This is a genomic window from Microbacterium sp. JB110 (assembly GCF_003335195.1).
Lineage (GTDB): Bacteria > Actinomycetota > Actinomycetes > Actinomycetales > Microbacteriaceae > Microbacterium.
In genome coordinates this window covers 281,603-510,726 of record NZ_QPGM01000002.1, presented here as the reverse complement: position 1 = coordinate 510,726, position 229,124 = coordinate 281,603, and the positions used below count along the sequence as shown (strand labels likewise).

Here is a 229,124-nt window from a genome sequence, read left to right as displayed (position 1 = left end):
AGACCCGCGCATCGTCCGGATCATCCGGGAGCGCTACGACGAAGGCACCGCGACGCTCAGCCTCTGAGCGTTCGCGAGGCCTTCGTCGCGTCAGCCCTCGCCGTCGGGAAGGAGATCGGGTCGGTGCGCCTTCGTCCGCTCGATGCTCTGCTCGCGGCGCCAGGAATCCACGGCGCCGTGATTGCCGCTCAGCAGCACGGGCGGCACCTCCAGGCCGCGCCACTCGGCCGGCTTCGTGTAGATCGGGTACTCGAGCAGACCGTCCTCCTCGTGGGATTCCTCCACGAGGCTGGCCGGGTTGCCGACCATCCCGGGAAGCAGGCGCGTCACGGCCTCGATCATCGCCATCACCGCGACCTCGCCGCCGTTGAGCACGTAGTCGCCGAGACTGATCAGGCGCACGCGCCCGCGCCCCGAATAGTGATCGATGACGCGCTGGTCGATGCCCTCGTAGCGACCGCACGCGAACACGAGGTGCTTCTCGTCAGCCAGTTCACGGGCCAATGGCTGTGTGAACCGCTCGCCCGCGGGTGACGGAACGATCAGCACGGCGTCGTCGGTGAGGGTGTGATCGAGTGCCTCGCCCCACGGTTCGGGCTTCATCACCATGCCGGCGCCGCCGCCGTAAGGGGTGTCGTCGACCGTGCGGTGGCGATCGTGCGTCCAGTCGCGCAGATCGTGCACGCCGACGTCGATCAGACCGCGCTCACGCGCCTTCCCGATCAGTGAGACATCGAGAACGTCGAAGAACGACGGAAAGATCGTGATGACATCCAGGCGCACCGGACAAGCCTAGAGGCTGCACCTGTGCGGCGCCCACGACCCGCGAGCCGGGCGAGCCTGTCGGCGCGACCGCTCAGACCGCTCGGTCGTCGGCCGGCCCGTCGGCATCCGGCGCCTCGGGTGCATCATCCGGCGTCTCGGGCGCGGCAGCCGCGTCATCCGGGAGCTCCTCGAACAGTCCGGCGGGAGGTGTGACCGTGACGCGCCCGGCTGCAAGGTCGACCTCGGGCACGATCGCCGAGACGAAGGGCACCATGACCTCATCGCCGTCCGACCGGACGATGAGCAGATCGTGCGACGGGAGATGGTCGACGCGGGAGACCTTGCCGACCACGACCCCGTCGCGGACGACGTCGAGCCCGGCGAGCTGGTGGTCGTACCACGCGTCGTCCTCGGGCTGCGCCTCCGCCTCGGCCTGGTCCTGCTCGATCCACAGGATGGCCCGGACGATGCTCTCGGCCTCGTTGCGGTCATCGATTCCATCGAGGAAGACGACCGGGTGATTGTTCATCCAGCGGAACTCGCGAACGGTGACGGTCTTGCCGTGCCACTTCGAGTCCTGCGGAACCTGCAGTGTGAACGTCGCCCCCGGCACGAAACGGCCGTCGGGGTTGTCTGTGTACAGCTCGAGCTTGAGTGCTCCCTTGAGCCCATGGGCCTTCAGGAGGCGACCGACTCGAAGCTGCTGTTTCGCTGCGCGCTCGGTCACGATCAGTCGTCGGCGACGTCGACGCGGACGCGCTTGCCGTCGGCGAGGGCGTTCACAACCGTGCGCAGTGCCTTCGCGGTGCGGCCGCCGCGCCCGATCACTCGCCCACGGTCCTCCTCGGCGACGTGCACTTCCAGCACGTCGCCGCGGGGTGTGGTCGACGAGATGACGCGCACATCCTCAGGGCGATCGACGATGCCCTTCACGGTGTGCTCGAGCGCGGCAGCCAACACGACGGTTACTCTGCGGTCTCTTCGGCGGGCGCCTCTGCGGCGTCCTCGGCGGGAGCCGCTGCCGGCTCCTCAGCCTTCTTCTCGGCCTTCGGCTTGATGACCGACTTCTTGTTCGAGTCGACCTCGAAGTCGACCTTCTCGCCGGCGACCTTGACCGTGTTCTTGGCGTCCTTCTCGCCCTTGAAGGTGCCCCAGTCGCCGGTCAGCTTGAGGATGGCGCGCACCTGGTCGCTCGGCTGGGCGCCGACGCTGAGCCAGTACTGTGCACGCTCGGAGTCGACCTCGATGAACGAGGGCTCCTGCGTCGGGTGGTACTTGCCGATCTCCTCGATCACACGACCGTCGCGCTTCTTGCGCGAGTCGGCAACGATGATGCGGTAATACGGCGCACGGATCTTGCCCAGACGCTTGAGACGGATCTTGACAGCCACGTTTCTCCTGTGGTTTTCGAAGTGAACGAACCAATCGCCTCGCGCGTGGGGTGATGCACGCCGGCGGAAGCTCTCAGGGAGGTTCACGGGAAGGATAGAGGGTCGTTCCCGCGTTCCAAACCTCCATTCTGCCAGAGAAAGCGCCCTTCCCGCTAATTGGCGCGCCTCCGTGTTCGCCCAGTATCCGAGCGGCCGCATTCACGGGTTCCACAGAGTTGCATCGCGGCGTAGATTAGGTAAGCCTGTCCTGAGCACGTTTGTCTCGATCGATGGACTCGATCCGGCTGCGCGCATCGCTTCACCGCCGAGGGCTCTCCCCTCTCTCGAAAGGTCTTCCCATGCGTTCCCGCCATCTGCTGGCAGTCACTTCCCTCGCGGCGTCAGCGCTGCTTCTCGCTTCGTGCGCCACCGACGGAGAAGGCTCCGAGGCGTCGGTCGGCGACAGCGGCGGCATCGAGATCACGCACGCGCTGGGCACGACCCAGATCCCGGATGGCGTCGAGCGGGTCGCGACCGTCGGCTGGGGCAACCAGGACGTCGCACTCGCGCTCGGCGTCGCGCCCGTCGGCGTCGATGACCAGACGTGGTCCATGGCGAGCGACGACGGCCTCGGCTTGTACGACTGGTCGCTCGACGGATACGAAGAGCTCGGTGCAGACGATCCGGTCGTCTTCGACACGACCGACGGAGTCGACTTCACCGCGATCGCGGATGCGCAGCCCGATCTGATCCTCGCGGCGTACTCCGGGTTGACTCAGGAGGAGTACGACACGCTCACCGAGATCGCCCCCACCGTCGCGTACCCCGAAGTGGCGTGGTACACGCCGTGGCGCGATGTCATCCTGACCGACGCCGAGGCGCTCGGACAGGCAGACGAAGGCGAACAGCTGGTCGAGGACCTGGACCAGCAGATCGCCGACGCGACGAGCGGTCTGACGAGCTTCGAAGGCAAGAAGGCGGCGTTCTTCTATATGACCCCGGCTGACCTCTCGACGGCGTCGATCTATGCGACGGAGGACTCGCGGACGGCGTTCCTCGGCGACCTGGGCTTCGACTTCCCCGATCTCGCGGTGGAGACCACCGAGAGCGGCAGCTTCTACGCCGACATCTCCGCAGAGAACGCCGATCAGATCGCCGACGTCGACGTGATCGTCGCATACGGCGACGACACGCTCCTGGACGCGCTGCAGTCCGACCCGCTGTGGAGCACCGTGCCGGCCGTGCAGAACGGCGCGGTCGTCGCCGTCGGCAGCGGTGACGCATTCAGCGGCGCCGTGACACCCACCGCGCTGTCGATCCCGTGGATGCTCGACGACTACGTCTCCCTCCTGGACGACGCCGCGTCGAAGGCCGAGTGACCCTGGCGCCGCCTCGTCCGACCGGTTCCGCCCCCGTGGCGGCACCGGCGACGCGGCGCGCCGTTCTCGTCGCGGTGAGCGTCGCCGCCGTCGCCGCGGCAGCCGCGGCGTCACTGGCCTTCGGCTCACGCGCCGTCGAACCCGTCGACATCGTCGACGGCCTGATCGCGTGGATGCGCGGAGAGACCACCACCGGAATCGGGGCGATCGCGGTGCAGGAGCGCATCCCGCGCACGCTGCTCGCGCTGCTCGCAGGCGCCGCTCTCGCCCTGTCGGGCGCTGTGATGCAGGCCATCACCCGCAATCCGATCGCCGATCCCGGCATCCTCGGCGTCAACACGGGCGCCGCACTGTTCGTCGTGTGCGGGATCGCCTTCTTCGGTGCGACCACGCTTTTCGCCTACCTCGGCCTCGCGCTGGTGGGCGGTGCACTCGCGGCGGCGTTCGTCTACGTCGTCGGTTCCATCGGCGCAGGCGGTGCCACACCGATCAAACTGGCGCTCGCGGGCGCGGCGACGACGGCGGCGCTGTCGTCGCTCGTCAGCGCCGTGCTGCTGCCAAGGACCGCCGCGATGAACGAGTTCCGGTTCTGGCAGGTCGGTGGGGTCGGCGGTGCCGATTGGACGGCGCTCGGCGTCGTCACCCCCCTTCTCGTCGTCGCGGCGGTGACCGTGCTGGTGTTCGCTCCGGGTCTCAACGCGCTTGCTCTCGGCGACGAGGTCGCCGTCGGTCTCGGCGTGCGCATCGGGCGCACCAGGGCGATCGCTGCCGCCGCAGGCGTGGCGCTGTGCGCCGGCGTCACCGCCGTGTGCGGGCCGATCGCGTTCGTCGGACTGATGGTGCCCCATGTCGTCCGGCTCGTCGTCGGTCCTGACCAACGGTGGATCCTGCCGCTGTCCGCGCCGCTCGGGGCCGTGCTCCTCACGGTGGCCGACACCGCAGGACGCGTGCTCGGTTCGCCCGGCGAGGTGGAGGCCGGCATCCTCACTGCCTTCATCGGCGCCCCCGTGCTCGTCATGATCGCCCGCCGCACCCGGATGCGGGCTCTGTGATGACCGCCGCCACCGACACCCGGATCGCGCCGACAGCGCCGACACCGCTCGATGACCTTCGCCTCGGCCGACGCACTCGCTCTCGGCGGCGATGGATCGGCGTCTCCGTGCTCGGAGCGCTGCTCGTCGCCCTGCTGATCACCACGGTGCTCGTCGGCGAGACGTTCTACCCGCTCAGCGACATCATCGCCGTCATCGCCGGACAGGATGTGCCTGGTGCGTCTTTCACCGTCGGGCGCCAGCGGATTCCCCGCGCGCTGACGGGCGTCCTGGCCGGCATCGCGTTCGGCATCGCCGGCACCACGTTCCAGACCCTGCTGCGCAATCCCCTCGCCAGCCCCGACGTGATCGGCATCACATCCGGTGCGAGCGTCGCCGCGGTGCTGTCGCTGGTCGTGCTGCATCTGTCCGCGCCGCTCACACTGACGCTCTCGCTGCTGATGGGCGTCGCCACGGCCGCCGCGATCTACCTCGCGGCGCGCGGCGGCGAATCCACCGGCGGGCGCCTCATCCTGATCGGCATCGGCATCGGCGCGATGCTGGACGCCGTCGTGTCCTATCTGATCCAGCGCGCGGCGGAGTGGGACGTGGCCGTCGCCATGCGCTGGTTGACGGGCAGCCTCAACGGCTCCCGGATGGAGGACATCCCAGCACTGGCCATCGCCGTGGCCGCGCTGATGCCCCTGGTCCTCTTCCTCTCGCGGGATCTGCGCGCACTTGAGATGGGTGACGCATCCGCGACGGCCCTCGGCGTGCGCGTCGACCGAACGCGCCTGCTCCTCATCGTGTCGGCCGTGGCACTGGCGTGCTTCGCCACAGCCACAACCGGTCCGATCGCGTTCGTCGCCTTCCTCGCGGGACCCATCGCCGCGCGCATCGTCGGGGCGGGCTCCTCCCTGGTCGTGCCGGCCGCGCTCGTCGGCTCGTGCTTGGTGCTGGCCGCCGATCTGATCGGGCAGTTCGCCTTCAGCACGAAGTTCCCCGTCGGTGTGATCACGGGTATTCTCGGCGCGCCCTATCTGCTCTTCCTTCTCATCCGCACCAGCAGGCTCGGAGGCTCATCATGACCGAAGTCCGCTCCCTCTCCGCGGAGGATCTGCACGCCGGATACGGACAGGTCACCATCGTCGACGGCGTCGACCTGGAGCTCCCTCCCGGCGGAATCAGCGTCATCGTCGGGGCCAACGCCTGCGGAAAGTCCACCCTGCTGCGCACGCTCTCGCGGTTGCTGCCCGCCCAGTCGGGTTCTGTGCTGCTCGATGGCGAGAGCATCGTCCGGATGCCCACGAAGCAGCTCGCGCGCTCACTCGGCCTGCTCCCGCAGCAGCCGATCGCGCCGGAGGGCATCGCCGTCGCCGATCTCGTCGGGCGCGGCCGCCATCCGCACCAGAAGCTGTTCCGCTCGTGGTCCGCGGCGGACGAGAGCGCTGTCACCGAAGCGCTGGAGATCACCGGCACCGCTGACCTCGCCAATCGTCCCGTGGACGAACTGTCTGGCGGTCAGCGCCAGCGGGTGTGGATCGCGATGGCGCTCGCCCAGGGCACGGACGTGCTCCTTCTCGACGAACCGACGACCTTCCTCGACCTCGCGCATCAGATCGAGGTGCTCGATCTGCTCACCGATCTGAATCGCACGCGCGGCACCACGATCGCGATGGTGCTGCACGACGTCAACTTGGCCGCCCGCTACGCCGACCATCTGTTCGCGATGTGCGACGGCAGGCTGGTCGCCGGCGGCGCCCCGAGCGAGGTCGTCACGGCCGGGCTGATCGATGAGGTGTTCGGTCTCACCGCCGAGGTCATCCCCGACCCGGTCTCCGGAACCCCGCTGGTCGTACCGCGCGGGCGCCATCATTCTCTGTCCGACGGCGACACGGACACTGTCTCGCCCGACCCCGCTCGCTCCGAGAGCACCGACCGCACGGCAGGAGCCGCCACATGACCATCACCGCAACCGACACCCGTCCGATGCGGATCTTCCGCGCGGAGGTCTCGCGCATCACCGACATCACACCGAGCTTCCGCCGATTCACGTTCACCGGCGCCGACCTCGATGAATACGGCGATCCCGGATACGACCAGCGCATCAAGGTCGTCTTCCCCCGCCCCGGGGTTCCGCTCGACGCGATGCCCACCGGCGACGACTGGTACGCCCAGTGGCGCGAGCAGCATCCGGACGAACGGCATCCGTTCCGCACCTATACGACCAGGGCGGTGCGGAACGACGTGCACGAGATCGACATCGACATGGTCGCCCACGAGGTCTCCGGCCCCGCCTCCGCTTGGATCCGCGACGCCACCGTCGGCGACGAGGTGCTCATCGCCGCGCCGACCATCCATCACAACGGCGCGAACCTCGGGCTGGATTTCGTTCCGCCCGCCAGCACCGAGCAGTTCCTGCTCGTGGGCGACGAGACCGCCGCCCCCGCCATCGCCGTCATCCTCGAGCAGCTGCCGCCGTCAGCGCGAGGCGTCGTGGTGCTCGAAGTTCCGGATGCCGCAGATCGCGCATACCTTCCCGCTCATCCCGGTTTCCGCGTGCACGTCGGTTCCCGCGATGGGGCCCAGCGCCACGAGCACCTCATCCGGGCCGTCACGGAACACGCAGAGGCGCTGTGCCCCGACGGGCGCGGCGCGGACGTCGAGGAGATCGACATCGACGCCGGCATGCTGTGGGAGGTGCCGCGCTCTGCCAAGGGAGGTGCCGCCCTGAAGAGCGCACCCCTCTACGCATGGATCGCGGGCGAGTCCAGCGCGATCAAGCAGCTGCGCAGGCACCTTGTCCGCGACGTCGGCGTCGACCGCCGCGCCGTCGCATTCATGGGCTACTGGCGCCTGGGCCGCGCCGAAGGCGAGTAGCCAGGGCGCTCACGTCGATGTCAGGGCCTCCGCGAGCGCCTCGTCGAGCACGAGGTCGGTGATGATGCCCGCTTCCAGGGCGGCGCGCACGCTCTGGAGCTTGTGTTGCCCCGCCACCACGCACACACGACGCGGCACCCTGCTGAGTCGGTCCAGTGAGGGGCCCGTCGAGCGGGCATTGAGGCGAATGTCGCGCCACGTCCCGTCCCCGCGGAAGAACACGGTTGCGACATCGCCGACGGCGCGGTCCTCAGCAAGGCTTCGGTAGTCGTCGCGGTCGAGGTACGCACCCACGTACACGTGGCTGGGAACATCGGATGAGGGAGATCCGACGCTGAACACGGCGACATCCATCCGCGCCTGCAGATTCAGCACCCGCTTCGTCATCCGCTCTCGCCACATCGCCGTGCGGGTCGCGGGATCGTCGAAGAACGCCGGCACCGGGAACTGCTGCACCTCGGCGCCGAAGGCTGTCCCGAATCGCTGGAGGATCTCGCTGGAGTACTCGACGCCCGTCGTCTGGGTGTTTCCTGCGCCGTTGAGCTGGACGACGATCGTGTTGTGCGTCGGCTTTTGCGGGAGGTGCCGACTCACGACGCTCAGCGTCGACCCCCACGCCACACCGACGACCATGTTCGAATCCACGAACTGCGCGACGGCGTGCGACGCGGTACGTGCGACGCGGTCGAGCCGGTCGGCCTCACTCGCCCTGACAGGAACCGGGACGACGTGCGCCGTAATGCCGAAGCGATCGTGCAGCCGCGCCTCGAGGCCGCCGCCGTGCGCGAGCGGCGAGTTGATCTGGATGTCCACGATTCCCGCGTCTCTCGCCTGGCTGAGCAGCCTCGACACGGATGAGCGCGACACCCTCATCTCGCGGGCGATCGCCTCCATGGTCCGATCCTGCAGGTAGTACAGACGCGCGGCAGTGAGCGCTGCTTCGATCCTCGGATCGCGTGCATTATGCGGTTCGCGCTCCATAACGCCTCCATCCCGAAACTGATCTGCACATACGTGCACGGAGTTTGCCCATTTATGCCCACAGCGAGAAAGCTGTACAAAGCTCCTCCGCAGAAGGCTATACGGAGCTTCCCGAGAAAGGCCTCGCATGACTGACACCGCCCCGCTCCCCGAACGATCCTCCGTCCGCGCCGTGCGCGAGGCAGGGCGCACATCGGTCGTCGTGATCGGCGGCGGCATCAACGGGATCTCGACCTTCCGCGATCTCGCGCTGCAGGGCGTCGACGTCGTCCTCGTCGAGCGGAGTGACTTCGCATCCGGCGCGTCCGCTGCGTCGAGCCACATGGTGCACGGCGGCATCCGCTACCTGGAGAACGGCGAGTTCCGCCTCGTGCGGGAATCCGTGCAGGAGCGCAACAGGCTCCTCCGACTGGCCCCGCACTTCGTGCGCCCGCTTGAGACGACCATCCCGATCTACTCGACGTTCTCGGGGATCCTCTCCGCTCCGATGCGCTTCCTGACCCACAAGTCGGGTCGCCCACAGGAGCGCGGCGCCGCGCTCATCAAGCTCGGTCTCATGATCTACGACCTGTTCTCGCGCGACGGCGGCTCGGTTCCTCGTCACCGGTTCCTGCGCCGCCGGAAGGCGAGCGAGGACCTTCCCGCACTCGACGACCGCGTCGCGTACACAGCCACCTACTTCGACGCTTCGATGCACGACCCCGAGCGCCTTGCGCTCGACGTCCTCCTCGACGGCATCGACGCCCACGAAGGCGCCCAGGCGATCAACTATGCAGAGGCGATCGGCGCGACGAACGACGGCGTGCGGATCCGCGACCGCGAGACCGGGAAGACCTTCGAGATCGCCGCGGACGCGGTGGTCAACACGTCGGGACCGTGGACCGACCTCACGAACGAGGCGCTGGGCACGCCGACGCGCTTCATGGGCGGCACCAAGGGATCACACATCGTGCTCGATCACCCGGAGCTGCTGGAGGCCACGCGCGGTCGCGAGATCTTCTTCGAGCACTCGGACGGCCGCATCGTGCTGATCTATCCTCTCAAGGGTCGCGTGCTGGTCGGGACGACCGACATCGACGCCGATCCGCGCGAGAACGCCGTCTGCACCGAGGAAGAGGTCGACTACTTCTTCGACCTCATCCGGCACGTCTTCCCGACGATCGACATCGATCGCTCGCAGATCGTCTTCCGCTTCTCGGGCATCCGTCCCCTGCCGCGCCACGAGGACACCGCGCCAGGGTTCGTCTCGCGCGACTACCGGATCGAGGTCGACTCCTCGCGACGCGTTCCGTTCGTGAGCCTCGTCGGCGGCAAGTGGACGACGTTCCGCGCGCTCGGCGAGTCCCTCTCGACGCGCGTACTCGAACTCATCGGCGCGCCGCGCACCACCGACACGCGACAGCTTCCGATCGGCGGTGGGCGCGATTTCCCCACGACCGACGCGGCTAGGGCCGCATGGATGGGCGAGCACCTCGCCGGCGCCGGCGAGCGCGCGGAGCTGTTGCTCGCCCGCTACGGTACCCGTGCGGCCGACGTCTGGCGCTTCGTTCAGGACGATGAGGATGAGCCGCTCGCGCACGGCGATCTGTCAACGCGGGAACTCGCATGGATGGTGCGAGAAGAGCAGGTTCGGCGACTCGAAGACGTCGTGCACCGGCGCACGAGCCTGGCGTTCACGGGGCGCGTGGAGCGTCGAACGCTCGAGGAGATCGCGACCCATCTCGCACCGCTTCTGTCGTGGGATGCCGCCCGGCGTGTCCACGAGGTGGAGTCGGTGCTCCACAACCTCGGCGAGGAGCACGGTCTGCTCCTCGCCGCATGACCGACGCGCCGCGGCGTCAGGAGCATCGGATTCATCGATGCACCGCGGAGTCCCAACAGAACTGTGCGTCGGTGAACGACGCCCCTGAGAGGTCAATGAAGACATGAATGAACTGAATCCGCTGCTGTACTTCCTCTCGGAGTTCGTCGGCACCTCCCTTCTGGTCCTGCTCGGCTGCGGCGTCGTCGCCAATGTCGTGCTGGCGAAGACCAAGGGCTTCGCGGGCGGCGTCATCGCGATCGCGTGGGGCTGGGGGCTCGCCGTGTTCGTAGGCGTACTGGCGTCGGCGTACTCCGGCTCGATCCTCAACCCCGCCGTCGGCGTGGGCCTGCTCGTCACCGGCACGATCACTCCCGCGATGTTCCTCATCGCCACGATCGCCGAAGTGCTCGGCGGCGTCTTCGGCGCTGTCCTGTGCTGGGTCTCGTACAAGAAGCACTTCGACGGCGAAGAGGATCCCGAGAACAAGCTGGGCGTGTTCGCCACCGGCCCGGCCATCCGGTCTTACGGCCTCAACCTCGCCACCGAGGTCATCGCGACGTTCGTGCTCGTGTTCAGCATCCTCGCCTTCGCTGACTTCGGAGACATCAACGTGGGCGTTCCGGGTGCTCTGGGGCCACTGACGGCGCTTCCCGTCGCGCTGGTGGTCGTCGCGATCGGCCTCTCACTCGGCGGTCCCACCGGTTACGCGATCAACCCGGCGCGTGACCTCGGTCCGCGCATCGCACACGCGATCCTGCCGATTCCGCGCAAGGGATCCAGCGACTGGGCTTACTCGTGGGTCCCGATCGCCGGTCCCGTCCTCGGCGGCGCGATCGCCGGCATCGCTTCGCCGGTTCTGCTCGGGCTCACATCCTGATACCGTCACCAATCGCATTCAAAGGAGAATCTACTCATGGGCGACTACATCCTCGCTATCGACCAGGGCACGACCTCGAGCCGCGCCATCATCTTCGACAAGAGGGGAACGATCGTCTCCTCCGGACAGAAGGAGCACGATCAGATCCTCCCCCGCGCCGGTTGGGTCGAGCATGATGCCGTCGAGATCTGGCGCAACGTGCAGGAGGTCATCGGCCTTGCACTCAGTCGCGCCGACCTGACGCGCCACCACATCGAGGCCATCGGCATCACGAACCAGCGTGAGACCACCGTGGTGTGGGACCGCAAGACCGGCGAGCCGGTGCACAACGCCATCGTGTGGCAGGACACGCGCACGCAGGCCATCGTCGAGCGCATCGCCGGCGACGAAGGTGTCGAGCGCTTCAAGGACATCGTCGGGCTGCCGCTCGCGACGTACTTCGCAGGAACCAAGATCGCCTGGATCCTCGAGAACGTCGACGGCGTGCGCGAGCGCGCCGAGGCGGGTGAGCTGATGTACGGCACAACCGACTCGTGGGTGCTGTGGAACCTCACGGGCGGCGTGGACGGCGGCGTGCACGTCACCGACGTGACGAACGCCTCCCGTACTCTCTTCATGGACCTCGAGACCCTTGAGTGGCGGGATGACATCCTGCGCGAGTTCGACGTGCCGCGCTCGATGATGCCTGAGATCCGCTCCTCCTCCGAGATCTACGGCTACGCGGAGGACTCCTCATTGCTGCGCGAGACCCCGATCTCGGGGATCCTCGGCGACCAGCAGGCAGCTACGTTCGGTCAGGCCGCGTTCTACAAGGGTGAGAGCAAGAACACGTACGGCACGGGCAACTTCCTCATCTTCAACACGGGTGAGGAGATCGTCCGCTCGCAGAATGGCCTGTTGACGACCCCCTGCTACAAGCTCGGCGACCAGCCGACGCAGTACGCACTCGAGGGCTCGATTGCGGTGACCGGATCCCTGATCCAGTGGCTGCGCGACCAGCTCGGCATGATCGCTTCGGCGCCCGAGATCGAAGAGTTGGCAAAGCAGGTAGACGACAACGGCGGCGTGTACTTCGTTCCAGCATTCTCGGGCCTGTTCGCGCCGTACTGGCGCCCCGACGCGCGCGGCGCGCTCGTCGGACTCACGCGCTTCTCGAACCGGAACCACATCGCTCGCGCGGCACTCGAAGCCGTCGCCTTCCAGACACGCGACGTGCTCGACGCGGTGAACGCCGACGCGGGCGTCGACCTCAGCGAGTTGCGCGTCGACGGCGGAATGGTGGCCAACGATACGCTCATGCAGTTCCAGGCTGACGTGCTCGGTGTGCCGGTGGTGCGGCCAGTCGTCGCCGAGACGACGGCGCTGGGAGCGGCGTACGCGGCAGGTCTCGCCATCGGCTTCTGGGCAGACCTCGACGAGGTAGCCGCCAACTGGCAGGAGGACGAGCGTTGGGAGCCTTCAATGGAGGATGCCGAGCGCGACCGTCAGCTGCGCAACTGGCGCAAGGCCGTCACCAAGTCGATGGACTGGGTCGACGACGACGTGAGGTGAGCACCTTCGCTGACACGACGAGGGGAACTGATCCTGATCGGGTTGCGTTCCCCTCGTCGTGATCGAGTCGAAACGAGCTCGAGGCGTTTCAGAGCCCGCTCCCCCGCTGTCGAGTCCATGATGGGAGGGGACAGCCGAGACCGCCGCACGACGAAGGGTCAAACCTATGACGGAGCGCCAGAACGTCACCGATGTGCGCAAGCGGGGCCGCTCGCAGGTGCTCATCATCGGCGGCGGCATCAACGGCATCGCGACGTTCCGAGATCTCGCCCTGCAGGGCATCGACGTCGTGCTCGTCGAGCGCGGCGACTTCGCGTCCGGCGCCACCAGTGCGTCCAGTCACATGGTGCACGGCGGCATCCGGTACCTCGAGAACGGCGAGTTCCGGCTCGTGCAGGAGTCGGTGCGCGAGCGCAACGATCTGCTCACCACCGCTCCCCACTACGTCAAGCCGCTGAAGACGACCATCCCGATGTACTCGTTCTTCTCCGGTCTGCTCAATGCCCCGATGAAGTTCCTGTTCCAGCGTCAGGGGAAGCCCGCTGAGCGCGGTGCGCTGATCATCAAGGCGGGCCTGGTGATGTACGACCTGTTCGCCACCGCCGGCCGTTCGACGCCGTGGCACCGCTTCCACGGGCGCAAGCGAACCTTGGAGCAGCTGCCCCGGCTGAACAAGGGCGTCAAGTACACGGCCACGTACTTCGACGCGTCCATGCACGACCCGGAGCGCCTCGCGCTCGACGTGCTCGGCGACGGTGTGCGGGCAGGCGGACGGGCCGTCAACTACGTCGAGGCGGTCGGCCGGAACGGCAACGGCGTCACACTGCGCGACAACGTCACGAACGAGGAGTTCGACATCGCTGCGGACGTCGTGGTCAATGCGTCCGGCCCGTGGACGGACCTCACGAACGAGGCACTCGGCAGCGCCACCGCGTATATGGGCGGCACGAAGGGCTCGCACATCGTGCTCGACAACCCGGAGCTCGTCGCGGCGACGGGTGGCCGTGAGATCTTCTTCGAGCACAAGGACGGCAGGGTCGTGCTGATCTACCCGATCAAGGGAAGGGCGATGGTCGGCACGACCGACATCCCTGCGGATCCGAGCCTGCCCATCCGGTGCACCGAGAGCGAAGTCGACTACTTCCTCGATCTGATCTCCGAGGTCTACCCGGACATCGCCGTCTCGCGCGAGCAGATCGTGTACAGGTTCAGCGGCATCCGGCCGCTCCCCCGCAGCGATTCTTCGAACACCGGCCAGATCTCCCGCGACTACCACCTCGCCGCGACCGAGCTGGACGGCACCCCCGTCATCAGTGTGGTCGGCGGCAAGTGGACCACGTTCCGCGCACTCGGCGAGACCCTCACCGACAAGGTGCTCTATCTGCTGAAGGCCCCGCGCACGGTCGGCACGCGGGGCCTGACGATCGGCGGCGGGCGCGACTATCCCACGACTCCGGGAGACGTCTCGGTGTGGCTGCGCGAGAAGCTGGGCGGCGACGACGCGCGCACCCGACTGCTGTTCGAGCGGTACGGCACACGGGCCGCGCAGGTGTGGGAGCATCTGCAGTCCGGGGACGACGAGCTCATCCTCGACGGCGAGCTCTCCACCCGTGAACTGGAATGGATGGTGCGCGACGAGCACGTCGTGCACCTCGCCGATGTCATCCTGCGCCGCACCTCGCTCGCCTTCACCGGCCGCGCCGACATCGACACGCTCCGCACGGTGGCCGATGCCCTGGCGAAGGCATCCGGATGGAGCGAGCCGCGCCGTGCCGAGGAGCTGGCAGCCACGGTCGCCATCCTCCGCGACGAGCACGAGGTCGCCGTCGACGCCCCCGCGCTGCGCGCCTGAGAGCTCCCCTCCGCCACCGCTCGGGTGCTGGAGATCGGCTCCTCAGCGCCGTGTCGCGTCGATTCGCCGCACCTGAACTCGACGCACCTGACTTCCGCGCGACGCGGAACGCCCCCGACTCCTTCTCGGCGCCGGGGGCGTTCTCGCGCTCCGTCGCTACGCCACCTTCGCCCGTCCGTAGGCGCTCACGACGACGGGACCGAGCAGGCCGTAGTCCTGCTTCTTCATTCCTCCGTACACGTCGGCGTTGACCGTGCGCATGCGATTATTCAGCGGCGTCGCCACCTCGACCTTGACGGTGTTGCGTCCTCCGTGCACGTGATCGCTGATGTCGAGCGTCGTGTCCGTCAAGTCGCGCGTCTCGACGAAGGTGCCGTTCACCCACACTGAGAACGTGTCGTTCACCTCGCCGAGCGACAGCGTCACGCCCGTGAACTTCTTGCGCCACTCGCGGCCCATGTGGAACTGGCCGTCATACGTGCCGATGCCCGATGCATCCGCCACCTCGGCGATCTGACTCCACGGCACGAGCCCGTCGAGCGACAGGGCGTGCCGCTCCTTCACCGTCTCGAGTCGACCGGCGCCCGGCTTCCAGTCCTCCACTGTGACGTTCCAGTCGCGGATCTCGATCGGCGCGGGCGCCGCAGGGACTTCCACCTGCGCCGTGCGCCCGCCGGCGAGCGCGACCTCGAGCGCGCCTGCATCTTCGGCGTGCACATACACCTCGCCGCGCTTGCCCAGGCTGGCGCCGAGCACCGACGTCGACGCGATGACGGCAGTCGGCGAGGCCGTTCCGGCCCAGCCGTCGGGTGCGAACGCGATGATCGTCGACTGCCCAGGCTCAAGGCGCACGCGCACCGTCACGTCCCGCCCGCTCTCGGTGTACACCGCGAGTCGCTCGACGCGTCCGTTCCACGCATCGAGGACGTAGGGCACATCATCAGGACGTGTCCTGGTCAGGCGGACGTCCTGATCGAGACTCATCGCCGGTTCCTTGGGCGGATTGTGCCGCACGTTCGCGATGTAGAAGTACTCGATGTCTGACCCGACCCTGTGCACGTGCTTCAGATAGGACGCAGCATGACTGACGCGCGGCCTGATGCCGAGCTCCGAGAGTCGTTCGCCGATCTCCTCGTTCGCTGCCGCGGTGCGCACGTTCGGGAACTCGAGCATGTGCTCGACCAGCTGCTGCACGACGATGTCGATGTTGTCCGGCTGCCTGCCGATCGCTTCCGGTGCGCTCCAGTCCCCGAGGAAGACCACCGGCAGACCGGCCTGCACGAGTTCGAGCAGTTTGCGGGCTCTTCACGAACGAGGGTGTAGTCGAGGTCTGAAACCGCCGGCTTCGAGCAGACTCCTGTCGATGTAGTGCCTCAGGTTCCGGAACCCAAGCGCGATCCCGCGCAGATGCTCGAGTCGGCCATTGATCGCCTCCGTCGGGCCGTTGCTGGTCCCGGGCCGATCGAAATAGCCGAGGACGTCAGCGGCTCGTTGCTTGAGCGTACGAGCGAGCTTGCGGACCTCGACCAGCTGCACGGGCACCCCCGTGGAGATCCGGTCGATCGTGTGCTGCAGGAAGAACCTCCCCAGCCCGCGGTCCGTCTCCCGATACGCGGTGATCATGTCCTGATACACACCCCAGGTCGCTTCAACCTCGACATGGCGCTGGTCGGCGAACACCTCCTCGAGTCGCGCATGCTGCCTCTCGGTGAGAAGACCCGCTCCTGTCAGCAGAGTCCGGCGGACCCGGTAGAGCGGATCACCAGTCCTACCCCGACGACCGAACACATCGCGCTGAACACGGCGCCGACAGTTCTCCAGCGCGTCCCCGGTAAGCCGGATCACATGGAATGGATCCATGATCGGAGCAGCGTCGGGAAGCTCTTCGGCGGCGGCGGTCTTGAACCCAGTGAATCCGTCCATCGCAACGACCTCGATCCCGTTCTGCCACTGCTGCGGGCGTGCAGCCAGCCACCGCTTGAAGACTGCTTTGGAGCGGCCTTCGACCATGTCCAGCAGCCGGGCAGGTCCGGTCTTCTCACGCACCGGGGTCAGATCGATGATCACGGTCACGTACTTGTCGCCACGCTTCGTGTGGCGCCACACGTGCTCGTCGACACCGATCGTGGTGACACCGTCGAAGCGGTGGGGGTCATCGATCAGTTGTCGTGTGCCTTCAGCGAGGATCGCGTCGTTCGCGGCCGACCATGACACGGCCAGTCCTGCCGCGACGCGGGAGATGGACAGATGGTCCACCACGAGTCCTTCCAGTCCCCATCGCAGACCGCCGCGGGAGATCTTCGCCCGCGGCGGCGCCGCTGCGGTCGTGTCCTGGCGCCACACCCGGCCGCATCCTGAGCACTTGTAACGACGCACGCGGATCAGCAGCGTCGTGGGTCGGTGTCCGAAGGGTTCGTGCGCGAGCCTGCGCACCACCGTGTCCCGTGGCGTCCCCTCACATCCGCAGTGCTGGCACCACTGGTCTGGTTCAACGACTCGGCATTGGAGCATCGCTCGGTCGGGTTCCAGGTGTTGTCCGACGGCTTGGAGACCGAGCTCGTCGAGGCGGCAGAACGTGGTCAGGCAGGGCGCATCAAAAGTAGGGTGGGACATGTCGAGGTCTTCCGGGTGGGCAGTGTAGGAACTTCCATCTTCAGGGAGACCTCGACTCCTACACGGACAGCGACGCGCTCAACGGACTACACCCTCGTTCGAGAAGAGCCAGTTTGCGCGCGGCGTCGAGCGACATCGTCGCCTCGTTGCCGCGGAAGCGATCATGGTCGACGACGAACGCCCGGTACGCGCCGCCGTCCGGGGCGAAGACGCCGCCATCGAGCACCGACCGCTCCTTGAACAGGCTCGTCCCGTTGAGGAAGCCGTGCGTCCATCCGGTCGGGATGCCGGAACTCGTGCCCCATGGGGCGCCGATCCCCGTCTGCGCCCACCCCTTCTGCCGGAAGTAGGCGACGTCGTACTGCGGCACTCCCTGCTGCAGCACCCACTGCGTGCGCGCGAGGTACTCGGCGGCCGACCCGATGTGCCCCCACGAGGGCATGCGCGGACCCCACGCCTCCGAGTAGCCGACGGAGGTTCCGCCCGCATAGGGGGTGAAGGCGGCGAAGCCTGGCCACTCCGCACCGGGCGCATCCTTGTACGAGAAGCCGTGCAGCACCGTCTGGTTGACCCCGCCGACGAAGGTCTCACCGATCGTGTTGAGCACCTCGTTCCAGGTGACGGCGTACGACTTGCCCAGGTACGCCGCGGTTTCGCTCGACAGGATCTTACGGCCCCCGATGTCGCGGCCGCTCGCAAGAAGGCGATAGTCGTCGAGGTTCTTCGCCCCGAGCGACTCCGTCTCCGGAATGTCGACGATACCGGCCTGATCGAGTGAGTCCTGCTCCAAGCCGTAGGCCTGCACGCGATACTGCACGCCGTGACTGTGCGACCAGTCGCGCAGGGGCACGAGGTGGTAGTCCGAGTAGAGATCGCTCAGCACCTGGTTGTAGTCGTCGCGGATGCGCGAGACCTTCTCATCCGAGAACTGATAGACGTACTTCTCCCCGATCTCGAGAATGCCCGCGAGGAAGGGCGTGAGCGAATACCCGATCCTCTTGCGGAACTCCTCCTGCGCCTCGCGGGCCCAGATCGTCGAATCCGTCTCGACCTCGAGGGAGTCCTCGAAGAACGTTCCCCCGGTCTCCCGCAGCAGCTGGTCGATGCGAGGGGTGAGGATGTTCTCTTCCCAGAAGTCGATCAGCGCCTGCGCGCCCGCCATCGAGAAGTGGTCGATGACGTAGGACTCCGGACTCGTGTGCGGACCGGCCTCGGCCCGCTGCCCGAGCCCGCGCTGCCAGTACGCGATCATCGTCCATTCGTAGCCGTCGTCGGGCGCGGTCCACTCGACGGACTCGTCGACGACTCGTTCTGTCAGGTCGACCAAGGACGCGTGCTCGAGCATGATGCCGTTGCGTTCCGGCCGTTCGATGACGCGAGCGGCCTGCAGCCGAACCAGCGTGCGGCCCTCGACTCCCGGATGCGCTTCGGTCTCGGGCTCAGGCAGCGCACCGGAGAATCGCTCCCCCGACGCCAGATCGACGGCGCCGTGCGCGAGCTCGACAAGTGCGGCCTCGCTCTGCGGTGTGATCCCGGGAATCGCCGCAGGCCAGGACGGCCCGAGAGTGATGTCGATCTCGACGTTGTGACGCTTGCCCGCTTCGAGCGCCGTCTCGACCGCCGCCACCCAGTGGGCGCCGCCCCAGCCGAAGTTCTCGACGTCGAGCAGATCCCCCGCAACGCTGTGGTGCACATTGGCGATCTCCAGCCCGTGGAAGCCGTTGTCCGCCGCCTGTTGGACCTCACGCGCGATCTGCTCGAGCTCGACTTCGCCGTTGGGCCACCACCAGCGGAAGCGCGGCGATGTGGCCGTGGCCGGTGTCGTGAACCCGTCCAGCGCCCCTGACGCCGCCTTCTCGCCGCTGGCGGCGTGCGCAGCCGGGCCGAACGCCGAAGCCTGCTGGGGGCCGACGAGCATGGCGCCTGCAACGCCAGCAGCCGACAGCCCGAAGAGCTGCCTCCTCGTCAGACCGCGGTTGTTTCGTGACGACCCGCTGTGGGCCGATGACGCCTGTGTCATGCCGATTCTCCGTTGATAGCCGTTCCTCCGTGCGCGATGATCCGCAGGTGCCGTTGCACGGCTGCAGAGTCGAATCATGCCGCGGTACGGCGTCAGCCCCAGCGCGAATGAATCGTTTCATCACACGAGGGCACGCTACCACGCGAACGCGCAGCTACGAGCACGACCTTGCGTGACTGGCCGCCTGCCGTCGCCGCTCAGGTTCGAAGAAGTGCCGCCATCCTTCGCTGGAAGCGGCGTTCTTCCGCATCTGAGCGGCTTACCGCGTGGCCGGCCCGCCAGCTAGTTCTTGCCGAACAGCTTCTGGATCTCGGCGAGGTCGCTCTCGCTGGGCTCCTGCGGGGCGCCCAGGCCGAAGCCGGAGCCCGTCGGAGCCTGCGGCTCGTGGGTCAGGCCGGCGTTCTCCGCCGCGCGCTTGGCGGGGTTGCCCGAGCGTGAGCCGCCCTTGGTCTTCTTGCCCTTCTTGCCGCGCTTCGCGCTGGCTCCCGGCTTGCCCATCCCCGGAGGCATCGCGCCCATACCAGGCATGTTCGGCGTGCCGCCGCGAGCGACGGTCTTCATCATCTTGGCCGCCTGCTCGAAGCGGTTCACAAGCGAGTTCACGTCGGTGACCGTCATGCCGGAGCCTCGAGCGATGCGCGCACGGCGCGAGCCGTTCAGGATCTTCGTGTTGTGGCGCTCCGAGGGGGTCATCGACCGGATGATCGCCTCAGTGCGGTCGATCTCGCGCTCGTCGAAGTTCTCGAGCTGCTCCTTCATCCCGCCCATGCCCGGCATCATGCCGAGCATCTTCTTCATCGACCCCATCTTCTTCATCTGCTGCATCTGCTGCAGGAAGTCGTCGAGGGTGAAGGCCTCCTTAGCGAGCTTCTCGGCGACCTTCTGGGCCTCCTCCTCATCGAAGGCCTCCTGAGCCTGCTCGATGAGGGTGAGCACGTCGCCGAGGTCGAGGATGCGACTCGCCATGCGATCAGGGTGGAACGCCTCGAGGTCTTCGAGGTTCTCGCCCGTCGACGCGTAGATGATCGGACGCCCCGTGACCGAGGCCACCGACAGCGCCGCACCGCCTCGCGCGTCACCGTCGAGCTTCGACAGCACGACACCCGTGAAGTCGACGCCCTCCTGGAACGCACGCGCCGTGTTGACCGCGTCCTGACCGATCATCGCGTCGATGACGAACAGCACCTCATCCGGCTGCGTCTTCTTCCGAATGTCGCCGGCCTGCTTCATCAGCTCTTCGTCGACACCGAGACGGCCGGCCGTGTCGATGATGACCACGTCGTGCTGCTGGCGCTTGGCGTGCTCGACGCCGTCGCGGGAGGCCTTCACCGGATCGCCGACGCCGTTGCCCGGGAACGGTGCGTAGACGGCGGCACCGGCGCGCTCGGCCACGACCTCGAGCTGGTTCACGGCGTTCGGCCGCTGCAGGTCGGCGGCGACCAGAAGCGGCGTGTGACCCTCCTTCTGCAGCTGTTTGGCGAGCTTGCCGGCGAACGTGGTCTTGCCCGAGCCCTGAAGACCCGCGAGCATGATCACGGTCGGCGGCGTCTTCGCGAACTGCAGTCGCCGCTGCTCGCCGCCGAGGATCGCCACCAGCTCCTCGTTGACGATCTGCACCACCTGCTGCGCCGGGTTCAGCGCGCGGTTGACCTCGTCGCCGAGGGCGCGCTCGCGCACCTTGGCGGTGAACGCCTTCACCACTTCGAGCGCGACGTCGGCGTCGAGCAGGGCGCGCCGGATCTCGCGGACGGTGCCGTCGATGTCGGCCGCCGACAGCTTTCCCTTCGTGCGCAGATTGCGGAAGGTCTCTGTCAGTCGGTCGGAGAGCGTGCCAAAGGTAGCCATGGTGCCTCCGATTCTAACGTGCGCTGGCCGAACGCTTCGCGTGCGGCGGGTTCACCTGACGCCAGTTGTCCCTTCGTCGCCCCCGTACCCGCATGTGGCGTCAGGTGAGCAGGCCAGGCCAGCCGCGAGAGACGAGGGCTTGGCGAACTCTTGTCGTGTATGAACGGGGCGAGTCATACGCCGCGGAGGTCACCTGAATCATGATCCAGCCGGCCGCCCGGAATCGTTCAGCTCGTTCGACATCGTCCGCATAGGTCTCCGCATGCTGTCGCCCCTGGTACTCGATCGCCACCTTCTGGTCGGGGTATGCCATGTCTGTGCATCCGATGAACGATCCTGTCTCGTCGAAGACGTCGAGGTTGAGCAGAGGTTCTGGCAACCCTGCGCGCAGCAATGCAAGCCGACACCCTGTTTCACGCGGAGACCAGGAATCGCACCGGATGAGGTCGAGCGATTCGCGCAGCTTGGCAGCCCCGACGCGGCGGCTCGATGCCAGCGCAGCTGCGAACTGGTCGATGCGAGCAAGAGGCGGGAGCCCCGCATCAGGGCGCCCTACGCCTTCGCGCCAGATTCTGCACGCGTAGTCCCCGAAAGCCGTGAGCTGGTCGACGGACCAGTGACGCCCCAGCATCGCCCACGTCGAGGCCGGAGTCGCGACCCTCAGCCCTTGCACTGTGACGATCCGTGTGGATCTGGACGCGAGCCGACGACCTCGGACGTTCGTCGCGCGCGGCAGGCCGTCGTCGTCACCGAGCACGGCGACGTCTATGGAAGCAGAGATCGGGCCGTGCGGCCGCGGCCCGCCCCACAGCAGCACCGCAGTCTCGTAGCAGAAGAACTCACCGCGCCGCATGACCGCGGCGTAGGCATGTGCGGCGTCGAGATGCTCCTGCTCTGCGGCTTCGAACTCGTTGCGCGCCGTATCGTGCGACTGCGCCGGCACGCGCAGCCGCATGCCTTTGAAAGGTGCAACCACATCCGCTGCGCGGAGCCGCCCGGCACCCACTCCCAGCCGACGTGCTTCGGCCACGGAGAACGCCGCTCCGAGTGTCGAGGGAAGCTCGCTGCGAACCGACATGACGCAACAGTGCCCCATCCGCCGCGCTCATCCCGCGTTGTCCACAGCTCATTTCCGCAATCGCCCCCGTTGTCCCCAAGCGTGCACCGTTCACCTGACGCGTATCGCCTGTGTACCCCTCGTTGAAGAACACCTGGCGTCAGGTGAACCCGCGCGTCAGCGCCCGACTGCGTCGAGCGCGCGCTCGAGGTGCTCTGCCAGCGGCGCGGCTCCTGCGCCTGATCGAGCCCAGGCTGTGATCGCGGCGATCAGCGCTGCGCCGTAGGAACCTGCGCGCACCTCGGCGGTGAAGGGGTCAGCGCCCTGTCTGGCGAGCCCGCGAGCGACGAACCGCGACACCCGCCACGAGCGCAGCGCCTCCTCGTGCGCCAATGCCCGCTCGATGCGCATGGCCTCGGCGTTGGTGATCGCGAGCGCGAGTGCGTCGGGGGCGAGCCCCGCGGCGACGGCGCGCAGCGCGGCGTCCGGGGCTCGGCCGTCGTCGACGGCGCGCTCTGCGGCGTCCAACCGGTCATCGAGGCCGCCCCAGAGCAGCTCTGCCTTGGTGGCGGCGTAGTTGAAGAAGCTGGAGCGGCCGATGCCGGCGCGGGTGGCGATATCAGTGACGCTTGTGGCGTCGTATCCGCTCTCGAGGAACAGCTCGCACGCGGCCTCGGCGAGCATGTCGCGCGTGATCGCCCTGGGGCGCCCCGGGCGCCGCGTGCCGCTGGTCATGAACCCAGCCTATTGCGCGTAGGGTTGGATCTGATACGACTTATTGGACTGGATCCAAAAACATCCGGTCTGTGCGAATCGGCAGGAGATTCCGGATGATCGACGTGCTGGAGGCGGGCTTCGCTCCGCACACGGTGCCGTACCGCGACGGCTGGGAGCTGCAACGGCGCATCCACGCCGATGTCGTCGCGGACGACCGCAACGAGACGCTGATCCTGCTCGAACACGATGCGGTGTTCACCGCCGGCTCTCGCACGGAGGACGGTGAGCGCCCCCGCTCATCCGACACTCCCGTCATCGATGTCGACCGCGGCGGCAAGATCACTTGGCACGGCCCTGGCCAACTCGTCGGATACCCGATCATGCGCGTCGCGGATCGCGGCGACGCGGTGGCGTGCGTGCGCAGCATCGAGCAGCTGCTGATCGACCTGATCGCCCCGCTCGGCGTCGCCGGTGTGCGCGTGGAGGGGCGCAGCGGTGTCTGGGTCGAGCGCGAGAACGGCACAGCCGACAAGATCGCCGCAATCGGCATGCGCGTCTCGCGCGGAGTGACGATGCACGGCTTCGCCCTGAACTGCAACCACTCCCTCGCCCCGTACGACGAGATCGTGGCCTGCGGCATCCGCGATGCCGGCGTGACCACCATCGCCCGCGAGACGGGCAGCGACATCTCCCCCACAGACCTCGCCGGAACCACGGCGAGCGCCTTCCGCAACACCTTCGAGAGGATTCCCGCATGACCACGACGGCCCCGGACGGGCGCAAGATGCTTCGACTCGAGGTGCGCAACGCGCAGACTCCGATCGAGAAGAAGCCGGAGTGGATCAAGACGAGGGTCAGACAGGGGCCCGCCTACCAGGACGTGCGCTCGCTCGTGAAGGGCGAGGATCTGCACACGGTGTGCCAGGAGGCCGGCTGCCCGAACATCTACGAGTGCTGGGAGGACCGCGAGGCGACGTTCCTCATCGGCGGCTCGCAGTGCACCCGTCGGTGCGACTTCTGCCAGATCGACACAGGCAAGCCCGCCGACTACGACACGGACGAACCGCGTCGCGTCGCCGAGAGCGTGCGCACGATGGGGCTGCGGTACGCGACGGTGACGAGCGTGGCCCGCGACGACCTTCCCGACACCGGCGCGTGGTTGAATGCCGAGACCGTGCGGCAGATCCACCTGATGAACCCGAACACCGGCGTGGAGCTGCTCGCGAACGAGCACAACGGCGACCCGGCGTTCCTCGACCAGATCTTCGACGCCCGTCCCGAGGTGTTCGCGCACAACGTCGAGACCGTGCCTCGGGTCTTCAAGCGCATCCGGCCCGCATTCGACTACGACCGCTCGCTCGGCGTGCTCACACAGGGCCACCAGGCCGGGCTGATCACCAAGTCGAATCTCATCCTCGGCATGGGCGAGGAGCCGGAGGAGGTCGAGCAGGCACTGCAGGACCTGCACGATGCGGGATGCGACATCATCACGCTCACGCAGTACCTGCGCCCGACCCCGCGACACATGCCGGTCGCCCGCTGGGTGAAGCCGGACGAGTTCGTCGACTTCAAGCGTGTCGCCGAGCAGATCGGGTTCCTGGGCGTGCTCGCAGGCCCCCTGGTGCGCTCGTCGTACCGCGCCGGCCGCCTCTGGGCGCACAGCATGCGCGAGAAGGGCCGCTCTCTCCCCGATAACCTCGCCCACTTCGCCGACGATCAGCCGGCCGAGTTCGCCCAGGCCGTCTGACCCGCACCCCTGTTGCCGAGATGCGCACCTTTCGTCGAGATGCGCCGGTTCTGACGTGATTCCGTCGAAGAAGTGCGCATCTCGCGGGCCCGGATGAGCGACGCCAGAAGGCGCAGAGGGAAGTAGGCTGGGAGACGGTCCATTTCTGGACCGAGTCCACAAGACCCCTCCGAGGAGCCATGCGCACCATCCGTCGTTCCCTCCCCATCGTCACCATCGCCGCGCTGGCCGCGATCGCCGCGGGATGCGCCGCAGAAGGCGGTGAAGCGGAGCCCGTCGACGGCGGCACACTCGTCTACGCCACCGGCGACGCCGAGCCCGACTGCCTCGACCCGCACGTCGGCGGCAACTATCCGCAGGCGCTCATCTCGACGCAGTACCTCGAGCCGCTGGTCGGACGCGACGAGGACGGCACGATCCTGCCGTGGCTCGCCGAGGACTGGGACACGTCGGAGGACGGCCTCACCTGGGACTTCACCCTGCGCGACGACGTCACCTTCACCGACGGCACGCCGTTCGACGCCGAAGCAGTCAAGGTCAATGTCGAGCACCTGCAGGACCCGGACACGGCCTCCTCCACCGGCTACCTCGCCGTTGAGCAGGTCGACGAGGTCGAGGTCGTCGACGACGCGCACGTGCGGTTCCACCTGTCCACGCCCAAGTCGGCGCTGCTCGAGGTGCTCAGCCAGCAGTGGGCGGCGATGCAGGCACCCAGCGGCATCGAGCGCGGCCAGGAGGAGAACTGCCAGGCACCGATCGGCACCGGTCCCTTCGTCGTCGACAGTTGGACCCCGCAGGATCGCGTCGTGCTGACCCGCAACGACGACTACGTCTCGACGAACCCGCAGGCCGACCACGACGGTGCCGCGCACGTCGAGACGATCCAGTGGCGCTTCATTCCGGATGCAGCCACCCGCCAGGCGGCGCTGGCCTCCGGCGAGGTGCACGTCATCGACAACCCTCTCCCCACCGACATCGTCGCCGCAGAGGGTCAGGACATCTCACACCTCGACGCGCCGCGCCCTGCGGCCGCGAACCGCATCGAGCTGAACTCCTCTCAGGCGCCGTTCGACGACATCCGGGTCCGCGAGGCCTTCATCCGCTCCGCTGACCCGGCCCCCGGCATCGAGTCGCTCTTCCATGGCACCGCCGAGCGGTCGTCCTCCGTGCTGTCGAGTGCGGAGCCGATGGGCATCAGCGACGAGGAGCTGTTCGCCACCGACGTCGACCGCGCGAACGAGCTGCTCGACGAGGCCGGATGGACCGACACCGACGACGACGGCATCCGGATGAAGGACGGCGAGCCGCTGACGGTGCGATTCCCGGTGTCGACCAACCAGTCGACCGAGGCGGAGCAGTCCCTGTTCGAGCAGATCCAGGCGAACGCCGCAGGAGTCGGCTTCGACGTGCAGCTGAGCCCGATGGACCTCTCCAGCTGGTACGAGGCGCTCGGCGAGCACGAGTACGAAGCCGTCTCGGCGCCGTACACGACCGTCGGGCCCGATGTTCTGCGCATCCTCTACCACTCCGACGGCACGGTGCCCGCTCCATCCGGATACTTCGCGAACCACGCGATGCTGCGAGATGACGAGCTCGACGGCCTGCTCGAGGAGGCCCTGGCGACCACCGATGACGCCGAGCGCGCCGATCTCTACGCCGACGCACAGCGCATCATCCTCGACAGCTTCACGGTGCTGCCGCTGTACGACCAGCAGAACCACTTCCTCTACGCGGGGGTCACCGGAGTCGAGCCGCTGCACACGATCTCGACGCCGTTGCTCCTGAACGCGCAGCTGACCGCCGAGTAGTCGCCGTGCCGCACGAGCCCGACCCGGATGACGCGGCTGCCCGTGCGGCCTCGGAGACCGTGGTACGCAACGCGGAGGAGGAAGGCGTGCTGAGCGCGTCGACGACGAGAATGCAGCGAGGCGCGTTCTCCGTGGCCGCACGGTGGGTGGCCGGGCGGATCGGGCGTGCGGTGCTGGTGGTCTGGCTGGTGGCGACCATCGTGTTCTTCGCGCTGCGGTCGACGGGCGATCCGCTGGAGGCGATCCTGGGCGGGCCCGGTTCGCAGGCCGGGCCGGATGCCGTGGCGGCAGCCCGCGAGGAGTACGGCCTCGACAGCCCGCTGGTATGGCAGTACCTGCTGCAGCTCGGCCGCATCGCGACGCTGCAGCTGGGCGATTCGTATGCGCGCAGGCAGCCCGTGGCCGATCTGATCGGCGCGCAGCTGCCTGGCACCCTGCTGCTGGCAGTGCTGGCTCTGGCGCTGGCGTGGGTGCTCGCCGTCACCGGCGCACTGATCGCGACCTCGTCCCGCGGCCTGGTCGGTCGGATGATCGACCGGATCATCCGGAGCGTCGAGATCGTCTCCACCGTGATGCCGCAGTTCTGGCTGGGCGCCGTGCTGATCCTCGTGTTCGCATCGGCGCTGGGCTGGTTCCCCGCGACGAGCCAGTCCGGCGACCTCACGGGGCTCGTGCTGCCGGTGGTGACCCTGGCGGTGCCGATCGCGGGTTTCCTCGCGCAGGTGTCACGGGACGCGCTGCTCGAAGCCGACGCCGCACCATTCGCCACCACATCGCGGGCGCGCGGTGCGAGCGAGCCGCGGGTGTTCCTGCGGCACACGCTGCGGCACGCCTCGCTGCCTGCACTGGCGCTGTCGGGATGGGCATTCGGGAACCTACTCAGCGGTGCCGTCGTCGTCGAGGTGCTGTTCGCCCGTCCCGGGCTGGGTCGGCTGCTGCAGGAGGGCGCTCTCGCCCGCGATGTTCCCCTCGTCGTCGGCGCCGTCACCACCGTCGCCGTGCTGTACGTGATCGTCATCATCGTCACCGACGCGGTCGAGCTGTTCGTCGACCCGCGCCTGCGCCGCGCTCGGCCCGGTGCGCCGGCCGCACCGGAGACGGCGGTGGGCGCATGACCGCCATCAGAACGGAATCGCACCGCGGCCTCAGCACCATCGCCGCAGCCGCCGCCCGCCTGGGCTGGTCCGGCGGCGTCGCCCTCGCGCTGCTCCTCACGCTCCTCGTCGCGATCGCAGCCCCCGGCGTCATCGCACCGGGCGATCCGCTCGGAATCGCCCCCGCTGACGCGTTCCAGGCTCCGTCCGCCGCCCATCCGGCGGGCACGGACGAATCGGGGCGCGATGTGCTCACCCGCATCGTGCACGGCGCCGCACGGTCTGCCGGCATCGGGCTGGCCGCGACCGCACTCGGCATCGGCATCGGGCTGGTGTTCGGCTTCGCCGCAGGTCTGGGCCCCGCAAGGCTCGACGCAGCGCTGGGCCGCGTGATCGAAGTGCTCTTCGCACTGCCGACGCTGGTGATGGCGCTGCTCTTCGTCGCCGTACTGGGAGCGGGGACCGGGCCTTCCATCCTGGCGATCGGCTTCGCGACAGCACCCGGATACGCGCGCATCCTGCGCTCGCGCGTGCGCACCGTCGCCCGCAGCGACTACGTCCTGCACGCCAGGATGGAGGGCACTGGTCGCGTGCGCACGTTCCTCCGCCACATCGCGCCGAACACACTCTGGCCGCTGGTCGCCACAGCCACTCTGGGCGTCGGACAGGCGATCGTGTGGGTGTCTGCGCTGAGCTTCCTCGGGCTGGGTGCCGAGCCGCCGTCGCCGGAATGGGGTGCCATGCTCAACGCGGGCCGCGTGTACATCTCGACCGGCTGGTGGATGACCGTGTTCCCAGGGCTCGCCATCGTCGCCACGGCGACCGCGCTGACGGTGCTGGGGCGCCGGATGTCGGGAGCGGGCCGATGAACCCCGGCCGCCCTGGTCTCGACGCGAACGGTGCAGCGGAGAGCCGACGCGCTGGTGCACCGCTGGTGGAGGTGCGCAGTCTCACGGTGACGCTCCCCCGCTCCGGCGACGTGGTGAGCGGAGCCGATCTGGAGGTGGCGCCTGGCGAATGCCTGGCGATCGTCGGCGAGTCCGGCGCCGGCAAGTCGGTGCTCGCTCGCGCGCTGCTGGGCCTGGTGCAGGACGATCCCGCCGCGCAGGTGCAGGCTGACCGGTTCTCCGTGGCCGGACAGGACCTGCTGCGGGTCGGCCGCGGGGCAAGGCGCCGGATGCGCGGGCGCGATGTCGCCCTCGTGCTGCAGGACGCGCTGCAGTCGCTCGACCCGCTGCGCACGATCGAGGCCGAGGTCGGGGAGGCGCTCGCCGTGCGCGGAACGCCGCGCCGCGTGCGCCGCGAGCGGGTGATCGACGCGCTCACCGACGCGGGCCTGCCGGAGGCGGAGTCGCTGCTCCGTCGGCGTTCCGGCGAGCTGTCAGGCGGTATGCGCCAGCGCGCTCTGATCGCGTCGGCCGTGATCGGCGACGCCCCGCTGCTCATCGCCGACGAACCCACCACGGCGCTCGACGCGACGACCGCCGTGCACGTGCTCGATCTGCTCGGCCGGATGCGCGATGCGGGCACAGCCCTGGTGCTGATCAGCCATGATCTGCATGCTGTGTCGCGCATCGCCGACCGCGTCGCCGTGATGGAGGCGGGGCGCATCGTCGAGCACGCTCCGCTGAGCCGCCTGCTGGCCGCACCGGAGCACCCCACGACGCGCACCCTGCTCGCCGCCGTCCCCTCCGGCCCCAAGCCTGTCCGGCACGGTGCAGCCGCCCCATCCGGAATCACCCCTTCCGAACCGGCCGCGCCATCCGGCACCGCCCCGGCCGAACCATCCATCCCATCCGGCGCTGTGGCACCCGGCTCCGGATCCGCCGTAGCGCCCATCTCATCCGGGCCTGCCTCCCTGCCCGTGAGATGCGCACCTTTCGACCAGAATCACGTCAATGGCGGCGCATCTGGGCGACAAGTGCGCATCTCGGCAGCGGGGGCGTCGCGTCGATACGGTCGGTTGTGGGCCGTACGCGGGGCGGATCTCGAGGTGACAGCCGGGGAGGTGCTCGGTGTGGTCGGCGAGTCGGGGTCAGGCAAGTCGACCCTGGCGCGATTGCTGATCGGGGCGGAGCGGCCGGACGAGGGCGAGATCCTGATGGATGATCCGGCACCGCGCATACGGCTCGTGCCGCAGGATCCCCTCGCGTCATTCGATCCACGGCACACCGTCGCGAAGATCCTGCGCCTGTCCCGGCGCGACGCAGCTCCGGATGAGGCCGAGCTGCTCGCGCGCGTGGGGCTCGACGCGTCGCTGCTCACCCGACGCCCCGCCACGCTCTCCGGCGGTCAGCGCCAGCGGGTCGCCATCGCCCGCGCACTCGCCGGCCGGCCCGACATCCTGATCTGCGACGAGCCGGTGTCCGCGCTCGACGTGACCACGCAGGCCGGCATCCTCGATCTGCTCGAACGGCTGCAGCGCGAAGAGGGCCTCGGCATGGTGTTCATCTCGCACGACCTCGCCGTGGTGCGCCTGGTCAGCGACCGCGTGGCCGTGATGCGCGACGGCCGCATCGTCGAACAGGGTCCGACCGAAGCGGTGTACGCCGCACCCGAGCACCCGTTCACCGCCGAGCTGATCGCGGCGGGCCCCGTCATGCGCTGAGCACGTTCACGCACTGCAGCATGCGCGGATCGTGTCAGTCCGCGCTGGTGACCGACTGGATCTCGCCGTCGCCGAGCAGGTTCACCAGCAGCACGTCGTCTGTGGAGTCGGGGTCGAGGGCGTATTCGAACACAGCGAACGGGTCGGATCCGCCGTGCTCGTCGGCCAGAATCGTCACGCTGGTGAGCTGCATCGACCGGATGATGTCGACCGCCGCATCGCCTGATACATCGACGAGGAGGTCGTCGAGATCGTCGCCGAGCTGGTTCTGCTGCATCAGGATGTACTCGGTGACCTCGCTGGCGCGATTGTCGACCTCGCCCAGCATGGCGATCCGTGCGCGGCGGTCGATCTCCTCGATGCTCGCCACGATCGCCGCAGCCGCATCGAGAGCGTCCTGCGAGACGTCTTCCTGGTCGGGCGCAGTCAGATCGACGGCGACGCTCTGGTCGCCCAGATCCACCGTTTCGGACCAGAAGACCGAGCCGTCTGGCCCGGACTCCAGGAGTCCGAAGAAGTCGTGTTCGAGTGCCATGGCGCTATCAAACCACCTCAGGTTGCCGGATGTCAGTAGGTTTACCGGATCGATTCCGGTGAATTCGCAGCGGCGGCTCAGTCAACGAGCTGCTCGACGAACACGTGGGGGGTGAAACCGGTGAGGTCGCCGATGCTCTCGCCCTGGCCGAGGAGCTTGACGGGAAGGCCCGTGCGCTCCTGCACGGCGAGCACGAAGCCGCCCTTCGCGGAACCGTCGAGCTTGGTGATGACCAGCCCCGTCACCCCGGCATGCTCGAGAAATGCCTCTGCCTGCATCACGCCGTTCTGGCCCGTCGTGGCGTCGAGCACGAGCAGCACCTCGCTGATGGGTGCCTGCTTCTCGATGACACGACGCACCTTGGTGAGCTCGTCCATCAGCCCCGCCTTGGTGTGCAGGCGGCCCGCTGTGTCGACGAGCACGATCTCGGTCCCGTTGCGCTTGGCGTAGTCGATCGTCTGGAAGGCGACGGACGCAGGGTCCTGGCCCTCCTTCTCCGGCCGAACGATCGCCGCTCCCCCGCGCTCCGCCCACGTCGCGAGCTGCTCCACAGCAGCGGCGCGGAATGTGTCGGCCGCGCCGACGACGATCGAGCGGCCGTAGCGGCCGAGGAAGTTCGCGAACTTGCCGATCGTGGTGGTCTTGCCGACGCCGTTGACGCCGACGACCAGCACGACGGCCGGCCGTTCGGTGAGCTTCAGGGTCGTGTCGAACGCGGCGAATCGCTCCTCGAGCGACTCTCGCAGCATGCGCTTGAGATCGGCGGGGTCCGTCGTACCGAAGCGGGTGACCTTCTCACGCAGATCGTCGACGATCGCCTCGGTGATGTCCGGCCCGAAGTCTGCGGTGATCAGCGCGGTCTCGAGGTCGTCCCACGTCGTGTCGTCGATCTGCGGCCGGGTGAACATGCCGCGCAGGGCGCGACCGAGGGACCACTTTTCCGCCATGTCCCCAGCCTATCGGCCGTGGCGGACCCCGAGTGCCTGCGTTCTTCGCGAGTGCCTACGAGAGATCGTGGGCACTCGCGGGTTCGACGCCCGCGGATTCAGCGCACGCGCAGGGCGCTGGGCTGCACCTCGACGTCGAGCACTCGCGCCTTGCCGATCACGTCACCGTCGAGTTCGATCTCGCGGGGCTCGGCCAGCTCGATCCGGATCTTCTTCGCGCTGCGGTGACCGATCGATTTGCTGCTCTCGGCATCGTCCGGCGTTCCCGGCATCAGCTTCTTCAGTCCGTTGTCCCACAGCATGTTGCGCATGGTGTCGAGCCAGCCCCCCACGCCTTCCGCATCGATCAGCAGCAGGTCGAGCTCCCCGTCTCGTGGGTCGGCATCCGGCAGCAGGGTGATACCGCCCTGCACGGTGCCGCAGTTGCCGATCATCATGGTGTGCGCCTGGGTTCTCGCCGGCTCCTCGCCGTCCTCCGAGACCGTGACATCGATCACTTCGCTCGACGAGACCGCGCGCCCGAGCGATTCGACGTAGGCCAGCCAGCCCACCCTGCTCTTCAATTCGTCGTCGGTCTCGGTGATCATGTGCGCGTCGATGCCGAAGCCGGCCATCACTGCGAACGCCTGCTTCTCGGCGCCGCCGTCGAGGGCGAGCCAGCCGACGTCGATGACGGATGCCTCGTGCGTGATGGCGCGGGTCATCGCGACCGCCAGGTCGTCGATCGGCACGTCGAGGTTTCGGGCGAGCAGATTGCCCGTACCGAGCGGTGCGATCCCGAGCTCGGCGCTGCCCTGCTCGGCGAGCACCTCGGCGACCGCCCGCACCGTGCCGTCGCCGCCGGCGGCGATCACGAGCTCCGCGCCTGAGGCGAGTGCCTGCTCGGTCGCTCCCCTGCCTGGATCATCCTTGCTGGTCTCGATCCACTCCACCGAGGCCGCGTCCCCGGAAGAGGAGAGCGCCGCGGCGAGTGCCTCGTCGAGCGCCTCCCGAGTCGTCTTGCTCGGGTTCCAAACGATCGCAACCTGCTGGACCATGACGTGCTCCTTCCGGTGTTGGTGCGAGCCTATTCGGCCGATGCATCACTGCGCATCGGGACTGGCCGGCTTCACGGCGAATCCCGAGCCTGCGGACACGCGACCGGAGCTCGCCGCCAGTGCAGGGCCGTTGTCGCACGGAGTCCGTCACCGTGGACCTCGCGTTGTGCGCGATCTCGCGCGTGTCGCGCTCATGAGCGTCTCCGCCCGCGGCCGACAGCGCAGATGCAGACTCCGCAGCCCGCAGCCCGCAAGCCCACAGCCCGTCGCCCGGCGGCAGAGGTCGATCCGCTACCGGGTCGAGGCCGTCACCGTGAACTTCGCGTTTCGCGCGACCTGACGCGTCGTCCCGACGAGCTTCTCGAGCTCCGGCCGATAACGCAGATGAGAGTTCCACACGCACCACAGTTCGCCGCCCTGCCTGAGCACGCGGGCGGCGTCGGCGAACAGGCGCGGCGCGATCTCGGTCGTCACCGCGGCGCCTGAGTGGAACGGCGGGTTCAGCAGGACCAGGTCGGCCGACGCGTCCGGTTGCGCGCCGAGGGCGTCGTCTCGGATGACCGTGACCCCGGATGTCGTGCCGGGAGGCCAGGACAGACCATGCTCATGCCGAGAGTCGGAGGCGGGGTGTTCCCGAGAGACGAGATCGATGCCCTCGTCGGAGGCGACCCCGTTGGCGGCGGCTGTCGCCATCGCCGATGCGACGGCTGCTGCCGATTGATCGCTTGCGATGACGCGAGCGTCCGGGTGCGCCAGCGCGTACGACACCGCGATGATTCCGGTGCCGCACCCGAGGTCGATCGCCCGCGACGCAGCGGGCGCGCGGTGGAGCACGCTCAGCAGCAGACGCGTGCCGATGTCGACGCCGGTGCCGGCGAAGGCGGCGCCATGCGCGCAGATGGTCAGCCCCGTTGCCTCGTCGCGCTGCGCGCGCGGCCACGCGGGAGCATCGGGGTCCGTCCTGCCCGCGCCCGCAGCCGGCGCCCGTTCGGCTGCGCCCTGCAGGCGAGCGCGCGGCACCGAGGCGCGCAGCACCCTCGACTTGCCGACGCCTCTGTCGGCGGTGACCGTCTCGAAGTGCCGCGCGAACACGTCGTTCATGGCGGGAGACATGTGCTTCACCCGCCCACCCGCGACGATCCGCACCGCAGGATCCGCCTGCGCGGCGATGAGCCCCGCGATCTCGTCGAGCGCGTCGAGTGACCGCGGCAGCTGCATCAGCACGAGCGCCGCCCCCGCGAACATGTCTGCGTCGAGCGCGTGCCAACTCACCCCTGGCACGACGATCCGGTCGGCGTCGGCGACCATCGATGCTCCGTCTGCCTCCTCAGATTCCGGATGCCTCGGCGGCTCGGCGAGCCCGACTTCCGCAGCGTTCAGCCTCGCTGCCCGTTCGCCCGACAGCGCATCCTGATGCACCCGCACCCGGTATCCGGCAGCGGCCAGCGGCAGCGTCAGCGCCCCGTGCCGGTCCCCCACCACCACGACCCCCGCGAACTGCCTGGGTGCTGCCGAGATGCCACGCTTCGGACGCTCATCCGGACCAGAAGCAGGCATCTCGCGAGCTCGGTCCGCCGCAGGAGCCGGATGATCGAGTCCCGCCGATTCCAGGATCAGCCGGTCGCTCGCGTCTGCCGCCACCAGGTCGTGCGCCTCGACATCCGGGCGGCGACGCAGCGTCGGGGCGATCCGCGCGAATTCGTCCGCAGCGCTCATGCGGTCGCGCGCTCACTGATGCGCTGACCGACCACTGCCGAGACTCCGTCCTGCCGCATCGAGACGCCGTAGAGCGCGTCGGCGATCTCCATCGTGCGCTTCTGGTGCGTGATCACGATGAGTTGGCTGCTCTCGCGCAGCGTCTCGAACACGCCGAGCAGCCGACCCAGGTTGGCGTCGTCGAGGGCTGCCTCGACCTCATCGAGGATGTAGAACGGGCTCGGCCTCGCCTTGAAGATCGCCGTCAGCAGAGCCACTGCCGCAAGCGAGCGCTCCCCGCCCGACAGCAGCGAGAGCCGTTCGATCTTCTTGCCAGCCGGCCGCACCGCGACCTCGATGCCGGTCGTGAGCATGTCATCCGGATTCGTCAGCGAGATGCTGCCCGTACCGCCGGGGAACAGGATCGGGAACACCTCGCCGAAGGCCGCCTTCGTGTCTTCGAACGCCGCGGCGAAGATCGTCTGCATGCGCTCGTCGAGGTCGTCGATGATCGTGAGCAGGTCCTTGCGGGTCTGCGCCAGGTCGTCGAGCTGCTCCTTCAGGAACGCGTGCCGCTGCTCGAGCGCCGCGAACTCCTCCAGCGCCAGCGGGTTGACCTTGCCGAGCTGGGCGAGCTTGCGCTCGGCGTCGCGGAGTCGGCGCTCCTGCATCCGCCGGTCGTACGGGATCGTCTCGATCTCGTCGTCCGGGCCGGCGGGCTCCGTGCCGGATGTCTCGTCCGCATCCGACGCATCGGGAAGCTCCGGATGATCCGCGTTCTCCGTGCCGGCCCGCACGGTCACAGCGCTCGCGCGGGCTTCCGCTTCGACCGCCTCGGCCGCGCTGTGCTCGCCCTGTTCGTCGTCGTCCGCCTGAGCGGTGTGCTCGTCCGCGTCGCGAAGAATCTCCTGCGGCGCACGCGCAGGGGCGATGTCGGCGATGTCTTTCGGCACTGGCTGATCCGGGCCGTACTCCGCGACGAGCACGGACTCGCCGAGGGCGAGTTCGCTGTCGACCCGTTCGAGCAGGCTCGACACGTGCAGCTTCTTCTCGTGGATCTGCAGTTCCAGCCCGTGCACGCTCTCGGTGAGACCGGCCAGGCGCTCGCGCAGCTGTGTCTCCTGGCGACGCAGGTCCCTGAGCTCATCGTTCTGCTCGCTTCGGCGCTTCTCCGCTTCGGCGAGCGCCATGCGAGCCTCTGACACCGAGCCGTCCACCGACTCCATCACCACGGGAAGCTCGCCGGCCACCCCGTGCGCCACCTCGCGCTGGCGACGGCGGATCACCGCGCGGCGGGCTGCCTGCTCGGCCGCGACCTTCTCCCGCTCGCGCTGCTTCTCGAGACTCGCCGCCCTGTTCTCTGCGGCCCGCACCCGCTCACGCAGCGTCTCGACCTCGAGCCGTCGCGCCATCTCCTTCTCGCGTGCTGCGTCGAGCGCGGTGACGAGTCCGTCCCTGGCCGACGCGTCGAGAATCGGCCGCGGTTCTGCGAGCGCCGATTCGAGCGCCGCGGCCTGCTCCCCGGCCTTGACTTCGGCGTCCGCCACCGCCGTCTGCGACTGCGCCAGCCCCGCCTCGAGGCGCTCGCACTCGGCGACGGCCGACTCGTAGCGAACCGTGACGCGATTGAGGTGCTCGGCGTGCTGAGCCAGTTGTGCATCGTGCTGACGCAGCTCGGTCAACGTCTCCTTCGCACGCGTCCGCGCGGTCTGCAGCCGCTCCGAGGCCTCCTTGCGCTGCACGGCGAGATCGTCGACCTCCGCACTCAACCGCTCCAGCTTCGCCAGCGCATCGTCGCGCTCGGCCTGCAGCTCGAGGCGGGATCGTCCCTCACCGGATCCGGCGCGCAGGGTGTGCTCGGTGACCACCTCACCTGCGCGCGTGACGACGGTGATCCGTCCGCGGTCGGGAAGAGCCGGTGCCGCGGCGAGCGCAGCTTCGAGGTCGTCGGCGATCGCCACGTGCGCAAGGATCGCGCGCACGCCGTCCGGGGCTTCGACCACATCGAGCGCCGCGGTGAGCTCCTCTGGCATCGCCACCACCGCCGGGTGGCCGTCGGCGATCACGATGTCGACGACAGTGTCCGCACCAGAAGCGACTGCGCGGGCGTCGGCACGCGTGCGAACCAGCACCCCCTCGGCGAGGGGCCCGAGCGCGGCAGCGATCGCCGCTTCGAACCCGCTGTCGACCTGAACGGAATCGCCCACGAGCCCGACGATGCCGTCACCGCCTGCCGCGATGATGTCGGCGGCGCCGTTGCGCACGTCGAGCGCGCTGCCGAGAGCTGCGGCCTTCGCGGTGAGCGCGTCGGTCTCCCGCTCGGCGGAGCGGTGCTGTTCTCGCAGCTGTTCGACGTCGCTCTCCGCCTCGCTCGCCTGCTGCTGCGCCTCCTCATAGGCCGCCTGCAGCTGAGCGGCGGTTCCCTCTGAGGCTTCGGCGTCATCGAGCGCCTCGTACGCTTCGGTCGCCTCGTCGCGGCGCTGCCTGGCCGAGTCGAGCTGCGTCTGCTGGCGCACCACGGCTTGCCGCACCGCCTCGAGCGCCGACTCGGCCGCTTCCGCTTGGCCGCGCAGAGTCGTGATGCGCATGTCGTGCTCCGAGACCAGAGCGCTCTGCGCAGCGATCTCGACGTCGAGGGCGTCGAGATCCGTCCTCGCCACGGCGACGCTCCGTCCCGCCTGTTCGACCGCGTCCTGCGCGTCGCCCAGCCCGTCCCCGAACTCGGTGATCTCGGCTTTGGCCTCATCGACCGCCGCCTGCGTGACCGTGACCGACGACGGCGCATCCTCCTCCTCTGTCCCGAGCAGCGCGAGACGCTGGTTCGCGAGAGTGAACAGCCCTCGAAGTCGCTCCTGAACCTGCTCGAGTTCGAACGCCACGCTGCGCGCCTCGTCGACCTCCGCGGAGTTCTGCTTCGCCTCCAGCGCGGCGACGCGCGCCTTCACGTCGTCTGCGCGCTCCTGCAGCACAAGCCGTTCGGTGTGACGCTCGTGCTCGTTGCGGGCATGGTCGGACAGCGCCTTGCGCAGCTGCACCACCTCGTCGGCGAACAGGCGCGCCTTCGCGTCGCGCACGACGGCAGCGATCGTCTGGGCCTCCCGCGCGATCTCCGCCTGCTTGCCGAGGGGTTTCAGCTGACGCCGGATCTCGCCTGCCAGGTCGCTGAGACGAGTGAGGTTCTGCTCCATCGCCGTGAGCTTGCGGAGTGTCTTCTCCTTGCGGCGACGGTGCTTCAGGATGCCTGCCGCCTCTTCGATGAAGCCGCGGCGATCCTCCGGAGTCGCCTGAAGCACGGTGTCGAGGCGCCCCTGGCCGACGATCACGTGCATCTCGCGACCGAGGCCCGAATCGCTCAGAAGCTCCTGCACGTCGAGCAGTCGGCAGGTCTCGCCGTTGATCGAGTACTCGCTCTGGCCGCTTCGGAACAGCGTGCGGCTGATCGTCACCTCGCTGTACTCGATCGGCAGCGCTCCGTCCGAGTTGTCGATCGTCAGCTGCACCTCCGCGCGACCTAGCGGACCGCGCGTCGCCGTGCCGGCGAAGATGACGTCCTCCATCTTGCCGCCGCGCAGACTCTTGACGCCCTGCTCCCCCATCACCCACGAGAGCGCATCGACGACGTTCGACTTGCCCGACCCGTTCGGCCCGACGATCGCCGTGACGCCGGGCTCCAGCACGAAGGTGGTCGGCTGTGCGAACGACTTGAATCCCTTGATCGTGACTGACTTCAGGTGCATTCGGCCTCCTCCCCTTCGTCGCAGGTCGCGCGCGAAAATCTTGCTCCAGCCTATTGCTCGCGCAAGGAGAGCCCCGCAGTGGCGCGGCAGTTCGACTCAGCCCACTCCGGCGCGAGCGTCGTCGCACCGCTGCGCCGCCCAGCGTGCCGACATCCTCCCGCGCGTCGCTTGACGACGCGCCCAGCTGCCCATAGTGTTCCTTTGTCAGGTCTGTTCCGGGTATCACGCCCGCAGAGAATTGAGAGGAGAACACCATGACGATCAATCCAGCCATGGTTTCCGCCCCAGCTCTGCCTTCGGTGCGGTTCGCCCGACGTCAGGCCTTTGGCACCTCTTCACGACGTCAGGGCTAGCCAGAGTCTCGTTTCCGGTCGTTCTTCGATCGGTCCATCTTCTGAGCTCTCGCTGAGCGTTCTGCCAGCGCCGCTCGGGCTTCACTCCATTCGCTGCTGACAGCTGCGGTCCGCCGCTCGGCACCTCGTGCCGCACGCGGCGACATCCGGCTCAGCCCCTTCGGACGAACGCCTGCGCGCCGGGACCGGGTGCGATCACTGTGTCGCACCCCGTCATTTCTCTCCCTTTCTCTGTTCTTCCATTCAGGAGTTCATCGTGAACGTTTCTGCCCCCGTCCGTCCCCTCACAGCCGACAGCGCACAATCGAGCACCACTGTCGGCGCTGTCGAGCTCGTCCATCGTGTGCCCCGGACCACCATGGTGGACCGGCTCGTCATGCGCATCGGCGTCGCCATGCTCATCTGGAGCACCCGCCCGGATGCCGCACACACACCGCACATCTCGGTGCTCGCCGACGACCCCCGCGCCCCGCTCTACGCCAGGCACGCCGCCGACGGCTCCCTCGCACGGGGCGCGCTGTTCCACGGCGTGTTCCTGTTCCCCGCGGGCCGCTGATGCCCGCGAGTGCCTACGCTCTTCGCGAGTGCCTACGCTGTTTCGTAGGCACTCGCGAGATTCCTAGGCACTCGCGGGCACCCGGATGCCATTGTCGGTGAGGAAGCGGGCGTAGGTCGCCAGGGAGCGGATCTCGGATGACGTCCACCGGATGAAGCGCCGACTGGTGGCGGCGCGGATCTCGTCTTCGCGTACCTTCTCCTCGAACACGACCTGCTCCGGTTCGCGGTTCCCCCGCATCTCCCGGTCTCGGTATTTCACTGCTCCGTCGTACTCGCCGAACACACCCTGGATCTCGAAGTCGACCCAGTAGGTGCGGCCGGATGCGACCATCACGGGGCGCTGCACAGCGAACGCCCGCACGCGCAGCTGCACCAGGTACAACCGGCTCACGCTCTCGCCAGGCGAATCGGCGCGGGGGTCCATCAGCTCACCGATTCGGCGTGCCTGCTTCACACCCCGCGCACCCGGATGCTCCGCAATCACCTGCCGAAACTGCTCGCAGAACTCGCGGCTCGCGGCCTCGTCGACCTGCCGCGTCCGCTGCGGTCGCGACACTCGGCGCAGCGCGGCATCCGCGCACGCAAGAGCGGTCTCGGGCCGCGCCGTTCGCGCGACGTCGAACACTGTGCGCACGAGCGGCGTCACCCGCACGCCGTCACATACGACGAACGAGCCATCGGTGTGCTCTCTGTGCCTGATGACCGCATCGCTCTGGGTGCCGGATCCGCCATGCCCCGCAAGCACGTGCACGCGTTCGTCTTCGAGGCGGAACAGCGGCAACCCGTGCATCGCGGCCGCCGTGGCACGGCACATCACCGGCGGGGTTCGCGCGGACCGCGTCGCCGCCTGAGCCAGGGCACGTTGTCGCTCTTCCACGTAGGCGCTCCGCCAGCTCTCGACCTGCGCATAGTGCCCCCGACGCACCCGCTGCAGCGCGCCGTCCTGCACCGATGCGCGCAATTGATCGTCCGTGCTGCCGAGATCGATCAAGCTGCTGCGTGCGAAGGTCTCCATGACGGTACTGTGCCCTGTCGGGCGCCCGTGGTGTTCGTGCCTGTGGATGGCGCTCGCGAATGCCTACGTTCTTCGCGAGTGCCTACGCTGTTTCATAGGCACTCGCGAGATTCGTAGGCATTCGCGGGATAGCGTTGAGCCATGCGGATCACGGTAATCGGTGGCGGCGTCGGGTGCGCGAGGTTCGTCGCGGGGGTGCGCGAGTGGGCGCGTCGCTCCGAGGAGGAGCACCGGATCGATGTGGTCGTCAATACAGCGGACGACTGGTGGGTCTCCGGTCTGCGGATCGCTCCGGATCACGACAGCCTGCTGTATGCACTCGCCGGTGTGAACGACACCACCCGGGGCTGGGGCAGAGCCGGCGAAACCGAGCGCGTTGCGGCCGAACTCGCCGCATGGGGCACGGCTCCGGACTGGTTCACGCTGGGCGACCTCGACCTCGGCACGCACATCGCCCGCACTGCGTGGCTGCGCGAGGGCGCCTCCGTGTCGGAGGTGTACCGCAGGCTCGGCTCACGCTGGGATCTCGGAGTCGCACTGCATCCGGCAACTGACGACGAGATCGATACGCACGTGCGCCTCGCCGATGGCAGCGACATCCACTTCCAGGAATGGTGGGTGCGCCACCGCGCCGGCGGCGATGCCACCGGCTTCTCCCAGCGCGGCATCGACAGCGCCGCACCGTCGGAGGGCGCGCTCGGTTGCATCGTTCTGGCCGACGTCGTCCTGATCGCGCCGTCGAATCCGATCGTCTCCGTCGACCCCGTGCTCGCCGTGCCCGGTATGCGCGAGGCGCTCGGCGATGCTGCTGCTCCCATCGTCGGCGTATCTGGCATCATCGGCGGTTCCGTGGTGCGCGGCATGGCCGACACCTGCCTCGCGATCGAGGGCATCGAGACCTCGGCGCGCGCCGTCGCCGAGCACTACGGCGCGCGTTCGCGGGGCGCGCTGCTCGACGGCTGGCTCGTCGACGATCGTGACGCCGACGCCGTCGAGCCGCTGTCGACATCCGGGATCACGACTCGCGCCGTGCCGCTGTGGATGCGCGACGCCGACACGTCGGCGCAGCTCGCCGCCGATGCCATCACGCTGGCTGGCGCACTGCAGGCCTGAGGCGACCGGACGCGAGCTTCGGCCCGGATCGGCGATCCCCCGAAGTCATAGACTCGTACGGTGACCATGCCGCTTCAGCACCCGCAGGCCGTGTTCTCCGGGGCATGGGGCGACACCACGACGGGGGCGTGGCACCCGGTGCAGGCGGTCGTGAGCGCAGGGATCGTCACGCTCTGGGTCGCATCGGCAGCGGGCGGCTGGACGCAGCATTTCAGCGTGCCGGCACGGGAGATCACGGTGAAGTCCGCCGCACAGCGCATCACGCTGGTCGTCGGCGGTCGGAGCTACCCGATCCTCGCCGATCCGGCTGCGGTGGGCCGCGCCCTCGGTTTCACGAGCATGGGCATCGTCGGCGGCGTCGCCCATCACCATGGCTACGGCGTCGCCAGCGACGTCGGCCGCGGTGTGAACCAGGTCGCGGCCGCGAACGCCTTCAGCGCACGAGGCGGCGGCGAGTTCCTCTCAGTCGTGCGGGCCTCTGGCGCACGGGTCTCACGTCTCGGCTACGGCGCGATCGCCGCCATCGGCTGCGGTGGCGGCGCAGTGGTCGTGTTCGTCGTGCTCGCCGTCACGGTGGCGTTCAGCCTCTGAGGACCTCACCTGCGCAAAGCGTCCGCCGCGCTGCGCTTCGACAGTCCACGACCGGGCTCACCTGAGCGAGATGGTCGTGCCGTGCAGAGCAGCGGCCGGGGCGCGGCTCGCGTCGGAGCGGTGCCCCATTCGACACCATGCCGCCTGTGCCTGCACGATCTCGATCGCAGAGGCCGACGACAGTGCCCTGGCGGATGCGTTCATCCCGCCGTCACGATTCGCACCACCGGGCATCGAAGCCATCATGCGACCAAGGGCGCCCCATTGCTCACTCGTCGCGGCTGCGAACAGTGAGCCGGCGATGGACATTCTCGCCAGGACCTTGCCGTCATGGCCGATGAAGGCGCCCCAGACCCCCGCCCTGGTGGGGTTGGTGACGCTGATGCTGGAGACGGCCGAGAAGGGAATCGTGCGACGACGGGTTCGGAGGGAGCCTTCAGCAGTGCGGATCTCGAGCCTGGGCAGGAGCACCGCACGCACGAGGATGAACAGGACAGCGATGCTGAGCCCGACACCGAGCCCGAAGCCGATTCCGCCTGGAGCGTCTTCATACGTTCCAGCGACCGCAATGAGAGTGACCAGCGCGTTGATCCCCATGACCAGCCAGAATGACCACCCGACGCCGCGATTGCAGCGCACGCGCGACGGTTCCTGCAGGGGGCCGGTCACCGAATCACCCGGCCGACGCACCCGCGCCGGGCTGTGAGACCGCGGCGAGGAACAACGACACCAGCGGCGACTGGATGAGCCCGATCAGGAGGAAGATCGCCGAGGCGACGATCCCCAGGACCATCGCGGTCGTGCCGCGTCGCATGCGCTTCTTCCTGGCACCGATGCCGAACAGCATGACGATCACCGACACGACGAGCCCGACGAGCTGGCCGATGAGCGCGACGAGCAGAATGATCCAGTTGAAGGCGCCGTTCGGATCGTCGCCGAGGACGCCGTCCAGGCTGTGGGTCATGGCGGCACCCAGCGCAAAATAGGCCGTCGCACCGATGCCTCCGAGCAGAGCGATTCCCGCCCAGATCACGACCCCGGTCCCCAGCCCGACGTTCGCCGCGGATGCCTGCGCAGCCGGCAGTCGGCCGGGATGAGGTGCATAACCCTGGTACCCGAGCGATGTCGAGTCGAAATGCGGCTGCCGGCCGTGCGGGAGCTGATTCATCGCGTCGTCCTCCGTCATCATGGTGCCCTACCTCGACGCACCGTGGGCGAGGTAGGTGCGGTGTCCGTCGATCAGCAGCTGCTGAGCCTGACGGTGATCGACGGCTCCGGCAAGGTTGACCGGCGACGTCGGCGACTGCCACAGCGCATCGATGTCGACGTACCGTCCGTCGTACAGCAGAGCGATGGCCGCGAGGCGCCGACGCGCACCCGGGGGCGGAAGAAGGATCTGGCGCACATCTCGCCATCCGAGCGAGCGCGGGCTGCCGAGGAACCCGCACCAGAGGAAGCCGTCCGGATGAATCTCCAGACGCGCGCGACGGCCCATCCAGAGGTTGATGCCCCCACCGACGAACAGCAGGACCGGTGCGAAGAGGAATGAGAACAGCCACGGCTCCACGACGAAGCCCAGGATGACGACGGCAACAAGCGCGGCAACGCCCATACCGATCAGCATCCAGCCGACGACGAGGCTGACACGCCCCGAAGCGCGAAATGTACGCACAGCCTCGACCTCCCATCGCGCCGACAGCGCTTTTGTGGACGCTGTCCCCTGGTGCCAGCCTATGAGGCCCGAGCGGTGCGAGCGAGCCGCCCACCCGTGTGTCCGCGCACCACCGGTCGTCGCACGGGGTACGACACGGCTGATGGCCCGAGAGATCCGCCACACGCTTCTGCTCTGCGCTTGGTTTCGGATGCCCATACCCGGGCTGAAGCGACATGGCATCCCTCCCCTCTCTCCGCGCGGCGCTGCAGCCCGTTGCGATCGATCCGCGAGGATTCACCCTGCGTGGGATCACCGTCATCCCGTGGAGCGAGGTCGCGTCCCCAGGGCGCCTCGACGCGCTGGATCGGTGGCGCACTCGCCGGTGGGAGGCACCGGCGCAAGCGCCAGGGTCCAGCGGCCACCGATGTGCAGAGCGCGACACCGACCCGCAGTTGTTCTCTCGACACTGAACTTCGCTAGTGCGTTATTGCGTACTTACGTAGTATGGCGCTGTGAGCGAGGAGATGCAGCGACTGCGCGAAGAGCTTGACGCGCTGACGGACCGGATGGACGAACTCGAGCAGGCGCGGCACGTGTCGAAGGATGTCGCTCCTCGCGAGAGCAGCCTGTGGGCTCTGGATGGTCTCCAGGGCCGCCTCGATGATGACCCTTCGACCGTGGACGGTGCCGTGATGCTGGTGGGGTCGCTGACCTTGCCGACGGGCGCGTCGGCGTCCTGGCAGCAAGGCGTCGGGACGACGGGCCTGCTGGACGCACCGTGGACGGAGCAGGCTTCGACGCTCGCAGCGCTGGGGCATCCGGTTCGGATCGAACTGCTTCGGCACATCCTGTCCGGGGTGCAGACGACGTCGGAGCTCACGGCGATCGATTCTCTGAGTACGACCGGTCAACTGCATCATCATCTCAGGCAGCTTGTCGCGGCGGGCTGGGTGAAGCAGCGCGGACGGGGCAGCTATGAGATCCCCGCTGCGCGCATCGTGCCGCTGCTGGTCTGCGTGCTCGGAGCCGAGCGGTGAGGTTCGGACTCCTCGTCGCGTATCGGTACCGCGGGCCGGTCTACGTCGTGTCCGTCGTACTGCTCGTCGCCGTCGCACTGTCCAGTTTCCTCACTCTCGGTGAAGGCGCTCGTCTGGTGAGAACGGCCCTTGCGATCGGCGCGATGTGCCTGCTGGCGATGTGCGTCGTGCTGGCGCTCACCGTCCCCCGTCTGCTGCCGGAGGGGAAGACCATGGTTGTCTCATCACCCGTGCGCGGATCGTGGCTGGCCATGAACAGCCCGGCTTCGAAGGTTCCCAGCCACGGGGTCCGCGTGTACGGGCAGACGTATGCGATCGATCTCGTGCACACTCCTGCCGGTGCGCCTCGTCCCGAGTTCGGTGATGGTCCCGCGATGCGGAGGCCGGATGAGTGTCCCGCTTTCGGAGAATCCGTGTTCGCGATGATCGACGGCACCGTCGTGCGCTCATCGGATTGGCGTCGTGATCACCGAGCGCGTTCGAACTGGCTGGGTGTCGTCTACATGATGATCGAGGGTCCGTTCCGCGAGATCGGCGGGCCGGGTTTCATCCTGGGCAATCACGTCACCATTCGCGGCAGGAACGGGGAGTACGCGACGGTCGCGCATCTGAAGCAGCGCTCGGCGGTCGTGCGTCCGGGGGACGCAGTGAGCGCAGGACAGCGGATCGGACGCTGCGGCAACTCCGGCAACAGCAGTGAGCCCCATGTTCATGCGCAGCTCATGGATCGCTCCGCACCGTTGACAGCCCAGGGCATCCCCATGGCATTCAGCCGCATCGCTCTCGGAGACGACACCGCAGTTGTGGATGCTCTGCCGAAGAACGGTGAGACGATGACGGCATCTGCGGCGCTCAAAGGGGAGAAAGGACGTCGCACCCCGCAGAAGTAAGCTCATGGGGAGCACGAACAGTCGTGTCGCGCGGTGGCGATGCCTGACCTGACGGGAAGGGAAGGGAAGCGACATGTCGCAGCACACCTCGATCAGCGCGGTGCCCGACGATCCCGCAGGGTTCTGGGCGAACATAGTCGCGGCGAGGCCGCGCCGTCTCGACCGTCCTCGCGACGTTCCTCGTCCGGAGTCGATCGAGGAGGTCTCCCGGTGGGCCGGCAGCGAGGATCTGCGCCGCACCGAGCTCGTTCATGCGCCGGTGTTCTGGGTTCTCCTCCCTCTTGCCGCACTCGGGTACTTGATCTGGGGCACGATCACCGACCCTGGCGAGGGCTGGACCGGCAATCTGTTCGACGATGCGAACAATGGACAGTTGTGGAACTTCTGGCTGGTCTGGGTAGGTGTCGTGATCTGGCTGCTCATCACCGTCGGGGTGCTTCTCTTCCGATTGAGCGTCCTGCGGGACCTGCGTGCCGAGAACGAGTGGGTCTTCGAGCATGGTGTGGCGCACTCGATCCACCGCGCATCGGTGGACTACGACAACGGCGAAGGCAGCTGGGCGACGTACATCGCCCTCGACCATCGCCTCGATGACCAGCAGGCCGCGCGGATCCACGCGGCATTCGAGCAGTGGGTCTCCGAGGCGGGCATACCTCCCGCGCGTTCGAAGCCCATCTCCTCGCAGTCGCTGTTCGGCGCACAGGCGGCAGGTGGCTGCTTCATTCTCCACCTGCCCGTTTCGACGACCGCCGGTGCCACCACCGACCACGAGTGGATGTTGATCACCGAACCGCGGGACGACGAGAGCGACGTGATCATGACGCCTGTGCCGGTTCCGAAGAAGCTTGCGAGGATCCGCCGCAGGATCCGACGGAAGGCAGAACGACGGGGCGCGTCATGAGCGGAGCAACCGGTGGTCTCCGGATCGAGGGTCGTGTAACGGCGTGGGCCACGTACCGGGGCGGCACAGAGGAGGCCCCGTCCATGCGGCTACGGGTGCAGTTTCCGTTCTCGACGTCTCAGCACGACGCCGAGCTCGTGACGTGCATCGACCGCGGGCTCCTCACTGGCTTCGCTCCCGGTTCACGTATCCACCTGCTGGTCGACCCGGAGAATCCCGACCAGGTGGCCGTCGACCGCAGCGCGAGTGCCGTGGAGCTGCCCCGCTCATGGCAGCACAGTACCTGAGCCGAAATCGTATAGAAGCAGCAGAACACCACTGCGACCAACCGACGCCCGTGCCGCCGCCTGGCCTTTGTTGCAGTCGTCCGCGTGAGCTTGCTGATCGAGCAGCATGATCGTGGCCGCGTCTGCCCCGGTTCACGTGGCATGCCCCGCGATCCGCGAGCCGATGAACGGAGGTGAGCATGTTGCTCGTTGAAGCTCGAACATCACCTCGCGGCCGTCCGGCCCCGAAGAATGCCATTGTCCACCCGGATCCGGCAGGGCTCGTCGACGTTGTTCACTACCGTTTGCGCTGGCAATCGGGGCACAGATGGCTTGATCGGTTCATGAATCGCATTCGCAGAACTGGAGATCCGCATCGTGGGCACGGCTCCCCGTCGCGGCCGTAGGCGTTGAGCGAGTGCGCGAAGTAGCCAGCCTGCCCATTCACATTCACGTACTGCGCATCGAAGCTCGTGCCGCCCTCGGCGAGTGCCTTCTGCAGTACGGCGCGCACCTCCGTGAGCAGCCGGTTCACGGCGCGGGTCGTGAGGTCGCGGGCCGCGGTCTCCGGATGGATGCGGGCCGCCCACAGCCCCTCATCGGCGTAGATGTTGCCGATGCCGCTGGCGGCGGTCTGGTCGAGCAGCACGCGCTTGATTCCGGATGCTGTGCGCGCGAGGCGGGAGCGGAACGCGGCTTCATCGAACGCTGGATCGAGCGGGTCGCGGCCGATGTGCGCCGCCTGCGCCGGTACGAGTGGCGCCTCGTCGCCGAAGCCGCCGGCCGCGCCGTCCGGTGTGGGAACCAGCGGGTCGATCGCGAGCGAGCCGAATGTGCGCTGGTCGGCGAACACGATCGCCAGCTCGCCGTGCTCCGGATTCCGGATGGCGAATCTGACCCGTTCATGGCGCTCGGCGGGCGCACCGGGCTCACGCAGCAGCATCTGTCCGCTCATGCCGAGGTGCACCATGATCGCCTCGGGCGTAAGCGATGTATCCACGGCAGGGCTCGCCTCATCCGGAGCATCGAGCGACAGCCACAGGAACTTGCCCCGTCTCACCGCCGCACGCATGCCGCGCCCGAGGAGCCGGGCCTCGAAGTCGGCTGCCGACCCGGTGTGGCGCGTGAGCGCGCGGGAGTCGAAGACCTCGACGCTCTCGATCCTGGCGCCGACGATCGCGGGCTGCAGGCCGTGGCGGACGACCTCGACCTCCGGCAGCTCAGGCACGCTCATCCAGCCGAGAACGTCGCGCCCTGTTGAAACGGCTCGGAGCCGCACGCAGTGTCGGAGCGCCCACGCTACTTCTTGCTGCGCGAGACCGCGCCGCCCTCGCTGAGCCTCTGCCACAGCGTGAGCGCGGCCGCCATCTCGGCGTTCTTCTTGCTCGTGCCCTCACCCTGGCCCGAGGCATCCGCGACGGTCACCGTCGCCGTGAAGCGCCTCTGGTGGTCGGGCCCGCTGGATGAGATCACGTACTCCGGCGGCTCCGCCCCCATTCGCGAGGCGAGTTCCTGCAGGCTGGTCTTCGGGTCCATCGCGGCCCCGTAGCGATCCGGATCCGCCAGCAGCGGCTCGACCAGCCGCAGCACGAAAGCCGTCGTCGCCTCGGCGCCGGCTGAGAGGTAGGCGGCGCCGATGATCGCCTCTGTCGCATCGGCGAGCAACGAGTCCTTGTCGCGCCCCCCGGTGTTCTCTTCACCGCGCCCGAGCTTCAGGTACGCGCCGAGACCGATGGTGCGCGCGACCTCCGCGAGCGCAACCGTCGACACCACGCTGGCACGCCGCTTGGCGAGCGCGCCCTCATCGACATCCGGCAGCGTCGTGTAGAGCATCACCGTGACGGCCTGGCCGAGGATCGAGTCGCCCAGGAACTCCAGCCGCTCGTTGTGAGGGATGCCGCCGTGCTCATACGCGTACGAGCGATGCGTCAGTGCCAAACCGAGAAGCTCGGCGTCGATGTCGACGCCGAGCTTCTCGGTGAGAGACCGGATGTCGTCGGTCTCGAAAACGACGTTCGTCGCCACAGGCGATCAGGCGTCGGCGACCTTGCGGCCCTTGTACTCGAGGAACAGCTCGGTGCCCTGCGAGTCGGTGACGACCTTGGCCTGGTGCGGGCGGCTGTACACGGTCTTGCCGTTCTCAACGGTCTTGACCAGCGTGGGCGCCTCGGCCTTCCACTGCGCACGACGCGAGCGCGTGTTCGAACGGGATACGCGGCGCTTCGGGGGGTTACCTGCCATGACTAACTCTCTTCTTTCCGGGGGTCGGCACCTGCCGGTGCTGACCCGAACTGCTCGGCGAACTCCTGGAGCCCTGCCCAACGAGGATCGATGGGATCGGGCTTCTCACCGGCGTTCTCCGCCAGCGGCTCGCCCGTGACCGCATCGAGGCCAGGACAATCCGGCTGACACACCGGTTGAAAGGGAAGCGACAGGACGGTGGCGTCCCTGATCAGAGTTTCAAGATCCACGTGGTCATCTTGAACTTCGAAATCAGCCGCTTCCTCCCTAGAGTACTCGAAAAGCTCCTGGAACTCGACTTCGAGCGGTTCGGAGATGTCGCGCAGGCATCTTCCGCATTCCCCCTCGAAGACGGTGTCAACGGTTCCCGAGACGAGAATGCCCTCATGCACCGACTCGAGACGAACCTCGAGCTCGAGCTCACGGTCTTTCGAAACAGACACGATTCCCTCGCCCCAACGTTCGGGCGTCGGGATCGACAGGGTGTGCTCGCGCATCTCGCCCGGCTTGCGGACGATGTCGCGGACGGGCAGTACGAACGGCCCGGAGAGACTGGGTTTCACGCCTTCGATTCTACGCGTGCCCCGCTGAACAGGCAGTTGACGCGCACGCCGTTGTTGGGTTCAGAAGTCGCTGGGGCCTGCTTCGGCGAGGTACCTGGCGACCGGGCCCGGCACGTAGGGCGTCACGTCGCCGCCGAGGCCGGCGACCTGACGCACGAGCGAGCTCGACACGACCGAGTTGGCGGGATCGGCCAGCAGGAACACGGTCTCGATGCCGGAGAGGTGGTTGTTGACGACCGCCATCGGCGTCTCGTACGTCACATCACCCTGCGCCCTGATGCCCTTCACGAGCACGCCTGCGCCGACCTCCTGTGCGTAGTCGACGAGCAGGCCGACGCTCCAGGAGCCGACGATGACGTTTCCCTCGACGCCTTCCTCCCGGAGCGACTCCTGCAACAGCTCGAGGCGCTGCGCGATCGGAAGCATGGCCTCTTTGTCCGGGTTGTGGACCACCAGCACATGCAGCTCATCGAAGAGTCCTGCTGCGCGGCGGATCACGTCGAGGTGGCCCTGCGTCGGCGGGTCGAAGGAGCCGGGAACGACGGCTACGCGGCTGCTCATACATTCACCCTATGGCAACCGTGCCTCATATCGCGCGATGATTCCGCGCCGAGTCCGATGCTCACTCAGAGTCAGCGCCGGCGGTGCGGCTGGGGAGGGAGCCGGGTGAGCCCTTCCCGCACAGAGCCGGTCACGACTTCGCCAGCGCGGCGCGCTCGCGGTCCGTGACGCGGCGGTGCAGAGCGTCGGCCAGCCCGGAGTGCCGCTGCAGCGCCGGGTCTTCTGCGATGATCGTCTCCGCAAGCTCGCGCGCTCTCATGATGAGACGCACGTCTTTGACGACTCGGAGCAGTTTCAACGAGCTGCGCACACCGGACTGGTTCGATCCGAGCACATCGCCTTCGCCGCGCAGTTCGACGTCCTTCTCCGCCAGTTCGAATCCATCGAGAGTCCCCGCGACAGCTTCGACGCGCCTTCTCGCATCGGTGTTCTCCTCCGCCTCGGTGACGAGCAGACACAGGCCGGGCACCGACCCGCGCCCGACCCGACCGCGCAGCTGGTGCAGCTGCGAGACACCGAATCGGTCGGCTTCTACGATGATCATCGTCGAGGCGTTCGGCACGTCGACGCCGACTTCGATGACGGTCGTGGCCACGAGGATGTCGATGTCGCCGCGGGAGAACGCCTGCATCGTGGTGTCCTTCTCCTCCGACGACATCTTCCCGTGCAGGATCGCGATGCGCAGCCCTCGGATGTCCGGATGCGTCGCGATCGTCTGCGCCAGCTGCACGACGCCCCACTTCGGCCCCTTGCGCTCGCCACCCTCCGGCTCCGGGGCGTCGTCGGCGAAGCCGTCCGGATCCTCCTCGACCGCCTTCCCGCTGTCGTCGACGTCGATCGCCGAGCACACCGCGAACACCTGGTAGCCCTTGCGCACTTCTTCCGCGGCCCGCTCCCACACGCGCGGCCACCATCCCGGGTGTTCGGCGACCGGCGCGGCGAACGTCTGGATGCCCGCGCGGCCCGCAGGCATCGTGCGGATCGTCGACACGTCGAGATCGCCGAAGACGGTCATCGCGACCGTGCGCGGAATGGGCGTCGCGGTGAGCACCAGCATGTGCGGTGTGCGGCCCTTCGCGCGCAGCGCCTCCCTCTGCTCCACTCCGAAGCGATGCTGTTCGTCGACCACGACGAGGCCGAGGTCGGCGAACGTCGTCTTGTCACTCAGCAGTGCGTGCGTGCCCACCACGACGCGTGCCTGACCGCTCGCGACGCGCAGCGCCGCCCTGCGACGCTCGGCCGCGCCCATCTGCCCGGTGAGCAGCGTCGGCATCAGCTCCGTCTGAAGCTCCGGCCCGAGCATCCTCGCAATCGAGCGCAGGTGCTGGGCGGCGAGGACCTCTGTGGGGGCGATCAGCGCGGCCTGCCCTCCCGATTCGGCGACCTGCAACATGGCGCGCAGCGCCACCAGCGTCTTCCCCGAGCCGACCTCGCCCTGCACGAGTCGGTTCATGGGGTGCTCCTCGACGAGCTCCGCCGCGATCTCATCGCCGACCGTCAGCTGATCCGGCGTGCGTTCGAACGGCAGCGCCTGATCGAAGCGCTCGAGGAGCCCTCCCGGCACCGCCCGCCTGGACGTGCCTTCCATCTCGTGCACGGCCTGCCTCTGCTGCGCCAGCGCGATCTGCAGCACCAGTGCCTCGTGCATCCGGAGCGTGTGCTTCGCTTGGTCCGTCTCGTCGATGACGCTGGGGCGGTGGATCAATTCGAGGGCTGTGCGATACGGCAGCAGCTTCTCGCGTTCACGCAGCTCGTCGGAGAACGGGTCGGCGACGTCTCCGAGGCCGTCGAGCACGGGCCCGATCACGCGGGCGATGTCCCACGACGGTTCCTTCGACGTCGCCGGGTAGATCGCCATCGGCGTGCGCGACCACTCTTCGGCGTCGGAGCCGGGGTCTTCGTCATCGAACAGCTCGTACTCGGGGTGCGAGAGCTGCATCGTTCGCTGGAAGTAGCCGACCTTGCCGGAGAACATGCCGCGGCGGCCCGGCGTGAGTTCGCGCTGCCGCCACACCTGACCGAAGAACGTGAGCTTCGCCTCGCCGCGACCGTCGCTGATGGACACCTCGACGATGCTGCCGCGACGATTGCGCATCGGACGCACCGAAACCGCGCGCACCTCAGCGACGATCGTGACCGTCTCGCCTTCGACCAGGCCCGTGATCGGGGTGAGCTCGCCTCGCATCTGGTAGCGCCGCGGGTAGTGGGTGATGAGGTCGCCGACCGTGAGCATGTCGAACGCGCGCTTCAGAGACGCCGCCCTTTTCTCCGGCAGCGCCTCCGCCAGCGGAGTGTCCAGCGTATACGGCATGCACCGAGTCTATTTCCCGGCACGGACATCGCCTCGACACGCGCTCCGGTCGCAGGGCGAAGCCCGCGCATCGGATCAGCCGTGGGCGAGCAGATTCGCATGAGGCACGCAGGGAGGATGGAAGACTGTACGACGTGACGAGGATCATCGCGGGGCTCGCCGGCGGCATCCGGCTCGACGTGCCCGACGCCGGAACGCGGCCGACAAGCGAGCGCGTGCGCGAGTCGCTGTTCGGTGCTCTGGAGCCCACGGGCATGCTCGACGGCACCGCAGTGCTGGATCTGTACACCGGCTCCGGCGCGCTCGGTCTGGAGTCGCTCAGCCGCGGGGCCGCCAGCGCCGATCTCGTGGAACGCGCACCCAAGGCGGCGGCCACAGCACGCCGCAACGCGGAGCGCGTCGCCAAGGCCACAGGGCGCGCGGCTCTCGTGCATGCGTCGGCGACGCACGCCTTTCTGCGCCAGTGCGCGTCACGTTTCGATCTCGTGCTCCTCGACCCGCCCTACGACCTCGCCGACACCGCTCTCACGGAGGACCTGAGACTGCTCGCACCGCTCCTCGTCGACGACGCGCTGGTCATCGTCGAGCGCGCCACGCGATCCGGAGCTCCGGATTGGGCCGCTGCCGGCCTGAGCGCGCTGCGCGAGAAGGCCTTCGGCGACACGTCGCTGTACTGGGGAGAGCCTCCGCAGTAGCGCCCCTCGCGAAACGCGCACCTTTGGTCCGAGACGGGCACATGTTGTGCGCATCTCGGCAGCTTCGTCGCGGACGGACGCCGCCCGAACAACAGGGGGTCGCTAGCCCGACTGCGCGTCCCAGTCCGTGTACGGGTCCCAGCCTCGGCGGCCGCGGAATGGCTCGCCGTCGAGCATCACCTCACCCGCTCCCGTCGTCACGCGGCCGATGGCACGGAACCCTGGGGGCAGCGCATCATCGGGGAACGCGGTCAGCAGCGCGTGGTCCTCTCCCCCGGTCATCGCGGCATGCACGTCGGAGCCGAGAGCGGAGGAGTCGAAGGAGATCGCGACGCCGGATGCGCGTGCCATCCGGGAGGCGTCGAGGGCGAGGCCATCCGAGACGTCCATCATCGCGGTCGCCCCGGATCGGGCGGCGACGGTGCCGAGACCCAGCGGCGGTGCCGGGCGCAGCTGTGCGTCGAGCAGCGTCCGCTCGCCGGCGCGGAGGCGGTCCGGATCAACGGGGATCGGCTCGCCGGCCTCGTCTCGGAACCGGTCGAACAGGATGGCGAGCCCGAGGCCGCTGCGTCCGAGCTCCCCTGCCACGGCCACGACGTCACCAGGCGCTGCGCCGGAGCGGAGCACGGGCTCGCGACCCTCGAGGTCGCCGATAGCGGTCACCGCGATTGTGAGCGTGTTCGACACGGTCAGATCGCCGCCGACGACGGCGCATCCGGGTGCCAGCGCATCGCACGCGTCGCGGAGGCCGTCCGCGAGCTGCTCGACGAGCTCGATGGCCGTGTCGTTCGGCATCGCCAGCGCCACCAGCAGCGCAGCGGGCTGCGCCCCCATCGCGGCGACGTCGGCGAGGTTCACGGCCGCGGCCTTCCAGCCGAGGTCGTACCCGCTCGACCACGCCAGGCGGAAGTCAGGGCCGTGCACGAGGGTGTCGGTGGTCGCCACAGTGTCGCCGGATATCCGCAGCACCGCTGCGTCGTCGCCCGGCCCGACGACCGCAGACGTCGACCGCCCGGTTCGCCGAACGATCCGCGCCAGGATCTCACCCTCGCTGAGTTCGCCCACAGTCACGCTCACTCCACGAGCCTAGTACGACAGCTCCGGCGACGAGGTGCCCCTCCTCGCCCACACGCCTGCTCAGTCAGCCCAGCATGGCTCAGCTCCCCTCCACGCAGTACGGAGCCGGTAGAACGTCGGAGAATGCGCAGAAGCTCGGGGGCCGCCCCAGAGCTCCCGAGAGACTGCTGGTCCTCCTGGCTTCTGCGGCGGCGCACGACGCGCAGCGCCGCAGGCGGGCGCTGTCTCAGACAACTCCGACCGACAGCGGCATACGCTGGAGCGGTGATCCGCCGAGCCTTCGCTGCCGTTCTCGTCGCCGTCTGCGCGGCGACGGCGCTCGCCGGATGCGCACACACTGTGGCCCTCGAGCCCCAGCCCCAGGCGAACGACCCCCTGTGCGCCGAGGTCTCCGTGCGGCTTCCCGACTCGATCGGCGACCAGTCGCGGCGTTGGACGGATGCGCAGGCCACGGCCGCGTGGGGCGATGATTCGGGAACATCTGTCATCTTCGCGTGCGGCAAGGAACCGCCGGCGCCGTCGACACTGCAGTGCGTGACGATCGGCGGAGTCGACTGGATCGTCGACGAATCCGAGCAGCCGAACCTGCTGATGACGACCTACGGCCGATCCCCCGCGGCGGAGATCTACGTCGACACCACCAAGGTCTCCAGCAACGAAGCCCTTGAGGCCGTCACCACCTCGGCGCAGCAGCTCCCCAGCACAGGCGAATGCACCACGGCCGACGAGGCGACGAAGATCCCGGAAGATGCCCCCACCACTTCCGGCGGAGACGACTGACACATCCCAGTAGGCGCACCACCCGGTCGCCCATGCCCGAGTGCACCCATCGCAAGGCGGACCAGCGAAGAGCACCGACAGCGCCCTGACCGACGACAACGCCCCGACAGGCGCACCACCGGTCGCCCGTGCCTGAGTGCGTCTATCGCAAGGCGGAGGAGGAAAGGGCACCGAATGTGCCCTGACCGACGACAACGCCGCGAGAGGCGTGCTCAGGCGCGGGCGAGGGAGTGTCTGAGAATTCTCGGCGTAACGAGTCCCCACCGCCCCTCCAGGCGCTGCTTCGCATCGCGCGGAGCCTCTCGGGCGGCGTGGGCCCGGGGCGATGTGTGCCGGATCGCTAGGCCGAGGAGGGAGGCGATGCGGAGCCATCGTCGACCGACGAGAACGCCGCGAGCCGATGCGCAGCACCCAGCGCAGTAGCCGCGAATTGTCAGGCGCGACCCAGGCCCAGCTCGATGAGTTCGGTGATGAGCTGGGCATAGCTCACGCCGGATGCGATCCAGCACTTGGGGTACATCGAGATCGGGGTGAAGCCGGGCATCGTGTTCGGCTCGTTCACGATGACGTCGCCTGCGTCGGTGAGGAACACATCGACGCGGGCGAGGCCGCGGCACTCCAGCGCCTCGAACACCCGCGCTCCGAAGGCACGGATGGTCGCCGTCTGCTCCTCGGTCAGCACCGCGGGGCACACGACCTCCGCGCCGTCGCCACCGAGGTACTTGCCCTCGAAGTCGTAGAACTCGCGAGTGGTGAGGACGATCTCGCCCGGCAATGACACACGCGGCTCGGCACCGTCTCTCCCCTCGAGCACGGCCACCTCGATCTCACGGCCGACGATCGCGGTCTCGATGAGCACCTTGTCGTCCTCCGCGAGTGCAACGCGCATCGCCTCTGCCAGCTCATCCGGCCCGTGTGCCTTCGAGACGCCGACGCTCGAGCCGGCGCGGGCCGGCTTGACGAACAGCGGGTAGCCGAGCGCGTCCGCCTCGGCGCGCACTGTCGCCTCGCCGTGCTCCCACCGGCGTCTGCGCACCGTCAGCCACGGCGTGACGGGAATGCCTGCGGCCTGCAGCACCACCTTGGTGACGTCCTTGTCCATGGCGATCGCGGAATCGATCACGCCGCCACCGGCGTACGGAATCTCGAGCGTGTCGAAGAAGCCCTGGATCGTGCCGTCCTCACCGTGCACGCCGTGCAGAATCGGCAGCACGACGTCGACAGTGCCGAGCGATGTCACCGTGCCGTCCTCGAGCAGCGCCCGCAGTTCGCGACCCGATCCCGGCAGGGGCCAGAGCACGCGGGTGCCGTTGTCGACGACTTCTGGAAGCTTCTCCGCGTCGAGCGCGAATCGCGCCGGATCGTCCTGCTCGAGCACGAAGATGCCCTCACGCGTGATCCCGACGGGGATCACGTTGAACTTCTCGCGGTCAATGGCCCCGAGAACTCCCCCCGCCGTTGCGGAAGAGATCGAGTGTTCGCTGGAACGCCCTCCGAAGAGCACCGCCACGGTCGTGCTGGCCATCTTGAGTCCCTTCGCCCTGAGGGGCGTCATCGTCGGTCGTAAGGTACGGAGCAATGTGCGCCGGTTCCATGATGCCGTCGAGCACCATCTTCACCTGACTGGCGATGGGCATGTCAACGCCCTTCGCCTTGGCGAGCTTCAGAATCGGTCCCACCGATCCCAGCCCTTCCGCCGTCTGTTCCATATGCGCCACGACATCCTGCAGGGTGTACCCCTGTCCGAGGAGGCGCCCCGCCGTGTTGTTGCGACTCAACGGCGACTGACACGTCGCGATGAGGTCGCCGAGGCCCGCCAGTCCTTGCAGCGTGCCGGGCTGCGCGCCGTACGCCACGGCGAAGTCGGTCATCTCCACGAGACCGCGCGTGATGATCGACGCTTTGGTGTTCTCGCCGTAGCCGACTCCGTCGACGATGCCGATCGCCAGCGCGACCAGGTTCTTCAGCACACCGCCGAACTCCGTGCCGATCACGTCCGTGTTCACGAACGTGCCGAAGTAGCGGTTCGATGCCGTGCTGGCGATGCGGGCCGCCGTCTCCTCACTGGCGGACGAGACCACGGCGGCCGTCGGCTGTTCCCTGGCGATCTCGAGCGCGAGGTTCGGCCCGCTCGCAACGGCGATCCGGGCAGGGTCGCAGCCCAGCGTCTCCTCGATCACCTGACTCATGCGCAGCCCCGTGCGCTTCTCGACGCCCTTCATCAGGCTGACGACGGGCGCTTCAGAGCCCCGGATGATCGGACGCAGCTGCTTCAGCGCCTCGCGCGCCGTCCCGCTCGGCACCGAGACATAGATCTCATCGGCATCGGCGACGGCCCGAGCGAGATCGCTGGTCGCCCGGATGCTGCGCGGCAGGTTGACACCGGAGAGGTACTGGGAGTTGCGCTTGGCCTCGTCGATCTCGTGCGCGAGCTCCGGTCGGCGCGCCCACATCGTGACCTGGGCCCCACCGTCGGCGAGGATCTTGCCGAACGTGGTCCCCCAGCTGCCTGCGCCCAGCACGGCAGCACGAGTGGTCACATCCGCCCCGTTTCGTTCTGCCCGTGCTTCGTCGGGTCCCAGCGTTCTTCTGGCGGCGTCTCGCCCCTCAGCTCAGCCAGCAGCCCGGTGATGGCACCCATGACACGATCGGTCGCCTCTTCGATCGCGGCGCGCTCCGCCTTGGGGTCGCGCTCGCCACTGGGCTGCAGGTCGGAGAGGTCGACCGGATCGCCGACGAGGACCGTGACGCGGCGGCGCGGCGGGAAGAGGCGCAGCTTGCCGTAGCGCGGCATGAACTGCTGTTCCCCCCAGTGCGCGACCGGAACGACGGGGAGCCCTCCCGCCATGGCGATCCGGACCGCGCCGGATTTGCCGCGCATCGGCCACAGGTCGGGGTCGCGCGTGAGCGTGCCCTCGGGGTAGACGATAACGCCCGTGGCGTTCTTGACCAGGATCTCCGCGTGTTTCAACGCCTCGGTGCCACGCCCTCCTCGGGCGACGGGAATCATCTTCGTCGCTCGCATGGCCGCGCCGAGAACGGGGATCCGGAACAAGCTCTCCTTGGCGAGGAAGCGCGGAGCCCGCCCGAGCCGCCACGTCGCCACGGCGACCGTGAGCGGGTCGATCTCGCTGTGATGGTTGGGCGCCAGCACATACGCGCCCTCTCGCGGCAGCTTCTCGCCGCCTCGGATCTCGATCTTCGCGATCCAGCCGACCAGCGGCACGACGAGCGCGGCGAGCAGCCAGAAGATGCTCGGACGCGATTTCTCGCGGGATGCGCGGAGGGCGCGTGCCATGCGTCAGCCCACGACGTCGAAGTCGGCGCCCAGTGCAGTCAGCTTGTCGAGGAACTTCTCGTAGCCGCGGCTGATCAGCTTGATGCCCGTCACACGCGATGTGCCCTGCGCTGCCAGTGCCGCGATGACATGGCTGTAGCCTCCGCGCAGGTCGGGAACGACCATGTCGATGCCCTTCAGCGGCGTCGGGCCGTTGATCACGGCCGCCTGTTCGAGAGGACGGCGGGCGACGCGGCGCTCAGGGGAGTCGAGTCCGTCCTTGTGCACGACGATGTCTGCACCCATGCGCACGAGCGCATCGGTGAAGCCGAAGCGGTTCTCGTACACGGTCTCGTGCACGACGGACGTGCCCTCAGCCTGGGTCAGCGCGACGATGAGCGGCTGCTGCCAGTCGGTCATGAAGCCGGGGTGCACGTCGGTCTCGACCATGGCGGCCTTGAGCGGGGTCTCCCCCCGTCGGAAGGTGATGCCGTCGTCGGTGATGTCGAAGTCGCCACCGACCTTTCGGAAGACGTTGAGGAATGTCAGCAGCTCGTACTGACGGGCGCCCTTGACAAAGATCTCGCCATCGGTGACGAGCGCGGCGCAGGCCCACGACACGGCCTCGTTGCGGTCGAAGAGGCTGCGGTGGTCGTAGCCGGTGAGCTCCTCGACGCCCTCGATGAAGATGACGCGATTCGGCTCGTACGAGATGATGGCGCCCATCTTCTGCAGCACGCCGATGAGGTCCATGATCTCGGGCTCGATCGCGGCGCCGCGCAGCTCAGTCACACCCTTCGCCTTCACGGCCGTGAGCAGCACCTGCTCCGTGGCTCCGACGCTCGGGTACGGCAGCTCGATGCTGGCGCCGTGCAGGCCGTCCGGTGCGGACAGGCGGATGCCGTTGGGCTGCTTGTCGACGACCGCGCCGAAGTTGCGCAGGGCATCGAGATGGAAGTCGATCGGGCGGTCACCGATCCGGCATCCGCCGAGATCCGGGATGAACGCCTGGCCGAGCAGGTGCAGCAGCGGCCCGCAGAACAGGATCGGAATGCGGCTCGAGCCCGAGTGCGCGTCGATCTCCTCGAACCCGGCGGACTCGGCCCCGACGGGGTCGAGCACGAGGGAGGCTTCCTCTTCGCCGTCGGTGACGCTGACGCCGTGCACCTCGAGAAGGGAGCGCACGACCTCGACGTCGCGGATCGAAGGAACGTCGCGAAGCGTGCTGGGTGTTCCTCCGAGGAGGGAGGCGACCATGGCCTTCGTCGCCAGGTTCTTCGCCCCGCGGACATCGACCTGGCCGCGCAGGGGTTGCCCGCCGCGGATCTCGATGGTGTCGACGGATCGGTTCTGGAGGGTCGTGCCCGTGGTACCCAGAAGCGTCATTTAGTGGCCTCACTTCGTCACGACGGCGGTGAACCGCCGATAGGAGCCGGCTGCCCCCTACAGTCGGAGCGATTGCGCTCCCCGGCTCACTGGACCGGCAAGGTCCGTGGCCGCCACGATTCGCGGCGGGCCTCGAACTGCTCGATGGCGTCCGCCTCACGCAGGGTGAGGCCGATGTCGTCGAGCCCTTCGAGGAGCCTCCACCTAGTGTAATCGTCGATCTCGAAGCCGGCCGTGAAGTCGCCGAGTGTCACGCTGCGCTCCTCCAGGCTCACCGTGACCCGGGTACCTGGGTTCTCATCGATCCTGCGCCAGAGCTCTTCTTTGGTCTCCTCGGAGATCACGCCGGCGATGAGCCCCTGTTTGCCGGAGTTCCCGCGGAAGATGTCGGCGAACTTCGGCGACAGCACGACCTTGAAGCCGAAATCGCGCAGCGCCCATACGGCGTGCTCCCGGCTCGAGCCCGTGCCGAAATCGTTGCCGGCGACGAGCACCGACGCGCCCTGGAAAGCGGGCTGGTTCAGCACGAAGTCCTGGTCCTGCCGCCAGCTGTAGAACAGCGCGTCGTCGAAGCCCGTCTTGGTGACGCGCTTGAGGAACACCGCGGGGATGATCTGGTCGGTGTCGACGTTCGACCGCTTCAACGGTGCGGCGATGCCGGTGTGGGTGGTGAAAGCTTCCATCGTCTTAGGCCTCCGCTCCGCTCAGCGCGGGTTCGTGCACCGGTTCGAGGTCGGACGGGCTCGACAGCGTGCCGCGCACGGCCGTCGCGCCTGCCACCAGTGGCGAGACGAGATGCGTGCGCCCGCCCTTGCCCTGACGCCCCTCGAAGTTGCGGTTGCTGGTAGACGCGCTGCGCTCGCCGGGCGCCAGCTGGTCGGGGTTCATTCCCAGGCACATCGAGCATCCGGCGAAGCGCCATTCGCCGCCGAAGTCGGTGACGATCTTGTCGATCCCCTCCGCCTCCGCCTCCAGGCGCACCCTCGCCGATCCGGGCACGACCATGACGCGCACCCCTTCGGCCTTGGTGTGCCCCGCGATCACCGACGCGAACGCGCGCAGATCTTCGATGCGGCTGTTCGTGCACGACCCCATGAACACCGTGTCGACAGCGACGTCCTTCATCGGTGTGCCTGGCACCAGGTCCATGTACTCGATCGCCCGTCGCGCGGCCGAGCGCGCTGACTCATCCTCGAACGTCTCTGGGTCGGGAACGGCCTCGCTCAGCGCCACGCCCTGACCGGGGTTCGTGCCCCAGGTCACGAACGGCTCCAGGTCGTTCGCGTCGATGAAGACCTCGGCGTCGAAGGCCGCGCCCTCGTCGGTCGGCAGCGTCTTCCAATACTCGACGGCGCGGTCCCACTCGTCGCCCTTCGGCGCGTGCGCACGGCCCTCGACATACGCGAACGTCGTCTCATCCGGTGCGACCATGCCGGCTCTGGCGCCCGCTTCGATCGACATGTTGCAGATCGTCATGCGGCCTTCCATCGACAGCGACCGGATGGCGCTGCCGCGGAACTCGAGCACGTAGCCCTGGCCGCCGCCCGTACCGATCTTCGCGATCACGGCGAGGATGATGTCCTTGGCCGTGACGCCGGGGCGCAGCTCGCCCTCGACGTTGATCGCCATGGTCTTGAACGCCTTCAGCGGCAGCGTCTGCGTCGCCAGCACATGCTCGACCTCGCTGGTGCCGATGCCGAATGCCATCGAGCCGAACGCGCCGTGCGTCGACGTGTGGCTGTCACCGCAGACGACCGTGCTGCCAGGCACGGTCAGCCCCAGCTGCGGGCCGACGACGTGCACGATGCCCTGTTCCGCGTCGCCCAGCGAGTGCAGCCGGATGCCGAACTCCTCCGCATTCCTGCGCAGCGTGTCGATCTGGGTGCGGCTGGTGACGTCGGCGATCGGCTTGTCGATGTCGATCGTCGGGGTGTTGTGGTCCTCCGTCGCGATCGTCAGATCGGGGCGGCGCACAGGACGGCCCTCGGCGCGCAGTCCGTCGAAGGCCTGCGGGCTGGTGACCTCGTGCATGATGTGCAGGTCGATGTAGATGAGGTCAGGCTGCCCGCCCTCACCCTTCGACACGAGGTGGTCGGCCCACACCTTCTCTGCAAGAGTGCGCGGGTTGTCGGGAATCGACGGAATCGATGTATCAGCGGTCATCGCGTGCTAGTCCTAAAGTCTCGTCAGGTGAGCGGGCGTGAGAAGACTCCGCGACGAGATGGCCCTAGAACGTCGACCCGTCGCGGCGACTAAGAAGAAGCATCGCTCGCACCGCTCCAGGATAGCACTCTGCCGCCCGCACTCGTTCTGCGGGCGCAGAGTGCCAGGTCGGCGCCCGGCCGCTGGCCCGCCTGCTTGGCAGAATCGCGCAGGCGGACCGCGAGCTCATCGGGATGCCGTCACCCGGACCGAGCGGTCAGCGGTCAGCGTTCTCGACGGCCGTCCGCTTGGAGTCGCGCGCGTTGGCGACCAGGCTCAGGACCGTGGCGACCACCATCGACGTGATGATGACGCCCAGCGAGACCCAGTTGTTGATGTCGGGTGCCCATTCGATGTGTTCGCCGCCGTTGATGAACGGCAGCTCGTTCTCGTGCATCGCGTGCAGGATGAGCTTGACGCCGATGAAGCCCAGGATGAAGGCGACGCCGTAGTGCAGGTAGCGCAGCTTGTCGAGCATGTCGCCCATCAGGAAGAACAGCTGGCGCAGCCCCATCAGAGCGAACAGGTTCGCCGTGAACACGATGAAGGTGTTGGTGGTGATCGACAGGATCGCCGGGACGGAGTCGATCGCGAACATCAGGTCGGTCATGCCGATCGCGACGAACACGATGAGCATCGGCGTCCAGACCTTCTTGCCGTCCTTCACCGTGCGCAGCTTCGATCCGTCGTACTCGTCGCTGACGCTCATGAAGCGGCGCAGCACCCGCAGGATGAAGTTCTCCGCGTTCGCATCGTCCTGATGCGAGCTGGGCAGCGACTGCCTGATGGCCGTGTAGATGAGGAACACGCCGAACAGGTAGAAGATCGGGCTGAGCGCGTTGGCCGCAGCCCCCAGCACCACGATGAAGATCGCACGCAGGATCAGCGCGATGATGATGCCCACCATCAGAACTTCCTGCTGATGGCGCCGGGGCACGGAGAACTGCGTCATCAGCAGGACGAAGACGAAGAGGTTGTCGATCGACAGGCTGTACTCCATCGCCCAGCCGATGACGAAGTCGCGCGATGCCTCGCCTCCCGCGACGAACAGCAGCACGAGGGCGAACAGAAGCGCCAGCGACACGTAGAAGGTGACCCACAGCGCCGATTCCTTCGTGGAGGGGATGTGCGGGCGCTTCAGGATCAGAGCGAGATCACCGAGCAGGATGAGAGTGAGAACGACGAGAGAGGTGATCTCGAACCAGACAGGGATGTCCAACAAGGGCTGTGCCTTTCGGATGATGGGTTGACCAGGATCCGAAAGTCTCTCCCCCGCCGAAGCGGTGCGCACCCGGAGCCCATGACCGGGCACGTGATGACGAGCGCGCGCTTGCGGGATACTCCCTCTCGCTCCCCTATTCTAGCGTGAGTGCTGGGCTGCTTCGTTCAGGTGCGCCGCGCTGTCGGCCGACTCCCATGCGGGCGGCGTCCTCTCTCACCGGCGCGGAACGCCGCTGCTCGGCGCGTCAGGCGCGCAGCGGCGAACGGCGCCCTGACGGCCGCGACGCGTGCGGAGCGATGATGTCGAGCACCTGCGCCAGCGTCGACATCCACAGCAGCAGGAGCCCGATGACGACGCTCTCCAGCGCGGTCACCGACAGCGTGTGGAACGCGAAGGTGAGCAGGGTCGCCGCAGCGGAGAGTGCGACCAGTCCGACCGTGGCGAAGCGCAGCAGCGGCGGCCGTTTCGGAACGGCTCGACTCGTGACGATCGCCGCGACCACCACAAGTGCCAGGGCGGCGAAGGCGGCGATCGCGTGCGGCAGCGGTGCACGATCGACGGGCAGCATGCCGACAGCGGCCAGCGCGGCGCCGCAGCCCGTCCACGCCGCGACCACGACGGCGATCCGGTTCAGCGGCCCGTCACCGAGCAGCCGGTGCAGGTCTCGGCCGATGTATGAGCCGACCGTCGCGACGAGAAGGCCGGCGACCACGAGGGTGCCGTTGAACGCCCAGGCCCCGCCGCCGATGCCCAGTCGCGAGAAGCTGCGCTCCCACCAGGCAGGGTCGGTTGCCGTCATCATGGCGAACAGCGTGCCGACGATGAGGAAGGCGAACAGCAGCGCCGCGAGGTCACGTGTGCGCAGATCGATGCCAGCACGGAAGGCGAGATGTCCACCGACCGATGCCGCGGCGCCCGTGAGCACGCCCCCACCGAGCGCCGACAGCTCGATTCCCTGCAGACCGACGGCGAGCACTTCTCCCGCGAGCAGTACGCCGAGCGCCGTCACGCCGACCACCGCCGCAGCAACCGCCACCGTCGACACATGGGAGACGGCTGTCTGCCACCGCGGCATGGACGCCGTCTCATCCCGGCGATGAGTGACCGCGCTGATGACGAAGGCGACGCCGGCCACCACCCCGGAGACGAAGGCCGCGGAAAGCATCACCGACCCGTCGCCCACCAGCGGTCGGTCCACACCCCAGAGCGCTGCGACGCCGCCCGCGGTCCCGATCGCGAAGCACGCCGCGGTCATCCAGAGTGCCTTCGTGAGCGCACGCAGCTTCCGCTCGATCCGGTCCACCACTCCATCGAAGCATGTGCCGACCGGCTCGGGGACCACCCGGACGAAACAAAGGAGCCCGGTTCCGAAGAACCGGGCTCCTGACTGTGACCCCAGCGGGATTCGAACCCGCGTTACCGCCGTGAGAGGGCGGCGTACTAGGCCGCTATACGATGGGGCCATCTCGTACTTCCAGTTGCCTTCCTCGCGGCTGACAACTAGAAAATTATGGCATGGGTCTTCACCCCGGTCCAAATCGAGGGTGGCTCAGCGTGTCGCCGCGCGCGCCACAAGCGCACAGTCTGCGCAGGAAACCCAGCGAATGGTTAACCTCTTGCCATGCAGGTCACCAAGCTTGAGCACGCAACGCTCCGCGTCACCGAGGGCGACGACATTCTGATCATCGATCCCGGCAGCTTCACCGCGCCGCTGGCCGACCTCGACGGCGTCGTCGCCGTGGTCATCACGCACGAGCACGCCGACCACGTCACCGACGAGCACCTCGCCCGCATCGCCCAGGCGGCGCCCTCCGCCCCCGTCTACGCTCCGGAGGGCGTCGCGCGAGCACTGGACGATCGCTCCATCCGGATCGTCAGCCCCGGCGACACCGTCACGGCCGGCGCCTTCACACTGCGCTTCTTCGGCGGCACGCACGAGATCATCCACACCAGCCTGCCGATCGTCGACAACGTCGGCGTGCTCGTCAACGACCGCCTGTACTACCCCGGCGACTCCTACGTCCTCCCCGACGGCGCCGACATCGAGCTCCTTGCCGCCCCGACCGCCGCCCCATGGCTGCGTCTCGGCGACACCATGGACTTCATCCTCGACGCGAAGCCGCGTCATGCCTTCGGCACCCACGACGCCCCGCTCGTCCCCGGCGCCCTCGCCATGCACCGCGCCCGCATGCGCTGGGCGACCGAGCAGAGCGGCGGCACCTTCCACGACCTCGACCCCGGCGACACCCTCGAGCTCTGACCTACCGGCAAGATCTCCTACGCCCGGCTCCGGGCGTGGGGGCCACGAGGGCATTCCCCCTGGCCCCCACGCCCGCAGCCTCCCCGCCGATGAAGCCAGGCCAGTCGAATCTCCGCAGAAGGGCGGAGGGCATGGGCATCCGGAGGCTGGCATCGGGTTCGGCGTGAGCGAGCGCAGCGAGCGAGGGAATGTCCTCCGGATGCCCATGCCCGTAGCCCGGCACGGACCGCCCTGGCCGCAGACAGCCGGTGTGCCTGCCCCGCCGGTCTCACGCCTCGGGGAACGAAAGAACCCCCTGATCCACCAGGACCAGAGGGCTCTTCCGACGAAGAGAGGCTTACGCCTCGCTCATCGCCACCTTCTCCTTCTGCCCCTTCGCCGCGTAGTACGCGGCACGGGCGGCGAGACGGCGCTCCTGCTCGGCCTGGCCTGCGTCGAGCTCGTCCTGCGGAACGTAGAACTGCTCGTACTCGGTCGTGGCGTTGTACTTGGCGAGGTAGGCATCGAGCTCGGGACCCGACTCCCACGAGTTGATCAGGCAGTAGCGCGGGTCGTTGCTGATGTGGGTGGCGGCGTGCCACAACCGCTGGGTGTCGATGACCAGCTGGGTGCCGGCACGCAGCTGCAGGCGGTACTCGACGCTCGGGTCGGTGCGATTGTCGCGCAGAACGAAGAAGCTGTCCTTGTCGTCGGTCAGCTGGAAGAACGAGCGGACGACCCATCCGGTGCCGTCGGGGTTCAGCCGGTTGTTGTCGTCCTGGTGCAGGTTGTACAGGCAGTCGGCGTACGTGTTCGGCTGCAGTTCGATGATGCGGCAGCGTCCGACGTTGACACCCGGCTCCTTGGCGCGGGCCGTGAGCGTCGGGGCGATCTCGACCTGCGAGTCGATCCAGACGCCGTCCTTGTCGGTGCGCGGCGGCTTGTGGTTCCAGAAGCCGTTGCACTCGATCTCGCCCTTGGCGCTCGCGATCGGGGCGAAGCGGGTGTCACCCGACGACTTCCAGTCGACGTACTCGATGTCGAGCCATTCCTTCGGATCGATCTCGCCCTTGTAGGGGTCGAGGACGACGAAGCCGGTCTCTTCGAGGATCTCTGACTTGATGTAACCCATGTCGGACACATGCCTTTCTCACAGGGGCCAGCGAAGTTTTTACAGGCCCAGGTTAGGTAAGCCTACCTCGCGTAAGATGAATGTCGATGAGCAACGCGACAGGTTCTTCGAGCAACGCCACGAATGTCGATGCCACCGCCGTGAACACGGTCGCCTGGCTCTCCGACCCGGCAACGACCATCGTCGTCCCCGTCTACCAGCGCCAGTACCGCTGGGACATCGGCGGCTGCGAGCAGCTGCTGGCCGATATCCGGGCCGTGTCCGAGCACGACGATCGGCACACGCACTTCATCGGATCGATCCTCTCCTCCGTCAACTCGAACCCGGATGAGGCGGCGCTCGTGCTCATCGACGGCCAGCAGCGCATCACGACGCTGATGCTGCTCATCGCGGCGCTGCACCACACGGTGCGCGACAGCGACCAGGCATTCGCCGCTGAGCTCGAGAGCGTGCTGGTGCGCTCGGACGATTCCGGTCGCACGAAGCTGCGCCCGCATCGCGAGTGGGCCGATGTGTTCGAGAGCGTGGTGCTCGACCGGCGCGCTCCGGAGGACGCGATGCGCGAGTCGCGGTTCGACGACAACTATGCGTTCTTCCGCAGCCAGGTGCAGGCGGAGGAGGCGCCGCGCATCTGGCGCGGACTGCAGAAGCTCGAGCACGTCGCGATCACGCTCGGCGCAGACGCGAACGCGCAGCAGACCTTCGAGAGCCTCAATTCCACCGGCGCACCGCTGCGCGATCACGAGCTGATCCACAACTACGTGCTGATGGGGCTGACTCATTCCGAGCAGATCGAGATCGAGGAGCAGTACTGGCTGCCGATCGAGGAGGCGACGGGCGAGCAGATCGGCACGTTCTGGCGCCACTACCTGATCATGCTCACAGGTCGCGAGGTGCTCATCGAGGGTGAGCGCAGCGTCTACGACGCGTTCCAGCGCTCCTTCCCGCGGCTGGAGCTGCCGGGGCTGAGGGAGCATGCGGCCGAGTGGCGCGCGTTCGCCGACGTGTACCGGACCCTTCTCGAACCGTGGCGGGAGCCGGATGCCGAGCTGGCGCGCCAGCTCGAGTACGTCGGCGTGTTCGGCAAGGGGATGCATCCGCTCGTGATGCGGGCTTATCGCGGCTACCGCGCCGGCGATGTCGGACGCGACGAGCTGGTCGAGGTGCTCGAACACGTGCAGTCACTGCTCCTGCGCCGCAGGATCATCGGACTGCCGACCGATCGCCTGGTGGCCCGGATGTGCAGGGCGCGCGAGGAGGGCCGCGACGCACTGGTGCGTGCGATCGCTCGGATCACGCCGTCGGACGAGCGCGTGCGCGTGTCGCTCAAGTTCGGCGAGCTTCCGCATCCGGAGTACGTGCTGGGGCGCATCGCCGGTGTCAGCGATCTGCAGGCGGTCGGTGTCGACCATGTCTTCCCGCTCGCCCCGAGCGACGAGTGGAGCGGCGCAGAGCGCGCGTGGACCGAGCTCACCGAGGACGAGCAGAACAGCTTCCGCGCCCTCGCTCCGACGCTGGGGAACCTCACCCTCATCGAGAACGAGCTCGCGGAGCGAGCGTTCGCCGCAGCCACGTTCGCCGACAAGCGCGACGCCGTGTACGCGCGCAGCGACATCCGGATCTCCGATGATCTGGCGGACGCTGACGAGTGGACCACCGCGCGCATCGCCGAACGCACCGAGCGGCTCGTGGCGGAGTTCATCCGGGTGTGGAAGCGTCCGTCCGTGGTGCTCATCGACGATGACGGCCTCACCCCGATTCTCGACGCGAAGCTGCGCCGCGGCTGGCCGCGCGGCTGGCAGCGGGAGTTCGAGTACGTCGAGTACCGCGGCGAGCACTGGGAGGTCTACGACGTCAAGTACCTCTTCAACCGCATCTTCAAGCGGCTCTGGGCCGACGGCCGCGAGTACGTCGTCGACTACAGCAACCGCCGCGGCGGCCCGATCTACCCCGCGAAGGCGTGGAACGGACACTGGGACGAGCTGGACGACGAGAACTTCCTCTACATGGGGTGGGACTCGAAGTACATGCTCACCGCGGTGCAGGAGCTGCTCGACGACGCAGGCGACGCCGGCGAGGTCTTCGTCAAGTACAGCTACATCGGCGACGCGATGTGAGTGTGTCCGGTTCGCGCCGTCGGCGCGAACCGGACACACTCAGGACGCCAGCTCCGCGAGGAGGCTCAGCAGCCCGGCACGGGAGCGATCGTGCGGGAACGACCCCTCCGACACGTAGTCGAGCACGCTGCGGCCGTCGCGGAGCGCGGGTGCATGCACGTCGAGGAGCGGCTCGGCGGGGGCACTCGCTTCTCTCGTCGCCTCGGCCGAGTCAACCGCAGCGTCCTCAGCCTGAGCGCGCAGGCGCGAGAACTCCTCGGGAGGGAGCGTATCGTCGATCATCTGCATCAGCTCCCTGTCCCCCGTTTCGTCGCCACCTGAGGACGGTTCCTCCTCCGGTTTCGTCTGCGGCCGAAGCCCGTCGAGGATCGCCGCGTACAGCGGCTCGAGCTCGGCCTCGTCGACGTCGAGGTCGCACAGCTGCACCAGCGCGTGTCCGCCCGCCGTCGCACCGAACGTCGTCGACGCGACGGCGGCGCCCGAGGCCACGAGCCGGCGCAGCAGCACCGCGTCGCCCGCGTCGAGTGTGCGGTTCTCCAGCAGCAGGTTCACCGGTGTGAGGAAGGACAGCTGCGTCGAAGGATCGGCGCCCTCCTCGAGCAGCCACAGGGCGATCTCGCGGCGACTGCGGGGGTCAGGGTTGCTCAGCGCCGCGTCGAGCAGGAATCGGTTCCCCGGTCCGCTCGAGACGACGTCGAGCAGGTCGTTGAGCGAGCCCACGCGCGGCGCATCCAGCACACGCGGGACCGCGTCCTTGGCTGCCTTGACGGCATCCGGATCGACCGGCCTGCCGAAGACGAAGTCCGTGTACGACGCGTCGGCGAACACGTCATCGTCGAAGCCGTCGCCTGCGAACAGCACCTCGGTCAGCGCCTTCAGACCGGTATCGGCGGAAGTGATCCACGCCAGCGGGTTACCGTTCGGGTCACCGTCAGTGGCCGTGGCGCGTGCGCGGCGCAGCAGTCCGTCGGAGGCGCGCCAGTCGGTGCCGTCGCTCCAGTACACGCCGGTCACGACCGGCACGCTCTGCGCCGCCGCGAGTGCGCCGCCCTCCGCCTTCTCGTTCTCCGTCTCTTCTGAGCGCCGCACCACGTCGTACAGACCGCCTGGATCGCGATCGAGCACGAGCGAGAGCAGGTCCTCCGGCACGCCGTCGAACAGCTCGGCGTTCCGCTCATAGGCATCGTCGGCCGTCAGATCCGGCGCGAACTCGTTCGTGCACGACAGCAGCACGCCGCGGCGGTCGTGGGTGAAGTGCCATGCCCAGGTGGCGAACTCCGTGCGGATGCCGCCGCGCGTCGCATCCGGCACGATGTCCGAGCCCACCAGCGCGGGACCGTTCCAGGAGATCGGTTCGTTCTCGCGGCCTGCGAGCGAGCCGAGAACCCGCGCCCTGCCGCGCAGCGCCCAGGTGGTCGTTCCGTCCATCGGATCGAGCACCGCGTCGGCCCTGGCGATCAAAAGCATCACGGAGGGTACGCCGATGGAGCGTTCGCTCGCCGCGCCTGCCAGCAGCATCACCGCATGGCCGTTCACCCACCACCCCGGAGCTTCGTCGAAGCCTGCCGCGCGCATCACCCGCGTCGCCGGCGTACGTCGCACGGCGCCGGAGCGGTCGCGCACGCCCATGTGGAACGCGTCGCCCCAGCGCTCGTTCATCACCGCGAACAGTCCTTCGCTCCACGCGGCGAACTCATCGAGGTACCACTGCTCCGACTCGGCGAGGATCGCGGTCAGTGTGCGCCCGCCGTCGCCGTCGAGAGTTCTGCCGCCGACGTTGAACATGAGATCGTTCCATCCCGCGTCGTCGTCGCTGTGCGTCCACCACTGCTCGCACACGCGCTCGATGTCATCGACGATGGCGCCGCGCCTACCGGAGTGCGGCACGGCATAGCCGAGGAGCCGGTCGTTCTCGGGGCGAGGGCCAGGCGGATACGGACATGCGGCGAACAGCCGCTCGACCTGTGCGCGCTCGGCGACCTCCTCGTCGGAGTCTCCGTGCGGCGACAGGACGTCGGCGTCGAAGGTGCCGCCGAGCCGGAACGGCTGCCTCACGGTGCTCCGGAAGCCGAAATCGTCCATGCCGAGCCCGTCGCGAATGGCGATCTCGAGCAGACCGCGGGTCACTCGCCACGTCGTGCCGTCGAACCAGAAGGCCCCGGTGATGCGCGGCACCGGCGCGTCACCCAGCAGCCCGAACTCGAGCGCATGCTGGGCGACGGCGCCGTCGGGGCGCTCGCCTGCCGCCGCGATGCACGCGAGCAGGTCGTCCGGTACGCCGTCGAGCAGTCGACGGCTCGCGGCGAGCTCGCCCTCGTCTGTGCCGTCGTCGAGCGTGACATCCGGATGCCGGATGAGCAGAAGGGCCCTGCCGTCGTCGGTGAAGATCCACACTGTCGTCTCGCCGGTCCTGCTCTGCAGGTTGCATCGAGTCGCAAGCATCGGCGCCCCGTGCAGGCGCGCTTCTCCGCCGCCGAACAACGTGCTCATGATCACGGCGCGCCGGTGCAGTTCGCCCAGCGTCTCGCCGTGCATGAGCAGCTCCTGCTGGGTCGCGTCGTCGGGCAGCGTCGCCGTCAGTCCACCCATCGCGATCTCCCGCGGCAGCACCAGCATCGCCTGCACGAGCGAGCTCTCTCCCGGCTCGCCCTGCCAGCCGGTGAGCATCGCGACGAATCGGGCGCCGCGATCCCAGAGCTCCGCACTCTCCAAACCGAGCGTGAGCAGGAGCATGTCGACCACGCCCTCGGGGGCGTTGTCGTCGCCCGAGACCTGGGGCTCTCTGACCATCGGTTCGCCCCACGCGCGCTGCGCCGACTGCCGCGCGTCCTCGACCCACGTCAGCGCGGCCGACACATCGTCCTGCGCCTGGGCGGTCGCCTCGCCCTCCGGAGGAACGTACGCTCCGAGCATGACCACCCAGATGCCGGAACTCGTCTGCACCTGCACGCCGTCGATTTCGAAATCCTCGTCGCTCCAGTCGCGTTCGAGGAGCCGCTCGGCGAAGCCGGCGATGTTCCCCGGGTCGATGTCCGCGTGTTCGAAGTCGGGTTCCGGTTCGGTTTCTGGGTCGCTCGTCACACCAGAACCGTACCCGGAGCGTGCGACACGGCTCGATGGGGAGATGTCCCCTCAGTACGTCGAGTTCGGCCCCCTGCGCCGACGGGGGATGTCGGTGTATCCGTACGGGAGGCGACCGTTCTGCAGCTCTTCCGGGCGAAGTCCCGTGACGAGCGCACTGAGGTCGACTTCGAGCGCCGTCGCGATCTGAAGCAGCGTGGACAATGTGGGGTTGCCCCGCCCTCGTTCGATGCGCTGATAGTTCGTCAGGTCCATGTCAGCGCATGCGGCGAGCGCCCGTGCACTCACGCCGGCCCTGCGACGGAACCACACGATGCGGCGCCCGACCTCCCCTGAGGCCGGCGAATGCTTCGTGGCCATCTTCCGATGATGCCGGAGGCAGGGCTTGAGTCCTAAGCATCTGCACCGTGGTACTAGTACCCTGCCGTGCTCGCTCGCCTCAGCCGAGGAGCCCTCCCTACACGGAGCGACGTCCGGAATCGCCGCCGAGCACGAGCACGGAACACGGCAGTGCCACCATCGCCGTCCTCGGACGCTCATCCTGCTCTGACAGCGCGGCTCGCTTCGGCGAGGCGTTCCAGCATGTTCAACTTCCGTTCAAGTCCCTGGGGAGAACTGTTCAGATGAGCCCCCGCCGCGGACACTCGCGCGTCATCCGCCGTCCCTACCGTCTTACGAGACAGCAGGTCCACAATGACGAGAGGGAAACACGTGCGGTTCTCGCAGTTCTCAAAGCCGGCCATGGCCGGTGCGTTCACGCTGACGCTGATCGGAGGCGCGGTCGTGGCTTCGCCGGCGGCCGCGGCAGACGGTGACGTCACGCCGAAGAACGTCATCATCATGATCGGTGACGGCATGGGGTACAACCAGGTCGACCTGATGAACGCCGAAGACTCCGGCAACGTGCACTGGCAGGTGGATCGCGGCGGCGACAACAAGGTGAAGCCGGCTGGCCACAACACGGACCCGGCGGAAGGCTGGCAGTCGTGGAGCCACCTCGGCATGTCGACCCACTGGGTGGACGGGCCCGTGTACGACCCGGCTGAGTCGTGGACGGACTTCGAGTGGAACAAGGAAAGCCCGACGGACTCTGCGGCAGCGGGAACCGCCATGGCCTCCGGCGAGAAGACGTACAACGGCGGTTTGGGCGTCGATGCCGACGGCAACGTCCTCGAGAACCTGTCGGAGCGCGCCCACGCGCTCGGCAAGTCGGCCGGTGTGGTCTCCTCCGTGCCTTACTCGCACGCGACGCCGGCGGCGTTCTCCGCGCACAACGAATCGCGCAACAACTACCACGACATCGCGCACCAGCAGGTGACCGGCGATCTCGAGGTCGTGATGGGCGCAGGGCACCCGCTCTACTCCGACGACAACGAACTGCTCGCCGAGGGCGACTTCTCGTACATCTCGGAGGAGGACTGGAACGCGCTGGCGGACGGCGAGACCGACCGCACGCTCGTCGAGACGAACGAGGACTTCGAGGCTCTGACAGCGGGCGACACCCCCGAGAGCATCTTCGGCGTCGCTCAGGTCGCATCGACCCTGCAGCAGGGCCGCAGCGATAGCGCTGCCCTCAACGACGTCGTCGACCTGCCGACGATGACGGCGGGTGCGCTGAACGTTCTCGACAACAACGACGAGGGCTTCTCGCTGATGGTCGAGGGTGGCGCGATCGATTGGACCGGCCACGCGAACGATTCGGAGCGCACCATCGAGGAGATGCGCGACTTCGACGCCGCCGTCGACACGGTGCTCGACTGGGTCGAGACCAACTCGAGCTGGGACGACACCCTCGTCGTCGTCACGGCCGACCACGAGACGGGCTACCTCTACGGTGAGCTCGAGGACGACTTCAGCGCCATCATTCCCGGTGCCGCTGAGCAGACCGCCCCGGTCACGAACGACCAGGCAACGGCCGACAGCGCAGGAGAGCCCGCGCAGGCGAACGTCCAGGGTTCGAACGAGCCCGCCGTGCAGAAGCCGAACGGCGACGTCGAGGAGACGACGAGTGACGAGACGGCCCCTGCGCCGATTGCCGACACCTTGAGCCCGGCCTACGCTCCGGTCGAGTCCGTCGACGCCGCACACAGCTGGAACAGCGGCAACCACACCAACCAGCTCGTGCCGTTCTTCTACAAGGGCGCCGGCGCCGAGACGGTCACGGGACTCGCCACTGACCTGGACCCCATTCGCGGAGAGTACTTCGACAACATCACGCTGCCCGCATGGCTCCTGGAAGAGGCATGGGTCGCGGCGGACGAAGACCAGAACGATGAGGACCAGACCGACGGCGGCGACCAGACCGACGGCGGTGACCAGACCGACGGTGACGACCAGACCGACGGCAGCCAGACGGACGGCGACACCGACCAGACCGACGGCACCGACCAGGACGGCAACACCGGCACCGACCAGGACGGATCCGGCACGACCGGCGACGACCAGGACCAGAACGACGGCACCAGCGGCGACGCGACGACGGACGAGAGCTCGGCTGACGCACTCGCCGTCACCGGTGCGGACAGCCCGATCCTGCCCGTGGGGATTGCGCTCGGCGCCCTCCTGATCGGCGGCGGCGCGCTCGTGGCTGCTCGACTGAGGCGCAACGCCGCATCCGAGTGATGCTCAGGTGACGCAGCAGCGCGCCACAGTCTGAACGGGTGATGCCCCGGACCCTTTTGGGCCGGGGCATCACCCGTTCTCCGATCCGGCGCACGAGTGCGCCGCGGCGGTCGCTCGACGATCGGTCAGCGCGTCGCGGCGGCAAGCGCGTCAGCCGCGCGCACCAGTGTCAGATGGCTGAACGCCTGGGGAAAGTTGCCCATCAGCTGACCGCTCACGGGATCGTATTCCTCAGCGAGGAGCCCGAGTGGGCTGGCGCAGCCCACGAGACGCTCCATCAGCGACACCGCTTCGTCCATCCGGCCGGTTTTCGCGTACTGCTCCACCAGCCAGAAGCTGCAGGCGAGGAACGGATGCTCGTCTCCCGCAACCCCGTCCGTGCCCGCCGTCGTGCGGTAGCGCAGCAGCAGCCCGTCGCGCATGAGGTCCCGCTCGATGTGTGCAACCGTCGCGAGCATGCGCGGGTCGTCGTAGGCGACGAACCCGGTCTGCGGGATCTGCAGCAGGGAGGCGTCCGCCTCTGTGTTGTCGTAGGTCTGGGTGAATCCGCCTGTCACCGAATTCACGCCGCGAGTGAGGATCTCATCGCGCAGCTCATCGCGCATCCGGGTCCATTCCTCCAGCGGCCCCGCGAGCCCGTGTTCGGAGATCGCGCGGATGCCGCGGTCGAGGCCGGCCCACATCATCACCCTCGAATGTGTGAAGTGATGCGGGTCGCCGCGCATCTCCCACAGGCCCTGATCCTTGCGATCGGCGTGCGTGGTGACGTAGGTGAGCATGTTGCGCTGCAGCGGCCAGGAGAAGGCGTCCTCGTCGATGCCCGCGTCGCGCAGTTCGGCGAGCGCGATCATCACCTCGCCGACGACATCCGCCTGGAACTGTTCGACCGCCCCGTTGCCGATCCTCACCGGCCGCGAATCGGCGTAGCCGACAAGGTGATCCAGTGTGCGCTCGGGCAGCGATCGCTCCCCCGCCACGCCGTACATGATCTGGAGATCCTCCGGGTCGCCGGCCACCGCCCGCAGCAGCCAGTTGCGCCAGTGCAGCGCGCCTCGCGTGCGCCCGTGCACGAGCAGAGCCTGGAGCGTGAGCGCAGAGTCGCGCAGCCAGCAGAACCGGTAGTCCCAGTTGCGTTCGCCTCCCGCCTCTTCCGGAAGCGAGGTCGTCGGCGCCGCGACGATGCCGCCGGTGTCGGCATGGGTGAGCGCGCGCAGCACCAGAAGCGATCGATGCACCGCCTCCGCCCACGGCCCCTGAGTCGTGACGCGGTCGCTCCAGTCGTGCCAGTACTCCCTGGTCGACTCCAGAGCGGCGTCCACGTCGATCGGGGCAGGAGGCTCAGCGTGTGAGGGAGTCCAGGTGAGCACCCACGTGAGCGACTGCCCGGCTGAGAGAGCGAAGGCGCCGCCGTGGCGCGCACCGTCCGGTTCCAGATGCGGGCCGCGCAGCACGTACGCGTCAGGGCCCGCGATCGCCATCAGACACTGTTGGCCGTGCGCACGCACTTTCCGCACCCACGGAGTCGCGGCGCCGTAGGCGGGGCGAAATCGGAGGTCGACGTCGACGGTCACCTCACCGGTGATGCAGCGGATCTCGCGCACGAGGTCGGCGCGGCCGTCCGAAGCAGGCATGAACTCGACGGTCTCCGCCTCCCCGGTCGGCGTCCGCCATCTCGTACGGAGAACGAAGGTGCCCTCCTCGTACCATCGGTCCACCACCTCGCCGCGGCGGGGCGCGATCAGCCAGCGCCCGTCATCCGGCGTGCCGAGGAGCGCCGTGAAGACAGCGTCCGAATCGAATCTCGGCAGGCACAGCCAGTCGATGCTGCCCGCTCGGGACACGAGCGGGCCGGTGTGCAGATCGGCCAGGAGCGCGTAGTCGCTGATCGGAGTGGTCATCGCCTCAGGCTCGCACACTGCGCGCCGTGCTCAGTCGAAGCTGCCGACCTGGGGCTCGCCTGGCAGGGGCGCGTATCGGAGCATCAGAGTGCCGTTGTCCCCGACGGTCACGGGCTCCAGCAGCCTCATGTTCGCGGGTCGAGCACCGTCGGGGAACACCTTCTTCCCCTGCCCCAGCACGATCGGATACACCCAGAGCTGCAGTTCGTCGTAGAGATGCTCGGCGAGCAGTGTCTGCACGAGGTCGATGCTCCCGATCACGTGCACGTCGCGGTAGCGCTGACGCAGGGCCGGGATCTCGGTCGTGAGGTCGACTCCGACCCTCGTGGAGCCCTCCCAGTCGAGTCGCACATGCGAGTTGTGGGAGGCGACGTACTTCGGAACGCTGTTGAAGAGTCTACCGATCTCTCCCTCCGGTCCCGTGGTGTGGTTCGGCCAGTAGCCGGCGAAGATGTCGTATGTCCGCCGCCCCAGCAGCAGCGCGTCAAGGGTCTCCATTCCCGCCATGACACTCGCACCGACCGCCTCACTGGGATGGCCCGCCTGCCATCCGCCGAAGCGGAACCCGTCACTCGTGTCCTCATCCGGCCCGCCCGGCGCCTGAGCGACGCCGTCGAGCGTGGTGAAGAGGTCGATGATGATGCGTCCGGTCATAACGTGCTCCCTTGCGCGTATGCGGCCGAGGGACGAGACCATCGCGATACGGAATGCACCACTCGCCGCCGCTGGCTCACCGGTCTGATGGGCTGCTCCATTCGGCCGCTGACGATCCCACATTCGCAACAAACGACCCCAGCGTCAATGGGGATGGCGCCCTATGCCCTGGTGCGTTCCGCCAGCACAGCGACGACGGGAACAGAGCACAGTGCCAGTACGACGGCGGCGGCGAACAGCACCGCGTAGGAACCGGCGCTGAGCGTCAGCAGCGTGCCGGCGAGCGCCGGGGCGACGACCTGCGGGAGGAGCGTCGCCCACCCGAAGTATCCGAGGTCGCGGCCGTGATTCTCCTTGGACGGAAGCACGTGCAGCAGCAGGAGCAGATCCGATGTCACGTACGCGCCGCGCCCCAGGCCGGAGACCACCGCGTACGCGATGAGTCCGGCCATTCCGGGGATCAGGATGGGCAGACCCAGACCGAGCGCGCCGACCACCGTCGCGACCACAACTGTGGCGACGCGATTCCTGCGTGCCGCGCCGGCGGCTGCCAGCGCGCCCGCCACGACGCACGCGATGTGCACTCCGACTACCATAGCGAGCGTCCGCCCTGCATCCGCGGCGTTCTGGCCCGTGCGGTCGATGACGATGTACAGCAGGTACACCAGCACCATCTGTTGGCCAAGAACCACCAGAGCGCGCGCGATGAACACTCGGCTGAACCCTCGGGAGCGCCACAGCGCGCGCCACTGCCCTGGCTGGCGGTGCGGACGAAGGCCCTCGACGGCGCGATCCGGATTCAGCATGACGAAGCCGATCATTCCCGCCACGAGGACGAGCCCCGCCCCCAGCGTCATCAGAGACAGATTGTCGACGGTGATTCCCGCCACCACCGCGCCGGCCGCGAGTCCGAGCGCCGCGCCGGCACCGTAGTACGCGGCCGTACGTGCGCGAGCGCGCTCCGGCACGCGATCGGCGAGCACCGCGTCGAGAGGCGACTCGATGATGTTCAGCAGTGGCTGCGCGATGAGCCAGCCGACGGCGACGGCGATCACGGTATCGGCCTGACCCAGCCAGGCCACGGCGATGGCCGAGGTGATCGCGCCTGCGACGATCCACGGCGTCCGTCGCCCGAAACGACCGGTCGTCCTGTCCGACCACGCCCCCGCCAGCGGCCTGATCGCGATCGTCACCGCCGAAGACGCCGTCATCACGATGGCGAGGTGGACATCCTTGTTCACCGGGTCCGCATGCTCCAGCAGTGCGGGAACGACGACGCCGCCCAGAGCCGAGTAGAGGAGGTTCAACAGCAGATTCGCACCGAGCAGCGACATCGGCAGAGATCGCTTCACGTGCATGATCTTCTCACGAGCGCGGACACCAGAGGTGGCATCCTGCTGTTCCGCGCATCCGGATGGTGTGTCGGATGCTGGGGAGGCACTTCGGAACGGGATATCAGGATTCGTCCGTGTGCTAGCATCACTTCACGTTCAAGAGTCGCGATCGTAGGTACCTGGCCGGTCGCGCGACAACCCGAATCCATCGATTCCCGGGTGTCCCAGGGGAAGAACGGGCGGCACGGACTTCGTGTCGCAAGATTCGATGGGGCGCACGCCCCGGAAAGGGGCACGATGATGCCCACTTCATTGAGCCGTTTCGATGCAGACTCCGATTGGTGGGAGAAGTTCGGGCTGAGAGCCGACGCCTCGAAGCCCACCGGTCCGTACGAGCACCGTCTCGCCCGTGCCGCGCACGACGTGCTCCGCGCGCACCCGCCGACCGCATTCGCGTCCGGTGACGGCGCTGCACCGCTCTCCCTCGAAGATGTCGTCGCTCTCGTCGATGCTGCCGCAGCCGAGGCGAAGCGCGAGCACGAAAGCGAATGGGAGCGGGACGCCGAGGAGCAGCGTCGAGTCGGATGGGAGAAGATCGAAGACTCCCTCGCAGGCCCCGACGCAGACGACCAGATCTCCATAGGGCGGTGGGCCGGCATCTCCCGAGGAGAGGCGATCGCGTGGTGCTGGAACCTCTTCCAGTACGAGCCGCACGGCTTCGTCCACCCAGGCACCGAGGTGCGGGCACGGGCACTGAACTCTCTTCGGGCCGGCGACATCCCAGAGGTCTTCGGCTACCCCGAGCGCGCCCGAGAACTGAAGGAGCGGGGTGTGATGCCGCGAGAGTATCGGCGATACCGAGAGGCACTGGGTTCGAAGATCGCCCCGGTCCCTCTCGCGCCGACCGGCGAGTGAGCTCTCACCAGAGCAAGAAACCCCCGCCTGAGCGGGGGTTTCTTCTCTTGCTGGGGTACCTGGACTCGAACCAAGAATGGCGGTACCAGAAACCGCTGTGTTGCCAATTACACCATACCCCAAGGGCGTGACCGGAGCCTCGCACCGAGGAATCAGTTTACCCGACTCCTCATCGGCCGCCAAACCGAGCCGCGCACGCGTGTCGTGCGCGGCTCGGTCTGCCGTTACGCGGCGAGGCGGTCGGCGAGCGCCGTCAGGCGGCGCACCGACTCGTTCCGACCGAGCAGCTCGAGTGACTCGAACAGCGGCGGCGAGACGCGACGCCCCGTCACGGCGACGCGCGGCGGGCCGTACGCCAGGCGCGGCTTCAGGCCCATGCCGTCCACGAGCGCCTCCGACAGCACTGCCTGGATCGCCTCCGCGGAGAACTCCCCCACGCTCTCCAGCGCGGCCGCGCAGGCGCGCAGCACCTCGCCGGCGTTGTCGCCGAGCTTCGCCACGGCCTCCTCGTCGTAGTCGACATCGTCGACGAACAGGAACCCGAGAAGGCCAGGCGCATCGCCCAGAAGCGGCAGTCGCTCCTGGATCAGCGGCGCCGCCTTCGCGATCAGCGCGCGCTCGTCATCCGTCGGCTCGGCCGCCACGACCCCGGCCTGCACCAGGTACGGCATGATGCGCGAGGCGAAATCTGCGGCATCGAGCATCCGGATGTGGTCTCCGTTGATCGACTCCGCCTTCTTCTGGTCGAAGCGAGCGGGGTTCGGGTTCACATCGGCGACGTCGAACGCCGAGATGAACTCCTCGAGCGAGAACACGTCGCGATCCGGTGCGATCGACCAGCCGAGCAGCGCGAGATAGTTCAGCAGCCCCTCGTGCGTGAAGCCCTTGTCGCGCTGCAGGAACAGGTCGGCACGGGGGTCGCGCTTGGAAAGCTTCTTGTTGCCCTCTCCGAGCACGAGCGGCAGGTGCCCGAAGCGCGGGATGAACTCGGCAGCGCCCGCCTCGATGAGCGCGCGGTACAGCACGATCTGGCGCCCGGTCGACGGCATCAGGTCCTCGCCGCGCAGCACGTGCGTGATGCCCATCAGCGCATCGTCGACCGGGTTCACGAACGTGTACAACGGCACGCCGTTCGGGCGCACGATCACGAAGTCGGGGAACGATCCTGCGGGGAACGTGATCTCACCGCGCACCAGGTCGTCGTAGGCGATGTCCTCATCCGGGACCTTCAGCCGCAGCGCAGGCTGGCGGCCCTCGGCGCGGAACTGCGCCTTCTGCTCGTCGGTCAGCTCGCGGTCGTAGTTGTCGTAGCCCTGTTGCTTCGGCCGACCATTGGCCTCGTTGCGGGCGTCGATCTCCTCGGCCGTCGAGAAGCTCTCGTACACGAGCCCCTTCTCGATCAGCGTGTCGAGCACCCCGCGGTGCAGGTCGTGCCGCTCCGACTGCCGGTAGGGCGCATGCGGACCGCCGACCTCGACGCCCTCGTCCCAGTCGATCTCGAGCCAGCGCAGCGCCTCGATCAGCTGGTCGTAGCTCTCCTGGCTGTCGCGCGCGGCGTCGGTGTCTTCGATGCGGAACACCATCTTGCCGCCGTTGTGGCGCGCGTAGCCCCAGTTGAACAGAGCGGTCCGGATGAGGCCGACGTGCGGCAGACCGGTCGGTGACGGGCAGAAGCGCACGCGGACGTCGGATCCGGTCGCAGTCGTGGTGCGGGAGTCAGGAGTAGGCATCGACACAATCCTAGCCTCACGCCCGCCCGCCACATCGGGCCCCTCGTCGGCGACGGAGCACCGGATCAGTTCATCTGGGAGAACAGCGTGAACATGTATGCCAGGAACGAGCCGGCGCTGATGAAGAACAGGATGAACGGCAGAACGAACCCGACGATCGAGACGACGAGCGCCCAGATGCTCATCGCTCGGCCCGGACTGTGCTTCACGATCGCGATGATGGCGATGATCATCGAGGCGATCACGAACGGGATGAACAGGCCGCCCACGATCGGGAGGAAGCGCAGCACGGCCGCGGGGATCGCGATGCTCAGCGCCGTGATCGCGAGTGCCTTCGACGGCGGGGCGGGGCGTCCGCCCGGCGCGGCGTACATGCCCGGCGGTGCGTAGACCGCCTGCGGCTGCGCTGCGTACGCACCGGGCGGGGCGTACACCGGCGGCTGCGGCTGCCCGTGCGGGGCGACGGCGTATCCGGGCTGTGCCGCACCTGCGTACGGGGCGGGCCTCGCGTCTCCCGGATGCCCGGGCTGCGGCGCGCCTTCCGACCGCGGATCGCTGCTGCTCATATCCCCCACGTCTTCCGTCAGGCGGCGTTCCGCGCTGTGTTGCGCAGAGTTCCGACGCCCGGGATCTCGATCTCGATGGTGTCGCCCGCGTCGAACGGACCGACGCCCTCGGGCGTGCCGGTGAGAATCACATCGCCGGGCAGCAGTGTGAACGCGGCGGAGATGTACTCGATCAGCTGCGGAATCCCGAACACCATGTCGGTGAACGGCGCCCGCTGCTTGACCTCGTCGCCGAGGCGCGTGATGACCTCTCCCTGCACGTAGTCGAACTCCGTCTCGATGGCGGGCCCGAGGGGCAGGAAGGTGTCGAAGCCCTTCGCCCTCGACCACTGCCCGTCGCTGCGCTGCAGGTCGCGGGCGGTGACGTCGTTCGCGACCGTGTACCCGAACACGTATCCGAGCGCGTCATCGGCCTTCACGTTCTTTGCGATCCGACCGATCACCACGGCGAGCTCGCCCTCGAAGTGCGTGTTCTGCGACTGCGGCGGGCGCACGATCGTGTCGCCTGGGCCGATCACCGAGGTGTTCGGCTTCAGGAACAGCAGCGGTTCATCCGGAACCTCGCCATCGAACTCCGCCGCGTGGGCGGCATAGTTCTTGCCGACGCAGACGATCTTCGAGCGCGGGATCACCGGCGCCAGCAGTGCGGCGTCACCGAGCGGCACGCGCTCGCCCGTCGTCTCGAACCCGGCGAACATCGGGTCTCCCGCGAGAACGACGAGCTCCTTGTCGTCGAGAACCCCGTAGCGGATGGCGTCGTTGTGGCTGAACCGAGCGATCTTCACGCGGCCAGCCTACCTGCGCTTCCCGCCTCGATAGTTCTTCATTTCTGGCACATCTCCGGGGGCGCACAGCAGCAGAGATGTGCCAGAAATGAAGAAAAACAGGCACGAGCGCGCGGGCGCGCGGGGTGCGAGGGTCAGGCGTCGAGGCGCAGCAGCCAATCGTGGGCGTCGTCGCGCCGTCCGTATTGGATGTCTGTCAGCTCTTCGCGCAGCGAGAGACCGAGCTCGCCGGTGGGCTGAGCGTCGGAGAACTCCGCGGCCTTCAGCGCGCCGATCGGCGTGACCACGGCAGCCGTGCCGCATGCGAACACCTCGACGATGTCGCCTGACGCGACGCCCTCGCGCCACTCCGCCAACGAGACTCCGCGGCGCTCGATCGCGTGACCGCGCTCGGAGGCGAGCTGCAGCAGCGAGTTGCGCGTGACTCCGTCGAGGATCGTGTCGGAATCGGGGGTGACGAGGGTGCCGTCCTTCTTCACGAACACGATGTTCATGCCGCCGAGCTCTTCGACGTTGCCTTCGGCGTCGAGGAACACGACCTGGTCGCACCCCTGTTCCGCGGCCTCCGCCTGGGGCAGCAGGCTCGATGCGTAGTTGCCTCCGGTCTTCGCGGAACCGGTGCCGCCCTGCGCCGCGCGCGAGTACGTCTCGCTCAGCCAGATCGTGACCGGCTTCACGCCGCCGGAGAAGTACGCACCGGACGGGCTGCCGATCAGCCGGTAGTCGTATTTCTTCGCCGGGCGCACGCCGAGGAAGGCTTCCTTGGCGTACATGAACGGCCGCAGGTACAGCGTCTGATCCGGGTTCGACGGCACCCAGTCGCCGTCGACGGCGATCAGCTCGCGCAGAGACTGCAGGAAGTACTCCTCTGGCAGCTCCGGCATCGACATCCGGCGTGCGCTGCTGTTCATGCGCTTCGCGTTCATGTCGGGGCGGAAGGTGTAGATGCCGCCGTCGGCGTGGCGGTATGCCTTCAGCCCTTCGAAGATCTCCTGCGCGTAGTGCAGCACCGCTGCGGCGGGATCGAGCTGGATCGGTCCGTACGGGCGCACCTGCGGACGATGCCACCCGCCCTTCTCCGACCAGCAGATGTCGACCATATGGTCGGTGAAGACCGAGCCGAAGCCCGGGTCGACGAGCAGCTGCTCGCGCTCTGTCGGGTTCTTCGCTGCGAGGTTCTTCTGAACCAGGAAGTCGAGCGGGGCGGGGGTTTCGGCCATGGTGATTTCGATCCTTAGCTGCGTGGGCGTCGTGGCCGGCGGGCCGGCTGCGACGCGACAGATTCCTAGGTTACGCCTGCACTCCGACGGTGATGGCGTCGCCGATCTCGGATGTGGTGCGGGGCTCCTCACCGCGTTCTGCGATGTCGGCCTCGACGGCTGCGGTCACACGCGCCGCCTCGGCGGCGAGACCGAGATGCTCGAGCATGAGTGCCACGGAGGCGATCGCGGCCGTGGGGTCTGCGGCGCCGGTGCCCGCGATGTCGGGGGCCGATCCGTGCACGGGCTCGAACATCGAGGGGAACGTGCCGTCCGGGTTGATGTTGCCGGAGGCTGCGAGGCCGATACCGCCGGTTACGGCACCCGCCAGATCGGTGAGGATGTCGCCGAAGAGGTTGTCGGTGACGATCACATCGAAACGGCTGGGGTTCGTGACCATGAAGATCGTGACCGCGTCGACGTGCAGATAGTCTACGTCGACGTCGGGGAACTCCGTGCCCACCTCCTCGACGACGCGCCGCCAGAGCGAGCCCGCGTTCACGAGCACGTTGGTCTTGTGCACCAGCGTCAGCTTGTTGCGGCGCTTGCGTGCGGTCTGGAACGCGTAGCGCACGACCCGCTCGACGCCGAACGCGGTGTTCACACTCGTCTCGTTCGCGACCTCGTGCGCAGTGCCCTGCCGGATGGAGCCGCCGTTGCCGACATATGGCCCCTCCGTCCCCTCGCGCACCACGACGAAGTCGATCTCGCCCGGATCGGCGAGCGGACCCGCCTGACCGGGGTGCAGCTTCGACGGACGCAGGTTCACGTAGTGGTCGAGCGAGAACCGCAGCTTCAACAGCAGCCCGCGCTCGATGTTGGCGTCGCGCAGGCGTGGGTCGCCCGGCTGCCCGCCGACGGCGCCCAGCAGGATCGCATCGTGAGCGCGGATGGCGTCGAGGTCGTCGTCCGTGAGGGTGTCGCCGGTATCGAGGAAGCGCTGCGCGCCCAGCGAGAAGCGTGTTCTGTCGAAGCGCACCTCCGTGCCGGCGGTCGCCGCATCGAGCACTTTCTCTGCCTCGGCAACAACCTCGGGGCCGATCCCGTCGCCGGGGATGACTGCCAATTTCACGACGCGCGACATCGCTCTCCTTCTCGTCGTTCCCTCACGGGCTGTTGCGCCCGTGGACTTCCCATCAGCGTAGCCGCCGCGGTCACGGCATCGCGCCCCGGACCGCGGTCTGCGGTGGCCGGGGCGCGATGATCGGTCTGGGGCGCGCCTCAGTCTTCGGCGAGCTCGATCTGACGCACGAGCGACGCGCCGATCGCGGTGCCGAGGTCATCGAGCACCTCATCCGGCACACGGGCGTTCACCGTGATCACGGCGATCGCCTGGCCGTCGACCTCGCGCGCGACCTGCATCCCCTCGATGTTGATGCCTGCGTCGCCGAGCTTCTTGCCGTACACGGCGACGATGCCTGGGCCGTCTTCGTACCGGATGACGACGTGGTGCCGCTCGAGGGGAACCTCGATCTCGTAGTGGTTGATCCGCACGAGCTTCTGCACCATGCGGGTGCCGGCGAGCGTGCCCGCGACCTCAAGGGTCGACCCGTCGGAGAGCGTGCCGCGCAGGATGGTGACGTTGCGGTACTCGGGGCTGTCGGCCTCCACGATCATCCGGGTCTCGATGCCGCGCTGTTCGGCGATCACCGGCGCATTCACGTACGACACCGACTCACTGACCACGTTGCGCAGGATGCCCTTCAGCGCAGCCAAGCGGTAGACGCTCACGTCGTAGGCCGCCAGCTCGCCGCGCACCTCCACGTCGAGCGACTGCAGGCCGCCGACGGCGAGGCCGCCGAACACCTGTCCGAGCTTCTCCACGAGATCGATGCCGGGCCGCACGAAGGGGTCGATGGCCCCGCCGGCGACGTTGACTGCATCCGGAACCAGGTCGCCTTCGAGGGCGAGCTTGACCGACTTCGCGACCGAGACGCCGGCCTTCTCCTGTGCCTCGCTCGTCGACGCGCCGAGGTGCGGCGTCACGACGACGCTGCTCAGCCCCGTCAGCGACGCGTCGGCGGGGGGCTCCGTGGTGAACACGTCGAGGCCAGCGCCGGCGATCTCGCCCGCCGTGAGAGCGGCCGCGAGAGCTTCTTCGTCGATCAGCCCGCCGCGGGCGACGTTGACGACGTATGCGCTCGGCTTCATAGCCTTCAGCTCCGCCTCGCCGATCATCCCCGTCGTCTCGGGGGTCTTCGGCATGTGGATCGTGAGGAAGTCGACCTGCTTCACCAGCTCATCGAGGCTGAGCAGCTCGACTCCCAGCTGCTGTGCGCGGGTGCTGGTGACGTAGGGGTCGTATGCCACGACGCGCATACCGAACCCCTGCATGCGTGCGGCGACGAGCGCGCCGATGCGACCGAGCCCGACGACGCCGAGGGTCTTCTCGTACAGCTCGACGCCGCTGAAGCTGCTCCGCTTCCACTCGCCTGCCCCGAGCGACGCGCGTGCCGCCGGGATGCGGCGCGCAAGGCTGAGGATGTGGCCGCAGGTGAGCTCGGCCGCGGAGATGATGTTCGAGGTCGGCGCGTTCACGACCATGACGCCGGCAGTCGTCGCCGCCTTGATGTCGACGTTGTCGAGGCCGACGCCGGCACGGGCGATCACCTTGAGCTTCGGTGCGTACGAGATCGCTTCCGCGTCCATCTTGGTCGCCGAGCGGACCAGGACCGCGTTCGCCTCTGCCAGCGCGTCGAACAGCGCGGGCCGATCGGTTCCGTCGATCTGTCGGATGTCGAAGTCGGGCCCGAGGGCGTCGACGGTGGCGGGCGAGAGCTGTTCGGCGATCAGGACGACGGGCTTCGACACGTAGGATCCTTCGAGGCATTGCGCGCGGGCGCGGTGGATATCGCCGCGCCGCGCACCATCGCCGACGCGATCTGCGCCCAGCCTATAACCGGCGCGCGTCGGTGACGAATCAGCGCGAATCAGGACGTGACAAGCGCCGAGAAGTTGACGTAGGTGACGTAGGCGAGGACGTTCACCCAGAACACGCCGACGAGGGTGAGACCTGCCAGCAGGAGCAGCGAGAGCACGCCGACGCCGCGCCGACGACCGACCGAGAGGCCGACCGCGAAGACGACGATCGGCAGCACGATCGTCAGAGCCCACATGATCCACATCATCGGTCCGGAGCCGCGCAGTCCGTCCCAGCCGTTCACGATCTGCGCGATGCCGTTCCAGACGGCGAACGCGTAGAGCAGGCCGAAGAAGCCGGCGACCGCCGCGATGATCCAACGGGGAGCGCGCCGCGCGCGCGTGTCGTCGCTCACAGTCCCACCGTCCCCAGCATCACGAAGGGCCACGGCACGAGCACCACGATCCCGGCGACGAGCGTGGTGAAGCGCACCCACGGCAAGTGCCGCTTCGTCAGGATCCACGACGTCAGGAACCAGACGATCGGTGCGGCGATCGCGAGCGCGAGGCTCGCGGTGAGCATCGCATCGGGAGACAGTGGCCGCATGCGGGCGGCCGTGGCGATCCATCCGGCGGTCCAGAGCGCGTAGACGCCGCCGAGCACGCCGAGTGCCACCAGTGCGACATCGCCCATGCGGCGCGGTTCCGCGTCGTCGCCCGCCGGCTCTTCGCCTGCGGATTCCTCGGTCGCCTCGTCCGCGACGTCGGCTGCCGGTTCCGGCTCCCCGGCCGATTCGGCAGGTGCCGGCTCAGCCCCGCCGACGGCTTCTGGCACCGGAGGCGCGACAGCCTCATCCGGATGTTCGGCGCCGGTATCGAGGGTGGGGTCGTTGTCCCCGTCCCATGCGAAGGCGTCGTCTGCTCTCGACATACCTCCCAGCGTATGCGGTTCTGCCCGTGCGCCTGCGTAATCTGACGGTATGGAGGTCCTCTCCGCGGTCCGCGCCGAGCGCCGCGCACCGCTGCTGCAGATCGCGAAGTCCGCTGTCGCGATGATCGCTGCGTGGCTGATCTGCGGCTGGCTCATCCCGGATGGCCCTCCCCCGGTGTTCGCCGCGATCGCGGCGCTGCTGGTCGTGCAGCCGAGCCTGAATCAGTCGTATCTGAAGGCGATCGAGCGCAGTGCCGGCGTGGTGGTCGGCGTGATCGTCGCCTCCGGCATCGGCATGCTCGTCACCGACCCCGTCTGGTCGCTGCCGCTGTCGATCGTGCTCGCGCTCGGGGTGGCCTGGGTGGTCCGGATGACCGCAGGGACCACGAACCAGGTCGCGATCAGTGCTCTGCTGGTGATCGCGATGGGAGCTGCGACGCCGGGGTACGCGCTCGACCGCATCATCGAGACGGTGATCGGCGCGGCGCTCGGGTTCGTGGTGAACCTGGTGCTGGTGCCTCCCGTGGCGACCGTTCCGGCCCGCCGCGCCGTCGAGTCCCTCGGCGATGAGCTCGCCGCCACCCTCGAGCGCCTCGCGGACGCTCTCGAGCGACCGCAGACGCCCGCTCAGCTGACCGAGCTGATGGTGACCGCGCGGCTGCTGCGCCCCATGCGCGAGGCCGCGGACGCCGCGATCGAGGACGCGCGCGAGTCGCTCACACTCAATCCCCGCGGCGGCCGCCACCGCAGCAGATTCGACTCGGTCGTCGCCCTGCGCGACCGGTTCTCGCCGATCGTCACCCAGGTCGTCGGTATGACCCGTGCGTTCTACGACCGCTACGACGCGGCTGTGGCGGACGATGCCATCGTGCAGGACATCGCCGAGCAGCTCCGTCGCGCCGGCCACGACGTGCGCTTCCTCATCCGACGCGCCGACGCCGCTCCCGAGGCGCCGGTGACCGAGACGCTTCCCGCCCTGACTCGCCCCCTGCAGGTGCACAAGCCGAACGGCGACAACTGGATCCTCGTCGGCTCGCTCCTGGAGGACCTCCGCCGCGTGCACGACGAGCTGACAGAGGACGACCCGGAGTAGAGCTCTTCACGTCTCCGCCACGTCGTGCGCCGACCGCGGAGGAGCTGCGGGGAATCGAAGAGTTGTATCGGGCATCGGACCTGGGAGACTGGCGGCATGGGTGAGAATGCGGGGCGGCTGATGCTGCTCGACACAGCGGCGCTGTACTTCCGGGCGTTCTTCGGCGTCCCCGACAGGTTCCGCGCACCGGACGGCACGTCGGTGAACGCGGCACGGGGCCTCCTCGACATGATCGCCCGACTCACCGAGGCCTATGAGCCTGACCGCATCATCGCGTGCTGGGACGACGACTGGCGCCCGGCATGGCGCGTCGATCTGATCCCCACCTACAAGGAGCACCGCGTCGTCGAAGAGGTCGCTGGCGCTCCGGACGTGGAGGAGGCCCCGGATGCGCTGCGCGCCCAGGTGCCCGTCATCCGGGAGTATCTGGGCCTGCTCGGCATTCCCGTCGTCGGCGCGGCCGAACATGAGGCCGACGACGTCATCGGCACGCTCGCGACGCGCCACGAGCACGTCGACGTCGTCACGGGCGATCGCGACCTGTTCCAGCTCATCGACGACCCCGCAGATGTGCGCATCATCTACACAGCCCGCGGCATGAGCAATCTCGAAGTCGTCACCGGCGACGTCGTCGAGGCGAAGTACGGCATCACCGCCGGGCAGTACGCCGACTTCGCAACGATGCGCGGCGACGCCTCAGACGGCCTGCCAGGCGTGAAGGGCGTCGGCGACAAGACGGCAGCCGCACTGCTGCAGCAGCACGGCGACCTCGGGGCGATCCGGCAGGCCGCCGCGGCGGAGGCCGGGATGACGCCTGCCGTCGCGAAGAAGATCGTCGCCGCCGCCGATTACCTCGACGCCGCGCCGCGAGTCGTCGCGGTGGCTCGTGATCTCGACCTCGCGGAGCCTGTGCCGGGCGTGCCCGACCGCACGGCCGCCGAGGAGTTCGCCGAGCGCTGGGGCATCGAGTCGTCGATGCGACGCGCACTCGACGCGCTCGCGCAGGGAGCTCTCAACGACGCCGAAGGGCGATCAGCGCCGCCGCCAGCGACACGGTGAACAGCACCGCCAACCCGAGCGTGAACATCAGCGTCGCCGTCCAGGTGCCCGTCGCGTCGTGCAGAGACGCCGCGATCGGTGCCCCGAGTGTGCCCGCGACGTACGCGATTCCCTGAACCGTGGCTGATGCGGTCGCAGCCTCGGCGTCGGAGCGCACGGACCGCACCAGCACCGTGAACACCACCACGAAGCCGCCTGCCTGGGCGACGCCGCCGATCGACGCCCACAGCACATAGAGCTCCGGTGCGACGAGAAGCCCGACGGACAGCACGATCCACCCGACCGCCACCGTCATCGCGGGCACCACGATCGGGAAGAACCGCGCCAGCAGCGGCACCAGGAAGGCACCGGCGATCGCTGTCGCCTGAAACATCGACGCGAGCGCGCCGGCCGCCGTGGGCTGGGCACCCGTGAGGTCGGCCGCGATCGAAGGCAGCCATGTCGACAGCGCGTAGTAGCCGGCCGACTGCCCGGCGAAAGTGGCGGTGAGCAGCCAGACGACGGGATTGCGCAGGGCGCCGCGATTCCGTCCGACGACCGGCACCGGTCCGGTCATCGCGATCGATTCCTCCGTGCCGCGGCTCGCCGTCTGCGACGAGCGCGTGCCCTGTTCGACCCAGGAGACGCCGGGCAGACGATCGCGCACCAGATGCACGCCCCACAGCACGATGCCCGCGATGGTGAGGAAGCTCCACGCCACGAGCGCGAGCGGCCAACCGGTGCGATCGGCGATCGGCACGGTGGCGAGCGTCACCAGCAGCGACCCCAGGTTCATCATGGCCGCGTATGCCGCGGTGACTGTCGGCACGCTGCGGTCCGGCACATCGCGGCGGATGATCACGGGGATCACGACGTTGCCGATCGTGATCGTGGCCCCCATGATCGCCGTGCCGATCAGCATCGCAGTGAAGTTCGGTGCGGCACGGACGAGCGTGCCGATCACGACGCCGACAAGGCACACCAGCACGGCGATCTCCGGCCCCGCGCGGCGCACGACGAGCGAGGCAGCCGGCGTGGCGATCGCGAACATCGCCACGGCGACAGTCATCAGCATCGAACCCGACGTCGCATCGATCCCGAGATCCGCAACGATGTCGCGCAGCACGGGCGAGATCGCGAGAACGGGAGCACGCAGACTCAGCGCGGCGATCAGGACCCCGGCGACAACCAGCCAGGGGAAGGGACGACGGAGAGCGGGCGCTGCGCCCGTCACTGCGCCCCCGCAGCGCTCGACGCCTCGACCCACGCCGCCAGTCGCCCCTCGGCGCGGCCGTCGTCGATGGCCGCCGCGGCCTCGTCCTTCGCCTCTGCCAGCCGCTCGATCATGTTCCGCTGCGCCTGCGACGGGTCGCGGGAGAGCCGGTATGCCACAACGCCAGCCGCGGCGTTGAGCAGCACGATGTCGCGCACCGCCCCCTGCTCCCCTGCGAGGGTGCGACGCAGCACGTCAGCGTTGTGCGCCGCATCACCGCCTCGGAGGTCATCGACCTTCGCCGTCGGAATGCCCAAGTCGCGCGGATGCACGTCGAAGGCGTGCTCGTCGCCGTTCGAGATCTGCCAGATGCGGCTGTAGCCCGTCGTCGTGAGCTCGTCGAGCCCGTCCTCACCGCGGAACACCAGCGCCGTCGCGCCTCGCGTGCGGAACACGCCGGCGATCAGCGGCACGACATCCGGGTTCGCCACGCCGACGGCGTTCGCCTCCGCCCTGGCGGGGTTCACCAGCGGCCCGAGGAAGTTGAACACCGTCGGCACACCGAGTTCCGCACGCACGGGAGCGGCGTGCTTGAAGCCGGGGTGGAAGGCGGCGGCCCACGCGAAGGTGATGCCCGCGCGTCCCAGAACCTCGGCCACGCCCTCCGGTGACAGCCGCAGATCGACGCCGAGCTGGCTGAGGACGTCACTCGCCCCGGACTTCGAGCTGACGGCGCGGTTGCCGTGCTTGACAACCGGAATTCCGAGTGCGGCGATCACGATCGCCGCGGTGGATGAGATGTTGACGGTGCCGACGCGGTCGCCGCCGGTGCCGACGATGTCCAGCACGTTCGAGTCGACCGGGAGCGGCACGGCGGCATCGAGGATCGCGTCGCGGAAGCCGATGATCTCGCCGACGGCCTCCCCCTTCGCGCGCAGCGCCATCAGGAACCCGCCGAGCTGAGCGGGCGTCGCGTCGCCCTGCATGACCTGGCGCATGGCCCATGTCGCCTCGGAAACGCTCAGGTCACGTCCGTCCAGGACCGTCGTCAGAACATCCGACCACATGATCTCTTCAGCCATGCCACAAGCCTATCCGGCTGGATTCCCAGGCCATTGCAAGCGCCGACTAAGGTCCGCCTCAGTCGACTCAGGGCCGGGTCGTGCCATCAGCATGCCGATTCATCGGCCATAATGGTGGGGTGACATCCCCAGCTATGCATGCCCCGGCGCTGAAAGTGAAGCGACCCGAGCCCGTCGTTGTCGGCACGATCGTCTGGCTCGGAAGCGAAGTGATGTTCTTCGCTGGGCTGTTCGCGATCTACTTCACGCTCCGCAGCACCAGCCCTGAACTGTGGGAGCACGGCTCCAGCCTGCTCAACGTACCGTTCGCCCTCATCAACACGGTCATCCTGGTGCTGTCCAGTGTGACCTGCCAGATGGGCGTGTTCGCTGCCGAGAACGGCCGCCCGTTCCGCAGCGTCCAGGGCGGCAAGAAACGGCTCGGCATGGTCGAGTGGTACTGGATCACGTTCGCGCTCGGCGCCGTCTTCGTGAGCGGTCAGGTCTGGGAGTACGCGCAGCTGGTCGCAGAGGGCGTGTCGATCGGCACCGACTCCTACTCCGCAGCGTTCTTCCTGACGACCGGGTTCCACGCTCTGCACGTCACAGGCGGTCTGGTCGCCTTCCTGCTCACCATCGGCCGCGTCTACGCGGTGAAGAAGTTCCGGCAGAAGGAGGAGACCACGGCGATCGTGGTGTCCTACTACTGGCACTTCGTCGACGTGGTCTGGATCGCGCTGTTCCTGGTCATCTACTTCCTCAAGTAAGAGAGCGAGAGCTGAAGCATCACATGGCACTGTTCAAGAAAGGCCGCAGGACCGGCCGACGCAGCCCGCTCGCGACCGCCGCACTCATCGGCATCGGTCTGATCCTCTCCGGCGGCATCTATGCCGGCGCGTCAGCCGCCGTCGCGGCGACGAGCGAGACCGCACAGGTCGAATCCGCGCTCACGGTCGAGGACGGCCAGAAGCTGTTCCAGGCGAACTGCGCGACCTGTCACGGCATGGACCTCGAGGGCACGGACAACGGCCCGTCGCTGGCCGGTGTCGGCGAACTGTCCGTCGAGTTCCAGATGTCGACCGGTCGCATGCCGCTGCAGATGCAGGGGCCGCAGGCCGAGATGAAGGAGCCGCAGTTCACCGAGGACCAGATCCTCGCGGTATCCGCTTTCGTGCAGTCGGTCGCTCCCGGCCCGACCTACCCGGACGCCGAGCTCCTCGACGGTGAAGGCGATGTGGCAAAGGGCGCAGAGCTCTTCCGCATCAACTGCGCCATGTGCCACAACGTCGCAGCGGCGGGTGGTGCCCTCACCGAAGGCAAGTTCGCCCCGGACATCTACGAGACCTCGGGCCAGCACATCTACGCGGCCATGGTCACGGGCCCGCAGAACATGCCGGTCTTCAACGACATGAACATCACTCCGGAGGAGAAGCGCGACATCATCTCGGCGCTGCTCTACCAGCAGCAGGCTGAAGCCCCGGGCGGATTCACACTCGGCTCGCTCGGCCCCGTCTCCGAGGGCCTCTTCGTGTGGATCTTCGGCATCGGCGGTCTGATCGCAGCCACCGTGTGGATCACGGCGAAGTCCAACTGAGTCATGACGAACGAATCTACGAGGAGCACCATGGCACACGACGGTGGCACTGAGGCGGTGGAGGCGATCCAGTCCTCCTCCGGCCTGGCGGTCAACGTCTCAGACCCGGCGCAGAACCCGGGTCTGCCGCCCCACAGGCAGCGGATGACGGACAAGGACCCGAAGGCGGAGAAGCGCGCGGTCCGCACGGTCTACGCCCTGTTCTACCTCTCGGCTGCCGGCAGCCTGTGGGCGATGGCCGCCTACATGCTGTTCCCGATCGAGGACCAGGAGATGTCCTCGATCCGCGCCAACAACATGTTCATCGGGCTCGGAATCGCGCTTGCGCTGCTGTCGATCGGCATCGCGGCCATCCACTGGTCCAAGACGCTGATGAACGACAAGGAGTATGTCGAGGAGCGTCACGACACGCGCGGCACCGAGGAGACCCGCACCGCGGTCGTCGAGTCGTTCAGGACCGCCGACGATGAGTCGGGCTTCGGCCGTCGCAAGATGATCCGCAACTCGCTGTTCGTCGCGCTCGGCGCCTCGATCCTGCCGGGCATCACGCTCTTCCGCGGCCTCGCACCGCACGCGTCGCCCGACCACCCGGAGGCCGGCGACCCGGTCGCGCTGCTGCACCACACTCTGTGGGAAGAGGGCATCCGGCTCGCGCGCGATCCGGACGGCACTCCCATCAAGGCCTCAGAGGTCACCCTCGGCTCCGCGTTCCACGTCATCCCTGAGAGCCTCACGGAGCTCGACCACCACGACGGCAAGCTCAACGAGAAGGCCAAGGCGATGGTCCTGCTCGTGCGGCTGCTCCCTGAACAGCTGACGGAGCGCGAGGAGCGCAAGGACTGGTCGTACGACGGCATCGTCGCGTACTCCAAGGTCTGCACTCACGTCGGCTGCCCTGTCGCTCTCTACGAGCAGCAGACCCACCACCTTCTCTGCCCCTGCCACCAGTCGCAGTTCGACGTGTCGGACGAGGCGAAGGTCATCTTCGGCCCGGCCTCGCGCCCGCTGCCGCAGCTGCCCATCGCCGTCGACGACGAGGGATACCTCGTCGCGCGCAGCGACTTCGAAGAGCCCGTGGGCCCGACCTTCTGGGAGCGCCATTGAGTACCGCCACCGTTCACGAAGAGACGCGCAAGCCGGACGAGAAGCCGCTGGGCGGTCGCGTCGTCGGCGGCGTCGCCAACTACCTCGATGAGCGCACCAGCATGTCCGGCTTCGTCAAGGCGCTCGGGCGAAAGGTCTTCCCCGACCACTGGTCGTTCATGCTCGGCGAGATCGCGCTGTGGTCGTTCGTCGTGGTGCTGCTGTCCGGCACCTTCCTGACCTTCTTCTTCGACGCCTCAATGGCCGAGACGACCTACCACGGCGCGTACCCGCTGATGAACGGCGTCGAGATGTCGGCGGCGATGGAGTCGACCCTCGCCATCAGCTTCGATCTGCGAGGCGGACTGCTGGTCCGTCAGATGCACCACTGGGGCGCACTCGTGTTCGTCGCGGGCATCGGCGTGCACATGCTTCGCATCTTCTTCACCGGTGCGTTCCGCAAGCCGCGCGAGCTGAACTGGGTGATCGGCTTCGTCCTGTTCATCCTCGCGATGGCACTCGGGTTCACCGGCTACTCGCTCCCGGACGACGTCCTCTCGGGCAACGGTCTGCGCATCATCGACGGCATGATCAAGGCCTTCCCGCTGATCGGAACCTGGACCTCGTATCTGCTGTTCGGCGGCGAGTTCCCCGGTGACGCGATCGTGGGGCGCCTGTATGCGCTGCACATCCTGATCCTGCCGCTGATCCTGATCGCGCTCGTCGCACTGCACCTGCTGCTGATGATCGTCAACAAGCACACGCAGTTCGCCGGCCCCGGCCGTTCGAACAAGAACGTCGTCGGCTACCCGATGATGCCGGTGTACATGGCCAAGATGGGAGGGTTCTTCTTCATCGTCTTCGGCGCCATCGTCCTGATCGCCTCACTTGTGCAGATCAACCCGATCTGGAACTACGGCCCGTACGACCCCTCCCCGGTGTCCGCAGGTACCCAGCCCGACTGGTACATCGGCTTCGCCGACGGTGCGCTGCGTCTCGCACCGCCGCACTGGGACATCCATATCGGCGACTTCACGCTCGCGATGGGCGTTCTCGCGCCCGTGATCGTGCTCGGCCTGTTCATCGTGCTCGTTGCGATCTACCCCTTCATCGAGGGGTGGGTCACCGGCGACAAGCGCGAGCACCACATCGCCCAGCGCCCGCGCCACGCTCCGACTCGCACCGCGATCGGTGCCGCCGGCGTCTGGTTCTACGCCGTCCTGTGGGCCGCAGCCTCCTCGGACATCATCGCCACGCACTTCATGCTCACGATGGAAGGCGTCATCCACGGCCTGCAGGCCGCTCTGATCCTCGGCACGATCTTCGTGTACTGGATCACGAAGCGCATCTGCATCGCACTGCTGAAGAAGGATCGCGAGATCGTTCTTCACGGCTACGAGTCGGGCCGCATCGTGCGCCTGCCTGGCGGCGAGTTCCGTGAGGTGCACAAGCCTGTCGACGAGTACGAGCGCTGGAAGCTCATCCCGGACTCCGAGTACGAGCCCCTCATCGTGCGTCCGGATGACCAGGGCAGGATCCGCGGCAGCCAGAAGTTCCGTGCAGCGCTGTCGCGCTGGTTCTTCGAGGACCGGCTCGCCCCGCTCAGCCAGACGGAGCTCGAGCACGCCGACGAGCACCAGCACCACGCGCTGGCCGAGTACGGCGCAGACCCGACGGACACCCCGCAGTTCCGTCACGGTCAGCCCGAGATCACCGAAGGCGACGACAAGAAGTAGGTCGCAGCACAAAGGGCGCCCGTTCTCCTCCGAGAACGGGCGCCCTTCTTTGTGTCCTTGAGCAGAGTGCTTACGGCGTGGGCTCCGAATGCGCGTGATTATGTCCGTCGGCTCCGGAACCGCCCCTGTCGCACCGGACAGCAGAAAGGCGTCGACCCTCAGGAGAGAGTCGACGCCTTCGAAGCTGCGACGGTCAGTCGTCGGTGGGGCGCTTGCGCCAGCGGATGCCGGCGTTGATGAACGCGTCGATGTCGCCGTCGAAGACGTTGGAGGGGTTGCCCGATTCGTGTCCGGTGCGCAGGTCCTTGACGAGCTGCTGGCCGTAGAGGAAGTAGGAGCGCATCTGGTCGCCCCAGCTCGCCGTGATCGTTCCGGCGAGTTCCTTCTTCACGGCGGCCTCTTCCTCCTTCTGCAGAAGGAGGAGTCGGGTCTGGAGCAGTCGCATGGCGGCCGCGCGGTTCTGGATCTGCGACTTCTCGTTCTGCATCGAGATGACGATGCCGGTCGGCATATGCGTGATGCGCACGGCGGAGTCGGTCGTGTTGACGGACTGGCCGCCGGGCCCTGACGAGCGGAAGACGTCGACGCGGATGTCGTTCTCCGGGATGTCGACCTCCTGGGCCTCCTCCATCACCGGAATGACCTCGACGGCCGCGAACGATGTCTGACGCTTGTCAGCCGAACCGAAGGGGCTGATGCGCGCGAGACGATGCGTTCCTGCTTCGACCGAGAGCGTGCCGTAGACGTAGGGGGCGTCGATCTCGAACGTCGCCGACTTGATTCCTGCGCCCTCGGCATACGACGTGTCGAGCACCTTGGCGGAGTACCCGCGGCGCTCTGCCCAGCGCAGGTACATCCGCATCAGGATCTCGGCGAAGTCGGTGGCGTCGTCGCCGCCTGCGCCGGAGCGGATCGTCACGACCGCGCCGCGATTGTCGAATTCGCCGTCGAGCAGCGTCTGCACCTCGAGGTCGCTGATCGTCTTCTCCAGCGCAGTGAGTTCCCGCCGAGCCTCGTCTGCGGTCTCCGCGTCGTCCATCTCGACGGCGAGTTCGACCATGACCTCCAGGTCATCGATGCGCGACTCTGCCCGCTCGATCTTGCCCAGCTGCGCCTTGGAGTGGCTGAGGGCGCTGGTGACCTTCTGCGCGTTCTCCTGATCGCTCCACAGATCCGGATCCGCGGCCCGTTCCTCGAGGCGTCCGATCTCCGCGCGAAGGGCGTCGGGGTTCACAACCTCTCGGATGTTCGCGAACGTGGAGCGCAGCGCCTGAATCTCGGCGGACAGATCAAGTTCAATCATGGCTTCCCCAGCCTACCCCGCGATTCCGGCCACCGACGTTGCGCGCTCGGCCCCGTATCGGCTGCGGGTAGTGTGAGATCGGTGAGCGCCTCCGGAACGTCCTCCCCCGATCCGGACGGCCGTTCTATCCTGATCAGGTTCGCGCCCATGATCTACGGACCGACGGCGCTGTATTCCTTCGGACAGGGCGCCGTTCTCCCGTTGCTGCCCATCATCGCAGTCGATCTCGGCGCTTCCCTTGCTGTCGCCGCCCTCGCGCCCGCCGGCATCGTCGTCGGTCAGCTGTGCGGCAACATTCCCGCAGGGTGGTTGGTCTCGCGTGTGGGAGAGCGCCGCACGATGATGCTCGCCGCGCTCGGCTCGATTCTCGGCTGCGTCGTGATGCTGCTCGCACCGGTGTGGAGTGTGCTCGCTCTCGGCGCTCTGACCGTCGGCTTCTTCGCCGCGGCGTTCGCTCTCGCCAGGCACACGTTCATGACCACGCGCGTGCCGATTCGGTTCAGGGCGCGCGCGCTGGCCACACTCGGCGGCGCGTTCCGGCTGGGCGCGTTCTCCGGCCCGTTCGTCGCAGCCGGTCTGCTCGCGCTGTTCGGTGCCGAGCAGTCGAGCATCTGGTTCTTCGCGATCGTGCTGGTGTTCGTCGGTCTGCTCGTCACGTTCGGGCCTGACCCGGAGTCCCGCCTCTCACCGGGGCGAAACGGCACCCGCAGAGCCTCCCGAGAAGTCGAGGACACGGGCGAACCCGTCACCGGATCGATCACGGTACCGGAGCGCACGGGCGTGTGGCGGACGATGTGGCGGTATCGCGCCGTGCTGTCGCGGCTCGGTGCCGCGGCTGCGTGCCTTGCGGCTGTGCGCGCCGCTCGTCAGTCGGTGCTTCCGCTGTGGGGTGTCTCGATCGGTCTCGATTCGCAGACGATCGCTCTGGTCGTCGGCGTCGCCGGCGCGCTCGACTTCGCGCTGTTCTACGTCAGCGGCCACGTCACCGATCGCTTCGGACGACTGTGGGCCGTCGTTCCCTCCTCCCTCCTGATGGGTGCCGCACTGGTGTGCCTCTCGCTGACCCACGACCTCGACAGCGCCGCACTCTGGTTCGGCGTCTTCGCCATCGTCGTGGGCGTCGGCAACGGGCTCTCCAGCGGCATTCTGCTCACGCTGGGTGCCGACGTCGCACCTGCCGAGGATCCCGCGGCGTTCCTCGGATCGTGGCGCACGCTGTCCGACGCCGGCGGCGCGTCGACACCGCTGATCGTCTCGGGAATCACCGCAGTGGCATCGCTGTCCTTCGCCACCGCGATCGTCGGAGCGATCGGTCTGCTCGGTGCATTCGCGTTCGTGCGCTGGGTCCCGCGCTACGCGCCCGGCGACCGCGGTCCGGGCGCAGATGGAGCGTCCCCTTAGTTCAGCGCCGTGCGGCTCGTGGCCGTCGCTTCGATCTGAACGCCGCCCGGCACGAACGGCGAGACCAGGATCGGGTGCCAGACGTCGACCACCGTCACCCTGGCGGAGGCGCCGTCCGGCGTGCCAGAGGAGACCAGTTCCGCTCCCCCGCCCGACGCGGCGACGATCGCCGTTGCCTGTTCTGTCACCGACGCGTCGACGAGAACAGCGCGCGGCTCGTCTTCGACCACCTCGATCCGAAAACCGTCCGCGCCGGCGAGGGCGGCCGAGTCGGCGAGTGCGTCGAGTCGCTTCTCGGCGAGATAGAGAGACGTCGCATTCGCACAGACGACGATGACGGCGAGTGCCAGCAGCACGTATCCCAGCGTGAGCAGCAGCGTGCTGCCCTGCTCGTCTGGACCGACCCGGCGGTTCATTCGCCCGTCCAGTAGCGGGAGACCTTGTGCGCTGCCGTCGCTTCGACGGGGATGCTTGTGAGCGAGTCGAGGCCGAGAACGGAGGGGACGAACGGCAGATCTGTCTCCGCGCGAACGGTGAGCAGCACAATCGATCCCGCAGCCGGGCACGCGGTGGATTCGGGCAGGCAGCTCATCGACACATCGAGAGTCGCCGCGTCGATGTCGTACTGCTGGGCGACCTGCGCCACGATGGCTGCGGGGTCGGTGCCCGGCCCGCTGGCGATCGTGCGTGCCGAGAAGCGCGCCGCCGCCTCCACACCGAGCGTCTGCGACTGCACTGTGGCCAGGGCGATCACGAGATACGCGAGCGGTACGAGCATCAGCACGCCCACGGCGATGAATTCGAGGGACGCAGAGCCCCGTTCCGAAGCGGAGAGCGAGACGCGGTCATCATTCGAGCGATTCCAAAGGCGCATGCGCCGTCACCTCCAATCCGCTCGGCGCGCCGAGAAGGCCGACCAGCGGCAGCGTCGCCGTCACCGTGACGACTGCCGAGTCGACGCCGGAGACGACGGCCGTGCTCGCGCTGGCCTCGTGGCCGTACGCCTCACCGACCCCTCGGGTGATCAGCTCAGCGGCGCGGTCCGCCCCCGATCCCAGCTCAGTGTCAGCGAGGGCGGCGTGGTAGGCACCCTCCACCGCCGCGTCATGCGCGACGTTGCGCACATAGAGCGCGAACCCGAGTTGCAGCACGGCGAGGGTGAGGGTCGTGAGCAGGGCGCCGACGAGGATGAACTCCGTCACTGCTGAGCCCCGCTCCTCGAGCCGCACGCCGTCCACGGTGTCAGATCACGCCGACGCTCGAGATCGCGCGCTCGAACAGCGCCGACAGTGCGGGCCCCGCGAGCACCCAGATCGTCACCACAAGACCTGCTGTCATCAGCGTCACGAGTACCCAGCCAGGCACATCTCCCGCCTCGTCCTCGACGAGATGCGCGCGTTCCTGCGTTCCGTCCCAGTCCGTCATGTTCTTCTCCTTGAATCGTGTGCGTTCATCCGGATCACGTCCTCTCAGAGCCCCACTCGCAGCATGGTGATGCCGGGGACCAGCGCGAAGACGACGCTGAGCGGCAGGATCGCGAAGACCAGCACCACGAGCATGCCGATCTCGCGTTTTCCCGCCTGCTCGATCAGCGACCTCTTCGCTTCCTCGCGCGAATCGCTCGCCTGCGCCTGCAGCGCCTGCGCGAGGGGCGCGCCGCGATCGATCGCTGCCACCAGGTGGTCGACGGTGCGAGCGAGCGCGGGCACGTCGGCGCGACGGGCCAGATCCGTCAGCGCCAGCGCGAGCGGGGCACCGGTGCCGACATCGACGACCACGCGGCGCAGCTCCGCGGCGAGCTCCCCGCCTCCCAGATCGGACACCCGCCGGATGCTGTCCAGGATGCCCTCCCCCGCGGCGAGGCAGAGGGCGAGGAACTCCAGCACGGTCGGCAGCTCCTCCGCGATGCGAGCCGAGCGCGAGCGGGCCTTCGCGGTCAGCAGTGCGTCGCAGCCCAGCGCGCCCGTCGCGGCGCCCAGCAGCGGGAGCAGAATCGACGGCGGAGCGAAGCGTCCTGCCACCGCCAGCGCGACGACGATGAGCCCTCCGACCGCGCCGCCGACGAGACCCCACGCGAGCTGGCGCCCTCGAAACGCCGCGACGTCGCCGGAGAGGCCTGCGCGTTCGAGCCTGCGCGCGATCGTGTCCGTTCCTCCCCACAACGCGGACGCGCGCGTCTGTGCTGCCTGCCAGAGCATGTGCAGCACTCCGGCGAGCGCCGATCCCGGATCACTGGGCCCTCCGGCGAGCGTCGTGCCCGCCGGGTCCGTGACGTCGCGGATGTACGGGCCGATGCGGCGATCGAGGGGCGCCGCACCCCACCGAGGCATCACCGCGAGGAGCGTCCACAGGCCGGCGCCGAAGGCTCCTCCCAGCAGCACAGCGATGGCGATGGCCGTCCACACCGTCATGCGAACCACCGCTTCGGTTCCGGCAGGCGCCCCACGCGGATCATCAGACGGTAGGCGACGACCGAGACCACGGCGCCGACGACGATCACCACGATGCCGAGGCTGCTCGAGTACGCCTCAGCACCTTCCGGGCGGAGGGCGAGCATTCCGAGGATCGCCCACGGTGCGATCACGCCCAGCACGGCGGCGCCCTTCGTCCACGATTGGCGCGATTCGACCTCGCCGCGCACAGCGGCGTCGGCCCGTACGGATGCGGACAGCGCACGCAGCACGGGAACGAGCTCGGTGCCGCCGACCTGCCTCGACATCCGCAGCGTCTCGACGATCCGGTCGGCGAGCGGGTCGGCGAGGGCGGATTTCAGCCAATCCACGCTGGATTCGAAGTGCCCTGATGCGGCCAGGTCGCGTGCGAACTGCGCGAATGCGGGGCGCAGTGTGTGCGGCGCCGACTCCGCGAGGCTCGACACGGCATCCGGCAGCGCCATACCGGCGCGCACCGACGCGATCAGCAGGTCGCACACATCCGGCCAGAGCCCGCGTCGTGCCCGGATGAGCGAGGCGCGGCGGCCACGGAGCCAGACCACCGGAGCGAAACCGCCCGCGACCATGGCCAGTGCCGCAAGCACGGGGATCGTCGTGACCAGCCAGGCGATCGCCGCCGACACGATGCCCGCCGCAGCGCAGCCGAGGTACAGCACCCGCGGCGCCGTCCGCGGGAAGCCGGCCGACTCGAGCAGTCGGGCGGCAGAGGAGTCGTCTGACTGCCGCAGGGCGCGATCGCCGGGCGGCCACAGCCAAGGGGATGCGACCAGCAGCACCCCCGCTGCCAGCACGACGCCGAGCACGATCGTCATACCGCTGCGTCCCTCGGCATCGGTTCGCGCCGCATGTCCTCTGCTCCGTCCGCCCCGTACGGATGCACACCGCGCTGGGAACGTGCGGCCGGTCGCGGATGCCGACGCGGCGCCCGCCAGACGTGCTCGGTCTCGATTCGGTCGAGTCCGTGCTTCCCCGTCGGCGCGACGATCTCCGCGACGCGCCTCGACCCGTCGGCGAGACGCTCGCAGTGCACGACGAGGTCGACGCTCTGCGCGATCGCCGGCGCGATGAATTCGCGGTCGATGTTGCGCCCGGCCAGCAGCGGCAGCATCGCGAGCTTGCCGAGCGCGTCAGCAGCCGAGTTCGCGTGCACAGTGGTCGCACACGGCACGCCCGTGTTCAGGGCGAGCACCAGATCGAGCGCCTCGGCGTCGCGCACCTCGCCGACGACGATCCGGTCGGGCCTCATCCGGAGCGCCTCGCGCACGAGTCGGCGCAGAGTGATCTCCCCCGTGCCCTCCAGACTGGGCTGGCGCCCCTGCATGGCGACCAGGTCGGGTGCGTCGACGGCCAACTCGAAGGTCTCCTCGACGGTGACGATCCGATGCTCCGGCGGGCAGGCGTCGAGCAGCGCCGCGAGCATCGTGGTCTTCTCCACTTGGTGTGAATGACGCACCTGTCGAGTGGAGGTGTCGAGATGACGATGAGTGTGTTGGAGAGGCCGCGAGTGGGCGAGGCGGCCGCTGTCGCGGACCAGGTTCTGGTCTATCTGCGGATCAGTGAGGACAGGACTGGCGAGGAAGCCGGCGTCGAGCGCCAGCGAGATGACTGCCTGGCGCTGTGCGGTCGCCTCAGGCTGGACGTGGCTGCTGAGGACGTGTTCATGGATAACGATACGTCGGCGTATCTGAACAAGAAGCGCCCGGAGTTTGAGAAGATGCTGGCCCGTGTGCGGCAGGGGCCGTCGCGGGTCGTGGTGTGGCATGTTGATCGCCTCTACCGCCGTCCGCGCGAGTTGGAAGACCTTATCGACTTGGTGGAGTCGCATCCGATCCGCATCGAAGCGGTGATGGGTGGCGCGTTCGATCTGAACACGCACGAGGGTAGGCTGATGGCCCGTCAGCTCGTCGCGATGGCCGCATACGAGTCCGGGCACAAGGCTGATCGCATCCGCCGCGCGAACCGGCAGAAGGCTGAGCGTGGCGACTGGCATGGGGCGGCGAAGTTCGGTTACGGCACAGGCGGCGTGTTGATCCCGGAGCAGGCTGCGGTGATCCGTGAAATGGCCGACCGGTTCCTCGCGGGCCAATCGTTGCGGTCGATCACGGCCTGGCTGAACGAGGAGTCGGGGTTCCCTGCCCCGCAGGCGCACACGGGCAAGACGCTTGGGGTGTGGCATGCGACGACGGTGAAGTCGATCCTGGTGTCCGCGCGTATCTCGGGGCAGCGCGCCTATGAGCCGGCCCGGAAGGCCGGGGATGCTCCGGCGGGGCGCGAGATTCTGGGACCGGGGAACTGGAAGGCGATCATCACGCCGGAGGAGACGACGCGTATCAGGGCGATGCTCTCTCACCCGGACCGCCGGGTTGGCGCGTCCTCGATCAATCTGCTGTCCGCGATCGCGACGTGTGGGAAGTGCGCGTCGGGTTTGGTGTCGGGGAAGAACCGTCGCGGCCCGTCGGATGCGAAGCGCCGCTACTACCGGTGTATGCCGGTGCCCGGTCACCCGGAACGTGGCGGCTTGTCAGTCAGCGCTTCCGGACTGGAAGCCGTCGTGACCGAAGCGGTCATCGCCCGCCTGGCGGCGACCACTCTCCCCGCCGATGAAGGCAGGACCGGCGGCCAGGTGGCAGAGGCGATGAAGCGGATCATGGCCGCACGGCACCGGATGGAAGACCTCGCTCGCGACTACGGCTCCGGGCTGCTGGCCCGCAGCGAGTATCACGCGGGGCGTGTCGCAGCGCAGAACGCCGTCAGGGACGCGGAAACCACTCTCGGCACCCTGAACCGTGGTGACGCCCTCAAGGGGCTCCCTATCGGCGATGAGGCCGCTCTGCGGCAGGCTTGGGAAGAAGAGTGGACGGTCGGGCAGAAGCGGGCGATCCTGTCTGCGCTGATCGACACGCTCGTCGTGCGCCCCGATCCGAAGAGCGGATCGCGGTTCCGTCCCGAGCGGGTACAGCTGACTTTCAAAGCCTGACCCGGCGGCCTGGGGCACGGCGGCCAGCTCAGGCGGGGTGCGAGACGAGCGTGCGCAGCCTGTCCAGCGCCACGGGGTCGGTGACCGCGAAGGACACCCCGGACGCTTCGCACGCCTGCCGGGTCCATTCCTGAACGTCGAACCCTCCTGGCAGCGCAGACGATCGTGGCGTCGTGACCTCGCCCGAGGCGGGAGTGTCGGTGTGCGGTGCTGGGAGGTCGGGGGCGGTCACGGCAGTTCCCCGGTGGTCAGGTCGAGGCCGGCGTAGAACTCGTCCTCGGCCTGCCTGCGTGCTTGAACGTCGGCGAACACGAACTCCACGAAGTCCTCGTTGCGGTCGGTGATGATGATGTCTTCGACCGGTGCGGCAGGGGGCTCGCCGGGCCAGACGGTCTGCCGAGTGGGCCGGTCGCGGTCCAGTCGGGTGCCGCACGCGGCGACCCATTCGCGCAGCCGGCCGCGCGCTTCGGCGAAGTCGCGGTGCCACCCCAATGGTGCGGACCCGTTCTGCTCGGGATCGTAGGCGCACAGCCAGTGCAGGTGTAGGGCGGAGAGCTCCCAGACGAGTTCGGGGTGGCGGTGCCAGAACGGTGGCAGCACCGATGCGCCGAGCCCGTAGGTGCGGCGCATCCAGTTGATCCACTTGTTCAGTTCCAGCCACTCGACTTCGGCGGCGTCGGCGGTGAGCAGGTTCCAGTTGACTGGGTGCGGGGGCTCTGCGATCAGCGGCCCCTCGAAGCTCTCCTCCTGCCCCTCGGTGGAATCATCGTCAAGGGGCTCGGGGCCGGGTTCGGGCTGGTCTGTGGTGTCGGTCATGATGATCGCCTCACATCGCCAGCGCGGTCGTAGCGGTTCCCGTCGACCGCGGGGCGCTGAACTCCGCCGGTACCTCCCTGCTGCGGGTGATCTGCTCGGCCGCCGCGTCGCGGGTGGCGGTGTTCTCGTCGTGGGTGTGGCGGCGGCCGACTTTCCAGACCTCGAACTCGTGCCCGGTGATCGTCTTGCCGTCCTTCTCGTATCTCACGGGCCGGAACCGTCCTTCGGCGACGAACCCGACCCCCTTCGCGAGCAGCGCGGTCGCCTCTTCGGCGGCATCGCCGTAGGCGACGATGGGAACGTACTGGGTCGGCAGCTTCGTGTAGGTGCCATCGGGTTCCCGGCGCCCCTGCCGCTGACCGGCTCGGGCGTAGAACCGTGGCGTGCCGTCACTGGTCGGGTCCGTGTGCGGCGCCGTGGCGACATACCCCGCCAAAGACTGGTACGTGCGAATAGCCATCAGGCTGTCCTTCCTGACATCAACGGCCCCGAGCCGGGACCTCCATGCCAGGCAGGTGCACCCACCGTCTCCTACGAACGTCGCTGCAGCAACGCTTCGATGCCGGCCCTCGCGGCGCGCAGCTCGGCAGCATCCGCCCGATCCGTCCACAGGCGCAGCCTGGTCACGATCGGCGGTGCTGAGCGCAGCAGCACGAGCGCGGTCCCGAACGGCAGGGTGCGGATCGTGTCGGGCGGCATGATCGGCACCCGCCGGATGGAGCGTTGCGCGGTGCGGGAGCCGTGGTCCCCGACCGTGGTGGAGTCGGTCACCTCGTCACGTTCCCCGATGAGGGTGGTCAGGTCGTGCAGGTCCTTGGAGTTCGATGCCCCGCCGAGGATGATCTTGACGATGCTCGCGTCCCAGATCGCTCCGGCCGCGTTCTCCGACCACTTCTCCCGCGCCTGCGCGAGCGACTGCAGCACCGGCATCGTCGTGATCCCGGTGCCACCGCCTTCGGCCATCAGCGTCGGCAGCGACGGCAACGGGGCGAGGTTGCCGACCTCATCCAGCGCCAGCAGCAGCGGCGGGTCCAGACGGGCACCGGGACTGGTGGCAGCGATACGGCGGGCGGCTTCCACAAGGTCTTCCACGAACGCCGCCACCAACGCAGCGGAGTTGTTCGCCCCAGCACCGGTCGCGAGTAGATAGAGGGTGCCTTTGGCGCGGAGGAACGCTTCGGGATCGAAATCCTCACCCTCGCGAGGGGATACGGCATCGAGTACGCGCGGGTCTGCGAAGGCGGCGAGGGCAAGGGAGACGCCTTGCCAGATGGAGTCACGAGTGCGCGGGTCGGAATCGATCATCGCCTGCAGCGACTCCGCCCACCCGACGGCGGCCTGCGGGTTGGCGGTGAGGATCGCCACCGCATCCGCGGCGGCGGACGGATCAAGAGTCCACCGGAACAGCTCACCAGGCGGACGGTGATCGAGGGCGGCTGCATGGAGGAGGGCTTGGAGGGCGGTGCGGGTCTTGCCTTCCCAGAACCCGCCGCCCTCGACACCGCCGGCGGACAGGCCGGTGCCGGCGGCAAGCCCGGTGGCGCGGATCATCGCGGTCAGTGGGTCCTCGCACCCACGGATGGGCGACCACCTGAGGCCGGCGGGAACGCCTTCGGCCAGGTGCTGGGGATCGAACACGGCGACCGGGCCGAGCTTCTGCCGGACGGTGAGCGTGGCGGTGAGGTTGTCTGGCCGGGTCGATGTGGTAACGACCGCGCCGGGCGCGTCGAGGATCATGTTGATGACGACCCCTGCACCTTTCCCCGACCGGGGCGGGCCGAGCAGCAGGATCGAGTCTTCGACGGACGCCCACACGCCATGCCCGCGTGAGGCACCGATCCGGTATCCGATATCCTGCGGCTTCGGCTTGTCCAGCGAGGGGCGCAGGTGCCCGCCGCGACGCAGCAGCACGGGATCGGACGCGGCCCGTGCGACCTCGCTGCGGGTGGCGATCCCCGCGATCCGGTAGGGGTCGGCCTTCACCTGCCGTCCGTGGTCGCGGAAGAACCGCCACCCCCACCAGCCCAGCACTCCGGCCCCGGCGATCAGGACGCCGGCGGTGATCCAGTACGCCACCACGTTCAGCCCGTCCGCGTCGAGCGCGACCGCCGGGTTCCCAGGGTTCAGCAGCACCCCGAGGCCGGCTTCGCCACCCCCTGCGGGTTGTGCGGTTCCAGTGATCCACGCGGCGACCGAGCCGGCCGCCCGCAGGATGCCGGCGAGGATCGCCGCGCCGATGAGGACGCCGATGCCGAGGTTGCTGAGCTCGTCGCCAAGGGACCCGGCGGGCCGTGGGGTGCTCATTGCGGGTGCCCGATGGTGAGGGTGCCGGAGACGCGGCCGAGCAGGATCACATCGCGGGTCGGACTCGACTCGGCCTGCTCGGTGGTGAGCAGGCCGCGCATCGTCCCGTCTGGGGCGGCGTCGCCATGGGCGATGACCACAGCGATCGCCACGTCCTCGCCGGGCACGAACCCGTCCCCAGTGAGCGTGACGAGCTCCGGCATCGCCCGCGGGGGCGGCGGCTGTGGCACGGGCTCGGAGTCGGGGCGGGGGCGACGGCGTTTGCCGGGGGTGATGATGTCGGTGAACACCGTGCCATCCGCCTCGCGCACCTCGACGCGGACAGGCGACCGGTGCTGTTCGGTGAGCTGGTCGAGGACACGGGCGAAGTCCTCCCGCCGCCACGGCGGTGCGAACGGCTCCGGCTCATACAGTGCGCCGTCGACGGTGACGGTCATGCGCCCGTCCTCGACGACGACGATCACGACGTGCGGGAGCACCACTGGCATGGGGTTCTCCTGGTGCACGGGTTCGGGGGTGGAGCGCTTGTAGCGGGGGCGGTTCTTCATGATTCCTGCCGATCGGTCGGGATTCCCGAAGAACCGTCGAGATTCCTGAACTCACGGCTGTTCGATGTCATCCGGGTCGTGGTGTCGAACGCGGCTAGTTCGGCGGGGTGGAGCTGGTGCTGCACGATGAAGGAGCGGTCTTTGATTCGCCACAGTCCCTGCCCGGTGCCCAGGCCGGGAAGCAGCTTCTGCTCCGTCCCGGTGAGGCCGAGCGCGGTCGCGGTGGAGCCGAGCTGGTCGGCCTCCTGCCGGTACACGATCCTGGTCTCGGCGTTCGCCAGTAGTGACGAGGCGAGGGCGCGCATCGCGGAGCCTTGGTCGCCGACGTTGTCGAGGTCGGTGAGCTTGTGGAAGATGAGCATGTTCGCGATCCCGAAATGCCGTGCCAACCGCCATTGGGCGTCCATACGCCGCAACAGGGACGGGTAGGCCATGAGGCGCCAGGCCTCGTCGTAGATCACCCACCGTTGCCCGCCATTGGGGTCCGACAGTGCCGACTCCATCCACGCCGAGGAACAGGTCATCAGCACGCTGATGAGCGTCGAGTTCTCCGCGACTCGGCTGAGGTCGAGGGACACCATCGGCAGGGACGGGTCGAATCTGACGGTGGAGGGTCCGTCGAAGAGTCCTTGGAGGTCACCGGCCACGAGCCGGCGCAGCGCGTGGCCGACGAGCCGGCCGTCTTCCGCAAGGCGCCCGTCCTCGTCGTCAGTGTGGCTTGGGGTGAGGATGCGGTCGACGACCATCGGCAGGATCGGCACCTCCGCAGACCGCACCGCGTCTTTGAGGGCGAGGTCGATCGCGGTGTGCTCCAACGGCGTCAAGGTTCGGTCCAGCACGGTCTCCGCGAGCGCGCCGATGAGGTCCCGGCGGCGGGAGGCGACCTGCATCGCCCACTCCGCATCCGACACGGTGGATGGCCGGTGGCCCTCGTCCAGCGGGTTGAGACGGTTGGATAGTCCGTGCCCGAGGACGATAGCCCTCCCGCCGACCGCTTCCGCGACGGCGGTGTGCTCCCCTTTCGGGTCGCCGGGAACGTAGACGCGCCGCCCGAATGGCAGCGACCGCGTGTAGAGGGACTTGGCGAGGGAGGACTTGCCGGAGCCGACGATCCCGGCCAGCACCACGTTGGGGGCGGTGATGAGGCCACGCTGGTAGAGCACCCACGGGTCGTACACGAAACTGCCGCCGGAATAGAGGTCCTGCCCGACGAACACCCCCGCCGAGCCGAGACCCCCTTCGGCCAGGAACGGGTACTGCCCGGCGAGGGTCGCGGACGTGTCCTGATGCTTCGGGAGCCGCAACCGGCCCGGCGTTCGCAACGCTTTCGGGCCGGGCTCGCCGGCGGCAGGCAGGTAGCTCGTGTTCCGCCGCTCGGCTTGCTCGGCCTTCCACTTCGCTTTCGCTTCGGCCTTCTTCGCCTCCCGCGCGGACGTCTCGATGCGCGTCGCGGCCTGCCTGCGGGCTTTGCGGTGCTTGCGGCGCTCCCCTTCCGGGCCGACCAGAACCGCCGTATGCAGTTGGGACTCCTCGCCGGTCACAGCGCCCGTCCCTGCCCCGGAGAGACAGCACCAGGCTGGCGGGCGAACCAGTCCGGCGCGGCCTCAGCTCCCCGCGCGGCCCCCGCCACCGCACCAGCCGCTGCCCCTGCCCCGGTCGCGCGGCTCGTGGCGGTGGTCCCGTGCGCGGCCGCGACAGCACCGCGGCCGGCCGCCCTGCCCCCGGCCATGTTCAGCCGCGGAAACACAGCCGCGGGAGGTGTCATCGCCTCTGCGGTGAGGGTGGAGTCTGGTGGGGTGTGGTGTTCGCGCAGCAGGGAGGCGTAGCCGAAGTCGTGGTTGTAGGTGAGCACGTACCCGCCCTGCGTCACCGTCTGATCCAAGGCACCGGAGGGCAGATCGGTGTAGACGTATCCGTTCTCGAGCGCCGCGGAGGTGGTTTCGTCGCCGAAGTCCCATTGGGACAGGTGCTCGACCCCGGCATCGGGGCCATCGCGCTCGATCAGCTCCAGCACCTCCTCGGCGTCCGAGCCTTGGAGGAACACCACCCCCACCCACCGGCGCGGCGGCACCGGCTCCTCACCCAAGGTAGGGCGGGTCAGCGAAGCCAGCTCTCCGGTGCTTACCAGGGCGGCCTCGGCGACCCAGCCGGGGAACATCCCATCCGGGGCAGGATGGCCGCTGCTGTTCTGGTGTTGGGTTCCTGCCGCGCCGAGCAGAAGCGCGAGCTGCCGCAGTGCCTCATCTGGGGCGACGGGGGCACCGAACCCGGTGAACAGGTCCCGTCCCGAAAGGCTCTGCCCGGTGCCGGGGTTCTCGATCAGGTACCCGTATCGGTGATGGCGGCCCAGTGACTCATCGGGCCAGACGGTCAGCCGCAGGGCGCCGGCCTCAACGCTCGTGCGCCCGGCCCCAACGTCGGGCGGTTCCGGAGCTGGCTGCCACACGATCCGTCCGGAGCGCTCCATCGCCGCGTCCAGCCGATCCCGCACCTCGTGCAGCAGGGTCGCGGCCTGGTGGAGTTCGTCGGCGGCCGCCAGCGCCGAGGTCGCCCCTCCGCTCTGACTGCCGCCAGTGTTGTGGGCGCGTTCGCGGGCGTCGATGTGCGCGGCCGCGAGCTGATCGAGGACACGCATCATCGACCCCAGCCTGGCGGTGACCTCGCTCAGGGTCGGGTAGACCTCGACCGGGCGAGGGAAGCTCCGGGATGCGGCGGCAAGGCCCCGCAGCGCGGCGGAGGCTTCCATCGCGTCCTGAACCGGATCAGTGTGGGTAGGCATCGTCAGACTCCTCTACGAACGGGTTGTGGTTGCCGGGTAGGTGCGGGCGCTCACACCGGCCGGCACAGCGGCAAAGCCGCCGCGGTGAAGGCTTGGGTTTGCTGTCCGACAAGGCGGCGGGTCTCGCAGGACGCTTGGATGGCGGCCTGCTCGACCGCCGCGACCGCCGCGTCCAGTTCGTCGGCGGTGGGCGCGGAGACGCTGATGAGGCCGGAGACGCGCAGGACGCCGTGCCCGGCGGTCAGGTCGGCTTCCTGTTGGAGCACGTCGTCCAGTTCCGCGCTGTTGGCGGCGTCTTCGATCTGCCCGATCTTGCGGCGTTGGGCGGCGTCGGAGATGAGTTCGGTCTTCTTCTTCCGCAGATCGCGCGCGGCCTGATCGGCACGCACCGGCGTGTAATGCAGCGACAGGGTGCGCAGGATGCCGCCCGAGAGCACGAGCGGGGCGAGGAACCCCGGATACACCTGGGAGCGGGGCCACTCGGTCACCCACAGCACCGCGTGATAGGCGCTGTCGGAACGCAGCCGCTCCCAGGTCTCGGTGACCGCGACCGGCCCGGCGGTGGCCAGGTCCCGTCCGAGGTCGCCGTGGCGTTCCAGGGCGGGCGCGGCGGCCGGATCGTAGGCGCCGCGGAGGACGACGGCGACCTCGCCGGGACTCAGCCACCCGGTGCTGGACAGGTCCGCCGCACGCAACGCAGTGGTCAGGGTGGTCATCTCCTGCCGCAGCACCGCCGCCGCTCCCCGTATGCCACCGCCGGCGGTCCGTATCTGCCGGCTGGCGGCGCGCATGTCCAGGGCGAGGCTGATCGTGGTCGCGTGGCGTTCCCCGGCCGGGCCAGCCCGGTCGATGAGCTCAGCGTAGGTGGTGGCGGCCCAGGAGCCATCGTCGGTACCGTGGCTGCGCCACCACTCCGCCAGCCCCGTCCCTGAGTCGGGGAGGGTGCGTTCGGCGACTTGGATGCGGGCGATGCGCCCGGAGCGGCACGCAGCGGCGAGCACACGCCCCCACCCGGAGACACGACGCTGCTGCTCGCCGGGGTCCAAGAGCACGAACGCGGGGTGGGAGACGCCGAGGATGACGGTGAGGGTCTGCGCGTGGGGATCGTGGATCATCGCCGCCCCCGTCTCCGGGTCCTCCCATTCCCGCAGCGGCCCGGCATCCCCAGGCAGGGCGAGGGTGCCGGCCGGGCGCGGGCGGATGACCCGGCGCCGGTAGATGAGCTGTCCCAGGTAGGTGCGGGCGACCCAGCGGGTGAGGATCGGCACCCACTCGACCAGCTTCCTGCCCCCGGCCGGGATCACCGCGAGGAGGGCGGCACTGGCCCAGATCGGGGACGTCCAGGCCAGGCCCACGCCACCGGTGGTGTAGAGGGAGGCAACGACGGTGAGAATCGCGATGCCCAGGACGATCAGCTGCGGCAGCGACAGGCCGAGCAAGATGCCCCGCTTGGTGAGGCGGGAGAACTGCACCGGCGACAACGGGTACTCGGTGTGCGTGGTGGTGACCATCGGCTCATTCCTTCCCGGACGGCTTCGAGCACGCAGGCGGCGGGGCCGGCTGCGATCTGCGCGGCGCAGTCGACGGAGGCGGGGTGGTCGGCGCCGGGTTCGCCTGCGTGGGCGGGACCGGTGGCGGGGACGCTTGCTCGGTCGCGGCTGCGGCATGACCCTCGGCCGCACGACCGACCGCGCTACCGGCCTTCGGGCCGGCGGTCGCAGCGCCCTTGACGACCGCGCCACCGACGACGACAGCGGCACCGACCGGCCCCGCACCCGCAGCGCCCGCACCTGCCCCAGCTCCTGCTCCGGTGGCGGCTGCGGGTGCTCCCGCGCCGGCTGACGCTGCGGGGGCACCGGATGGCGGCGGCGTGCCGCCCCCGCCTCCTCCGGCGCTCGCAGGTTTGCCACCGTGGTCGGAGCCACCGTCGAGGACTTTCTTGGCGGAGTCGCCCTTGGGCGAGCCGGGCACAGGGACGGGCCGGTTCAGCGCCGACTTCGCCTCCTGCTCGCTGCTCATCGCGTGGTACATATCGAACCCGACGAAGGACAGGAACTTGTAGGTGATGTAGGGCGCGAACGCGGCGATGAACATCAGCACCACCCCGGCGATGGGGTCGCTGATCGATGCCAGGTCCGCCTCAATCGGCGCGGACACTTGTCCGATCGCGACGAGGAAGATCACGACCAGGACCAATTTGGAGAAGATCAGGGCGATCACGAACGCGGCCCACTTGCCGAACCATCCTTTGGTCGCATCCCACGTCGCCCCAGCCAGCGCGATAGGGCCGAACACGATCGCGACCAGCAGCAGCGCCTTGCGGATCAGCAGGGAGAACCAGACGATCGCCGCTGCCGAGATGGCAAGGCCCGCGAGGAAGATGGTCAGGATCGCGCCGACGCCGGGCGCTGCGATGTTGATCCCGGCGAGGCCGGTGGCGAGGAGCCCGATCTGGGTCCCCATCCCTTCCATCGTGTTGCCGGTGGCTTGCACGATCCCGACCGCGAGCTGATCGGTCACTTCCAGCAACAGCGCCGTGAGCGTGATGACCAGGAACGACCCGAGCACGCTCTTGGCGAGTCCGAGGGCGGCACGGGATAAGGCGGTGGGGTCGCGGTGGATGAGGCCGGTGATGAGCTGGAGGCAGAAGAACACGAGCATCACGAAGATCGCGACGCCGAACAGCACGTTGTAGACGCCGACGTACTCGGCGCTGGTGACGTCGACCAGGGTGGTGGTGTCGAACACCCACCACACCGCCTCGAACAGCCACGCGGCGGCGCCGGCCATCGCCTGGCCGAGCCAGTCGAACGGCGCCGCGATCAGGGACGCAGTGCCCTCGCCGACCGCGTCGCACACGGATGAGATGACCGGGACATCGCAGATGCTCATGAGCCCGGCTCCGCGTCATCCAGGATTCGGGAGCTCATACCGCTTGCCCCACGCCCCAGAAGAAGTTGATGAGCGTCACCGCGGCACCGCAGATGATCGCCGCCCCGCACGAGACGAGCACGCCCACCTTCCCTCGCGACGCGAGGTGCGGGTTGGAGGAGTTCGCGCCGAACCCCCACACGATCGCCGAGACGATCAGGGCGAGGATGGAGAGGATGAGGCCGACCGTCATCACCGCGCCGACGATGATGCGCAGCTGCTCGATACCGGGAAGACCCGAACTGTTGGGGTCGATGTCGATCACGATGGGGCTCCTGACTGTTTCGTGAGACGTGTTCTCGAACGTCAGGTGCACCGGGCGCTCCGTAAACTCGATGAGATGAGCGATCAGACGGTGGTGTTCCTGCACGGCATCGGTGCAGGCCCGCAGTCTTGGGATGCGCAGCTCTCGGCGCTTCCTGCGGGGATGGCCGGGGTCGCGGTGCAGTTGCCGGGGCTCCGCGACGGCGACACGGCCACGTTCTCGCTCCCCGCGGCGGCACGAGCGGTGCGGGACGAGCTCGACAAGCGGGATGCGCAGGTCGCGCATCTGTGCGGCCTGTCCCTGGGGGCGATGGTCGCCACCTGGTTCGCGCTCGATTACCCGGAGCGCGTGGCGTCATTGGTGATCTCAGGCGGGCAGGTGCATCCGAATCCGGTCCTGATGGGCGTGCATGGTGCGATCATGCGTGTTCTACCGTCTCGGATGGTGACTGCTCCGGGGATGAGCAAGAAGCCGTTGCTCGGTGTGCTGGACACGATCCGCAGGGTTGATTTCCGAGGAGAGCTTGCACGGATCGCCGCGCCGACGCTTGTTCTATGCGGCAGCAAGGACCGCCCGAATCTGCCGGCCGCCCGCCAGCTCGCCGTAGGCATCCCCGGTGCGCAACTCCAGATCGTTCCCGGCGCCGGCCACGAATGGAACACGCAGATGCCTGACGAGTTCTCCGCCCGGCTCGGCATGTTCTACTCCCAGCACACGGGCTGACGACCCTGTGGGCGCGGTCAGAGCCGGGTGCCGACGCCGAGGAGGAAGTTCATCCAGGCGACTCCGGCGCCGGCCAGGGCGGTCGCGCCCACGGACACAAACAGGCCGGTGCGGGCTTTGGTGGCCGCCTGATAGTTGCCGGAGGAGGAAGCGACAGCCCAGACGATCGCGCAGACGATCAGCATCAGTACCGCGATGATGAGGACGAACATCAGCAGTGCCCCGACGATCGCTCGCAGGTCACTCGCGCCGCCGACGCCACCGAAATCGGGGAACACGTCCATCAGCGCCCACCCCCTGCTGTGCAGGCGGCCAGGGCGGTGTCTCCGCCGGTGATGCCTTCGGCGCCGTGCTCGGTTAGCCACGCATCTCCGTCAACGGGTTCTGCGCCCCGCCCGCCGGGGTAGACCTCGAAGTGCAGGTGCGGGCCGGTGGACATCCCGCTCGATCCGACATCGCCGATGTGCTGACCTGCGGTGACCATCTGCCCTGCGGTGACGTGGATGCCGTGCTCCCACATATGCGCGTAGTAGGTCGCGACGCGCTGTTCCTGGACGGTGTGCTCGATGACGATCAGCCCGCCGTACCCGCCGGAGAACTCCGCGACCTGCACGATTCCGTCGGCGGCGGCGAGGATCGGGGTGCCGTCCGCTGCGGCGAAATCCGAGCCGGAGTGGAAGGCGCGTTCCCCGGTGATCGGATGGATGCGCCATCCGAACGGGCTGGTGCGCACCCAGGTGCCTTCCGGTAGGGGGAACACGATCCGGGTGGTCTCCGGCACCACCGGGTCTCCACCTCCACCGGAAGGTGCAGGGCGGGTCAGCGCCGCCAGGATCGCTTCGGCGACCGGCTGATAGTTCTGATACCGGTCCGGGAACGCGCTGACCTCGACCGCCTGGGCGGCCTCGCCGGGATCGAGCTGCTGCCAGCCGGGAATGTCGAGCAGACCCCTGGGGCTCGGATAGTTGGGTCCGGTGGGTCCGCCGTAGAACGCGCGTGCCTGATAAGTCGGGTCCATCAGCTCTGCGACGGTGCCCCACCCGGACTGGGGGCGCATCTGGAACAGGCCCAGGCTGTCGTGGTCGGAGCCGTTGCCGTCGTTGGGGTAGTTCCCCGACTCGGGGTATGTGCCGGTGTTGGCGAGCATCCGCAGGTGCGACTCGGTCAGCGCCGCCATCAGCGCGATCACCACGCCCGGCCGCCCCACACCCGCTGTCTTCCCGCCGATGATGATGATCGTCGCGGCGTGGGTGAGCTGTTGCCGATCCAGGACGACGGTCTCCCCGTTGCGGGTGGTGGCGGTCAGCGAGTCCGGGATCGGGCCGACGAGCAGTGATCCCGGCGCGCAGGCGGTCATCGCCGGGTTCACCAGCGCCGCGACCCCGACCAGCATGATCGAGGGGGCCAGGAACAGCAGGGCGACGGCGAGGGCGGCGAGCTTCTTCAACACGACGATCACCTGTTCTCAGCGGAGGGGGTTGTCCAGCTGGGACAGCCGCAGCAGCGCACAGGTGAGGCCGGTGACGCCACGGTTGGTGACAGCCGGGGTGCAGACGAGGAACACGGTGAACGTCACCGGCCGGGACGCGTCCACGGCTTGTGTGCCCCAGGTGCCGTCCCGGTGCCGGGTGCCGTCGATGGTGTAGGCGACCGCCCCGGCGGGAATCTGGCCGGGGGCTGCCTGCGCGACGGCGGTCTCCCACGCGTCCGGCACCGTGATGGTGTCGATGGTGAGCCACTGGCGGGTCTGGTACCGCCGCAGCTGCCCCCAGGCCTCCACGGTCGGCAGGTAGGCGCGGACATCGCCGGCCACAGCGTCTGCCTCATCATCGGCGGCGACATCGGCGAGCACCTGCGCGTAGTCGACCGGCGCGTACCCGCTGGTGGTGTCCCAGGTGAACAGGGCCTGCGCGACCGCGCGAGCGAACTCCTCCGGGCCGCCCGCCGGCGGCACCGCCACCGGCCCTTCCCCCGTCGTGCCGGACGGCGGTGCCGTCGTGGCCGAGACCGGCGGATCGGCAGGGGTGGTGTCGGTGCGGGGTACCGGGCCGCGCAGCAGCCCATAGATGCCGACACCGATCAGCAGGAGCAGCACCAGGCCACCAGCGACGGTGGCGATCAGCAGGCGGCGGCGCCGACGGTCAACGGGTGTGGCAGCGGGGTCCATCAGCGGGTCCTCCCAGAAGGCGACAGTAAGAGCGGTCGCCAACAAGGTGCACACCCCACACCTGTCACTGCGTTTGCCTTGTCAAGACTCCGGGGGCGCTGTCAGGCGATGTGCTCGACCCGCCCCGGATCGGCCTCGGCCGGCGTCGCGCGGGCGATGCGGGCGGCGTCGGCGAACGTCAGCGTCCCGGCGATGGTCTCCTCGAACCGGGACCATTGCTCGTCGGTCAGTGCCGGGCCGACCTGTTCGGGGTCGTGGTGCAGCCACCAGCCGGCCATGTCGTCCCAGATCGCGACGAACACCGTCAGCGGGAACGGCACCGGCTCCCCCCGATCCTCGACCGCCGCAAGCGGCGCCCGCTGGGGTTTGCGGCCGGTCGCTTTCATCGTCTTGACGCGGGCGAGCGCGTCCTGCGCCAACAGTTCCAGCTCCGCCGCCCGCGCCTGGCGCTCCGCGGCGTCCCGCACCGTCGCCGCCTCACCCCGCGCCCGATCCCGCACCGCGGCGGGCTGGGCGGGGTCGGCGGCGATCTGGTCGAGCTCGACGAGGGAGAGTTCGGCGTTGACGCGCAGGTGGGAAGGGTAGACGCTCCCGCCGGCCTTGACCCGTTCGACCTCCTCTGCCGCGCGCTGCCGCACCGACTCGGGCTGGGTGAGGTCGGCGGCGAGGTCTTCGAGCCGGCCGATGCGTTCCAGCGTGGTGTGAGAGTCGCGGCCGGTGACCATCAGCGCGGCCTGCACCGCCGCCTCACCAGGGGTCGAGTCCCACGGTGCCGTTAAGTTAACGCCACCGTCCTGCCCGCCCTGCTCGGCGGGCTGGAACCGGGTCGCCTCCTGGCGGCGGGCGGCGCCCTCGGCGAGCAGGGCCTTCAGCTCACGGTAGAGGGCGGCGGCCTCGAACTGGGTCAGCGGCTTGTGCAGCAGGTTGTCGTCCTGCTCGGCCAGGAGCTGCCCGAGCCGGTCCGAGACCCCGGACCGCACCCACACGTTGACCGTTTTCCACCCGAGCTGTTTGATCGCCGCGAGCCGTCTGGCACCGCAGATGAGGTGCCCGTCCAGGGTGATCGTGATCGGCTGGAGGAGCCCGTTACGGCGGATCGACTCGACCATCGGGGCCAGGTCGCCGTAGTCCTGACGGTGCCGACGCCCGACACCGATGGAGTCCACGGCACGCTCCAGCTCGACGTACCCGGCAGGGACGGTGCTCATGGCCCCTCGCTCCCCGTGTCGGGGGCGGCAAGACCCGCGGTGAGCACGATGTCGTCGTCGCGCAGCAGCGCCCGCAACGGTTCCCGGTTCAGCAGCCGCACCAGCAGGCCACGACCTGCGTTGGTGCGCGCCAAAACCGGGTCGGGGTTGCCCAGCACCACCCGCAGCAGGCTCGTCCACGAGCTGCCCGGCACGTCCAGGAGGGCGCGGGCCTGCCGGTCGCGGCGCAGCGTCTCGAACGCCGACGCCCGCGAGACGGATTCGGCCAGCCGCCCGGTGATGTACTCCACCGCAGCCCTCGCGGTCACCGGGTCCCAGCCCACCCAGCTCAGCAACGCGATCGTGTCATCCACCGCCGAGCCGACGTTCATCCTCTGCTCCAACCGGCCCTGCTCCTCCTCGCCAGGCTCGTGGGGGTCGTCGGCGAACGGGTCGATGTGGAATGCGGGGTGGTAGTCGGGCAGCGGGTTCTCCCGGTCGCTGAACCGCTCCGCGTCGTGGAACACCGAATAGCGGGGCCTGCGTGCCTGATGCACCGAGCAGAGCAGCCCGTTGCCGCGCTCCTCACCGATGCAGGTCCTCTGCACCGCGCGGGTGACCACCGCCCACGGGTCATCCGCCTTCCGGGTCGCAGCCCCGCGCATTGCCTCGAACGCCGCGCTGGCGGCCTCCCACGGGTCCAGACCGTGCTTGCGGGCCAAGGCCGCGTACTTGTCGGCCGCGTGCCGCATCAACGCGGCCGCTTCCGGGTCATGCCGCCACGCGCCTTTGCCGGCGTCGTGGAGTCTGGTCAGCAGGGCGCGCAGCGCCTCGGAGTCCTCAAAACGGTTCCGGTTCTCACGGGTGCGTGGTGTAGGCATGTCTGCACCTCCTGAACAGCAGGTGCACGCGCGTCTCCCAGCCGCCGCGCTCGCCGGATCGCCAGGGACGCGCATGGCACGTCACCCCAACCCGATCCCGGAGCGAGACACCCACGAGTGCCGTTCGGCGCTCCCGCGCCCAAACGCCGACACCGGCGGCAGCCGCCGTGCCCGCTCGCTCACTACCCGCGCCCCCGACCCGGCAGCGGTGCGGGTGCGTCGGTAGGCGTGGCCGTGCACACGGCGGGCGCGGCGGGCCAGCTCTGCCTGGAAGTCGATACCCTGCCCAGCAACCCTCCCCAGACGCGAAGCGAGCAGATCGGAGGGACGCACCCACTCCACCCCCGGGCGACGCTTGCCCGTCGGCTTCTCCGTCGCCGTGGCAGGGTTGGACGGGTCGCCGTGCCGGGCCAGCTCCGACACCTCCCCAGCGTCGCCCGTCCGCAAGCCCTCCTCGGGCGACGCAGACGGTCCCAGGCGGGACGCGGGGTTCTCATGGAGCATCCCGGTGTGCTGTTCGGTGTCGCTCATAGTGTCTCCTCACTCTCTGGGGCGGGCAGGGCCGGGCGGGCGAACCAGCGGCCGACTGTGGAGGGATGCACGCCCAGGTGGCGGGCGATCTGCTTGTTCGACCAGCCCTCCTCCTCCCGCAGCAGCACCGCCACCTCACGCCCCACCGGCACCGGACCGGCCAGGGCCGACAGCCCGTCGGCCTCTGCCTCACTGGGTTCGGCAGACGGCTCCGATGCCCTCGCCTGCCCGCCCTGGGGTGCGGGGATGGGGCGGGTGAGAATGACGGTCAGGTGCGTGATCGCCAGCAGCACCAGCGGCGGCACGGCCGCCACCGACGCGGCCAGCACCCCCGGCACGTCCGCATCGGCGGCCACGACCGCATGGATGGCGTTGGCGGTCACGGACACCACCGCACCGGCGGCCAGCAGCGCCCACGGGTACCAGGCTGAGCGGTGTCCTGCCAGCGCGACGACCGCGACCGTGGCGACGACGATGATGCCGTCCACAATCAGCGGCCACGCCCACGCCTGCGCCGCCCCGACACCGGAGCGGGCGGCAAGGTCGGCCAGTGCGGTGAACGACAGCCAGAACGCGCCAGCGGCGATGAACACCGTCCCGGCCACCGCCGTCACCGCCGCCCAGCGCCGTCCCCTCCCCACCGTCATCACAGCCCCCGACCTGTCGGCGCGGATCGTGCCGGGGCGGTGCGGGCGAACCATCCGCCCCCGGCCCGCTCCGATGAGGCCTGACGTGCGGGGGCGGGGTGGACGGCACGGTAGGCGGAGCGGACGGTCGCGGTGATCTCCCTCGGCCCGAAGTCCGACTTCGCCGCGGTCAGCACCGCATCCAGCGCATCGGCCATCGGGACGCCGCCCTCGGCGAGACGACACGACGCCCAGAACAGTTTGAGGTTCCGGTCGGTGTCCTGCCTGCCCAGCCACCGCGCCAACCGTTCCGCGTCCGCCCGACCCACCGGGTCCCCCGCACCGGGGCGGGGACGAGGCTCAGGGCGCGGGTCGAGGAAGTCCCGCAGCGCGCGCCCATCCACCCGGCTCGCAGGACCAGCACCGGCCTTCATGATCCGATAGACCGCGATGGCGCCGTCGATCGTGCGCGCGGAGGGCGGGACGATGATGTACCCGCCATCGCCACGAAAGTCGACCCCGGCACCACCGGCCTGCCAAGACCGCTGCTCGATCCCCGGCGTGACCGGATAGTAGGCGTGCATCCCGCCTGTGGGGGTACGCACCAACGCTTCCCAGCCCGTCACCAGACCCTCAGCGGCGGCACGGTCAAAGCTGGCCCGCCCATCGACCGGCCCATGCACATCCACATCGACCACCACCAGCCCGGAGACAGCCCCCGTGGGGACGCCGATGTTCGCGGCCGGCCACCGCCGCCACCAGCCGGTGATCTGCGCAGGGTCGCTGCTCGCGGCGTGGAACCCGCCCTCCACCACTGGCCGCTTCCCGCCCGGCACGCACGGGAAAACCGGCACCCCTGCCTGCGCGAACCGTGTCGCGGCCACAGGCAGCGGAACATCGGCAACGTGGGCGAACAACTCTGCGGGACGCATCACAGACTCCTCGCCACCGCGTCCGCCGCCCTCGACGCCCGTGGTGGCTCCACCGGCGCCGACTGGTTCCGCGCCGCGGCGTGTGGTGTGCGTTCGGCGCGCACCGTGTCGCGGGTCAGTTCGGGCGGGTCGCCGACACCGATCTGGGCGGTATCGAGGGCATCGAGGATCGCCCCGGCGGCCTTGCGGACTCGCTCGCCGGTGGCCTGCACAACCTCAGCCGGGTCCTTGTCCTTCACCGTGCCCGCCCACCCGGAGACATACGGGATCGTGTAGGCGGTGGTGTCCATGCCGTGCGCGGCGCCGATCATCAACGCCACCGACTCCGCCTCCACCTCACCGATCCCGCGATGCCCCGATGCGTCCGGGTTGTCCGGACCGTGCAGCTTCACATGCGCGAGCTCATGGGCGAGGGTCTTCACCTGCGCGGCATCATCCATATCCGCCCGCACCGCGACCGTGCGATTCGTGTAGTCCGTCAGCCCGTTCGCGCCGTGGATCAACCCGGCGTGCTCGACCCGCAGCACCGTGAACCCCTCGGCCTCCACCAGACCCGCGAGCCCAGCCCACAGCCCCTCCGGGGACTGACCCTCCAACAGCACCGGCGACGGACGCTCCGGGATCGGCTCGCCGGCGGTCTGAGACACATCCCACACATACGCCGGCTTCGCGCCGACCATCCGGGAACGCACCGCCTCACCCGGCTTCGGCTTCTCGAACCGTCCCAACCGTCTCCACGAGGCGGCATCCTGCGGAGCCGAAGACGCAAACCGGCCCGTGACCGGGGCGAAGATCATGTACCCCGGCTGGCCCTTCTCCACCTGCCGGCCCAGGGTCTGCCACTGCCTGTAGCCGGCGACATACGACGGCTCCGGTGCTGCGACTCCGCCCTGCTCGAAGGCGTCAAGGTGCTGTGCCCAGATCAGCAGCGTGTTCCGAAACGACCGCGCCCGGAACCGGGCCGCGAACTCCAGCGCCCGCTTCCAGTCCTCCCCGGTGACGATCTGGTCGACCGCGCCTGTCAGTCGGTCATGGAGCTCATCGAGCTTGGCGTCCCGCGCTGCTCGTGCCTCCTCTTTTGTCGCCATCGCAGTCCTCCTCCCGGTGGGGCGGACGGCGTACGCCGTCGGCCCTTGCGACCATGAGGTGCGCCGGGAGGATCGGACGAGGAGCGACGGACGACGGAAACGAGGCTGCGACCGTCAGGCTCGACCATGAACCCGACGTGTCCGTACCGGCCTATCAGCCCAGAACCCGCCGGAGCCAGCATCCGGCACAAGTACGGCCTTCGGGACGCCGCTTCTGCGCGGATGGACGCCGCGCGCTCGTCACGACACGACGCGCACGCACTGCCCGTTCCGGCACAGCACGCACGGTGATTCCCCGGCACAGACGGGGGCAGGGTGCCGGCGGAACCGGGTCGGAGACACCCCGAATCGTCGCCGGAACCAGGCAGCGGCCACCCGCCGGTCTGCCCACCCGACCTGGCGGGCGACGGCATCTACCGGCAGGGCGGTCTCCTCGATCAGCCGGGCGAACTCAGTGGTGCGCGCTTCGATCAGCCACCGCATCGGGGGGACGCCGTATCCCTCACAGAACCGGCGAGTGAGCTGCGACGTAGACAGCGCCACCGCTCGCGCCAGCTCGCCCACGGTCCACGCCCGCGACAAGTCCGCACGCAGCAGCGCCGCCGCCCGCTCCGCTTCCGGCACCACGGGCACCTGTGAAAGGCGACTCACGGCGTGGGAGATGATCGGGACCGGCCCGGATGGGACGGTGAGCAGGGCAGGGACGGTCAGCTCGACCGCCTGCGCGAACAGGGCCATGAGCCCAGCGGCCGCATCGGGGCCGCCCCGGTGTGGTAGGACGCTCATCCGCCGCCAGAGCGGTTCCAGTCGCGTCAGCATCTCCTCGCCGGGCCGGAAGAACACGGCACCGCCGTCCCATTCAGCAGGGTGCAGACCCGGTAGCACTCGCTCAGGTTCCGCGGGCAGCGCCCACGTCATGTGCCTGACCATGAACTCCTGATCCAAGTAGATCGTCCACGCCCGCACCCGCGGCGACGGCACCGCCTCGCACCAGACCCCGCGTCCGAGAACCATCACGTCTCCGGCGGTCAGCAACCGCTCGCCCGCCGGAGTGCGGACGCGAGAACGACCGGCCATGACATGCACGATCTTCGCGTGCGCGAACGCCACCGGCGCCACCGGGCGGGTGCGCACCGACTCGATCACCGCCAGCGGTCCCAGCAAGGGCGCCAGGTCACGCAGGGGTCCGATATCGCCAGGGACTATCACCGGGCCACCGCTCCCGGCACCGCGCAGATGGCCGTTTCACCCCCGGAACGCGCCGTCGTCGCTCCGGGTCGATATCGGTGGATCACTCCGTGCCGCCTGCCGCACCGCGTCCTTGCTCCCAGACCTCCCACAACCGCGCGTACGTCCCTTCCGCCGTGACGAGCTCGTCGTGCGTCCCGGTCTCGGTGATGCGGCCGTGGTCCATCACTACGATGCGGTCGCAGGCAGCGGCTTGGGAGAGCCGGTGCGCGATCATGAGCCCGGTGCGACCGGCCAGCGCGGCATCGGCGGCCCGGTCGAGGAGCCCGGCGTGGGTGGAGCCGGCTTCGGCGGTGGCCTCGTCCAGGATCGCCAGATCAGGGTCAGCGAGCACTAGCCGGGCCAAAGCGAGTTGCTGGGCCTGGGCGGCGGTCAGCTCATACCCGCCGCCACCGAGCACCGTGTTCAGGCCCTCGGGCAGCAGGTCCAGCAAACCGGATGCCCCGGTGCTCGCCAGCGCGGCCCGCACTTCCTCGTCGTCGGCGTGGGGGGCGGCGAGGGTAAGGTTCTCACGCGCGGTTCCGGAGAACACGTGTGTCTCTTGCGTGATTACCGCAGTCCTTTCCGGCACAACAACAGTTCCGGTGTCGGGCCCGTGGGTGCCGGCGATGATCGCGGCGAGAGTTGTCTTGCCCGCCCCGGATTCACCGACCAGGGCGACACGTTCGCCGGCGCGAATAACCAGGTCGATGTCTTCGAGGACCGGATGCCGACCGTCGTAGCTGTAGCTCATCCCAGACACCCTCACGATGTGCGCGGACATGAGCTCGTCGTTCCATGTGCCTCCTCGCGTCGATTCCTCCGCTTGCGCCGAGACACCCGGCTGCACGATATCGAGGATGGGAAGTGTGATTACGCCGACAATCCGATTCAATGAGGCTGTTACGGATTGCAGAGTATCCACGACGAACAACAGCTGGTTGATTGGTCCGAATAGGCGTAGAAACAGCAGGACTGCAGCCGTAGCGGCTCCTACGGTGGATGTTTCGGTTTGGATGAGCGAGAATCCGGTGGCGAGGATCGCTGCGACCCCGAGGTATTCGGCGAAGTTCAGCCGGCCAAAGAACATGTTCTGTACAGTGCGGGCACGCAGGCTGTGGCCGACGACATTCCATGATGCAGCCAGCACTCGTTCGTGACGTAGCTCGCTGAGTCCAAAGCCGAGGATTGTGTCGTGGCCGCGCTGAGACTCCACAATTTGTTGAGCACGGGTGCTCATGGCAGCGCGTTCGGCAGCGTAGATACCCGGTGCGGTAGACAGATACCAGCGCACGGTGACGATGTATACGGGCAGGACGACGACAAGTGTGAGCCCGTACCAAAGGTCGAGGGTGGTCATGCCGATGATGGTGATGGCTATCGTGAACCCGGCGGCGGTGACAGCGGGAATGATCTGCGGGGCCGCGTCGGCGATCTGCGCCACATCATCGCTGGACCGTGACACCAGGTCTCCGGTCCCCGCGCGCTCGACTAAAGACTGTGGGAGCGTCATTGCACGGCCGACGAGACGTTCGCGTAGTTCGGCGAGCATCGCATGATAACTGCGCGCAGCGAGGACGATCATGGTCGCCCCGCCCACCGCTCCAGCCGCGGCGGCTGCGAGCATTACGACCAGCGCCCACAGGACCGTGGCCGCATCGCCGGTACCAGCCTGCACGTCGTCTACGAGGTACCCAACGGTGACGGGGAACACCAGCCCCGTCCCCGCGCTGGCAGTCCCGAGCGCGACCACAAGAAAGAGGCGCAGGCGGTGGCTGCGGGTGGTGGCCCACACTTCCCTCCGCGTGAGCTTCGCCGACGCCACAGGCAGCGTCCCAGAGACTTTGGCCTTGCCGCTCACGACGCGGCCCCCGCGGGACGAAGGTCGATAATCCGGTCGCATACCGCCAGTAGCGCCGGGGAGGAGGTAAGCAGCAGCGTCGACCGAGCAAGCCGGACCTCACGGAGCCGACCCGCGATGCGGGCTTCGGTGACAGAGTCCACAGCGGTGGTCGGATCATGCAACACCAATATTGGGGCGCCCGTCGCGAGGCCCCGTGCCAGGGCTAGCCGTTGGCGTTGCCCGCCGGAGAGCCGATTGCCGTTTTCTCCAGCTTGTCCATTCAATCCACCGGCGACTTCGAGGAAGTCTTCGCACGCGGCAGCGTGCAGGGCCGCATCACGCAGTGAGGATGGCGAACCGCGGAGGGTGAGGTTGTCGATGATCGTGCCGGTGAACAAGGCCCCATGATGCGGGGCCACCACTACCAGCGCCCGATAGTCGGCGGGGTCGAACTCCTCCGCGGGTATGCCTTCGACTGTGACCGCAACCTTTGGATCACTGCCTGGGCGTAGCAACCCGGCAACGGCACAGGCGGCAGTGCGATCATCTGCGCGCACTCCCAGAAGCTCGCCCGGGCTGACCCGAACCGGCTGGGGCGCACCAGAGGTTATCGTGAGTTCCATGGCCGGAACCTCTGCGACCGGGTCTGACGAGTCTCTCGACAGGCGGGGATTGAGAACGCTCGCGTGGCGGCGCACCTGGCGATCCGGGCATGCATCTTCCGTTCGGAGCAGTTCCAACAGGCGCGCGCTGGATGCGACACCTGCCGCCCACGTGGGCAGGGCATTGCCGGTGAGCATCTGCATAGGGGGAAGAAGCGCCTGCGTGAGACCCACCGCAGCGATCATCCCGCCGATGCTGAGTTGCCCCGTGATGGCGAACCACACGGAAAGCGCTGCGACACCAGCGATGAACACCCCACTGATCGTGTCGGACCCTGCGAGGAAGCGCCCCAGCGCGCCCACGGACCGGTATGCGCCGTGCAGGGTCTCGCGGCTCGCATCCTGGTACCGGCGGGTCGCCTCCGTCTCGGCACGTATCCCGCGGATCACCCGATAGCCCGTGACGAGGTCCATAGCTCGCGCCACCGTGCCGGCGAGCAGGGTCTGATACTCCCGCGAAGCGCGAGCGTATCGGCCGCTCAGGGCGCCCATTAACCACACGACTATTGGTGCGCCAATGAGTACAACGAGACCGAGCAGCGGATTCAGAAGCAGTAGCGAGACGGCGATGAAGACCACCCCGGCCACCTCCCCGAGCGGGAACACCACCAGCCACAGGGCACCGACGCGTGCGACGTCATTGGTCATTGCCGACACCACGCCGCCGTCCGGCCTCGACACAGATGCGCTGCCGGTTGGATGCAGCACCCGACGAGACAGCGTGGCCCGAAGCCGGTGCTGAGCGTGTGTTATCGCCAGCGCGGTCAACTGGGCGGCGAACCGGAATCCCAGCGACAACCCAAGGAACGTCACCGCGAGTAGCGCGAGCCAGAAGAGCAGGAGACCCAGGTCGCCTGTTGCGAGCGCCTGGTCGATCGCAACTCCGGCGATCAACGGAACCAGTGCCTCGCCGACTTGGTGCAAGGCTGACAGTGCTGCTGCGGGGGTGGTGTATCGCTTCGCGGAGAACATCACCGCACGGAGCAACCTGATCGGCGTGGTGTTCGTCGCCACTCGGAACGGCGCCGTATCGGGCGGAAGAGATGGGGCTTGCCAGAACACCGGCATCCAGCGGGTCAGCCATCCCCGCCCCAGCGGGTCTCCGGCGACCGTCATGGGTTTGCGTTCCTACCTGTGCGGTCTCGACCGAGCGGCACCACCGAGGGTGTTCCTGCGACGGCGTCGGGCACGACGATGCTCTTTAACCCGAAGACCTCCTCGACGAGTTCAGCGGTCACAATGTCTGTCGGGGTTCCTTCCGCGATGACCTGTCCGTCGCGCATCGCGATGAGGTGAGTGGCGTATCGGGCCGCGTGATTCAGGTCGTGGAGGACGGCGACGAGCGTGCGTTCCTGCCGGTGTAGGTCTGTGAGCAGTTCGAGCAGCTCGATCTGATGGGTGATGTCCAGGAAGGTCGTGGGTTCATCCAGAAGCAGAATGCCTGTCTCTTGGGCGAGAGCCATCGCAACCCATACGCGCTGCCGTTGTCCTCCTGACAGTTCGTCCACCAGTCGTGTGGAGAGGTTGTCGACCCGGGTTGCTGTCATCGCTTGCGCGACTGCGCGCTCGTCGTCCTTGGTCCATTGCCGGATCAGCTTCTGATAGGGGTAACGACCTCGTGCGACGAGGTCAGCGACCGTGATGCCTTCTGGAGCGATTGATGTCTGAGGGAGCAGCCCGATACGACGAGCAACTTCTCTGGCCTTATAGGAGTGGATGTCCGAACCGTCCAGGACGACGTGACCTGACGATGGGCGCAGGAGCCGGGATAGTCCGCGGAGAAGGGTCGACTTGCCGCACGCGTTCGGGCCAACGATCACGGTGAATGATGCGTTCGGAATCGCGACCGAGAGACGCTCGCTGATGATCCGTTTGTCGTACCCGATCGTCACATCATCTGCGGAGAGGCGCGGTACTTCCGCGAGCGTGGCGTCAGCTGGTGCGAGAGAGTGCGCTGCTGCGCCTTCATGCTGGGTCGCGATTGAACTCATCGGGTTGGACCTTTCGTGCGCGCGAGGTTATGCACGTCGACGTACCTCGTGGATGATGAGCCAGACGAGGTAAGCGCCGCCCACGACGACGGTGACCACGCCGACTGGCAGGGCGATGGGGAGAGCGTGCTGCGCGACGACATCGGCGGCGGCCAGAAGAAAGGCGCCGGTGAATGCTGCGGCCGCGATCGTGACCCCGGGTGAACGTGTCAGGCGGCGGGCGATCTGTGGTGCGGCAAGTGCGATGAACACGATCGGGCCGGCTGCGGCGGTCACGGTCGCGGTAAGCGCAACGCCCGTGACCATGACGGCGAGTCGTGTGGGCTCGGTGCGAACCCCTGTTGCCTTGGCCGAGTCGTCGCCGAGTTCCAGTTGCCGCAGACCCGGAGCGAGAACGGCCAATACGGCGAGCAGCACGAGAATGCTGGCACTCCCGTACAGCGTCTGGTCCCAAGAGGTGCCGTTCAGCGATCCGGCGCCCCACGCGGCGGCGGACATTGCTACTTCCAGATCAGCGGTGAGCATGAGCCAGGTGTTGAACGAGGTCAGCATGGCCGAGACGGCGATACCGACGATGATGAGCCGGAATCCTTGGACCCCCCGACGCCACGCGACGACATAGACGAGTGCAGCTGTCGCGACCCCGCCGATAAGGGCACCGCCTGCCAGCTGGAGGTAGCTGCCCTGGACGAGGATGATCACGATCAATGCTCCTGTGTAGGAGCCTGCCGAGAAGCCGATGATGTCCGGTGAGGCCAGGGGGTTGCGTGTGAGCGACTGGAACACTGCGCCGGCGGCGCCCAGGCCCGCTCCGAACATGACAGCTGCCAGTGCGCGCGGAAGACGCCATCCGACCACGACCGTCCGGGCAAACCCAGAGCCGGCGTCTCCGAACAGCGCGGCCCACACCTGCCCGACGGTGAGCGGGTAGTCGCCCAGGGTCAACGCGACCACCGTTATCAGAAGAGTGAGGACACCGAGGGCGGCGCAGATCAGAAGTGTGCGCATGCTCCAGCGCAGCGCGAGAGGACCCCGGCGGCTGACGATGCTGCGATATCCGAACTCGACGGTGGCCGTGCTTTCGGGTTCTGGAAGCGCAGAAGCGCGGTCGGGCAGCATGCTTGGCCGCGTCTTTTCAGTCATAGCCCGCTCGCTCTCTTGCGGCGTACCAGGAGGATGAGCACTGGTGCGCCGATGAAGGCAGTGACGATCCCGACAGGAAACTCGGCCGGACGGATGACGATTCGGCCGAGGATGTCCGCTGCGAGCACGAGTGCAGGCGCCAGGACGAGCGTGTAGGCGAGTATCCAACGTTGATCCGGGCCGACGATCCACCGTGCGATGTGCGGCACCATCAGTCCGACGAATCCGATCGGTCCGGCGATGGCCGTGGCCCCACCCGCGAGCAGAGTGACAGCGATGATCACGAGAACGCGAGTGCGGGTGATATTCGTGCCCAGGGCACGCGCAAGGTCATCGCCGAGGGCGATCGAGTTGAGCGCGCCGACCGCGACCCCGGCAAGCACAAGACCGACAGCCAGAAAAGGCAGCACGGGGAGGAGGATGTCCCAGCCGCGGCTGACGATACTGCCGGCATTCCAACTGCGCATCTGGTTGAAGGTCTGCGAGTCAAGCAGCACCATCGCGGTGACCACACCTGAGAGCACGGCACCGAGCGCGACGCCGGCGAGCGTGAGCTGCACGGGATCAGCGCCTCCGCGGCCGGCTGAACCGATGAGATACACCGCTACGGTCACCACGAGGGCGCCGGCGAACGCGAACCACACGTAGCCTCCGATTGAGGAGACTCCGAATACCGAGACCCCCAGGGCAACGAAGAACGCCGCCCCGGCGTTCACACCGAGAATTCCGGGGTCCGCCAATGGATTGCGTGTAAGGGCTTGGATGAGGGCTCCCGCGATCCCAAGTGCGATGCCTACCGCAAGGCCGACGACGGTGCGTGGTATCCGCAGATCGTTGACGATGAAGTGGGCTTGCGTGTCCCCGGCGGTGGCGAGCGCGTTCCACACCTCGGGAACAGACAACTCCTGTGATCCGATGAGGACGCTCCCCACGACGGTGACGAGAAGTGCTCCGAGCCCTGCGGTCAGACCGAGCGCTCGCCGCCATGCTCGGGCAGGTTCAGGAGCTTCCGCAGGGGAAGCTCCCGAACCTGTCATCGCGCCGGCGTCAGCAGTCAGCCTGGTCATATTCTCGCTCCTACCGGATGCGCCATGGCCTCGCCATCAGAGTCCGAGCAACTCCACGAGGTCCTTCTCCACCTCGTCCAGGAGCGCAAGCTGGCTCGACGGTGATCCGAAGGAGAGTTCCAGGTCGTATTCCAGGATCTGGCCGTTCTGGACGAACGGCAGCCGCTTCCATGCTTCGCTGCTGGTGAGGGTCGTCATGTCGCCGTAGTCGCTCACCGTGAGCGCGACGTTCGCGTCGTTGAGCTGGTCGAACTGCTCAGGGCTGAGGATCACGCCACCCTCCTGCTCGGAGACGGGCAGGATCTTGATACCCAGGTCCTGATACACGGAGCACAGGGTCTGTCCTCCGCAGATTGTCTGGATACCGGGTCCGCCGTACTCCGGGTACACCACAGCCACCACGAGGTCGGCAGCCTTGTCGCTGACCAGCGCCTTGACCTCGTCAAGGCGCTGCTCGTAGATGTTCTCCCACTCCTCGTACTTGTCGAGCCGGTCGAGCGCGGTGGCGGTTTCCTTGAAGTGGACGCGCCAGTCTTGTCCGTCGAACGCGTTCACGCTGTAGGTCGGCGCGACATCGGGCAGGCGCTTCACGACCTCCTCGTCGTAGCCAAGGCTGTTCAGTATGAAGTCGGGTTCCGCGGCGGCGACCGCCTCGTAGTTGACCTCCGGGAAGTTCGCGAACGGCTCGACGCCTTCGAGCGCGTCGTCGGAGAGGTAGTACGGGAAGTCATCGAACTCGCTTCGGATCGGCTGAGCTCCGGCGAGCGGGATACCGAGAGTGATCAGCACGTCCACATCCGTCGTGTAGACGCCCAAGGCTGCCTGCGGCTCGGTGGGGATCGTGACTTCACCGAAGGCGCTGTCGATCGTACGGGTAGTCGCCGCGGCGGTCTCGTCCTGCGGCGTGGTTGAGCTGCATCCCGACAGTGCGACGGTGGCAGCCGCGGCGGCGGCGAGGATGGCTGTTGCTGTGCGAGTTCTCTTGAATGCGCCCATGAGGCGTTCCTTTCTTCGGTGCGTGGGTCTTGCCAGGGTTTAGCTGGCGTCGGCGGGGGCGAGGCGGAAGAGCTTGTCGCCCCACCCGACGATTTCTGTCGTCTCGACTTTGAGACCGGCGTTGTCGAAGAGGTCTTTGAGTTCTGCTTCGGTGCGCAGCCCTGTTCCGAGCAGAGCGAAGTGACGCAGGTCGTCTCCGGCGGCGTGCTCGTCCGCCTCGCTCGCGTCCATGACGCCCTCGATGACCAAGACGCGGCCGTCTGGGTTCAGGCTCTCGGCTGCGCGGCGCAAGATCAGGGCTGCGTCTGCTTGCTGGTAGGCGGCGAGTTCCCAGTTGAAGAGCACGGCGTCGGCGGGGGATGTCCGGTCGAATAGCGAACTTTCCACGAACTGCACCCGTTCGCGCTGCTGCGGGTCAGGGGTCGAGTCCGGGAGGTCGGCCTGGAACCATTCGAGCTGGGAAGGCAGCCCGGCGATGGTGACTCGCGTGTGGGGGTGGTGGGAGACGATCGCCTGGGCGATCACGCCAGCGGCCGATGACCGAACCGTGACCGTCGACAGGTCGTTGAGACTGGGCGACTGTGCCAGCGGTTCTGCCAGGTAGCGGGAGAACTTCGCGATCTGATCGAGAAACACGTTGGTGTGCTCCTGCTGGTTGCGGAACTCCGCATACGGCTGTCCGTTGATGAGGCTGAATGCTTCCCGTCCGGTGCGCAGCGCGTCGACCAGGCCGAACAGCGCTGTCTCTCTTCGCCCGAACGCACCGTCCCGGTGAAGCGCATCCTCAACGAACTTTTCGAGGAAGATGTCACCGACATCCGTCAACTTGTAGTTGCCGGGCAGGGTCTCCGAGACGATGCCGAGGGACGCGAAGTACCGCATCAGTTTGCCCAGCGCACGAGGGTCTGCCCCGGATCGGGCAGCGAGCTCCGTGACATCAGAGATGCCCCGCGACATCAGTTCTGGCAGGCCGAGCACGACAGCGGCCCTGATCGCGAGCGGCGGCAGGAGGTCTGCGAGCTCGTGGAACTTCTCGAACGCCTCCTCGTTGCGCTCCGGGTCGGGAATTCCGGGATCCTCGGCGAGAGTGATGACTTCGCTGTTGCGCCAGTAGCCGGTGAACTCGATATCTGTCTTCGGCATACCTCGGTGCTCCACGAGGTGCCTGCGGATGTCCTTCACTGCCGCAGACTCGCCGGCGATCCAGGCGTAGGGCGTGCCGTCGAGCCAGTCCGTACTGCGTACCGCGTCGAGCAGAAGAGTGGTGCTTCCCGCGGGAGCCCCATCCCGTACCAGCCAGGTCACCTTGGCACCCGGGAGGGTGGGCAGTTCGAGCTGGTGTTCGCGGCGAGAGACCTCGATATACACCTGAGCGATCGCGTCCTCGGGTAGCTCTTCCAACAGTCGAGAGATGGCGGGGATGGCGGTGTCATCGCCGGCGACGAGCAACCAGTCAGCGTCAGGGAGAGCCTGACTGGCGGCGGGACTAGTGACGTGTATGGGGTCGCCGGACTTTGCTCGATACGCCCAGGAGGTCGCGATGCCCGTGCCGTGTTTCACAAAGTCGATATCGAGCTCCTGGGCTGCTGCGTCCCACCGGCGCACCGTGTACACGCGAGAGAGTGCCCGAGGGTCCTTTGGCCAGTCCAAGTGCGCTTCATCCTGCACGGGCAGGACGGGCTCGCTCTTGCCCGGATACGGGAAGATCAACCGCACATCATCATCGAAACCACCGCTACGGAACTCCGGTTGCTCAAGCCCGTTGGCCGATGTGAACGTACCCAGCTGAGCACCCGTCAACGTGATCCTGCGCATCGCCGGCCCTAGATCGCGAATGTGTTTGACTTCGAGTTCGCGAAGGGTGATCGGGTGCACTGTGAGAGAACGGGAAGTCTTCGGCATGCGGCAGCTCGTCTCCTTGCTGTGTGGTTCGGGAGTGGGTGTGACTCACCACACCACTGATAAGGTTAGGTGACCCTTATCTCGGATAGGGTGCGTAGACTGCCAGATAGTTATCAACGATTGGCGCGACTTGGCAGCGATCAGCACGGCACCCCCACCCATCCCGGCTAGTTACGAGCCGTCACGCTGGGACCCCCGCCTCCACATGCTCATCTGGGCACACACCGGACGCGCCCACGTTCGCTTGGCGAGCGGGCAGCATCACCGCATCGACGAAGGCACCGGTCTCTGGCTGCCTGCGGGCATTGATCATGAACTCTGGACCGAACCAGGTTCACTCGCCATCCCCGCATGGGTGTCACCGCAAGCGAGCCCAGGGGCTCCTCGCGATCCGACGCCATTCGTAGTAGCGGAAGAATGGCGTGACTGGCTTATCCATCACTACGTTCTGAACATCGGCCCCATGACCAGCGTCGGATACGCGCCCGCCAGCCTTCTTGACATCCTGAGCCCATCCAACTCGACGTTCCCCTTACTGCCCAGATCGGGGAATTCCTCGGGCTATCCTCCGCTTCCTCGGTCTATGGGCGCGCGAACGGTTGCCCAGCACCTTCTTCGCAACCCTACTTTCGACCACACCGTCGAGGAGTGGTCAAAGATCGTCTCAACCAGCGCTCGCACGCTCCGACGAGAGTTTCTTCGTGACACCGACCTAACCTTTACCGAATGGCGCACGAGATGTCGTCTCGCGGTTGCGCGAGAGTTCCTCGCCACCGGATTCGACATTGAACAGGCCGCAGTTCATTCCGGGTTCAGAAGCCGCAACGGACTGACTCGAGCCTTCCGTAACAGCTTCAACGTGACCCCGCGAGAGTATGCACGCCAGTTCGTCTCAGGGGATGCCCGCTCGTCGAGTCGGGTTGCGAGCATCCGGCAGATCGACACCCTACTGGGCGTCATGGCGGACGCGCCTGCGATGCAGCCCGTGTTGCCGGCCGCTGTCACCGCACCACGCGTAAACGACTTCCACGTGCTTGTCTGGTCGTACCGAGGCGATGCCTGGGCGCGCGTCGACGGCAAACCCTACTCTAGAAAGCGGGGCGATGTGATCTGGCTCCCGTCCGGGATGGAGAACGAAACGGGCTGGCCAGCCGGATCACTTGGAGTCCCTGTCGGGGACCTGCAGTCGGACGAAGCGCAGATCAAACGACCGCTCCGAACCCACTTCCCACCCGCTTGGGATACCTACATGCTCCACTGCTCAGTCAGCGCATACACCGGACTTCGCCCCGAGAACTACGATCGCCGGCATATTCTCGAGCTCTTCGATATCCAGCTCACCGCAGAACGTCTCCGTGTTGTGCCGATGCCCTCAGATCCTCAAGCGTTGGCGGTAGCCGAGGCTTTCGTGCGCCACATCGACAAGAAATATGCATCCAGGGACTGGGATGTACCCCGCGAAGTTCGCGAAGCGTTCCGACGAGAAACAGGCATGACCTTTTCAAACTGGCGACATGCTACTCGAATGCGGGTCGCGCGTGATCTGCTTCTCACGGGCACCAAAGCTAGTGCGGTCGCGCATCGCGTCGGATACTCGCAGCTGTCGAATTTCAGTCGTGACTTCCGCCGCTCTCACCATATGTCTCCCCGAGAGTTTCAAGAACAACAGACTTGATCCGAGTGCCAGCCCGCACGGATCACAAAGCTTTCGTGATCAGCTCTCTGAGCGCGGAGACTGCTTGCAGTGGAACGACACCATTACCGAGGGCTGTGATCTGCTGATTGTCTGTCAGATGATGGCGTGGATCTGTGAGCCAGCCCAGCGGAAGTCCCATCAGCCATTCCACAAACGTCGGGGCCGGGCGCGGACCGCTGGTGTCGTTCATGAGCGCGGGGGCTGGGGCGGGCCGTCCGGTGAGGTGTTCCCATCGGGTGATGGCGTGGGCGTAGCGTCCCCAGCGTCGAATAGCTGCCCGATCAGGTCCCACAGATCCTCCGGCTCGCTCGGCTTCGGATAGCCGTTTGGGCCGTGTAGGGCGAGGTCGATGATCTGGTGTGACAGTGCGATCGTGCCGCGCCGGGCTTTGACCTGTTGCAGGCTCTCCCCGCTCCTGGCAGCGTCGGAGGCGAGCGGGGTTCGGAACAGTGCGGTGGGCGAGGATGAAGATGCGGAATCGAGGGTGTGGTGCGCCGATGGCGGAAGCGGGTAGACCGAGCCATTGCGCGTCATACCGGAGGTCCACCAGGTCGCCCAGTACGGCGCCAGCCGCCCGGAGAAGTCGAGCTGGCTGGTCTCCCAGATGCCACGGGTCGGGTTCCACGTCGCCAGGGGCTGCATCGCTGGGGGTTGCGGTCTCGGCGTTGCGTCGCTCATAATCATCTCCTCGTGCCGGGATCGCGCGGATCGCTGGAGCAGACAGCAGCCCGCGTACGTTCTCGATAACGACCCACTCGGGTTGCAGCGCCTCGATCGCGGTCGCCATCTGCGCCCATAGGCCCGAGCGGGTGCCAGGTGTGAGGCCGGCCATTTTCCCGACCGTGGACACGTCCTGACAGGGAAAACCGCCGCAGAGCACATCGACAGGCGCAGCCTCGTTCCAATCGATGGTGGTAACGTCACCGAGGTTCGAGGCGTCGGGCCAGTGGTGGGCGAAGACGCGGGCAACGGGCTCGTTGATTTCGGAGAACCACACGGTGCGGGCGCGGAAGACCTCCTCGACGGCGAGGTCGAGTCCGCCGTAGCCGGAGAACAGCGACCCAACGCGCAGACGCTGGTCGTCGTTCTGGTCGTTCGGTTCGCGCATGAGGACTCCGGCGGATCGGTGCTCCCCGGTCGTCGTCCACTCGTAAGCTCGATGCCGGGCTGGTCACCTGCCAGGTGCTCGCACCGCCTCCGTAGCCGTCCCGGACCGGCCGATCCGTCACCGTTCGGAGCCGTCGTTCCGGACGCCTCTCCGAGCTACCACGCCTCTTGCAGATCGAGGTCGCCCGCCCCTGCGGGCGGTCAGTCGCGCACCTCCGCGTTGAGCGGAGGGAGGCTCGGCGGTGACGGTTTCGATGCGTGTGATGAGCGCGGGCGACGGCTACAAGTACCTGCTGCGCACCGTCGCGGCCGGTGATGGTGACCGGTCTCTCTCAACCCCGTTGACGAGGTATTACAACGCCGAGGGCACGCCTCCGGGCCGGTGGCTCGGCGCGGGCGTCGGCGCCCTTGGCGGCGGCAAGATCACGGGGGGCGATCAGGTGTCGGAAGCCCAGCTCCAGCTCCTCGTAGGCATGGGCCGCGACCCGATCATGGGCGCACCGTTGGGTCGCGCGTACCCCGCGTACCGCCCGGTCGCGGAGCGGATCGCTGAGCGGGTGGAAGCTCTTCGCCCTGAGTTGGGGCCGGTCTCGCGCGCGGAGGCCGTGGCCGCGATCGAGGCTGAGGAGGCCGATCGTGGTATGCGGCGGGCGGTTGCGGGCTATGACTTCACGTTCTCGATCCCGAAGTCCGCGAGCGTGTTGTGGGCGGTCGCCGACGCGGGCACGCAGGCCCTGGTCGCGCAGGCCCATCACGCGGCGGTTGCAGAGGTGGTTGCGTTCATGGAACGGGAGGTTGCAGCCACGCGCGCGGGCGCAACCGCACGCAACGGCGCGGTTGCGCAGGTGGATGTTCATGGGCTGATCGCTACCGCCTATGACCACTACGACTCGCGGTCGGGCGACCCGCACTTGCACACGCACGTCGTCATCTCGAACAAGGTGCAGACCGTCCTGGACGGTAAGTGGCGATCGCTCGACGGAAGGCCGATGCACGCGGCGACGGTCGCACTCTCCGAGCTGCACGAGGCGGTGTTCGCAGATCACCTGACCCGGATGTTCGGCGTTGAGTGGGAGGCCCGCGACATGGGCCGGGATCGGAACCCGGCGTGGGCGATCGCCGGGGTGTCGGATGCGCTGGTGGCTGAGTTCTCCACCCGTTCGCGGCACATCGACGCCGAGACGGATCGCCTCATCGACCGCTACGTCGAGGCGCACGGGCGGCGGCCGTCGCCGGCGACGATCATGAAGCTCCGTGCCCAGGCGACGCGCTCGACCAGGCCCGAGAAGGAGGTTCACTCCCTCGCGGAGCTCACCGCCTCCTGGCGGCAGCGCGCCGGCCGCGTGCTCGGTACGGATGCGACCTCCTGGGCGCGTGCGGTTGCGGCGAACGAGGAGCCGCTGCTGCTGCGCGCCGACGATGTGCCGCTGGATGTGATCGCGTCGCTCGGAGGCAGCGTGGTCGAGACGGTCGGTGAGAAGCGGTCCACCTGGCGGCGGTGGAACCTCACCGCTGAGGCGGCCCGGCAGACGATGGGCTACAGGTTCGCCTCGACCGAGGATCGAGAGGCAGTCGTCGGGCTGGTCGTGGACGCGGCCGAGGCTGTGTCGCTGCGGTTGACGCCGCCTGAGCTCGCGTCGAGCCCGGCCGTGTTCCAGCGGCCGGATGGAACCAGCGTGTTCCGGCCGAAGCACTCGACGGTGTTCTCCTCCGAGTTGCTGTTGGCAGCCGAAGATCGCCTCCTCGAGCGCGCTCGCTCCACGACCGGGCCGACCGTGCCGCTTGCGGTCGTGGAGCGGACCGCCGCGAGGCCGGATCGGAAGGGGCACAGGCTTGGCGACGACCAGGCCGCGGCGTTGGTGAAGGTTGCGATCTCGGGCCGCGTCGTCGATGTCCTCGTTGGCCCGGCTGGGGCAGGCAAGACCACCGCCATGTCGGCGTTGCGGCGGGCGTGGGAGCGCGAGCACGGCCCGGGCTCCGTCGTCGGCCTCGCTCCGTCCGCCGTCGCAGCCCAGATCCTCGCCGATGACCTGAACATCCAGACCGAGAACACCGCGAAATGGTGGGAGGTTCACGAGCGCACTGGCGAGACGTTCCAGGCCGGGCAGCTCGTCATCGTGGATGAGGCGTCCCTGGCCGGCACGCTCTCGCTCGACCGCATCACCGCTCTCGCCGTCGAGGCGGGGGCGAAGGTGCTGCTCGTGGGCGACTACGCCCAGCTCCAATCTCCGACCGCGAGCGGTGCGTTCTCGCTGCTCGTCCACGACCGGGACGACGCGCCAGAACTGGTGGACATCCATCGCTTCGCCAACGTGTGGGAGAAGGTCGCCTCGCTCGGCCTGCGGCACGGGCGAACCGAGGTCATCGACACCTACGCGGAGCACGACCGCATCGTCGGCGGAGACACGGAAGCGATGGTCGATGCCGCATACGCTGCCTGGCGTGCGGATCGGGTCGCCGGGCGGGCTAGCGTGCTGGTCACCGACTCGAACGAATCCGTGATGGCCTTGAACCTCCGGGCGCGTACCGATCTGATCCTCGACGGCACGGTGGATGCGCTGCGCGAGGTCGAGCTGCGCGATGGCGCCCGTGCCGCTGCCGGGGATTCGGTCATCACTCGGCGCAACGATCGGCGGCTGCGGGCCGGGCGCGGCTGGGTTCGCAACGGCGACAGGTGGACAGTCGCCGAAGTTCGGGACGACGGCTCCCTCACCGTCCGCCGGGCGGCAAGGCGCTGGGGCGGCTCCGTCGTGCTCCCGGCCGACTATGTGGCCGAGCACCTGGACTTGGGCTACGCGGTGACGTCGTACCGGGCGCAGGGCATCACGGTCGATAGGTCGCACGTCCTGGTCGACGCTGCGATGACCAGGGAGAACTTGTACGTCGCCCTCACCCGAGGCAAGGAAGGAAACTTCGCCTACGTCGCCGTCGACAAACCCGACGACGCCCACGACGGGCCGCACCCCGGCGACAACATCGAGGCCACCGCCAGATCGGTGCTGTTTGGTGTCCTGCAGCACGTCGGCGCTGAACTGTCCGCGCACGAGACGATCACCGCCGAGCATGAGGAATGGAGCTCGATCGCTCAGCTTGCCGCCGAGTACGAGACCTTGGCTGCCGCCGCACAGCACGACCGCTGGGCCGCACTCATCCGCTCCTCTGGCCTCAGCGACGACGACGCAGACGACGCGATCGCTTCACCCGCGTTCGGGGCGCTGACCGCCGAGCTGCGGCGGGCCGAGGCGAACCAGCATCACGTCGACACTCTGCTGCCACGCCTCGTGCGAGCACGCGGGTTCGGGGATGCGGATGATATTGCTGCGGTTCTGCACTACCGGCTCGCCCGAGTCACGGCCCGTCCCGCCGGTTCCGGTCGCACTCGCGAGACGCCGCGATTGATCGCCGGGCTGATTCCCGAGGCGACCGGAACGATGACGCTCGAGATGCGTCGAGCGCTCGCGGAGCGGCGCGACCTCATCGAGACCCGCGCCGGCACCCTTCTCGACACGGCGGTGCGTGACGGCGAGCCGTGGACGGCCGCGCTTGGCCCGCAGCCGAAGGACGGTAGAGGTGCGGCAATCTGGCGGCGCATGGGCATGGTCATTGCCGCCTACCGGGATCGCTACACAGTCAACGAAACCGCCGCGCTCGGCTCCCCGGCGCAAACGGACGCACAGAAGATCGACGCGGCCCGCGCCCGCGCTGCGCTCGACCGGGCACGAGCTCTCACCGCGGCCAGCCGGCACGAGCACCATCGTCCGGCTGCGGCCCGGCCACTGGGCCCGTCACTGTAGCGGACGTGGTCGGTTACTGCGGGTCGTCGCGGTCGGGTGGGTGGATCATGCGGACGTTCGATACGCCGCCCTGGTTCACACAGTCTTGGGCAAGGTCGTGAACATGCCAGTAGTAGTCAAGCGGCGCCTCGATCGCGTTCACGCTCGTCTCGACCGGCGTGTAGTGATGCAGCGGTGTGGAGACGCCGTCGAAGGTCTGCCCGAAGTTGTCAATGGTCAGGATGCTCAACGGTGCTTTGCCAGCCCATTCGATCCCGACGCGCACCTCGTACTCGTCGTTGCCGGTCGCCTCAGCGGTCGCGCGGACAAGTCCCATCAGGTCGGCGATACCGCACTCGATCGCTGCGGACTGCACCTGGAAGCCCTCGAAATGCCCGTCGCTGCTCATCCGGTGCCCGCCGACTGCTGCCGCGACGGTGACCGACCCGTCATGGTGGATTCCCGCCCATGCCTCTCGCCAGATGGAGCGGTCGGTGGTGGTGTTGACGGCGATCCAGCGGCGCAGTCCTGGCCGGGGGTTGTAGTGCTCGACGTTGTCCAGCGGATGCACACCGCCCTTGCCCGCGTAGAACTCGCCCATGCTCTTTGCCTTGGTGAGCACGTCGCGCGCCTGATCGCGAGTCAACCGTTCACTGAGCCGAGGCGCGCGAGGGTGGGCGACGGCGATCAGCCAGGCCCGCTCGTGCGTGTTGCGGCCGCCGGCGGCCTCGGTGAAAAGGGCGTCGAGCGCTTCGGTGGCGTGGCGGCGTTCATCGAAGCGTGCCCGGTACATGGCCTCGATCTGGCGTTCTTTCATCCACACCGTGTCGGCGTCGTTGCGTACGGGCGCACCGAAGTAGTCGTTGCGGTAGATTAAGTGCGGCCCGTCAACGCTGGCTGGCACCTCTACCACAACCGCGCGGTTGCCCTCCGCGCCGAGGCGATGCACGACCAGTCCGAACACCGGCGGCGAGATAGCGGTGATCGCCGCTGACCGCAGCGACCGTTCGTAGGCTTCATCGAACTCCCCGACATCGACCCGGCTGACGGCGGCCTTCTGAGATTCGCGCACACCGTAGACGATGACACCGCCGCCGCTGTTCGCCATTGCCGCGACATCCTTGGGGAAATCGGTCTGCGGCAGTCCTTTCGCTGGCGGCAGCTCCGACTTCCAATCCAGATCGTTCGTCTCCACCGCCCCGGCAGTCACCGCGGCATCCAGCAGCTCATCTGTCACGGGCCCCGGAGCGACCCCGAGGACGCGATGCAGAGCGGTAAAAGCCATACTCCCAGAGTAGAGAACAGTGCCGACAAACTCCGGCCCAGCCGGAGCAGTGTTGCTACAAGGTGCGGCCGGGCAGCGGCACGGAGCGCGCCATGCCAGCGTCGCGGTCGAACGCTCGGCCCTGGTCGCGGGCGGGCGGTTCGATCAGGGCGCTAAGGTCCGTGGAATCCGTCACGAGCGACGCGATTCGTTCACGGAGAATGCGGTGAGTGCCCCCGCTGGCGGCACTGGTGACCGGCCCAGGAACCGCGCCGATCGGGCGACCGAGCTGAGCCGCACGGGCGACGACAGTCAGCGCCCCGGACCGGTACCCGGCCTCCACAATCACGGTCGCAGCCGAGACAGCCGCGAGGATACGGCTACGAGCAAGGAACCTCCACCGAGTCGGTGCCGAGCCTGGAGCCATCTCCCCCACCAGCAGTCCCACGTCCCCTACCCGTCCCAGCAGTTCCTGATTCCCGGCTGGGTACAGACGGTCAAGCCCGCCCGCAAGCACCGCGACGGTCTGCCCGCCGACCGACAACGCTGAAGCGTGGGCGGTACGGTCGATGCCGTAAGCGCCGCCGGATACGATCACGCGCTCTGCCGCGGCCTGCGCTGCGGCGAGCTCGGAAGTAACATGCTCGCCGTAACCGGTCGCCGCACGGGCGCCCGTGATCGTCACACGGTCCCGTAGGTCTCCCGCAAGCAGGGAGGTTGCCCCGCGCACCCAAAGCGCGGTCGGCGCGCGATCGCCGAGATCGTCCAGCCCGCTCGGCCAATCATGGTCCTCGGGGATAAGAACACCCAGCCCGAGTCGATCCGTATCGGCAACGACTCGTTCGACCAATCGGGCATCCAGACGCGGCGCGGCCTTCTGCCGCCACAGCCCGCCCTCGACCGCATCAACCGATGTCGGCAACGGGGCCGCGGTCGACAGCAACCGGACCGTCTCGACAGCGCCGACAGCGGCGATCAGCCTCCCCGTCAGCGCGTCGTCCGGTTCCAGCGTCGAGGCCAGAACGATCCGCGCGGAACGCTCGTCCTTGGCGAGAGAAGTGATCGTGACCATGCCGGGCTCCCATCAATATGTGCCAGGCAGGTGCGCCACCAGGATCGGTGACCAGCGGCGCACCTCTTACAAATGTCCGGGCAACGGCGTATCCTGAACGAGAGGCAGCGTTTCCACTCTCTGCGGGTCCTCCGGGACAGTCCCTTCGGGGCCACTCATCATGTTTCTGCCTCCTCGACGGAGCAACACGTCTTGATGAGAGGCCCGACCATGATCCGACTGCTCTGGGCACTGAGCACCCGCATCCGGTACTACCTGCGCCGGTACATGCCCACCAACATCGCCCTCGACGCGATCCGCACCCGCCGCGGCCTCAAATGGGGCATCCCCGCGATGCTCCTCGCCGCCCCATACCTCCTCGCCGCGACCTACTTCCGCAGCCTCATCGAACACGGCGGCCCCGGCTGGCTCCACCTGCTTGCACTCCTGTGCTGCTGGAACGCCCTCAAGCTCATCGTCATAGGCCCGGCCAGTGTGGCCCTGCTCATCCGCGCCGTTGCCCACGAGGCCACCGAGCGCCGCCGCGTGCGACGACAGAGCAACGCAATGAATTCCGCGAGTTACGCGAGCATCGGAGCATGAAGAAGTAGCAGACATCGACATTCACCAGGGCGATGAACGTGCCGCTTTTCGGAACTCGCTCGGAGTGATGCCGTAGATGTGCTTCATCATCTTTGCCGCGTGGTCCGCATCATGCCAGCCGACAGCCGCAGCGCACTCTTGAACGGTCCAGTTCGTCGTCTGGAGCAGTTCGGCGAGCCCTTCTACGCGAAGTCGCGCCAGTAACCGCATCGGTGACACACCGTACGCTGAGTTGAATGCGCGCGTGAGCTGCGAGGTAGAGAGGTTCGCTTGACGACTCAGCCTCGCCATTGACCAGGGTCGCGCAAGGTCGCGTCGGAACGCGGCGACGATCACCCGAACCTCTCTCCTCGGAATCGCCAAAGCCGTCGGTGTGACCACACCGGTTAGCCTGTCCAGGAATCGCAGCGAAGCGCCCCGAAGCGTGAACCCCCGCTGAACTGTCGTGATTCGCGATCGCACGCGCTTGTGAGGTAATCGCTCGACGTTCCGCAGGTGACGGGCGAAGAGCGAGAATCTGGCCCGCCCCTTGAGCGGCCGCGTTGAACGTACTCGCTATCGGCGTTGACAGTCGTGCCCAAGCAATCTGTTGTTGCAGAAACTCGGGATCAACGTAGAGAGTAACCGTTTCGACCTCGGTCAAAGGCTCACCTCCGACAAGTGCTCCTGTCGGCGGCACCGCTCCGTCTCCTTCTGCGAGCGAGACGGAGCGTCCTCGATGAGTCAGGTTCGTCCAGCCAGCCGTGACTACCAAGACTTTCGTTAGGGGCAAGGCGACTGGATTCACTACTGCATCGTGAAGTACTCGGCACACCCGAAACGGAACACGGTCACGCAGCCCTTCCATCGTTGAACGGTCCGAATCCATTGCGCTACAGCGAGACCAACAAAAGGTCTCAGCGGGGCATCTCGGCCGGTACAACCATCGGGCTTGCGGGCGCTTCTCGTGCAATCTCTTGCCTGATAGCTACCACCGCGTCGCTCGCAGTGACCTCGATGGCCGCCATTGCTTCCCGGCGTTGTATCTCCGAGACAGCCTCTGGTAGGTGCGCGCGGGCAGCCAGGAGGACCGCGCCAAGGGCGTCTGCGATCCGCTCCTCGTGCCTGAACCTCTGCTGCTGAGCACGAGCACGGCGCAACAGTATGACTCCGATCGCGAGTGCACTAAGCGCAGCGCACGTTGCGATCAGTAGCACTCTGGGTGGCATGTTCTCGCCGCTTCTAGCTGCCGAGGGCGAGGAATGCGATTGCGGCGAGGACGACGACTGCGCCGACGATGATCCAGATGATGGTACTGCGCTTCTTCTGCATGGTGCGGGGTTCCTTCCAGGTGGTTCGGCGTGGTGCGGGTTTCATGAGGTCAGGCATCGCGGCGGAGTAGCGCGATCGTGTAGGCGACGACCGAGAGCACAGCCCAACCGACGAGCACACCCGCGGCGATCACGGGCGGGAGTTCGGTGACGTCGTAACCGGGTGTTCCGACGAGGCTGAGGCTGGCCTGGTCGGGGAGGAAGCGGATGCCGTCGGGCCATTGCAGGATGCCAGTGGCGACCACGACGGGCAGGGCGATCATGATCGCCAAGGGCGCAATGGTGTTTCGGAGGACTCCCGCGAGCCCGAAGGCGATGAGCGACATCAGCACATACACCGCCACCCATTGCACGCAGTTCAGCGCGAGCTCGGCCGGGTCCAGGCCGGACGCGATTCCGATGACGAGACGCGCCGGGACGATCGCGATGACAGCGGCTGCGAGGCACACGGTGGTCGTCGCGGTCAGTTTTGCGGGCGCGAAAGTTCCGCGACGTGGCGTGGCGGTGAGACTCATGCGGAGCTGTCCGCCGTGGTGTTCGGTTGCGGCTGCCCAGACCGGGATGACGAGGAATGCGTAGAGCGGTGCAAGCATCACCATGCCGAACGAGGACAGCCGCGCCGGGCCTGCCCCGGTGTAGAAGATCAGCCCGGATGCGTCGATGACTGCCAGGAAGAGGTTCACGACGAGCGTGATGGCGAGCATTATGACGGTTGCGGGGTGGGTGATGATCTTCGTGATCTCCGAACCGATCACGTCACGACGACGAATCACGGGATCGGCAGAGAGGACCTTCGCGCTCATCGGGCATCCCTCCGCCGGATCAGGACCAGCGCGACCACCGAGGTGATGGCGGCCCAGCCGGTGAGGACGAGCGCGCCCTGTAGTTCGGTTCCAGTCAGTGGCACCGGGAGAATCGCGGCGTCTTGGAACATGAGGTTGCGGGCGGCGCTCAACGGAAGGAACGCATCAACGGCGGGGGCGATCAGCGCAACGACCTGCGCGAAGGTCAGGGTGATGAGCACGATGGACACGATGATCCCGGAGAGCGTCCGCCGTGTGACGAGAGTGATCGCGGCTCCGGTGAGCGTGATCGTCACCATGTACAGGAGCACGCGCCCTGCTTCCTGCAACGTCTGCGCACTCCACAGCACATCGGGGTCCCAGTCCTTGACCGCGAGGTACATCAGCACCAGGGCGGCGGCGATGAACACGATGGCGAGGCCCGCCGCATACAGGCCCACGGCGAACACCTTGCTGAGCACGAACCGGGTACGGTTCGGCACCGCGACCAGGCTCAGCCCGAGCTGCCCGGCCTTGAACTCGGAACCGGCGATGACCGCGCCGAGCACGGGAAGCAGCAGCCCGGCGTTCATCACGGCCGTGCCGATCGAACCGCGTATCTGCGAAGCGACCTCCACGACACCCAGGCCGATATCGGCGGTCCCGTCAGGGCGCACGTTCGCAATCATGCTGACGTGATCGGCGTGGAGGCTCTGCTGCATGTAGATGAACAGCAGCACGATGACGCCGGTGACCAGCCAGACACCAGGGAGGGTGAGGAACTTAGTGAACTCGGAGCGGATGACGCTGAACATTCCGCTCACCAGCTCTGCCCAGGCTCGCTGCCGGTGAGCGCGAAGAACGCGTCTTCAAGTGACGCGTGCCCTTCGGTGATCTCATCGAGGGTGCCGTCGGCGATGATCCGGCCCTTGTTGATGATGACAATGTCATCCACGGTCTCCGCGGTCTCACCCATCAGGTGACTGGACAACAGCACCGTGTTGCCCTGGTCCGCGTAGCGGCGCAGGAAAGTGCGGATCGTGCGAATGCCCTCCGGGTCAAGACCATTCACCGGCTCATCGAGCACAAGGATGCGCGGCTCACCCAACAGGGCGGCGGCAAGCCCAAGGCGCTGCTTCATCCCGAGCGAGTACTTCCGTACCCGGACCTTCGCCGCATCGGTCAGCCCGACCGTTTCCAGGACCTCACCGATCCGCTGCGCCGGGATGCGATTGGACTGCGCGATCCACCGCAGATGGTCCACCCCGCGACGCTCGGGCACCGCGGATGCCCCGTCGAGCATCGCACCCACCGTGCGCAGCGGCTGCGCCAACGTGGCATACGGTTTCCCGTCGATCCGAGCTGTGCCCGACGTCGCCCGGTCAAGACCCAGCAGAATGCGCAACGTGCTGGACTTCCCGGCCCCGTTCGGGCCGAGAAACCCGGTCACCCGGCCTGGCCTCGCGGTGAAAGTCACCTGGTCGACGGCGGTCTTGGGACCATACTTCTTCGATACGTCGGATATCTCGATCACGCGGTACTGCTCCTCACGGCCGTCGGCAACTCTGTGGTTACCTCCACCGTGACGTGTCAGCGCCCGCGATTGTGACCCCCGGAAGTGGACACTTACCGGAGATCGGGTCAGCGAGGCGCGTGCAGCAGCCCGGCCTCATGAGCGAGCACCGCCAACTGGGTGCGGTCGCTCACGTCAAGTTTCTGGAACAGCCGCTTCACATACGTCTTGACCGTCTCCACACTCAGATGCAGCTCGCCAGCGATCCGCTGATTCGAGTGCCCCCGGGCGATCAAGCGGATCAACTGCAACTCCCGGTCGCTCAACTGCGTGTCCGCGAACGCGTGCGGGCTCTGCCGGGGACGGGCGCTGAACTGATCCACCAGACGAGCGGTGACCTCAGGCGCCAGGGAGCTATGCCCTGCGTGCACCGCGCGCACCGCCGCCAGCACCTCCTGAGCGGAAGCATTCTTGAGCAGGAATCCCGCCGCACCCTGCCGCAGCGCCTCGCTGACGTACTCATCCAGGTCAAACGTCGTGAGCATGATGATCCGTGTGCCAAGCCCCACTGCACCGCGCACCACGTCCAGGCCCGACCCGTCCGGCATCTGCACATCCACCAACGCCACATCCGGCCGCAACGCCGCCATCAGACGAAGAGCATCCGCGCCGGTGCCCGCCTCGCCTGCGACGCGGAAGCCGTCGGTGCCGTCGAACAGACGCCGGTAGACACGACGAAAGTCAGCATCATCATCGGCCAGGAGAACCGTGATCGGCGCGCTCATCCACCCTCTCCTAGCGGCAAGGTCGCCAGGAGCCGGGTTCCACCTTCCAGCCGGTTCGTCACCGTCACGGAGCCACCGACCGCGCCCACTCGCTCCCGCATGCCCGTCAATCCCATGCCGGGTTGATACCCGGCCGAGAGTCCGACCCCATCGTCATCGACGCGCACCCGTACGCTCTCGTCCTCATGCCAGACTGCGACCTCGCAGCGCTCCGCATTGGCATGGCGCACGACATTACTCAACGCCTCCTGCACCACCCGCGACAACACTCGACAGGTCGCTTCGGGCAGACCCGTCGCGTCAAGCCGGGTATCGACCTCAAGCCCGCTGACCCGCGCGGCAGTCACGAGCTGCTGAATCGGCATCGCACTACCCGCGTCCGGCTCCCCGTCCCGGAGCGCACGCACAAGCGCCTGCACCTCTTCCAGTGCGCCGCGAGCGCGTTGCTCAATATCGCCCAAGCTCTCCCTCAACTCCGCCTCACCGACACCAGGAAGACTTCGAGAAACCTCCGCTTCCGCGCTGATCACACTCAGCGCATGACCCACCACGTCATGAACATCACGCGCCATCGCCGCCTGATGCACCGCACGCTCCCACGCAGCCCGCCGATCAGCAGACTCCCGCACAGCCTCCAGCCGCTTCGCTTCGGCCTGACCCAACAGCCACACCGCACCAATCGCAACGGCGGCGAAGATGATCCGCTGATCCACACCCGCAGCAGACGGCGGAGCGCCATAAGTAAGCGAGACCAAGATCATCACGACGACAGCCGCACCACCAATAGCCGGCGACCGACGCCCACGACGCAGCGCAAGCGGGTACAGGCACCACGCGACAGCAAGCATTGGATCAGAACTCACCTGCAGAAACCAGGCACCGCCGGTCGCAACGAGCGCGGCCACGGGAGCGACGCTCGGCAACCGCCAGCGGACCATCACCGAAGCAGCCACCATAAGCGCCAACACCACCCCAGCGGCGGTCAGCCATACCTCAGAAGCCGACAACAGTTGTGGCACCCAGAACACCACGACCAGCACGAGCGCGGCCACCGAGTCCCCGACCCAGGACGAACGCGAGTGCTTCTGAACCGCCCTCGCTTCGACCTCGCTCATGACTCCATCTCACCACGCGAAGATGACCTGAACCGGAGAACCATGGCATCTGCCACGTCATCTGAGCCTCCCGGCTGTGCGATATCCGCCGCCGCTAGCGAGTGGTCGCGACGTCAGAGATTGCATGTGGTATTCGCTGCAATGCCACCTACATTTTCACTCCAGGATCTCCACCCTGACCAGGAATTTCACCCCTCGATGCAAGCCCATCTCTACGGCCGTAACCTGCGTGCAGTCAGAAGAACAGAAGGGGTTAGGGGTGCAAGCGGGGTGAGCCGGTTGATCGCTTGAGGGGGTAGGGGTTTCCGTAGTTGGAAGCGGGGGCTGTCTGGAGAATCGTGAGGGCTTTCAGCGGGCGCGGGTAAGGATGGGCTTAGATTGCTGTATGAGCCTTCCTGTTCCGAATGCATCCGATGCATCGCCGCTGGTCGCGTGCGTGAATCTTGAGAAGACGTTTGAGACGGTGAAGGGGCAGCCGCCCGTGGCGGTGCTGCGCAACGTATCGCTCCAAGTGAACCCCGGTGAGATGGTCGCGATCGTGGGGCCATCAGGTTCGGGGAAGTCCACGCTGCTGTACTGCCTGGCAGGGCTGGAACCGGCATCGGCTGGCGGGGTGAGTATGTTCGGGCAGAGCATCGCGGCGCTGAGCCGAAACGCTTTGGCGAAGATGCGTCGGGATCGTGTGGGGTTCATCTTCCAGTCCTACAATCTGGTGCCGTCGCTCACCGCGATGGAGAACGCGGCACTTCCTGCACGGATCGCTCGTAAGCGGGGCGCGGCAGCCGATGCAAGCGCCGCAGTTGACGCGGTCGGGCTCACGGAGCGAGCCGGGTTCTTGCCGAGCAAGCTCTCTGGCGGTCAGCAGCAGCGTGTCGCTATCGCACGGGTGCTCGCGTCAGGCGCTTCGCTCGTGTTCGCTGACGAGCCGACCGGGGCGCTCGATACTACGACCGGGGCGCAAGTGCTTTCCCTGTTGCGCGAGACAGCTTCCGGAGCGCGCAGCGTGGTACTGGTCACGCATGACCTCGAAGCGGCCGCACGCGCCGATCGGGTGCTCGTGCTGCGCGATGGTTCCATCCACGCGGAGCTTCATAAGCCGAGCGCGCAGGCAGTGCTGGACGCGGTGCGCGCCGCAGGAGAGGAATCGCTGGCCGCATGATCGCGATCGTCGCCGCCAAGGAACTCGTGCGGGAATGGAGACTCTGGATCGGCGGTCTTCTCATGATCGCCGTGGCGACGATGGTGCTGTCCGCTGTCATATCCCAGTTTGAGACGGCGGCGACCCTCAGCCCAGCCGATGGTGATTCGCTGGTGTCGATGACGCAGGGCACGATCCTGTTCACGGTGCTTGCCGCAGTCGCGGTCACCGGAGCGACGACGAATCTTGCGATCAGTTCGGGCAGGCGCGGCTACGCGCTTCTGCAACTGGCTGGAATCCTCCCGCGTCAAGTGACCTTGGTCGTGCTGATCCAGCTTTGCCTGCTCGCCCTCACCGGTACGGGTGCCGGGCTGATCCTTGGACGGTTGACGGCGGGAGTGTTCCTCTCCCTCGCTGGGCAGCAAGCTTCCCTGCGGAACCTCCCCGTTGTGTTCGGTGCCAGCACGGTGGCATGGACGGTTGGGATTGCTCTGACGCTCGTGATCGTCTCGGGACTGCGCGGTGCGTTCCGCGCGGGACGGGTGCCCGCGATCGAAGCCGTGAGAGAGCCCGAGGAGCCCCGCGCGCGCCTCGCCGTGATGCGCTGGATCGGGGTAGGAGTGGCGACGCTCGCCACAGTGATTCTCGGCATCAACGTGATCGCCGCCCCCCTGATCGCAAGGATGGTGACTGATGATCCTGATGGGAGTATGGGCATCGCGGGCATCGTCAGCGGGGCACAACTGTTCAGCATCGCCCTCACCGCCCTGATCGCCGCGCTCGGGCCCTTCGTCTACCCGCTCATCCTCCGCGCCTGGACAGCGATCATCCCAGCCTCCTGGTCACCGGCCTGGTTCCTCGCCCGCACAGGATGCCGGTACCGCCTCACGCAGAGCACCGCAGCGGTCACCCCGCTCATGGTCGGCATCGCCCTTACCGGCAGCCTGTACACGCTGTTCATGACCGCCGGAACTACGCTCGAAGGCGGCGGAACCCAGAACATGACCATCAACCATGCGTCGATCTTCACCATCATCGGCCCCGCACTTCTGATCGCCGCGCTCGGCGCGGCAGCGGTGATCTTCATGACCGGACGCACCCGCGACCGAAACAACGCGCTCATCGAAACTGGTGGCGGAACCCTCGCTACCACGACGCTCAGCGCAGCTTTCGAGACCATCATCTACGTCGGCACAGCGTTCCTCACCGGAGCACTCGTCTACGGCGCGGTCGGACTCGTCGCGACGGCCGCACTGATGCAGGTCAGCGACACCGCCACCCCGGTGTATGGGGTCGGCATCTCTAGTCTTGTCGCCGTCGCTGGACTCCTCGTCGTCGGAATCGCGACCATCACCCCAGCACTCACGGCTCGACGCCACACAATCCCCGCACTCCTCGCCCATTAACTCACATACGCAATCAGTGCGGCCGCCAGAAGTGCTAACGAAAGCGCTAAGCAACCTGTAGGTCAGGGTATCGCGGTGAAGTTATCCACAGGTCACATGTCCTAGATCGTTGATTTCATGCGGCACAACGCTCACCCCGGTATCGCGGCGCGATGGGGTCGAGGTCAGTCCAACGCCCCCGTCGCTGATGCTCGGTAGTGGCGTCAGAGATTGCATGTGGTATTACCGGCGTGCGTCGCGCCGGACACGATGATGCTGCGGCCTGCGGCCATGGCCTCACGCAGCAGCGAGGCGGCTTCGATGTCGACCGAGCCCGCGTGCACGAGATCCTCGAGGCTGCGGTAGGACGGCAGGAAGCGCCGGATGTTGACCAGCCAGTTCTTCCTGGATACGTCCGGAATGACGACGTGAAGCCGTGAACCATCGGGAAGCGAGGCGTCGACGAGAGGCTGGCTGAGGTCGACCCGTCGACCGGCGGAATGCAGCATGCGTTCGACCAGCTCGCGCACCTCGTTCTCGCTCAGGCGCAGCGGCACGCGCTCGCTGCGCCCGTCGCGCGCCACATAGATCCGGTCTGCCGCATTGATCCACAGCTCCTCGACGGTGTCGTCGGTGAGATAGGGCTCGAGCGGCCCGTACCCCGACAGCGCCGCGAGCACCTCCCGTTCGCACTCCGTCTCGTCATCGATGGGTGCGAACCCGCGTGCCGAGGCGATGTCGTTGTGGCGGCGCACCTCGACGCGGACCAGACGCCTGGTCGATTCCCCGTCGCGCGACGGATCGATGCTCTCGGCACGCAGACGCGCCCGGATGCGATCGGTCAGGTCAGCAGGAACAGCGCTCACGCCTTCCTGTCTACTTCAGATCGTGTCGACCCTGCAGAAATTATCCACAGGCAGGCCGCGCGCCGCTCTCGCCGGATCACGGCGTGGTCACGTGATAGCCTGCCCGCATGGGAAGTCTGATCTGCACGTCGCTGATGGCGTGTGACCGCATGGTTCGCGACCGCCGCGCCTGACGGCGCGCTCGCTTACCCCTCTTATCGCGCGCCGTCCATCCGAGATTCCACTGCGCCTCGGATCGGCGACTTCTCGCATTCTGCGCTCGCCCTGTCTCGAGGCGCTCCAACTTCTCTTCTTGGAGCGCGACTTGCCTCGTTCTGCCTCTGGCGGCCGACACGAACTCGGCCAGAACTTCCTTCACCACCGCCCCACTCTGCACCGCATCACGTCGCTGGTCTCCGACACGTCCGGCGCCATACTCGAGCTCGGCGCCGGTGACGGCGCGCTCACCGCGCGCCTCGCTCGGCTGAACCGCCCCGTCACGGCGATCGACATCGACGAGCATCGCGTCGCCCGGCTGCGCACGTCACTGCCAGGTGTCCGTGTGCACCACGCAGATGTGCTCACGCACCCGCTCGCCGACCCGGTGATCGTCGGAAACCTGCCGTTCCATCTGACGACGCCGATCTTCCGTCGGCTGCTCGGCCGCCGGTCGTGGCGAACGGCGATCCTGCTGACCCAGTGGGAGGTCGCTCGCAAACGCGCAGGAGTCGGCGGAGGCACGATGATGACCGCGCAGTCCGCGCCCTGGTTCGCATTCGACCTCGCAGGACGCGTGCCGTCGTGGGGTTTTGCTCCTCAGCCGAGTGTGGACGGGGGCATCCTCCGGATCTCCCGACGCGACGAACCGCTGGTGCCCGACAGCGATCGCACCGCGTACACGTCGTTCGTCAGCAACGTGTTCACGGGCAGGGGCGGTTCGCTCACCGCGCTCATCTCGCGTGCCGCCCGTGTCGACCGGAACCGCACCAAACGCGCGCTGCGCGATGCGGGCGTGCACGGCGACGGGCGCCCGCGCGACCTGCGCCCCGAGCACTGGGCGGCGCTGTGGCGCAGGCTGCGGTGATCGCCTTACGTCCGCGAAGCGCGGATCGTGTCGACGATCTGCGGTGCGGCGGCTTCGATGAGATCGAGTGTCTCTTCGAAGCCGTCGCGGTCGCCGAACCACGGGTCGGAGACGTCGGCATCATCTGCACCCGGCACGAACTCCATCCAGAGCCGCGTCCGTGCCGGATCAGCACCGCGGCGGATCAGCGCGTCGCGGTGCTGTCGGGTCATCGCCAGGATCAGGTCGCCGGAGACGTCGTCCGTGTCGCCGACCCAGCGCGCCGTCCGCCGCGGCACCTCGTACCCGCGAGCCGCCAGCGCTTCGGCTGCACGCGGGTCGATCGGGTTGCCCAGCTCCTCCGAGCTGATTCCGGATGAGACGACATCCGCATCGATCTCGCCCTCAGCCAGGCGCTCTCGCAGGACCACCTCCCCCATCGGCGAACGGCAGATGTTCCCTGTGCAGACCACGATGACCTTCGAAATGCTCACGAGCATCAGCCTACGAGTGCGGGACGCCCCGTAGGTGCCTTGGACGGCCCCATAGAATGGATCCGCGCGGGCGTGGTGGAACTGGTAGACACGCAGGATTTAGGTTCCTGTGCTTCACGGCGTGCGGGTTCGAGTCCCGCCGCCCGCACTCAATGAGCGATGTTGTAACCCGGGCCTGAGGAAACAGGTCTTGGGTTACAACATCGCTCTTCTCGTCTGAGGCCGTGTGTGCTTCGGCCCAGGTGATGGCTTGCTGCTTCGTGGTGTCGTCGAGGATGGTGGCGAAGGGCGCGGCGGTGTCGGCGGTGAGTGTGTCGCCCTCGTTGAGGTAGATGCGGGTGAAGAAGGTCTGGTTCGCGAGGCGCTTGTTCTGCTCGTCGCACCGCTCATACATGCGTGCGAAGTCGCGTGCGAGGTCGAGGGCTCCGTCGATGAGGTCGCGGGCTCCTTGGTAGTCGTTGTGGTGTTCGGCGATCTGCGCTTCGATGCCCTCGAGCTCGGCGCGCAGCCGGGTCTGGAACTTCCCCAGCTGGTCCAGTGACAGTGCGTCGGCGAGGTGGGCTTCGAGGAGCTTGTCCTGCTCGGTGAGGATCTGTTTGCGGCGGTCGGTGAGGTCTCGGATGGACTGGTTCGTGCCCGCGGTGAGCTGGTCGAATTCGTGGGTGAGCATGCCCCGGAGTGCGTCGGTCATGGCTGGGGTGAGGGTGATGCGCTGGTAGTAGTCGGCGACGAGCTTCTCGACCCGGCCTGCGGGGGCGTAGGGCATGTGGGTCTGCTGCACGGATAGGTGACATCTGAGGTGGCTAGCCCGGAGGGCTGGCCTGGGAGGATGTCATTATGCCCAAGCCGTTTCCGAAGGAGTTCCGTGAAGACGTCGTCCGGGTCGCGCAGCAGCGTGATCCCGAGGTCACGCTCGCGCAGATCGCGGAAGACTTCGGTGTTCATGTCGGGACGCTGGATAAGTGGATGCGTCAAGCGCGCATCGAGGGCGGTGAGCAGCCGGGTGTGAGGCGTGCGGAGAGCGATGAGGTGCGTGCGCTGCGTAAGCGCAACCGGCTCCTGGAACAGGAGAACGAGGTGCTCCGCCGTGCTGCGGCGTATTTCGCGCAGGCGCATCTGCCGGGAAAAGGTACTACCCGCTCGTGACAGAGCTCGCCGCTGACGGGATTCCCGTCACGGTGACGTGCCGGGTTCTCATGCTCTCTCGACAGCCCTACTACCGGTGGCTGAAGCGACCGGTCACCGATGCCGAGATCGTGGAGGCGTATCGCGCGAACGCGCTGTTCGACGCGCACCAGGACGACCCCGAGTTCGGGCATCGACTCCTCGCCGACCAGGCCCGTCAGGAAGGTGAATCGATGACGGACCGGACGGCGTGGCGGATCACGTCAGCGAACGGCTGGTGGAGCGTGTTCGGGAAGAACAAGGGCAACAACGGCAAGCGGCCAGGGCCTGCCGTTCACGACGATCTGTGCACTGTCACCGACGCGGACGGGAGGGTCCGGCACGAGTTCACCGCCGATGGCCCGAACCAGCTCTGGTTGACCGACATAACCGAGCACAAGACTGCTGAGGGAAAGCTCTATCTCTGCGCGGTCAAGGACGTGTTCGGGAACAAGATCGTCGGGTACTCGATCGGCTCGAGAATGAAATCCAGCCTGGCCGTGAGAGCACTCGAGAACGCCGTCGCCCTGCGCGGCGACGTCGCCGGCTGCGTGGTTCATAGCGACCGCGGGTCGCAATTTCGAAGCCGGAAGTTCCTGCGCGCTCTGACCCGTAACAGGATGGTCGGATCCATGGGGAGAGTGGCTGCGGCTGGCGATAACGCGGCCATGGAGAGCTTCTTTGCCCTGCTGCAGAAGAACGTCCTTAACCGCCGACACTGGGCCACTCGCGAGCAGCTACGCATCGCGATCGTGACCTGGATCGAGCGCACCTATCATCGCCGGCGCAGGCAGACCGCCCTGGGACGTTTGACGCCCGTTGAATTCGAGACCATCATGAACACGACCGTTGCACTGGCGGCGTGACTAGAACCGTCACCTATCCGTGCAGCAGACCCACGGGATCAGCATCGTCACCGCGGGCGGTGGTGTATGTGCGGATCAGTGATGACCCGGAGGGTAGCGAGCGTGGGGTGGATCGGCAGGAGGCGGACTGCCGCGCCTACGCCGCCGCTCACGGCTGGGAAGTCGCGGGAGTGTTCCGGGAGAACGACACATCGGCGTTCAAACAGCGCACGATCACCTTGCCCTCGGGTGAGCGGGTGCGGCGAGTGATCCGCCCGCAGTTCCGCGCTATGCTCAAACACCTCGCAGACGGGCAAGCGCAGGCGATGGTCGCCTACGACCTGGATCGGGCGGTGCGCGACCCGCGCGACCTGGAAGACCTCATCGACGCCAAGGTGCTCGGTGGGTTCGGGGTTCGCTCGGTGACTGGCTCGCTGCGCCTGGACACGGATTCCGATGTAGCGATGGCCAGGGTGCTGGTGGCGATGGCGAACAAGTCCAGTGCGGACACCGCCCGCCGGGTCGCTCGTGCAGCGAAGCAGCAGGCCATTGAGGGCGCGTGGCATGGGGGCAGGGTGCCGTTCGGCTACCGCGCCAAAGCTGGCGTCCTCGTCATCGACCCGGTGACCGGGCCGATGGTGGCCGAGGCCATGCAGCGCGTGCTGGCGGGCGAGTCGCTATACCGGATTCGCAAGGACTGGAACGAACGCGGCGTGCTCACCACCCACGGATGCGCGTGGTCGGACAGGACACTCAAACTGATGCTGCGCAACCCCTCCACCAAGGGAGTGCGCGAGTACCGGCCGATCCTGCCAGACGGCACCCGCTCCAAGACCTCGCTGATGCAGGTGGAGGCGGCGTGGCCTGCGATCGTGGATAAAGACACCTGGCAGCAGGTCTCCGACGTGCTCGACGCGCGGAAGAAGGCCCGGAACTTCCATCAACCCGGCAGCGGGGTCGCGAAGCGGATGTATCCGTTCTCAGGGCTGATCCGCTGCTCTGCTTGCGGAACGGCGATGCTCCACCGAGGCGACGTGTACCAGTGCATCCAGCCAACACGCGGCGGGTGCCACCGCTCGATCCGCTCCGCCGAAGTGTCGAAGCTCGTGGAGGAAGCGGTGTTGGCGACGTTCGAGCAGATCACCCTCAATCCCATGACGCGTACGAGACCGAGCGCGGACGCGGGGGTGCGCGTCGGGCTGACCGCGAAGCTCGACGCTGACCGGGAGCGCCTGGCGCGGTTGGACGATGACCATTACGACGGGCTGATCGACAAGGCCATGTGGGTGCGGCAGCGGGCTCGGATCGCTGAGCGGATCGAGGCCACGCGCCGCGAGTACGCCGCCGCCCTGCCCGAGCACACGGGGCCGGGTATCGACATGACCACCGTCGCTGCCGAATGGAAGGGCCGCACGCCGATGTGGCAGTACCAGACCACCAGCCTGATCTTGCAAGCTGTGCTCGTCCACGCGCACCCCGACGACATGATGACCGCCGTGCCCAAGCGCCGCAACGAGACCACCGAGGCGTTCCACGCCCGCCGTGACGCGCACCGCGCCGACGTTCTCGCCCGCCGGGTCGAGTTCATCTGGCGCGCCTGAACAGCCCCCGGGTGCAGTCGGCCCCGCGTCCTGACCGTCACCAGCGGTTCAGGGCGCGGGGCCTTCGCGCATCACGGTCGCTGCCTGTCTCGTGGACCTGGGCGCGCCGCACAGCTCCCGCAGCTCGGACAGCACCGCCGGGTTGTCCACCGCTTGGGCGAGGCCCTGCGCCTGGCGCGAAGCGGCAGCGAGCCGCGCCCCCAGCGTGGAGCTTGCTGGGGACACTGGCGGCGCGGCAACGGCAGATACAGCGGCGGCGGTCGGGGTGCTCATACTGTCAGGTGCGACGCCCCGCCCGTCTGCCTGTCGCCGGAGTTCAGGGAGCGGCTCATTTGTTCGGCTTGGCGGACCAGATCGCGGCCAACAAGCCGGTGTCGCACCGCAGGGAATCGAGGGGTTCGCCGCTGAGCAAGCGCAGCAGAACGCCATCACCGGTCGGGGTGCCTGCATGTTTGGGATCGGAATGCCCCAACACGATCCGCACCAGCGCCGACCATGACCTCTGCGGTGTCCCCAGCAGCACCGCGATAGCGTGGTCACGGCGCAGCACCTCCACCGCGCGGGACCGTGAGGGCAGATCAGCAAGCCGGTACGCCACATGCTCCACGCAATCGGCCACGAGCACAGCATCCCACCCCGTAGAGGCGAATAGCTCCACTATCGCCGACAGAGCGGCAGTGACCCCTCCGTCATCCTCGCCGGTGTCGGCATCGACATCGCTAGCGGGGTTGACGGCGAAGGCGGGGTGATAGTCGGCCAGGTGCTCTCGCTCGGCGAACCGTATGGGCCTGCTGTCGGTTTGGTTGACTCGTAGTCCGCTTTCGGGCGGGAGAGGATATGGCCATGCCGAAGAAGTACGCGGATGAGTTCAAGCAGACCGCGGTCGAGCTCGTTGAGTCCGGGATTCCGCAGAAGCAGGTGTGTGCGGATCTTGATGTGTCGAAGTCCGCGTTGCAGGCCTGGGTGCGTGCCGCGCAGCTCACGGGCCGCGGGATCGAGCCTGCGAGCGATGCCGATGAGCGGCGTGAGCAGGTCGCGATGTTGAAGCGGATCAAGGAGCTCCAGACAGAGAATCTGATCCTCAGGAAGGCGACGGCGTATCTGTCGCAGGCGAATCTGAAGCTCGGCGGCCAATCCCCAAAATGATGTTCCCGCTCGTCCAAGACCTTGCCGCGGCCGGCGCCTCGCCGGTCGCGGTGACGTGCCGGGTCCTCGGCTTCAGTAAGCAGGCCTACTACCAGTGGAAGAAGCGGCCCTGCTCGCCACGGGATGCCTCAGACGCAAGGCTGATCAATGCTCTCCGTGACGCTCACGACGATGACCCGACGTTCGGGTATCGGCTCCTCGCCGACGAGGTCGTCGCGGACGGCGCGACGGCGAGCGAGCGGCGTGTGTGGCGGTTGTGTCACCAAGAGGGCATCGCCTCGGAGATCACCACCCGGAAGCGTGGGAAGGGCCGCAGGCCCGGGCCCGCGGTGCATGACGACAGGGTGCAGCGCGAGTTCACCGCGAACGGTCCGAACGAAATCTGGCTCACCGATATCACCGAGCATGCCACTGACGAGGGCAAGCTCTACGCCTGCGCAGTCAAGGACGTGTTCGCGGGCAAGATCGTCGGCTACGCCACCGGGCCACGCATGACCGCGAGGCTTGCCGTCGCCGCGCTCGAGGACGCCGTCACCAGACGCGGACACGTCGCCGGATGCATCGTCCACTCCGACAGGGGGAGCCAGTTCCGCTCCCGGCGCTTCCGGAAGGCACTGCGCCGACACGGGCTCGTCGGATCGATGGGCAGAGTCGGCGCCGCGGGCGACAACGCGGCCATGGAGAGCTTCTTCTCAACCCTGCAAACCAACGTTCTCGACAGACGTCGCTGGACCACCCGCGCCGAGCTACGCCTTGCGATCATCCACTGGATCGAAGCGACATACAACCGCCGCAGGCGACAACGACGATTGGGAAAGTTGACCCCCGTCGAGTTCGAGACCATCATGAAACCGGCCGTCGCCCTGGCGGCATAAGGAACAGAGTCAACCAAACCCTCAGCAGGCCCTATCGCGTCGTGGAACCCGGCGATCCTGGTCGTGTGGCGGACCTTGCCGGGTGCGATCAGCATCCCCGCAGCCCGAACCTCGACGCCACAGGTGATCTGGACGGCGCGAGTCACCACCGCCCACGGATTCCCCGCGTTCCGTGTTGATGGGGCAAGCATTACCTCGAACGCCGCCGAGGCCACCTCCCACGCATCCAGCCCGTACTTACGAGCCATCCGCTGATATCTGTCTGCCGTGTATCGCATCAGTTCCGCCGCTTCACGGTCACTCTGCCAGGCCCCAGGACCAGACTCATGCAACCGGATCAGCAGGGCACGTAACCCCTCCGGCGTCTCGAACCCGTGGCTGTCCGAGCCAGCCGAGGCCGCGGCATCGTCGCTCGCGGCGGGTGAGGTGTGTTCGGTCACGGTGGCGCCTCCCGTGAAGGAGGTGCGCCACCGGCACCCACGCCGGGACGCGCGCCGCAGTGTCGCTACAACCGCCGCCCGTCAGCAGAAGCGCGATGTGCTCCGCGTCAGGGCGGCGATCCTGTCGGTGCGGGACGGCTTGCCGGAAGGTCGTCCTACGGCCCCGCAGCCGACTTGGTGCGCCGTCGGGACTTGCCCCGGCTCGTCTGATGCACAGGAAGGGACTTACGCGGACGACAGTCACCGGGCTTGCCGGTGTTGGACTGATCACCCGCGTCTCGGATGAGAACAACCGAAACTCGGCGAGCCGTTGTCTGCCGTTCCTGAGCGCCCGAATCCTGTCGGCGTCCGCTGCAGTCTCTTTGGCTTCGATGTGGTCGACCTGCGGTCTGCGCGCTGCGAGGCCCGTGATGGGTGGAGGCTGTGATTCGCGCACGACGTGGCCTGCTCACGGTCAGCCAGTCACGGGAACTCGAGTAGCGCTGCGGGCCAGAGCAAGCACGAGAAGCGCGGAGGTAACAAAGCCTGCTGCCGTGAGCGGGAGGACGCCCACCCCAGCGGCGGAGAGGATGCCGCCTCCTGCCGCAGCCCCGATGGACACCCCGAGGTAGGTGCCGGAAGTGTTCAGCGCCAGCGCTTGCCCGGAGACGGGACCGGCAAGATGGTGCAGGCGGGCTTGGATTGCTGGGGAGTTCCAGAACGCCATACCGCCCCACAACGTCGCGACGACCAGCACGAGCGGCAGCGGAGCGGGTCTGGCCGTCCAGAGCACCCAGAGGACGATCATCGTGGCGACGATCATGCCGATACCGATCAGCAGGGTTCGATTCGCGCCGAGGCGGTCAGTAGCGATCCCACCGAGCCAGATGCCCCCGATGCCAGCGATCCCGGAGAGGCTGAAGGCGAGTGCGCGTTCTTCGATGCCTGCTGTTGTGGTCGCGGCCAGGTAGGGGGCGAGGTAGGTGAGCATCATCATCGAGCCGGTCATGAGCAGGCAGTTCGCCAGCAACCCGAGTGAGATCGGAGCTCGCCGCAGGATGCGGAACTGCTCGGACAGCCGTGGCGCGCCGTGGGTTTCTTCGGAGCGGGGCAGGGTGCTGAGCACGAGGATGAGGACAAGAGCCCCGGCGATGGACATCGTCGCGAAGGTCGCTCGCCAGCCGAGCACGCCACCGATCCAGGTGCCAAGCGGCACCCCGGCTGCGATCGATCCCGTGACGCCGAGCGAGACGATGGCGATGTACCTGCCGACCTTCTGCGCTGGTGCGTGACGGGCGGTGAACGCGAACAGCGCCGGGGTCATGGCCGCAGCCGCCAACGCAGCGGCAACGCGCAGCACCGTCAACACCGCAAACGAATCGGTGGCCGCGGCGGCGATGTTCGCGGCGATGAAGACAAGCAACGCGGTCGTGAACAGTCTCCGCCGATGCACCGCCGCGAGAAAGACTGCCGCGACCGGTGCGGTGATGGCGACGGTCAGGGAGAACACGGTGACCAGTTGTCCGGCCTGGCCCTCGGTGACCCCAAGATCGGCCGCGAGTTCAGGCAGGATTCCGGCGATCACGTAGTCGTCGGTGTATAGCACGAACGCAGCGGCGAGCAACGTGAACAACCAAGCAGGCATACGCATCACCCGTGACGCGCGTTCGCGAGCAGCATCCGCAGATGTGCCCGCAGGACGGCTCGCAAGCGTTCGACGCTCAGACCGCCGTGCGGCGTCACGGTGTCCAGAGTCAGCCCGCCGATCACGGCGGCGAGCTGCGCAGCGGCGAGGTCAGCGTCAGGCACGTCGAGGGAGTCGAGTGCGTCGCGCAGGACCGCGGCAAGGTCGGCGGCCATGCGCGCAGACATCGCGCGGAACACCGGCATCGTTCGGGAGGCCATGATCAGTTCGACCACCACGATCGCCTCGTCTCGACGTGGCTCATCGACCGGCATGACCGTCTCGACCAGGGTTTGCAGGGCGTCGAGCGCCGCCTCACCGGTGAGTCCGCGCAGTCCTTCGGCGGGATGGGCGGCGAGACGGCGCCCCATCCGGTCGCCGGCTTCTTCTGCGGCAGCGGTGAGCAGATCGTGATGACCGTCGAAGTAGTGCCGCACCGAGCCGATGTTCAGACCGGACTCATCAGCCACTTTCCGCAGTGACACACCTTCGATGCCTTCGGCGACGACGAGGCGGAATGCTGCCTCGATGACCTGCTGCCGACGCTGCTCCGGGTCGATCCGTGCGGGCATGGCTCTTACTTCCTCTCCCTGGTGACGCGAGCCTCGTCCCACACGGGATCGCTGCTCTCATAGATGTCTCCTTCTGCCCCGAAGACGAGAAAACGATCGAAATCGCGGGCGAACCAGCGGTCGTGCGTGACGGCGAGGACCGTCCCCTCGAAGGCACTGAGTGCCTGTTGGAGGGCTTCGGCGGAGACGAGGTCGAGGTTGTCGGTCGGTTCGTCCAGCAGCAGCATCGTCGCGCCGCCGAGTTCCAGCAGCAGAACTTGGAACCGCGCCTGCTGCCCGCCAGACAGCGAGTCGAACAGTTGCTCCGCGGACTGCGCCAGCTCGTAGCGAGCGAGGACCCGCCAGGCGTCCTCGCGCGGCAGGCCGGTGCGGTGCTCATCACCGCGGTGCAGGATGTCCAGCAGGGTGCGGCCCGCGAGGTCGGGGCGACTGCGATTCTGGGCAAACCATCCCGGCCGAACCCTCGCACCAAGCCGCGCTGCGCCCGCGTGCGGCACGGGTTCGATCCTCACATCGGTCACGGGCTCCTGGCCCGGTGCGGGGTCCGTGCCCCCGGCCGCAAGCAGGCGCAGGAAGTGCGACTTGCCCGACCCGTTCGCACCAAGCACCGCGACCCGATCACCGAAGTACGCCTCGAAGTCGAACGCACGCATCAGACCCGTCAGCTCCAGCGCCTCGCAGGTCAACACCTGCTTCCCGGTCCGCCCACCGCGCAGCCGCATCTGAAGGCGCTGCTCGCGAGGCTGCTCCTGCGGAGGCCCGGCCTCCTCGAACCGGGTCAGCCGGGTCTGCGCCGCCCGGTAGCGGGAGGCCATGTCTGAGTTGTAAGCGGCCTTTTGCTTATACATGAGCATGAGCGCGCGCAGCTTCGCGTGTTCTTCGTCCCAGCGGCGGCGCAGCTCGTCCAACCGCTCGAACCGCTGTCCCCGCGCACGGTAGTAGGTGTCAAACCCGCCCGGATGCGTCCATGCGGTGTTGCCCGCCGCGCCAAGCTCCAGCGTCACGATCGAGGTTGCCGTCCGTGCCAGCAGCTCACGGTCGTGGCTCACGTACAGCACACCCTTGCCCGTCGCGCGCAACTGCTCTTCCAGCCAGCGTTTGCCCGGAACGTCCAGGGAGTTGTCCGGCTCATCCAAGAGCAGCAGATCATCCGGCCCGCGCAGCAGCGCCTCCAGTGCGAGCCGCTTCTGCTCCCCACCTGACAGCGTGGACAACGACCGGTCGCGACACCTATCGAACGGCACTCCGAGAGCGGCGACCGTGCAGACATCCCACAACACCTCGGTGTCATAACCGCCCACCTCGCCCCATGCGGCGACCGCCGACGCAAACGCCATCTGCGACTGGGTTGTACCTCGTTCGTTCATCACGGCCTCAGAGCGCGCAAGCCGCGCGGCGGCATCGCGGATCACCGGCTGCGCGACCGACAGCAACAGTTCGCTGACTGTCGCGCCCGTGACGAACTGTCGCATCACACCCAAGCTGCCGTCACGAGTCACCGCACCGGAGTCCGGTGAGAGTTCGCCAGTAACAATCCGCAGCAGCGTGCTCTTCCCCGCGCCGTTCGCGCCGATAACGGCGACCCGCTCACCCGCCCCCAGGCTGAGCGAGACGTCACGCAGCAGCGACCGACCATCCGCCAGCGTGTACGCCACCGAAGCGACATCAAGATGACCCATAACTCAAAACTATCACACCTGTGATAAATAGACGCTCGCACGTCCTCCGATCCAGCCACCTTCAGCTCGACTCACGATGCTCGACCTCGACTCATAACTTCCGCCCTCGCGCCGCACCTTCCAGCACTCCTCCTGACCCAACAAGGGCATCAAGGGCATGGACTGCATGCCGCACCAACAGCGGGAAACGGGCAGCCTGCAAGCTCTCCTCACGTGATATCCGTGTGATCCCATGCACGATGATCCGTCACCTGGTGGGCAATCGTCGCAGAGGTCGGGGAAGAGCCCATTCCAAGTCTTTCTGCTTGGTGACTCCGATCTGCCATTCGGCGAGCCCGACTTCGCGTGACAGCGGCGCGATGCTCGGGTTGAGGGTCATCGGCCCGAGGTAGATGAGCAGCACCGCCGCGAGCAGCAGCGGGATTTGCGGGCGAGGCGCGGTCGTCTCGGGCGCGGGTGTCCGGATGGGCTCGATCATGCTGCCTCCTTCATCGGTTCCTGCCAGCATGGACGGACGCGAGCTGCCGTTCCGAGGCGGGTGGGGTCAAGGTGAGCTGCCGGTCGGCGGCCAGGGCGAGCAGGTCGTCGTCGTGGCTGATGAGCAGCACCACCGCCCCGGCGGTGGCGACCTGGCGGATTTGATCGCAGATCGACTGGAGGTGACGGCGGTCGACGCCCGAGCTGGGTTCGTCGAAGATCACGATGCGGCGGCCAGCGACGCGGACGCCCGCGACGACGAGGCGCTGCTGCTGTCCGCCGGACAGCGACAGCGGGTGCCGCTCGGCCAGATGGTCGAGGTCGAGTGCGGCGAGTACGGCGGCCGGGTCGGGAGCGGTCGGGGCGTCTACCGCGGCGAGGTCGATCTCCGCCTGCACGCTGTCGGTGAACAGCTGACGTTGCACGTCCTGCATCACGATGGTACTCACGCGCTGTCTCGCGCGCCTGTTCAGCACTCTCCCGTCGAGCCGAATGGTGCCGGCGGATTTCTGCAGGCCGGAGATGATGCGTGCGAGGGTGGATTTTCCCGCGCCGTTGACGCCGCGGATCGCGGTCACCTCTCCGGCTGCGAAGGAGACGCGCTCGAGGTCGAGAACCATGCGTCCACCGAGCTGGCAGCGAATGCCGGCCAACAGCAGCGTCCCGCTCGGAGCGTTCCCTACCTGCGTCGGCTCGACCGCGCTGCGGCCGGCCGCGGGCAGGACAGGCAGCTCGGGTAAGCGGACCTCCCCGCGGAGTCCCTCCTTGGCGAGCAGTTCGTCGGGGACGGCGCGGAACTGCGCGGCGGTCCATTCGATGTCGACGGCGCCGTCGCGCATGACCACGACCCGGTCGATCAGGTCCTGCAGGTAGCGCACTCGGTGCTCGGCGATGACGATCGTGACGCCCTGGGCTTTGAGCTCGGCGAGGGTCGCGGTGAGCCGGTGCACGGCGTCGGCGGAGAGGTTGGAGCTGGGTTCATCGAGCAGCAGGATGCGCGGGTCGTGGGCGGCGGCGGCGGCGATCGCGACTTGCTGTTGCTGCCCGCCGGAGAGGTGCTGCAGGCGCTGTTCGATCGGAACCCGCTCCGCGAGGTCGGCGATGGTCGCCTCGACGCGCGCTCGGATCTCGTCGCGGGGGAAGCCGAAGTTCTCCATCGCGAAGGCTGTCTCCTCGCGGGCGTTGTCGGTGAAGAACTGGCGTCGTGGGTGCTGGAGCACGGTGCCGGTGACGAGGCCGAGGGCATCGAGCTCGACGTCGGTGGTGACCATCCCCTCGACAGTGACGGTCCCGCTGAGGATCCCATCATCGTGGAACTGTGGCACGAGGCCGTTCATGAGCCGGAGCGCCGTCGACTTGCCGGAGCCCGACGCCCCGCACAGCACGACGAACTCACCGGGTGCGATCCGCAGGTCGAGGTCGCGCAGCGCCGGGGCTTCCGCGTGCGGATAGGTCCAGGAAACTCCCGCTATCTCGATCATGCGATCACCATCGTGAGGGGGTTCGGCAGGAGCAGGCTCGCGGCCGCGAGAACGGTCAATGCGAGGAGCAGCACAAGGTCGAGCCAGCCCAACCGGGGTGGGTCGAGGGAGACGGGGACGCGGCGTGAGCCGAGCCCGCGCAGGATCGCCGAGGCGGAGAGGTCCTCGCTGGCGCGTAGGCTCGCGGCGATCATCGGGACGGTGAAGCGTTCGATACCGAGGATCGGATGCCGGGCAAGGTCCGTCGTGCCCGCCAGTCCGCGCAGGCGCATGGCATCGAGGACCGCGGCGGATTCCGCGGCGACAACCGGGAAGAACCGGAGCATCACGGCGAGCGTGACGGAGATCGCTCGGGGCACATGCCAGGCCCTCAGCGCAGCGCTGAGCTGGGTCGGCGAGGTGGTGGCGATGAGGTGGGCGCCGACGCCGAACGCGGCGATGAAGCGGATGAGGTACCCGCAGCAGATGGCAACGACGGTCACAACGGGGTTCGCCCAGACCAGCGGCAGAACCCAGCCGAGCACGTACATGACGACCGCCGCGACAGGGACGAGCAGGGCACGTGACCAGGCGCGCTCCGTCACCGCGAGCACGGTGGCCAGCACGATGCTTGCCGGCACGAACACCAGCCCACCGGGACTCATCACGGCGAGACTGACGAGCAGCACGAGCAGGATCTTGCTGCGTGGGTCGAGCCCCCGTCGCCCAGCAACACCGCGGCGGGCGGTGCCGACGGTGGCGGCGAGGTCAGGCAAGGCCGGCGCGGACAAAGTGCTTGCGCAGAACGGCGGAGCCGAGCAGGCCGCCGAGGAACCCGGCGACGGCGACCGCGACCGCCAGGACGCCGAGCACGGGCAGCGTGGTCAGCGCATCGGCGCCGGCGACGTACTCGTCGCCCATCCTGGTGAAGCTCGGACTGGTCAGGTAGCCTTCGCGATCGAAGACGAGCGGCAGGAACGGGGTGAAGAAGCTCAGGGCGAAGATCGTGTACGCCCAGATCGCCGCCCATCGCGAACGATAACCCCCGCCCCAGAGCACGACCTCTGCGAGGACCGCGAGCACGATGATCCCGATCGAGCTGAAGACCGTATTGCCGGTCAGCAGGTAGAACAGCGCGACCACGACGCCGAGCAGCGTCACCATCCCCGCGTGCCTGACCCGCGTGACGAACAGCATGAACACGATCCCGTTCACGAGCACCGACACGGGCACGACCGCGAGCCAGACCAGAGGTGAGACGATGCCGAGCATCCCGATCGCGTAGGTGACGACGATCATCAGGACGGCGAACATCGCGACGTTCACCAGGTCGCGCGCGCTGAACCGCAACGAGAGTCGAGGCCGGGCTGACCCGGGCGGCAGAGCTGTGTCGGTCATGCGAGTCCCGCCTTCACGAAGTGCTTGCGCAGCACCGCGGCTCCGAGCAGGCCCCCCAGGAAGCCGAAGACAATCCCGGCGACCCACACGCCGAGCACGACTGGCCCGGTCAGGACCGCTTCCATCTGCGTCGCGTACTCGCTGCCCATCGACTGGCTGGCCTGCTGCGAGATGTATGCGGCGGGGTCCAGGAAGAACGGAATCCAGGGACCGATCATCCATGCCGAGAAGGTCGTGTAGGTCCAGATCGCGGCCCACTTGGAGCGGTACTGTCCGGCGTACATCACGAGCTCGCCGATCAGGGAAAAGGCGACGATGACGAGGGCGCTCTGCCACGGGTGTCCCCATCCCATCGAGGCGAGGCCGAAGACGATCCCGAAGAGGGTGACCATGCCGCCGTGTCGCACGCGGCTGAGGAACAGCATGTAGGGGATGCCAGCGACCAGCGGGGCGAGGGGCAGGGTGACGACCATCACGAGCGGGCTGATGATGCCGAGCATTGCGACGGCGAAGATCACCACGATGTAGATCACGGCGAAGATCGCGACGTTGAGGAAATCGCGGGCCTTGAACGTCAGCGAGAAGGGCTGGCGTTCAGCCGTGGCTGCGGCGGTCCGGTGTGGGGCGGTGGTGTCGGACATGGGGTGTTCCTTCCTGTGCTCGGGTGGTTCAGTCGTGGTGGGTGAGCTTCCAGCCCGCGGCCTCGACGCGCTCGCGCCAGTACCGGGCATAGGCGCCGCCCGCCGCGAGCAGTTCGGCGTGGCTGCCGGACTCGCGGATGCCGCCCTCGCCGTCGAGCATGATGATCCGGTCGGAGGTCATGATGGTCTGCAGTCGGTGGGCGACGACGACGAGCGTGCGGTCGGCCCGGATATTGTCAATGGCCTCGCCGACGACGATCTCGTTGCCGATGTCGAGCGCGCTGGTGGCCTCGTCGAGCAGCACGACGGGTGCGTCCTTGAGGAGAGCTCGGGCGATCGAGACCCGCTGGCGTTCCCCGCCGGACAGGTTCGAGCCACCCTCCCCGACGCGCGCGTCCCATCCGCTGGGGAGGCGTGCGACGATCTCATCGACTCGGGCGCGTGTGGCGGCGGCGATCACCTCCTCGCGGGACAGGTCGGGATTGCCGATCCAGACGTTGTTAAGGATCGTGTCGTCGAACAGGTAGACATCCTGGAAGACCGGGGCCACAGCGCGTTCGATCACGTCCGTGCCTAGCTCAGGCACGGGCACACCGCCGATGAGCACCGTCCCCACCTCCGGGTCGTAGAAGCGCGCGATGAGCTTGGTGATCGTGGTCTTACCGGAGCCGGACGGGCCGACGATCGCGGTCATCCCTCCGGCTGGGGCGGTGAAGGACAGATCTCGCAGTACGGGGTCACCGCCGTAGCCGAAGGTGACACCCTGGAACTCGATGCCGAAGTCGGTAGGCGTCGCCGGATGCTCGGGCTCGGGCAGTCTGGGGACGGCGGCGAGCTCGTCGAGCCGGTCGATCGTGGTCTTCGCCACGGCGACGCCGCCGCCGAGGTCGCCCGCGGCGACGATCGGCTCGTTGAACCGCACCCCGAGCACGAGGAGCGCGATCAGGATCGCGATGTCGACGGTTCCGCCGATGGCGAGGAACGCGCCGACGATCAACAGCACCGTGACCGATAGCTGGACGAGTCCCGCGAACAGAGCGATAGCCGAGCCCCCGGTCATCAGCAGACCCCGGTACTGGTTATGCTGGTCTTCCAGCGCCTGGTCGACGAGCCGATCGGCGATCGAGCCTTCGCCTGCGGTGCGGAGGGCGGGCTGGGCGCGGGCGAACTCGACGACCCGGTTGGAGGCTTCGGCGACCGCGACCGAGTGGGCCTTGTCGCCGCGGCCGATGCGTCGACTGAGCCAGCGGTAGCCGATCACGATGATCGGCACCATCACCGTCATCGCCAGAGCGAGCCGCCAGTCGAAGAAGTACATGCCGACCAGGACGGTGCCAGGGGCGATGAACCCGGCGAGGATCTGCCGCAGGATCGCGTAGGGCATGGTCGAAACGAACATCGCGCCCTGCGTCGCCAGGCCCGTGATCAGTCCGGTCCGGTCGGTGGAGAACCAGGCCACCGGCAGCGACACCACGCTATCGCCGAGCCGCTCCAGCAGCGAGTCGAGCACCGCGGTCGATGCTTCCATCCCGATCTGGGATGCGAACCAGGAAGCGGCGACATAGCCCGCGGCCGTCCCGCCGACGGCGATAAGCCATCCCCAGGAGGCGTCGAGGTCGCCGACGAACAGCGAGCGCAGCAGCGGCACGAGCAGCAGGAACGCGATGCCCTGCAGCACCGCGGCGACCACGACGAAGCTCAACTCCGCGATCACCAGACGCCGGGCGCGGGGCGAGCAGTAGTGCAGCAGACGACCGATCATCATGCGCCCGCTCCTTCCGGTAGAGAGCGGGCATGGTTGGCCTGGTAGTCGGCCCACATCTTCGCGAACCGGTCCCCGCTTGCGACGAGCTCGGGATGCGTGCCCCGCTCGATGATGCGGCCGCCGTCGAGCACGAGAATCTGATCGGCTGCGACGATCGTGTGCAGACGATGGGCGATCACGAGCACGGTACGGTCGGCGGCGAGGATGCTGAGCGCCTTCTGGATCGCCGCCTCCGAGTCGGGGTCGGCGAACGCGGTCGCCTCGTCGAGCACGAGGACCGGCGCATCGGCTAGCAGCGCGCGGGCGATCGTGACCCGTTGGGCCTCACCGCCGGAGAGGTTCGCATCCTCGCCCACCACGGCGTCGTAGCCCCGCTCGAATCGCAGGATGCGGTCGTGGATCTGGGCCGCGCGGGCAGCGTCCTCGACTTCGGCGTCGGTCGCGTCGGGCCGGGTGAGACGGATGTTGTCGCGTAGGCTCGCGCGCAGCAGCTGCACATCCTGGAACACGAAAGCGACCTGACGGTACAGCTCGCCCGACGCTATCTGACGCACGTCCGCTCCGCCGATCTCAACCGCACCGGCATCCACGTCGTAGAAGCGGGGAACGAGCTTCGCCAGCGTCGACTTCCCCGACCCCGACGCGCCGACGAGGGCCGTCACGGTGCCAGGAGAGCAGGACGCCGCGATCTCGTGGAGCACGCGCTGCTCGCCGTCGTAGCTGAACGACGCATGCTGGAAGTCGACAGAACCGCCCTTCGGCGTCTGCGGAGAGTCCGATTGGGCGACGGAAGGGAGGGCGAAGAACGCGCCGAGCGACTGCTGCGCCTTCGTCGCGTTGCGCAGGAACTGCCCCGAAGCCCCAAGCTTCATCAGCGGTGCGGTGAGCCCGAGCCCGAGGAGGAGGCCCGGGAGCACATCGACCGGGGCGGCTCCGCCGTTCGCGACGAGCCAGACCGCGGCGGTCAGCAGCCAGGCGAGCACGACGATCGGCGAGGCGAGCAGTTCCACAACCGTGAAGAGGACAGCCGTCTCACGGGTCCACTCACCGACGAACCTCGAGTACTCCCCCGTCGCATCACGATAGCGGCGATGGCTGCGCCCGACCTGCCCGAACCGCTTGACCACGGCGATGCCCTGCACGAACTCGACGGTCGCGCCGGACAGGGCCTGCGTCGCCTGGTCGTACTGCACGTACTTCTCACCGGCTCCCCGCATCATCAACGGGTACAGGAGGAAGATCAACACGAGCGGCACGAGCGCCGCAAGCGCCATCCGCCAGTCCACAACGAAGAGATAGACCAGGCTGAGAAGCGGCACCGTGATCGCGGTCAGGACGTCCTGGATCGAGTGCGCGACAAGCTGGTGCAACGCTACGACGTCGTTCTCCACCAGCTTGCGCACCGAACCCGAGCTGCGCCGATCAAACCAGCCCAGTGAAAGCCGCTGCAGGTGGCGGACGATCCTCCGGCGCAACGAGTGCTGCAATTCGGCATCCGCGAAATGACCGACCAGGCCGGACACAAACGCCGCACCGACGCTCACAACCAGCGCGATCACGGCGACGACCACGATCACCCAGACCCGACCCGCATCGACCGGCGCCCCGTCGATCGCCGGGAGCAGCACGCGAGCCAACTCGACGATCGCTATGAACGGCACCACGCTGCTGGCCGCGCCAAGGACCGCCAGCACGATGATCCCCGCCAGACTGCCCCGCACCGGCGCGAAGAACGAACCCTCTGCCGAAATTGCCTCGCTCTGTGCCACGCTCATCGTGTCCCTTCCATCGCGCTATTGAGAACGATTATCACATACTAGTATGAACAGTGTTCTAATCTCATAGAGACTATAGATAAGGCAAGGCTTACCTCAATAGGTTGGCTAGTCAAGGAGCAACGGTGACCATGACGGACCCCGCACGGTTCCATGTCGGTCTCACCCCCGAGCGGGTAATCGACGCCGCGGTCGAGCTGACGCGCGAGTCGCACCTGATGAGCTGGTCGATTCGCGACCTCGCCGGCCGTCTCGGCGTCGCTGCCTCGGTGATCTACCACCACGTCGGCGGAAAGGACTTGCTCTGCCGCCAAGTCGTCGAGCGCATGCTCGGCCAGGTCGAACCGCCGGACGCGAGCTTGCCCTGGCAGGAATGGTTCCGCGCGCTCCTGTACTCAGCCGGTCCTCGTGCCGCGGAGTATCCAGGCTCGGCCAAATGGATGCTCATGCATGGACCGACGCTGCCCGCAGCGCTGCCCGTTCTCGAGGCCGGTATGGCAATCCTGCATCGCGCCGGCTTCGGGAGCCGTGCGGACCTCGCCTACGCACTACTGCTCAACAACGCCATGCTCACGGTGTCGATGAGCGACGACCGCCTCCAGCACGAGGGGGACGGCCCGCGGGACCACGCCACGATGATGGCCGAGTTCCGCCAGATCCCCACCGCATCCGCCGAAGTCCGCGCGATGGGCCAAGAGTTCATCCGGCCGTTCGCAGAAGGCGGGGAGAACGCCGCCCTCATGCGCTGGGACTACTACCGCTTCGCCGTAGACACCACGATCGCTGGCCTCGACGCTACTCTCCGATCCACAGACGCCGCGGCGAGGGAATAGCGCCGTCGCGGGCCAGGTCTTCCGCGGGAGCAATGCTGCCTCGACGCCCAACACAGCCGGACGCCCCCCCTCCCCCGCACGCGGGGCCCTGGGCAAAGACCCGCGCCGCCGTAGGCCTTTAAAACGGCGACTCCATTGCTAGGGTCAGAAATTGCAGGTGGTATCCACCACTTGGCCCTGAGCGGTACTGATCCGGAGGCCGTCCCACCCGATCAGCGCCCCGTTCAGGGGCAGAACCACGACCCGGCGCTGGCCCCGCCCGGTATCCACCGGGAACATGGAGACAGACGCCCACGCTGAACGCGTCGGCGATCACCGTCTCCGCACGGTTCGAGAAGCCACTCATGAAAACCGCCGGACCTCACACACCATTCAACGGACAGACCCCGCGGCCACGGACAGGGGCGAGAGCTCCTATCCCCATCGTGTCGGCTTGGGGCGTTGCGGTCATGCTTCTTGGTGGTCGAGTCGGGAGATGGCGCGGTGGCCGTGGGGGCCGAACAGGTGCAAGATCTCTGCGGCGGTGTCGTTTGCAGGGCCGAACCAGTGCGGCACGGCGGCGTCGAACTCCGCGGTCTCTCCCGGATGCAGCTCGAGTTCGTCGTCGCCCACGATCAGTCGGAGTGTGCCGGCGAGGACGTAGAGCCAGGCGTGGCCCTCGTGTGAGACGAGGTGGGGTGTGCGTGGTCCGACGACGTGTTTGAACGCCTGCACCCGTGTCGGGTAGCGGGTCAGGGGCACGACGATGCCACCGCGGGAATGACGATGGGGCTCCAGGTGCACTCTCGGGTCGCCCGTTGCCGGTGCGGCGACGAGTTGATCCAGTGCCACCTGGTAGGTGCGTGCGAGCGGTATGAGCACGTCGAGTGTGGGTTGACGGCGACCGGTCTCCACCCGCGACAGGATACTGATGGACAGTCCCGAGGCGTCCGCCGCCTCGGCGAGTGTCAGTTCTCGGGACTGCCGGAGCGCGCGCAGGCGCGGCCCGATCGCGTCGAGGATCGCGGCAACATCCGCACCGGGAGTCGTTTCCACTCTCCTAGTTTTGCAGATTCCGCAAACCTACTAGGGGGTAGTGCTCGCGCCGCTGGAGGATCGACGAAGACAAATTCGTCACCAGAGTGAAGGGCGTGGTGCTGCTGTGGTTGAGACCATCGTGGACGAAGCTCCCGGTTTGAGCGTGCGGCGCCGGTGGCTGGTGTTGGTGATCTGCGCGTCGGCGTTGTTCCTGGTAGGGCTGGACACCACGATCGTGACGGTCGGGCTCTCGCACATCGGTGCGGGCCTGGGTGCGGAGCCGGGCAGCTTGTCGTGGGTGGTCGATGCGTACACGGTCGTGTTCGCGAGCCTGTTGATCACCTCCGGTGCGCTGGCCGACCGGTTCGGGCGACGCCGGGTCTTCCAGACCGGGCTCGTGGTCTTCGGGGCAGCGTCGCTGCTGTGCGCGGCAGCCGGGGACCTCCCGGTCCTGATCGCCGGCCGGGCGCTCCAGGGGATCGGGGCGTCGATGCTCTCCCCGGTGGCGCTCGCGATCGTGGTCAATGCGATGCCCGACCCGAAAGAGCGCGCCCAGGCGATCGGGGTGTGGGGAGCGATGTTCGGGCTGAGCATGGCCGCAGGCCCGGTGGTGGGGGGTGCGCTGATCACCGCGTTCGACTGGCGGGCCGTGTTCTGGGTCAACGCCCCCGTCGTCCTCCTCGCGCTCGTGCTCGTCGCCGCCCTGGTGCCGGAATCGCGTGGGCGACGCATCCGCCGTATCGATCTTCCGGGGCAGCTCCTTCTCATCGTCGTGCTGGGGCTTGCCGTGGCGTTGCTGATCGAAGCGCCCGGACTCGGCTGGACCTCTCCGGTCGTGCTCGCCGGCTTCGGGGTGCTGGCGGTGCTGGTCTGGGTGTTCGTCTGGGTGGAGTCGCGGCGGCGCGAGCCGCTCATCGATCCCGGCCTGTTCCGGGTGCCCAGTTTCACCGGGGCGATCCTCGGGGCCGTCGCGGTGTTCGTCGCGTTCAGCATGACCCTGCTGATGACCACCCTGTTCCTCCAAGACGCGCAGGGGTGGGCACCTCTCGCGGCAGGAGCCGCGACCCTGCCGATGGCCTTCGGCGCGACCGTCTTCGCACCCGTGTCCGGATTCATGGTCGGCAGAACCGGCCCCCAGCTCCCGCTGCTGCTCGCCGGCACGCTCATCCTGGCCGGCGGACTCTGCCTCATCACCCTCACCGGCGGGATGAACGTGCCCGCGCTGCTCATGGCGTACCTGTTGATCGGCACCGGTATCGGGTTCGCGAACGCGCCTATCACGAATACCGCCGTCAGCGGCCTGCCACCCGAACGCGCCGGAGTCGCCGGAGGCACCGCCTCCACCGCCCGGCAACTGGGCACCGCGATCGGCATCGCCCTCGCCGGAACCCTCATCGCGGGCGTATCACCCGACCGATTCGCCGCAGCAAGCCTCCCCGGGTGGATCATCATCACCGCCTGCGGCGGACTGCTCCTCGCGGTAGGAACCCTCACCCGGCACCGGGAGGCGGCACCAGCGTAGGGGCGTCCGCGAGCTGCTTCTCACCGGCGAACTCCGCGGTCGCAGGATCGATCTTCGTGATGAACCGGTCAGCATTCGTTTCGATCAGCCCCGTCGTTCATCAGTGCGGCCCGCGCGCACCGAGGAACGAGTGGCGTCTGACCTGGACTCGGCAGCCATGGCGGCAGGCACCGGCGGGGCCTGTTACCGCGATGGTGCCGAGCTCTCGTCGGGATGGTTCGGCCGTGAGGGTCGTGTGAAGCGCGGGTGAGTGAGGACGAAGGTGGTGACGGTGGCCATAATGATGGCGGCGACGATCACGGGCAGGGGTGTCCAGGCGCTGTAGAGGGCAGTGCCGGCGGTGGGTGCGATGACGAAGGTGAGGCCGTTGGTGGCGCCGATGAGTCCGGCCAGTCCGCCTTGTTCGTGGCGTTCCATGAGCAGGGAGGGCCCTGCGGTGTAGCCGGGCATGGCGATGCCGAGCCCGAGCCCGATCAGCAGCATCGCGGCGAGGATCGAGGCCATGCCCAGGTCGGGGATCAAGACGACGAACCCGATCAGGGCGGTGGCGCTGCCGGTGCGCAACAGCGCGGGTGGTCCCCATCCCAGGCGCGGGACGATGACGGCTTGAGCGAGGACCATGCCGACGCCGGCGGCCAGGAGCGCTGCGCCGGTGACCAGTCCGGTGGCGGAGGCGTCGAGGCCGAGGCGGTCCTGGACGATGAATCCGGTGATGACCTGGATGAACCCGAGGGCGGTGAACATGCCGAACCCGGCCAGCAGGAACGGCCAGACGCGCGGGTCGGTGGGGCGGATCCGGGCGGGGTCGTCGATGAGTGTGGTGCGCGGCTCGCGGCGCAACCGGAATCCGACGATGCTCAGCCCGGCGATGAGAAGGACAGGAACGGCCGCGAGGGAGGTCATCAGACCGAACGCGGACAGCGCTCCGCCAATGATGGCGCCGCCGACCATCGCGATGCCTTGCACGGCGCCGACGCCGGCCATCCCTTTCACACGGGTGCGTTCGTCGATGGTGACGTCGGCGATGTAGGCCTGCGCGGTCGGAGGGACGGCCGCGATCGCGGTGCCGAACGCGATGCCGCGCAGCAGCACGAACAACACGAACAGCACGGTCCCGCCGATCAGGCCGGTCATCCCGAGCTGCGCGACGATCGTGAACAGGATCATCGAGACGGCGGCGAGGGTGAGCGCGCCGACGAGGACAGGTTTGCGTCCCCAGGACTGGGAGCGGCGTCCCCACAGCTGGCTGGTGGTGACGACCATGATCGCGGCGGTGCTGATGGTCACCCCGACCTGCCATTCGGCCAATCCGACCTCGCGGGCGAGCGGGGCGATGACCGGGTTGAGGGTCATCTGCCCCAGGAACACGATCAGCACCGCAGACAGGACGAGCGGGATCTGCGGCGAGTGCTGGACCGGCACGGGCACGGTGGACGGAGAACGGTTCATGACCTGGGCTTTCCAAGAGCGGGGGTGGACGAGTGGAGAGTCGGGGTCAGCCGGTGGCTTTGCCGTGGATCCAGTAGAACTGGGTGAACTGCGAGGACCGGTCCAGCTGGAGGTGGTCGCGGAACACCGAACGGACATGTTTGATCAGGGTCTTCTCTCCCGCCGCCCACGCGTACAGGCCCGGCCGGGCGTGCTCGGAACCCGTCAGATGCGCCGCGAGCGCGGCACCGCGCGTCGCCTCTGGCCCCACCCAGGTCCAGGTCACGTTCTCTCGCGCTGCACAGGGCAGGCCGGCGAGGTCGTCGTGATCGTCTTCGATCGCCACTGATACGGGCAGGTGGGTGGGGATGGCGTCGATCCAGGTGTTGATCGCGGGCAGGGCGGTGGTGTCGCCGGCGAGGATGACCTCGGTTGCTTTCTCGGGCAGGCTGATTCTGGCTGGGGTCAGTGCGACGTCGAGCCTCTGGCCGATGGCGGCGTTCTTTGCCCAGTCTCCGGCGGGGCCGGGTTGTTCGTGCAGGATGAAGTCGAGAGCGAACGTGCCCTCGTCTGGCCGGATGTCGACGAAGGTGTATCCGCGCTGGCTGAGGTGCCCCTCGCCTTTCGCAGGGTGCGGCACCCACAGGCGTAGCCAGAGCGTGGGGAACACCTCCAGCTGGTTGACGAGGTCTGGCGCGGTGAAGGTGATGCGCCGGTAGCACGGGGTGTAGTCGTGGATCACGGTGACGGTGACCGCGTGGTTGGGAATGCGCATCAGGCGCATCACGCCGCGCTGCCAGTTGGCCATCAGTGTGATTCCTGTCCGTGTGGTGTGGCGGTGGGTTCGAGGCGCCATCCGGCAGCGCGGCTGTGTTCGGCCCAGAAGCCGGTATAGCGGGCCGCCGGCAGCCAGGTTGGTTCCGCGTTGAACGATGCGGCCGTGCTCGTGTGCGCCGGAGACTGCTCAACGGTCGTCATGGCGTTTCCTCCTGTCGGGGTGCGAGTTCCTGTGCGATGCCCGCGAGGACGACGCCCAGTTTCCGTTCGAACCACTCGACCGGTTCCACCCGGATCGCCCGCACCATCTCCGCCCGCACCTCGTGCCGCCCTTCCGGTCCCGGTGACACAGGGGCTGTGCGCCATCCGTGTTCCACTCCGCCTCGAGCGGCCGTCTCACCTGGCTCGCGAATGGTGTCGAGCGCCTCGACACCGCGACGGTTGTCCGCCGCGAGGTCGAAGACGAGGTCGACGGCGAGCACGGCATCCGCGGCGATGAACCCCCGCTCCACGAGCGCTCCGCCTATCCGGTCGGCGAGTCCCACTATCGATGGCGGGATCACTCCACGCGAGATCGCGAACACCGCACCGGGATGCTTTTCCCACGCCCGCCAGGACGCCACCGCCCATCGCCGCAGCAATGAGTCCCACCGGCCCGTAAGATCCGGCCAGGCGAAACCAGACACCGCCTCTTCCAACCCGAGACGCACCAGCTCGTCACGATTGGCCGCGTGCCGATACACCGTCGCCTGCCCGACACCCAGCCGGTCCGCCACCGCAGCGAACGTCACCTCCCGGAAACCGACCGTCACGACCGCGCCGCCGATGGCCGCCGCATCGATCGTGGGTGGACGCCCCGGCCGACGCGCGCGACCTGCCGCACGGACACCGCTTTCTGAGGTAAGGCTCACCTCACCAGATTATGAGAGTGGACTACCGAAATCAAGGGACGGCGTCATCGACACCGAAGGACGGGGTCGACAGCTGGGCTACCCGGGTGCTTGCGGCACATGGCGCAGCGCCTGGTTCATTCGAGCAGGTGCTCGATGGTGGCGATTCGCATGGCGATGGTCTCGGCGAACATCTCATCGCTGGTGCGGGGGTCAAGGTCGGACGCTTCTCGTGACCGTGGTGCAACGACGTCGGGGAGGGAGTCCAGCCAGGCTTCGGGCACTGGTTGGCTCATCATCCGGCGCAGTTCGTCGTCGCCGCGGTCGTAGCGGTAGTCGATCAGCAGCGTGAAGGCGAACACGTCGAAGAGGAACCCGCTGCGTATCACGAGCGCCTGGGGCAGTGTCAACCCGAGGTCGACCAAGAACTGTAGGAGGCGTTCGGCAAGGATCACCCGGTGCGGGTCGACCGACGTGGCACTGACGGTCTCGTCCAGTGAGATCAGGGTGGCGCGCGGGTAGGCCCGGTAGGCCTGGCGGGCTTTGTCGTAGGCATCGCGGAGCGCGTCGCGCCAATCCGGATGGTCGAAGGCCGGCATGGGCGTGTGCTGCAGCATGCGCGCGGCGGCGAGATCGATCACTTCCTGCCGGTCTGCGACATGGTTGTAGAGCGCTCTCGGGGTCACGTCGAGCTGGCGAGCGAGTCTGTGCATGGAGAGCGCGGCGAAGCCTTCTGCACCTGCGATCGCGAGCGCGGTCTCGACGATGAGGTCGCGACTCAGGACGATGTCACCCTGACGGGGGCGCCCTCTCCCCCGGTCGCTACGGCGCTCAGTGGACACACCACGATCTTAGCTTGGCGAGAACAGTAAATACATGGCTATTTATTTTCGCGCTTGCTGCTTCTAGCCTCACTTAGGTGACCCTTACTCGAGCTAATGCCCTGATGTCTGGAGCTGGCGAGGCAGGTGCCCGGCCCGGTGCGGAACCCACCACCCTCGGTGCGATCGTGGCCGGGCACCGTTTCGGTCTCGTGGGCTCTGCCGTGCTCGCCGTCGTCGGTACCGGGTGCTCGCTGGCGCCGTATCTCGCGGTGTATGCGGTGACGGTGGCGCTATTCGCTGGGCCGTCTGCGGATACCGCAGCGGTTGGCTGGATCGCGTGGTGGACGGCGGTCGCGCTGGTCGTGCGGGCGATCGCGAACGGGCTGTCCACCCACGTCGGGCATGTCGCCGCGTACCGGATCCTCGGCGACCTGCGGCGTGCCATCGCTGCGAAACTGCAGGTGCTGCCGCTCGGGCGGGTGCAGGCGAGATCGACGGGTGAGCTGAAGAAGGTGCTGCACGACGACGTCGAGCAGCTCGAAGAGGCGCTCGCGCATGGCGTTCCCGACGGCGCCGCCGCAGCGGCGGTACCTGTGGCGACGACGATCGCATTGTTCGTCGTCGACTGGAGGCTCGCGCTGGTGGCACTCGCCTCGCTCGTGCTGCTCGTCGTCGTTTCGGCGATCGGTATGAGGCTCGCGCAGCGCAACAATGCCGCTCTCGCCGAGCACTCGACCACGCTCAGCCGGGCTGTCATGGGGTATCTGCAGGGCATCAAGGTCATCCGCGGGTACCTACGGCCGGACACCGGCTACGACCAGGCGCGCACGGCCGTCATCGAGGCCGCACGTCTGCAGACGGCGGCGACAGCCGGGCCGGTGCGGTGGCTGGTGGCGGCGATGACCGTGGCCACGGGGCTCACGGTCGCGCTGCTCATCCCCGTCGCAGGCCTGCGCTTCGCTTCGGGCGAGCTGGATCTGCCGACGCTCGTGCTGTTCCTGCTGCTGGCGCTCGGGTATCTCACGCCCGTCATGGGCCTCGTCGGCACACTGGCGACGATCCTCGTCAGGATCCAACTGGCGGCGGGGACGATCACCGAGATCCTCGCCGAGGACCCGCTGCCCGCACCGGCCGAGCCCGTCGTCCCCGAGCGTTTCGACGTCGAGTTCGACGACGTGCGATTCGCCTACCGCGAGGACGCACTGGTGCTCGACGGCATCAGCCTGATCGCACGGGAAAGGGAAACACTCGCGCTCGTCGGCCGGACCGGTAGCGGTAAATCGACGCTCGCCAGGCTCGTGGCAAGGTTCTCCGACGTCGATTCCGGTGCGGTGCGCATCGGCGGGGTCGATGTGCGGCAGATCCCCACCGAGTCGCTCGCGGGGCTCGTGGCGTTCATCCAGCAGGACGAGTATGTCTTGGCCGCGTCGCTGCTGGAGAACATCCGCATCGCCAGACCGGCCGCGACCGAGGCCGAGGTGGTCGCCGCCGCGGAACGCGCCCAGCTCGGCGACGTCGCGGCCGCACTACCCGAGGGGTGGGCCACCGAACTGCCCGCCGGCGGCGGGGTGCTTTCCGGCGGCGAACGGCAGCGCATCGCGATCGCCCGGGCCATCCTCAAGGACGCGCGCATCCTCGTACTCGACGAGATCACCGCATCGCTGGACGCCACCACCGAACGCAACACACTCGACGCTCTCGATGAAGTCATAGCGGGACGTACCGTGATCGCGATCGTCCACCGGCTCTCCACTATCCAGCACAGCGCCCAGATCGCCTATCTCGACCAGGGTGTGGTCGCTGTGACCGGCGACCACGAGGGGTTGCTCGAGACGTGTACCCCGTATCGGGAGCTCTGGCACTCCTACCGGGACGCCGAGGGCTGGCGGCTCGAGGCATCGACCGCACCGGTACCCGCGCCGGCACCCGCTACGAATGTCGCTGAGAACCTCCCGGACAGCGCCGCGGACGAGTGGGGGCAGGCTGCGCGTTCCGTCGTGCGAGCGCACATCGGCGGGCTCGGCTTCGCCAGGCAGTGGCGGGCCCTGTACGGGCGGAGCTGGCAGACGCTGTGGCGCCGCGGGTTCGTGCGACTCGTCGCGGAATCGCTCGTGCGCGGGGCGCCGCTCATCGCGGTCTTCGTGATCGTCATGGCCGCCATCGGCGAGGGCTGGGCCGGCGGCCTCGATGCGTCACTGGTCTGGACCGTCACGGCGCTGCTTGCCGGCATGCTGGTGTTGCGTCTGCTCGCCTCCGTCTGGTCCAACGCGCTGGTGTGGCGGTTGTCGGCCCGCTCCAAGGCCGATCTGCAGCTGTCGGTGCTCGAACGTCTCCGGCGGGTTCCGCTGGGGTTCTTCGGTCGCGTCGACAACGGCAGGATCGCCACGCTCGTCGGCAACGACACGGCGATGATCGACTTCCAGAACGTCCCGCAGCAGATCGTCGGCGGGCTCGTGCAGCCCGTCTACGCGATGATCATCCTGCTCGTCATCGACTGGCGGCTCGCCCTCGCGGCGCTCATCGGCCTGCCGTTGTTCTGGCTGCTGACGGTGTGGAGCGATCGCATTCACCACCGGGCCTTCGCCGACCTCTACGCCGCGAGGCAGGAGGCCACCGTCGCACTGCTCGACCAGGCCCGCGGCGCCGCTGTGCTGCGTGGGAACCCTGGGTCGGCGATGGCATCCCGCTATGACACCGCGATCTCGCGACTCTCCGAGGCGAGCACGGCCATGTCGGTACGGGCCACGCCCGCGACGGCGCTCGGCTCGATCGCGGTCGAGTCCGGGCAAGTGGTGCTCATCGTCGTCGGGGCAGGTCTGTACGCCACTGGGGCGGTGCCTGCCGTCACCCTGCTGGCCTTCCTGTTCCTGTCGCTGACGATCTACCAGCCCATCCAAGAACTCATGATGCTCGCCGGCTACCGGCGCAACCAGCAGCAGATCGCCGCCAAGATCGGCGAGATCTGGGACGCACCCGTGCTCAGTGAACCCGAACGACCCATCGAACCTGCCGACGGGTCGGTCGAGTTCCGTGACGTCTCCTTCACATACGACGGCGCATCGCAACCGGTCCTCACCGGTGTATCGTTCCGAGCCGAGCCTGGGCAGATCACCGCACTCGTCGGACCGTCGGGCTCGGGCAAGTCGACCATCGCCCACCTGGCCGCACGACTGTGGGACGTCCCATCGGGGCACGTGCTGCTCGGCGGCGTACCGGTCACCGAACTCGGCAGCGACCGCGTCATGGCACAGGTGGCGGTCGTGCACCAGGACGTCTACCTCTTCGACGACACCGTGCGCCACAACCTCGCACTCGGACACCCGCACGCCACCGACGACGAGCTGTGGGCCGCGCTCGAGGCCGCGCAGTGCGACGACGTCGTCCGGGCGCTGCCCCACGGCCTCGACACCGTGCTGCACGACGGCGGCACCGACCTGTCCGGCGGACAACGCCAACGGCTCGCGATCGCCCGAGCCCTGCTGAAGGACGCGCCGGTGCTCATCCTCGACGAGGCCGTCGCCGCAGTCGACCCCGGCACCGAAGACCGCATCCAGCGAGCACTGTCCTCGCTCGTGGCCGGCCGCACCGTGCTCGTCATCGCGCACCGCCTGACCACCATCGCCGCCGCCGACCGCATCGTCGTCGTCGAACACGGCCGCATCGCCGGCATCGGCACCAACACCGAACTGCTGGGCGACTGCCCGGCCTACGCGGATCTCGCCGCCCAGCAAGGAGCATCATGACCACCAGCCGCCCCCCGCTTCCCGGTGGCCAGTCCCGTCGCGGGAGGCTCGCACTCGTCGCCGCGCTCTACTGCACCCAGAACCTGAGCCTGGGCTTCTTCACCTACGCGTTCCTGACCATCGCGCAGGCCCGTGGCGTGCCACTCGCGCTCATCGGGGCCGCAGCGGGCATCGCAACACTACTCACGCTCAAGTTCCTGTGGGCGCCGGTCGTCGACCGGTTCGGGTCACGACGGCTCGGACACTATCGCGGCTGGCTCCTGCTCACGCAGTCGCTGCTCGCCATAGGATGCGCCTCGCTCGCCCTGTTCGACCCGGCCACCCAGTTCACGACCCTGCTCGTGCTCTTCGCGGTGATCTTCGTCGTCGCCGCCACCCAAGACGTCGCCGCCGACGCCGCCGCGACGAGACTCCTCCGGCCAGACGAGCGCGGCCTGGGCAACGGCTTCCAATCGGCGGGATCGTCAGTGGCACAGGTCGTCGGCGGTGGCGTCGTGCTCGTCGTCTACCAGGCGGCGGGATGGCAGATCGCCGCGCTCTGCCTCGCCGCATGCACGCTCGTCGCGCTCCCCTTCGTGCTCCGCTGGCGCGAGGAGGCCGATGAACGCGACGTACCCGCCCCCCGCATCACGCTGCGGGCGATCGCCCGGTTCTTCGGCGACCGGCGCGTGCGATGGTGGAGCCTCGCACTCATCCCCGCATACAGCGCGGGGTTCACCGTCGCTACAACCTCGTACGCCCCATGCTCGTCACCGACGGCTGGGACGAGGCCACGATCGGCCTGTACGTCGTGATCGGCGGCAGCCTCACCGGCGTCGCAGCCGGCATCCTCGCCGGCGCATACATCGCCCGGATCGGCAGACGACCCGCCCTACTGTGGCTGGGCGGACTACAGGTGCTCGCCACCTTCGGCACCCTGCCGATCGCACTCGGTGCGATCTGGCCATGGCTCGTGCTGCTGGTCGTGGCACTGTCGAACGCCGCATTCGCCGCCGCCTTCGCGATCATCTACACGATCTCGATGGACCTCACCCGCCCCGAAAGCGCCGGCACCGACTTCACCCTCTTCACCACCATCACGTCACTCCTCATGGTCATCTCCGGCGGCTCCGGCCTCGCACTCGCGGGCACCTTCGGATTCGTCCCAGTCATACTCGGCGCCGGAGTGCTGTCCGCACTCGGACTCACGGTGGTCGTATGGAACATCGGCCGCGTACTCGACGACGACATCCAGAACACTCATCACGCCACACCGTCGACTGGCAGCCGAGAACCTCGTGCCACCCGTCAACGCTGACGCCGGTGGCGACGAGCACGACCGTATCAGGACATCGGTACCAGTCACCGATCCTGTGGCGCTGACCTGCCGACGCTGCGCGGTGCGGAGTCCCAAAGGAAGCGGCATCAGACCGAGGGCGCTTCGGTCGATGCCACCGCCAAACAACGCCACGGAACACTCACACTCTCAGCAAGAGGCCGGCGGACTCGACGTTATGCCTCCGTGGCGGACAGCCCTGATATACCCCAAACCGCTGCTGGCGGTCCCCGGTAGGCACTCAACGGTCACGCTCGAGAAGACCTGTCCAGACGGGAGCGGACCAGAGGCACGTACGCTGCATCCTTCTCTACCGCGACCACACAAAACCCCGCTCCAGCTGCGGCCTCCACCGTGGTGCCGGATCCGGCAAATGGCTCCAGCACCATGCCACGCGGTGGGGTGACGAGCGTGACCAGCCAGCGCATCAGCGCCAGTGGTTTTACCGTTGAGTGCGACACCCCGAATGCCCGAGGACGCTCAGCGGCGGAGGGCTTTCGGTCGAAGCGGAAGATCGGGAACTTCCTCGATAGCGACTCGCTTTGCCATGTCCCCGTCAACACATCCAACGCATCCGCTTGACTGGCATCGAATGCGACGTTCGTCGGCCACCGGCCGTCAGCGAACCCGGCGCCGTCGATGTTGAGCCCGCCGACACCGTGACTGAGGACGTTTCGGACGACGCTTCCTTCGGGTGGTTTGCGGGCGATGATGATCGGCTCGAACGCAGGCCGCAATGCCGTGCCCCACCCTTCCCACCGTGTCGCGTCCTCGGTGACCGGTGTGCCTTTCGACAGTACCGTGCGCGTTGCGCCGAGCACCCCGTCGTGATCCGTGGCCTGCACGACCCGGTCGGCGCGCTGCATGCCGTGGTGCTTGTCGATCGTGTGCGAGAGGTCCAAGCTCTTGGGCATCCCGGTTGTGTGCAGCCATGCGATCTGGTCGCGGATCTCGAACCCTGCATTCTCGATCCCGCGCACCATGCGATGCCAGGTGCGTGCACCACCGAATGCTGCAACATACGCGCCCGGCTTGAGTGCGTGCAATGCTCCTGCAGCCCAGGCCGTGCACCAGGTCTCGAATACCTCCGGCGCACTCATCCCAGTCATGTCGATGTGCGGGAGGGACTCGCGGAACCCGGAAGCGTCGTCCCAGGCTTGCCCGTTGAAGCTCAGCCCATACGGCGGGTCGGTCACCAGGGCGTCGATGCTGGCCTCGGGCAGGAGCGGGAGAAGCTCAACGGTGTCACCGAGGTAGAGCGTCGCCCGCTCATCGGCGAAGACGGGCGCGGGAATTTCGGCCAGGCGCGGGGCGGGCGACGGTGTGGGGTCAGGCATGGCGGGGGCTCCTTGCTGTTCGGGGCCTGTCCGCCTTCGTGTGCGACGAACAGTGTCACCCAGCAGGTACGGGCCATACCGACGGAACCGAGCCCACACAGCCCCAGCGTCGACGCCAGGCGAGAGTCAGTCCCAGCGGGCCGAGTCCGAGCTCCCCGAGGTGCCTGCGCTTCGCTGATTTCCAGTGCCTGATTTCTCCCTCACACGATCGGCAATCAACGGTTGAGCGGGATTTATTGCATCAGAAGTCACATCCCAGACCAGTGTTGACCGCGACGTTGTCGATCGACTCGATCGACAACCCTTGCGCCGATTGCACCTCTTCGGTTTTTTTACCGTAAAAGTCACATCGTGAGATTTAGGTAACGACCGGGGGTGGTGCATGGTCGGCGAGTTCCCTGGTTCAGCGCGGCTGATGCTGGTACCCGGGGTGGCGCATCTGAACGAGCGAGCGGCCGTGTTCGAGGCAATGGTCGCAGGCTGGACCCGGCAGCAGCTCTCGCGTCAGCTCGGCCAATCGACCTTGCGGGATCGTGAGCGGCTCATCCGGCGCTTTCAGGACTTCACCGAGCAGTATCCGTGGGAGTGGACACCGGGCGATATGGAGGACTTTACGGTGTCGCTGACGTGCGGCGCGGATCGACTCGCCGTATCGACGATTCGCGGCTACCACCTCACGTTGCGCATGTTCTGCGACTACGTCACCGATGCACGCTACGAATGGCCCGTACAATGTCAGGATCGCTTCGGCACATTCCCGGTGCAGGTGTGCAATGAATGGAACACGGTCGCGCACCTGAACGAGTACGAGGGCAGACCGCAACGTCGCCCTCTGACGTATCGGGAGTTGCAGGATCTCTTCGACTGGCTCGATACACGGATCGAGCAGATCGTGCGCCTCGGCCGGAAAGGGTCGCTTGCCGCGTGGCGCGACGCGACGATGATCAAGACGACCTATGGGTTCGGGCTCAGGCGCAACGAGCTCGTGCGCCTGGACTTGCCCGATCTGCGTCCGAACCCGCACATGCGAGCTTGGGGCACCTATGGGTCGATCCATGTGCGGTTCGGGAAAGCGATGAAAGGCTCATTGCCGAGGCGCCGCACGGTTCTCGCTGTTCCCGAGTTCGATTGGGCCGTCAATGGTCTGCGGCAATGGGTCGAAGAGGGGCTGCCCCTGTTCGAGGCGGGCAACCAGGCCGCACTCTGGCTGACCGAGCGGCGCAGCCGGGTCAGTGTCCGCCACGTCGATGAACTCTTCGCCGACACACGCAGCGAGATCGGCCTTGAAGAGCACTTGACCCTGCATTGCCTGCGGCACTCGTATGTGACCCATCTGATCGAGTTCGGCTACCCGGAGCACTTCGTCACCGAACAGGTCGGGCACCGTTGGGGGTCGACGACCGCGATTTACACCTCGGTGTCCAACGACTTCAAGAACAAGACCCTGCAGGCCGCTCTTGCCAGGGTCTACCGAACCGAAGAGGAGGCGAGCCCATCATGAGGACGATCCAGATGCAGTGGAATCTGCGGCAGGTCATGGCCGACCGTGGCATGTTCCAGACCAGCGAACTGATGCCGCTATTGGAAGAACGCGGCATTCACCTGACCCGAGAGCACGTCTACCGGCTCGTGACGAAGACCCCGCAGCGCCTGAACACCGAGGTACTCGTCGCGCTCTGCGACGCATTGGGCTGCACCCCGAACGATCTCATCGTGCCGGTCGTCGCCGAGCAGCGGGCGGCCCGCACCGGCACGCACAACGAGGGCGGCCCGAAGATCGGATCCATCCGTCCGATCCGGGCGGTGATCCGCAGGCCCGACGGCGTCGACGAGTGAATGCACGCCGGGCACCGGTCTGCATCCGATGCGAGCGACTGACCGGATCATTCGAGTTACCAGAGGGAAAGATCTGTCAGAACTGCTGTCGCTACCTCGCTTATCACCCCGCCCGCTGCCCAGGCTGCAGCCAGTTTCGCCCCTTGCCCTACCTCTCAGTGACCGCACCTGCACAGTTGATTTGTGCCGACTGCGCGGGGAAGCCGCCCGTGTTCGTCTGTGAGAAGTGTGGTCGTCAAGATCAGCCCTATGGGGTTCGTCGTTGCGCTTCCTGCGTTCTGAGCGAACGCCTCCATGTGCTGCTGCTTGATCCCCGCACCGGAGAGATCCACGAACGTCTTCGGCCAGTCTTCGACGCGCTCGTGGGGTCGCATCGGCCGCAGAACGCGATTACCTGGTTGCAACGACCGCCCGGTCACGGCCCTACCCTTCTCCGTCAGATGGCCTCTGGCGAAGTGAACATCTCCCACGACACCTTCGCCCGACGGCCGATGGATCGCGCACACAACTACCTGCGCGATCTCCTTGTCGCGCTTGAGGTCCTCGAACCCTACGAACCACTGATCGAGCGCATTGGGCCTTGGCTTATCGACCGTGTCGCGGGCATCAGCGCGATGCACCGACAGACCATCGACCAGTTCGCACGCTGGGTTATTCTCCGTCGATTGCGCACAGCCGCCGACCAGGGCAGGCTCACCAAAGCGATGGCCGAGGGCGCGCGGCAACGCCTGAACCGCTCGATCGACCTGTTGGCATGGCTCGAGCACAAACAGACGACGATCCTTGAGGTTACTCAGCACCGACTCGAGCTCTACCTCTCCACCCAAGTGATGTCAATGTCGATGATGCTGCACCCGTTCATCACTTGGATAAACCGCACTGGGATCAACAACCGTATCTCCGTGAAGAACCCGAACCCCAGCCAAGCGCATGTCACGATGGGAGATGCCGACCGCTGGCGTCATATCGGCACCCTCCTGCGCGACGACTCGATCCGGCTTTACACCCGCATCATCGGCCTCTTCATCCTGCTCTTCGCGCAGCCCCTCACCCGAGCCTACGACCTCCGCACCGAGCAAGTAACCGCGCCACAACGAGGCCCTGTGCTCGTCACATTCCGCGAAACCCCGGTCGAGATGCCCGAACCCTTGGGCATGCTCATCCGACAACAGCTCACACACCGAGTCAACGCCTCCTACGCTTCTCTCGACAACGGCTGGCTCTTCCCAGGCGGAATCCCCGGCCGTCCGATAGCCACCGAGAACATCCGAGGCCAGCTTGTCGAACTCGGCATCCCACCCCACCAAGCCCGGCATGCAGCCATGTTTGGCCTCTCAGCTGAGGTGCCGCACATGATCCTCGCCCAAACACTCGGAATCTCTCAGACCGCCGCACGAGCATGGGCAGGCCTCGCGGCTCGAGACTGGGGCGGCTATATCCGCGAGAGAAACGACAGAGGCAAACTCAGTCCTTAGGCTTGGACGGAGGTGTCGGCCTCGGCTTCGCGGCCTCGGTCAGTTCCGTGAAGGCTTCCTCGACGTCGGGCCGCGGTGTTGGATTCTTGTCGTCAGCCATTTTTCTTCTCCACAGAATCGTCACCGTGAGTCAGTGTCTCAAAGGCTTCTTCGACGTCAGGGCGTTCCGGGGGCGGAGGGGGTGTGGACGGGGTTGGTCTGGCCATTGGTTGGGTCTCCTCTCAGGACAGATGCATTGATACCAGCGACAAGCAGCGCAGTCACTACGCCACTTACCAAGAGCACGAACGCCGACTTGGTTGCCTTTGCGCGTTTCTCATTCTTCGAGTTTCGTTTCTCGATTTCGCGTACCTTCACTTCGAGGATGTAGTCCTCCATCGCTTCCATACGCTCAGAAGCATTAACCCATCGAGTGACAAGGAATCGGCCGGAAGGCGAGTCAATCGTCGACGGCCAGAGCGAGACCGCCGCGGCAATGATCGTTGCGACAGTGAGCGCGAACGGCACTAACCCGAGGTACCACGATCGGGCATCGACTAAGCCTGTGAAGGTTGCCCCCGCAAGCACTCCGGCGGCGACAACGACAAACGAGGACTTCGTGTCGATTGACCGAGTGCGTTCGATCGCTGCGTTACGGAGCGTGTCGAGTTCAGAACTCAGAAGTCGAATTCGCTGAAGGCGCTCGCGTGACGCCAACCGCTCTTTTCGGCCCACGATGCTCCTTCGGCTCGCTGTATTCAACCAGCATATCGAGCGAGTCTTTAGAGACGTGAGAGCAGAACGAATCCCGCCATGAATAGTGCTGACCCGCCACTAACACCCTTGTCGGGTCGTCGATCCTCGAACAGGCCCTCATGGAACTGGCTGTAGCGGAGTTGCAGACTTGGCAGCATATCTCCGGCATGAGCTTGCGTAGATGCGTGGAGCTACTCCGTACCGCTGCTTGAAAGATCGCGGCGCGACCGCCGCATCGCGCCAACCCACGGCCGCACCGATCTCGCCTACCGTGAGGCTGGTGGTCGCGAGAAGTTCAGCCATCCGGTCGGCGCGGAGTTGACGAAGGAATGCCGCCGGTGATCGACCTGCCCACGGCCACCGGGCGGTCGCTGGCGGAGCACGCCCCCACCACCGCAGGGAGGGTGTCCTCATGAGCCCCGCCACTGCTCCGGTATTGGCGGCGGACCTGACCGCCGGGCTACGCCGGCTGACACTGGCCGCGATGCGCCAACTCGCCCCTGAGTTGCTCATCACCGCCAAGACCCAGCGGTGGAGCCCCGAGGAGGTGCTGCGAGCCCTGGTGGAGGCTGAGGTCGCCGCCCGCGATGCCTCCAACGAGCGAGCCCGGCGCAAGGCCGCCGCCTTCCCGGTGCTCCAGACGATCGAGGAGTTCGACCTGGGCGCCTCGGCGATCCCGGCACCGACGTGGGCCTACCTGAGCAGCCTGGAGTGGGTGGGGGCCAAGGAGAACTTAGCGCTGATCGGACCGGCCGGCACAGGTAAGTCCCACACCCTCATCGCCCTGGGGCACGCGGCCGTGGTCGCCGGGCACCGGGTGCGCTACGTCACCGCCGCTGACCTGGTCGATACCCTCTACCGACACCTGGCCGACAACACCGTTGGCAAGGCCATCGAGACGCTGCTACGCAACGACCTGGTGCTGGTCGATGAGATCGGATTCGCCCCGTTGGACGACACCGGGGCCCAGTTGCTCTTCCGGTTCGTGGCCGCCGCTTACGAACGCCGCTCCCTGGGCATCGCCTCCCACCACTCCTTCGAAGACTGGGGACGGTTCTTGCCCGAACACACCACCGCCGTGTCCATGCTCGACCGGCTACTGCACCACGCCACCACCGTGGTCACCAGCGGCCAGTCCTACCTCATGCGACAAGCCCGAGCCCGACAAGGAGGTGAACACCTACCCCACTGATCAACCATGACAGAGGGTGGGGACTTCTACTTGGCCAAAACTGGGGACCTGGAACTGGCCCTTGACAGTCTGCGCGTTATGCCTTCGCAGTTCGATTCTCGGCTGATTCATGCTCTCTCAGCGGAGGTATTCGACGGGGCGGGTCGGATGAGCGGTCAAGCCACAGAACGTTGTGAGTACACCGTATATCCTGGAGTCTCGCCAAGCCGCGAGATTGTCGCCGCGATTTCCTTATTGAACGCAACCCTAGACCGTGGATGGCAGATTGCTGATCTGGCCAGTGCTGCGGCGTTGTCAAGCTCTCAGTTGACGCGTTTGTTTCGTACCCAGATCGGCGTCTCAGCGGCGGCGTTGCTTCGCCAGCTTCGCGCAGGTTCTCGCAACCACAAGACTTGAGGTTGCAGAGGCTGTGGCGGCGGCGGGATGGACTGATCCTGCAGTTGCGTCGCGGGCATTCGACCAGCGAAATGGAGTAGCTCGCTGAGTTTTTGCGGCCTTTTACCGCAGTGGAAGCACGAACTTACCTCGGCTTGGCGAATCGTTGCGTTATTGCACGACAGCCACGATCAGGGCAATGCCGAAAAGGATGAGGAAGCCTCCAGCTATCTTCGTGAGCCAGGGCACGACGCGTGCCAACCGGGCGAGGGCTCTGCGGGATCCGAGGGCGACCGCAATGATGACATCCCAGACGAGCACAATGGTGAACATCCAGGTCCCGTATGCAACGAGTGTGAGTGGTGCTGCCCCAGCGAGCGCAGTGGCGAGGCTGAGATAGAAGAGCGCGTTCTTGGGGTTGAGCAGGCCAGAAGCGATCCCGAGACCGAAGTTCTTCACCCAAGTGGCCTGCTCGATAGTCATGTCGTCATCGTGACTGAGCCGGGGCGTTGATCTCATAAACGCGATTCCGATGAACACCAGAAAGGCACCGCCAGCCAGTTGAATCACGACGAGCACGGTCGGGTGCGAGATGATCGAGATCCCTGAGAATGCTGCCGCGATGAAGATCCCGTTCGCGGCGGCGATGCCCAGGCACGCGCCGGTGGCGTTTCGCCAACCGCTGGTCATTGCGGTGCGGGCGATGAGAAAGAAATCTACCCCGGGAATGAGCAGCGCCAGAAAGTGTGCGAGAGCCACTGCGGCAAACTGCTCCATACTTCCCCTCCGATCTTGACGGTGAACTCGTCAAGTCTCGGCGACGGTGAGGGGTGGTGTCTTGTACGTTCGTGCGGCTGCGGCTTACGTTGCGGAACGGTATTGGCCCGGTGGGGCGGCGACGTGGGCACGAAACACGCGGTGAAAATGGCTCTGGTCGGTGAAGCCCAGAGTGTGGGCGGTATCGGCGAGAGCATGCCCGTCACGGAGCATGTGCCGCGCTTCGATAATGCGGGCGTTTTGTCTCCACGCCAACGGTGCCAACCCGGTAGCGCGTTTCACCGAGCGGATCAGCTGGTGCCGCGACATCCCAACCAGAGCCGCCAGGTTGTCGAGGCTCGGGTTGGATTCGTCATATCGTAGGCGCTCCATCACCGGGTGTAGACGCTCACGAAGGTCGGGGTCAGCGTCGCTGGTCACCACATGGTCCGGTGCTGCAGCTGAGAGGTCACGCAACAGCATACGAAAATCAGTTTCGAGACGTTCTCGGCTCTCGTCCTCGAAGATGCGGCTGTTCCATGCGCTGAGCCTCGCGTGCAGGTTCGGGTGGCGCAGGACGGTGATGCTAGAAAATAGTGCCTGTGCAGATCCGTCGGGCGCGAGGTCTGTTGCCCAGCCCTGATCCATGTGGATCATTTGATAGACCCACCGACCACCATAAGGGTTGCACTGATGCACCTGGTCGGCTGCGATGACAATCACATCACCCGGGCGCAGGTGTACGCTGCCGCCGAGCGGGCCAGCGAACACCGAGGTACCCGAATCGATGAGCCCGATCGAGAACGTGTCATGCGTGTGTGGGCGGTAGCAGGAATTCTCCTGAGAGGAGCGTCTCGCCTCGACGTGTGGGATCGTCGTGCTGCGCGCGAACTCCGTCTCCAGTACTTCCTCGGTTTGCATCGCTCAGTCTCGTATCGACCTGAGGCCGCGGGACACGATGCGCGTGGTTTCGGGGGTGGGGCTTTCTTGAAGCCACCGATCAGCGAACTGCCCGACCCATTCGGGCTGGGTTTTCGAGGCATCATTGATCCAGTTCGCGACAGAGTCTTGCACATAGCGTGACGTGTCACTGCGTAAGGGTTCGAGGATCTGTAACCCCAGCTCAGGGTCGTGTGTGAGGGCGGCGATATGTTTGGCCCACACTCCTCGCGGGCATAGCGCTTCGCTCGTGAACCGGCGGATGCGTTCTGAATCTGTACCTGTCCAAACAGAAAGCACCGTGATGCTCTCGATGAGGTGCGCTGTGAGCGTGGGCCTGGCCGTCATCCACGCCCATTCCCGAACCGCGAAATGCTGATCATCGGCTGCTGGCCGTAACACTGGCAGCAAGGTTTCGGCGGTTTGGAAGATCGGGCCAGCAGCAACCGCGAAACATGCCCACCCACGCACCGTGTCTGAGCGGTGCGTAGCTCAGCGATCCGGGTCTGCAGTACCAAGATGATTGTGCAGTGCCTCGCCGATGGGTTGCATCCTCGCCAAAATTCCCTGGCTTTGCGTCGCACGTGCAGCGTCATGCAAACGTTCAGGAGCGTCAGGGAGCACATTGCGCAGCAACACCCCTGATCGATCGCTAATGCTTCGGTGGGCGTGCTCGTTGCAATACTCCCAGCCTGTAACTGCTGCAACCGTTCGGGCACAAACCCTGCAACCGTTCTAGGACGACTCATGACCCCCCTTCGTTGGTGCTCCTGATCTCAGGTTGTGCCGTAGCTGTTCCAGACTCGAGATAATGTCTTGCGGCGTCGCAACCTTGTCCGCGATCTGGCGCAACCACTCCTTGTATACGGGTACGAGTTCTTTCACAACAGCGACCCCAGCCTCCGTGAGCTTGATGTTGTGCGAACGGCGGTCTCCTGGCGCGGCCATGCGCACGACAAAGTCACTTTTGACCAGCCCTTCAAGAAGACCAGTGACCGTTGCGCGAGTCACCCCAAGCCGCTCGGCGATCCACCCGGGACTCGCGTCATCACGCTCGCTGACCGCGAGCAACACTGCGAACCTTCCCTCGGAAAGCCCATGCCGCGCCAGCAGGTGGGCGCATGCGTCATCGATGCGCCGCGCCGCAGACAGCACCGCCATCACGACTTGAGCAGACTCATCGTGATCAACGTGAGCCAGCAAAAAGTCGTGTTTGACGACCACACCCTTATTCATTAAGTGCCATACTATCAGGCAGCTAACTAGCCCTCTTTGTGCGGAAAAGGACATCCCAAGCTTTGCTGGCATCGGTTCACGAAGTCTGATCGCTCAGCGTGAGGAGTGTGTTCTTCTCGCCACGATGGAAGCGCGCGTAGATGCTCGGCGAGACCCCGTACCGCTGCTTAAACGACCGGGAGGCAAGCGTACTGGCACCCCAGCCTGCGCGTGCCGCAGCCTCGCTCACCGAAAGGTCCGTCGTGGCAAGAAGCTCAGCCTGCCGATCCGCCCGAAGCTGACGAAGAAAAGTCCCGGGAGCGACACCCACATGCGAGCGGAAAAGCCGGGTCAACTGTGACGATGACAGGGCAATCTCCCGAGCGAGTTCATCGACGCGCCAGGGGTGATTCAGATTTGCCTGTAGCAGGGCGACTGCCATGGTCACTTCTCGTCTTGGGAACGCCCCGATACGATCGGTGCTGCCTGAGGCAACGCCGGTCAGTTTTCCGGCTCTTCGAAATCAAGGGTGTAGGTGAGGTCTGAAGCCTCCGGCCTCGAGCAGCGATCTCGCGATGTAGTGGGTGAGGTTTCGGAACCCGAGTGCGGAGCCGCGGAGGTGCTCGAGGCGGCCGTTGATGGCCTCGGTGGGGCCGTTGCTGGTGCCGGGCCGGTCGAAGAACGCGAGCACGTCGGCGGCGCGCTGCTTCAACGTCCGCCCGAGTCGGCGGACCTCGGCGAGAACGGCGGGGACGCCGCTGCTGACGGCGTCGATCACTGCGCACATCATCTCCTTGGCCTTGTTCTTGTCGGGTTCGCGGTAGGCCGCGACGATGCGCTGGTAGATGCCCCACGTCGCTTCGACCTCGACATGCTCCTCGGCGGCGAACACCGCTTCCAGGCGGGCGGTCTGCTTTTCGGTGAGGAAGCTCGCGCCGGTGTGGAGGGTGCGGCGGACACCGTAGAGCGGGTCGCCGGCGTGACCCCGGTGGCCGAGGGTGTCCTGCTGGACGCGCTGCCGGGTCCGGTCCAGGGCGTCGCCGGCGAGGCGGACGACGTGGAACGGGTCCATCACCGGGACAGCGTCGGGGAGTTCCTCGGCCGCGGCAGTCTTGAACCCGGAGAACCCGTCCATCGCGACCACCTCGATCGCCTTCGACCAGTCCGCGGGCCGGGCGGCGAGCCACTGCTTGAACACCTGCTTCGAGCGGCCCTCGACCATGTCCAGCAGCCGTGCCGGGCCGGTCTTCTCGCGGGCCGGGGTGAGGTCGATGATCACGGTCACGTACTTGTCGCCGAACCTGGTGTGTCGCCAGACATGCTCGTCGACACCGATCGTGCTCACCCCGTCGAACCTGGCCGGGTCGTCGATGAGCCGCCGCTTGCCCTCGGCGAGGATTGCGGTGTTCGCGGTGTGCCACGACACCCCGAGGCCGGCCGCGGCGCGGGAGACGGTGAGGTGGTCGACCACGATCGCAGTGAGTGCCCACCCGATTCCGCCGCGGGAGATCTTCGCCCGCGGCGCCGCCGCCTTCGACGTGTCCTGCCGCCAAGTCCGTCGGCAGTGCACGCATCGGTAGCGGCGGACCCGGACCAGCAGCGTCGTGGGCCGGTGACCGAACGGCTCGTGCGCGAGCGGCCGGGACACGGTGTCCCGCGCCACGCCCTCCGCACCGCACTTCCGGCACCACGGGTCGTCCTCGATGACGCGGCACTCCAGCACCGCCCGGTCAGGTTCGAGCCGCTGGCCGACGACTTCGAGGCCGAGCTCGTCGAGGCGGCAGAACGTGGTGAGGTCAGGGTTCGCGAACGTAGGGTGGTGCACGTCGAGGTCTTCCGGCGAATGAGCAGTGTGAGAACTTCCATCCTGGAAGACCTCGACGCCTATCCACGAACCCGCCGCCGACCCTCGACTACACCCTCAACTGCGAAGAGCCAGTTTTCCTACCGCATCGAACACCTCCGAGGCTCCTGCGAGCACGGTAAAGTCGCTCGTAGTAGTCTCAGGTTTGTGTGCGAGGCGGAGCAGGCTGGGAGTGAGTTCAAGCAACGCTCCCGGCGAGAGTCGCAACGTTCCGAGCTCAGAATTCTTGTGGAGAGCACGGTGCAGATGGTGTACCAGAGGGTGTGCTGCAGACAGCCACCGCACCTGATCGGCTAGTAATCCGGGATGAATGTAGAAAGTCACTGTTCGCATATGTTCTGCTGGAAACCCGCGACACTCAATACCATTTGGAATCGTCAAAATACTGCCCGCGCCCAATAGCTCCTCACCTGTTGGAGTGTGCAGGCGTCCCCATCCTGAGAGCACGAACACGACCTTCACCGCAGCCACACGCAACGGGCCGGACGGAACCTGCGCTGTCTGATCCCGCACTAACACTGGCAGCCCGCCTGACCCAAACAAATTCACTTCATTTTCACCAGAGGTCGTTGGTGTTCCGACCACTTGGTGCTCCGAGCGCAATGTGACCTGTCGGCTGCCAGGTTGTGTCCGCGTCGCGGTGAGTGACGACGATCTTCGTGCATGGGAGCGCGCGGATCGTTTCGGCGATCTTCGCTTCCGTGGCGGTATCGAGGGCGGAGGTCGCCTCGTCGAGGATGAGGATCGGTGCCTGTTTAAGGAGGGCTCGGGCGATCGCGACTCGTTGGCGTTCACCGCCTGACAGTGCGTTCCCGTGGTGGCCTACTGATTGCTGAATCCCGAGCGGTGATTGCTCGATGACTTGACCGAGTGCGGCTTGTTTTGCCGCATGGATGATCTCTTCATCGGTGGCCGATGGGTCGCCGAGACGGATGTTGTCGGCCAGTGTTCCGTCGAACACGACAGGATCCTGCGGCACATAGCCGATCCGTTGCGCGAGGTCTTCGTATCGCATGTCTGTGAGGTCGACCCCGCCGAGTTCGATACGCCCATTGTCAGGATCGTCGAACCGCATCAGCAGGGAAAGCAGGGTGCTCTTGCCGCTTCCGGTCGGACCAGTGATGATCGTCGTAGAGCCCTCGGGCACCTCGGTAGAGATCCCTTTCAGCACGGTGATGTGCGAGACATCATTCACTGTCATCGCATGGCCGACGCTCTGGACAGATTTGGTCGGCTCGGGTAAGACCGGGGCCGAGAGCACCGCGCGATACCGGTTGATCGTGGTACGCAATTCGTTGATCGAGACCCCCGCCAGGGCGAGAGCATCCAAAGGTGCAGATGCACGGGCGGTGAGGATGATGAGCGCCAGTGCCGTAGCCGGGTCATCAATGGCTGTCGACGCGATGAAGAGGAGGACACCAGCAAGCGGCAGAATGCTCGCGAGACTAGAAACGAAGGTCGCGGGAGTCGATACACGGTTCGTACGCGCGAGCGCAGCCTCTTCCGAGTCCCATCTGTCTTCCAGGCGCGCCACGGCTCGGTCTGGCCCTGCGGCGGTCCGCAGCAGTTCGAGGTGATCGATGAATTCCAGGGATGCCTCGGTGGTGGCCTGCTCGACAGTGTTTCGGCCTGCGTCTGCACGGCTGAGGGCTCGTTGAGCGAGTAGTTGTGCGAGGAACGCGATGATGACAAGCCCGGCCACCAGAAGCATGGTGAGGGGGCCAGCGACGATCGCGATACCGACAAGCAAGAGAAGCGGGATGAGCGGCGAGAGAATGAACGTCTGCAGCTGATGGGCGGGAACGCTCATCAGGGCGGGGATTGATTGTCCGGCGACCGTGCCGACAAGAGTTCGGTTCTTCTCGGTGAACCACGAGAGTTTGGCGTGGGAGAAGGCCGCGCCAACTCCTTGGAAGAGATCTCCGGCCAGCCTTGCCCCGGTGAGGTAGCCGCTGCGCGAGACGAGCACGGTGATAAACAGGGCGACGGCCGCAGTCGCGATCACCATTCCCGGTGGCTGGTGCTTTGCGATCGCAAGGGCGAGCACGGTGTAGGCCGTCGCCTCGGCCAGCGCGACGAGTGCCCAGCCAAGTGATATGAGTACCAGTCTGCGGCGAGCCGCTGCAGGAAGGGTCTGGGTGTGCTGCGTGTTCATCGGGTTCCTCCGGCTACCGTGACCGAGTTGCCGGTGAGCTTGAGCTGTGCTGTGGCGCCCTCGGCCAGTCCATGATCGTGGGTGACAATCAAGAGCGTCTTCGATTCCTCCATGACGAATGTGTGTAGCTCGCTGACGAGCCGCCCGCTCGTGTCCTTATCCAGCGCGCTGGTGGGTTCATCGAGCAGGATCACACGGGCATCGGTGAGGAACGCGCGGGCGAGTCCGACTCGTTGACGTTCACCGCCCGACAGGGTGGTCGTCGCGGTATCCAGGGGGAGGTCGAGTTGCGCACGTCGAAGCGCGGTGCTGATCTCATCATCGGTGGCCTCTGGGGTCGAGAGCGCGATATTTTCGCGGATCGTCCCGGAGAGCACATCCCCACCTTGTGGAATGAGTAACACCGAGTCGGGTGACGTCTTCTCGCTGTTCGTCTCCCTGTGGGGGTACCGGATCACGCCGCTTTCGAGCGTTTCCAGCCCGGCAATAGTACGTAGCAGCGTGGTCTTGCCGCTGCCACTGGGGCCGGTTATCGCGGTGACTAATCCTGGTGAGAATGTGTGGGAAAGACTGTGGATGAGTGTGCGGTCGTCCTGACCGATCCGCACGTCGACGAGTTCAAGTCCAGGGTCGTCACTGTGATCGGTTGATCCCGTGACGGTCGGTTCGCGGAGTACCGCTGCGATGCGTTCGGCCGCGGCGCTGCCCGCTCGTACATAGTCCAGGCCATGCCCAAGGCGCAGCGCCGGGGTGACCACGGCGAGCCCGAACAGCAGCATGGCGGCGAGCACTGCCGGCTCTTGGTCGTAGCCGATGGCGTAGGCGATCGCATAGGTTGCGACGGCCTGGAGCAGCGCCACCGCTACGGAAGAGAGTGTCGCGACCCGTCGCACCCAGGCGACCATGTTCTCGGTGAACCGGCGTGCTGCGTCGGCATAGTTGGCGGTTGCCCCGGCCTGTGCGCTGTAAATGCGGGACACGCGAATGCCGCGTGCGTAGTCGTCGACAGCGGTCCTGATGTCCGTCATCACACGGACCGTTTCGGTTCCGTGTTTCGCTGAGCTTCGCGGCACGATGAACAGATAGTAGGCTGCGGCCAGCAGGCCAGGGATCAGCGCAATCAGGGTAAGGGGACCCGCCACTGCGACCAGCAGAGTTACTGTCGCGAGGGGCACCACCGCAAGGGTCGCGATTTCCGCGGGCAGATGTGCGACGGTGTGGTGTAGCGCGGCAATGTCTTCGCCTACCAGACGACGCAGCGCGTCAGCGCCATACCGTGAGACCGTGCTCATCGGCATGTGCGCGAGATGGCGAGCGGTATCGCGCCGTAGCCGTGCGGAGAATCTTGCCTCCCCGTGATGTGCGAGCCACGACGAGACGGACAGGAGCAGGCCTCCAATGAGCCAGCAGACACACGCCGAAATCGCATGCGTCAGTGTCACCGCAGCGACGACCTGCACGGTGAACCATAAGGCTCCGACCATCGTGAGGCCACCAAGCGCGGCGGCGGTAACCGCTGCTGTAAGCACAGGGATCGCGGGGCGCAGTGCGGCCGCAATGGGTGAGGCCGGTGCGGCCGCAGGGTCATTGTTGAGTGCGGGCACTATTCGGTGCCTCCTTCCTTGATCGGAGTTTCCTTGTTCCGATGCCGGTCTCGTCCGAGCGGCACCACCTGCGGGGTTCCTGCGACGGGATCAGGAACGACGAGACAGCGCAGACCGAACACCTGCTCGACCAGGTCGGAGGTCAGTACCTCAGCCGGTGGGCCCTCGGCGACGACACCTCCGTCCTTCATCGCGACGAGATGCGTTGCGTAGCGGGCAGCCTGGTTGAGGTCGTGAAGAACGGCGACAAGGGTGTGCCCGGCAAGGTGGAGGTCGGTGAATAGTTCCATCAGCTCGATCTGATGGGTCAGGTCAAGGAACGTCGTCGGCTCGTCCAGCAACAGGATTTCGGTCTGCTGTGCCAGCGCCATCGCGACCCAGACTCGCTGTCGTTGCCCGCCGGAGAGTTCGTCGACGAGCCGGTCTGAGAGTTCATGGATGCCAGTTGCTGCCATCGCGGTAGAGACCGCCTGCTCATCGTCCGGTGTCCACTGTCGGATCAGTTTCTGGTACGGATACCGGCCGCGAGCGACCAGATCAGCGACTCTGATCCCATCGGGAGCGAGCGAGGTCTGCGGTAGCAGTCCCAACTTGCGCGCAACCTCTTTGGCCTTGTAGGAATGGATGTCTTGTCCGTCAAGTACCACCCGCCCTGATCCTGGTTTCAGGAGCCTGGATAGCCCGCGCAGAAGGGTCGACTTGCCGCATGCATTCGGCCCGACGATCACGGTGAAAGACTCATCGGGAATCGACACCGACAGGTTCTCGTTGATGACGCGCTTGTCATAGCCGATCGTGGCATTCACCGTCCACAGTCGACTTGTCGGTACGGTCAACTCGGCGGTGTTAGCAGTGGCGAGGGGGTGAGTGTCCACTCGTGTCATATGCTTCTCCTTGTTTCACGAATAAGGAGCCAGATTAGGTAGAGACCACCCAGGCTCACGGTGATGAGGCCAACCGGAACAGGCCGGTAGACCTGCGCGATCACGAGCGACAGCAACTGCGCGAGAGACAAGAGCGCGGCTCCCATGAACGCGGACGCAGCCACGGTTACCCCGGGTGTCCGTGTCAATCGCCTCGCGAGCTGTGGCGCGGACAGTGCGACGAACCCGATCGGACCGGCAGCAGCTGTCACCAACGCGGTCGTCGCAACTCCCAGGATCAGCAGCAGCGGGCGAGCAACGGAAGCGTTCACCCCCTGAGCGAGTGCCGCGTCGTCACCAAGTTCCAGTTGTCGCAGAGCGGGAGCCAACATCGTCACTCCGATGAAGACAATCAGGCCCCCGATGATGACGGGGACAAGCGAGTGCCATCCGACGCGACTGAGCGACCCGGCCGCCCAGAAACCGACGCTCATCGCATCGGTGATCTCGGCGCGAGTGATGAGGTACGCGTTGATCGATCCCAGCATCGCGGAAACTCCGATGCCGACGATGATGAGGCGGAAACCCTGCACGCCTCCTCGATAGGAGAGCAGATACACCACGATTGCGGTGAGCAGCCCGCCGACCAGAGCTGCTGCGGCGATGTACCAGTACTGATTCGCGCCGATGACAAGGATTGTGAGCACCACGGCCGTGTACGATCCTGCGTCGAAGCCGATTACATCCGGAGATCCCAGGGGGTTGCGGGTCAGCGATTGGAAGATTGCACCGCCGATCCCCAGTAGCGCTCCGAACAGGATTGCCGCGATCGCGATGGGCAGACGCCATTCCGTCACGATCAGGCGATGGAAGTCATCGCCCTGGCCGAAGAGCGACTGGACAACCTGGGCAGTTGTCAGTGGATAGTCACCGATTCCGAGGGACATCACCGCAACGGTCACCGCAACTACGGCGAGGATCGAGTTGATCGCAATGCTCCGTGCGCTGAATCTCAGCGCGACGGCGCGCTGAGTACGGATTGTGCGGTTCCGGTAACCGAAATCGATCTGTCGTGGGATTTGAATAGTGGATTTCATAGCCCGGATGCCTTTCGCCGGCGCACAAGTGCGATGAGGACGGGGGCACCGATGAGTGCGGTGAGCACGCCGGCCTCGATCTCGCCGGGGCGGGTGATCACTCGTCCCAGCACGTCTGCGATGAGCACGATGGAGGGTGCCGCGAGGGCGGTGTAGGCGATGATCCATCGCTGGTCGGGTCCGGTGAACCAGCGCACGATGTGCGGGACCATGAGACCTACGAACGCGATACCTCCGGTGAGCGCTGTTCCGCCACCTGCGAGGAGCGTCACGGCAATGATCCCCAAAATACGAGTGCGGGTGACGCTTGCTCCGAGTGCGGTCGCTTGGTCGTCTCCCAGCGCGACCGCGTTCAAGGAGCTGCTGATCAGTGCGGCTAACAGGATTCCTACCGCCAGAAACGGGGCAACCGAAGCGGTGTCATCGAGTGAGGCGCGCGAGAGGGAACCCAACCCCCAAGCCCGGAAGGAACGGAACGTCTCCTGATCCATCAGTGTCAGAAACGTTGAGAAAGCTGAGAGGACAGCGGCAAGTGCGATGCCTGCGAGCACGAGTGTGACGGGAGATGAGGCGCCTCGTCCCGCTGACCCGATCAGGTAGACGAGCACCGTGGCAAGGATCGCACCGATGAACGAAAACCAGATGTACCCGGTGATTCCTCCGACTCCGAACAACGTCACGCCAACGACAATGGCGAACCCCGCTCCGGCATTTACGCCGAGAATACCGGGATCGGCAAGCGGGTTGCGTGTGATCGCCTGGATGAGCGCGCCCGAAACACCGAATGCCACACCAGCAGCAATCCCCACAACCGTGCGAGGTACTCGTAATGTCCAGACAATGGAGCTTGCCTCGGAGCTATCTGGGGAGAGTACGACCCGCCAGATCTCGCTGATGGGTAACGGGTTCGCGCCGAATGACAGGCTTGCTGCCAGAACCACCACAAGCAACGCGAGCAGCACAATCACACCCGATATTCGACGGTTGCTTGTTGGGAGGTGCCCTTCTCCCAGCGCACTGCACGCCTCGCGCGCACCTACTAACGAAACAGTCATGACCGATCTTTCGTGTTGTTCAGCTATCGCGGCACCACGGACTGCTAGACCCGTGGTGCCGCGATAGTCCGTGACCCGAGTTAGAACACGTCCGCAATCTGGGGAACGACGCGTTCGACCGCCCAAGCATTGCCGATGGGTCCGCCGCTGGTGATTGCCCACAAGAGATCGCCGCCGTCGTCAGTTTTCGGCGGCAGCTGGACAAACTGACCGGACGATACCGCTCCCAGGTTTTGGAACAGGTCGCGACCTGTCAACTCCTGCATTTCGGCTTCGCTCGCGGCTGCGCTCTGTCCAAGGATGAGGACGTCGGCGTCAATCTTCGATAGAAGTTCATCACTAACCTTGGTATCCGTCACGAATTCCGTGGCGTTCGGGTTCTCGCTGAAACCGAGGTCGGCCAGGAATGCAGCGGGCGCGGAGCCAGGCTGTGAGAAGTACTGCAGTCCGTTTGTTGGGCCGTAGTAGATCGCCCAGGTCGCGGTGAGCCCGTCGAACTCGGGATGATCTGCACGCACTTGCGCGAAGCGTTCATCGTGTTCCGCAATGACAGCTTCGGCCGCGCCGCTAAGGTCTAGCGTCTCACCTAGGACGCGGATCGAGTCCTGCCAGGGAATGGTGCGTTGAGACGATTCCGGGCTTGTCACCACCGGGGCTATCTTGGAGAGTTGCTGGTAGTAGTCACGCAGTTCGCCGTAACCGGGCACCCAGCCTACGGTGACGATGAGGTCGGGGTTGCTCGCTGCGATGGCCTCGATGGGGATGTCTTCGCCCATCATGAACTCGTAGGTGTCCAGCTCGGCTGACCCATGCTCTTCGAGGTAGCCGCCCTCGCTTACGAAGTTCGAGGTCAACACAGGCGTGACCCCTAAGGAAAGCAGCAACTCGGTGTCGATCGCGTTCGGGACGATCGCTGCGATCCGCTCAGGGCGCTCCTCGAGGATCGTCTCTCCGTACGGTGATTCGAGCGTCAGAGGGTAACTGGTCTTGCCTTCAGCGGCAGGGAGCAGGCTTGATTCGCTTGCGCCGGGCTCTTCAGGACTGTCGTTGGAGTCCGGGCTCGTGGAGCAGCCCGCGATGAGCAGTATTGTCGCGAGGCTCGCCCCGATACTGGCAGCGACGCGGGAGCGTCTGGTCTTCTTCATTCGTGTTTGCCTTTCTATAGTTCAGATTGTTCATTGATGAGAGGGATGGTCATGAAGTCTTCGTTAGGACATCGGCGATGAGAGGAACGAGATAATCTGCGGCCCATTCCTGCCCGATTGGTCCGCCTACCGTGACCGTCCAGAGCAGATCTCGGTCGTCTTCGGTCTTCGGAGCCAACCGGACGAGATGCCTAGACGTGACAGCGCCCAGATTCATGAAGAGGGTGTTTTCGGTGACAAGCTCGTGCATTTCTTCATCGCTCGCGTTCACGGTCTGGCCCAGCAAGAGAACATCCGCATCGATTTGGGTCAGCAGTTCACTGCTGACCCACGGGTCGCCTACGAACTGATTAGCCTTCGGATTCGGAATGAACCCAAGCTCGCTGAGAAAGAGTTCTGTCCCCGATCCCGATGGAGACATATAGCGGAGGCTATTTGCGGCCCCGAAGTGGAGAACCCAGCTAGTGGTGAGACCCGCAAATTCCGGGTGTTCCTTTCGTATCTCGGCGAAATGTTCTTGGTGATGTGCGATAACTTGTGTTGCTGCGTCTTCGAGGTCGAGCGTCGATCCAAGGAGGCGAATAGAGTCTTGCCAAGGGATGAGCTGTTGCGACGACGTGTCGGGACTGGTCAGTACTGGGGCGATTGACGTCAATCGGTCGTAGTAGTCGCCAAGGTTGACGCCACTCAACCCGTCTGTCCATCCCACCGCCACGATGAGGTCAGGGTGGCTGGCGGCGATGGTTTCTATCGGAAGGTCTTCACCGGACACGAACTCGTAGGTTTCAATTTCTGCTGCCCCATGATCGTCGAGATAACCGCCTTCACTCACGAGACTTGACGTGAGAATGGGGGTCACGCCGAGGGCGAGAAGCAGCTCAGTGTCGATCGCTGTCGGGGCGACCGCTGCAATGCGTTCAGGCCGTTCCGGAAGAACAGTCTCACCGAACGGTGATTCGAGCGTCAGCGGATAGCTTGTAGTCTGCTCGGCCGCTGGCAGTAAAGATGCTTGCTCAGGGTGTCTTGTTGCATTATCGGATTCGGGCTTTGCCGAGCAGCTTGCAGCGAACAAGGAAATGGTGAGAACAACACAGATGCTGCTGAGGATGCGAGAAGGCTTAGCTTGCGAACGGCTCATGGTTTCCCTATCTGAATTGAGGATCGCTGCGTCCGGGCGACCGGGCTGAGGAAGATCGAAACGAAGAGAACGAGGAGGGGAATGACGAGCGCGCCACGCAGTCCGGCACGTTCGCCGACAAATCCGAGAAGGGGTGGAGCAACCAGGAACGCGATATATCCAATGACGGTCACGAAAGCAACACGCGTTGCCGAGTTCTCTCCCGATGCCCCAGCCGAGGAGATCGCTACAGGGAACCCCAGAGACGCGCCCAGACCCCACAACACAACTGCAACCCCCGCCACGACTGAATTGTCAACGAAAGCAACAAGCGAGATTCCAACAACGGCACTCAGAGCGCTCGCTCCGAGCACCCAGGCACGCCCGAATCGTTGAACAACCGGTCCTCCCAAGAACCGTCCTAGCGTCATCGCCGCGGCGAAGACCGCGAAGACCGTCGAACTGAGTGCTGGATTCAGACCATGCCCATCGACCATGATCAGGGGAAGCCAGTCGTTCGCCGTGCCCTCAGCGAACGCCATTGCGAGAACGATGACTCCGATGAGCCAAAGAGAGGAGTCGCGCCATACTGCTCGCTCAGAACGATAGGCCGGTGTATTTGGTTTCTGTCGGCGACCGGTTGCGGGCGGTAAGAAGCGTATGCAAACTAGCAGGATCACAATGCCGGACAGTCCGATCGTCATCAGATGCGTGACAACTGAGAAATCCGCGGCGGTAGCCACAATTCCGAGTGCCGCACCGATAAGGGTGCCCAAGCTAAACGAACCATGTAACGCTGGCAGGAACGGTCTGCCAGAGATGGCTTCGACATCTGCGCCCTCAACGTTCAGTGCAATCTCGCTACCGCCCATGCTCAGACCGAACAACGCCAATGCCGCGATGACGAATCCGTCGATCTGGGCTGCCGCGCCAAGACCTATGAGGGGCACGCTCACGGCTACACCCAACGTGCCGAATGCGATCAGTGGCTTTGCGCCAAGTCGAGCCAACAGCGGCCCTGAACAGAGAATCCCCGCCATCGCCCCTAGTGATAGACCAAAGATCACGATACCCATCTGCGCGGTTGAGGCTCCGAGCAAATCGCGAATCGCTGGTGTGCGCGTGACCCAGGACGACATTGCCAGACCCGGCAATAGAAACGATGCACAAAGCGCCAAGCGGCGTGCCGCGAGGGTGGTTGACATTGACTGCCTTTCTTTATTGCTGGTGTGCCCGAGAACCACTGAGCGGGTGGGATAGGTCGTGGGTGAGGGATGCAGGTTCCCTTCGCCTCACTGGCCGACGAGTTCGGCCGCGCCCCGCTTCCAGTAGCCCGTGAAATCGATGTCGGACTTTGGGACACCGCGTTCTTTGACCAAGAAGCGGCGCATCTTTTGCACTTCGGCCTGTTCGCCAGCGAGCCAAGCAAACGGCTCATTGTCGTGCCAGTTCACGCCTCGTATCGCGTTGAGCAGCGGGTGCCGCGTGCCAGTGTGGCGAGGAATCCAGGAGATCTCGATTCCCTCAGGGGCAGTGAGTTCTTGTCGGTGATCGTCTTCCGCAACATCGATGAGAACCTGACCGCGCGCATCGCACGGTAGTTCTTCGAGGAGCCGTGCAATAGCGGGAATCGCTGTATCGTCACCTGCCACAAGGAACCAGTCGCAACCGGCAGGCAGGCTCTGCGTCTTGCCCGGACCCGCGATATGGATCGGGTCACCAGGTCGTGCCCGCCGAGCCCAATCGGCCGCAACCCCGTGCCCATGCAGCACGAAATCAACATCCAGCTCACGCGATTCCGAGTCGTAACGTCGCACCGAGTACGCCCGTGCGATGGGGCGCCTCCCTTCCGCGAACGTTACGCGGCCATTTTCGATCACAGGCAAGACCGGCTCACTCTCACCTGGATAGGGAAACAGCAAACGAATATCGTCATCGAACCCCGGTGAGGTGAAAGCTGGTTGCAGATCTCCCCCTGGCGAGGTGAACTCACCCAACTGGCTCCCCGTCAGCGTGATCCGCTTCATCCCCGAAGTCACGTCCACAACGCGGCCTACAGCAAGTTCACGCAGCGCTACTGGAACCAAGCGCAACGTACGTGCAGACACACTCATAGACAATCTCCTTACAGCGACAGAACGGACCACCCCCACAAGCATCGGCACACATGGGCTCACTAAGTAAGTGTACCCTTACTTAGGTCGGATGATTTATCCGTAAGCGCAGAGTTCGCATACTCTGATGCTGATGCCTGACTAGTGAACAAAGGATCATGCTCGTGCTGTTCGACCCACCACCGGTGCCTACCTCCCAAGCAGTGTCTGTGCACAACACACGTGACCCCTCCCTCTTATGGGTGCACGCGGGAACCGCAGAGGTTCGCGCAGCGCAACAGGAGTACCTACTCTCCTCCGGGCAGGGCATATGGTTGCCTGCCGGTATCCCCTACACCGTGGAGGTGGGCGCTGACTCAGTCGCATTCCCGATCTTCCCAGCCGCAGGAACCCGCGCGCCGAACCTCGACCGACCCCAGCGCATCAATCTCTCAAACAGCTGGTCCGAGTGGCTCATCTACCAGTTCGCGCGGAGTATCGGCTACCTTCGGGGCGCAACCTCCGACACCAGCCTCCTCGATCTGGTTGCCGGGTCTCGCTACGCGACACCTAAGGAAGAAGCGCGGCCTATAGAGCAGGTGCCACTGCCTCCGATGCCCCGCTCACCTGAAGCCCTGACGGTCGCGCACTCGCTGCTCCAGAGACCCGATGATCCCTCCGAGACGACAGACCACGCACGAGCGGTCAATATCAGCGTTCGGACTTTGCAACTGCAGTTTCTGCAAGAGACAGGACTTCCATTCATACGGTGGCGCACTGCTGTACGTGTTGCGGCCTCAGCCGCCCTGATGGATGCTGGCCACGAGATCGGCCAAGCAGGCAGGCAGGTCGGCTTCTCCACTCCCGCTGGATTCACGAGAGCATTCCACACACAAACTGGAATGACCCCCCGCCAGTACAAGAAGGCGCGGCCTGTCATTCCCCGTCACGATGACACCCTTGCCACCGACTTCAGCGAACTGATGCTGCCTCAACTGCAACCTGAGGCGGCTCCACCTGAGGCTTCACCGCCGTCCGTCCCGGCAACGCAGACCTGGAATCGGACCAACGATTTCCACGTCCTGGTATGGCTCTACCGCGGTGCCGCGCGAGTAATGGTCGGTGAGCGCACTCGACGACTCCGACGCGGCGACGCTATCTGGCTTCCCGCAGGCGTTCGCAACAGCATTACACTTTCGCGCGGCTCGCTGCTACTCCCTCTCGGATCACGCCACGGCACACCGGAAACGCGACTTCCTCGCAACCTCGTCCAGCGATTTCCAGATGAGGCTGAGCTCTACCTGCTGCACACTTTCGTCGCCAATTACAGCCTTGTTCGCCCTACGTCGCACGACCCGAACCGGATCACGCACTCATTTCTCAAGCATGCCACGAGGACGCGAGCCGGAGCAGCCGAAGACTTGGCGGGAGTTACGCCCGTTTACAAGATCATCCGCGCGGTGCGCAACAATCCAGCGGATCGACGAACTCTCACACGATGGGCGCAAGTACTCAATGCCGACGCAAGAGACCTCGGCCGCGCTTTCCTCGCGACCACAGGGCAGAGTTATGTGGCCTGGCGATCGGAGGTACGCATGACCGAAGCACGCCGCTATCTTGAAGAAGGGGTTGGTGTGGCGCAGGCGGCTCGTCGGCTTGGCTACGCACATCCATCAGCATTTACCACGGTCTTCACCCGAGCCCACGACATGTCCCCGCGTGAATATCAACGCAATGGTTGGCAACACACTGATGAGCCCCTGATCATCCGCTAGAACCGTCACCGGAACGACTTTGGTGATGCCCAGCCGACCCGCGCCATGGAGTAGGACCACCCCAAACTGTGCGCACCTTACCCCTGACAACATTTCCGCAAGAAAGCCTAAGACGCTGCCTACTGCACGGTTTCATGCACCGAGATCTGCGGCCGAGGATCTTTCAGGTCATCACCTCACAGTGAGTGAAGCGACACTGTTTATTGCCCACTGTAAAGCCTGTTTCTGAGCACGCTTGGGAGAGTCGTCCATGATGAGAGCGGCCAGTTGCGGGACGATGTGTGGCCAGGCTGCGAGCCCGATTATTCCAAACAGGATCGGTGCGGCTTCCTTCGTCTCGATGTTCAGACGTTGTGCCAAGGAAGTGACTTTATCCTGGTAGTACACCGATCTGGAATCACTCTCCGGTTCGACGGTGTCGGGTTCGAGTGCTTCCCATTGCAACAGGCGCAACAGGTCCGGATGCTTGGCATGGTAAGCATTGACTGCTTGTAGATACGCGGAGAGGAACTCTCCTGGCGGCAAGTCTCCTTTGGGATACGGGACAATTCCGAGCAGAGAATCCAGTGCGTCAGATAACACGGCATGGAACATGCCTTGTTTGCTGCCGAAATATGCGTAGATACGTTGCTTATTCACACCGGAATTCGCGGCGATTCTATCCGTACGAGCTCCGGCAAGTCCGTGCTTCGCGAACTCCTCACGGCCCGCCTCAAGGAGCGCTCGTTTGGTGTTTTCTGGTCCAGCCATGTCCCCAGCGTAGAAGCTCCACCACTGAGAAGCAACCAACCAGATAGTTGCCCAACTAACCAGTTGGTTGTAGCGTGATGTGTATGCCCACCTCCCGACCAATCATTTCTGACGCGCCACCCATGCCTGCCACCCGACCAAAAATTTTGGATCGAGCGCCTCTCTCGATCACGTTCTTTGTAGTACTTGCCCTGGTGGTGCTCTCACAGCTCTACGGTGCGCTCGTGCTCGGTCCGGCTTCGGCCCTCGACCTCGGTGCTGATCCGGGCACCTCGGAATTGGTGCAGTCCCTATTCGGGGTTGCCTATGCGATTGGTTTCCTCGTCTGGGGGCCAGCGGTCGATCGTTATGGTGCGACAAGGTGCTTTCTGATCGGCCTGACCGTACTGCTTGCAGCCACTGTCTTCGTGGCTTGTGCCCCGAGCATGTCTTGGCTTCTCGGTGGCAGGATCGTGCAAGGTGCCGCCGCGGCAAGCTTCGCCCCATCGGTTTTCGCATACTTCGGTGCACGCCTGCCGACCGCTGTCCGCTTAATCGCCGTGACCGTACTGACCAGTTCTTTTCTTGCTGCCGCGGTGCTTGCGCAGGTCCTCGCGCAGCTCGTCGTGTTAGCGGGCTCATGGCGCTGGTTCTTCATCCTCAGCGCGATCACCCTGACTTTAGGGCTGGTGCTTGCCATGCGTGGTCTGCGGCCTACTCCCGGCAGCGCAGAAACTGGTCAGAACGCCACGAGGATACTTGCAGGCCTTTTGGGCAGGTTGCGCATTGTCTTACTGTTAATCGCAACGCTGGCGATCCTTGGCCCATTCATCGCGCTCTACGCAGCCCTCGGGCACACCGGTCACTACCCGGACAGCGAGCTCCTGATGCTGCGCCTCAGTGCACTGCCCGCTCTGATCTGGGCTGGAGCCGCTTCACCCTGGCTTACTCGAATCCGCCCAAGTACACGCATGATTACCGCATTTACCGGCGCAGCGCTTGCAAGCACCCTGCTTGTTTTCACCGGGCACAGCGTCCTGGGCGCAGGATTCGGCATGCTCCTCCTTGCCACCTGCGTGTCGGTGCTCGCCCCGGCAACAATCCAAACCCTCACCGGCATGTCCCCAGAACATTACGGCAGTGTCACAGCGCTCTACACCTTCGCACTCTTCCTCGGCGCCAGCCTTGCAGCTCTGCCAATCCCGGTGCTTGCAACATTGGCCCAAGTATCAACTACTGGGCTCGTGCAGGTCACGGCACTCATCGCAATCCCCATTTTCTTACTCGCCCTCACATTCACGATTTTCGGGTCTCGAACCCCACAGCAGCCTCAATAAATCCCTGAAAGGAACACCATGTCAGAACATCTTCTCCCTACCCTCAGAATCCCTGAAACGTTCACCGAGGTCACGACTCGGCAAGAACACCAAGGCACAACCCCGGTCACCGTAACCCGCCACCATCCAGGCACTGACCCGAAGTACGGGGGCGAACACGTAACCACCGTCTTTGGAGACGACCGCATCCTCTACGGCTACACCCGCCAAATCAGCGGTTTCGAACCTGACGCGATCCCGACAACTGGAGAAAACGACGACCATGAGCGCCCTCCGCAGGGCGTGGGAGAAGAACCACGGTGCCGGGTCCGTGGTCGGCTTGGCCCCGTCCGCAGCCGCAGCGGATGTCCTCGCCCAGGACCTCGGCATCAGCACCGAGAACACCGCGAAATGGTTGCACGAGCACCGCCGCGGCACCTGGAACCTCACCGCTGGTCAACTGGTGATCATCGACGAAGCGTCCCTCGCGGGAACCCTCGCATTGGACACGATCACCGCCCACGCCGCCGACGCGGGCGCGAAGGTACTGCTGGTGGGTGATTGGGCGCAGCTGGCCGCGGTCGACGCGGGTGGAGCATTCGGGATGCTCGTCCGAGATCGAGGCGACGCACCGGAGCTGCTGGACGTACGCCGCTTCCGCAACGACTGGGAGAAACACGCCTCCCTGCAGCTACGCCTCGGCGACACCGACGTCATCGACACCTACCTCAAGCATGACCGCGTCACCCCGGGAACCTACGAAGACATCCTCGACGCCGCCTACCAAGCCTGGGTCAGCGACCAAGCCGCGGGCAAGACGTCGGTGCTGATCGCGGAGACCCTCGACACTGTATCCGAGCTGAATACGCGTGCCCGCACCGACCGAATCCTCGCTGGAGATGTCGCCCTGGATGGGGTGAAGTTGCACGACGGGAACGAAGCCTCCCGCGGCGACTTGGTCATCACCAGGCGAAACGACCGCCGCCTCTCCCTTGGACGCGGCTGGGTGAAGAACGGAGACCGTTGGCACGTCACCCACGCACACGACGACGGATCCCTCACGGTCCGCCGGGCACACTCTCGGTGGCGGACCACGATCATTCTGCCCGCAGCCTACGTTGCTGACCAGGTCGACCTCGGATACGCGATCACCGCGCACAGGGCACAGGGCTCCACCGTCGATACCGCTCACGCGATCGTCCACTCACCGGAAGTCACCCGTGAGTCGCTCTACGTCGCGATGACCCGCGGCCGAGAATCCAACCGCGTCTATGTCGCCACCGACCAGCATCATCTGGAAGAACATCAACACCGAGACGACCTGGAACTGAGCGCACGAAGCATTCTCTATGGCATCCTCCAACATGTCGGTGCCGAACAGTCCGCACATGACACCATCACCGCAGAACAAGACATGTGGGGGTCGCTCGCGCAGCTGGCCGCCGAATACGAGACCATCGCCACGGAAGCCCAACAATCCCGGTGGGTCACCCTCCTCGAAACAGCAGGCCTCGGCACCGCCGTCGTTGACGATCTTGTGGAGACGGACTCGTTTGGGATCCTCACCACGGAGCTTCGTCGCCTCGAAGCCGAGGGGCACAACATCGACGACCTCCTCCCACGCGTCATCCGCGCAGGAAACCTCGAAGACGTTGAAGATCTCGGATCGCTGCTGCGGTTCCGGATCCAGAAAGTCACGGCGACCTACCCCGCTTCGTCGCGCCAGGCTCCCGGCCTGATCATCGGTCTGGTGCCCCGGGCCACGGGCATCACCGACCCTGCCATGCGGCAAGCCCTTGAGGAACGGGAGCAGCTCATGCAGGCGCGGCTCAACATCCTCACCCAGGCGGTGCTCGAACACGCTGAGCCCTGGGTCACGGCGCTCGACATTGCTGACCCGGCGGTGCGGCAGAGCACGGTGCGGGCGGTTGTCGCGTATCGGGATCGGTGGGGCATCACCTCGACAAGCCCGCTCGGGCCAGTCCCGGCGGATGATGCGCAACGTATCGACTACCAACGCGCCCGCACCCGTATCCGTGAGTCAGAGCACACTGACCAGACATCTGGCGCAGCGACCATCCGTGATCAGAGTGGTCGAACCCTCCGATGAGCCCAGAAGTTGCCTCGATAAACTCAATGTATGACTTGAACCGTCCCAGGTTCTCTGCCGCTTCTATGCGGGGAGCGGCTCGCGTGTGAGAGCCGCGTAGTGGGCAGCTTCGTATTCGTTGGGGCTGACCATGCCGAGACTACCGTGGAGGCGGCGGTGGTTGTACCAATCGACCCAGCCAGCGGTGGCGTATTCGACGTCGGCGATGGTCTTGTACGCGCCGTCGTGGAAGATCGTCGTACGCACGCATTCAGCCTTGTAGAGGCCGTTGATCGTCTCCATGAGTGCGTTGTCATATGCGTCGCCGATGGATCCGATCGATGGGGCGATGCCGTCGAGGGCGAGCTTCTCGGTCCACACCAGCGACGTGTATTGACTGCCTGCATCCGAGTGCGCCCGGAGCTGGTTTGGCTGGACGGGGTGGCCTTGCCGGTCCCGTTCCCACAGCGCGATACGCAGCGGGATCATGACCAGATCTGTGTGCTTGGTGGTCTGCGCATGCCAGGCCACGATGCGCTGCGAGAACACGTCGAGGATGAACGCGACATACACCCAGCCCGCCCATGATCGAACATAAGTGAAGTCCATCACCCAGGTATGATCCGGCCGCGGGGCGGTGAAATCCCGGTTCAGGAGGTCGCCGGCGCGATTGCCGTCTTTGCCCGGAATCGTCGTCCTGATGCGCTTCGCGCGAGTGATGCCCGACAAGCCCAGCGTCCGCATCGCCCGGTCCACCGCGCCACGTGTCGCGTCCGCGATGGCAGTGCGGCGGATCAGCGCGGTCATCTTCTTTCGCCCATACAATCCCTCTGGAGTCATTCTCCGACGCGTCGTCCCGTCCGCGCGCAGCTCGGTGGTCCACGCCGCCGCGCGAATGGCGTCAACGACCATCGCGTCGGAGATCGTCCGCACGGCGATGTGAGGCCTGCGCCAAGCCCGATAGGTGCGCGCAGCGACCTTCACGCCCTGCTCTCGCAGGACGCGGATGATCGACTCGACTGCGTGACCTTCGGCTCTCATCTGTTCGATGAAGCCCATCATCAGTGGTTGCGGGGGTCGAGTTCCCCCGCGAAGAAAGTCGTCGCCGCACGCAGGATCGCAACGTCCTCACGCAGTCGTCGGTTCTCGGCCTTGAGACGGCGAATCTCAGCATGCTCTTCACTGGTCTGCCCATCGCGGTTGCCCGCATCGATATCGGCCTGCACGACCCACCGTCGCAACGACTCGTTACCGACGCCTTCCTGGCGGGCGACGGCAGCTATGGCCTTCGCGTTTGACGGGTACTCGGCCCGGTGCTCGAGCACAAGCCTGACAGCTCGATCCCTGAGCGCCTGATCAATCTTCTTCGGCATAACGCCATCCTTTCAACTCGAAAGGAAGCGGCATCAAACCTGGGACGGTTCACCAAACGGCTGCCTCCATGAGGTGCGCGTCCCTTCGGCATCGCCTGAACTGGGACCGCATTCTGTGCCTGAGCGGTCTCAGACACTCCCGAAGAACTTCTTCATGCGCGGCACGCGTCGGATCAGAAGCTGGTCGAGTGCGAGGATGACGATCAGCGAGAGGCCGAACAGCGGCAAGAAGATCCCGAGAGCCGCCATGACGACGATGAGCAACCAGTTTCCCCAGACAGGAAGTTTCGCTCGAGGTGCGGCCGTCCCGGAGGCGGAGCCCCGCCGCGTCCACCACATGATCGGCGCGGACACGCACATGAACATCACGGCCAGGCAGAACAGGGTCGACAGGATCGTGTTGAACACGCCGAGACGGCGGCCCTCATGGACGGCGATTCCTTGGGAGACGACCTGCGCGCTGATGCTGTAGTCGTCGTAGCCGTAGGTGCCGACGACATCGCCGCTGTACTGGTCGACGTGGATCGTGCGTTCCAGACTCACCTCGGCCTCGGCAGGGTTGCCGTTGTCGTTCCACTGGCTCGACATGACGCTGAACACCCCGGTCTCGCCGTCGGGGTAGATGATCGAGTACGGCTCCGGTGCGCCCTCCGCCCGGGCGGTGGCGACCGCATCGTCGATGGGGATCGGTGCAGTCCCTGTGATCTGGCTGGTCCCGGTGTGGCCATTGCCGATCGCCCAGCCTGCCTCGGCGTTGGTGCCGCTGGTGCGTTCGATGAGCTCGTCGATCGTGGACTCCGCCCCAGGATCTTCGCCCCAGAGGGATGACCCGTTGCCTGAAGCGACCTGCTGGGCGGCCGATCCCCATACGCCGGTCCAGGGCAGTCCGGAGACGACGAGCATCAGGATGCCCAACCCGACCGGCAGCCCCACGATCGCATGCCACCCCCGCAGGCGGGCCCCCTTCAGCTTCTTCGCCTGGGCTCCTCCACGGGGGCGGCGGCCGAGGAAGAAGATGATGAACCCGGTGATCGTGAGCACGATCGCCCAGCTTCCGCCGAGCTCGACGATCCGGTCTCCGATGCCTTCCTCGCCGATGAGGAGGTCCCCGTGAATTCGCTCGGCCCAGTCCGAGACGAGCTGGTCCGCCGTGAGCTCGCCCGTGATCGTCGCCGTGTACGGGTCGACATACACGTTCGCATTGACCCCGTCGGCGCGCTCGGTGACGAACACGGTCGCCCGGTCCCCCGTGTGGTCGACGACCGAGAGGACCGGTCGATCCGGATACGCCCCCTGCACCGCCTCCTCCTGCACTGACAGCGCCTCCCGCTCCGCGCCCTCCGGAGCGGTCACGGTGAGGACGCCGGGGTGGGTAAGCGCGTCGACCTCGGCACGGAACATGTACGTCATGCCGGTGACGGCGAGGACGAACAGCACCGGGATCACGATGAGCGCCCCGTAGAAGTGCCACCGCCAGAACGCCCCATACCAGTTCGTCTTCCTCCGCCTCGGCGGCGACGGCACCGCCGCGGGTGCGTCGGGAATGTCGGTCTCGGTAGCGGTCATCAGCAGGCCTCTCGGAACAGCAACCAGTTATCTCTACATATTGTAGTAGTAAGGTGGCGGTGTGACTACATCGCCTTGGGACTTGATCCTCACAGTCGTGTTCGTGTTCACCGGCCTTGTCTGTGTCGGTGCACTCATCGCGCGTCGCGTCGTCCGGCCGCGAAGCACTGAAGGGATTGGCGATGAGGAACTCGTCGACATCACCCACACCGTGATGAGCGCGGCGATGATCCTGATGACTTGGGCCGCAGTCCTCGACGCGGTCACCTGGGCACAGGTCGCGCTGTTCGCCGTCTTCGCCCTCGCACTCATCCCCAACTTCCGGCGCGCGCACGGACTGGCGCACCGGGTCGACCTCGTGGGACACGTCGCGATGAATGCGGCGATGATCTGGATGCTCGCGGCCATGCCGTTGCTCATGGCCGGCATGGATATGGGTGACGATGCCGGATCTGCGCATGCGGGGCATCACGAAAGCGGGCACGAGCAAGGTCTGACGGCGACGCCGGTCTGGGGCGATGTGGTCAACGGTCTCTTCATCGTCGTCTGCGCGATCGGGGCATTGTGGTGGCTGTATCGATCTGCGACCGCGCGCGGACACCGGCTTCATTCTGGGTGTCATGCCCTGATGGCGGCGGGCATGGCCGCCATGCTCTGGCTGATGAACGCCTGACGCCACTCACTCCCGCTCCCGCCGGGTCAGGTCTCCAGTCCGAGCACCGGTTGAGGAGACGGGAGCACCACACGCTCCAACCCGAGAGCGCGTCCTCTACGAGATGTAGAGCTTGAGGCTGACCCCGATTCCCGGACAGGTGGTTGGTTGGTCAGGCTGCCAGCGCGAGCTGGCGGCGTTCGTACTCTAGCGGGCTGATGTAGCCGATGCCGGAGTGGCGGCGGCGCGCGTTGTACCACCCGTCGATCCACGTGTAGGCGCCGCGGCGGGCGGCGTCGATCGTGGCGAACGTGTGCCGGTGGTAGTACTCGTTCTTGAACGTGGACCAGAACGATTCCGCGGCGGCGTTATCCCAGCACACCCCGGTGCGGCCCATTGACCGGAGCAGTCCGAGCTCGGCGGCAGCGTCCGCGAGTTGGCCGCTGGTGTACTGGCCGTGTTCAATCGGTCGTCGCAACACCGACAGCGAGAGGTGTTCGATGGGCTACAGCAACAAGCAGAAGTGGGTGCGCGCGTATCGCGGGCAGATCGTTTCCCCGGGGAGGCCGACCGTCGCGTGGCGAGAGGACCGTGTCCGGTTCTGGGCAGCGATCGCCGAGGGAAAGAAGACAAGAGACGCGGGTGCCGCTGCGGGCGTGTCTGAGCCGGTCGCGTATCGCTGGTTCCGGAATGCTGGCGGTGTGAATCCTCAATTCCCATCCGAGGTATCCGGGCGGTATCTCTCGCTTCGCGAGCGTGAGGACATCGCCCTCTGGCGCGCTCAGGGCGCGGGCGTTCGTGAGGTCGCGCGACGATTGGGGCGCGACGCATCGACCGTGTCTCGTGAGTTGCACCGGAACGCCTCGACACGCACTTATCGCCTGGATTACAAGGCATCCACCGCGCAATGGCATGCCGAGCGCCGCGCTCGTCGGCCTAAGCCAGCAAAGCTCGCGCTCGCCCCCGAGCTACGCCGCTATGTCAACGACAAGCTGAGCGGCAGGGTCGTCGATGATGACGGCACGCAGATCGGACCGGACGGACCGGCCTGGGATGGGAAGAACAAGCCCCATCGCGGTGACCGCGAATGGGTGAGCGGCTGGAGTCCGAGGCAGATCTCGAAGCGATTGCCGATCGACTTCCCGGACGATGTGTCGATGCGGATCTCACACGAGGCGATCTATCAAGCGCTCTACGTCCCCTCACGCGGAGGGCTGGAGAGACGACAAACCTGGCATCTGCGGCGCGGTCGCACGAAACGCGTTCCCAGAGCCCGCGCTCGTCAGCAGGCATGGGCGCACGTGACCGACGAGACCGTGCTCTCCCGGCGTCCGGCAGAAGCGACGGACCGAAAGATCGCGGGTCATTGGGAAGGTGATCTCGTCATCGGGCTGAAGCGCTCAGCGGTCGCGACACTTATCGAGCGGACGACGAGATACGCGGTGTTGATCCACCTTCCCCGACAGGCGGGATACGGGGTGATCCCGCCCCGGAAGAACGGTCCGGCGCTGGCCGGCTACGGGGCGATCACGATGAAGAACACGTTGGCGTCGGCATTCCTCGCGTTGCCGGAGTCGCTACGGCGCTCGTTGACCTGGGACCGGGGCAAAGAACTCTCTGCGCACGAGCTGCTCACGAAAGAGATCGGTTTGCCGGTCTACTTCGCCGATGCGAAGAGCCCGTGGCAGCGCGGGAGCAATGAGCATCTCAACGGGCTGCTTCGTCAGTACTTTCCCAAGGGCACCGACCTGTCCCGTTGGAGCGAGCGAGAGATCAACGCGATCGCGACTGCGATCAACGACAGGCCTCGAGAGATCCTCGGCTGGCGCACTCCCGCCGAGGCATTCGCCGAACAACTACACTGACTCGAAGAAGCAACTGTTGCGACGACCGATTGAACACGGCCTGGGTGCCCCGATCGGCGTGGAAGATCACCTTGCGGGGCAGATCGCCGCGCAGCGCGACGGCCTGGCGCAGTGCGTCCTCGACGAGGTCGGCATGCAAACTGTCGCCCACGGTGCGCCCGAGCACCCGGCGAGTGTTCCCGTCCCGGACGGCGCACAGGTACGCCCACCCCTCACCTGTGTGCAGATACGTGATGTCGGAGAACCACGCGCGGTCCCGATCTCCCTGATCGAACTGTCGCTCGACGAGATCGGGGACGGGGAACGGATCCGCTCCCTGCACCGAGGTCGGAGGATGCCAGGTCCGTGGACTGATCCCAGTGATCCCTTCAGCCCGCATGAGTTTCGCGACTGTCTTGCGTGACACGGCCACTCCGGCATACCGCAGGTCAGCATGGATTCTTGGTGCCCCGTAGGTCCCATCCGACGCGGTATGGGACGCACGGATCTGCGCGACCAGCTCCGCTACCCGCCGCTGTCGGGGAGTCGGCCCGGCAACGGTCCGAGCCCGCCACTCGTAGAACCGGCGGCGATCCACCCCCAGCAGCCGGCACATCCGTGCGACCGTCATCGCGCTGTCCAGATCGGCCTTCTCCGCCTCGATCACCGCGAACCGCTCCTCGGGTTCTGCTTCGAGGCGAAGAAGGCCGCCGCTTTTCCCAAGAACTCGTTGTCCATCCTCAGATCCTGGTTCTCGCGACGCAGCCGTTCCAGCTCGGCACGCTCGTCCACGTCCAGCGACGCCTCGGGTCCGCCACCGCGGGCGCGCTCCTGCTGCACCCACCGGCCCAGCAACTGCTCCCCGACACCGATCTCCCGGGCGACCGCGGCGATCGTCCGATCCGTATCGATCACCAGATGCGCCGCCTCGCGCCGATACTCCGGCGTGTACGACTTCCTCTTCTTGCTCGTGCCCATCACGGACATCCTCCCCGACAGGCCCACGAACACGCGGATCCCGCCTGGTCAGTGTCCGGGCACCGGCGTCAACCCCAAGCTCAACTGTATGGGTAGAGTTGTGAGTGGAGGTCGAGATGGCTGGTGAAAGGACTCGTGAGCGCGGCGAGCTCGAAGGTGAGGTGATGCGTATCCTCTGGGGTGCGTCCGAGCCGATGAGCGCCCGGGACATCCAAGCGGTGTTCACCGGCCATCTCCCCGCGTACACCACGCTGATGACGGCGCTGGAGCGCCTGCAGAAGAAGGGTGAGGTGGTCCGGTCGGGGGACTCGCCCCGCAAGGTGCGGTTCCATGCCGCCCGCTCCGGGGACGAGCACGTCGGCAGATCGATGATGTCCGCTCTCGACGGTGCGGGTGACCGGCAGGCTGCTCTTCTCCGCTTCGCGGGAAACCTCGCTTCTGAAGACATCGATCTTCTCCGCAGCGCTATCGACGGTCCCCGCAAACGCAAGCGCAGGTGACTCAAGTGGTCCTCGCGCTGATCTTCCTCGGCACTGCAGCAGCAATCCTGGTGCTGTCCCCGATGGTGCTCACCGCCGGACGTTGGCAGGTGCGGCACCCGCGGACCGCGCTGACGCTCTGGTTCTCCGCGTTCTTCACGGGCGCCGGATTCGCGGCCGCCTCCGTGCTCGCAGCTCTCGTCTCCAGCGTCAGTTCCGGAACCGCATCCAGCGCCGCGGAGAGTTTCGCGCTGACAGCGGCCGGGTGGGGAAGCCTCGGTGTCGTCGGGGCGCTCATCGCGTTCGTCTCCGCCTCCGCCGAGCCCCTCACGCAGTCCTGGCGAGAAGCAGTGGACCGGTTCGCGCCAGTCGCGATCGCCCGCGACGACCACGGTCGCTACGCACTGGTATGGTTCCGCTCTGAGCAGCCGATCGCCTGTGCTGTGCCGACCCGCTCCCCGGAGATCCTGGTGTCCACCGGACTCCGTGACCTCCTCAGCCCGTCGCAGCTGGCGGCCGTCATCGCTCACGAGCATGCTCACCTTCGACAACGACACGGGTGGGCGGTGCGGATCGCGGAGCTCAATGCCCTTTGCCTGCCACGCGCATTCTGGGCGGGTCGCGCCCTGAAACGCGCCACCCTTCTGCTGGTCGAGCTGATCGCCGACGACACTGCCGCGAAGCAAGCCGGCGCGGTCCATCTCGCCAACGCTCTCGCCGCAATGGGGCGCACCACGCGGGACCCTGGGCTCGATCTGCGCGCCGACCGGCTCACCCTCCGGCGCTGGCCATCCACGCGGCGACGCCGCATCCTCGCGGCCGCGCGCGTGTAGCCTCAGTCACCACCCCCCTCTACCACGTAATGTAGAGTTAGTTGAGTGTCAGTGGTGGGAGGAGCGCATGATGGTCGAGCTCGAGGTCTGGGTGAACGGGATGACCTGCTCGCATTGCGCACGTGCCGTCACCACGGAGCTGACCGCCCTTGCTGACGTGACCGACGCCCGGGTCGACGCGGCTTCCGGACGTGTCCTGATCACCGCCGTTGGTCCGATGGATCGCGCTGCGGTGGAACATGCGGTCGAGGACGCCGGCTACACGGTGAGATCCTGGCCAGCGCTGCAGGATGACTGAGCCGGTTACCACCGATGCGGGGCCGACCGGAACGGCGAATAAGCGTGTCCGCCGTCCGCGACGCGGCGTCATCGCATTCCTGATCCTCGGCTTCGTCGTCCTCGCCATCGCCTTCCCCGTGACAGCAGCGGTGCTGTTGGACGAAGCGCCGTACCTGCAGATATTCGTCAGTTACCCGGGCGCTGACGTCGCCGTGACCACCACGGTCCTGCTCGCCTGCAGTCAGATGGCGAGCCTGGTCGGTGTCGGCGCGATGGTGCACCTGCTGTTCCTCCGGGACTCACCCGCTCGGCGTGCTCGATACCTGCCGCAAGGTTTTGAGATCCGGGTCCTGCGGATCGCCTCTGGGACATGGGCGGCATGCGCGGGTGCGCTGGTGGTGTTCGAGGCGCTGGATGCGAACGGGGCACCGTTGGATCGGCTGGGCATCGGATACGCACTCCCATTCCTATGGGAGGCCAGCGATGCACCGAAGGCATGGACGATCAGTCTCGTCGCGGCGATGATCGTACTGTTCGCGTCGTTCTTCGCCGATACGTGGACGGGGCTGCTCATCCCACTGTGGGTCTCGGCGATCGGGGTGCTCGCCCCGGTGGTGACCGGGCAAGTCCTCGTCGGTCCCGATCACGACTTCGGCGGGGACGCGGCGGTCTTCCAGACCGTTGCCGTGCATACGTTCTTCGGTGCCCTCGCCGTCTCCGGTCTGCGCGTGGCCTCCGGGAGGTTCGTCGCGCCGGAGACGCTGCGGCGCCTGTTCCTGGTCGGGGCTGTGGCGCTGCCGGTGATCATCGTCACCGACATCGTGATCGGGCTGTTCAAGCTCGCCGGTTCCCCCATCGTCGCGTCGCTGACCGGGTGGCTTATCATGATCGGCGGCACCTGCCTTCTCGTGGCCACCGGAGCACTGGCCTCCGGGTGGTGGTTGGGCAGGCGGGCACGATTGCGTGCGGGAAGCGTCACGGGTTTTCTCACGGTGGGTACCGTGGCCACGGCGGGGTGGGTCGGTGCGGGCGTCGCGATGACGCGGCAGCCTCCGCCGCAGTACTTCGTGCCGACCAGTATCGAGCAGGTGTTCATGGGCTTCGAGGTCCCCGACGCCCCCACCCTCGGCGTGCTGTTCGGTCAATGGCGCCCCAACCTCCTTCTTTTCGGGATCGCCGCAGCGGCGATCATCGTCTACCTGGTCGCGGTGCGCGCCCTGCGCCGGCGCGGTGACCGGTGGCCTGCCGGACGGACGGCGGCGTGGCTGGCCGGGTGGGTCGTGGTCGTGGTGGCGACCAGTTCCGGGTTCGGGAAGTACTCCGCCCCGGATTTCGGAGTGCACATGATCGTGCACATGTCGCTGAACATGCTCGCCCCCGGGCTCCTCGTCCTCGGCGGCGTGATCACCCTCCTGCTTCGTGCAGCACGTCCCGACCGGGGTAAGCCTGCCGGGCCGCACGACTGGGTCACGTGGGCGCTGCACTGGCCAGTGCTACGCGTCGTCTACAACCCGTTGATCGTGTTCGTCGTGTTCGTCGGCTCCTACTACGGCCTGTATCTGACGGGCATCTTCGGCGACTACATGCGGTTCCACTGGGCGCACCAGCTCATGAACGTGCACTTCCTCATCGTCGGCTACCTCTACTACAGCCTCATCATCGGCGTCGACCGGCCCCCACGCCCCTTGCCGCACATCGGGAAACTCGGGTACGTGCTGGCCGCGATGCCGTTCCACGCGTTCTTCGGGGTGATCCTGATGACTAGCCCCGCGATCATCGCCGAAGATTTCTACCGCTATCTCGACCTGCCATGGGCCGACCTGCAAGCCCAGCAGTACCTGGGCGGTGGGGTGGCGTGGGCAGGTGGGGAGGTCCCGCTGATGATCGTCATCGTCGCCCTCGCCATCCAATGGAGCCGCCAGGACACCCGCGAAGCACGCCGCAAAGACCGTCACCTCGACGCCGGCCGAGATGAAGAGTTCGACGCATACAACCAGATGCTCCAAAGGCTCACCGACCGCGACGCAGCGCGCCCGGGACTCCGGCCCGGGCCTGGGGTTCAGGAAAGCCCACGACCATGACAGATACCGATACGGCGGCCCCAGACCTGTCGTCCGCGCCACTCGAGCTCGATGTCTCCGGGATGACCTGCGCCGCGTGTGCGGGCCGTGTCGAGCGCGCCCTGAACAAGCTCGACGGCGTGACCGCGAGCGTCAACTACGCCACCGAACGCGCCATCGTCGGAGGCCTTCCCGACGGCGAGGTGGCCACGGCGATCCGTCAGGTCGAGAACGCCGGTTACGGTGCGCACCTGCGCGATGGCAGCGACGACGCCTGGTCGACGCGCGCCACCGAGGTGCGGATATCCTCCCTGCGGCGTCGCCTCGCCGTCTCCGCACTGCTCACCGTCCCGCTCATGGACATCACCATCGTCCTCGCCCTCGTCCCTGGATGGCGATTCCCCGGTTGGGAATGGGTGTGCATTCTCCTGGCGCTGCCAATCGTGACCTGGGCCGCTTGGCCCTTCCACCGTGCCACGCTCCGCAATCTCCGTCACGGTGCGGTCAGCATGGACACCCTCGTCTCCCTCGGCATCGCTGCGTCCTTCGGATGGGCCGTCGTCACCCTCCTCTTCGAGTTCGGAACTTCCCAGACTGCCGGTTACTGGCTCGGCTTCGGGGCCACCCCGGCCGGCGCGGACTCCATCTACCTTGATGTCGCCGCCGGAATGACGACTTTCCAACTCGCCGGCCGGTACTTCGAAACCCGTTCCCGACGCAAGGCCGGAGATGTGCTCGGCGCGCTCAACGCCCTCGCCGCCACCCATGTGCGGGTCGTCCGCGACGGCATCGAGGCGCTCGAACCCGCAACCGCACTCCGTACTGGGGACGTCTTCGTCGTCCTCCCTGGGGAGACGATGCCCGCTGACGGCACCGTCCGCGCTGGCACCGCCGCCGTCGATGCCAGCATGATGACCGGCGAGCCCGTCCCCGTTCCCGTCGCCCCCGGCGACCCGGTGACAGGCGGGACCATCAGCACCGACGGGCGCCTGGAAGTGGCCACCACTTCGGTAGGAGCCAACACACAGCTCGCCCAGATGGCCTCTCTCACCGAACAGGCACAGGCCCGCAAGGCACGGGTGCAGAACCTCGTCGACCAGATCGTCGCTTGGTTCGTCCCCGCCGTCATCACCCTCGCGATCATCGTCACCACAGTCTGGACCCTTACCGGCGCTCCGTTCGCGCAGGCGTTCGGCATCGGGATCAGCGTCCTCATCATTGCATGCCCCTGCGCCCTGGGACTGGCCACGCCGACCGCGCTCATGGTCGGCATCGGGCGGGCAGCGACCCTCGGCATCCTCATCAAAGGCCATGACGCCCTCGAAGCCTCGGGAACGATCACCACCGTCGTCCTCGACAAGACCGGAACCCTCACCACCGGGCGCATGACCGTCGAAACCGCCACTCCATTCGGAATCCTCGAACACGAGCTCTGGCGCTTAGCCGCCTCTATCGAACAGGGGTCCGAGCACGCCATCGCGCGCGCCATCCAAGACGCCGCCCGCGCCCACGTCACCGACCTCCACCCGCTGGAGGACTTCACCGCCCTCCCTGGTCTCGGCGCCACAGCCCGCATCGAAGGCACCACGATTCTCGTCGGAAATGCTGATCTCCTCCGCGAGCACGGCATCGACCTCACCCCGGCCGCTTCCGCGCTCGCAGACGCCCACGACCATGGCCACACCATCGCTCTCGTCGCCCGCGACGGGACGCTGATCGGACTGCTCGCCCTCGCCGACACCATCAAGCCCGGAGCCGCGGACGCCATCAAAGCGCTGCACGCCCAGAACCTCACCACAGTACTCCTCACCGGTGACAGCCCCACTGCCGGTGCTCGGGTCGCTTCCGAACTCGGTATCGAGCGCGTCCATGCAGGCGTCGCTCCCGCTCAGAAGGCCGACGTCGTCCACGAACTCCAAGTCGCAGGGGAAAAGATCGCGATGGTCGGCGACGGGATCAATGACGCCGTCGCCCTCGCCACCGCGGACCTCGGGCTCGCCCTCGTGACCGGCACAAACATCGCCCTCAAAGCCGCTGACATCATCCTCGTCCGCGACGACCTCCACGTCATCCCCGACGCGATCACGATCTCCCGCAAGACCCTCCGCACCATCCGCACCAACCTCGGCTGGGCCTTCGGCTACAACATCGCCGCCATCCCCATCGCCGCAGCCGGACTCCTCAATCCCCTCATCGCCGCCGCCGCCATGTCCCTGTCCTCCGTGCTCGTCGTCTACAACAGCCTGCGTATCCAACGCGTGCGCAGCACCCGATAGGTGTTCATCCGAGTGATGCAAGTGCAGCAGGAACTCCGACACCAGTAGGCTGAAGCGACAACCAGCCCTCGACTGTCAGAGGACTCGCATGGGCTCCCTCCGACACATGTCGCAATCGGGTGGACGGCGCTGCAGCCGGGTTGCGTCGTTCCGAATGGCCGGTTCGTCCAGACAAGGCCAACGGAAGGAGCGTCCTGTCGTGACCGAGAACACCGATGCGCATCCATCGGACCGCGCGACCGCCCCGCCCGCACCAGTCGCCGCGGCAGGGCCGGCGCTGATCCTCTGCCTCGCCGCTCCTGCCCTGTTCGTCTTCGAGATCGCCTGGCTGGGCTGGATCCTCGCCGCCGTCGCGCTCGTGCTGGCTTGGATCGTCGATCGTCGCACGGGCGTCGCATCGTTCCGGCGGGGCGGGGCTCCGAGCCTGCTGCGCGACCTGTCGCTCATCGCGCTCGGGCTGATGATCGTCAGCGCTGTGCCGCTGGCGGCCGAGCTCCACGACATTGCCATGGTGCGGTTCACTCTGGCGCTCGGCGGCGCCGTCGTGCTGCCGTACCTCGTGTCCCGTTTCGTGTACCACGACCGGGCCATCCGGTTCCCCTGGCGTGCCGGCGGCCGTTGGCGTCCGGCGCAGTGGGTGTGGCTCGTGGCGGTTCTCGTGCTCGGCTGGTTGATCCTGCCGTTCTACTTCATCACCAGCGGCGCCTATCAGAACTGGCCCGTCGTCGACTCGGCCGACCTCATCGCGCGGCTCTTCGTCGGCGTCGGTGCCGTCGGCATCTGGGACGAACTGTTCTTCATCTGCATCACGTTCGTGCTGCTGCGCCGGCACATGCCGGACTGGGCAGCCAACGTGCTGCAGGCGATCGTGTTCGTGTCGTTCCTGTGGGAGCTCGGCTACCGCGAATGGGCGCCGGCGTTCACCATCCCGTTCGCACTGCTGCAGGGCATCATCTTCCTGCGCACCCGCTCACTCGGCTACATCGTCACAGTGCATCTGCTGTTCGACGCCGTCGTGTTCGCCGCCCTCGTGCACGCCCACAACCCTGGCGTGCTCGACGCGGTCTTCCTCGTGCCATAGCGCCACGCCCCAGCCCGCGAGATGCGCACGTTTTCGACGAAACCACGTCGAAAACGGCGCATCTCGACGAGATGTGCGCATCTCGGCAGCCTGCGCGGGGCGTCAGAGGGCGGCGAGGATGGGCTGGAGGTGTTCGAAGGCGCGGGCGCGGTGCGAGACGGCGTTCTTCTCCTCGGCGGTCAGCTCGGCCGCCGAGCGTGTGTCGTCGTCGGGCACGAAGATCGGGTCGTAGCCGAAACCGCCGTCGCCTCGGGGTTCGGTCGCCACCCGGCCCGGCCAGATGCCCTCGACCGTGCGCTCATCGCCATCCGACGTCACGACCGCGATGACGGACGTGTAGTGAGCGCCGCGGTGCGGGTCGGCGACATCGCTGATCTGATCGAGCAGCAGATCGAGGTTCGCGGCGTCGTCCTTCTTGTGCCCGGCCCAGTATGCCGAGAAGACACCGGGCGAGCCGCCCAGCACATCGACGCAGATGCCCGAATCGTCGGCGAGCGCTGTCAGCCCCGTGTGCGCCGCAGCCGCCCGCGCCTTGAGCAGCGCGTTCTGCGCGAAGGTGACGCCGTCCTCCACCGGCTCCGGGCCGTCGTAGCCGACGACCTCGAGATCCGGGCGCACTCTCCGCACGATCTGCTGGAACTCCGCCACTTTGTGCGGGTTGTGCGTGGCGAGGACGAGCTGCGTCATCGGCCGAGTGCCTCGTTCTGCAGGCGCGTCAGGTCGGCGCAGCCCTTCGCGCCGAGGTCGAGCAGGCGGTCGAGCTCTGCCTTGTCGAACGGCGCCCCCTCCGCTGTGCCCTGAACCTCGACGAACTTCCCCGCACCCGTCATCACGATGTTCATGTCGGTCTCGGCGCGCGAGTCCTCCACGTACGGCAGGTCGAGCATCGGCTCGCCGTCGATGATGCCGACGGAGATCGCGCTGATGCTGTCGGCGAGCGGCTTCGCGTTCTTCGCCACGAAGCCCTTCTCCCTGCCCCACTCGATCGCATCGACGAGCGCCACGTAGGCGCCGGTGATCGAGGCGGTGCGGGTGCCTCCGTCTGCCTGCAGCACGTCGCAGTCGAGCACGATCGTGTTCTCACCGAGAGCCTTGGTGTCGACGACGGCGCGCAGCGCGCGGCCGATCAGGCGCGAGATCTCGTGCGTGCGGCCGCCGAGCTTCCCCTTCACGCTCTCGCGCGTGGAGCGGTCGTTCGTCGCGCGCGGCAGCATGGCGTACTCGGCGGTCACCCATCCTGTGCCCTTGCCCGTCAGCCAGCGCGGCACGCCGGATGTGAACGACGCCGTGCAGAGCACCTTCGTGTCGCCGAACGAGATCAGTGCGGACCCCTCGGCCTGCGAGCTCCAGCCGCGTTCGATCGCGACGGGGCGCAGTTCGTCGAGGGCGCGGCCGTCCGCGCGGGTGATGTCGGTCATCTCGTCTCCTTGAGTCGCACCGGATGCCGCGAGCACGTGTGCCCGGATGATCCGGATGGGTGGTTCAGTGTGCGGGAAGGTCGATCGCTCCGGTGCGCACGAGGCGCACGTCGCGCACCTCGCGCCCCAGGAGTCGGTTCGCGAGCGTCGTGAACGCGGTCGTGTCGGCCCCTGTGGCCTCGTACGCGAGCGTCGGCGCGGCATCCGGGCTGGCCAGCAGTTCTCGGCCGACCAGCTCGCGGTAGACGTCCTTGGCGGTCTCGCTGTCGCTCGAGACGAGTGACACGTCCGGCCCCATCACGTAGCTGATCGCGCCCTTGAGGAAGGGATAGTGCGTGCAGCCGAGCACGAGCGTGTCGACTCCCGCGTCGCGCAGCGGTGCCAGGTACTCCTCGCCCGCTGCCAGCAGCTCGGCGCTGTCAGTGATGCCTGCCTCGACGAAATCGACGAAGCGCGGGCACGCGGCGGTGAAGACGTCGACGCCCGGCGCGACCGCGAGCATGTCCTGATAGGCGCCCGAACCGATCGTGCCCTCGGTGCCGATCACGCCGATCCGGCCGCGTCGCGTGGTCGCGATCGCCGTGCGCACCGCGGGGCCGATCACCTCGATCACGGGCACGTCGTATCGTTCGCGGGCGTCGCGCAGCACCGCGGCCGACGCGGTGTTGCACGCGATCACGAGCATCTTCACACCCTGCTCGACGAGCGTGTCGAGCACCTCGAGCGAGTAGCGGCGCACGTCGGCGATCGGCTTCGGCCCGTAGGGCGAGTGCACCGTGTCGCCGATGTAGAGGATCGACTCGCGCGGCAGCTGATCGCCGACCGCCCTGGCGACGGTGAGCCCGCCCACCCCGGAGTCGAAGATCCCGATCGGCGCGTCATTCACGCCATCCAGCCTACGCGGTCCGACTCATCCCGCCGGACCCCCACGAGCGCCTACGTTCTCTGCGAGTGCCTACTTTGCAGCGTAGGCACTCGCAGACTTCGTAGGCGCTCGCGGGAACATGCGGACGGACAGCGGTAAAGTCGTGCGGGTGAGCGCATCGACAGCCTTCCTGACGGACCGCTACGAACTGACCATGCTGGACGCGGCCCTCCGCGACGGCACGGCCCACCGGAAGTGCGTGTTCGAGGTGTTCGCGCGCCGACTCTCCGGCGGGCGCCGGTTCGGCGTCGTCGCGGGAACCGGTCGCCTGCTCGGCCAGCTGCGCGACTTCCGCTTCGGCGAGGACGAGCTGCGCTTCCTGCGCGATGAGAACATCCTCGGCCCCGAGGCACTCGCGTATCTCGAGAAGTACCGCTTCACGGGCTCCATCTCCGGCTACCGCGAGGGCGAGCTGTACTTCCCCGGTTCCCCGATCCTGACCGTCACCGGCACCTTCGCCGATGCCGTGATCCTCGAGACGATCGCGCTGAGCATCCTGAACCACGATTCGGCCATCGCCACAGCGGCCGCCAGGATGTCGATCGCCGCGAACGGGCGTCCGCTCGCGGAGATGGGTGCACGCCGCTCCGCCGAGCACTCCGCCGTCGCCGCCAGCCGCGCCGCATATATCGTCGGCTTCGGCGCGACGAGCAACCTCGAAGCCGGGCGCACGTGGGGCGTGCCGACGATGGGCACGGCCGCCCACGCCTGGACTCTGCTGCACGACAGCGAAGAGGACGCGTTCCGCGCACAGCTCGACGCGCTCGGCACCGGCACCGCACTGCTCGTCGACACCTACGACATCGAACGGGGTGTGCGCACCGCGGTGCGCCTGGCCTCCGAGCGCGGCGGCTCCCTCGGCGGGGTGCGCATCGACTCAGGCGACCTGCCCATCGTCGCCGGCGAGGTCCGCGACCTCCTCGATTCTCTGGGTGCGAGCGCGACGCGCATCACCGTGACGAGCGACCTCGACGAGTTCGCGATCGCCGCACTCGGTGCTTCTCCCGTCGACGCGTACGGCGTCGGCACATCGGTGGTGACCGGATCCGGGTACCCGACGGCCGGCCTGGTGTACAAGCTGGTCGCGCGCGAGGGGCGGAACGGTGAATGGGTGTCGGTCGCCAAGACCGCCAGCGGCAAGGGATCGCAGGGCGGGCAGAAGGCGGCGGCGCGTCGCATCGAGAACGGTGCAGCTGTGGAGGAACTCGTCCACGTCGGCGACGGGTTCGATGATGTTCCCGCCCTGCCGGAATCGGGCGCACGGCATCTGCAGACGGCCTTCGTCGCATCCGGAGACATCGACACCGCTCACGAGGGGCCGGCCGGCGTCGCCGCCGCCCGCGCCCACCACTTCGCCGCGCGCGAGGAGCTCCCTGTCAGAGGGCTCGCTCTGAGCAAGTCCGACCCCGCCGTCCCCACGACCTACGTCGAGAACTGAGACCGGACGTCGCCGCCTGCCGACGCACCTGCGCGCCGCAACGACGCGGCGCGCAGGTGCACTACTTGTTGTTCAGCTGTTCGTAGATCTTCTTGCACTCCGGGCACACGGGGAACTTCTCGGGATCGCGCCCCGGCGTCCACTTCTTGCCGCACAGCGCACGCACGGGCTTGCCCGTGATGGCCGACTCGAGGATCTTGTCCTTCTTGACGTAGTGCGAGAAGCGCTCGTGATCACCTGGTTCCTGCAGCTCTTCTTCGAGCAGCTCCTCGAGTTCTCGGTCGAGGAGCGCGGTTCCGCCCTGGTCGGGTGCATCAAGCGGCGTACTCATACGGTCATTCTATTCCGGATCCGGATGACTGGGGAGGCTGATCGCAGCGAGACCCGAATTCGGGTCGGAACGGAGGGTAGGATCGGGCCGGTCAGGTCGTGCCCGCGAATTCCATGATGCGCGATTCGCGGTGCTGGAACAGCAGACCGCCTGCCACGACTCCGAGCGCGAGCATCGACAGCCCGGTACCGACACCGACCCACTGCGCGGTCATCGCGTTCGCGATGTCGTCGGTGAGCGCCAGCCACATGAACCACAGCGTCGGACCGCTCGCCACCAGCGCGATGCCCATCACGAGCGCCTGAGACCACACGCCGACCGAACCGCTGCGCTGAGGCTGCTGGAACGGGCCGTCTCCGGGTGTCGGCACCGCGTAGGGCGCGACGGCCGATGAGATGCACGACAGGCCGAGGCCGCACAGGAACAGCGACGCCGCGACGCCGACCATGCCGGGCAGGAGCGCCCAGCGCCCGTAGAGCGCGACGGAGACGGGAATCGTGACGGCGAGAACGGGAACCGCGGTCAGCAGCACGGGCACGGTGCGCCCCAGCCGGTCGGAGATCCCGCTGACACCTGTGACGATGTGCAGCCACACAGCAGAGGAGTCGTACGCCGTGTCGTTGTGCGCGACCCAGCCGAAGAACAGGGCCATGATCGGCACGGGCACGAGCGCGGTGATCTCGGCGGGCACGCCGGCGATGAGCAGCGGCACAATCGGAAGCAGACCTG

General features: G+C 67.0%; 213 protein-coding genes, 3 tRNA genes and 1 riboswitch (2 of these 217 running past the window's edge). Of the genes, 71 read left to right on the top strand and 145 right to left on the bottom strand.

All coding sequences use genetic code 11. The annotated features are described in order from the left end of the window. Positions 1-67: the 3' end of a sirohydrochlorin chelatase gene (locus CIK77_RS05935; RefSeq protein ID WP_087053612.1), read on the top strand. Its footprint begins 632 nt before the window's first position; 67 of the gene's 699 nt are visible here — the last part of the coding sequence; its start codon lies beyond the left edge, outside the window; its stop codon occupies positions 65-67. Between the two features lie 23 nt (positions 68-90). Here CIK77_RS05935 and trmD read toward each other — a convergent pair whose 3' ends face one another. From trmD to rpsP, 4 genes are all read right to left on the bottom strand, one after another. Then, a complete protein-coding gene (gene trmD / locus CIK77_RS05930; RefSeq protein WP_087053611.1) occupies positions 91-783 on the bottom strand; it encodes a tRNA (guanosine(37)-N1)-methyltransferase TrmD in 693 nt (230 codons plus the stop codon). Positions 784-856: 73 nt separating this feature from the next. Beyond that, the gene (gene rimM / locus CIK77_RS05925) at positions 857-1,495 is read right to left on the bottom strand and encodes a ribosome maturation factor RimM (RefSeq protein ID WP_441897913.1); all 639 of its coding nucleotides are present in this window, start codon (positions 1,493-1,495) and stop codon (positions 857-859) included. Further along, on the bottom strand, positions 1,495-1,725 hold the full coding sequence (locus tag CIK77_RS05920; protein WP_087053609.1) for a KH domain-containing protein: 231 nt from the start codon (positions 1,723-1,725) through the stop codon (positions 1,495-1,497). Before CIK77_RS05920 ends, rimM begins: the two co-directional genes overlap by 1 nt. 5 nt (positions 1,726-1,730) lie before the next feature. Continuing rightward, positions 1,731-2,156 (bottom strand): 30S ribosomal protein S16, encoded by a 426-nt coding sequence (rpsP, locus tag CIK77_RS05915; protein ID WP_087053608.1) that lies wholly within the window; start codon positions 2,154-2,156, stop codon positions 1,731-1,733. 338 nt (positions 2,157-2,494) lie between these two features. Here rpsP and CIK77_RS05910 point away from each other — a divergent pair, with 338 nt between their 5' ends. Genes CIK77_RS05910 through CIK77_RS05890 form a run of 5 tightly spaced genes read left to right on the top strand, consistent with a single transcriptional unit; the run spans position 2,495 to position 7,425 of the window. Further along, a complete protein-coding gene (locus CIK77_RS05910; protein WP_087053689.1) occupies positions 2,495-3,514 on the top strand; it encodes an iron-siderophore ABC transporter substrate-binding protein in 1,020 nt (339 codons plus the stop codon). After that, complete coding sequence (locus CIK77_RS05905; protein WP_212647420.1) at positions 3,511-4,566, top strand: FecCD family ABC transporter permease; 1,056 nt, start codon at positions 3,511-3,513, stop codon at positions 4,564-4,566. The genes CIK77_RS05910 and CIK77_RS05905 overlap by 4 nt, the downstream gene beginning before the upstream one ends. Then, positions 4,566-5,633, top strand: coding sequence for a FecCD family ABC transporter permease (locus CIK77_RS05900; protein WP_087053607.1), 1,068 nt, complete (start codon positions 4,566-4,568; stop codon positions 5,631-5,633). Before CIK77_RS05905 ends, CIK77_RS05900 begins: the two co-directional genes overlap by 1 nt. Continuing rightward, positions 5,630-6,508: an ABC transporter ATP-binding protein gene (locus CIK77_RS05895; RefSeq protein ID WP_087053606.1), complete on the top strand. Its 879-nt coding sequence runs from the start codon at positions 5,630-5,632 to the stop codon at positions 6,506-6,508. Before CIK77_RS05900 ends, CIK77_RS05895 begins: the two co-directional genes overlap by 4 nt. Further along, complete coding sequence (locus CIK77_RS05890) at positions 6,505-7,425, top strand: siderophore-interacting protein (protein WP_087053605.1); 921 nt, start codon at positions 6,505-6,507, stop codon at positions 7,423-7,425. Before CIK77_RS05895 ends, CIK77_RS05890 begins: the two co-directional genes overlap by 4 nt. A 9-nt stretch (positions 7,426-7,434) precedes the next feature. Here the strand turns inward: CIK77_RS05890 and CIK77_RS05885 are convergent, their stop codons facing one another. After that, on the bottom strand, positions 7,435-8,406 hold the full coding sequence (locus CIK77_RS05885; RefSeq protein WP_087053604.1) for a sugar-binding transcriptional regulator: 972 nt from the start codon (positions 8,404-8,406) through the stop codon (positions 7,435-7,437). A gap of 127 nt (positions 8,407-8,533) precedes the next feature. Here CIK77_RS05885 and CIK77_RS05880 point away from each other — a divergent pair, with 127 nt between their 5' ends. From CIK77_RS05880 to CIK77_RS05865, 4 genes are all read left to right on the top strand, one after another. Then, the gene (locus tag CIK77_RS05880; RefSeq protein ID WP_087053603.1) at positions 8,534-10,228 is read left to right on the top strand and encodes a glycerol-3-phosphate dehydrogenase/oxidase; all 1,695 of its coding nucleotides are present in this window, start codon (positions 8,534-8,536) and stop codon (positions 10,226-10,228) included. Positions 10,229-10,331: 103 nt separating this feature from the next. Then, complete coding sequence (locus tag CIK77_RS05875; protein ID WP_087053602.1) at positions 10,332-11,087, top strand: MIP/aquaporin family protein; 756 nt, start codon at positions 10,332-10,334, stop codon at positions 11,085-11,087. A gap of 36 nt (positions 11,088-11,123) precedes the next feature. Beyond that, positions 11,124-12,638: a glycerol kinase GlpK gene (gene glpK, locus CIK77_RS05870; protein ID WP_087053601.1), complete on the top strand. Its 1,515-nt coding sequence runs from the start codon at positions 11,124-11,126 to the stop codon at positions 12,636-12,638. Positions 12,639-12,804: 166 nt separating this feature from the next. Beyond that, complete coding sequence (locus CIK77_RS05865) at positions 12,805-14,490, top strand: glycerol-3-phosphate dehydrogenase/oxidase (RefSeq protein WP_087053600.1); 1,686 nt, start codon at positions 12,805-12,807, stop codon at positions 14,488-14,490. A gap of 156 nt (positions 14,491-14,646) precedes the next feature. On the opposite strand, the gene CIK77_RS05860 is transcribed toward CIK77_RS05865, so the two are convergent. From CIK77_RS05860 to CIK77_RS05835, 6 genes are all read right to left on the bottom strand, one after another. Next, positions 14,647-15,771: a sugar-binding domain-containing protein gene (locus CIK77_RS05860; protein WP_087053599.1), complete on the bottom strand. Its 1,125-nt coding sequence runs from the start codon at positions 15,769-15,771 to the stop codon at positions 14,647-14,649. A gap of 24 nt (positions 15,772-15,795) precedes the next feature. Beyond that, the gene (locus CIK77_RS05855; RefSeq protein WP_114347214.1) at positions 15,796-17,103 is read right to left on the bottom strand and encodes an ISL3 family transposase; all 1,308 of its coding nucleotides are present in this window, start codon (positions 17,101-17,103) and stop codon (positions 15,796-15,798) included. 58 nt (positions 17,104-17,161) lie between these two features. Continuing rightward, on the bottom strand, positions 17,162-19,123 hold the full coding sequence (locus CIK77_RS05850; RefSeq protein ID WP_170934109.1) for a glycosyl hydrolase: 1,962 nt from the start codon (positions 19,121-19,123) through the stop codon (positions 17,162-17,164). Between the two features lie 282 nt (positions 19,124-19,405). After that, the gene (gene ffh / locus CIK77_RS05845; RefSeq protein WP_087054706.1) at positions 19,406-20,968 is read right to left on the bottom strand and encodes a signal recognition particle protein; all 1,563 of its coding nucleotides are present in this window, start codon (positions 20,966-20,968) and stop codon (positions 19,406-19,408) included. A gap of 100 nt (positions 20,969-21,068) precedes the next feature. Then, entirely contained in the window at positions 21,069-22,046 is a 978-nt protein-coding gene (locus CIK77_RS05840) for a hypothetical protein (protein ID WP_087054705.1), read from the bottom strand. Between the two features lie 156 nt (positions 22,047-22,202). Continuing rightward, positions 22,203-22,760, bottom strand: a complete 558-nt coding sequence (locus CIK77_RS05835; RefSeq protein ID WP_087054704.1) for a TetR/AcrR family transcriptional regulator — start codon at positions 22,758-22,760, stop codon at positions 22,203-22,205. Positions 22,761-22,855: 95 nt separating this feature from the next. On the opposite strand from CIK77_RS05835, the gene lipB reads away from it, so the two are divergent. The 6 genes from lipB (at position 22,856) to CIK77_RS05805 (ending at position 29,999) form a co-directional block, all read left to right on the top strand. Beyond that, positions 22,856-23,500: a lipoyl(octanoyl) transferase LipB gene (gene lipB, locus CIK77_RS05830; protein ID WP_087054703.1), complete on the top strand. Its 645-nt coding sequence runs from the start codon at positions 22,856-22,858 to the stop codon at positions 23,498-23,500. Next, positions 23,497-24,489 (top strand): lipoyl synthase, encoded by a 993-nt coding sequence (lipA, locus tag CIK77_RS05825; protein WP_170934108.1) that lies wholly within the window; start codon positions 23,497-23,499, stop codon positions 24,487-24,489. Before lipB ends, lipA begins: the two co-directional genes overlap by 4 nt. A gap of 179 nt (positions 24,490-24,668) precedes the next feature. Next, positions 24,669-26,297, top strand: a complete 1,629-nt coding sequence (locus CIK77_RS05820) for an ABC transporter substrate-binding protein (protein WP_087054702.1) — start codon at positions 24,669-24,671, stop codon at positions 26,295-26,297. Between the two features lie 5 nt (positions 26,298-26,302). Then, positions 26,303-27,412, top strand: a complete 1,110-nt coding sequence (locus CIK77_RS05815) for an ABC transporter permease (RefSeq protein ID WP_332841606.1) — start codon at positions 26,303-26,305, stop codon at positions 27,410-27,412. Beyond that, a complete protein-coding gene (locus CIK77_RS05810; RefSeq protein ID WP_087054701.1) occupies positions 27,409-28,260 on the top strand; it encodes an ABC transporter permease in 852 nt (283 codons plus the stop codon). The genes CIK77_RS05815 and CIK77_RS05810 overlap by 4 nt, the downstream gene beginning before the upstream one ends. Continuing rightward, the gene (locus tag CIK77_RS05805; RefSeq protein WP_087054700.1) at positions 28,257-29,999 is read left to right on the top strand and encodes an ATP-binding cassette domain-containing protein; all 1,743 of its coding nucleotides are present in this window, start codon (positions 28,257-28,259) and stop codon (positions 29,997-29,999) included. The genes CIK77_RS05810 and CIK77_RS05805 overlap by 4 nt, the downstream gene beginning before the upstream one ends. Before the next feature lie 34 nt (positions 30,000-30,033). On the opposite strand, the gene CIK77_RS05800 is transcribed toward CIK77_RS05805, so the two are convergent. The 5 genes from CIK77_RS05800 to smc all read right to left on the bottom strand — a co-directional run bounded on the left by CIK77_RS05800 (position 30,034) and on the right by smc (position 37,950). Then, positions 30,034-30,534 (bottom strand): DUF2004 domain-containing protein, encoded by a 501-nt coding sequence (locus CIK77_RS05800; RefSeq protein WP_087054699.1) that lies wholly within the window; start codon positions 30,532-30,534, stop codon positions 30,034-30,036. A 77-nt stretch (positions 30,535-30,611) separates the two neighbouring features. Further along, complete coding sequence (gene ftsY, locus CIK77_RS05795; RefSeq protein ID WP_087054698.1) at positions 30,612-31,481, bottom strand: signal recognition particle-docking protein FtsY; 870 nt, start codon at positions 31,479-31,481, stop codon at positions 30,612-30,614. A gap of 98 nt (positions 31,482-31,579) precedes the next feature. Continuing rightward, on the bottom strand, positions 31,580-32,518 hold the full coding sequence (locus tag CIK77_RS05790) for a diacylglycerol/lipid kinase family protein (RefSeq protein WP_087054697.1): 939 nt from the start codon (positions 32,516-32,518) through the stop codon (positions 31,580-31,582). Between the two features lie 291 nt (positions 32,519-32,809). Then, positions 32,810-34,234 carry a class I SAM-dependent methyltransferase gene (locus CIK77_RS05785; protein ID WP_087054696.1) on the bottom strand — a complete coding sequence of 475 codons (1,425 nt, stop codon included), beginning with the start codon at positions 34,232-34,234 and terminating at the stop codon, positions 32,810-32,812. After that, positions 34,231-37,950, bottom strand: coding sequence for a chromosome segregation protein SMC (gene smc / locus CIK77_RS05780; protein WP_087054695.1), 3,720 nt, complete (start codon positions 37,948-37,950; stop codon positions 34,231-34,233). Before smc ends, CIK77_RS05785 begins: the two co-directional genes overlap by 4 nt. 609 nt (positions 37,951-38,559) lie before the next feature. Between smc and CIK77_RS05775 the strand changes: the two genes are divergently transcribed. After that, positions 38,560-38,859 (top strand): hypothetical protein, encoded by a 300-nt coding sequence (locus CIK77_RS05775; RefSeq protein ID WP_087054694.1) that lies wholly within the window; start codon positions 38,560-38,562, stop codon positions 38,857-38,859. Between the two features lie 63 nt (positions 38,860-38,922). On the opposite strand, the gene CIK77_RS05770 is transcribed toward CIK77_RS05775, so the two are convergent. Beyond that, the gene (locus CIK77_RS05770) at positions 38,923-39,876 is read right to left on the bottom strand and encodes a hypothetical protein (RefSeq protein WP_087054693.1); all 954 of its coding nucleotides are present in this window, start codon (positions 39,874-39,876) and stop codon (positions 38,923-38,925) included. A gap of 141 nt (positions 39,877-40,017) precedes the next feature. Between CIK77_RS05770 and cofD the strand changes: the two genes are divergently transcribed. Next, entirely contained in the window at positions 40,018-40,989 is a 972-nt protein-coding gene (gene cofD / locus CIK77_RS05765; protein ID WP_087054692.1) for a 2-phospho-L-lactate transferase, read from the top strand. 60 nt (positions 40,990-41,049) lie between these two features. Beyond that, entirely contained in the window at positions 41,050-41,580 is a 531-nt protein-coding gene (locus CIK77_RS05760) for a hypothetical protein (RefSeq protein WP_087054691.1), read from the top strand. Positions 41,581-41,637: 57 nt separating this feature from the next. On the opposite strand, the gene CIK77_RS05755 is transcribed toward CIK77_RS05760, so the two are convergent. Genes CIK77_RS05755 through CIK77_RS05745 form a run of 3 tightly spaced genes read right to left on the bottom strand, consistent with a single transcriptional unit; the run spans position 41,638 to position 43,252 of the window. After that, positions 41,638-42,249, bottom strand: coding sequence for a hypothetical protein (locus tag CIK77_RS05755; protein ID WP_140403522.1), 612 nt, complete (start codon positions 42,247-42,249; stop codon positions 41,638-41,640). 4 nt (positions 42,250-42,253) lie between these two features. Beyond that, a complete protein-coding gene (locus tag CIK77_RS05750; RefSeq protein WP_087054689.1) occupies positions 42,254-42,769 on the bottom strand; it encodes a hypothetical protein in 516 nt (171 codons plus the stop codon). Between the two features lie 6 nt (positions 42,770-42,775). Then, positions 42,776-43,252, bottom strand: coding sequence for a hypothetical protein (locus tag CIK77_RS05745; protein ID WP_140403521.1), 477 nt, complete (start codon positions 43,250-43,252; stop codon positions 42,776-42,778). Between the two features lie 494 nt (positions 43,253-43,746). Here CIK77_RS05745 and CIK77_RS05740 point away from each other — a divergent pair, with 494 nt between their 5' ends. The 4 genes from CIK77_RS05740 to CIK77_RS05725 all read left to right on the top strand — a co-directional run bounded on the left by CIK77_RS05740 (position 43,747) and on the right by CIK77_RS05725 (position 46,349). Then, on the top strand, positions 43,747-44,271 hold the full coding sequence (locus CIK77_RS05740; RefSeq protein ID WP_249268561.1) for an ArsR/SmtB family transcription factor: 525 nt from the start codon (positions 43,747-43,749) through the stop codon (positions 44,269-44,271). After that, complete coding sequence (locus CIK77_RS05735) at positions 44,268-45,161, top strand: M23 family metallopeptidase (RefSeq protein WP_087054686.1); 894 nt, start codon at positions 44,268-44,270, stop codon at positions 45,159-45,161. The genes CIK77_RS05740 and CIK77_RS05735 overlap by 4 nt, the downstream gene beginning before the upstream one ends. 73 nt (positions 45,162-45,234) lie before the next feature. Beyond that, positions 45,235-46,062 carry a hypothetical protein gene (locus CIK77_RS05730; protein ID WP_249268560.1) on the top strand — a complete coding sequence of 276 codons (828 nt, stop codon included), beginning with the start codon at positions 45,235-45,237 and terminating at the stop codon, positions 46,060-46,062. Beyond that, positions 46,059-46,349 carry a hypothetical protein gene (locus CIK77_RS05725; protein WP_140403520.1) on the top strand — a complete coding sequence of 97 codons (291 nt, stop codon included), beginning with the start codon at positions 46,059-46,061 and terminating at the stop codon, positions 46,347-46,349. Before CIK77_RS05730 ends, CIK77_RS05725 begins: the two co-directional genes overlap by 4 nt. A 277-nt stretch (positions 46,350-46,626) precedes the next feature. Here CIK77_RS05725 and mutM read toward each other — a convergent pair whose 3' ends face one another. The 6 genes from mutM to CIK77_RS05695 form a co-directional block, all read right to left on the bottom strand. Beyond that, complete coding sequence (gene mutM / locus CIK77_RS05720; protein ID WP_087054722.1) at positions 46,627-47,556, bottom strand: bifunctional DNA-formamidopyrimidine glycosylase/DNA-(apurinic or apyrimidinic site) lyase; 930 nt, start codon at positions 47,554-47,556, stop codon at positions 46,627-46,629. Between the two features lie 71 nt (positions 47,557-47,627). Then, the gene (gene rnc, locus CIK77_RS05715; RefSeq protein ID WP_249268559.1) at positions 47,628-48,353 is read right to left on the bottom strand and encodes a ribonuclease III; all 726 of its coding nucleotides are present in this window, start codon (positions 48,351-48,353) and stop codon (positions 47,628-47,630) included. 6 nt (positions 48,354-48,359) lie between these two features. Next, positions 48,360-48,569 (bottom strand): 50S ribosomal protein L32, encoded by a 210-nt coding sequence (rpmF, locus tag CIK77_RS05710; protein ID WP_087054684.1) that lies wholly within the window; start codon positions 48,567-48,569, stop codon positions 48,360-48,362. Between the two features lie 2 nt (positions 48,570-48,571). Next, a complete protein-coding gene (locus CIK77_RS05705; RefSeq protein ID WP_087054720.1) occupies positions 48,572-49,066 on the bottom strand; it encodes a YceD family protein in 495 nt (164 codons plus the stop codon). 126 nt (positions 49,067-49,192) lie between these two features. Beyond that, complete coding sequence (coaD, locus tag CIK77_RS05700; protein WP_087054683.1) at positions 49,193-49,693, bottom strand: pantetheine-phosphate adenylyltransferase; 501 nt, start codon at positions 49,691-49,693, stop codon at positions 49,193-49,195. 130 nt (positions 49,694-49,823) lie between these two features. Continuing rightward, complete coding sequence (locus CIK77_RS05695) at positions 49,824-52,004, bottom strand: ATP-dependent DNA helicase RecG (RefSeq protein WP_087054682.1); 2,181 nt, start codon at positions 52,002-52,004, stop codon at positions 49,824-49,826. 134 nt (positions 52,005-52,138) lie between these two features. On the opposite strand from CIK77_RS05695, the gene CIK77_RS05690 reads away from it, so the two are divergent. Continuing rightward, a complete protein-coding gene (locus CIK77_RS05690) occupies positions 52,139-52,699 on the top strand; it encodes an RsmD family RNA methyltransferase (protein WP_087054681.1) in 561 nt (186 codons plus the stop codon). A 102-nt stretch (positions 52,700-52,801) separates the two neighbouring features. On the opposite strand, the gene thiL is transcribed toward CIK77_RS05690, so the two are convergent. Then, positions 52,802-53,776, bottom strand: coding sequence for a thiamine-phosphate kinase (gene thiL / locus CIK77_RS05685; RefSeq protein WP_087054680.1), 975 nt, complete (start codon positions 53,774-53,776; stop codon positions 52,802-52,804). Between the two features lie 264 nt (positions 53,777-54,040). Between thiL and CIK77_RS05680 the strand changes: the two genes are divergently transcribed. Then, on the top strand, positions 54,041-54,556 hold the full coding sequence (locus tag CIK77_RS05680; protein WP_249268558.1) for a DUF3515 family protein: 516 nt from the start codon (positions 54,041-54,043) through the stop codon (positions 54,554-54,556). Positions 54,557-54,989: 433 nt separating this feature from the next. Here CIK77_RS05680 and CIK77_RS05675 read toward each other — a convergent pair whose 3' ends face one another. The 9 genes from CIK77_RS05675 to CIK77_RS05635 all read right to left on the bottom strand — a co-directional run bounded on the left by CIK77_RS05675 (position 54,990) and on the right by CIK77_RS05635 (position 64,106). Then, positions 54,990-56,081 (bottom strand): D-alanine--D-alanine ligase family protein, encoded by a 1,092-nt coding sequence (locus CIK77_RS05675; protein WP_087054678.1) that lies wholly within the window; start codon positions 56,079-56,081, stop codon positions 54,990-54,992. Next, on the bottom strand, positions 55,987-57,096 hold the full coding sequence (locus CIK77_RS05670; RefSeq protein WP_249268557.1) for an NAD(P)H-dependent glycerol-3-phosphate dehydrogenase: 1,110 nt from the start codon (positions 57,094-57,096) through the stop codon (positions 55,987-55,989). Before CIK77_RS05670 ends, CIK77_RS05675 begins: the two co-directional genes overlap by 95 nt. Further along, positions 57,093-57,854 carry a lysophospholipid acyltransferase family protein gene (locus CIK77_RS05665; protein WP_087054677.1) on the bottom strand — a complete coding sequence of 254 codons (762 nt, stop codon included), beginning with the start codon at positions 57,852-57,854 and terminating at the stop codon, positions 57,093-57,095. The genes CIK77_RS05670 and CIK77_RS05665 overlap by 4 nt, the downstream gene beginning before the upstream one ends. Positions 57,855-57,857: 3 nt before the next feature. After that, positions 57,858-59,219 (bottom strand): UDP-N-acetylglucosamine 1-carboxyvinyltransferase, encoded by a 1,362-nt coding sequence (gene murA, locus CIK77_RS05660; RefSeq protein WP_087054676.1) that lies wholly within the window; start codon positions 59,217-59,219, stop codon positions 57,858-57,860. Positions 59,220-59,305: 86 nt separating this feature from the next. Then, complete coding sequence (gene leuD, locus CIK77_RS05655; RefSeq protein ID WP_087054675.1) at positions 59,306-59,902, bottom strand: 3-isopropylmalate dehydratase small subunit; 597 nt, start codon at positions 59,900-59,902, stop codon at positions 59,306-59,308. A gap of 4 nt (positions 59,903-59,906) precedes the next feature. Then, positions 59,907-61,382 (bottom strand): 3-isopropylmalate dehydratase large subunit, encoded by a 1,476-nt coding sequence (leuC, locus tag CIK77_RS05650; protein WP_087054674.1) that lies wholly within the window; start codon positions 61,380-61,382, stop codon positions 59,907-59,909. A gap of 256 nt (positions 61,383-61,638) precedes the next feature. Beyond that, positions 61,639-62,640: a TerC/Alx family metal homeostasis membrane protein gene (locus tag CIK77_RS05645; protein ID WP_087054673.1), complete on the bottom strand. Its 1,002-nt coding sequence runs from the start codon at positions 62,638-62,640 to the stop codon at positions 61,639-61,641. A 247-nt stretch (positions 62,641-62,887) separates the two neighbouring features. Then, the gene (locus tag CIK77_RS05640) at positions 62,888-63,946 is read right to left on the bottom strand and encodes a DUF998 domain-containing protein (RefSeq protein WP_249268556.1); all 1,059 of its coding nucleotides are present in this window, start codon (positions 63,944-63,946) and stop codon (positions 62,888-62,890) included. An 87-nt stretch (positions 63,947-64,033) separates the two neighbouring features. Beyond that, positions 64,034-64,106, bottom strand: a tRNA-Glu gene (locus CIK77_RS05635). Between the two features lie 158 nt (positions 64,107-64,264). On the opposite strand from CIK77_RS05635, the gene CIK77_RS05630 reads away from it, so the two are divergent. Beyond that, positions 64,265-64,903 (top strand): MBL fold metallo-hydrolase, encoded by a 639-nt coding sequence (locus CIK77_RS05630; RefSeq protein WP_087054672.1) that lies wholly within the window; start codon positions 64,265-64,267, stop codon positions 64,901-64,903. 337 nt (positions 64,904-65,240) lie between these two features. Here the strand turns inward: CIK77_RS05630 and CIK77_RS05625 are convergent, their stop codons facing one another. Continuing rightward, on the bottom strand, positions 65,241-66,014 hold the full coding sequence (locus tag CIK77_RS05625) for a hypothetical protein (RefSeq protein WP_087054671.1): 774 nt from the start codon (positions 66,012-66,014) through the stop codon (positions 65,241-65,243). Positions 66,015-66,100: 86 nt separating this feature from the next. On the opposite strand from CIK77_RS05625, the gene CIK77_RS05620 reads away from it, so the two are divergent. After that, positions 66,101-68,131: a DUF262 domain-containing protein gene (locus CIK77_RS05620; RefSeq protein ID WP_087054670.1), complete on the top strand. Its 2,031-nt coding sequence runs from the start codon at positions 66,101-66,103 to the stop codon at positions 68,129-68,131. Between the two features lie 39 nt (positions 68,132-68,170). Here CIK77_RS05620 and CIK77_RS05615 read toward each other — a convergent pair whose 3' ends face one another. Together CIK77_RS05615 and CIK77_RS17625 are read right to left on the bottom strand one after the other, a co-directional pair. Continuing rightward, on the bottom strand, positions 68,171-71,212 hold the full coding sequence (locus tag CIK77_RS05615) for a hypothetical protein (protein ID WP_087054669.1): 3,042 nt from the start codon (positions 71,210-71,212) through the stop codon (positions 68,171-68,173). A gap of 51 nt (positions 71,213-71,263) precedes the next feature. Then, positions 71,264-71,572: a helix-turn-helix domain-containing protein gene (locus CIK77_RS17625; RefSeq protein ID WP_170934107.1), complete on the bottom strand. Its 309-nt coding sequence runs from the start codon at positions 71,570-71,572 to the stop codon at positions 71,264-71,266. A 351-nt stretch (positions 71,573-71,923) separates the two neighbouring features. Between CIK77_RS17625 and CIK77_RS05605 the strand changes: the two genes are divergently transcribed. Continuing rightward, entirely contained in the window at positions 71,924-73,834 is a 1,911-nt protein-coding gene (locus CIK77_RS05605; RefSeq protein WP_170934106.1) for an alkaline phosphatase, read from the top strand. Between the two features lie 125 nt (positions 73,835-73,959). Here CIK77_RS05605 and CIK77_RS05600 read toward each other — a convergent pair whose 3' ends face one another. The 3 genes from CIK77_RS05600 to CIK77_RS05590 all read right to left on the bottom strand — a co-directional run bounded on the left by CIK77_RS05600 (position 73,960) and on the right by CIK77_RS05590 (position 77,738). After that, on the bottom strand, positions 73,960-75,732 hold the full coding sequence (locus CIK77_RS05600; protein ID WP_087054666.1) for a glycoside hydrolase family 15 protein: 1,773 nt from the start codon (positions 75,730-75,732) through the stop codon (positions 73,960-73,962). 30 nt (positions 75,733-75,762) lie between these two features. Then, positions 75,763-76,386 carry a dihydrofolate reductase family protein gene (locus CIK77_RS05595; RefSeq protein WP_087054665.1) on the bottom strand — a complete coding sequence of 208 codons (624 nt, stop codon included), beginning with the start codon at positions 76,384-76,386 and terminating at the stop codon, positions 75,763-75,765. A 161-nt stretch (positions 76,387-76,547) separates the two neighbouring features. Then, positions 76,548-77,738 carry an MFS transporter gene (locus CIK77_RS05590; protein WP_170934105.1) on the bottom strand — a complete coding sequence of 397 codons (1,191 nt, stop codon included), beginning with the start codon at positions 77,736-77,738 and terminating at the stop codon, positions 76,548-76,550. 136 nt (positions 77,739-77,874) lie between these two features. After that, positions 77,875-77,991: riboswitch (SAM riboswitch) on the top strand. A 29-nt stretch (positions 77,992-78,020) separates the two neighbouring features. Here CIK77_RS05590 and CIK77_RS05585 point away from each other — a divergent pair. Then, positions 78,021-78,635 carry a hypothetical protein gene (locus CIK77_RS05585; RefSeq protein WP_140403519.1) on the top strand — a complete coding sequence of 205 codons (615 nt, stop codon included), beginning with the start codon at positions 78,021-78,023 and terminating at the stop codon, positions 78,633-78,635. Positions 78,636-78,685: 50 nt separating this feature from the next. Here CIK77_RS05585 and CIK77_RS05580 read toward each other — a convergent pair. The 9 genes from CIK77_RS05580 to CIK77_RS05540 all read right to left on the bottom strand — a co-directional run bounded on the left by CIK77_RS05580 (position 78,686) and on the right by CIK77_RS05540 (position 86,765). Then, a tRNA-Gln gene (locus CIK77_RS05580) sits at positions 78,686-78,757 on the bottom strand. A 102-nt stretch (positions 78,758-78,859) separates the two neighbouring features. Beyond that, a complete protein-coding gene (gltX, locus tag CIK77_RS05575) occupies positions 78,860-80,365 on the bottom strand; it encodes a glutamate--tRNA ligase (protein WP_087054662.1) in 1,506 nt (501 codons plus the stop codon). Between the two features lie 65 nt (positions 80,366-80,430). Beyond that, positions 80,431-80,931 carry a hypothetical protein gene (locus tag CIK77_RS05570; protein WP_087054661.1) on the bottom strand — a complete coding sequence of 167 codons (501 nt, stop codon included), beginning with the start codon at positions 80,929-80,931 and terminating at the stop codon, positions 80,431-80,433. Positions 80,932-80,948: 17 nt separating this feature from the next. Then, positions 80,949-81,716 carry a fumarylacetoacetate hydrolase family protein gene (locus CIK77_RS05565; protein ID WP_087054660.1) on the bottom strand — a complete coding sequence of 256 codons (768 nt, stop codon included), beginning with the start codon at positions 81,714-81,716 and terminating at the stop codon, positions 80,949-80,951. Between the two features lie 134 nt (positions 81,717-81,850). Beyond that, positions 81,851-82,936, bottom strand: a complete 1,086-nt coding sequence (locus tag CIK77_RS05560; protein WP_087054659.1) for a branched-chain amino acid aminotransferase — start codon at positions 82,934-82,936, stop codon at positions 81,851-81,853. A 70-nt stretch (positions 82,937-83,006) separates the two neighbouring features. After that, a complete protein-coding gene (locus CIK77_RS05555; RefSeq protein WP_087054658.1) occupies positions 83,007-84,059 on the bottom strand; it encodes a 3-isopropylmalate dehydrogenase in 1,053 nt (350 codons plus the stop codon). Between the two features lie 137 nt (positions 84,060-84,196). Then, positions 84,197-85,786: a phosphoglycerate dehydrogenase gene (gene serA, locus CIK77_RS05550; RefSeq protein ID WP_087054657.1), complete on the bottom strand. Its 1,590-nt coding sequence runs from the start codon at positions 85,784-85,786 to the stop codon at positions 84,197-84,199. Positions 85,787-85,905: 119 nt separating this feature from the next. Continuing rightward, the gene (locus CIK77_RS05545; protein WP_087054656.1) at positions 85,906-86,250 is read right to left on the bottom strand and encodes a hypothetical protein; all 345 of its coding nucleotides are present in this window, start codon (positions 86,248-86,250) and stop codon (positions 85,906-85,908) included. Next, entirely contained in the window at positions 86,247-86,765 is a 519-nt protein-coding gene (locus tag CIK77_RS05540) for a hypothetical protein (protein ID WP_087054655.1), read from the bottom strand. The genes CIK77_RS05545 and CIK77_RS05540 overlap by 4 nt, the downstream gene beginning before the upstream one ends. A 49-nt stretch (positions 86,766-86,814) precedes the next feature. Here CIK77_RS05540 and CIK77_RS05535 point away from each other — a divergent pair, with 49 nt between their 5' ends. Further along, a complete protein-coding gene (locus CIK77_RS05535) occupies positions 86,815-87,858 on the top strand; it encodes an FUSC family protein (protein ID WP_087054654.1) in 1,044 nt (347 codons plus the stop codon). Between the two features lie 96 nt (positions 87,859-87,954). Then, complete coding sequence (locus tag CIK77_RS05530) at positions 87,955-88,917, top strand: 5'-3' exonuclease (protein WP_249268555.1); 963 nt, start codon at positions 87,955-87,957, stop codon at positions 88,915-88,917. Here the strand turns inward: CIK77_RS05530 and CIK77_RS05525 are convergent. Further along, on the bottom strand, positions 88,871-90,130 hold the full coding sequence (locus CIK77_RS05525) for an MFS transporter (RefSeq protein WP_170934104.1): 1,260 nt from the start codon (positions 90,128-90,130) through the stop codon (positions 88,871-88,873). The genes CIK77_RS05530 and CIK77_RS05525 overlap by 47 nt on opposite strands. Then, the gene (trpD, locus tag CIK77_RS05520) at positions 90,127-91,191 is read right to left on the bottom strand and encodes an anthranilate phosphoribosyltransferase (RefSeq protein ID WP_087054652.1); all 1,065 of its coding nucleotides are present in this window, start codon (positions 91,189-91,191) and stop codon (positions 90,127-90,129) included. The genes CIK77_RS05525 and trpD overlap by 4 nt, the downstream gene beginning before the upstream one ends. A 134-nt stretch (positions 91,192-91,325) precedes the next feature. Here trpD and ctaE point away from each other — a divergent pair, with 134 nt between their 5' ends. From ctaE to qcrB, 4 genes are read left to right on the top strand one after another with little or no spacing between them, the layout of a single operon-like run. Continuing rightward, a complete protein-coding gene (gene ctaE / locus CIK77_RS05515) occupies positions 91,326-91,937 on the top strand; it encodes an aa3-type cytochrome oxidase subunit III (RefSeq protein WP_087054651.1) in 612 nt (203 codons plus the stop codon). Positions 91,938-91,960: 23 nt separating this feature from the next. Further along, positions 91,961-92,764: a cytochrome bc1 complex diheme cytochrome c subunit gene (gene qcrC, locus CIK77_RS05510; RefSeq protein ID WP_087054650.1), complete on the top strand. Its 804-nt coding sequence runs from the start codon at positions 91,961-91,963 to the stop codon at positions 92,762-92,764. Positions 92,765-92,794: 30 nt separating this feature from the next. After that, on the top strand, positions 92,795-93,868 hold the full coding sequence (gene qcrA, locus CIK77_RS05505) for a cytochrome bc1 complex Rieske iron-sulfur subunit (RefSeq protein WP_087054649.1): 1,074 nt from the start codon (positions 92,795-92,797) through the stop codon (positions 93,866-93,868). Next, the gene (gene qcrB / locus CIK77_RS05500) at positions 93,865-95,583 is read left to right on the top strand and encodes a cytochrome bc1 complex cytochrome b subunit (protein WP_249268554.1); all 1,719 of its coding nucleotides are present in this window, start codon (positions 93,865-93,867) and stop codon (positions 95,581-95,583) included. Before qcrA ends, qcrB begins: the two co-directional genes overlap by 4 nt. Positions 95,584-95,776: 193 nt before the next feature. On the opposite strand, the gene prfB is transcribed toward qcrB, so the two are convergent. Next, positions 95,777-96,886 carry a peptide chain release factor 2 gene (gene prfB / locus CIK77_RS05495; protein WP_087054648.1) on the bottom strand — a complete coding sequence of 370 codons (1,110 nt, stop codon included), beginning with the start codon at positions 96,884-96,886 and terminating at the stop codon, positions 95,777-95,779. A gap of 147 nt (positions 96,887-97,033) precedes the next feature. On the opposite strand from prfB, the gene CIK77_RS05490 reads away from it, so the two are divergent. After that, positions 97,034-98,287, top strand: coding sequence for an MFS transporter (locus CIK77_RS05490; RefSeq protein ID WP_087054647.1), 1,254 nt, complete (start codon positions 97,034-97,036; stop codon positions 98,285-98,287). Here the strand turns inward: CIK77_RS05490 and CIK77_RS05485 are convergent. From CIK77_RS05485 to CIK77_RS05455, 7 genes are read right to left on the bottom strand one after another with little or no spacing between them, the layout of a single operon-like run. Continuing rightward, a complete protein-coding gene (locus CIK77_RS05485) occupies positions 98,284-98,703 on the bottom strand; it encodes a pilus assembly protein TadG-related protein (RefSeq protein ID WP_087054646.1) in 420 nt (139 codons plus the stop codon). The genes CIK77_RS05490 and CIK77_RS05485 overlap by 4 nt on opposite strands. Beyond that, entirely contained in the window at positions 98,700-99,161 is a 462-nt protein-coding gene (locus CIK77_RS05480) for a hypothetical protein (protein ID WP_087054645.1), read from the bottom strand. The genes CIK77_RS05485 and CIK77_RS05480 overlap by 4 nt, the downstream gene beginning before the upstream one ends. Then, positions 99,136-99,489, bottom strand: a complete 354-nt coding sequence (locus CIK77_RS05475; protein WP_249268553.1) for a TadE/TadG family type IV pilus assembly protein — start codon at positions 99,487-99,489, stop codon at positions 99,136-99,138. Before CIK77_RS05475 ends, CIK77_RS05480 begins: the two co-directional genes overlap by 26 nt. Positions 99,490-99,529: 40 nt before the next feature. Further along, positions 99,530-99,712, bottom strand: coding sequence for a hypothetical protein (locus CIK77_RS05470; protein ID WP_087054643.1), 183 nt, complete (start codon positions 99,710-99,712; stop codon positions 99,530-99,532). A 44-nt stretch (positions 99,713-99,756) separates the two neighbouring features. Beyond that, positions 99,757-100,698, bottom strand: coding sequence for a type II secretion system F family protein (locus tag CIK77_RS05465; protein ID WP_087054642.1), 942 nt, complete (start codon positions 100,696-100,698; stop codon positions 99,757-99,759). Further along, positions 100,695-101,552, bottom strand: a complete 858-nt coding sequence (locus tag CIK77_RS05460; protein ID WP_087054641.1) for a type II secretion system F family protein — start codon at positions 101,550-101,552, stop codon at positions 100,695-100,697. The genes CIK77_RS05465 and CIK77_RS05460 overlap by 4 nt, the downstream gene beginning before the upstream one ends. Beyond that, positions 101,549-102,193 carry an ATPase, T2SS/T4P/T4SS family gene (locus CIK77_RS05455; protein WP_442923129.1) on the bottom strand — a complete coding sequence of 215 codons (645 nt, stop codon included), beginning with the start codon at positions 102,191-102,193 and terminating at the stop codon, positions 101,549-101,551. The genes CIK77_RS05460 and CIK77_RS05455 overlap by 4 nt, the downstream gene beginning before the upstream one ends. Before the next feature lie 21 nt (positions 102,194-102,214). Here CIK77_RS05455 and CIK77_RS05450 point away from each other — a divergent pair, with 21 nt between their 5' ends. Further along, positions 102,215-103,717, top strand: coding sequence for a recombinase family protein (locus tag CIK77_RS05450; protein WP_212647473.1), 1,503 nt, complete (start codon positions 102,215-102,217; stop codon positions 103,715-103,717). A 28-nt stretch (positions 103,718-103,745) separates the two neighbouring features. Here CIK77_RS05450 and CIK77_RS05445 read toward each other — a convergent pair whose 3' ends face one another. The 10 genes from CIK77_RS05445 to CIK77_RS05400 form a co-directional block, all read right to left on the bottom strand. Further along, positions 103,746-103,949, bottom strand: a complete 204-nt coding sequence (locus tag CIK77_RS05445) for a hypothetical protein (RefSeq protein ID WP_087054638.1) — start codon at positions 103,947-103,949, stop codon at positions 103,746-103,748. Beyond that, on the bottom strand, positions 103,946-104,533 hold the full coding sequence (locus tag CIK77_RS05440; RefSeq protein WP_087054637.1) for a hypothetical protein: 588 nt from the start codon (positions 104,531-104,533) through the stop codon (positions 103,946-103,948). The genes CIK77_RS05445 and CIK77_RS05440 overlap by 4 nt, the downstream gene beginning before the upstream one ends. Before the next feature lie 10 nt (positions 104,534-104,543). Next, complete coding sequence (locus tag CIK77_RS05435; RefSeq protein WP_114347213.1) at positions 104,544-104,993, bottom strand: single-stranded DNA-binding protein; 450 nt, start codon at positions 104,991-104,993, stop codon at positions 104,544-104,546. A gap of 71 nt (positions 104,994-105,064) precedes the next feature. After that, a complete protein-coding gene (locus CIK77_RS05430; RefSeq protein WP_087054635.1) occupies positions 105,065-106,837 on the bottom strand; it encodes a type IV secretory system conjugative DNA transfer family protein in 1,773 nt (590 codons plus the stop codon). Beyond that, positions 106,834-107,385 carry a hypothetical protein gene (locus CIK77_RS05425; protein WP_249268552.1) on the bottom strand — a complete coding sequence of 184 codons (552 nt, stop codon included), beginning with the start codon at positions 107,383-107,385 and terminating at the stop codon, positions 106,834-106,836. Before CIK77_RS05425 ends, CIK77_RS05430 begins: the two co-directional genes overlap by 4 nt. Continuing rightward, the gene (locus CIK77_RS05420; RefSeq protein ID WP_087054634.1) at positions 107,382-108,926 is read right to left on the bottom strand and encodes an ATP-binding protein; all 1,545 of its coding nucleotides are present in this window, start codon (positions 108,924-108,926) and stop codon (positions 107,382-107,384) included. The genes CIK77_RS05425 and CIK77_RS05420 overlap by 4 nt, the downstream gene beginning before the upstream one ends. Next, positions 108,923-110,164, bottom strand: a complete 1,242-nt coding sequence (locus tag CIK77_RS05415; RefSeq protein WP_140403518.1) for a hypothetical protein — start codon at positions 110,162-110,164, stop codon at positions 108,923-108,925. The genes CIK77_RS05420 and CIK77_RS05415 overlap by 4 nt, the downstream gene beginning before the upstream one ends. A gap of 50 nt (positions 110,165-110,214) precedes the next feature. Further along, a complete protein-coding gene (locus tag CIK77_RS05410; protein WP_087054632.1) occupies positions 110,215-111,675 on the bottom strand; it encodes an SCO6880 family protein in 1,461 nt (486 codons plus the stop codon). A gap of 4 nt (positions 111,676-111,679) precedes the next feature. Further along, positions 111,680-113,056 carry a conjugal transfer protein TrbL gene (locus CIK77_RS05405; RefSeq protein ID WP_087054631.1) on the bottom strand — a complete coding sequence of 459 codons (1,377 nt, stop codon included), beginning with the start codon at positions 113,054-113,056 and terminating at the stop codon, positions 111,680-111,682. Positions 113,057-113,090: 34 nt separating this feature from the next. After that, entirely contained in the window at positions 113,091-113,360 is a 270-nt protein-coding gene (locus CIK77_RS05400) for a DUF6112 family protein (RefSeq protein ID WP_087054714.1), read from the bottom strand. Between the two features lie 75 nt (positions 113,361-113,435). Between CIK77_RS05400 and CIK77_RS05395 the strand changes: the two genes are divergently transcribed. Continuing rightward, positions 113,436-114,083: an alpha/beta fold hydrolase gene (locus tag CIK77_RS05395; protein WP_087054713.1), complete on the top strand. Its 648-nt coding sequence runs from the start codon at positions 113,436-113,438 to the stop codon at positions 114,081-114,083. 17 nt (positions 114,084-114,100) lie between these two features. On the opposite strand, the gene CIK77_RS05390 is transcribed toward CIK77_RS05395, so the two are convergent. From CIK77_RS05390 to CIK77_RS05310, 17 genes are all read right to left on the bottom strand, one after another. Beyond that, complete coding sequence (locus CIK77_RS05390; protein ID WP_087054630.1) at positions 114,101-114,367, bottom strand: DUF6112 family protein; 267 nt, start codon at positions 114,365-114,367, stop codon at positions 114,101-114,103. Beyond that, positions 114,367-115,533, bottom strand: a complete 1,167-nt coding sequence (locus tag CIK77_RS05385) for a M23 family metallopeptidase (RefSeq protein WP_087054712.1) — start codon at positions 115,531-115,533, stop codon at positions 114,367-114,369. The genes CIK77_RS05390 and CIK77_RS05385 overlap by 1 nt, the downstream gene beginning before the upstream one ends. A 15-nt stretch (positions 115,534-115,548) precedes the next feature. Further along, positions 115,549-116,250, bottom strand: coding sequence for a hypothetical protein (locus CIK77_RS17620; RefSeq protein ID WP_087054629.1), 702 nt, complete (start codon positions 116,248-116,250; stop codon positions 115,549-115,551). 101 nt (positions 116,251-116,351) lie between these two features. Next, positions 116,352-117,458: a ParB N-terminal domain-containing protein gene (locus CIK77_RS05375; RefSeq protein WP_087054628.1), complete on the bottom strand. Its 1,107-nt coding sequence runs from the start codon at positions 117,456-117,458 to the stop codon at positions 116,352-116,354. Continuing rightward, positions 117,455-118,318 (bottom strand): hypothetical protein, encoded by an 864-nt coding sequence (locus tag CIK77_RS05370; protein WP_087054627.1) that lies wholly within the window; start codon positions 118,316-118,318, stop codon positions 117,455-117,457. The genes CIK77_RS05375 and CIK77_RS05370 overlap by 4 nt, the downstream gene beginning before the upstream one ends. An 81-nt stretch (positions 118,319-118,399) precedes the next feature. Continuing rightward, entirely contained in the window at positions 118,400-118,849 is a 450-nt protein-coding gene (locus tag CIK77_RS17615; RefSeq protein WP_181861398.1) for a hypothetical protein, read from the bottom strand. Next, complete coding sequence (locus CIK77_RS05360; RefSeq protein WP_087054711.1) at positions 118,846-119,496, bottom strand: DUF2637 domain-containing protein; 651 nt, start codon at positions 119,494-119,496, stop codon at positions 118,846-118,848. Before CIK77_RS05360 ends, CIK77_RS17615 begins: the two co-directional genes overlap by 4 nt. After that, a complete protein-coding gene (locus CIK77_RS05355; RefSeq protein WP_087054626.1) occupies positions 119,496-120,407 on the bottom strand; it encodes a bifunctional DNA primase/polymerase in 912 nt (303 codons plus the stop codon). The genes CIK77_RS05360 and CIK77_RS05355 overlap by 1 nt, the downstream gene beginning before the upstream one ends. Continuing rightward, positions 120,407-121,495, bottom strand: coding sequence for an ArdC-like ssDNA-binding domain-containing protein (locus CIK77_RS05350; protein WP_087054625.1), 1,089 nt, complete (start codon positions 121,493-121,495; stop codon positions 120,407-120,409). Before CIK77_RS05350 ends, CIK77_RS05355 begins: the two co-directional genes overlap by 1 nt. Positions 121,496-121,735: 240 nt before the next feature. Beyond that, a complete protein-coding gene (locus CIK77_RS05345; protein WP_140403517.1) occupies positions 121,736-122,659 on the bottom strand; it encodes a helix-turn-helix transcriptional regulator in 924 nt (307 codons plus the stop codon). Positions 122,660-122,786: 127 nt separating this feature from the next. After that, positions 122,787-124,583: an ABC transporter ATP-binding protein gene (locus tag CIK77_RS05340; RefSeq protein WP_249268551.1), complete on the bottom strand. Its 1,797-nt coding sequence runs from the start codon at positions 124,581-124,583 to the stop codon at positions 122,787-122,789. Beyond that, on the bottom strand, positions 124,580-126,343 hold the full coding sequence (locus tag CIK77_RS05335; protein ID WP_212647472.1) for an ABC transporter transmembrane domain-containing protein: 1,764 nt from the start codon (positions 126,341-126,343) through the stop codon (positions 124,580-124,582). Before CIK77_RS05335 ends, CIK77_RS05340 begins: the two co-directional genes overlap by 4 nt. Next, complete coding sequence (locus tag CIK77_RS05330; protein ID WP_087054622.1) at positions 126,340-127,218, bottom strand: ABC transporter ATP-binding protein; 879 nt, start codon at positions 127,216-127,218, stop codon at positions 126,340-126,342. Before CIK77_RS05330 ends, CIK77_RS05335 begins: the two co-directional genes overlap by 4 nt. A 27-nt stretch (positions 127,219-127,245) precedes the next feature. Next, positions 127,246-128,361: a FecCD family ABC transporter permease gene (locus CIK77_RS05325; protein WP_249268550.1), complete on the bottom strand. Its 1,116-nt coding sequence runs from the start codon at positions 128,359-128,361 to the stop codon at positions 127,246-127,248. Further along, the gene (locus CIK77_RS05320) at positions 128,358-129,428 is read right to left on the bottom strand and encodes a FecCD family ABC transporter permease (protein ID WP_249268549.1); all 1,071 of its coding nucleotides are present in this window, start codon (positions 129,426-129,428) and stop codon (positions 128,358-128,360) included. The genes CIK77_RS05325 and CIK77_RS05320 overlap by 4 nt, the downstream gene beginning before the upstream one ends. Before the next feature lie 36 nt (positions 129,429-129,464). Continuing rightward, a complete protein-coding gene (locus tag CIK77_RS05315; protein ID WP_087054620.1) occupies positions 129,465-130,424 on the bottom strand; it encodes an ABC transporter substrate-binding protein in 960 nt (319 codons plus the stop codon). 39 nt (positions 130,425-130,463) lie between these two features. Then, complete coding sequence (locus tag CIK77_RS05310) at positions 130,464-132,326, bottom strand: siderophore-interacting protein (protein WP_087054619.1); 1,863 nt, start codon at positions 132,324-132,326, stop codon at positions 130,464-130,466. Between the two features lie 205 nt (positions 132,327-132,531). Between CIK77_RS05310 and CIK77_RS05305 the strand changes: the two genes are divergently transcribed. Further along, positions 132,532-134,001: an AraC family transcriptional regulator gene (locus CIK77_RS05305; protein ID WP_087054618.1), complete on the top strand. Its 1,470-nt coding sequence runs from the start codon at positions 132,532-132,534 to the stop codon at positions 133,999-134,001. A gap of 22 nt (positions 134,002-134,023) precedes the next feature. Here the strand turns inward: CIK77_RS05305 and CIK77_RS05300 are convergent, their stop codons facing one another. Continuing rightward, the gene (locus CIK77_RS05300; RefSeq protein WP_087054617.1) at positions 134,024-135,130 is read right to left on the bottom strand and encodes a DNA cytosine methyltransferase; all 1,107 of its coding nucleotides are present in this window, start codon (positions 135,128-135,130) and stop codon (positions 134,024-134,026) included. A gap of 253 nt (positions 135,131-135,383) precedes the next feature. Here CIK77_RS05300 and mobF point away from each other — a divergent pair, with 253 nt between their 5' ends. After that, positions 135,384-138,923 (top strand): MobF family relaxase, encoded by a 3,540-nt coding sequence (gene mobF / locus CIK77_RS05295; protein WP_249268562.1) that lies wholly within the window; start codon positions 135,384-135,386, stop codon positions 138,921-138,923. A gap of 13 nt (positions 138,924-138,936) precedes the next feature. Here mobF and CIK77_RS05290 read toward each other — a convergent pair whose 3' ends face one another. Together CIK77_RS05290 and CIK77_RS05285 are read right to left on the bottom strand one after the other, a co-directional pair. Continuing rightward, positions 138,937-140,187: an AlbA family DNA-binding domain-containing protein gene (locus CIK77_RS05290; protein WP_087054615.1), complete on the bottom strand. Its 1,251-nt coding sequence runs from the start codon at positions 140,185-140,187 to the stop codon at positions 138,937-138,939. Positions 140,188-140,242: 55 nt separating this feature from the next. Next, positions 140,243-141,238: a DNA-processing protein DprA gene (locus tag CIK77_RS05285; RefSeq protein WP_087054614.1), complete on the bottom strand. Its 996-nt coding sequence runs from the start codon at positions 141,236-141,238 to the stop codon at positions 140,243-140,245. A 210-nt stretch (positions 141,239-141,448) separates the two neighbouring features. On the opposite strand from CIK77_RS05285, the gene CIK77_RS05280 reads away from it, so the two are divergent. Then, complete coding sequence (locus CIK77_RS05280; protein WP_087054708.1) at positions 141,449-141,820, top strand: sulfate permease; 372 nt, start codon at positions 141,449-141,451, stop codon at positions 141,818-141,820. A gap of 21 nt (positions 141,821-141,841) precedes the next feature. On the opposite strand, the gene CIK77_RS18320 is transcribed toward CIK77_RS05280, so the two are convergent. The 6 genes from CIK77_RS18320 to CIK77_RS05245 form a co-directional block, all read right to left on the bottom strand. Further along, the gene (locus tag CIK77_RS18320) at positions 141,842-142,156 is read right to left on the bottom strand and encodes a helix-turn-helix transcriptional regulator (protein ID WP_087054613.1); all 315 of its coding nucleotides are present in this window, start codon (positions 142,154-142,156) and stop codon (positions 141,842-141,844) included. A 1,024-nt stretch (positions 142,157-143,180) separates the two neighbouring features. Then, the gene (locus tag CIK77_RS05265; RefSeq protein WP_087054611.1) at positions 143,181-143,933 is read right to left on the bottom strand and encodes an ABC transporter; all 753 of its coding nucleotides are present in this window, start codon (positions 143,931-143,933) and stop codon (positions 143,181-143,183) included. Continuing rightward, a complete protein-coding gene (locus CIK77_RS05260; RefSeq protein ID WP_087054610.1) occupies positions 143,930-144,736 on the bottom strand; it encodes an ABC transporter permease in 807 nt (268 codons plus the stop codon). The genes CIK77_RS05265 and CIK77_RS05260 overlap by 4 nt, the downstream gene beginning before the upstream one ends. After that, entirely contained in the window at positions 144,733-145,446 is a 714-nt protein-coding gene (locus CIK77_RS05255) for an ABC transporter ATP-binding protein (RefSeq protein ID WP_087054609.1), read from the bottom strand. The genes CIK77_RS05260 and CIK77_RS05255 overlap by 4 nt, the downstream gene beginning before the upstream one ends. A 107-nt stretch (positions 145,447-145,553) precedes the next feature. Next, the gene (locus CIK77_RS05250) at positions 145,554-146,210 is read right to left on the bottom strand and encodes a response regulator (RefSeq protein WP_087054608.1); all 657 of its coding nucleotides are present in this window, start codon (positions 146,208-146,210) and stop codon (positions 145,554-145,556) included. Further along, the gene (locus CIK77_RS05245) at positions 146,207-147,325 is read right to left on the bottom strand and encodes a sensor histidine kinase (protein WP_087054607.1); all 1,119 of its coding nucleotides are present in this window, start codon (positions 147,323-147,325) and stop codon (positions 146,207-146,209) included. The genes CIK77_RS05250 and CIK77_RS05245 overlap by 4 nt, the downstream gene beginning before the upstream one ends. A gap of 385 nt (positions 147,326-147,710) precedes the next feature. Between CIK77_RS05245 and CIK77_RS05240 the strand changes: the two genes are divergently transcribed. Together CIK77_RS05240 and CIK77_RS05235 are read left to right on the top strand one after the other, a co-directional pair. Further along, on the top strand, positions 147,711-148,484 hold the full coding sequence (locus tag CIK77_RS05240; protein ID WP_087054289.1) for an ABC transporter ATP-binding protein: 774 nt from the start codon (positions 147,711-147,713) through the stop codon (positions 148,482-148,484). Next, the gene (locus CIK77_RS05235; RefSeq protein WP_101601280.1) at positions 148,481-149,869 is read left to right on the top strand and encodes an FtsX-like permease family protein; all 1,389 of its coding nucleotides are present in this window, start codon (positions 148,481-148,483) and stop codon (positions 149,867-149,869) included. The genes CIK77_RS05240 and CIK77_RS05235 overlap by 4 nt, the downstream gene beginning before the upstream one ends. Positions 149,870-150,072: 203 nt before the next feature. Here CIK77_RS05235 and CIK77_RS05230 read toward each other — a convergent pair whose 3' ends face one another. Then, entirely contained in the window at positions 150,073-150,714 is a 642-nt protein-coding gene (locus tag CIK77_RS05230; protein WP_249268687.1) for an ATPase, T2SS/T4P/T4SS family, read from the bottom strand. Positions 150,715-151,018: 304 nt separating this feature from the next. Here CIK77_RS05230 and erm point away from each other — a divergent pair, with 304 nt between their 5' ends. After that, positions 151,019-151,777: a 23S ribosomal RNA methyltransferase Erm gene (gene erm / locus CIK77_RS05225; protein WP_087055982.1), complete on the top strand. Its 759-nt coding sequence runs from the start codon at positions 151,019-151,021 to the stop codon at positions 151,775-151,777. Between the two features lie 5 nt (positions 151,778-151,782). Here the strand turns inward: erm and CIK77_RS05220 are convergent, their stop codons facing one another. After that, the gene (locus tag CIK77_RS05220; protein WP_442923126.1) at positions 151,783-152,250 is read right to left on the bottom strand and encodes a low molecular weight protein-tyrosine-phosphatase; all 468 of its coding nucleotides are present in this window, start codon (positions 152,248-152,250) and stop codon (positions 151,783-151,785) included. 66 nt (positions 152,251-152,316) lie between these two features. Here CIK77_RS05220 and CIK77_RS05215 point away from each other — a divergent pair. From CIK77_RS05215 to CIK77_RS05195, 4 genes are all read left to right on the top strand, one after another. Further along, positions 152,317-152,398, top strand: a tRNA-Leu gene (locus tag CIK77_RS05215). Positions 152,399-152,476: 78 nt separating this feature from the next. Then, a complete protein-coding gene (locus CIK77_RS05210) occupies positions 152,477-152,791 on the top strand; it encodes a hypothetical protein (RefSeq protein ID WP_114347211.1) in 315 nt (104 codons plus the stop codon). 296 nt (positions 152,792-153,087) lie between these two features. Then, positions 153,088-154,280 (top strand): IS3 family transposase gene (locus CIK77_RS05200; protein ID WP_114347209.1). Its coding sequence is split into 2 segments (ribosomal slippage): positions 153,088-153,372 and positions 153,375-154,280, totalling 1,191 coding nucleotides; the frame shifts between segments, so codons are not numbered across the junction. Further along, positions 154,277-155,860, top strand: a complete 1,584-nt coding sequence (locus CIK77_RS05195; protein WP_087053533.1) for a recombinase family protein — start codon at positions 154,277-154,279, stop codon at positions 155,858-155,860. The genes CIK77_RS05200 and CIK77_RS05195 overlap by 4 nt, the downstream gene beginning before the upstream one ends. 328 nt (positions 155,861-156,188) lie before the next feature. Here CIK77_RS05195 and CIK77_RS17610 read toward each other — a convergent pair whose 3' ends face one another. Beyond that, a complete protein-coding gene (locus tag CIK77_RS17610; protein ID WP_181861396.1) occupies positions 156,189-156,479 on the bottom strand; it encodes a hypothetical protein in 291 nt (96 codons plus the stop codon). Between the two features lie 224 nt (positions 156,480-156,703). Between CIK77_RS17610 and CIK77_RS05185 the strand changes: the two genes are divergently transcribed. Continuing rightward, positions 156,704-157,881, top strand: a protein-coding gene (locus CIK77_RS05185; RefSeq protein WP_442923125.1) for an IS3 family transposase whose coding sequence is annotated in 2 segments (ribosomal slippage) — positions 156,704-156,964 and positions 156,967-157,881 — 1,176 coding nt in all. Because the reading frame shifts where the segments join, the coding sequence is not laid out codon by codon here. A gap of 894 nt (positions 157,882-158,775) precedes the next feature. Here the strand turns inward: CIK77_RS05185 and CIK77_RS05175 are convergent. The 10 genes from CIK77_RS05175 to CIK77_RS18240 form a co-directional block, all read right to left on the bottom strand. Beyond that, the gene (locus tag CIK77_RS05175) at positions 158,776-159,945 is read right to left on the bottom strand and encodes an MFS transporter (RefSeq protein WP_087053535.1); all 1,170 of its coding nucleotides are present in this window, start codon (positions 159,943-159,945) and stop codon (positions 158,776-158,778) included. A 5-nt stretch (positions 159,946-159,950) separates the two neighbouring features. Beyond that, the gene (locus CIK77_RS05170; protein WP_087053536.1) at positions 159,951-160,556 is read right to left on the bottom strand and encodes a TetR/AcrR family transcriptional regulator; all 606 of its coding nucleotides are present in this window, start codon (positions 160,554-160,556) and stop codon (positions 159,951-159,953) included. 5 nt (positions 160,557-160,561) lie between these two features. Further along, the gene (locus CIK77_RS05165; RefSeq protein ID WP_087053537.1) at positions 160,562-162,235 is read right to left on the bottom strand and encodes an ATP-binding cassette domain-containing protein; all 1,674 of its coding nucleotides are present in this window, start codon (positions 162,233-162,235) and stop codon (positions 160,562-160,564) included. A 247-nt stretch (positions 162,236-162,482) separates the two neighbouring features. Continuing rightward, positions 162,483-162,713, bottom strand: a complete 231-nt coding sequence (locus tag CIK77_RS05160) for a hypothetical protein (RefSeq protein ID WP_087053538.1) — start codon at positions 162,711-162,713, stop codon at positions 162,483-162,485. 10 nt (positions 162,714-162,723) lie between these two features. Continuing rightward, positions 162,724-164,193 (bottom strand): ATP-binding cassette domain-containing protein, encoded by a 1,470-nt coding sequence (locus tag CIK77_RS05155; protein WP_087053539.1) that lies wholly within the window; start codon positions 164,191-164,193, stop codon positions 162,724-162,726. Then, positions 164,190-164,948: an energy-coupling factor transporter transmembrane component T gene (locus tag CIK77_RS05150; protein WP_249268441.1), complete on the bottom strand. Its 759-nt coding sequence runs from the start codon at positions 164,946-164,948 to the stop codon at positions 164,190-164,192. Before CIK77_RS05150 ends, CIK77_RS05155 begins: the two co-directional genes overlap by 4 nt. Further along, positions 164,941-165,570, bottom strand: coding sequence for an MptD family putative ECF transporter S component (locus CIK77_RS05145; RefSeq protein WP_087053541.1), 630 nt, complete (start codon positions 165,568-165,570; stop codon positions 164,941-164,943). The genes CIK77_RS05150 and CIK77_RS05145 overlap by 8 nt, the downstream gene beginning before the upstream one ends. Further along, positions 165,567-166,211 (bottom strand): MptD family putative ECF transporter S component, encoded by a 645-nt coding sequence (locus tag CIK77_RS05140; RefSeq protein ID WP_087053542.1) that lies wholly within the window; start codon positions 166,209-166,211, stop codon positions 165,567-165,569. The genes CIK77_RS05145 and CIK77_RS05140 overlap by 4 nt, the downstream gene beginning before the upstream one ends. A 28-nt stretch (positions 166,212-166,239) precedes the next feature. Beyond that, a complete protein-coding gene (locus tag CIK77_RS05135; RefSeq protein WP_249268442.1) occupies positions 166,240-167,976 on the bottom strand; it encodes an ABC transporter ATP-binding protein in 1,737 nt (578 codons plus the stop codon). Next, the gene (locus CIK77_RS18240) at positions 167,973-169,751 is read right to left on the bottom strand and encodes an ABC transporter ATP-binding protein (RefSeq protein WP_087053543.1); all 1,779 of its coding nucleotides are present in this window, start codon (positions 169,749-169,751) and stop codon (positions 167,973-167,975) included. The genes CIK77_RS05135 and CIK77_RS18240 overlap by 4 nt, the downstream gene beginning before the upstream one ends. Before the next feature lie 131 nt (positions 169,752-169,882). On the opposite strand from CIK77_RS18240, the gene CIK77_RS05125 reads away from it, so the two are divergent. Next, positions 169,883-170,584 (top strand): TetR/AcrR family transcriptional regulator, encoded by a 702-nt coding sequence (locus CIK77_RS05125; protein WP_087053544.1) that lies wholly within the window; start codon positions 169,883-169,885, stop codon positions 170,582-170,584. Between the two features lie 447 nt (positions 170,585-171,031). Here the strand turns inward: CIK77_RS05125 and CIK77_RS05120 are convergent, their stop codons facing one another. Beyond that, on the bottom strand, positions 171,032-171,619 hold the full coding sequence (locus CIK77_RS05120; RefSeq protein WP_086991803.1) for a helix-turn-helix domain-containing protein: 588 nt from the start codon (positions 171,617-171,619) through the stop codon (positions 171,032-171,034). 106 nt (positions 171,620-171,725) lie between these two features. On the opposite strand from CIK77_RS05120, the gene CIK77_RS05115 reads away from it, so the two are divergent. After that, positions 171,726-173,123, top strand: a complete 1,398-nt coding sequence (locus tag CIK77_RS05115; protein WP_212647418.1) for an MFS transporter — start codon at positions 171,726-171,728, stop codon at positions 173,121-173,123. 183 nt (positions 173,124-173,306) lie between these two features. Here the strand turns inward: CIK77_RS05115 and CIK77_RS05110 are convergent, their stop codons facing one another. The 5 genes from CIK77_RS05110 to CIK77_RS05095 form a co-directional block, all read right to left on the bottom strand. Then, positions 173,307-174,572 carry an MFS transporter gene (locus CIK77_RS05110; RefSeq protein ID WP_087053545.1) on the bottom strand — a complete coding sequence of 422 codons (1,266 nt, stop codon included), beginning with the start codon at positions 174,570-174,572 and terminating at the stop codon, positions 173,307-173,309. A 46-nt stretch (positions 174,573-174,618) separates the two neighbouring features. Further along, positions 174,619-175,359, bottom strand: coding sequence for a siderophore-interacting protein (locus tag CIK77_RS05105; protein ID WP_159456921.1), 741 nt, complete (start codon positions 175,357-175,359; stop codon positions 174,619-174,621). Further along, on the bottom strand, positions 175,359-175,529 hold the full coding sequence (locus CIK77_RS17605; protein ID WP_159456922.1) for a hypothetical protein: 171 nt from the start codon (positions 175,527-175,529) through the stop codon (positions 175,359-175,361). The genes CIK77_RS05105 and CIK77_RS17605 overlap by 1 nt, the downstream gene beginning before the upstream one ends. Next, positions 175,526-176,239 carry a helix-turn-helix domain-containing protein gene (locus tag CIK77_RS05100; protein WP_087053546.1) on the bottom strand — a complete coding sequence of 238 codons (714 nt, stop codon included), beginning with the start codon at positions 176,237-176,239 and terminating at the stop codon, positions 175,526-175,528. The genes CIK77_RS17605 and CIK77_RS05100 overlap by 4 nt, the downstream gene beginning before the upstream one ends. A 116-nt stretch (positions 176,240-176,355) precedes the next feature. Then, positions 176,356-177,060, bottom strand: coding sequence for a TetR/AcrR family transcriptional regulator (locus CIK77_RS05095; RefSeq protein WP_087053547.1), 705 nt, complete (start codon positions 177,058-177,060; stop codon positions 176,356-176,358). A 104-nt stretch (positions 177,061-177,164) separates the two neighbouring features. Between CIK77_RS05095 and CIK77_RS05090 the strand changes: the two genes are divergently transcribed. The 3 genes from CIK77_RS05090 to CIK77_RS05080 are packed head-to-tail and all read left to right on the top strand — an operon-like array spanning position 177,165 to position 182,082. Next, entirely contained in the window at positions 177,165-180,785 is a 3,621-nt protein-coding gene (locus tag CIK77_RS05090) for an ABC transporter ATP-binding protein (RefSeq protein ID WP_087053548.1), read from the top strand. Beyond that, positions 180,782-181,579: an MFS transporter gene (locus CIK77_RS05085; RefSeq protein ID WP_087053549.1), complete on the top strand. Its 798-nt coding sequence runs from the start codon at positions 180,782-180,784 to the stop codon at positions 181,577-181,579. The genes CIK77_RS05090 and CIK77_RS05085 overlap by 4 nt, the downstream gene beginning before the upstream one ends. Next, a complete protein-coding gene (locus CIK77_RS05080; RefSeq protein WP_170934009.1) occupies positions 181,528-182,082 on the top strand; it encodes an MFS transporter in 555 nt (184 codons plus the stop codon). Before CIK77_RS05085 ends, CIK77_RS05080 begins: the two co-directional genes overlap by 52 nt. A gap of 266 nt (positions 182,083-182,348) precedes the next feature. Here CIK77_RS05080 and CIK77_RS05075 read toward each other — a convergent pair whose 3' ends face one another. Beyond that, positions 182,349-183,296, bottom strand: coding sequence for a DNA methyltransferase (locus tag CIK77_RS05075; protein ID WP_249268443.1), 948 nt, complete (start codon positions 183,294-183,296; stop codon positions 182,349-182,351). A gap of 523 nt (positions 183,297-183,819) precedes the next feature. Between CIK77_RS05075 and CIK77_RS05070 the strand changes: the two genes are divergently transcribed. From CIK77_RS05070 to CIK77_RS05060, 3 genes are all read left to right on the top strand, one after another. Then, positions 183,820-184,938 carry a tyrosine-type recombinase/integrase gene (locus CIK77_RS05070; RefSeq protein ID WP_087053551.1) on the top strand — a complete coding sequence of 373 codons (1,119 nt, stop codon included), beginning with the start codon at positions 183,820-183,822 and terminating at the stop codon, positions 184,936-184,938. After that, positions 184,935-185,273 (top strand): helix-turn-helix domain-containing protein, encoded by a 339-nt coding sequence (locus CIK77_RS05065; RefSeq protein WP_170934010.1) that lies wholly within the window; start codon positions 184,935-184,937, stop codon positions 185,271-185,273. The genes CIK77_RS05070 and CIK77_RS05065 overlap by 4 nt, the downstream gene beginning before the upstream one ends. Before the next feature lie 440 nt (positions 185,274-185,713). After that, positions 185,714-186,748: a hypothetical protein gene (locus CIK77_RS05060; protein WP_087053552.1), complete on the top strand. Its 1,035-nt coding sequence runs from the start codon at positions 185,714-185,716 to the stop codon at positions 186,746-186,748. 156 nt (positions 186,749-186,904) lie between these two features. Here the strand turns inward: CIK77_RS05060 and CIK77_RS17510 are convergent, their stop codons facing one another. After that, positions 186,905-187,462, bottom strand: coding sequence for a hypothetical protein (locus CIK77_RS17510; RefSeq protein WP_096157926.1), 558 nt, complete (start codon positions 187,460-187,462; stop codon positions 186,905-186,907). Between the two features lie 138 nt (positions 187,463-187,600). Then, positions 187,601-187,897 (bottom strand): helix-turn-helix domain-containing protein, encoded by a 297-nt coding sequence (locus tag CIK77_RS18315; RefSeq protein ID WP_164513767.1) that lies wholly within the window; start codon positions 187,895-187,897, stop codon positions 187,601-187,603. On the opposite strand from CIK77_RS18315, the gene istB reads away from it, so the two are divergent. Together istB and CIK77_RS18310 are read left to right on the top strand one after the other, a co-directional pair. Beyond that, the gene (gene istB / locus CIK77_RS05050; protein WP_087053554.1) at positions 187,896-188,675 is read left to right on the top strand and encodes an IS21-like element helper ATPase IstB; all 780 of its coding nucleotides are present in this window, start codon (positions 187,896-187,898) and stop codon (positions 188,673-188,675) included. The two genes, CIK77_RS18315 and istB, sit on opposite strands and share 2 nt — an antisense overlap. 6 nt (positions 188,676-188,681) lie before the next feature. Continuing rightward, positions 188,682-189,071, top strand: a complete 390-nt coding sequence (locus CIK77_RS18310) for an AraC family transcriptional regulator (protein ID WP_101584957.1) — start codon at positions 188,682-188,684, stop codon at positions 189,069-189,071. Positions 189,072-189,221: 150 nt separating this feature from the next. Here the strand turns inward: CIK77_RS18310 and CIK77_RS05040 are convergent, their stop codons facing one another. The 15 genes from CIK77_RS05040 to CIK77_RS04970 all read right to left on the bottom strand — a co-directional run bounded on the left by CIK77_RS05040 (position 189,222) and on the right by CIK77_RS04970 (position 204,974). After that, positions 189,222-189,827 (bottom strand): LysE family translocator, encoded by a 606-nt coding sequence (locus tag CIK77_RS05040; protein WP_087053555.1) that lies wholly within the window; start codon positions 189,825-189,827, stop codon positions 189,222-189,224. 84 nt (positions 189,828-189,911) lie between these two features. After that, entirely contained in the window at positions 189,912-190,727 is an 816-nt protein-coding gene (locus CIK77_RS05035; RefSeq protein ID WP_087053556.1) for an AraC family transcriptional regulator, read from the bottom strand. Positions 190,728-190,730: 3 nt separating this feature from the next. Beyond that, the gene (locus tag CIK77_RS18305) at positions 190,731-191,093 is read right to left on the bottom strand and encodes a DNA alkylation repair protein (protein ID WP_212647419.1); all 363 of its coding nucleotides are present in this window, start codon (positions 191,091-191,093) and stop codon (positions 190,731-190,733) included. Between the two features lie 387 nt (positions 191,094-191,480). Then, a complete protein-coding gene (locus tag CIK77_RS05025) occupies positions 191,481-191,981 on the bottom strand; it encodes a MarR family winged helix-turn-helix transcriptional regulator (protein ID WP_164513769.1) in 501 nt (166 codons plus the stop codon). A gap of 76 nt (positions 191,982-192,057) precedes the next feature. Beyond that, positions 192,058-192,402 carry a helix-turn-helix domain-containing protein gene (locus CIK77_RS05020; RefSeq protein WP_087053558.1) on the bottom strand — a complete coding sequence of 115 codons (345 nt, stop codon included), beginning with the start codon at positions 192,400-192,402 and terminating at the stop codon, positions 192,058-192,060. A gap of 81 nt (positions 192,403-192,483) precedes the next feature. Next, positions 192,484-193,785: an ISL3 family transposase gene (locus CIK77_RS05015; RefSeq protein ID WP_087053559.1), complete on the bottom strand. Its 1,302-nt coding sequence runs from the start codon at positions 193,783-193,785 to the stop codon at positions 192,484-192,486. Positions 193,786-194,380: 595 nt separating this feature from the next. Continuing rightward, positions 194,381-195,979 (bottom strand): ABC transporter ATP-binding protein, encoded by a 1,599-nt coding sequence (locus CIK77_RS05010; RefSeq protein ID WP_087053560.1) that lies wholly within the window; start codon positions 195,977-195,979, stop codon positions 194,381-194,383. Next, positions 195,976-197,583, bottom strand: a complete 1,608-nt coding sequence (locus tag CIK77_RS05005) for an ATP-binding cassette domain-containing protein (RefSeq protein ID WP_006822428.1) — start codon at positions 197,581-197,583, stop codon at positions 195,976-195,978. The genes CIK77_RS05010 and CIK77_RS05005 overlap by 4 nt, the downstream gene beginning before the upstream one ends. Further along, the gene (locus CIK77_RS05000) at positions 197,583-198,467 is read right to left on the bottom strand and encodes an ABC transporter ATP-binding protein (protein WP_006822427.1); all 885 of its coding nucleotides are present in this window, start codon (positions 198,465-198,467) and stop codon (positions 197,583-197,585) included. The genes CIK77_RS05005 and CIK77_RS05000 overlap by 1 nt, the downstream gene beginning before the upstream one ends. Further along, positions 198,464-199,543: a FecCD family ABC transporter permease gene (locus CIK77_RS04995; protein ID WP_006822426.1), complete on the bottom strand. Its 1,080-nt coding sequence runs from the start codon at positions 199,541-199,543 to the stop codon at positions 198,464-198,466. The genes CIK77_RS05000 and CIK77_RS04995 overlap by 4 nt, the downstream gene beginning before the upstream one ends. Further along, positions 199,540-200,511, bottom strand: coding sequence for a FecCD family ABC transporter permease (locus CIK77_RS04990; protein ID WP_249268444.1), 972 nt, complete (start codon positions 200,509-200,511; stop codon positions 199,540-199,542). Before CIK77_RS04990 ends, CIK77_RS04995 begins: the two co-directional genes overlap by 4 nt. Before the next feature lie 167 nt (positions 200,512-200,678). Then, a complete protein-coding gene (locus CIK77_RS04985; protein WP_006822424.1) occupies positions 200,679-201,743 on the bottom strand; it encodes an ABC transporter substrate-binding protein in 1,065 nt (354 codons plus the stop codon). Positions 201,744-201,792: 49 nt separating this feature from the next. Beyond that, complete coding sequence (locus CIK77_RS04980) at positions 201,793-202,881, bottom strand: ABC transporter substrate-binding protein (RefSeq protein ID WP_006822423.1); 1,089 nt, start codon at positions 202,879-202,881, stop codon at positions 201,793-201,795. Then, positions 202,878-204,065, bottom strand: a complete 1,188-nt coding sequence (locus CIK77_RS04975) for an MFS transporter (RefSeq protein WP_087053561.1) — start codon at positions 204,063-204,065, stop codon at positions 202,878-202,880. Before CIK77_RS04975 ends, CIK77_RS04980 begins: the two co-directional genes overlap by 4 nt. Before the next feature lie 87 nt (positions 204,066-204,152). Next, entirely contained in the window at positions 204,153-204,974 is an 822-nt protein-coding gene (locus tag CIK77_RS04970) for a siderophore-interacting protein (protein ID WP_087053562.1), read from the bottom strand. A 344-nt stretch (positions 204,975-205,318) separates the two neighbouring features. Here CIK77_RS04970 and CIK77_RS04965 point away from each other — a divergent pair, with 344 nt between their 5' ends. Then, a complete protein-coding gene (locus CIK77_RS04965; protein WP_249268445.1) occupies positions 205,319-206,728 on the top strand; it encodes a helix-turn-helix domain-containing protein in 1,410 nt (469 codons plus the stop codon). A 171-nt stretch (positions 206,729-206,899) separates the two neighbouring features. Here the strand turns inward: CIK77_RS04965 and CIK77_RS04960 are convergent, their stop codons facing one another. Beyond that, entirely contained in the window at positions 206,900-207,478 is a 579-nt protein-coding gene (locus CIK77_RS04960) for a TetR/AcrR family transcriptional regulator (protein ID WP_087053563.1), read from the bottom strand. 83 nt (positions 207,479-207,561) lie between these two features. On the opposite strand from CIK77_RS04960, the gene CIK77_RS04955 reads away from it, so the two are divergent. Both CIK77_RS04955 and CIK77_RS04945 read left to right on the top strand, forming a co-directional pair. After that, positions 207,562-208,794, top strand: coding sequence for an MFS transporter (locus CIK77_RS04955; protein ID WP_006822418.1), 1,233 nt, complete (start codon positions 207,562-207,564; stop codon positions 208,792-208,794). 262 nt (positions 208,795-209,056) lie between these two features. Then, on the top strand, positions 209,057-210,883 hold the full coding sequence (locus tag CIK77_RS04945) for an ATP-dependent DNA helicase (RefSeq protein WP_087053565.1): 1,827 nt from the start codon (positions 209,057-209,059) through the stop codon (positions 210,881-210,883). Positions 210,884-210,946: 63 nt separating this feature from the next. On the opposite strand, the gene CIK77_RS04940 is transcribed toward CIK77_RS04945, so the two are convergent. Both CIK77_RS04940 and CIK77_RS04935 read right to left on the bottom strand, forming a co-directional pair. Further along, a protein-coding gene (locus tag CIK77_RS04940; RefSeq protein ID WP_087053566.1) for an IS3 family transposase occupies positions 210,947-212,235 on the bottom strand; the annotation gives its coding sequence in 2 pieces (ribosomal slippage) (positions 210,947-211,962 and positions 211,962-212,235; 1,290 coding nt in all). Between the two features lie 129 nt (positions 212,236-212,364). Further along, positions 212,365-213,801 carry a PepSY-associated TM helix domain-containing protein gene (locus CIK77_RS04935; protein WP_087053567.1) on the bottom strand — a complete coding sequence of 479 codons (1,437 nt, stop codon included), beginning with the start codon at positions 213,799-213,801 and terminating at the stop codon, positions 212,365-212,367. A 97-nt stretch (positions 213,802-213,898) separates the two neighbouring features. Here CIK77_RS04935 and CIK77_RS04930 point away from each other — a divergent pair, with 97 nt between their 5' ends. Next, positions 213,899-214,474, top strand: a complete 576-nt coding sequence (locus CIK77_RS04930) for a DUF5134 domain-containing protein (RefSeq protein WP_249268446.1) — start codon at positions 213,899-213,901, stop codon at positions 214,472-214,474. A 151-nt stretch (positions 214,475-214,625) separates the two neighbouring features. Here the strand turns inward: CIK77_RS04930 and CIK77_RS04925 are convergent, their stop codons facing one another. Further along, the gene (locus tag CIK77_RS04925; RefSeq protein WP_147271144.1) at positions 214,626-214,931 is read right to left on the bottom strand and encodes an integrase core domain-containing protein; all 306 of its coding nucleotides are present in this window, start codon (positions 214,929-214,931) and stop codon (positions 214,626-214,628) included. Between the two features lie 22 nt (positions 214,932-214,953). On the opposite strand from CIK77_RS04925, the gene CIK77_RS04920 reads away from it, so the two are divergent. Beyond that, a complete protein-coding gene (locus CIK77_RS04920; protein WP_087053570.1) occupies positions 214,954-216,318 on the top strand; it encodes an IS30 family transposase in 1,365 nt (454 codons plus the stop codon). Here CIK77_RS04920 and CIK77_RS18300 read toward each other — a convergent pair. Together CIK77_RS18300 and CIK77_RS18070 are read right to left on the bottom strand one after the other, a co-directional pair. Then, entirely contained in the window at positions 216,248-216,964 is a 717-nt protein-coding gene (locus tag CIK77_RS18300; RefSeq protein WP_087053571.1) for an IS3 family transposase, read from the bottom strand. The genes CIK77_RS04920 and CIK77_RS18300 overlap by 71 nt on opposite strands. Continuing rightward, on the bottom strand, positions 216,961-217,275 hold the full coding sequence (locus tag CIK77_RS18070) for a transposase (protein WP_087053572.1): 315 nt from the start codon (positions 217,273-217,275) through the stop codon (positions 216,961-216,963). Before CIK77_RS18070 ends, CIK77_RS18300 begins: the two co-directional genes overlap by 4 nt. 116 nt (positions 217,276-217,391) lie before the next feature. Between CIK77_RS18070 and CIK77_RS04905 the strand changes: the two genes are divergently transcribed. The 6 genes from CIK77_RS04905 (at position 217,392) to CIK77_RS04880 (ending at position 224,283) form a co-directional block, all read left to right on the top strand. Further along, the gene (locus tag CIK77_RS04905) at positions 217,392-217,775 is read left to right on the top strand and encodes a BlaI/MecI/CopY family transcriptional regulator (RefSeq protein ID WP_087053573.1); all 384 of its coding nucleotides are present in this window, start codon (positions 217,392-217,394) and stop codon (positions 217,773-217,775) included. Beyond that, positions 217,772-218,587, top strand: coding sequence for a M56 family metallopeptidase (locus CIK77_RS04900; protein WP_249268447.1), 816 nt, complete (start codon positions 217,772-217,774; stop codon positions 218,585-218,587). The genes CIK77_RS04905 and CIK77_RS04900 overlap by 4 nt, the downstream gene beginning before the upstream one ends. Before the next feature lie 70 nt (positions 218,588-218,657). After that, positions 218,658-218,885, top strand: a complete 228-nt coding sequence (locus CIK77_RS04895) for a heavy-metal-associated domain-containing protein (protein ID WP_087053595.1) — start codon at positions 218,658-218,660, stop codon at positions 218,883-218,885. Continuing rightward, positions 218,878-220,947 (top strand): cytochrome c oxidase assembly protein, encoded by a 2,070-nt coding sequence (locus tag CIK77_RS04890; RefSeq protein WP_087053574.1) that lies wholly within the window; start codon positions 218,878-218,880, stop codon positions 220,945-220,947. The genes CIK77_RS04895 and CIK77_RS04890 overlap by 8 nt, the downstream gene beginning before the upstream one ends. Beyond that, positions 220,944-223,202: a heavy metal translocating P-type ATPase gene (locus CIK77_RS04885; protein ID WP_087053575.1), complete on the top strand. Its 2,259-nt coding sequence runs from the start codon at positions 220,944-220,946 to the stop codon at positions 223,200-223,202. The genes CIK77_RS04890 and CIK77_RS04885 overlap by 4 nt, the downstream gene beginning before the upstream one ends. 199 nt (positions 223,203-223,401) lie before the next feature. Further along, positions 223,402-224,283 (top strand): CPBP family intramembrane glutamic endopeptidase, encoded by an 882-nt coding sequence (locus CIK77_RS04880; protein WP_442923124.1) that lies wholly within the window; start codon positions 223,402-223,404, stop codon positions 224,281-224,283. A gap of 102 nt (positions 224,284-224,385) precedes the next feature. On the opposite strand, the gene rdgB is transcribed toward CIK77_RS04880, so the two are convergent. The 3 genes from rdgB to murI all read right to left on the bottom strand — a co-directional run bounded on the left by rdgB (position 224,386) and on the right by murI (position 226,587). Then, complete coding sequence (gene rdgB / locus CIK77_RS04875; RefSeq protein ID WP_087053576.1) at positions 224,386-224,970, bottom strand: RdgB/HAM1 family non-canonical purine NTP pyrophosphatase; 585 nt, start codon at positions 224,968-224,970, stop codon at positions 224,386-224,388. After that, positions 224,967-225,701 (bottom strand): ribonuclease PH, encoded by a 735-nt coding sequence (gene rph / locus CIK77_RS04870; RefSeq protein WP_087053577.1) that lies wholly within the window; start codon positions 225,699-225,701, stop codon positions 224,967-224,969. The genes rdgB and rph overlap by 4 nt, the downstream gene beginning before the upstream one ends. Positions 225,702-225,765: 64 nt before the next feature. After that, positions 225,766-226,587 (bottom strand): glutamate racemase, encoded by an 822-nt coding sequence (murI, locus tag CIK77_RS04865; RefSeq protein WP_087053578.1) that lies wholly within the window; start codon positions 226,585-226,587, stop codon positions 225,766-225,768. A gap of 148 nt (positions 226,588-226,735) precedes the next feature. Here murI and CIK77_RS04860 point away from each other — a divergent pair, with 148 nt between their 5' ends. Then, the gene (locus CIK77_RS04860; RefSeq protein ID WP_087053579.1) at positions 226,736-228,064 is read left to right on the top strand and encodes a nicotinate phosphoribosyltransferase; all 1,329 of its coding nucleotides are present in this window, start codon (positions 226,736-226,738) and stop codon (positions 228,062-228,064) included. A 61-nt stretch (positions 228,065-228,125) separates the two neighbouring features. Here CIK77_RS04860 and CIK77_RS04855 read toward each other — a convergent pair whose 3' ends face one another. Continuing rightward, on the bottom strand, positions 228,126-228,395 hold the full coding sequence (locus tag CIK77_RS04855) for a DUF3039 domain-containing protein (RefSeq protein WP_087053580.1): 270 nt from the start codon (positions 228,393-228,395) through the stop codon (positions 228,126-228,128). Between the two features lie 91 nt (positions 228,396-228,486). Continuing rightward, positions 228,487-229,124, bottom strand: the 3' portion of a protein-coding gene (locus CIK77_RS04850; protein WP_087053581.1) for a hypothetical protein. Its footprint extends 934 nt past the window's final position; 638 of the gene's 1,572 nt are visible here — the last part of the coding sequence; the start codon falls outside the window, past its right edge; its stop codon occupies positions 228,487-228,489.

Bases quoted from the DNA above. Each gene is read 5' to 3' on its own strand.
- CIK77_RS05910 (WP_087053689.1), top strand. From the start codon at position 2,495: ATGCGTTCCCGCCATCTGCTGGCAGTCACTTCCCTCGCGGCGTCAGCG.
- CIK77_RS05900 (WP_087053607.1), top strand. From the start codon at position 4,566: ATGACCGCCGCCACCGACACCCGGATCGCGCCGACAGCGCCGACACCG.
- CIK77_RS05895 (WP_087053606.1), top strand. From the start codon at position 5,630: ATGACCGAAGTCCGCTCCCTCTCCGCGGAGGATCTGCACGCCGGATAC.
- CIK77_RS05890 (WP_087053605.1), top strand. From the start codon at position 6,505: ATGACCATCACCGCAACCGACACCCGTCCGATGCGGATCTTCCGCGCG.
- CIK77_RS05885 (WP_087053604.1), bottom strand. From the start codon at position 8,406: ATGGAGCGCGAACCGCATAATGCACGCGATCCGAGGATCGAAGCAGCG.
- CIK77_RS05880 (WP_087053603.1), top strand. From the start codon at position 8,534: ATGACTGACACCGCCCCGCTCCCCGAACGATCCTCCGTCCGCGCCGTG.
- CIK77_RS05875 (WP_087053602.1), top strand. From the start codon at position 10,332: ATGAATGAACTGAATCCGCTGCTGTACTTCCTCTCGGAGTTCGTCGGC.
- glpK (WP_087053601.1), top strand. From the start codon at position 11,124: ATGGGCGACTACATCCTCGCTATCGACCAGGGCACGACCTCGAGCCGC.
- CIK77_RS05865 (WP_087053600.1), top strand. From the start codon at position 12,805: ATGACGGAGCGCCAGAACGTCACCGATGTGCGCAAGCGGGGCCGCTCG.
- CIK77_RS05855 (WP_114347214.1), bottom strand. From the start codon at position 17,103: ATGTCCCACCCTACTTTTGATGCGCCCTGCCTGACCACGTTCTGCCGC.
- CIK77_RS05850 (WP_170934109.1), bottom strand. From the start codon at position 19,123: ATGACACAGGCGTCATCGGCCCACAGCGGGTCGTCACGAAACAACCGC.
- ffh (WP_087054706.1), bottom strand. From the start codon at position 20,968: ATGGCTACCTTTGGCACGCTCTCCGACCGACTGACAGAGACCTTCCGC.
- CIK77_RS05840 (WP_087054705.1), bottom strand. From the start codon at position 22,046: ATGTCGGTTCGCAGCGAGCTTCCCTCGACACTCGGAGCGGCGTTCTCC.
- CIK77_RS05835 (WP_087054704.1), bottom strand. From the start codon at position 22,760: ATGACCAGCGGCACGCGGCGCCCGGGGCGCCCCAGGGCGATCACGCGC.
- lipB (WP_087054703.1), top strand. From the start codon at position 22,856: ATGATCGACGTGCTGGAGGCGGGCTTCGCTCCGCACACGGTGCCGTAC.
- lipA (WP_170934108.1), top strand. From the start codon at position 23,497: ATGACCACGACGGCCCCGGACGGGCGCAAGATGCTTCGACTCGAGGTG.
- CIK77_RS05820 (WP_087054702.1), top strand. From the start codon at position 24,669: ATGCGCACCATCCGTCGTTCCCTCCCCATCGTCACCATCGCCGCGCTG.
- CIK77_RS05810 (WP_087054701.1), top strand. From the start codon at position 27,409: ATGACCGCCATCAGAACGGAATCGCACCGCGGCCTCAGCACCATCGCC.
- CIK77_RS05805 (WP_087054700.1), top strand. From the start codon at position 28,257: ATGAACCCCGGCCGCCCTGGTCTCGACGCGAACGGTGCAGCGGAGAGC.
- CIK77_RS05800 (WP_087054699.1), bottom strand. From the start codon at position 30,534: ATGGCACTCGAACACGACTTCTTCGGACTCCTGGAGTCCGGGCCAGAC.
- ftsY (WP_087054698.1), bottom strand. From the start codon at position 31,481: ATGGCGGAAAAGTGGTCCCTCGGTCGCGCCCTGCGCGGCATGTTCACC.
- CIK77_RS05790 (WP_087054697.1), bottom strand. From the start codon at position 32,518: ATGGTCCAGCAGGTTGCGATCGTTTGGAACCCGAGCAAGACGACTCGG.
- CIK77_RS05785 (WP_087054696.1), bottom strand. From the start codon at position 34,234: ATGAGCGCTGCGGACGAATTCGCGCGGATCGCCCCGACGCTGCGTCGC.
- smc (WP_087054695.1), bottom strand. From the start codon at position 37,950: ATGCACCTGAAGTCAGTCACGATCAAGGGATTCAAGTCGTTCGCACAG.
- CIK77_RS05770 (WP_087054693.1), bottom strand. From the start codon at position 39,876: ATGGAGACCTTCGCACGCAGCAGCTTGATCGATCTCGGCAGCACGGAC.
- cofD (WP_087054692.1), top strand. From the start codon at position 40,018: ATGCGGATCACGGTAATCGGTGGCGGCGTCGGGTGCGCGAGGTTCGTC.
- CIK77_RS05750 (WP_087054689.1), bottom strand. From the start codon at position 42,769: ATGATGACGGAGGACGACGCGATGAATCAGCTCCCGCACGGCCGGCAG.
- CIK77_RS05730 (WP_249268560.1), top strand. From the start codon at position 45,235: ATGTCGCAGCACACCTCGATCAGCGCGGTGCCCGACGATCCCGCAGGG.
- CIK77_RS05725 (WP_140403520.1), top strand. From the start codon at position 46,059: ATGAGCGGAGCAACCGGTGGTCTCCGGATCGAGGGTCGTGTAACGGCG.
- rpmF (WP_087054684.1), bottom strand. From the start codon at position 48,569: ATGGCAGGTAACCCCCCGAAGCGCCGCGTATCCCGTTCGAACACGCGC.
- CIK77_RS05705 (WP_087054720.1), bottom strand. From the start codon at position 49,066: ATGCGCGAGCACACCCTGTCGATCCCGACGCCCGAACGTTGGGGCGAG.
- coaD (WP_087054683.1), bottom strand. From the start codon at position 49,693: ATGAGCAGCCGCGTAGCCGTCGTTCCCGGCTCCTTCGACCCGCCGACG.
- CIK77_RS05695 (WP_087054682.1), bottom strand. From the start codon at position 52,004: ATGCCGTATACGCTGGACACTCCGCTGGCGGAGGCGCTGCCGGAGAAA.
- CIK77_RS05675 (WP_087054678.1), bottom strand. From the start codon at position 56,081: ATGGCCAGCACGACCGTGGCGGTGCTCTTCGGAGGGCGTTCCAGCGAA.
- CIK77_RS05665 (WP_087054677.1), bottom strand. From the start codon at position 57,854: ATGGCACGCGCCCTCCGCGCATCCCGCGAGAAATCGCGTCCGAGCATC.
- murA (WP_087054676.1), bottom strand. From the start codon at position 59,219: ATGACGCTTCTGGGTACCACGGGCACGACCCTCCAGAACCGATCCGTC.
- leuD (WP_087054675.1), bottom strand. From the start codon at position 59,902: ATGGAAGCTTTCACCACCCACACCGGCATCGCCGCACCGTTGAAGCGG.
- leuC (WP_087054674.1), bottom strand. From the start codon at position 61,382: ATGACCGCTGATACATCGATTCCGTCGATTCCCGACAACCCGCGCACT.
- CIK77_RS05630 (WP_087054672.1), top strand. From the start codon at position 64,265: ATGCAGGTCACCAAGCTTGAGCACGCAACGCTCCGCGTCACCGAGGGC.
- CIK77_RS05625 (WP_087054671.1), bottom strand. From the start codon at position 66,014: ATGGGTTACATCAAGTCAGAGATCCTCGAAGAGACCGGCTTCGTCGTC.
- CIK77_RS05620 (WP_087054670.1), top strand. From the start codon at position 66,101: ATGAGCAACGCGACAGGTTCTTCGAGCAACGCCACGAATGTCGATGCC.
- CIK77_RS17625 (WP_170934107.1), bottom strand. From the start codon at position 71,572: ATGGCCACGAAGCATTCGCCGGCCTCAGGGGAGGTCGGGCGCCGCATC.
- CIK77_RS05600 (WP_087054666.1), bottom strand. From the start codon at position 75,732: ATGACCACTCCGATCAGCGACTACGCGCTCCTGGCCGATCTGCACACC.
- CIK77_RS05595 (WP_087054665.1), bottom strand. From the start codon at position 76,386: ATGACCGGACGCATCATCATCGACCTCTTCACCACGCTCGACGGCGTC.
- CIK77_RS05585 (WP_140403519.1), top strand. From the start codon at position 78,021: ATGCCCACTTCATTGAGCCGTTTCGATGCAGACTCCGATTGGTGGGAG.
- gltX (WP_087054662.1), bottom strand. From the start codon at position 80,365: ATGCCTACTCCTGACTCCCGCACCACGACTGCGACCGGATCCGACGTC.
- CIK77_RS05570 (WP_087054661.1), bottom strand. From the start codon at position 80,931: ATGAGCAGCAGCGATCCGCGGTCGGAAGGCGCGCCGCAGCCCGGGCAT.
- CIK77_RS05560 (WP_087054659.1), bottom strand. From the start codon at position 82,936: ATGGCCGAAACCCCCGCCCCGCTCGACTTCCTGGTTCAGAAGAACCTC.
- CIK77_RS05555 (WP_087054658.1), bottom strand. From the start codon at position 84,059: ATGTCGCGCGTCGTGAAATTGGCAGTCATCCCCGGCGACGGGATCGGC.
- CIK77_RS05540 (WP_087054655.1), bottom strand. From the start codon at position 86,765: ATGTCGAGAGCAGACGACGCCTTCGCATGGGACGGGGACAACGACCCC.
- CIK77_RS05535 (WP_087054654.1), top strand. From the start codon at position 86,815: ATGGAGGTCCTCTCCGCGGTCCGCGCCGAGCGCCGCGCACCGCTGCTG.
- CIK77_RS05530 (WP_249268555.1), top strand. From the start codon at position 87,955: ATGGGTGAGAATGCGGGGCGGCTGATGCTGCTCGACACAGCGGCGCTG.
- trpD (WP_087054652.1), bottom strand. From the start codon at position 91,191: ATGGCTGAAGAGATCATGTGGTCGGATGTTCTGACGACGGTCCTGGAC.
- ctaE (WP_087054651.1), top strand. From the start codon at position 91,326: ATGCATGCCCCGGCGCTGAAAGTGAAGCGACCCGAGCCCGTCGTTGTC.
- qcrC (WP_087054650.1), top strand. From the start codon at position 91,961: ATGGCACTGTTCAAGAAAGGCCGCAGGACCGGCCGACGCAGCCCGCTC.
- qcrA (WP_087054649.1), top strand. From the start codon at position 92,795: ATGGCACACGACGGTGGCACTGAGGCGGTGGAGGCGATCCAGTCCTCC.
- prfB (WP_087054648.1), bottom strand. From the start codon at position 96,886: ATGATTGAACTTGATCTGTCCGCCGAGATTCAGGCGCTGCGCTCCACG.
- CIK77_RS05490 (WP_087054647.1), top strand. From the start codon at position 97,034: ATGATCTACGGACCGACGGCGCTGTATTCCTTCGGACAGGGCGCCGTT.
- CIK77_RS05485 (WP_087054646.1), bottom strand. From the start codon at position 98,703: ATGAACCGCCGGGTCGGTCCAGACGAGCAGGGCAGCACGCTGCTGCTC.
- CIK77_RS05480 (WP_087054645.1), bottom strand. From the start codon at position 99,161: ATGCGCCTTTGGAATCGCTCGAATGATGACCGCGTCTCGCTCTCCGCT.
- CIK77_RS05470 (WP_087054643.1), bottom strand. From the start codon at position 99,712: ATGACGGACTGGGACGGAACGCAGGAACGCGCGCATCTCGTCGAGGAC.
- CIK77_RS05465 (WP_087054642.1), bottom strand. From the start codon at position 100,698: ATGACGGTGTGGACGGCCATCGCCATCGCTGTGCTGCTGGGAGGAGCC.
- CIK77_RS05460 (WP_087054641.1), bottom strand. From the start codon at position 101,552: ATGACGATCGTGCTCGGCGTCGTGCTGGCAGCGGGGGTGCTGCTGGTC.
- CIK77_RS05450 (WP_212647473.1), top strand. From the start codon at position 102,215: ATGACGATGAGTGTGTTGGAGAGGCCGCGAGTGGGCGAGGCGGCCGCT.
- CIK77_RS05440 (WP_087054637.1), bottom strand. From the start codon at position 104,533: ATGACCGACACCACAGACCAGCCCGAACCCGGCCCCGAGCCCCTTGAC.
- CIK77_RS05435 (WP_114347213.1), bottom strand. From the start codon at position 104,993: ATGGCTATTCGCACGTACCAGTCTTTGGCGGGGTATGTCGCCACGGCG.
- CIK77_RS05430 (WP_087054635.1), bottom strand. From the start codon at position 106,837: ATGAGCACCCCACGGCCCGCCGGGTCCCTTGGCGACGAGCTCAGCAAC.
- CIK77_RS05425 (WP_249268552.1), bottom strand. From the start codon at position 107,385: ATGAAGAACCGCCCCCGCTACAAGCGCTCCACCCCCGAACCCGTGCAC.
- CIK77_RS05415 (WP_140403518.1), bottom strand. From the start codon at position 110,164: ATGCCTACCCACACTGATCCGGTTCAGGACGCGATGGAAGCCTCCGCC.
- CIK77_RS05410 (WP_087054632.1), bottom strand. From the start codon at position 111,675: ATGGTCACCACCACGCACACCGAGTACCCGTTGTCGCCGGTGCAGTTC.
- CIK77_RS05405 (WP_087054631.1), bottom strand. From the start codon at position 113,056: ATGAGCATCTGCGATGTCCCGGTCATCTCATCCGTGTGCGACGCGGTC.
- CIK77_RS05395 (WP_087054713.1), top strand. From the start codon at position 113,436: ATGAGCGATCAGACGGTGGTGTTCCTGCACGGCATCGGTGCAGGCCCG.
- CIK77_RS05390 (WP_087054630.1), bottom strand. From the start codon at position 114,367: ATGGACGTGTTCCCCGATTTCGGTGGCGTCGGCGGCGCGAGTGACCTG.
- CIK77_RS17620 (WP_087054629.1), bottom strand. From the start codon at position 116,250: ATGGACCCCGCTGCCACACCCGTTGACCGTCGGCGCCGCCGCCTGCTG.
- CIK77_RS05375 (WP_087054628.1), bottom strand. From the start codon at position 117,458: ATGAGCACCGTCCCTGCCGGGTACGTCGAGCTGGAGCGTGCCGTGGAC.
- CIK77_RS05370 (WP_087054627.1), bottom strand. From the start codon at position 118,318: ATGCCTACACCACGCACCCGTGAGAACCGGAACCGTTTTGAGGACTCC.
- CIK77_RS17615 (WP_181861398.1), bottom strand. From the start codon at position 118,849: ATGAGCGACACCGAACAGCACACCGGGATGCTCCATGAGAACCCCGCG.
- CIK77_RS05360 (WP_087054711.1), bottom strand. From the start codon at position 119,496: ATGACGGTGGGGAGGGGACGGCGCTGGGCGGCGGTGACGGCGGTGGCC.
- CIK77_RS05355 (WP_087054626.1), bottom strand. From the start codon at position 120,407: ATGCGTCCCGCAGAGTTGTTCGCCCACGTTGCCGATGTTCCGCTGCCT.
- CIK77_RS05350 (WP_087054625.1), bottom strand. From the start codon at position 121,495: ATGGCGACAAAAGAGGAGGCACGAGCAGCGCGGGACGCCAAGCTCGAT.
- CIK77_RS05335 (WP_212647472.1), bottom strand. From the start codon at position 126,343: ATGACGGTCGCCGGAGACCCGCTGGGGCGGGGATGGCTGACCCGCTGG.
- CIK77_RS05330 (WP_087054622.1), bottom strand. From the start codon at position 127,218: ATGAGTTCAATCGCGACCCAGCATGAAGGCGCAGCAGCGCACTCTCTC.
- CIK77_RS05325 (WP_249268550.1), bottom strand. From the start codon at position 128,361: ATGACTGAAAAGACGCGGCCAAGCATGCTGCCCGACCGCGCTTCTGCG.
- CIK77_RS05320 (WP_249268549.1), bottom strand. From the start codon at position 129,428: ATGACCAGGCTGACTGCTGACGCCGGCGCGATGACAGGTTCGGGAGCT.
- CIK77_RS05315 (WP_087054620.1), bottom strand. From the start codon at position 130,424: ATGGGCGCATTCAAGAGAACTCGCACAGCAACAGCCATCCTCGCCGCC.
- CIK77_RS05310 (WP_087054619.1), bottom strand. From the start codon at position 132,326: ATGCCGAAGACTTCCCGTTCTCTCACAGTGCACCCGATCACCCTTCGC.
- CIK77_RS05305 (WP_087054618.1), top strand. From the start codon at position 132,532: ATGCTCATCTGGGCACACACCGGACGCGCCCACGTTCGCTTGGCGAGC.
- CIK77_RS05300 (WP_087054617.1), bottom strand. From the start codon at position 135,130: ATGCGCGAACCGAACGACCAGAACGACGACCAGCGTCTGCGCGTTGGG.
- mobF (WP_249268562.1), top strand. From the start codon at position 135,384: ATGCGTGTGATGAGCGCGGGCGACGGCTACAAGTACCTGCTGCGCACC.
- CIK77_RS05290 (WP_087054615.1), bottom strand. From the start codon at position 140,187: ATGGCTTTTACCGCTCTGCATCGCGTCCTCGGGGTCGCTCCGGGGCCC.
- CIK77_RS05285 (WP_087054614.1), bottom strand. From the start codon at position 141,238: ATGGTCACGATCACTTCTCTCGCCAAGGACGAGCGTTCCGCGCGGATC.
- CIK77_RS05280 (WP_087054708.1), top strand. From the start codon at position 141,449: ATGATCCGACTGCTCTGGGCACTGAGCACCCGCATCCGGTACTACCTG.
- CIK77_RS05265 (WP_087054611.1), bottom strand. From the start codon at position 143,933: ATGAGCGCGAAGGTCCTCTCTGCCGATCCCGTGATTCGTCGTCGTGAC.
- CIK77_RS05250 (WP_087054608.1), bottom strand. From the start codon at position 146,210: ATGAGCGCGCCGATCACGGTTCTCCTGGCCGATGATGATGCTGACTTT.
- CIK77_RS05245 (WP_087054607.1), bottom strand. From the start codon at position 147,325: ATGAGCGAGGTCGAAGCGAGGGCGGTTCAGAAGCACTCGCGTTCGTCC.
- CIK77_RS05240 (WP_087054289.1), top strand. From the start codon at position 147,711: ATGAGCCTTCCTGTTCCGAATGCATCCGATGCATCGCCGCTGGTCGCG.
- CIK77_RS05235 (WP_101601280.1), top strand. From the start codon at position 148,481: ATGATCGCGATCGTCGCCGCCAAGGAACTCGTGCGGGAATGGAGACTC.
- CIK77_RS05175 (WP_087053535.1), bottom strand. From the start codon at position 159,945: ATGCCTGCTTGGTTGTTCACGTTGCTCGCCGCTGCGTTCGTGCTATAC.
- CIK77_RS05170 (WP_087053536.1), bottom strand. From the start codon at position 160,556: ATGCCCGCACGGATCGACCCGGAGCAGCGTCGGCAGCAGGTCATCGAG.
- CIK77_RS05165 (WP_087053537.1), bottom strand. From the start codon at position 162,235: ATGGGTCATCTTGATGTCGCTTCGGTGGCGTACACGCTGGCGGATGGT.
- CIK77_RS05160 (WP_087053538.1), bottom strand. From the start codon at position 162,713: ATGATCGAGCCCATCCGGACACCCGCGCCCGAGACGACCGCGCCTCGC.
- CIK77_RS05155 (WP_087053539.1), bottom strand. From the start codon at position 164,193: ATGATCGAGATAGCGGGAGTTTCCTGGACCTATCCGCACGCGGAAGCC.
- CIK77_RS05145 (WP_087053541.1), bottom strand. From the start codon at position 165,570: ATGACCGACACAGCTCTGCCGCCCGGGTCAGCCCGGCCTCGACTCTCG.
- CIK77_RS05140 (WP_087053542.1), bottom strand. From the start codon at position 166,211: ATGTCCGACACCACCGCCCCACACCGGACCGCCGCAGCCACGGCTGAA.
- CIK77_RS05135 (WP_249268442.1), bottom strand. From the start codon at position 167,976: ATGATGATCGGTCGTCTGCTGCACTACTGCTCGCCCCGCGCCCGGCGT.
- CIK77_RS18240 (WP_087053543.1), bottom strand. From the start codon at position 169,751: ATGAGCGTGGCACAGAGCGAGGCAATTTCGGCAGAGGGTTCGTTCTTC.
- CIK77_RS05125 (WP_087053544.1), top strand. From the start codon at position 169,883: ATGACGGACCCCGCACGGTTCCATGTCGGTCTCACCCCCGAGCGGGTA.
- CIK77_RS05110 (WP_087053545.1), bottom strand. From the start codon at position 174,572: ATGAACCGTTCTCCGTCCACCGTGCCCGTGCCGGTCCAGCACTCGCCG.
- CIK77_RS05105 (WP_159456921.1), bottom strand. From the start codon at position 175,359: ATGGCCAACTGGCAGCGCGGCGTGATGCGCCTGATGCGCATTCCCAAC.
- CIK77_RS17605 (WP_159456922.1), bottom strand. From the start codon at position 175,529: ATGACGACCGTTGAGCAGTCTCCGGCGCACACGAGCACGGCCGCATCG.
- CIK77_RS05090 (WP_087053548.1), top strand. From the start codon at position 177,165: ATGTCTGGAGCTGGCGAGGCAGGTGCCCGGCCCGGTGCGGAACCCACC.
- CIK77_RS05085 (WP_087053549.1), top strand. From the start codon at position 180,782: ATGACCACCAGCCGCCCCCCGCTTCCCGGTGGCCAGTCCCGTCGCGGG.
- CIK77_RS05080 (WP_170934009.1), top strand. From the start codon at position 181,528: ATGCTCGTCACCGACGGCTGGGACGAGGCCACGATCGGCCTGTACGTC.
- CIK77_RS05070 (WP_087053551.1), top strand. From the start codon at position 183,820: ATGGTCGGCGAGTTCCCTGGTTCAGCGCGGCTGATGCTGGTACCCGGG.
- CIK77_RS05065 (WP_170934010.1), top strand. From the start codon at position 184,935: ATGAGGACGATCCAGATGCAGTGGAATCTGCGGCAGGTCATGGCCGAC.
- CIK77_RS05060 (WP_087053552.1), top strand. From the start codon at position 185,714: ATGGCCTCTGGCGAAGTGAACATCTCCCACGACACCTTCGCCCGACGG.
- istB (WP_087053554.1), top strand. From the start codon at position 187,896: ATGAGCCCCGCCACTGCTCCGGTATTGGCGGCGGACCTGACCGCCGGG.
- CIK77_RS18315 (WP_164513767.1), bottom strand. From the start codon at position 187,897: ATGAGGACACCCTCCCTGCGGTGGTGGGGGCGTGCTCCGCCAGCGACC.
- CIK77_RS18310 (WP_101584957.1), top strand. From the start codon at position 188,682: ATGACAGAGGGTGGGGACTTCTACTTGGCCAAAACTGGGGACCTGGAA.
- CIK77_RS05040 (WP_087053555.1), bottom strand. From the start codon at position 189,827: ATGGAGCAGTTTGCCGCAGTGGCTCTCGCACACTTTCTGGCGCTGCTC.
- CIK77_RS05035 (WP_087053556.1), bottom strand. From the start codon at position 190,727: ATGCAAACCGAGGAAGTACTGGAGACGGAGTTCGCGCGCAGCACGACG.
- CIK77_RS18305 (WP_212647419.1), bottom strand. From the start codon at position 191,093: ATGACGGCCAGGCCCACGCTCACAGCGCACCTCATCGAGAGCATCACG.
- CIK77_RS05025 (WP_164513769.1), bottom strand. From the start codon at position 191,981: ATGAATAAGGGTGTGGTCGTCAAACACGACTTTTTGCTGGCTCACGTT.
- CIK77_RS05020 (WP_087053558.1), bottom strand. From the start codon at position 192,402: ATGGCAGTCGCCCTGCTACAGGCAAATCTGAATCACCCCTGGCGCGTC.
- CIK77_RS05010 (WP_087053560.1), bottom strand. From the start codon at position 195,979: ATGAACACGCAGCACACCCAGACCCTTCCTGCAGCGGCTCGCCGCAGA.
- CIK77_RS05000 (WP_006822427.1), bottom strand. From the start codon at position 198,467: ATGACACGAGTGGACACTCACCCCCTCGCCACTGCTAACACCGCCGAG.
- CIK77_RS04995 (WP_006822426.1), bottom strand. From the start codon at position 199,543: ATGAAATCCACTATTCAAATCCCACGACAGATCGATTTCGGTTACCGG.
- CIK77_RS04985 (WP_006822424.1), bottom strand. From the start codon at position 201,743: ATGAAGAAGACCAGACGCTCCCGCGTCGCTGCCAGTATCGGGGCGAGC.
- CIK77_RS04980 (WP_006822423.1), bottom strand. From the start codon at position 202,881: ATGAGCCGTTCGCAAGCTAAGCCTTCTCGCATCCTCAGCAGCATCTGT.
- CIK77_RS04975 (WP_087053561.1), bottom strand. From the start codon at position 204,065: ATGTCAACCACCCTCGCGGCACGCCGCTTGGCGCTTTGTGCATCGTTT.
- CIK77_RS04970 (WP_087053562.1), bottom strand. From the start codon at position 204,974: ATGAGTGTGTCTGCACGTACGTTGCGCTTGGTTCCAGTAGCGCTGCGT.
- CIK77_RS04960 (WP_087053563.1), bottom strand. From the start codon at position 207,478: ATGGCTGGACCAGAAAACACCAAACGAGCGCTCCTTGAGGCGGGCCGT.
- CIK77_RS04955 (WP_006822418.1), top strand. From the start codon at position 207,562: ATGCCCACCTCCCGACCAATCATTTCTGACGCGCCACCCATGCCTGCC.
- CIK77_RS04945 (WP_087053565.1), top strand. From the start codon at position 209,057: ATGAGCGCCCTCCGCAGGGCGTGGGAGAAGAACCACGGTGCCGGGTCC.
- CIK77_RS04935 (WP_087053567.1), bottom strand. From the start codon at position 213,801: ATGACCGCTACCGAGACCGACATTCCCGACGCACCCGCGGCGGTGCCG.
- CIK77_RS04920 (WP_087053570.1), top strand. From the start codon at position 214,954: ATGGGCTACAGCAACAAGCAGAAGTGGGTGCGCGCGTATCGCGGGCAG.
- CIK77_RS18070 (WP_087053572.1), bottom strand. From the start codon at position 217,275: ATGGGCACGAGCAAGAAGAGGAAGTCGTACACGCCGGAGTATCGGCGC.
- CIK77_RS04905 (WP_087053573.1), top strand. From the start codon at position 217,392: ATGGCTGGTGAAAGGACTCGTGAGCGCGGCGAGCTCGAAGGTGAGGTG.
- CIK77_RS04895 (WP_087053595.1), top strand. From the start codon at position 218,658: ATGGTCGAGCTCGAGGTCTGGGTGAACGGGATGACCTGCTCGCATTGC.
- CIK77_RS04890 (WP_087053574.1), top strand. From the start codon at position 218,878: ATGACTGAGCCGGTTACCACCGATGCGGGGCCGACCGGAACGGCGAAT.
- CIK77_RS04885 (WP_087053575.1), top strand. From the start codon at position 220,944: ATGACAGATACCGATACGGCGGCCCCAGACCTGTCGTCCGCGCCACTC.
- rdgB (WP_087053576.1), bottom strand. From the start codon at position 224,970: ATGACGCAGCTCGTCCTCGCCACGCACAACCCGCACAAAGTGGCGGAG.
- rph (WP_087053577.1), bottom strand. From the start codon at position 225,701: ATGACCGACATCACCCGCGCGGACGGCCGCGCCCTCGACGAACTGCGC.
- CIK77_RS04855 (WP_087053580.1), bottom strand. From the start codon at position 228,395: ATGAGTACGCCGCTTGATGCACCCGACCAGGGCGGAACCGCGCTCCTC.